Origin of the sequence: Nitratiruptor sp. YY08-26, assembly GCF_016593215.1 — a bacterium.
Classification (GTDB): domain Bacteria; phylum Campylobacterota; class Campylobacteria; order Campylobacterales; family Nitratiruptoraceae; genus Nitratiruptor; species Nitratiruptor tergarcus.
On the sequence record NZ_AP023063.1, the window covers coordinates 1,549,598 to 1,780,283 of the forward strand.

246 protein-coding genes, 3 tRNA genes and 1 pseudogene (2 of these 250 cut by a window edge) are annotated in these 230,686 nt (G+C 36.9%); 83 read left to right on the plus strand and 167 right to left on the minus strand.

Translation table 11 applies throughout. The annotated features are described in order from the left end of the window. From glyQ to JG738_RS08350, 6 genes are all read right to left on the minus strand, one after another. Positions 1-745, minus strand: partial view of a glycine--tRNA ligase subunit alpha gene (gene glyQ, locus JG738_RS08325; protein WP_201337464.1) — the 5' portion only. The gene continues 119 nt to the left of window position 1, outside the view; 745 of the gene's 864 nt are visible here — the first part of the coding sequence; it begins with the start codon at positions 743-745; the stop codon falls past the left edge of the window. Continuing rightward, a complete protein-coding gene (locus tag JG738_RS08330) occupies positions 742-990 on the minus strand; it encodes a glutaredoxin family protein (RefSeq protein WP_084274605.1) in 249 nt (82 codons plus the stop codon). The genes glyQ and JG738_RS08330 overlap by 4 nt, the downstream gene beginning before the upstream one ends. Further along, entirely contained in the window at positions 987-1,850 is an 864-nt protein-coding gene (locus JG738_RS08335; protein WP_201337465.1) for a DUF89 domain-containing protein, read from the minus strand. Before JG738_RS08335 ends, JG738_RS08330 begins: the two co-directional genes overlap by 4 nt. Beyond that, positions 1,834-2,343, minus strand: a complete 510-nt coding sequence (gene purE, locus JG738_RS08340; protein WP_201337466.1) for a 5-(carboxyamino)imidazole ribonucleotide mutase — start codon at positions 2,341-2,343, stop codon at positions 1,834-1,836. Before purE ends, JG738_RS08335 begins: the two co-directional genes overlap by 17 nt. A gap of 120 nt (positions 2,344-2,463) precedes the next feature. Next, entirely contained in the window at positions 2,464-3,735 is a 1,272-nt protein-coding gene (locus JG738_RS08345; RefSeq protein ID WP_201337467.1) for a U32 family peptidase, read from the minus strand. A gap of 1 nt (position 3,736) precedes the next feature. Then, a complete protein-coding gene (locus JG738_RS08350; protein ID WP_201337468.1) occupies positions 3,737-4,216 on the minus strand; it encodes an ankyrin repeat domain-containing protein in 480 nt (159 codons plus the stop codon). A gap of 49 nt (positions 4,217-4,265) precedes the next feature. Between JG738_RS08350 and hisJ the strand changes: the two genes are divergently transcribed. Then, positions 4,266-5,084 (plus strand): histidinol-phosphatase HisJ, encoded by an 819-nt coding sequence (hisJ, locus tag JG738_RS08355; protein ID WP_201337469.1) that lies wholly within the window; start codon positions 4,266-4,268, stop codon positions 5,082-5,084. A gap of 22 nt (positions 5,085-5,106) precedes the next feature. Here the strand turns inward: hisJ and glnA are convergent, their stop codons facing one another. Both glnA and JG738_RS08365 read right to left on the minus strand, forming a co-directional pair. Continuing rightward, positions 5,107-6,552, minus strand: a complete 1,446-nt coding sequence (gene glnA / locus JG738_RS08360) for a type I glutamate--ammonia ligase (RefSeq protein WP_201337470.1) — start codon at positions 6,550-6,552, stop codon at positions 5,107-5,109. Positions 6,553-6,686: 134 nt separating this feature from the next. Continuing rightward, positions 6,687-7,127 carry a YidB family protein gene (locus JG738_RS08365; RefSeq protein WP_201337471.1) on the minus strand — a complete coding sequence of 147 codons (441 nt, stop codon included), beginning with the start codon at positions 7,125-7,127 and terminating at the stop codon, positions 6,687-6,689. A 72-nt stretch (positions 7,128-7,199) separates the two neighbouring features. Between JG738_RS08365 and JG738_RS10515 the strand changes: the two genes are divergently transcribed. Together JG738_RS10515 and JG738_RS10520 are read left to right on the plus strand one after the other, a co-directional pair. Continuing rightward, positions 7,200-7,592 carry a cation:proton antiporter gene (locus JG738_RS10515; protein ID WP_255535965.1) on the plus strand — a complete coding sequence of 131 codons (393 nt, stop codon included), beginning with the start codon at positions 7,200-7,202 and terminating at the stop codon, positions 7,590-7,592. Next, positions 7,585-8,799: a cation:proton antiporter gene (locus JG738_RS10520; protein ID WP_255535966.1), complete on the plus strand. Its 1,215-nt coding sequence runs from the start codon at positions 7,585-7,587 to the stop codon at positions 8,797-8,799. The genes JG738_RS10515 and JG738_RS10520 overlap by 8 nt, the downstream gene beginning before the upstream one ends. A gap of 75 nt (positions 8,800-8,874) precedes the next feature. On the opposite strand, the gene JG738_RS08375 is transcribed toward JG738_RS10520, so the two are convergent. From JG738_RS08375 to JG738_RS08420, 10 genes are all read right to left on the minus strand, one after another. Further along, complete coding sequence (locus JG738_RS08375; RefSeq protein ID WP_201337472.1) at positions 8,875-9,777, minus strand: hypothetical protein; 903 nt, start codon at positions 9,775-9,777, stop codon at positions 8,875-8,877. A gap of 114 nt (positions 9,778-9,891) precedes the next feature. Beyond that, positions 9,892-11,844, minus strand: a complete 1,953-nt coding sequence (locus JG738_RS08380) for a transglycosylase domain-containing protein (protein ID WP_201337473.1) — start codon at positions 11,842-11,844, stop codon at positions 9,892-9,894. Beyond that, positions 11,841-12,539 (minus strand): ATP-binding cassette domain-containing protein, encoded by a 699-nt coding sequence (locus tag JG738_RS08385; protein WP_201337474.1) that lies wholly within the window; start codon positions 12,537-12,539, stop codon positions 11,841-11,843. The genes JG738_RS08380 and JG738_RS08385 overlap by 4 nt, the downstream gene beginning before the upstream one ends. Beyond that, positions 12,526-13,596, minus strand: coding sequence for an aminotransferase class I/II-fold pyridoxal phosphate-dependent enzyme (locus tag JG738_RS08390; protein WP_201337475.1), 1,071 nt, complete (start codon positions 13,594-13,596; stop codon positions 12,526-12,528). The genes JG738_RS08385 and JG738_RS08390 overlap by 14 nt, the downstream gene beginning before the upstream one ends. Then, complete coding sequence (locus JG738_RS08395) at positions 13,586-14,098, minus strand: hypothetical protein (RefSeq protein WP_201337476.1); 513 nt, start codon at positions 14,096-14,098, stop codon at positions 13,586-13,588. The genes JG738_RS08390 and JG738_RS08395 overlap by 11 nt, the downstream gene beginning before the upstream one ends. Next, complete coding sequence (maf, locus tag JG738_RS08400) at positions 14,082-14,639, minus strand: septum formation inhibitor Maf (protein WP_201337477.1); 558 nt, start codon at positions 14,637-14,639, stop codon at positions 14,082-14,084. The genes JG738_RS08395 and maf overlap by 17 nt, the downstream gene beginning before the upstream one ends. Beyond that, positions 14,636-15,055, minus strand: coding sequence for an adenosylmethionine decarboxylase (gene speD / locus JG738_RS08405; RefSeq protein WP_084274620.1), 420 nt, complete (start codon positions 15,053-15,055; stop codon positions 14,636-14,638). Before speD ends, maf begins: the two co-directional genes overlap by 4 nt. Positions 15,056-15,065: 10 nt before the next feature. Continuing rightward, positions 15,066-15,527, minus strand: a complete 462-nt coding sequence (locus JG738_RS08410) for a hypothetical protein (protein ID WP_201337478.1) — start codon at positions 15,525-15,527, stop codon at positions 15,066-15,068. Next, the gene (alaS, locus tag JG738_RS08415) at positions 15,527-18,088 is read right to left on the minus strand and encodes an alanine--tRNA ligase (RefSeq protein WP_201337479.1); all 2,562 of its coding nucleotides are present in this window, start codon (positions 18,086-18,088) and stop codon (positions 15,527-15,529) included. The genes JG738_RS08410 and alaS overlap by 1 nt, the downstream gene beginning before the upstream one ends. A gap of 40 nt (positions 18,089-18,128) precedes the next feature. Next, positions 18,129-19,883 carry a penicillin-binding protein 2 gene (locus tag JG738_RS08420; RefSeq protein WP_201337480.1) on the minus strand — a complete coding sequence of 585 codons (1,755 nt, stop codon included), beginning with the start codon at positions 19,881-19,883 and terminating at the stop codon, positions 18,129-18,131. 83 nt (positions 19,884-19,966) lie between these two features. Here JG738_RS08420 and JG738_RS08425 point away from each other — a divergent pair, with 83 nt between their 5' ends. Both JG738_RS08425 and murG read left to right on the plus strand, forming a co-directional pair. Then, positions 19,967-21,121 (plus strand): FtsW/RodA/SpoVE family cell cycle protein, encoded by a 1,155-nt coding sequence (locus JG738_RS08425; protein WP_236583153.1) that lies wholly within the window; start codon positions 19,967-19,969, stop codon positions 21,119-21,121. Beyond that, positions 21,118-22,122, plus strand: coding sequence for an undecaprenyldiphospho-muramoylpentapeptide beta-N-acetylglucosaminyltransferase (gene murG / locus JG738_RS08430; RefSeq protein WP_201337481.1), 1,005 nt, complete (start codon positions 21,118-21,120; stop codon positions 22,120-22,122). The genes JG738_RS08425 and murG overlap by 4 nt, the downstream gene beginning before the upstream one ends. Here murG and JG738_RS08435 read toward each other — a convergent pair. Both JG738_RS08435 and panC read right to left on the minus strand, forming a co-directional pair. After that, entirely contained in the window at positions 22,115-23,113 is a 999-nt protein-coding gene (locus JG738_RS08435; protein ID WP_201337482.1) for a GGDEF domain-containing protein, read from the minus strand. The genes murG and JG738_RS08435 overlap by 8 nt on opposite strands. Positions 23,114-23,124: 11 nt before the next feature. Then, entirely contained in the window at positions 23,125-23,946 is an 822-nt protein-coding gene (panC, locus tag JG738_RS08440; protein ID WP_201337483.1) for a pantoate--beta-alanine ligase, read from the minus strand. Between the two features lie 57 nt (positions 23,947-24,003). Between panC and prfB the strand changes: the two genes are divergently transcribed. Both prfB and JG738_RS08450 read left to right on the plus strand, forming a co-directional pair. After that, on the plus strand, positions 24,004-25,113 hold the full coding sequence (gene prfB, locus JG738_RS08445; protein ID WP_201337484.1) for a peptide chain release factor 2: 1,110 nt from the start codon (positions 24,004-24,006) through the stop codon (positions 25,111-25,113). After that, complete coding sequence (locus JG738_RS08450; RefSeq protein ID WP_201337485.1) at positions 25,113-25,505, plus strand: PAS domain S-box protein; 393 nt, start codon at positions 25,113-25,115, stop codon at positions 25,503-25,505. Before prfB ends, JG738_RS08450 begins: the two co-directional genes overlap by 1 nt. Positions 25,506-25,807: 302 nt before the next feature. Here the strand turns inward: JG738_RS08450 and JG738_RS08455 are convergent, their stop codons facing one another. The 7 genes from JG738_RS08455 to JG738_RS08485 form a co-directional block, all read right to left on the minus strand. Beyond that, positions 25,808-26,455 (minus strand): ABC transporter ATP-binding protein, encoded by a 648-nt coding sequence (locus tag JG738_RS08455; RefSeq protein ID WP_201337486.1) that lies wholly within the window; start codon positions 26,453-26,455, stop codon positions 25,808-25,810. Positions 26,456-26,560: 105 nt separating this feature from the next. Beyond that, a complete protein-coding gene (gene tsf / locus JG738_RS08460; protein ID WP_201337487.1) occupies positions 26,561-27,478 on the minus strand; it encodes a translation elongation factor Ts in 918 nt (305 codons plus the stop codon). After that, positions 27,478-28,293 (minus strand): 30S ribosomal protein S2, encoded by an 816-nt coding sequence (rpsB, locus tag JG738_RS08465; RefSeq protein WP_084274632.1) that lies wholly within the window; start codon positions 28,291-28,293, stop codon positions 27,478-27,480. Before rpsB ends, tsf begins: the two co-directional genes overlap by 1 nt. Positions 28,294-28,410: 117 nt before the next feature. Next, complete coding sequence (gene bcp / locus JG738_RS08470; protein ID WP_201337488.1) at positions 28,411-28,881, minus strand: thioredoxin-dependent thiol peroxidase; 471 nt, start codon at positions 28,879-28,881, stop codon at positions 28,411-28,413. Continuing rightward, entirely contained in the window at positions 28,874-29,302 is a 429-nt protein-coding gene (locus JG738_RS08475; RefSeq protein WP_201337489.1) for a DUF523 domain-containing protein, read from the minus strand. The genes bcp and JG738_RS08475 overlap by 8 nt, the downstream gene beginning before the upstream one ends. After that, positions 29,295-30,545 (minus strand): response regulator, encoded by a 1,251-nt coding sequence (locus JG738_RS08480; RefSeq protein ID WP_201337490.1) that lies wholly within the window; start codon positions 30,543-30,545, stop codon positions 29,295-29,297. The genes JG738_RS08475 and JG738_RS08480 overlap by 8 nt, the downstream gene beginning before the upstream one ends. Beyond that, positions 30,542-31,960 carry an aldehyde dehydrogenase family protein gene (locus JG738_RS08485; protein ID WP_201337491.1) on the minus strand — a complete coding sequence of 473 codons (1,419 nt, stop codon included), beginning with the start codon at positions 31,958-31,960 and terminating at the stop codon, positions 30,542-30,544. Before JG738_RS08485 ends, JG738_RS08480 begins: the two co-directional genes overlap by 4 nt. A 97-nt stretch (positions 31,961-32,057) precedes the next feature. Between JG738_RS08485 and JG738_RS08490 the strand changes: the two genes are divergently transcribed. From JG738_RS08490 to JG738_RS08505, 4 genes are read left to right on the plus strand one after another with little or no spacing between them, the layout of a single operon-like run. Continuing rightward, positions 32,058-32,972: a branched-chain amino acid transaminase gene (locus JG738_RS08490; protein WP_201337492.1), complete on the plus strand. Its 915-nt coding sequence runs from the start codon at positions 32,058-32,060 to the stop codon at positions 32,970-32,972. 9 nt (positions 32,973-32,981) lie between these two features. Next, the gene (locus tag JG738_RS08495) at positions 32,982-34,031 is read left to right on the plus strand and encodes an SPFH domain-containing protein (RefSeq protein ID WP_201337493.1); all 1,050 of its coding nucleotides are present in this window, start codon (positions 32,982-32,984) and stop codon (positions 34,029-34,031) included. A 21-nt stretch (positions 34,032-34,052) separates the two neighbouring features. Continuing rightward, positions 34,053-34,724: a bifunctional phosphoribosyl-AMP cyclohydrolase/phosphoribosyl-ATP diphosphatase HisIE gene (hisIE, locus tag JG738_RS08500; RefSeq protein ID WP_201337494.1), complete on the plus strand. Its 672-nt coding sequence runs from the start codon at positions 34,053-34,055 to the stop codon at positions 34,722-34,724. Next, positions 34,721-35,377 carry a hypothetical protein gene (locus JG738_RS08505; protein WP_201337495.1) on the plus strand — a complete coding sequence of 219 codons (657 nt, stop codon included), beginning with the start codon at positions 34,721-34,723 and terminating at the stop codon, positions 35,375-35,377. Before hisIE ends, JG738_RS08505 begins: the two co-directional genes overlap by 4 nt. Here JG738_RS08505 and JG738_RS08510 read toward each other — a convergent pair. The 20 genes from JG738_RS08510 to zapB form a co-directional block, all read right to left on the minus strand. Continuing rightward, the gene (locus tag JG738_RS08510) at positions 35,374-36,321 is read right to left on the minus strand and encodes a TIGR01212 family radical SAM protein (protein ID WP_201337496.1); all 948 of its coding nucleotides are present in this window, start codon (positions 36,319-36,321) and stop codon (positions 35,374-35,376) included. The two genes, JG738_RS08505 and JG738_RS08510, sit on opposite strands and share 4 nt — an antisense overlap. A gap of 8 nt (positions 36,322-36,329) precedes the next feature. Beyond that, positions 36,330-37,670, minus strand: a complete 1,341-nt coding sequence (gene purF, locus JG738_RS08515; protein WP_201337497.1) for an amidophosphoribosyltransferase — start codon at positions 37,668-37,670, stop codon at positions 36,330-36,332. Between the two features lies 1 nt (position 37,671). Beyond that, positions 37,672-38,436: a 4-hydroxy-tetrahydrodipicolinate reductase gene (dapB, locus tag JG738_RS08520; protein WP_201337498.1), complete on the minus strand. Its 765-nt coding sequence runs from the start codon at positions 38,434-38,436 to the stop codon at positions 37,672-37,674. Next, positions 38,430-39,380, minus strand: coding sequence for a thioredoxin-disulfide reductase (gene trxB, locus JG738_RS08525; RefSeq protein WP_201337499.1), 951 nt, complete (start codon positions 39,378-39,380; stop codon positions 38,430-38,432). Before trxB ends, dapB begins: the two co-directional genes overlap by 7 nt. Before the next feature lie 80 nt (positions 39,381-39,460). Further along, on the minus strand, positions 39,461-39,781 hold the full coding sequence (gene trxA, locus JG738_RS08530) for a thioredoxin (RefSeq protein ID WP_084274645.1): 321 nt from the start codon (positions 39,779-39,781) through the stop codon (positions 39,461-39,463). Between the two features lie 60 nt (positions 39,782-39,841). Next, complete coding sequence (locus tag JG738_RS08535) at positions 39,842-40,183, minus strand: YraN family protein (protein ID WP_201337500.1); 342 nt, start codon at positions 40,181-40,183, stop codon at positions 39,842-39,844. Continuing rightward, positions 40,183-42,225, minus strand: coding sequence for a molybdopterin oxidoreductase family protein (locus tag JG738_RS08540; protein WP_201337501.1), 2,043 nt, complete (start codon positions 42,223-42,225; stop codon positions 40,183-40,185). Before JG738_RS08540 ends, JG738_RS08535 begins: the two co-directional genes overlap by 1 nt. 83 nt (positions 42,226-42,308) lie before the next feature. After that, positions 42,309-43,571, minus strand: coding sequence for a homoserine dehydrogenase (locus JG738_RS08545; protein WP_201337502.1), 1,263 nt, complete (start codon positions 43,569-43,571; stop codon positions 42,309-42,311). Then, positions 43,571-44,785, minus strand: a complete 1,215-nt coding sequence (locus JG738_RS08550; protein WP_201337503.1) for an LL-diaminopimelate aminotransferase — start codon at positions 44,783-44,785, stop codon at positions 43,571-43,573. The genes JG738_RS08545 and JG738_RS08550 overlap by 1 nt, the downstream gene beginning before the upstream one ends. Before the next feature lie 2 nt (positions 44,786-44,787). Continuing rightward, positions 44,788-45,594 carry a hypothetical protein gene (locus JG738_RS08555; RefSeq protein ID WP_201337504.1) on the minus strand — a complete coding sequence of 269 codons (807 nt, stop codon included), beginning with the start codon at positions 45,592-45,594 and terminating at the stop codon, positions 44,788-44,790. Next, positions 45,588-46,508, minus strand: coding sequence for a hypothetical protein (locus JG738_RS08560; RefSeq protein WP_201337505.1), 921 nt, complete (start codon positions 46,506-46,508; stop codon positions 45,588-45,590). Before JG738_RS08560 ends, JG738_RS08555 begins: the two co-directional genes overlap by 7 nt. Then, positions 46,501-47,184, minus strand: a complete 684-nt coding sequence (gene rlmB, locus JG738_RS08565) for a 23S rRNA (guanosine(2251)-2'-O)-methyltransferase RlmB (RefSeq protein ID WP_201337506.1) — start codon at positions 47,182-47,184, stop codon at positions 46,501-46,503. Before rlmB ends, JG738_RS08560 begins: the two co-directional genes overlap by 8 nt. A 24-nt stretch (positions 47,185-47,208) precedes the next feature. Continuing rightward, positions 47,209-48,024, minus strand: a complete 816-nt coding sequence (gene rsmI, locus JG738_RS08570) for a 16S rRNA (cytidine(1402)-2'-O)-methyltransferase (protein ID WP_201337507.1) — start codon at positions 48,022-48,024, stop codon at positions 47,209-47,211. Between the two features lies 1 nt (position 48,025). Next, positions 48,026-48,226, minus strand: a complete 201-nt coding sequence (gene rpmE, locus JG738_RS08575; protein ID WP_084274654.1) for a 50S ribosomal protein L31 — start codon at positions 48,224-48,226, stop codon at positions 48,026-48,028. A gap of 179 nt (positions 48,227-48,405) precedes the next feature. Then, complete coding sequence (locus tag JG738_RS08580) at positions 48,406-50,235, minus strand: primosomal protein N' (RefSeq protein ID WP_201338751.1); 1,830 nt, start codon at positions 50,233-50,235, stop codon at positions 48,406-48,408. Then, the gene (locus tag JG738_RS10590) at positions 50,235-50,663 is read right to left on the minus strand and encodes a type II secretion system protein (protein WP_305080193.1); all 429 of its coding nucleotides are present in this window, start codon (positions 50,661-50,663) and stop codon (positions 50,235-50,237) included. Before JG738_RS10590 ends, JG738_RS08580 begins: the two co-directional genes overlap by 1 nt. 12 nt (positions 50,664-50,675) lie before the next feature. Beyond that, on the minus strand, positions 50,676-51,110 hold the full coding sequence (locus JG738_RS08590) for a type II secretion system protein (RefSeq protein WP_201337508.1): 435 nt from the start codon (positions 51,108-51,110) through the stop codon (positions 50,676-50,678). Positions 51,111-51,134: 24 nt separating this feature from the next. Then, on the minus strand, positions 51,135-51,578 hold the full coding sequence (locus JG738_RS10595; RefSeq protein WP_201337509.1) for a type II secretion system protein: 444 nt from the start codon (positions 51,576-51,578) through the stop codon (positions 51,135-51,137). Positions 51,579-51,653: 75 nt separating this feature from the next. Then, positions 51,654-51,869: a hypothetical protein gene (locus JG738_RS08600; RefSeq protein WP_201337510.1), complete on the minus strand. Its 216-nt coding sequence runs from the start codon at positions 51,867-51,869 to the stop codon at positions 51,654-51,656. A 2-nt stretch (positions 51,870-51,871) separates the two neighbouring features. Further along, entirely contained in the window at positions 51,872-52,099 is a 228-nt protein-coding gene (gene zapB, locus JG738_RS08605) for a cell division protein ZapB (protein ID WP_084274660.1), read from the minus strand. Between the two features lie 75 nt (positions 52,100-52,174). On the opposite strand from zapB, the gene uvrB reads away from it, so the two are divergent. Continuing rightward, positions 52,175-54,205, plus strand: a complete 2,031-nt coding sequence (uvrB, locus tag JG738_RS08610; RefSeq protein ID WP_305080194.1) for an excinuclease ABC subunit UvrB — start codon at positions 52,175-52,177, stop codon at positions 54,203-54,205. Here the strand turns inward: uvrB and JG738_RS08615 are convergent. Continuing rightward, positions 54,192-54,827, minus strand: a complete 636-nt coding sequence (locus tag JG738_RS08615) for a carbonic anhydrase (protein WP_201337511.1) — start codon at positions 54,825-54,827, stop codon at positions 54,192-54,194. The two genes, uvrB and JG738_RS08615, sit on opposite strands and share 14 nt — an antisense overlap. Before the next feature lie 68 nt (positions 54,828-54,895). On the opposite strand from JG738_RS08615, the gene JG738_RS08620 reads away from it, so the two are divergent. The 5 genes from JG738_RS08620 to JG738_RS08640 all read left to right on the plus strand — a co-directional run bounded on the left by JG738_RS08620 (position 54,896) and on the right by JG738_RS08640 (position 61,350). Next, positions 54,896-56,989: an RNA degradosome polyphosphate kinase gene (locus JG738_RS08620; RefSeq protein ID WP_201337512.1), complete on the plus strand. Its 2,094-nt coding sequence runs from the start codon at positions 54,896-54,898 to the stop codon at positions 56,987-56,989. Continuing rightward, on the plus strand, positions 56,989-57,525 hold the full coding sequence (locus tag JG738_RS08625) for a gamma carbonic anhydrase family protein (protein ID WP_201337513.1): 537 nt from the start codon (positions 56,989-56,991) through the stop codon (positions 57,523-57,525). Before JG738_RS08620 ends, JG738_RS08625 begins: the two co-directional genes overlap by 1 nt. Positions 57,526-57,680: 155 nt before the next feature. After that, positions 57,681-59,156: an NAD(P)/FAD-dependent oxidoreductase gene (locus JG738_RS08630; protein WP_201337514.1), complete on the plus strand. Its 1,476-nt coding sequence runs from the start codon at positions 57,681-57,683 to the stop codon at positions 59,154-59,156. 227 nt (positions 59,157-59,383) lie between these two features. Then, positions 59,384-60,175 carry a peptide deformylase gene (locus JG738_RS08635; RefSeq protein ID WP_201337515.1) on the plus strand — a complete coding sequence of 264 codons (792 nt, stop codon included), beginning with the start codon at positions 59,384-59,386 and terminating at the stop codon, positions 60,173-60,175. Beyond that, entirely contained in the window at positions 60,154-61,350 is a 1,197-nt protein-coding gene (locus tag JG738_RS08640; protein ID WP_201337516.1) for a dicarboxylate/amino acid:cation symporter, read from the plus strand. The genes JG738_RS08635 and JG738_RS08640 overlap by 22 nt, the downstream gene beginning before the upstream one ends. Here the strand turns inward: JG738_RS08640 and JG738_RS08645 are convergent. Genes JG738_RS08645 through rpe form a run of 3 tightly spaced genes read right to left on the minus strand, consistent with a single transcriptional unit; the run spans position 61,286 to position 63,334 of the window. After that, complete coding sequence (locus JG738_RS08645; protein WP_201337517.1) at positions 61,286-62,110, minus strand: 3'-5' exonuclease; 825 nt, start codon at positions 62,108-62,110, stop codon at positions 61,286-61,288. The genes JG738_RS08640 and JG738_RS08645 overlap by 65 nt on opposite strands. Continuing rightward, on the minus strand, positions 62,103-62,693 hold the full coding sequence (locus tag JG738_RS08650) for a phosphoribosylanthranilate isomerase (protein WP_201337518.1): 591 nt from the start codon (positions 62,691-62,693) through the stop codon (positions 62,103-62,105). The genes JG738_RS08645 and JG738_RS08650 overlap by 8 nt, the downstream gene beginning before the upstream one ends. Before the next feature lie 2 nt (positions 62,694-62,695). Beyond that, entirely contained in the window at positions 62,696-63,334 is a 639-nt protein-coding gene (gene rpe / locus JG738_RS08655; protein WP_201337519.1) for a ribulose-phosphate 3-epimerase, read from the minus strand. A 126-nt stretch (positions 63,335-63,460) separates the two neighbouring features. Here rpe and rpmB point away from each other — a divergent pair, with 126 nt between their 5' ends. The 4 genes from rpmB to JG738_RS08675 are packed head-to-tail and all read left to right on the plus strand — an operon-like array spanning position 63,461 to position 65,397. Next, positions 63,461-63,661, plus strand: coding sequence for a 50S ribosomal protein L28 (gene rpmB / locus JG738_RS08660; RefSeq protein WP_084274671.1), 201 nt, complete (start codon positions 63,461-63,463; stop codon positions 63,659-63,661). A 24-nt stretch (positions 63,662-63,685) separates the two neighbouring features. Further along, entirely contained in the window at positions 63,686-64,864 is a 1,179-nt protein-coding gene (gene argJ, locus JG738_RS08665) for a bifunctional glutamate N-acetyltransferase/amino-acid acetyltransferase ArgJ (protein ID WP_201337520.1), read from the plus strand. A 29-nt stretch (positions 64,865-64,893) separates the two neighbouring features. After that, positions 64,894-65,124 (plus strand): DUF465 domain-containing protein, encoded by a 231-nt coding sequence (locus JG738_RS08670; RefSeq protein ID WP_201337521.1) that lies wholly within the window; start codon positions 64,894-64,896, stop codon positions 65,122-65,124. 3 nt (positions 65,125-65,127) lie between these two features. After that, positions 65,128-65,397: a hypothetical protein gene (locus JG738_RS08675; protein ID WP_201337522.1), complete on the plus strand. Its 270-nt coding sequence runs from the start codon at positions 65,128-65,130 to the stop codon at positions 65,395-65,397. A gap of 2 nt (positions 65,398-65,399) precedes the next feature. On the opposite strand, the gene accA is transcribed toward JG738_RS08675, so the two are convergent. The 4 genes from accA to fabG form a co-directional block, all read right to left on the minus strand. Continuing rightward, complete coding sequence (gene accA / locus JG738_RS08680) at positions 65,400-66,344, minus strand: acetyl-CoA carboxylase carboxyl transferase subunit alpha (protein ID WP_201337523.1); 945 nt, start codon at positions 66,342-66,344, stop codon at positions 65,400-65,402. Between the two features lies 1 nt (position 66,345). Then, positions 66,346-67,569 (minus strand): beta-ketoacyl-ACP synthase II, encoded by a 1,224-nt coding sequence (locus JG738_RS08685; RefSeq protein WP_201337524.1) that lies wholly within the window; start codon positions 67,567-67,569, stop codon positions 66,346-66,348. 83 nt (positions 67,570-67,652) lie between these two features. Continuing rightward, a complete protein-coding gene (gene acpP, locus JG738_RS08690) occupies positions 67,653-67,889 on the minus strand; it encodes an acyl carrier protein (protein ID WP_084274677.1) in 237 nt (78 codons plus the stop codon). 56 nt (positions 67,890-67,945) lie between these two features. Then, entirely contained in the window at positions 67,946-68,689 is a 744-nt protein-coding gene (gene fabG / locus JG738_RS08695; RefSeq protein WP_201337525.1) for a 3-oxoacyl-ACP reductase FabG, read from the minus strand. A 77-nt stretch (positions 68,690-68,766) separates the two neighbouring features. Here fabG and mraY point away from each other — a divergent pair, with 77 nt between their 5' ends. From mraY to JG738_RS08710, 3 genes are all read left to right on the plus strand, one after another. Beyond that, on the plus strand, positions 68,767-69,831 hold the full coding sequence (gene mraY / locus JG738_RS08700) for a phospho-N-acetylmuramoyl-pentapeptide-transferase (protein WP_201337526.1): 1,065 nt from the start codon (positions 68,767-68,769) through the stop codon (positions 69,829-69,831). Then, a complete protein-coding gene (murD, locus tag JG738_RS08705) occupies positions 69,831-71,012 on the plus strand; it encodes a UDP-N-acetylmuramoyl-L-alanine--D-glutamate ligase (RefSeq protein ID WP_201337527.1) in 1,182 nt (393 codons plus the stop codon). The genes mraY and murD overlap by 1 nt, the downstream gene beginning before the upstream one ends. 38 nt (positions 71,013-71,050) lie before the next feature. After that, positions 71,051-71,126 (plus strand) — tRNA-Phe (locus JG738_RS08710). 65 nt (positions 71,127-71,191) lie between these two features. Here the strand turns inward: JG738_RS08710 and JG738_RS10525 are convergent. Beyond that, on the minus strand, positions 71,192-71,320 hold the full coding sequence (locus tag JG738_RS10525; protein ID WP_255535973.1) for a hypothetical protein: 129 nt from the start codon (positions 71,318-71,320) through the stop codon (positions 71,192-71,194). 31 nt (positions 71,321-71,351) lie between these two features. After that, entirely contained in the window at positions 71,352-71,546 is a 195-nt protein-coding gene (locus JG738_RS08715; protein ID WP_201337528.1) for a hypothetical protein, read from the minus strand. Between the two features lie 178 nt (positions 71,547-71,724). Here JG738_RS08715 and JG738_RS08720 point away from each other — a divergent pair, with 178 nt between their 5' ends. Next, on the plus strand, positions 71,725-71,871 hold the full coding sequence (locus JG738_RS08720; protein ID WP_201337529.1) for a hypothetical protein: 147 nt from the start codon (positions 71,725-71,727) through the stop codon (positions 71,869-71,871). Between the two features lie 397 nt (positions 71,872-72,268). On the opposite strand, the gene brnA is transcribed toward JG738_RS08720, so the two are convergent. The 5 genes from brnA to JG738_RS08740 all read right to left on the minus strand — a co-directional run bounded on the left by brnA (position 72,269) and on the right by JG738_RS08740 (position 73,619). Then, positions 72,269-72,526 carry a type II toxin-antitoxin system BrnA family antitoxin gene (gene brnA, locus JG738_RS08725; protein ID WP_197685259.1) on the minus strand — a complete coding sequence of 86 codons (258 nt, stop codon included), beginning with the start codon at positions 72,524-72,526 and terminating at the stop codon, positions 72,269-72,271. Further along, a complete protein-coding gene (locus JG738_RS08730; RefSeq protein ID WP_201337530.1) occupies positions 72,507-72,779 on the minus strand; it encodes a BrnT family toxin in 273 nt (90 codons plus the stop codon). The genes brnA and JG738_RS08730 overlap by 20 nt, the downstream gene beginning before the upstream one ends. A gap of 279 nt (positions 72,780-73,058) precedes the next feature. Then, on the minus strand, positions 73,059-73,190 hold the full coding sequence (locus JG738_RS10530; protein ID WP_256432999.1) for a hypothetical protein: 132 nt from the start codon (positions 73,188-73,190) through the stop codon (positions 73,059-73,061). A 30-nt stretch (positions 73,191-73,220) separates the two neighbouring features. After that, positions 73,221-73,376, minus strand: coding sequence for a hypothetical protein (locus JG738_RS08735; protein ID WP_201337531.1), 156 nt, complete (start codon positions 73,374-73,376; stop codon positions 73,221-73,223). A gap of 105 nt (positions 73,377-73,481) precedes the next feature. After that, on the minus strand, positions 73,482-73,619 hold the full coding sequence (locus JG738_RS08740; protein WP_201337532.1) for a hypothetical protein: 138 nt from the start codon (positions 73,617-73,619) through the stop codon (positions 73,482-73,484). Positions 73,620-74,140: 521 nt separating this feature from the next. On the opposite strand from JG738_RS08740, the gene JG738_RS08745 reads away from it, so the two are divergent. Both JG738_RS08745 and JG738_RS08750 read left to right on the plus strand, forming a co-directional pair. After that, complete coding sequence (locus JG738_RS08745) at positions 74,141-75,340, plus strand: M20 family metallopeptidase (RefSeq protein ID WP_201337533.1); 1,200 nt, start codon at positions 74,141-74,143, stop codon at positions 75,338-75,340. Beyond that, positions 75,330-76,790, plus strand: coding sequence for a GNAT family N-acetyltransferase (locus JG738_RS08750; protein ID WP_201337534.1), 1,461 nt, complete (start codon positions 75,330-75,332; stop codon positions 76,788-76,790). The genes JG738_RS08745 and JG738_RS08750 overlap by 11 nt, the downstream gene beginning before the upstream one ends. Positions 76,791-76,927: 137 nt before the next feature. Here the strand turns inward: JG738_RS08750 and JG738_RS08755 are convergent, their stop codons facing one another. The 18 genes from JG738_RS08755 to JG738_RS08840 all read right to left on the minus strand — a co-directional run bounded on the left by JG738_RS08755 (position 76,928) and on the right by JG738_RS08840 (position 94,876). Further along, on the minus strand, positions 76,928-77,380 hold the full coding sequence (locus tag JG738_RS08755; RefSeq protein WP_201337535.1) for a DUF3368 domain-containing protein: 453 nt from the start codon (positions 77,378-77,380) through the stop codon (positions 76,928-76,930). Continuing rightward, positions 77,380-77,703, minus strand: coding sequence for a UPF0175 family protein (locus JG738_RS08760; protein WP_201337536.1), 324 nt, complete (start codon positions 77,701-77,703; stop codon positions 77,380-77,382). The genes JG738_RS08755 and JG738_RS08760 overlap by 1 nt, the downstream gene beginning before the upstream one ends. 389 nt (positions 77,704-78,092) lie before the next feature. Next, positions 78,093-80,081, minus strand: a complete 1,989-nt coding sequence (locus JG738_RS08765) for a DUF262 domain-containing protein (protein ID WP_201337537.1) — start codon at positions 80,079-80,081, stop codon at positions 78,093-78,095. Between the two features lies 1 nt (position 80,082). Beyond that, a complete protein-coding gene (locus JG738_RS08770; RefSeq protein ID WP_201337538.1) occupies positions 80,083-81,759 on the minus strand; it encodes a DUF262 domain-containing protein in 1,677 nt (558 codons plus the stop codon). 172 nt (positions 81,760-81,931) lie between these two features. Further along, positions 81,932-82,624 carry a hypothetical protein gene (locus JG738_RS08775; protein ID WP_201337539.1) on the minus strand — a complete coding sequence of 231 codons (693 nt, stop codon included), beginning with the start codon at positions 82,622-82,624 and terminating at the stop codon, positions 81,932-81,934. Between the two features lie 17 nt (positions 82,625-82,641). Then, a complete protein-coding gene (locus JG738_RS08780; protein ID WP_201337540.1) occupies positions 82,642-83,559 on the minus strand; it encodes a hypothetical protein in 918 nt (305 codons plus the stop codon). A gap of 12 nt (positions 83,560-83,571) precedes the next feature. Continuing rightward, positions 83,572-83,871: a hypothetical protein gene (locus tag JG738_RS08785; RefSeq protein ID WP_201337541.1), complete on the minus strand. Its 300-nt coding sequence runs from the start codon at positions 83,869-83,871 to the stop codon at positions 83,572-83,574. A 59-nt stretch (positions 83,872-83,930) separates the two neighbouring features. Beyond that, on the minus strand, positions 83,931-84,740 hold the full coding sequence (gene istB / locus JG738_RS08790; protein ID WP_370583670.1) for an IS21-like element helper ATPase IstB: 810 nt from the start codon (positions 84,738-84,740) through the stop codon (positions 83,931-83,933). Beyond that, positions 84,712-85,800: an IS21 family transposase gene (gene istA / locus JG738_RS08795; RefSeq protein ID WP_201337008.1), complete on the minus strand. Its 1,089-nt coding sequence runs from the start codon at positions 85,798-85,800 to the stop codon at positions 84,712-84,714. The genes istB (JG738_RS08790) and istA (JG738_RS08795) overlap by 29 nt, the downstream gene beginning before the upstream one ends. Before the next feature lie 58 nt (positions 85,801-85,858). Then, entirely contained in the window at positions 85,859-86,134 is a 276-nt protein-coding gene (locus tag JG738_RS08800; RefSeq protein WP_201337542.1) for a hypothetical protein, read from the minus strand. An 11-nt stretch (positions 86,135-86,145) separates the two neighbouring features. Beyond that, entirely contained in the window at positions 86,146-88,242 is a 2,097-nt protein-coding gene (locus JG738_RS08805; RefSeq protein ID WP_201337543.1) for an ATP-binding protein, read from the minus strand. Between the two features lie 78 nt (positions 88,243-88,320). After that, positions 88,321-89,280, minus strand: a complete 960-nt coding sequence (locus JG738_RS08810; RefSeq protein ID WP_201337544.1) for a YafY family protein — start codon at positions 89,278-89,280, stop codon at positions 88,321-88,323. Next, positions 89,277-89,960 (minus strand): hypothetical protein, encoded by a 684-nt coding sequence (locus tag JG738_RS08815; protein WP_201337545.1) that lies wholly within the window; start codon positions 89,958-89,960, stop codon positions 89,277-89,279. Before JG738_RS08815 ends, JG738_RS08810 begins: the two co-directional genes overlap by 4 nt. A 1-nt stretch (position 89,961) precedes the next feature. Beyond that, positions 89,962-90,681 (minus strand): PD-(D/E)XK nuclease family protein, encoded by a 720-nt coding sequence (locus JG738_RS08820; RefSeq protein ID WP_201337546.1) that lies wholly within the window; start codon positions 90,679-90,681, stop codon positions 89,962-89,964. A gap of 55 nt (positions 90,682-90,736) precedes the next feature. After that, positions 90,737-91,306 carry a hypothetical protein gene (locus JG738_RS08825; RefSeq protein ID WP_201337547.1) on the minus strand — a complete coding sequence of 190 codons (570 nt, stop codon included), beginning with the start codon at positions 91,304-91,306 and terminating at the stop codon, positions 90,737-90,739. A gap of 26 nt (positions 91,307-91,332) precedes the next feature. Continuing rightward, complete coding sequence (locus JG738_RS08830) at positions 91,333-91,809, minus strand: hypothetical protein (RefSeq protein WP_201337548.1); 477 nt, start codon at positions 91,807-91,809, stop codon at positions 91,333-91,335. Between the two features lie 11 nt (positions 91,810-91,820). Beyond that, positions 91,821-92,051, minus strand: coding sequence for a hypothetical protein (locus tag JG738_RS08835; protein ID WP_201337549.1), 231 nt, complete (start codon positions 92,049-92,051; stop codon positions 91,821-91,823). 329 nt (positions 92,052-92,380) lie between these two features. Beyond that, positions 92,381-94,876, minus strand: coding sequence for an exodeoxyribonuclease V subunit beta (locus JG738_RS08840; RefSeq protein WP_201337550.1), 2,496 nt, complete (start codon positions 94,874-94,876; stop codon positions 92,381-92,383). Between the two features lie 103 nt (positions 94,877-94,979). On the opposite strand from JG738_RS08840, the pseudogene JG738_RS10650 reads away from it, so the two are divergent. From JG738_RS10650 to JG738_RS08870, 4 genes and pseudogenes are all read left to right on the plus strand, one after another. After that, positions 94,980-96,215: pseudogene (locus JG738_RS10650) on the plus strand (IS256 family transposase). A 256-nt stretch (positions 96,216-96,471) separates the two neighbouring features. After that, a complete protein-coding gene (locus JG738_RS08860) occupies positions 96,472-98,910 on the plus strand; it encodes a DNA methyltransferase (RefSeq protein ID WP_201337554.1) in 2,439 nt (812 codons plus the stop codon). Positions 98,911-98,913: 3 nt separating this feature from the next. Continuing rightward, complete coding sequence (locus tag JG738_RS08865) at positions 98,914-101,859, plus strand: DEAD/DEAH box helicase family protein (RefSeq protein WP_201337555.1); 2,946 nt, start codon at positions 98,914-98,916, stop codon at positions 101,857-101,859. A gap of 199 nt (positions 101,860-102,058) precedes the next feature. After that, complete coding sequence (locus JG738_RS08870; protein WP_201337556.1) at positions 102,059-102,718, plus strand: hypothetical protein; 660 nt, start codon at positions 102,059-102,061, stop codon at positions 102,716-102,718. A 12-nt stretch (positions 102,719-102,730) separates the two neighbouring features. On the opposite strand, the gene JG738_RS08875 is transcribed toward JG738_RS08870, so the two are convergent. Together JG738_RS08875 and JG738_RS08880 are read right to left on the minus strand one after the other, a co-directional pair. Further along, the gene (locus tag JG738_RS08875; RefSeq protein ID WP_201338753.1) at positions 102,731-103,393 is read right to left on the minus strand and encodes a 16S rRNA (uracil(1498)-N(3))-methyltransferase; all 663 of its coding nucleotides are present in this window, start codon (positions 103,391-103,393) and stop codon (positions 102,731-102,733) included. After that, complete coding sequence (locus JG738_RS08880; protein ID WP_201337557.1) at positions 103,393-103,806, minus strand: hypothetical protein; 414 nt, start codon at positions 103,804-103,806, stop codon at positions 103,393-103,395. The genes JG738_RS08875 and JG738_RS08880 overlap by 1 nt, the downstream gene beginning before the upstream one ends. 53 nt (positions 103,807-103,859) lie before the next feature. Here JG738_RS08880 and glp point away from each other — a divergent pair, with 53 nt between their 5' ends. Further along, on the plus strand, positions 103,860-105,080 hold the full coding sequence (gene glp / locus JG738_RS08885; RefSeq protein WP_201337558.1) for a gephyrin-like molybdotransferase Glp: 1,221 nt from the start codon (positions 103,860-103,862) through the stop codon (positions 105,078-105,080). A gap of 22 nt (positions 105,081-105,102) precedes the next feature. Here the strand turns inward: glp and JG738_RS08890 are convergent, their stop codons facing one another. The 9 genes from JG738_RS08890 to mnmG all read right to left on the minus strand — a co-directional run bounded on the left by JG738_RS08890 (position 105,103) and on the right by mnmG (position 113,874). Next, positions 105,103-105,801, minus strand: a complete 699-nt coding sequence (locus JG738_RS08890) for a c-type cytochrome (RefSeq protein WP_236583154.1) — start codon at positions 105,799-105,801, stop codon at positions 105,103-105,105. 11 nt (positions 105,802-105,812) lie between these two features. Continuing rightward, positions 105,813-106,394: a 6-carboxytetrahydropterin synthase gene (locus JG738_RS08895; RefSeq protein WP_201337559.1), complete on the minus strand. Its 582-nt coding sequence runs from the start codon at positions 106,392-106,394 to the stop codon at positions 105,813-105,815. Positions 106,395-106,398: 4 nt separating this feature from the next. After that, complete coding sequence (locus JG738_RS08900; RefSeq protein WP_236593246.1) at positions 106,399-107,157, minus strand: 7-carboxy-7-deazaguanine synthase QueE; 759 nt, start codon at positions 107,155-107,157, stop codon at positions 106,399-106,401. Then, the gene (gene moaA / locus JG738_RS08905; RefSeq protein WP_201338755.1) at positions 107,157-108,125 is read right to left on the minus strand and encodes a GTP 3',8-cyclase MoaA; all 969 of its coding nucleotides are present in this window, start codon (positions 108,123-108,125) and stop codon (positions 107,157-107,159) included. Before moaA ends, JG738_RS08900 begins: the two co-directional genes overlap by 1 nt. Positions 108,126-108,220: 95 nt before the next feature. Further along, the gene (locus JG738_RS08910) at positions 108,221-109,135 is read right to left on the minus strand and encodes a c-type cytochrome (protein WP_084274710.1); all 915 of its coding nucleotides are present in this window, start codon (positions 109,133-109,135) and stop codon (positions 108,221-108,223) included. Then, entirely contained in the window at positions 109,132-110,532 is a 1,401-nt protein-coding gene (locus JG738_RS08915; RefSeq protein WP_201337561.1) for a cytochrome bc complex cytochrome b subunit, read from the minus strand. Before JG738_RS08915 ends, JG738_RS08910 begins: the two co-directional genes overlap by 4 nt. A gap of 9 nt (positions 110,533-110,541) precedes the next feature. Then, complete coding sequence (gene petA / locus JG738_RS08920) at positions 110,542-111,063, minus strand: ubiquinol-cytochrome c reductase iron-sulfur subunit (protein WP_201337562.1); 522 nt, start codon at positions 111,061-111,063, stop codon at positions 110,542-110,544. A gap of 76 nt (positions 111,064-111,139) precedes the next feature. Continuing rightward, entirely contained in the window at positions 111,140-112,006 is an 867-nt protein-coding gene (locus JG738_RS08925; protein WP_201337563.1) for a hypothetical protein, read from the minus strand. After that, positions 112,003-113,874: a tRNA uridine-5-carboxymethylaminomethyl(34) synthesis enzyme MnmG gene (gene mnmG, locus JG738_RS08930; RefSeq protein ID WP_201337564.1), complete on the minus strand. Its 1,872-nt coding sequence runs from the start codon at positions 113,872-113,874 to the stop codon at positions 112,003-112,005. Before mnmG ends, JG738_RS08925 begins: the two co-directional genes overlap by 4 nt. Positions 113,875-113,949: 75 nt before the next feature. On the opposite strand from mnmG, the gene ribE reads away from it, so the two are divergent. Both ribE and thpR read left to right on the plus strand, forming a co-directional pair. Then, the gene (gene ribE, locus JG738_RS08935; protein WP_201337565.1) at positions 113,950-114,558 is read left to right on the plus strand and encodes a riboflavin synthase; all 609 of its coding nucleotides are present in this window, start codon (positions 113,950-113,952) and stop codon (positions 114,556-114,558) included. Positions 114,559-114,566: 8 nt separating this feature from the next. Beyond that, positions 114,567-115,061 (plus strand): RNA 2',3'-cyclic phosphodiesterase, encoded by a 495-nt coding sequence (gene thpR / locus JG738_RS08940; RefSeq protein ID WP_201337566.1) that lies wholly within the window; start codon positions 114,567-114,569, stop codon positions 115,059-115,061. On the opposite strand, the gene JG738_RS08945 is transcribed toward thpR, so the two are convergent. The 14 genes from JG738_RS08945 to JG738_RS09010 form a co-directional block, all read right to left on the minus strand. Then, positions 115,045-115,353, minus strand: a complete 309-nt coding sequence (locus JG738_RS08945) for a cupin domain-containing protein (protein WP_201337567.1) — start codon at positions 115,351-115,353, stop codon at positions 115,045-115,047. The two genes, thpR and JG738_RS08945, sit on opposite strands and share 17 nt — an antisense overlap. Next, a complete protein-coding gene (gene amrA, locus JG738_RS08950) occupies positions 115,350-115,934 on the minus strand; it encodes an AmmeMemoRadiSam system protein A (protein ID WP_201338756.1) in 585 nt (194 codons plus the stop codon). Before amrA ends, JG738_RS08945 begins: the two co-directional genes overlap by 4 nt. Continuing rightward, a complete protein-coding gene (locus tag JG738_RS08955) occupies positions 115,927-117,705 on the minus strand; it encodes a GGDEF domain-containing protein (protein ID WP_201337568.1) in 1,779 nt (592 codons plus the stop codon). The genes amrA and JG738_RS08955 overlap by 8 nt, the downstream gene beginning before the upstream one ends. After that, positions 117,692-118,435 carry a tRNA (5-methylaminomethyl-2-thiouridine)(34)-methyltransferase MnmD gene (locus JG738_RS08960; RefSeq protein WP_201337569.1) on the minus strand — a complete coding sequence of 248 codons (744 nt, stop codon included), beginning with the start codon at positions 118,433-118,435 and terminating at the stop codon, positions 117,692-117,694. Before JG738_RS08960 ends, JG738_RS08955 begins: the two co-directional genes overlap by 14 nt. Next, on the minus strand, positions 118,425-118,772 hold the full coding sequence (arsC, locus tag JG738_RS08965; protein ID WP_201337570.1) for an arsenate reductase (glutaredoxin): 348 nt from the start codon (positions 118,770-118,772) through the stop codon (positions 118,425-118,427). The genes JG738_RS08960 and arsC overlap by 11 nt, the downstream gene beginning before the upstream one ends. Positions 118,773-118,781: 9 nt before the next feature. Then, positions 118,782-119,078 (minus strand): hypothetical protein, encoded by a 297-nt coding sequence (locus JG738_RS08970; protein WP_201337571.1) that lies wholly within the window; start codon positions 119,076-119,078, stop codon positions 118,782-118,784. Between the two features lies 1 nt (position 119,079). Beyond that, on the minus strand, positions 119,080-119,631 hold the full coding sequence (luxS, locus tag JG738_RS08975) for an S-ribosylhomocysteine lyase (protein WP_084274723.1): 552 nt from the start codon (positions 119,629-119,631) through the stop codon (positions 119,080-119,082). 16 nt (positions 119,632-119,647) lie between these two features. Then, positions 119,648-120,055 carry a hypothetical protein gene (locus JG738_RS08980; protein WP_201337572.1) on the minus strand — a complete coding sequence of 136 codons (408 nt, stop codon included), beginning with the start codon at positions 120,053-120,055 and terminating at the stop codon, positions 119,648-119,650. A gap of 2 nt (positions 120,056-120,057) precedes the next feature. Next, entirely contained in the window at positions 120,058-121,056 is a 999-nt protein-coding gene (locus tag JG738_RS08985; protein ID WP_201337573.1) for a thiamine pyrophosphate-dependent enzyme, read from the minus strand. 12 nt (positions 121,057-121,068) lie between these two features. After that, positions 121,069-122,286: a 2-oxoacid:ferredoxin oxidoreductase subunit alpha gene (locus JG738_RS08990; RefSeq protein ID WP_201337574.1), complete on the minus strand. Its 1,218-nt coding sequence runs from the start codon at positions 122,284-122,286 to the stop codon at positions 121,069-121,071. Between the two features lie 10 nt (positions 122,287-122,296). Then, positions 122,297-122,728: a 4Fe-4S dicluster-binding protein gene (locus JG738_RS08995; protein ID WP_201337575.1), complete on the minus strand. Its 432-nt coding sequence runs from the start codon at positions 122,726-122,728 to the stop codon at positions 122,297-122,299. Between the two features lie 10 nt (positions 122,729-122,738). Then, on the minus strand, positions 122,739-123,296 hold the full coding sequence (locus tag JG738_RS09000; protein ID WP_084274727.1) for a pyruvate flavodoxin oxidoreductase subunit gamma: 558 nt from the start codon (positions 123,294-123,296) through the stop codon (positions 122,739-122,741). A 97-nt stretch (positions 123,297-123,393) separates the two neighbouring features. Continuing rightward, positions 123,394-124,047 (minus strand): HAD family hydrolase, encoded by a 654-nt coding sequence (locus tag JG738_RS09005; RefSeq protein WP_201337576.1) that lies wholly within the window; start codon positions 124,045-124,047, stop codon positions 123,394-123,396. Further along, positions 124,044-125,543, minus strand: a complete 1,500-nt coding sequence (locus JG738_RS09010) for a peptide-binding protein (RefSeq protein ID WP_201337577.1) — start codon at positions 125,541-125,543, stop codon at positions 124,044-124,046. The genes JG738_RS09005 and JG738_RS09010 overlap by 4 nt, the downstream gene beginning before the upstream one ends. Positions 125,544-125,616: 73 nt before the next feature. On the opposite strand from JG738_RS09010, the gene JG738_RS09015 reads away from it, so the two are divergent. Then, positions 125,617-126,249: a response regulator transcription factor gene (locus JG738_RS09015; RefSeq protein WP_201337578.1), complete on the plus strand. Its 633-nt coding sequence runs from the start codon at positions 125,617-125,619 to the stop codon at positions 126,247-126,249. Continuing rightward, positions 126,242-127,285: a HAMP domain-containing sensor histidine kinase gene (locus tag JG738_RS09020; protein WP_201337579.1), complete on the plus strand. Its 1,044-nt coding sequence runs from the start codon at positions 126,242-126,244 to the stop codon at positions 127,283-127,285. The genes JG738_RS09015 and JG738_RS09020 overlap by 8 nt, the downstream gene beginning before the upstream one ends. Here the strand turns inward: JG738_RS09020 and JG738_RS09025 are convergent. The 28 genes from JG738_RS09025 to rdgB form a co-directional block, all read right to left on the minus strand. Continuing rightward, entirely contained in the window at positions 127,272-127,736 is a 465-nt protein-coding gene (locus tag JG738_RS09025) for a hypothetical protein (RefSeq protein WP_201337580.1), read from the minus strand. The genes JG738_RS09020 and JG738_RS09025 overlap by 14 nt on opposite strands. A gap of 33 nt (positions 127,737-127,769) precedes the next feature. Continuing rightward, positions 127,770-128,126: a rhodanese-like domain-containing protein gene (locus JG738_RS09030; RefSeq protein WP_201337581.1), complete on the minus strand. Its 357-nt coding sequence runs from the start codon at positions 128,124-128,126 to the stop codon at positions 127,770-127,772. A gap of 69 nt (positions 128,127-128,195) precedes the next feature. Next, positions 128,196-128,585: a 30S ribosomal protein S9 gene (rpsI, locus tag JG738_RS09035; protein WP_201337582.1), complete on the minus strand. Its 390-nt coding sequence runs from the start codon at positions 128,583-128,585 to the stop codon at positions 128,196-128,198. A gap of 1 nt (position 128,586) precedes the next feature. Then, positions 128,587-129,006, minus strand: coding sequence for a 50S ribosomal protein L13 (gene rplM / locus JG738_RS09040; RefSeq protein WP_084274735.1), 420 nt, complete (start codon positions 129,004-129,006; stop codon positions 128,587-128,589). 69 nt (positions 129,007-129,075) lie between these two features. Beyond that, complete coding sequence (locus JG738_RS09045) at positions 129,076-129,573, minus strand: FixH family protein (RefSeq protein WP_201337583.1); 498 nt, start codon at positions 129,571-129,573, stop codon at positions 129,076-129,078. Continuing rightward, positions 129,570-130,118, minus strand: a complete 549-nt coding sequence (locus JG738_RS09050) for a TPM domain-containing protein (protein ID WP_201337584.1) — start codon at positions 130,116-130,118, stop codon at positions 129,570-129,572. Before JG738_RS09050 ends, JG738_RS09045 begins: the two co-directional genes overlap by 4 nt. Before the next feature lie 170 nt (positions 130,119-130,288). Then, positions 130,289-131,722 carry a cytochrome c oxidase accessory protein CcoG gene (gene ccoG, locus JG738_RS09055; RefSeq protein ID WP_201337585.1) on the minus strand — a complete coding sequence of 478 codons (1,434 nt, stop codon included), beginning with the start codon at positions 131,720-131,722 and terminating at the stop codon, positions 130,289-130,291. Between the two features lie 4 nt (positions 131,723-131,726). After that, positions 131,727-131,987, minus strand: coding sequence for a DUF4006 family protein (locus JG738_RS09060; RefSeq protein ID WP_201337586.1), 261 nt, complete (start codon positions 131,985-131,987; stop codon positions 131,727-131,729). Position 131,988: 1 nt separating this feature from the next. Further along, complete coding sequence (locus JG738_RS09065) at positions 131,989-132,834, minus strand: c-type cytochrome (protein WP_201337587.1); 846 nt, start codon at positions 132,832-132,834, stop codon at positions 131,989-131,991. Next, positions 132,831-133,040 (minus strand): cytochrome c oxidase, cbb3-type, CcoQ subunit, encoded by a 210-nt coding sequence (locus JG738_RS09070; RefSeq protein ID WP_084274740.1) that lies wholly within the window; start codon positions 133,038-133,040, stop codon positions 132,831-132,833. The genes JG738_RS09065 and JG738_RS09070 overlap by 4 nt, the downstream gene beginning before the upstream one ends. Further along, a complete protein-coding gene (gene ccoO, locus JG738_RS09075) occupies positions 133,040-133,723 on the minus strand; it encodes a cytochrome-c oxidase, cbb3-type subunit II (protein ID WP_084274741.1) in 684 nt (227 codons plus the stop codon). Before ccoO ends, JG738_RS09070 begins: the two co-directional genes overlap by 1 nt. An 11-nt stretch (positions 133,724-133,734) precedes the next feature. Then, positions 133,735-135,198 carry a cytochrome-c oxidase, cbb3-type subunit I gene (gene ccoN / locus JG738_RS09080; protein ID WP_084274742.1) on the minus strand — a complete coding sequence of 488 codons (1,464 nt, stop codon included), beginning with the start codon at positions 135,196-135,198 and terminating at the stop codon, positions 133,735-133,737. A 121-nt stretch (positions 135,199-135,319) separates the two neighbouring features. Further along, positions 135,320-136,003, minus strand: coding sequence for a response regulator transcription factor (locus tag JG738_RS09085; RefSeq protein WP_201337588.1), 684 nt, complete (start codon positions 136,001-136,003; stop codon positions 135,320-135,322). A 2-nt stretch (positions 136,004-136,005) separates the two neighbouring features. Next, entirely contained in the window at positions 136,006-137,586 is a 1,581-nt protein-coding gene (locus tag JG738_RS09090; protein WP_201337589.1) for a PAS domain S-box protein, read from the minus strand. Positions 137,587-137,607: 21 nt separating this feature from the next. After that, positions 137,608-138,315 carry a sulfite exporter TauE/SafE family protein gene (locus JG738_RS09095; protein WP_370583685.1) on the minus strand — a complete coding sequence of 236 codons (708 nt, stop codon included), beginning with the start codon at positions 138,313-138,315 and terminating at the stop codon, positions 137,608-137,610. Between the two features lie 9 nt (positions 138,316-138,324). Next, the gene (locus JG738_RS09100) at positions 138,325-140,400 is read right to left on the minus strand and encodes a TonB-dependent receptor (protein ID WP_201337590.1); all 2,076 of its coding nucleotides are present in this window, start codon (positions 140,398-140,400) and stop codon (positions 138,325-138,327) included. A 195-nt stretch (positions 140,401-140,595) separates the two neighbouring features. Further along, a complete protein-coding gene (locus JG738_RS09105) occupies positions 140,596-140,829 on the minus strand; it encodes a hypothetical protein (protein WP_201337591.1) in 234 nt (77 codons plus the stop codon). Then, positions 140,823-141,968: a glutamine-hydrolyzing carbamoyl-phosphate synthase small subunit gene (gene carA / locus JG738_RS09110; RefSeq protein WP_201337592.1), complete on the minus strand. Its 1,146-nt coding sequence runs from the start codon at positions 141,966-141,968 to the stop codon at positions 140,823-140,825. Before carA ends, JG738_RS09105 begins: the two co-directional genes overlap by 7 nt. After that, entirely contained in the window at positions 141,965-142,519 is a 555-nt protein-coding gene (locus JG738_RS09115) for a DUF507 family protein (RefSeq protein ID WP_201337593.1), read from the minus strand. The genes carA and JG738_RS09115 overlap by 4 nt, the downstream gene beginning before the upstream one ends. 8 nt (positions 142,520-142,527) lie before the next feature. Next, positions 142,528-143,781, minus strand: coding sequence for an adenylosuccinate synthase (locus JG738_RS09120; RefSeq protein ID WP_201337594.1), 1,254 nt, complete (start codon positions 143,779-143,781; stop codon positions 142,528-142,530). Positions 143,782-143,784: 3 nt separating this feature from the next. Continuing rightward, the gene (locus tag JG738_RS09125; RefSeq protein ID WP_201337595.1) at positions 143,785-144,633 is read right to left on the minus strand and encodes an ATP phosphoribosyltransferase regulatory subunit; all 849 of its coding nucleotides are present in this window, start codon (positions 144,631-144,633) and stop codon (positions 143,785-143,787) included. Further along, on the minus strand, positions 144,634-145,743 hold the full coding sequence (locus tag JG738_RS09130; protein ID WP_201337596.1) for an alanine--glyoxylate aminotransferase family protein: 1,110 nt from the start codon (positions 145,741-145,743) through the stop codon (positions 144,634-144,636). A 116-nt stretch (positions 145,744-145,859) separates the two neighbouring features. Beyond that, entirely contained in the window at positions 145,860-147,188 is a 1,329-nt protein-coding gene (locus tag JG738_RS09135; RefSeq protein ID WP_201337597.1) for a BspA family leucine-rich repeat surface protein, read from the minus strand. Positions 147,189-147,243: 55 nt separating this feature from the next. Continuing rightward, complete coding sequence (locus JG738_RS09140; RefSeq protein ID WP_201337598.1) at positions 147,244-148,347, minus strand: BspA family leucine-rich repeat surface protein; 1,104 nt, start codon at positions 148,345-148,347, stop codon at positions 147,244-147,246. Between the two features lie 383 nt (positions 148,348-148,730). Then, entirely contained in the window at positions 148,731-149,168 is a 438-nt protein-coding gene (locus JG738_RS09145; protein WP_201337599.1) for an Hsp20/alpha crystallin family protein, read from the minus strand. 203 nt (positions 149,169-149,371) lie between these two features. Continuing rightward, positions 149,372-150,748, minus strand: a complete 1,377-nt coding sequence (locus JG738_RS09150) for a hypothetical protein (protein WP_201337600.1) — start codon at positions 150,746-150,748, stop codon at positions 149,372-149,374. 90 nt (positions 150,749-150,838) lie between these two features. Beyond that, positions 150,839-152,686, minus strand: coding sequence for an invasion protein CiaB (gene ciaB, locus JG738_RS09155; RefSeq protein WP_201337601.1), 1,848 nt, complete (start codon positions 152,684-152,686; stop codon positions 150,839-150,841). Beyond that, on the minus strand, positions 152,683-153,264 hold the full coding sequence (rdgB, locus tag JG738_RS09160) for an RdgB/HAM1 family non-canonical purine NTP pyrophosphatase (protein ID WP_201337602.1): 582 nt from the start codon (positions 153,262-153,264) through the stop codon (positions 152,683-152,685). Before rdgB ends, ciaB begins: the two co-directional genes overlap by 4 nt. Positions 153,265-153,342: 78 nt before the next feature. On the opposite strand from rdgB, the gene JG738_RS09165 reads away from it, so the two are divergent. Next, positions 153,343-154,668 (plus strand): MFS transporter, encoded by a 1,326-nt coding sequence (locus JG738_RS09165; RefSeq protein ID WP_370583686.1) that lies wholly within the window; start codon positions 153,343-153,345, stop codon positions 154,666-154,668. A 27-nt stretch (positions 154,669-154,695) separates the two neighbouring features. On the opposite strand, the gene JG738_RS09170 is transcribed toward JG738_RS09165, so the two are convergent. Both JG738_RS09170 and JG738_RS09175 read right to left on the minus strand, forming a co-directional pair. After that, on the minus strand, positions 154,696-155,274 hold the full coding sequence (locus tag JG738_RS09170; protein WP_201337604.1) for a TlpA disulfide reductase family protein: 579 nt from the start codon (positions 155,272-155,274) through the stop codon (positions 154,696-154,698). 36 nt (positions 155,275-155,310) lie between these two features. Then, positions 155,311-156,516: a molybdopterin molybdotransferase MoeA gene (locus JG738_RS09175; RefSeq protein ID WP_201337605.1), complete on the minus strand. Its 1,206-nt coding sequence runs from the start codon at positions 156,514-156,516 to the stop codon at positions 155,311-155,313. Positions 156,517-156,583: 67 nt separating this feature from the next. On the opposite strand from JG738_RS09175, the gene JG738_RS09180 reads away from it, so the two are divergent. Beyond that, entirely contained in the window at positions 156,584-159,607 is a 3,024-nt protein-coding gene (locus JG738_RS09180) for an NAD-glutamate dehydrogenase domain-containing protein (RefSeq protein ID WP_201337606.1), read from the plus strand. Here JG738_RS09180 and JG738_RS09185 read toward each other — a convergent pair. Beyond that, complete coding sequence (locus tag JG738_RS09185; RefSeq protein WP_201337607.1) at positions 159,593-160,036, minus strand: molybdenum cofactor biosynthesis protein MoaE; 444 nt, start codon at positions 160,034-160,036, stop codon at positions 159,593-159,595. The genes JG738_RS09180 and JG738_RS09185 overlap by 15 nt on opposite strands. Positions 160,037-160,038: 2 nt before the next feature. Then, a complete protein-coding gene (locus JG738_RS09190; protein WP_201337608.1) occupies positions 160,039-160,260 on the minus strand; it encodes a MoaD/ThiS family protein in 222 nt (73 codons plus the stop codon). Between the two features lie 61 nt (positions 160,261-160,321). Between JG738_RS09190 and JG738_RS09195 the strand changes: the two genes are divergently transcribed. Genes JG738_RS09195 through JG738_RS09205 form a run of 3 tightly spaced genes read left to right on the plus strand, consistent with a single transcriptional unit; the run spans position 160,322 to position 163,977 of the window. Further along, positions 160,322-160,954, plus strand: coding sequence for an MqnA/MqnD/SBP family protein (locus JG738_RS09195; protein WP_201337609.1), 633 nt, complete (start codon positions 160,322-160,324; stop codon positions 160,952-160,954). Positions 160,955-161,012: 58 nt separating this feature from the next. After that, complete coding sequence (locus tag JG738_RS09200) at positions 161,013-161,936, plus strand: cytochrome-c peroxidase (RefSeq protein ID WP_201337610.1); 924 nt, start codon at positions 161,013-161,015, stop codon at positions 161,934-161,936. After that, a complete protein-coding gene (locus JG738_RS09205) occupies positions 161,923-163,977 on the plus strand; it encodes an EAL domain-containing protein (protein WP_201337611.1) in 2,055 nt (684 codons plus the stop codon). Before JG738_RS09200 ends, JG738_RS09205 begins: the two co-directional genes overlap by 14 nt. On the opposite strand, the gene JG738_RS09210 is transcribed toward JG738_RS09205, so the two are convergent. Next, positions 163,974-165,224: a malic enzyme-like NAD(P)-binding protein gene (locus tag JG738_RS09210; RefSeq protein ID WP_201337612.1), complete on the minus strand. Its 1,251-nt coding sequence runs from the start codon at positions 165,222-165,224 to the stop codon at positions 163,974-163,976. The genes JG738_RS09205 and JG738_RS09210 overlap by 4 nt on opposite strands. Continuing rightward, complete coding sequence (gene gltX, locus JG738_RS09215; RefSeq protein ID WP_201337613.1) at positions 165,221-166,603, minus strand: glutamate--tRNA ligase; 1,383 nt, start codon at positions 166,601-166,603, stop codon at positions 165,221-165,223. The genes JG738_RS09210 and gltX overlap by 4 nt, the downstream gene beginning before the upstream one ends. A gap of 91 nt (positions 166,604-166,694) precedes the next feature. Between gltX and JG738_RS09220 the strand changes: the two genes are divergently transcribed. Together JG738_RS09220 and JG738_RS09225 are read left to right on the plus strand one after the other, a co-directional pair. After that, on the plus strand, positions 166,695-167,534 hold the full coding sequence (locus tag JG738_RS09220) for a SurA N-terminal domain-containing protein (RefSeq protein WP_201337614.1): 840 nt from the start codon (positions 166,695-166,697) through the stop codon (positions 167,532-167,534). Positions 167,535-167,543: 9 nt separating this feature from the next. After that, positions 167,544-168,719 (plus strand): tetrahydrodipicolinate N-succinyltransferase N-terminal domain-containing protein, encoded by a 1,176-nt coding sequence (locus tag JG738_RS09225; RefSeq protein WP_201337615.1) that lies wholly within the window; start codon positions 167,544-167,546, stop codon positions 168,717-168,719. A 33-nt stretch (positions 168,720-168,752) separates the two neighbouring features. On the opposite strand, the gene JG738_RS09230 is transcribed toward JG738_RS09225, so the two are convergent. The 3 genes from JG738_RS09230 to accB are packed head-to-tail and all read right to left on the minus strand — an operon-like array spanning position 168,753 to position 171,204. Then, positions 168,753-169,415: a hypothetical protein gene (locus JG738_RS09230; protein WP_201337616.1), complete on the minus strand. Its 663-nt coding sequence runs from the start codon at positions 169,413-169,415 to the stop codon at positions 168,753-168,755. Next, positions 169,396-170,739 (minus strand): acetyl-CoA carboxylase biotin carboxylase subunit, encoded by a 1,344-nt coding sequence (locus JG738_RS09235; RefSeq protein WP_201337617.1) that lies wholly within the window; start codon positions 170,737-170,739, stop codon positions 169,396-169,398. Before JG738_RS09235 ends, JG738_RS09230 begins: the two co-directional genes overlap by 20 nt. Continuing rightward, positions 170,740-171,204, minus strand: a complete 465-nt coding sequence (gene accB, locus JG738_RS09240) for an acetyl-CoA carboxylase biotin carboxyl carrier protein (protein ID WP_201337618.1) — start codon at positions 171,202-171,204, stop codon at positions 170,740-170,742. It lies immediately after the preceding gene. Between the two features lie 87 nt (positions 171,205-171,291). Here accB and dcd point away from each other — a divergent pair, with 87 nt between their 5' ends. Beyond that, positions 171,292-171,849, plus strand: a complete 558-nt coding sequence (gene dcd, locus JG738_RS09245; protein ID WP_084274776.1) for a dCTP deaminase — start codon at positions 171,292-171,294, stop codon at positions 171,847-171,849. Here the strand turns inward: dcd and asnB are convergent, their stop codons facing one another. From asnB to JG738_RS09265, 4 genes are read right to left on the minus strand one after another with little or no spacing between them, the layout of a single operon-like run. Continuing rightward, complete coding sequence (gene asnB / locus JG738_RS09250; protein WP_201337619.1) at positions 171,850-173,562, minus strand: asparagine synthase (glutamine-hydrolyzing); 1,713 nt, start codon at positions 173,560-173,562, stop codon at positions 171,850-171,852. It lies immediately after the preceding gene. Beyond that, positions 173,562-173,783: a hypothetical protein gene (locus JG738_RS09255; RefSeq protein WP_084274778.1), complete on the minus strand. Its 222-nt coding sequence runs from the start codon at positions 173,781-173,783 to the stop codon at positions 173,562-173,564. The genes asnB and JG738_RS09255 overlap by 1 nt, the downstream gene beginning before the upstream one ends. Beyond that, positions 173,774-174,709, minus strand: a complete 936-nt coding sequence (locus JG738_RS09260; RefSeq protein ID WP_201337620.1) for a magnesium transporter CorA family protein — start codon at positions 174,707-174,709, stop codon at positions 173,774-173,776. The genes JG738_RS09255 and JG738_RS09260 overlap by 10 nt, the downstream gene beginning before the upstream one ends. Positions 174,710-174,720: 11 nt before the next feature. Further along, the gene (locus tag JG738_RS09265) at positions 174,721-175,515 is read right to left on the minus strand and encodes a DegT/DnrJ/EryC1/StrS family aminotransferase (RefSeq protein WP_201337621.1); all 795 of its coding nucleotides are present in this window, start codon (positions 175,513-175,515) and stop codon (positions 174,721-174,723) included. A gap of 73 nt (positions 175,516-175,588) precedes the next feature. On the opposite strand from JG738_RS09265, the gene topA reads away from it, so the two are divergent. The 4 genes from topA to JG738_RS09285 are packed head-to-tail and all read left to right on the plus strand — an operon-like array spanning position 175,589 to position 180,268. Further along, positions 175,589-177,787 (plus strand): type I DNA topoisomerase, encoded by a 2,199-nt coding sequence (gene topA, locus JG738_RS09270; RefSeq protein WP_201337622.1) that lies wholly within the window; start codon positions 175,589-175,591, stop codon positions 177,785-177,787. A 3-nt stretch (positions 177,788-177,790) separates the two neighbouring features. After that, positions 177,791-178,285 carry a metallophosphoesterase family protein gene (locus JG738_RS09275; RefSeq protein ID WP_201337623.1) on the plus strand — a complete coding sequence of 165 codons (495 nt, stop codon included), beginning with the start codon at positions 177,791-177,793 and terminating at the stop codon, positions 178,283-178,285. Then, positions 178,282-179,121 (plus strand): biotin synthase, encoded by an 840-nt coding sequence (locus JG738_RS09280; RefSeq protein ID WP_236583159.1) that lies wholly within the window; start codon positions 178,282-178,284, stop codon positions 179,119-179,121. Before JG738_RS09275 ends, JG738_RS09280 begins: the two co-directional genes overlap by 4 nt. Further along, the gene (locus tag JG738_RS09285) at positions 179,114-180,268 is read left to right on the plus strand and encodes a cation:proton antiporter (protein WP_201337625.1); all 1,155 of its coding nucleotides are present in this window, start codon (positions 179,114-179,116) and stop codon (positions 180,266-180,268) included. The genes JG738_RS09280 and JG738_RS09285 overlap by 8 nt, the downstream gene beginning before the upstream one ends. Here the strand turns inward: JG738_RS09285 and JG738_RS09290 are convergent. Genes JG738_RS09290 through recA form a run of 4 tightly spaced genes read right to left on the minus strand, consistent with a single transcriptional unit; the run spans position 180,246 to position 183,426 of the window. Next, positions 180,246-180,842: an AMIN domain-containing protein gene (locus JG738_RS09290; RefSeq protein WP_201337626.1), complete on the minus strand. Its 597-nt coding sequence runs from the start codon at positions 180,840-180,842 to the stop codon at positions 180,246-180,248. The two genes, JG738_RS09285 and JG738_RS09290, sit on opposite strands and share 23 nt — an antisense overlap. Further along, entirely contained in the window at positions 180,839-181,108 is a 270-nt protein-coding gene (locus tag JG738_RS09295) for a hypothetical protein (RefSeq protein ID WP_084274786.1), read from the minus strand. Before JG738_RS09295 ends, JG738_RS09290 begins: the two co-directional genes overlap by 4 nt. Next, positions 181,108-182,379: a phosphopyruvate hydratase gene (eno, locus tag JG738_RS09300; RefSeq protein ID WP_201337627.1), complete on the minus strand. Its 1,272-nt coding sequence runs from the start codon at positions 182,377-182,379 to the stop codon at positions 181,108-181,110. The genes JG738_RS09295 and eno overlap by 1 nt, the downstream gene beginning before the upstream one ends. A 12-nt stretch (positions 182,380-182,391) precedes the next feature. Further along, positions 182,392-183,426 carry a recombinase RecA gene (gene recA, locus JG738_RS09305; RefSeq protein WP_084274788.1) on the minus strand — a complete coding sequence of 345 codons (1,035 nt, stop codon included), beginning with the start codon at positions 183,424-183,426 and terminating at the stop codon, positions 182,392-182,394. Positions 183,427-183,659: 233 nt separating this feature from the next. Between recA and JG738_RS09310 the strand changes: the two genes are divergently transcribed. Further along, a complete protein-coding gene (locus JG738_RS09310) occupies positions 183,660-184,127 on the plus strand; it encodes a DUF2231 domain-containing protein (RefSeq protein ID WP_201337628.1) in 468 nt (155 codons plus the stop codon). Between the two features lie 41 nt (positions 184,128-184,168). Here the strand turns inward: JG738_RS09310 and JG738_RS09315 are convergent, their stop codons facing one another. Further along, positions 184,169-185,242 (minus strand): acyltransferase, encoded by a 1,074-nt coding sequence (locus JG738_RS09315; protein ID WP_201337629.1) that lies wholly within the window; start codon positions 185,240-185,242, stop codon positions 184,169-184,171. A 91-nt stretch (positions 185,243-185,333) separates the two neighbouring features. On the opposite strand from JG738_RS09315, the gene JG738_RS09320 reads away from it, so the two are divergent. Continuing rightward, entirely contained in the window at positions 185,334-186,197 is an 864-nt protein-coding gene (locus JG738_RS09320) for a menaquinone biosynthesis family protein (RefSeq protein ID WP_201337630.1), read from the plus strand. After that, positions 186,197-186,970 (plus strand): UDP-N-acetylmuramate dehydrogenase, encoded by a 774-nt coding sequence (locus JG738_RS09325; RefSeq protein ID WP_201337631.1) that lies wholly within the window; start codon positions 186,197-186,199, stop codon positions 186,968-186,970. The genes JG738_RS09320 and JG738_RS09325 overlap by 1 nt, the downstream gene beginning before the upstream one ends. Here the strand turns inward: JG738_RS09325 and JG738_RS09330 are convergent. The 9 genes from JG738_RS09330 to JG738_RS09370 all read right to left on the minus strand — a co-directional run bounded on the left by JG738_RS09330 (position 186,957) and on the right by JG738_RS09370 (position 195,926). Continuing rightward, positions 186,957-188,759 carry an EAL domain-containing protein gene (locus JG738_RS09330; protein WP_201337632.1) on the minus strand — a complete coding sequence of 601 codons (1,803 nt, stop codon included), beginning with the start codon at positions 188,757-188,759 and terminating at the stop codon, positions 186,957-186,959. The two genes, JG738_RS09325 and JG738_RS09330, sit on opposite strands and share 14 nt — an antisense overlap. Continuing rightward, positions 188,760-189,791 carry an alcohol dehydrogenase catalytic domain-containing protein gene (locus JG738_RS09335; protein WP_201337633.1) on the minus strand — a complete coding sequence of 344 codons (1,032 nt, stop codon included), beginning with the start codon at positions 189,789-189,791 and terminating at the stop codon, positions 188,760-188,762. It lies immediately after the preceding gene. A gap of 128 nt (positions 189,792-189,919) precedes the next feature. Next, on the minus strand, positions 189,920-190,435 hold the full coding sequence (tpx, locus tag JG738_RS09340; RefSeq protein WP_084274795.1) for a thiol peroxidase: 516 nt from the start codon (positions 190,433-190,435) through the stop codon (positions 189,920-189,922). 124 nt (positions 190,436-190,559) lie between these two features. Beyond that, positions 190,560-191,549, minus strand: coding sequence for a tRNA (adenosine(37)-N6)-threonylcarbamoyltransferase complex transferase subunit TsaD (gene tsaD, locus JG738_RS09345; RefSeq protein ID WP_201337634.1), 990 nt, complete (start codon positions 191,547-191,549; stop codon positions 190,560-190,562). Continuing rightward, positions 191,546-192,103: an alpha/beta hydrolase gene (locus tag JG738_RS09350; RefSeq protein WP_201337635.1), complete on the minus strand. Its 558-nt coding sequence runs from the start codon at positions 192,101-192,103 to the stop codon at positions 191,546-191,548. Before JG738_RS09350 ends, tsaD begins: the two co-directional genes overlap by 4 nt. Continuing rightward, on the minus strand, positions 192,096-192,689 hold the full coding sequence (locus tag JG738_RS09355) for a hypothetical protein (RefSeq protein ID WP_201337636.1): 594 nt from the start codon (positions 192,687-192,689) through the stop codon (positions 192,096-192,098). The genes JG738_RS09350 and JG738_RS09355 overlap by 8 nt, the downstream gene beginning before the upstream one ends. A 105-nt stretch (positions 192,690-192,794) precedes the next feature. Further along, positions 192,795-193,853 (minus strand): 1-deoxy-D-xylulose-5-phosphate reductoisomerase, encoded by a 1,059-nt coding sequence (gene dxr, locus JG738_RS09360; RefSeq protein ID WP_370583687.1) that lies wholly within the window; start codon positions 193,851-193,853, stop codon positions 192,795-192,797. Positions 193,854-193,855: 2 nt separating this feature from the next. After that, on the minus strand, positions 193,856-194,605 hold the full coding sequence (locus JG738_RS09365) for a phosphatidate cytidylyltransferase (RefSeq protein ID WP_201337638.1): 750 nt from the start codon (positions 194,603-194,605) through the stop codon (positions 193,856-193,858). Between the two features lie 13 nt (positions 194,606-194,618). Further along, entirely contained in the window at positions 194,619-195,926 is a 1,308-nt protein-coding gene (locus JG738_RS09370; protein WP_201337639.1) for an NFACT RNA binding domain-containing protein, read from the minus strand. 53 nt (positions 195,927-195,979) lie between these two features. On the opposite strand from JG738_RS09370, the gene leuC reads away from it, so the two are divergent. From leuC to JG738_RS09400, 6 genes are all read left to right on the plus strand, one after another. Next, complete coding sequence (gene leuC, locus JG738_RS09375; RefSeq protein WP_201337640.1) at positions 195,980-197,245, plus strand: 3-isopropylmalate dehydratase large subunit; 1,266 nt, start codon at positions 195,980-195,982, stop codon at positions 197,243-197,245. A 337-nt stretch (positions 197,246-197,582) separates the two neighbouring features. After that, on the plus strand, positions 197,583-198,275 hold the full coding sequence (sfsA, locus tag JG738_RS09380) for a DNA/RNA nuclease SfsA (protein WP_201337641.1): 693 nt from the start codon (positions 197,583-197,585) through the stop codon (positions 198,273-198,275). A 34-nt stretch (positions 198,276-198,309) separates the two neighbouring features. Continuing rightward, positions 198,310-199,554, plus strand: a complete 1,245-nt coding sequence (locus tag JG738_RS09385) for an efflux RND transporter periplasmic adaptor subunit (protein WP_201337642.1) — start codon at positions 198,310-198,312, stop codon at positions 199,552-199,554. Beyond that, entirely contained in the window at positions 199,544-200,206 is a 663-nt protein-coding gene (locus tag JG738_RS09390; protein ID WP_201337643.1) for an ABC transporter ATP-binding protein, read from the plus strand. Before JG738_RS09385 ends, JG738_RS09390 begins: the two co-directional genes overlap by 11 nt. Continuing rightward, a complete protein-coding gene (locus JG738_RS09395) occupies positions 200,184-201,377 on the plus strand; it encodes an ABC transporter permease (RefSeq protein ID WP_201337644.1) in 1,194 nt (397 codons plus the stop codon). Before JG738_RS09390 ends, JG738_RS09395 begins: the two co-directional genes overlap by 23 nt. After that, positions 201,374-202,576, plus strand: coding sequence for an ABC transporter permease (locus JG738_RS09400; RefSeq protein WP_201337645.1), 1,203 nt, complete (start codon positions 201,374-201,376; stop codon positions 202,574-202,576). The genes JG738_RS09395 and JG738_RS09400 overlap by 4 nt, the downstream gene beginning before the upstream one ends. A gap of 10 nt (positions 202,577-202,586) precedes the next feature. Here JG738_RS09400 and JG738_RS09405 read toward each other — a convergent pair whose 3' ends face one another. Continuing rightward, positions 202,587-203,225, minus strand: coding sequence for a MarC family protein (locus JG738_RS09405; protein ID WP_201337646.1), 639 nt, complete (start codon positions 203,223-203,225; stop codon positions 202,587-202,589). A 75-nt stretch (positions 203,226-203,300) separates the two neighbouring features. Between JG738_RS09405 and JG738_RS09410 the strand changes: the two genes are divergently transcribed. The 3 genes from JG738_RS09410 (at position 203,301) to JG738_RS09420 (ending at position 204,079) form a co-directional block, all read left to right on the plus strand. Further along, a tRNA-Pro gene (locus JG738_RS09410) sits at positions 203,301-203,378 on the plus strand. Positions 203,379-203,416: 38 nt separating this feature from the next. Then, on the plus strand, positions 203,417-203,992 hold the full coding sequence (gene mobA, locus JG738_RS09415; RefSeq protein WP_201337647.1) for a molybdenum cofactor guanylyltransferase MobA: 576 nt from the start codon (positions 203,417-203,419) through the stop codon (positions 203,990-203,992). A gap of 11 nt (positions 203,993-204,003) precedes the next feature. Continuing rightward, a tRNA-Lys gene (locus JG738_RS09420) sits at positions 204,004-204,079 on the plus strand. Here the strand turns inward: JG738_RS09420 and JG738_RS09425 are convergent. Then, positions 204,080-204,532, minus strand: a complete 453-nt coding sequence (locus tag JG738_RS09425; RefSeq protein WP_201337648.1) for a hypothetical protein — start codon at positions 204,530-204,532, stop codon at positions 204,080-204,082. Positions 204,533-204,553: 21 nt separating this feature from the next. Between JG738_RS09425 and JG738_RS09430 the strand changes: the two genes are divergently transcribed. Together JG738_RS09430 and moaC are read left to right on the plus strand one after the other, a co-directional pair. Beyond that, the gene (locus JG738_RS09430) at positions 204,554-204,838 is read left to right on the plus strand and encodes a Dabb family protein (protein ID WP_201337649.1); all 285 of its coding nucleotides are present in this window, start codon (positions 204,554-204,556) and stop codon (positions 204,836-204,838) included. Continuing rightward, complete coding sequence (gene moaC, locus JG738_RS09435; protein ID WP_201337650.1) at positions 204,828-205,304, plus strand: cyclic pyranopterin monophosphate synthase MoaC; 477 nt, start codon at positions 204,828-204,830, stop codon at positions 205,302-205,304. Before JG738_RS09430 ends, moaC begins: the two co-directional genes overlap by 11 nt. Here the strand turns inward: moaC and JG738_RS09440 are convergent. The 3 genes from JG738_RS09440 to JG738_RS09450 form a co-directional block, all read right to left on the minus strand. After that, entirely contained in the window at positions 205,301-205,972 is a 672-nt protein-coding gene (locus tag JG738_RS09440) for a hypothetical protein (RefSeq protein WP_201337651.1), read from the minus strand. The two genes, moaC and JG738_RS09440, sit on opposite strands and share 4 nt — an antisense overlap. Further along, positions 205,972-206,238, minus strand: a complete 267-nt coding sequence (locus tag JG738_RS09445; protein WP_201337652.1) for a YbeD family protein — start codon at positions 206,236-206,238, stop codon at positions 205,972-205,974. The genes JG738_RS09440 and JG738_RS09445 overlap by 1 nt, the downstream gene beginning before the upstream one ends. 535 nt (positions 206,239-206,773) lie before the next feature. Then, positions 206,774-206,980: a hypothetical protein gene (locus tag JG738_RS09450; protein ID WP_201337653.1), complete on the minus strand. Its 207-nt coding sequence runs from the start codon at positions 206,978-206,980 to the stop codon at positions 206,774-206,776. 274 nt (positions 206,981-207,254) lie between these two features. Here JG738_RS09450 and istA (JG738_RS09455) point away from each other — a divergent pair, with 274 nt between their 5' ends. The 5 genes from istA (JG738_RS09455) (at position 207,255) to JG738_RS09475 (ending at position 212,263) form a co-directional block, all read left to right on the plus strand. Continuing rightward, positions 207,255-208,343 (plus strand): IS21 family transposase, encoded by a 1,089-nt coding sequence (gene istA, locus JG738_RS09455; protein ID WP_201337008.1) that lies wholly within the window; start codon positions 207,255-207,257, stop codon positions 208,341-208,343. After that, positions 208,315-209,124: an IS21-like element helper ATPase IstB gene (gene istB, locus JG738_RS09460; protein ID WP_370583670.1), complete on the plus strand. Its 810-nt coding sequence runs from the start codon at positions 208,315-208,317 to the stop codon at positions 209,122-209,124. The genes istA (JG738_RS09455) and istB (JG738_RS09460) overlap by 29 nt, the downstream gene beginning before the upstream one ends. A gap of 353 nt (positions 209,125-209,477) precedes the next feature. Continuing rightward, entirely contained in the window at positions 209,478-210,893 is a 1,416-nt protein-coding gene (locus JG738_RS09465) for a DEAD/DEAH box helicase (RefSeq protein WP_201337654.1), read from the plus strand. A gap of 37 nt (positions 210,894-210,930) precedes the next feature. Next, a complete protein-coding gene (locus JG738_RS09470; protein WP_201337655.1) occupies positions 210,931-211,818 on the plus strand; it encodes a hypothetical protein in 888 nt (295 codons plus the stop codon). Beyond that, positions 211,802-212,263: a BON domain-containing protein gene (locus tag JG738_RS09475; protein ID WP_201337656.1), complete on the plus strand. Its 462-nt coding sequence runs from the start codon at positions 211,802-211,804 to the stop codon at positions 212,261-212,263. Before JG738_RS09470 ends, JG738_RS09475 begins: the two co-directional genes overlap by 17 nt. A 16-nt stretch (positions 212,264-212,279) precedes the next feature. Here JG738_RS09475 and JG738_RS09480 read toward each other — a convergent pair whose 3' ends face one another. Beyond that, positions 212,280-213,038, minus strand: a complete 759-nt coding sequence (locus tag JG738_RS09480; RefSeq protein WP_236583162.1) for an inositol monophosphatase family protein — start codon at positions 213,036-213,038, stop codon at positions 212,280-212,282. A gap of 86 nt (positions 213,039-213,124) precedes the next feature. On the opposite strand from JG738_RS09480, the gene JG738_RS09485 reads away from it, so the two are divergent. The 6 genes from JG738_RS09485 to JG738_RS09510 are packed head-to-tail and all read left to right on the plus strand — an operon-like array spanning position 213,125 to position 220,645. Continuing rightward, positions 213,125-214,528: a DegQ family serine endoprotease gene (locus JG738_RS09485; protein ID WP_201337657.1), complete on the plus strand. Its 1,404-nt coding sequence runs from the start codon at positions 213,125-213,127 to the stop codon at positions 214,526-214,528. Between the two features lie 34 nt (positions 214,529-214,562). Next, the gene (locus tag JG738_RS09490; RefSeq protein ID WP_084274820.1) at positions 214,563-215,222 is read left to right on the plus strand and encodes a response regulator transcription factor; all 660 of its coding nucleotides are present in this window, start codon (positions 214,563-214,565) and stop codon (positions 215,220-215,222) included. Continuing rightward, complete coding sequence (locus tag JG738_RS09495; protein WP_201337658.1) at positions 215,219-216,442, plus strand: ArsS family sensor histidine kinase; 1,224 nt, start codon at positions 215,219-215,221, stop codon at positions 216,440-216,442. Before JG738_RS09490 ends, JG738_RS09495 begins: the two co-directional genes overlap by 4 nt. Positions 216,443-216,492: 50 nt before the next feature. Beyond that, a complete protein-coding gene (locus JG738_RS09500; protein WP_201337659.1) occupies positions 216,493-218,340 on the plus strand; it encodes a TonB-dependent siderophore receptor in 1,848 nt (615 codons plus the stop codon). Next, a complete protein-coding gene (locus tag JG738_RS09505) occupies positions 218,337-218,765 on the plus strand; it encodes a hypothetical protein (RefSeq protein WP_201337660.1) in 429 nt (142 codons plus the stop codon). Before JG738_RS09500 ends, JG738_RS09505 begins: the two co-directional genes overlap by 4 nt. Then, the gene (locus JG738_RS09510; RefSeq protein WP_201337661.1) at positions 218,765-220,645 is read left to right on the plus strand and encodes a bifunctional diguanylate cyclase/phosphodiesterase; all 1,881 of its coding nucleotides are present in this window, start codon (positions 218,765-218,767) and stop codon (positions 220,643-220,645) included. Before JG738_RS09505 ends, JG738_RS09510 begins: the two co-directional genes overlap by 1 nt. Here JG738_RS09510 and JG738_RS09515 read toward each other — a convergent pair. Next, positions 220,629-221,069, minus strand: a complete 441-nt coding sequence (locus tag JG738_RS09515; protein WP_201337662.1) for an NUDIX domain-containing protein — start codon at positions 221,067-221,069, stop codon at positions 220,629-220,631. The genes JG738_RS09510 and JG738_RS09515 overlap by 17 nt on opposite strands. Before the next feature lie 60 nt (positions 221,070-221,129). Between JG738_RS09515 and JG738_RS09520 the strand changes: the two genes are divergently transcribed. From JG738_RS09520 to amrS, 10 genes are all read left to right on the plus strand, one after another. Further along, positions 221,130-221,510 carry a DUF6394 family protein gene (locus tag JG738_RS09520; protein WP_084274826.1) on the plus strand — a complete coding sequence of 127 codons (381 nt, stop codon included), beginning with the start codon at positions 221,130-221,132 and terminating at the stop codon, positions 221,508-221,510. Positions 221,511-221,512: 2 nt separating this feature from the next. After that, positions 221,513-223,222: a TrkA family potassium uptake protein gene (locus tag JG738_RS09525; protein ID WP_201337663.1), complete on the plus strand. Its 1,710-nt coding sequence runs from the start codon at positions 221,513-221,515 to the stop codon at positions 223,220-223,222. Positions 223,223-223,236: 14 nt separating this feature from the next. Then, the gene (locus JG738_RS09530; RefSeq protein ID WP_201337664.1) at positions 223,237-224,553 is read left to right on the plus strand and encodes an NAD-binding protein; all 1,317 of its coding nucleotides are present in this window, start codon (positions 223,237-223,239) and stop codon (positions 224,551-224,553) included. Beyond that, positions 224,535-225,989 carry a TrkH family potassium uptake protein gene (locus JG738_RS09535; protein ID WP_201337665.1) on the plus strand — a complete coding sequence of 485 codons (1,455 nt, stop codon included), beginning with the start codon at positions 224,535-224,537 and terminating at the stop codon, positions 225,987-225,989. The genes JG738_RS09530 and JG738_RS09535 overlap by 19 nt, the downstream gene beginning before the upstream one ends. Positions 225,990-226,007: 18 nt before the next feature. Next, a complete protein-coding gene (locus JG738_RS09540) occupies positions 226,008-227,378 on the plus strand; it encodes a chloride channel protein (protein WP_201337666.1) in 1,371 nt (456 codons plus the stop codon). A gap of 44 nt (positions 227,379-227,422) precedes the next feature. Continuing rightward, the gene (locus tag JG738_RS09545) at positions 227,423-228,304 is read left to right on the plus strand and encodes a DUF3187 family protein (RefSeq protein WP_201337667.1); all 882 of its coding nucleotides are present in this window, start codon (positions 227,423-227,425) and stop codon (positions 228,302-228,304) included. A 9-nt stretch (positions 228,305-228,313) separates the two neighbouring features. Continuing rightward, positions 228,314-229,072 (plus strand): polyphosphate kinase 2, encoded by a 759-nt coding sequence (gene ppk2 / locus JG738_RS09550; RefSeq protein WP_201337668.1) that lies wholly within the window; start codon positions 228,314-228,316, stop codon positions 229,070-229,072. A 10-nt stretch (positions 229,073-229,082) separates the two neighbouring features. Continuing rightward, positions 229,083-229,400 carry a hypothetical protein gene (locus JG738_RS09555; RefSeq protein ID WP_084274832.1) on the plus strand — a complete coding sequence of 106 codons (318 nt, stop codon included), beginning with the start codon at positions 229,083-229,085 and terminating at the stop codon, positions 229,398-229,400. Continuing rightward, positions 229,397-229,969 carry a flavin reductase family protein gene (locus JG738_RS09560; RefSeq protein ID WP_201337669.1) on the plus strand — a complete coding sequence of 191 codons (573 nt, stop codon included), beginning with the start codon at positions 229,397-229,399 and terminating at the stop codon, positions 229,967-229,969. The genes JG738_RS09555 and JG738_RS09560 overlap by 4 nt, the downstream gene beginning before the upstream one ends. Positions 229,970-230,039: 70 nt before the next feature. Further along, a protein-coding gene (gene amrS / locus JG738_RS09565; RefSeq protein WP_201337670.1) for an AmmeMemoRadiSam system radical SAM enzyme crosses the window boundary here: on the plus strand, positions 230,040-230,686 show its 5' portion. The gene runs 376 nt beyond the window's last position; 647 of the gene's 1,023 nt are visible here — the first part of the coding sequence; it begins with the start codon at positions 230,040-230,042; its stop codon lies beyond the right edge, outside the window.

The following is a 230,686-nucleotide window of genomic DNA, read 5'->3' on the forward strand; positions in this document are numbered from 1 at the left end:
TGAAAATATGGCTTGCTAATAAGCAGTAATCATATGCTGGCAATGGAAGGTTCTCTTCTAGTGCTCGCTTACACTCCTCTCTTGCATCCTCAAACCACTTAAAAAGCATCTTTGTATCTGCTACTTCAAAGTTGTATCTGCTATATTCAAATTCCCCTCGCTTATGCACATCTGCATAGGTAATAACTTGATCACCATTTTTACTCCAGACAATATCAAAAACGCTCTCTACGCCTTGCAGATACATAGCAAGACGCTCTGTACCATAAGTGATCTCCACAGCTACGGGCTCGCACTCAAAACCACCCACTTGCTGAAAATAGGTAAATTGTGTCACCTCCATACCATCAAGCCACACTTCCCAACCTAGCCCCCATGCTCCAAGAGTAGGGCTCTCCCAGTTATCTTCGACAAAGCGAATATCATGCTTTTGCCACTCTAACCCCAAAGCTTCTAGGCTTTTGAGATAAAGCTCTTGGATATTGGCGGGACTTGGCTTGATGAGGACTTGAAACTGATAGTATGCGCCAAGTCTATTTGGGTTTTCTCCATAGCGGCCATCTGTAGGACGTCTGGAAGGCGCTACATAAGCTGTTGCCCAAGGTTTTGGATCGAGGGATTTTAAAAACGTAGCTGGATGAAATGTCCCAGCACCACTTGGAATATCGTATGGCTGCATAATAACGCAGCCCTGCTGCGCCCAAAAATTTTGTAATTTAAGAAGTAGTTCACTAAATGTAATCATGAAAGCCCCAATTCTTTTTCAATTTTTGCTTGATCAAACCCGCAGATCCACCTGCTTCCCACAAGAACCACAGGAACGCCTCTACATCCATGACGCATACAGTCTTGCGCAGCTTTTTGATCTTTACTGATATCTATCTCTTTAAATTTTATCTGGTTTTTGCGAAAGAACTGCTTTGCCCGTGTACACCAGACACATCCTGGACTTGTAAAGAGTACTACGCGTTTTTGCTTCTTCTCACTCATAGATCCTCCTTTGTAGCACAGATTAAATCTCCAATATTTTTACCAATACGATTTGCTACAACACTGCATTTTACTTTAAAAAGAAAATAGACTCTGCTATCTTGGTAGCTCTCCATACACTCAAAATTCCCCATTCCCTTTGCAAGAATGAGATCTGCACCATCAAAAAGAGCTTTTGCTTGCTCATTTGCACGCTCATACAAAAACCCTGGCGTATCAACCCCACTATCTACCACTTCACATACGCGATCAAGCCCTACCATTTTTGCTTCTTGTAGTGTTACATCATTGATAATAGGCCTACCGCGTACAAAGTAGTAAATCTTAATATCTAGCACCTTTTTAATCTCTTCAATGAGAATCTTATCAAAAAGATGCTCACCCACATTATCTCCGATAATAAGGAGCTTTTGAGCCTTTTGCAGTTTTTGGATAAATTCGCTCTTCCTATCAATGGCAAAAGGAGCTTCAAATATCTTTGCAATCTCTTCTTGGATATCAAACATCACTTCTGTAGCAAAGTCGATCACATTTCCAGCAACACTAGCACGGAGTGCTGCATCAAGCCTTTGAGGGCTTTGTGCGATTTTTTCCTGCACAAAAGGAACATACTCCTGTGCTTTTTGGATAGACTCTAGCTTTTTTTGACTATAGAGATCCTCTTTGCCTACTACTTTACTGATAGCTGGATAGAGAATAGCTGCTGCTTCTGGTGGAGTCTGCTTTGGCGTGATTGAAGCTAATATCCCAGCACTTTTTTGCATAATAGCATCAGCGCACTCCTCATCACACTCCAAAGCCTTGCTCACACGCAGCGCCTGGTTGTAAAGACATACAAAACAATCAGGCTTGAGTAGCATCTATTATCACTTCCACTTCACTTGAATCTGCTTCCACCTTTTTTGCTTTGCTGAGGCGATCTTCTTGGAGTTTTGCTCGTAACTCCTCATCATCAATTGCTAAAATCTGCATTGCCAAATAAGCTGCATTGACTGCTCCTGCTTTTCCAACTGCAACAGTGGCCACCGGCATTCCCGCTGGCATCTGTACAGTGGAAAGCAGGGCATCCATACCATCCATAAACCCACCCTTCATAGGTACTCCTATGACAGGCTTGACAGTGAGACTTGCCACTACTCCTGCTAAATGTGCGGCCATACCAGCAGCACAGATGAAGACCTTTGCGCCCTTCTTTTCAGCTTCACTCACATAACTTTTCGTTCTATGAGGACTTCTATGGGCACTAGAGATAATGAGCTCATATGGTACACCAAATTTATCAAGAACCTTTGCGCACTCTTGCATCACCTCATAATCGCTCTTACTCCCCATAATGATAGAGATAAATCGCATTCTCACTCCTTTGTATCACAATTGCAACAATAAAATTAATGTGCAATTATATTGTAATTCTATTAAGAGACTACTAAGAAAACTGTATCAATACTATCTTCATCTACTCTTTTAGAAAGCTCAGTCTACTTTATCAGCTATCTTCTTTCTTAAAAAAGTGTATGGAGGCAGTTGACAAGGAAGTTTTACAGGATTGATATTGCCACTATGAATGCACTCATACTCTTTATTGGCCTCAATTTTATTGAGTTTCAACCACCATCTCCCATCTTTTTCATAAACTGCACCTACCTCATTAGAGCAAGCAGAAAGTTCTGTACCATCCGGTACAACAATCTCTAACTCATCTCCTTTACAGATCTTATCTTTTGTCAAAAAGTGCATTCCATCTTCAAGCACTTCTGCTTTTACCTGGTGGGTTCCTTCACTAATGGAAGAATCCAACTTTTGCGTGCCACTCTTCTCATAAGGGCGACTTACCAAATATCCATCTGTAAAACCACGATGCTTTGTGGTATGGAGCTCTGCTTGGTATCTGCTTGGCTCGAATTCCCCTTTATAGTAATCATCAATCGCCATGCGGTATGCTTTTGTGGTAATTGCTGCGTAGTAGTCACTCTTTGTTCGCCCCTCAATCTTGAGGCTATCAACTACCCCACTATCCAAAATCTCTTTGATATGGCTTGCAAGATTAAGATCTTTTGCATTCATTATATATGTGCCTTCACCCTCAACCTCTTCTAGTTTAAAAAGGGTTCCAGTTTCAGGATTTTCTGCATAGAGGGTGTACTCAAAGCGGCAATCATTAGCACAACTTCCTCTATTTGGCACCCTCCCACTTTGCACTGAACTTATAAGACATCTTCCACTATACGCAAAGCACATACTTCCATGCACAAAGATTTCAAGCTCTAAATCGGGGAGTCTCTTTTTAATCTCTTCTAAATCCTTTAGCCCAATTTCACGTGCTGCAATTATGCGTCGTACTCCCAAATCGTAATAAACTTCGGCATCAAGATAGTTCATCACATTGGCTTGGGTAGAAAGATGCAAAGGAATATGCGGCGCAATATCTTTGCATAGCTTAATCACACCCGGTGTACTTACAATAAAAGCATCTGGCTCCATTGCCGCCATCGATTCAATATGTTTGGCAAAGAGCTTTATTTGAGAATTAAATGGAAAACCATTGATTGTTACATAGACCTTTTTACCTAAGCTATGGGCATACTCGATTCCCTCTTTGAAACTCTCCATGTCAAACTCTTTGCCACTGCGAATGCGCAAGCTGTAGTGGCTCACACCACCATAGACTGCATCTGCCCCATATGCAAAAGCAATTTTTAACTTTTTAAGATTGCCTGCAGGACTTAGAAGCTCTACCCTTTTCAATCTATTTCCCTCTTTTTTCTAAAATATTGATTAAGTGTTCATACCCTGTCATCTTTGCATAGTCTCTTGCACTCTTTTCAAATGTATCAAGCACCTCCGTATCTACGTTGCACTCTTCAACCAAATAGCGCGTTATCGCTTCATCTCCATAGGCCATTGCAGCCATGAGAGGCGTAAAGCCAGATTTACGCTTGGTAGTATTTGGATCGATGCCAGATTCTACCAAAAACTTCACAATATCAAGGCGTCCCTTTTTTATCGCATCATCGATGATGCCCACTCCCTCCTCATCAATTTCATAGATATCCGCTCCTTGCTCAACTAAAAAGACAAATATTTCTAAACTCACTTTATTTTTGATTGCACTACGTAGTACTGAATCACCGCTTTCGGTTCTTATAGCGTTAATATCATCAATCTCTTTGCAAGCTTTCTTTACACCTGCTAAAGAGTCTCTTTTTATCTGTTCAAAAATATCCACCACATCCCCCTGTGCTATAATTAATAAGTATTATAGCAAAAGGAGCAGTATGCGCGTAGATCTGCACAATCACACAAAACGCTGCAACCACGCTACAGGCGAGATGGAAGAGTATGTGCAAAGAGCGATTGCAGAGGATATCGATATATATGGATTTAGCGATCATGCACCAATGAATTTTGATCAAAAATATCGCATGAGTTTGGAAGAAACAGATGCGTATGAAAAAGATGTGAAAGAACTGAAAGAAAAATATAAAAATAAAATTGAGATCCTCTTAGGATATGAAGTAGATTTTTTGCCAGGACTTATAGAAGATCGCATTGTACAAGCAGATGTAGATTACTTAATAGGCTCAGTCCACTTTTTACCAAAAAGCCGTAAACATGACGAGATCCTCATCCATCAAGATCTTTGGGGATTTGATAATCCAGAATTTATCGGAGAGTATAAGAATAAAGATATCAATACCATTTGGGAAGACTATTTCAGCGCAATAGAAGCACTGGCTAAGAGTGGACTTTTTCAGATTGTTGGACATCTAGACTTAATCAAAGTATTCAACTTCAAACCAAAAAAAGATGTGCGTCTCATCGCCAAAAATGCTTTGAAAGCTATCAAAGAGAACAATCTTGTATTGGAAATTAGCAGTGCTGGTTTGCGTAAACCTGTAGGAGAGCCCTATCCAAGCAAGGAGCTTTTAGAAGAAGCTTTTACTCTTGATATTCCTATCACATTTGCCTCCGATGCCCATGCACCTGAGCAAGTGGGATACAAGTTAGATGACGTGATGCAAATGGCAAAAGAAGTAGGCTATACAAAATGTGCAGTTTTTAGAAAGAAAGAGAGGGAATTTATAGAATTTTAATATTGGGGCAAAGCCCCAATAATTAGCAAGAGTATGTAGTGATAAATTCGTATGGGTGCGGTCTACCTTCCCAAGGCCAGATAGATGTTTCAAATTTGTAGTGCTGATATGTCTGAATAAACTCTTCAGTCATAACATCACCAACTTTGAATAGATCTTTATTCGCAAGCATATGTTCGATCGCTTCTCTTAATGTATGCGGCATCTGCTGGATACCTTTTTCTCGAATCTCATCCAAAGTAAGCTCAAAGAGATCCATTTCCATAGGATCACCTGGATCGATTTTGTTTTTAATACCATCGATACCAGCAAGTAAAAGTGCAGTAAACGCAAGATATGGGTTACCAGAGCTATCTGGGAATCTAAACTCCGCTCTAACACTCTTTTCACCAGCTCCCCAAGGAATACGACAACTTGCACTTCTGTTTTGTGCTGAATATGCAAGGATTGAAGGAGCTTCAAATCCAGGAATGAGGCGCTTATAAGAGTTAGTAGAAGCGTTTGTAAATGCAGCTACCGCTTTTGCATGTTTTAAAACACCACCAATGAAGTATTTGCCAAATTGGCTGAGATTTGCATATCCGTTTGGATCATAAAAGAGGTTTTTGCCATCTTTCCAGATCGAGATATGGGTGTGCATTCCATTTCCGTTATCACCATAGAGTGGTTTTGGCATGAAAGTTGCAGTCTTTCCATTAATATGTGCTACGTTTTTAACCACATATTTTAGTTTTTGTACATTGTCAGCTGCTTCGATGAGTGTCCCAAATTTTACCCCAATTTCACCTTGTCCCTGTGCAACTTCGTGGTGGATAACATAAGTTTCTAATCCTACTTCTTCCATCACTTGACTCATTTCAGCTCTTAAATCCATCATAGAGTCTACTGGAGGAACGGGGAAGTAACCGCCTTTTGTACCAGGTCGGTGACCAATGTTGTATACATCATATTCTGGGCTATCCACGCCTCTATTCCACTCACCTTCGCTTGTATCTACTTCATAGTACTGGCAGTTGATCTCATCTCTGACTTTAACATTGTCAAATACAAAAAACTCATTTTCTGGACCAAAGTAAGCTACATCACCAATACCACTCTCTTGAAGATACTTCAAAGCTTTTTTTGCGATACTTCTTGGACATTTCTCATATGGTTGATTTTTATAGATATCATATACATCACAAATAACTACCAATGTAGGATCTGCAGTAAATGGATCAACAAACTCTGTACCAGCTTCTGGTACCAAAACCATATCAGATTTATTGATTGGCTGCCATGCTGGAAGTGAACTACCATCAAATGGAAGACCATTTTTAAATGTATCTTCATTTACCGCTTTGACATTATAAGTCACATGGTGCCATGTTCCTTTAATATCTGTAAAACGAAAGTCTACAAACTCAATCTCTTCCTCTTTGATAGTGTCGAAGAGTTTTTGTAGTTTAGCCTCATCTACTTGAAACATATACACTCCTTTTTAAATTTGAAAGTCAATATATTATATCTCAATCATTTTTAAATTATTGTATAAAAATTATACAATCCTCCAAATCTCTAGATATTGTTGAAAAAAATCACAAAATATATATCTTACTCTTTTTAAAAGAGTTTCTTCAACATTTTCATCGCTCCTTCTATTCCACCTATTTGTGACAAAAGCTGCTCAGCCAAAGATGGATCTTCACTGGTAGCCTCATCAACAACTACTGGAAGTGCATCAGCAAGAGCCTTTTTGGCGCTCTCTTCAGAGATTCCTAAGTGCTGCGCTAGTTCTTGAACTTTGTCGCTTGAGACAAGCTGCGTCACAGTATCAGCATCAATAGAAACATTCTCTCCACTCCCTATCCAGCTACTTACGATCTCCATTACGCCTCCCTCTTGCGCTTTTACAAGAAGAGAAGAGAGATCAATTCCACCTTCTCCACCCAAAACTCTCTGCAAAGCCTGCGCAATATTGTCTATATCGATACCACTTGTACTCTCATCATCGTTATTTTGTATATATTGTGCACCAATTTTGATAATTTCCATCCAATCCATAATATCTCCTGAGAAGTTTGTATAATACAGTATATCATTAGAGTAAGAAATAATTGTTGCAAAAGGCTTCTTGTGGAACAGATATGGATAATATTAGCTGCTATTTTGCTTGCTAGTGGACTTAATATAATTTTAAAAAAATTTGATCTCCCTACTGCTATTGGCTATATATTAACGGGTATTGTCATTGCTAACATTCTTCATCTCAATGTCCATAATACAGAAATTTTAGAATATGTCTCAGAATTTGGCATTGTGCTTTTAATGTTTACTATTGGTTTGGAATTTAGCTTTCAAGAGTTAAAAATTATGAAAAAAGAGGTATTCCTTTATGGTACACTGCAAGTAGTAATTACTGGTTTTCTCTTTGCACTTTTAGCTTCTCTTCTTTTTTCAATTCCACAAAAATCGGCTATTATTATCGGTTTTGCCTTAGCACTCTCTTCTACATGCTATAGTGCTTAAAATCCTTAACGAAACAGGAGATATTCACGCAAGTTTTGGACGTAAAGCACTAGGGATTTTACTTTTTCAAGATATTGCAGTTATACCACTTCTATTGATGATAGAGATCTTTACAAAAGATGTACCTATTCAGTCTCTTCTCTTGCAAACCCTTTTTAACATGTTTCTCTTTTTCTTTCTTCTCTATTTTTTAGGTCGCTATGTAATAGATAAATTTTTACACTACGCTGTTGCAACAAAAAATCAAGAGATTTTTTTACTTGCCGTCTTTTTTGTGATACTTCTTAGTGCAACTATTGCACATTTCTTTGGGTTTTCCTATTCACTTGGCGCATTTTTCGCTGGAATGCTTCTTGCAGAATCTCACTATAAGTACCAAATAGAAGCAGATCTCTCTCCCTTTCGTGATCTTTTATTAGGAATATTCTTCTTTTCCGTGGGCAATAGTATTAACATTGCAGTAGTTTTTCAAAATATCTTTTTCATTCTCTCCTTAGTAATAGCTGTTATGCTCCTCAAAGCTCTCATTATCTTTTTGATTTTACAGTGTAGCGAGCAAAAACGCACAGCCTTCAAAACTGCTCTTGCTCTTGCACAAATTGGTGAATTTGCTTTAGCCCTCTTCACTTTAGCTGTAGGCAACAATCTTTTAGATCAAAAAAGCATGCAAATTCTCTCTTCAGCTGTTATCATCTCTATGATCTTCACACCCTTTATTCTCAAACACCTCAAAACTTTGGCTGATCATATCTTCAAAGAGCCAGTACGGGAGCTCAAACTCTCTTCAACTGGCTTTAAAAACCACATCATTGTATGCGGATATGGTCCACTGGGTCGCGATATATGTAAAGATCTTAAAACAAGAGGATTTGAGTATGTAGTCATAGAGCATGATTTACGACTCTATGAAGAGGCGGTTGCAAACAATGAGCCAGCTTTTTTTGGTAATGCTGCACAAAGAGTAGTTTTAGAAAGCCTTGATCTTAAATATTCCTGCGCCGTTGTCATAACATTTCACAATCTTGAAAAGATCCGCCTCGTTACGCAGTCCGTTCTCGATCTTGCACCTCATGCACATGTGGTTGCTCGTGTAAGAGATGAAAAAGAGGCAAAAGTACTTGAAGATCTTAATATCAAAAGCCTTGTTGTTACCACACAAACACTATCAAAAGAGATGATCCAGCAGCTTTTTTACTGTCAGCTTTAGCATAAACATATAATTTTACTTTTTTACAATCAATATAACAGAGAGTTTAATAGGTAAGCTTTTACAATACTTCACCTATTGGCACACTTGATAGCGGGTAATCTTTTGCAAATAGATATGGTTAGGGCAGTTTTCACCCTCTTTGCCCGATCCAAAATCGCTCACACAAGATTTTCCCACAACGAGATAGTCGTTTTTGATATCAAACAAATTTTCATCAAAAATCTGGCTATTATCATCATTTCCATGGAGGTGGATACTATTCCAGTCGATATTCACACTATCTCCGGTAGCATGGACTCTGTCTTCATATCCACTGTTTTTAGTAATTTGTGTATAGTCAAAATGTCCAGAGCAATCGATTTTGAGAGTGATTTGCTGCTTTATTGTCATCGAACCTGCATGCAAAATCGATTCATTAGTCTGAAAGATATAGCCTCGAAGATCTTGAGAATCTTTTACTTCAAGCATCTCTTTATCACCCAAGGTATCCATACTTGAGCTGCTAGAGCTGCTTTGAGCATTCATATCTTCAAATGTAACATTGATACCATCAATAAGGGCTCGAATGCCATCTATTTTCTTATAGACAAAAGTTCCTTGTGCACTCACGCCATCAAGCTTGTAAATCTGTGTGATTTTATCTTGATTGGCATACAAAACCCAATCAAATTTTGTCTGACCATCCTTATCGAAATCACCGATATAGATCATATTCCAAGCATTGGAACCAATATGCGGATCTACATCCACAGATTTCCAACCAAAAACGTTATTTACACTTGGTGCATTACCTTGGAGCTGAAAGACTTTACCATCATTGAGCACAAAAACCCAATCAAAAGCGTTTGAAACTCCTGCAAAATCGTATGGCGTAAAGGTACCAGACTTCACAAAGGATTTAGAGAGTAAAAATGTGCGTACATCTGCAAATGAGATACTCAACAAAAGAGCGGGGATTAATAAGAATTTATGCATATAAAGCCTTTTAAAGTAACGGGGCCAGAAGAGAATAAGAGGAGTTTCTTACAATCTTCAACTTTGCAAAAGCTTACCTTCATAAAGTATATCTTCTGTTTTATAATATGCTACTTAAAAGAGTAACTCCTCTTTTTGCTCTTCTACTTCTACATCTTCATGTGAAGGTCTAGAAATATCAGTATAGTAGATTATCTTACCATTATATCGCATCTTTTTTACACCCTGTGGAATATCAAATCTCTTTTTAAGCTCAGGATGTAGTTGATAGATCCTCTCAATAAAAGCTCCCACAACAGGTGCAGAAGCACGACCACCCGATTCTCTCTTTTTCAAAGGAGTGTTATCATCTTGACCAAACCATGTTATTACTTCGATATCTGGGGTAAAACCACAAAACCAAGCATCTATATATCTGTTGGTTGTCCCCGTTTTACCTGCAACTTCTATGCCTGGTACTTTCGCCCGCCTTCCAGTTCCACGATTGACCACATCACGCAATATATCTATCATCAAAAAGGTCTGCTGAGGAGAGACTAACTCTTTTTTCATAAGTGTCGATTGATAAATGCTCTCGCCCTTTGCATCAGTAATTGAATAGACAAGACGTGGTTCTATCTGCACTCCATAATTAGGAAACATAGAGTAAAATTTAGCAAGCTCTAAAGGTGAAAGAACAATACTCCCCAAGGAGAGGGAGAGATCTCGAGGGAGGTTTTGAAAACCAAACTTTTGCAGCTCTTTATACATTCGTCCAAGTCCAATATCTTCTACTAAATTTATTGTTGCAAGATTGCGAGAATGAATGAGAGCATCTTTGAGTGTAATTGTCCCTTCAAAATTCTTTTCATAATTTTTTGGTTGCCAAATTTTTGTCTCATTCCCCTCTTTAAACTCATAGGTTCGTGCTACATCTGGAATTTTATCTACCTGGGAATAGCCAAGATTGAGCGCTATTTGATAGATAAATGGCTTAAATGCACTTCCGGGCTGCCGTTTGGCTTGTGTTGCGCGATTAAAAGCGCTTGTAGCATAATCAACTCCCCCTATAAGAGCTAAAACTTCACCGCTTCTGGGACGCAAAACCACCATTGCACCATTGAGTTTAGAGTAGTTATAGTCCTTGCCACGAGCAAGGATCTTTTTATAACCCCTTTTAAGTTCTTCTTTGGCAATTTGCTGCATAGTAAGATCAATTGTGGTATAGATTTTATATCCACCACTACGAAAATTTGGCATTTTTTTACCAAAACGGCGCAGAATCTCATCTACAACATAAGGAGCTCTATTTTGTGAGAGTGTATCATCATAAACTTTTGGTTGCTCTGCTATTGCTTGCGTAAACATCCTCTTATCTATCCAACCAAGCTCGTACATACGATTAATAACCCTGTCTGCCCGCCTAATAGACTCTTCATAGTTTTTTGTAGGATCGTAGTAGCTTGGTGCACGGGGCAGTCCCACGAGCATTGCTATCTCTTTGAGAGAGAGATTTTGTAACGGTGTATGAAAATATCCTAAAGCTGCTGTTTTTATACCATAATACCCATGTCCAAAATAGACCTGATTGAAATAGCGCTCTAAAATCTCCTCTTTTGTTAGCTTTGTCTCAATATAGATGGCAATAAGCATTTCAGTAAGTTTACGCTTTATCTTTTTTTCTCGGGAGAGTACCATAGTTTTCACAAGCTGTTGCGTTATGGTACTTGCGCCCTCTACAAATTTCCTTGCTTTAATATCTTTTATAATAGCACGTACTATTGCATCGGGATTGATGCCGTGATGCTCAAAAAATTTTGTATCTTCTATCGCTAAAAGCGCTTCAATCGCTCGTGCTGGAATATCTTCATATTTAACATACTCCCTGTTTTGCCCATCAAAAATATTTGCTATGAGATCTCCATTGCGATCATAAATTTTCGTTGTGAGTTTTGGTTGATACTCAATAATCTGCTTTGCTTTTGGAATAGCTTCATTATAAAGCCCTCCTAAATAAAAAACTGCATAGATTATTACACCTATAAAAATAACAAATAGAAGGCCAAAAAATGCTTTTACAATCTTCATTGGCGAAACTCTCTTTGAGAAAAATCTGAAGCAATCAAAATCTTCGTATATTCACTTTTTGGTTCTGTCAAAATCTCTTGTGTCAAACCGCTCTCCACAATTTTACCATCTTTGATAACCGCCATCTCTCTACAGAGTTTCGCTGCACTCGCAATTTCATGGGTAACAAACAAAATCAAAAAACCTAGCTCCTTTTGCAGCTGTAAAAAAAGATTGAGTACACTCTCTTTGAGATGAGGATCAAGTGCTGTGGTTGGTTCATCAAGAAGCAAAAGTTTTGGCTTTTTTGCAAGTGCCATCGCAATGACTACCCTTTGCAACTGCCCTCCACTAAGCTGTGGCGGATAGCGATCTAGAAAAATTTCATCGAGCCCTACAAGTTGCAGCAGCTTTGCAGCATCATCAACTGGTACAAAAAACTGATTTTTAATTTTTGTAAGAGGGCTAAGAGATGTAAAAGGGTTTTGTGGTACTAGTGATACAGTCTCTCCTCTTTGCAGTGTATACTTCCAGGTATAATCAAGAGAGTACTTTAAATTTGAAGGGAGCAGTCCCAAAAGGGCTTTGAGTGTGAGACTTTTACCGCTTCCACTCTGTCCAACAAGTGCTAAAGAGCTTTGTAGAGAAAAAGAGATATCTACGAGCGTTTTATGCTTTTTTGTATCAAAAATTTGCAACCTCTTACAGACAAACATCACGGGATAACTCCAAAACTCTTTGCAGATCTTCTATACTCTCGCCAAGCCGAGCAATGATACGCAAAAGTGGCTGCTTTACCGTTGGTGGCCTGATTGCACCAACTATGTAGCCCTGCTTTAAAAGCTCTTCTTGCTTTTGCAGCACATCTTTGCAAGGAATATCGATAATAAGTGAACCTGCATCATATCCAAAACTTTTTATAATCTCTTGTCTTTTTTGGATCTGCTCTTTATAAAACGTAAGATTTCTCTGTATCTCTTGCATCCCTTCATGCGCAAGCGCCACATCCATAAGTGAAAGAGCCGTTGTGTAGATAATACTTTTAGCCCTATTTTCTAAAAAACTTATAATCTCTTTGCTCGCTAAGATATAGGCTCCATAGCTTCCAAGGGCTTTGCCAAGTGTCCCCATCTTTATATGATTAGGGTGGGGAGTTATGTTAAAAAGATCAAAAACTCCTTGCAATTCCTCCCCCACTACACCTACACTATGAGCTTCATCTACAATAAGGAGTGCATCTCCTACTACATCAAATATCTCTCTATTGAGCAGATCGCCACTCATAGAATAGATCCCCTCTACCGCTACAATTGTGCGCTTTGCACTGCTTTGGAGTTTTTTTGCAAGATCTTTGGGATCATTATGGCGAAAAAACGCTACATTTTCTACAAGTCTTGCAGCGAGTACTCCACTAGCATGAAACTCCTCATCCATTATGAGGCGATCCCCTTTGCGCACCAACGCCTCAATGAGAGCGACATTTGCCAAAAAACCACTCCCAACAACGATACCTGCTTCAAAACCATTGAGCTTGCACAAAAGATCTTCAAACTCTTTATGTAAAGGAGTGTACCCATTAATAAGCTGCGAAGCTTTAGCGCTATTAGCCGGATATGCTCGTACACGCTTATAGGCAGCATCTAAGAGCTCTTTTTTCTGCGCTAGTCCCAAATAATCATTAGAAGCAAAATCTTTGAGTTCAGTAGAAAAGATTCGTCTTTGGCGAAAACGTCCACTACGGCGCAAAGCTTTTAGTTCTTTATCATAATACATCGATTGCCTCAAAAAGTTTTTGCAAACCAGCTTTTTTATTCTTTTGGTAGAGTTTAGCAAAAGTTTTAAGAGCAGGGAGATAAAATCCAATAAATTGCAACACATTACGGGGCTTATTTGTAACTTGTGAACGCTCAAAATCGATAATTTTTACGCCATTGAGAGTGAAAATAAAATGGTAGTATCTTCCAAGCTCTCTATGGTTAATATGCGCCAAATCCAAAAGATAACTTGCATAAAGAGCCTCTTTGAGAGCTGCTTTTTTATCCCTTTTTAAAGCCTCTTTTAAAGAGATTCCATCAATATACTCCATAATCACATACGCTTCACCCGCTTCATAAAGCCTTGGTACAACTGAAAGATATTGGAGCTTTTGCAATATAAAAGCTTCGTGCTTAATAGTGTTTGGCTTACCAAATCGATGCTTTTTAAGAACTGCTTTTTTTCCAAAATAGTCTATGAGAAAAATCTCTCCCCTATTTCCCTCAAATATCTTTTGCAATTTCAGCTAACCTCTCTACCTGTAATCCCATTGCTGTAGACTCACGTCCTTTTACACTTTTAATGTACTTTTTGCAAAAACCCTCTACCATACAGGCACCCGCTTTGCCTCTCCACTCACCGCTTTTGAGATAGTTTTCGAGATCTTCTTCATCAAAAGGAGCAAAAAGATAACTTGTTATATCAAGATCTTCTATCTCTTTTTCTTTGTCTTTATAGATCATACAGGTAATAATGTCCACTCTATTGCCACTCTGTTTTTGCAAAATTGCCCTTGCTTCAGCTTCATTTTTCGCTTTTCGCAAAATCTCATTATTCGCTGTTACCACAGTATCTGCAACAACGATAGGGATCTCTAATCCATAATTCTGTATAGCTTTTTGCAATTTACCCTGGGCAACTGCACAGACAAACTCTTTGGGATCACTGTATTGCTTTAAGAGAGAATCTTCATCAAACTCTACAGGGCTTTGAATAAATTCAATACCAGCATCTCTTAATAACTTTGCTCGCGTCTCACTTCCACTTGCAAGGCGTATCATCCTATTTTTTTATCTCCACACTCACCTTTGATGCAACTGCCACCAGGCTTATGGCGAAGATCTGGAATATTGAGCACTCCTCGTAAAATTGTCTCAACTGTAGCGTTTTGTGTACCAAAAACCTCTTTGAGGTATTCATGCGCTTTCATAGGATCTACATGATCGCCACAAGTAAAGACATCTACTGCAGCAAAGCCGTACTCTGGCCAGGTATGGATCGTAAGATGTGATTCACTAATAACCACTACCCCACTTACACCATATGGCTCAAACCTATGAAAAGACTTTCCAATTACTGTAGCACCTGCAATCTCTGCAGCTTTTACAAGCGCATTTTCAACTTTTTGCACATCATTTATCGCATTCTCATCGCATCGATAATATTCAGCAAGAAGATGCTTTCCCAGTGACTTCATTTCAATCCTTTCAAAATCCCCGTAAAACAAGGCCAAAATATATAGCAGCCAAACCCAAAAAGATATTGAGTGGAAGCATATACGTAGCAATCGGTTTTAAAAACTTCTTCGCCATCAGATAGTTACTTGCCAAATAGTAGCTTTGTGCACGAAAGCGAAGATAGACCATACCAGCATAGTTAAGCGCCATAATAAGCCAAATCGCCTCTTTTACATGCACTATCATACTCAAATCTGTATGTCCTCTAAATCCAAACATATGAGCCAGATAGAGTCCAGTACCAAGTAAGATAAAAATAAATGGTAAGACAAGTGCAAATAGTCTTCCTGTCATCTCAAGAGTCCTAGCAAGCCTTATTCCATCATCTTGAATATTTTGCAGGGCAGGATGCACTGCAAAACGCACTGCTATCATTCCACCTATCCAAATAATTGCACTGAGCACATGGAAAAAAATTGTATATAAAAGCATTACGCCTCCTTCAAATGCTCTTTGGCATACGCAAGCGCTGCTTCTTTTGCTTCTGCTACTTTAGAAGGATCTTTTCCGCCAGCTTGAGCAAAATCGGGACGTCCTCCGCCACCGCCTCCAACAATAGGAGCTACCGCTTTGACCCACTCTCCAGCTTTAAGTCCTATACCTTTTGCTCCAGCAGCAATTAAGACTTTATTTCCTTTTTTTTGAAAAAGCATCACTGCAATTTTTTCATGTGCATTTTTTAGATCATCGATAATTTTTTTGATATCGCCTCCATCAATTTCATCAATAACGACTTTGACTCCATTTATCTCTTGGGTTTTAAGCTCTTTTGCGCTCACTTTGGTTGCATTTTTTAGCTCTTCTTTGAGTGTTTTCATCTCCTCTTTGAGCTTTTTAATTCCAATTACAACATCTTTGTTTTTTACCTCTTCGCTAGCAAGACTAAGCTCTTCTCTCCATGATTTTGCAAGATTTACAGCACTCATGCCACAAACCGCTTCAATTCTTCGTACACCGCTACTCACACCGGACTCTTTTGTAATAAAAAATGAGCCAATCTCAGCAGAGTTTTTCACATGGGTTCCACCACATAGCTCCACACTTACATCGCCAAACTCAACTACTCTTACAACATCGCCATATTTTTCGCCAAAAAGCGCCATCGCTCCTTTTTCTTTAGCCCTTTCAATCGGCATCTCTTCTACTTTTGCCTCAATCCCTTGGGCAATCACTTCGTTGACAAAGTTTTCCACTCTTTGGATCTCATCAGCACTTAATGGTTTTGGATGAGAGAAGTCAAACCGAAGTCTGTTTGCCTCTACTAAACTTCCCTGCTGGGTCACATGCTCACCCAAAATTCTTCTCAGCGCAGAATGCAGAATATGGGTAGCTGAGTGGTGTTTGGCAATTTCGCGCCTGCTTTTATCCACAATCGCCTCTACTGCTTCATCTTTTTTCACTTCCTTCACAGCTTCTACGAGGCTTAAGTTCAGATCAAAAAACTTCTTCGTATCAAGCACTTTTGCAACTGTTTCACCCTCATAGAGCCGAATCTCGCCTCTATCACCAATCTGTCCGCCACTTTCAGCATAAAATGGAGTCTCTTCTAGTAAAATCCACCCTTTTTGGCCAGGTTGCAAAGCATTACACTTTTTAAAGTTTTCATCTAGCAACCCTGTGATAATGGTATGGGCTTTGAGTTTTTCATATCCTACAAACTCGTTTTTCAGACCCAAAAGCTCTTTGAAATCTCCACTTAAAGCAACGTCACCACTTCCCTTCCATGCTGCTTTAGCGCGCTGCCGCTGCTCTTGCATAAGCACTTCAAAGCGGCTCTTATCAAGCTTTAGTCCCTTTTCTCTTAACATATCTTCAGTTAAATCGAGCGGGAACCCATAAGTATCGTAGAGTTTAAATGCCACATCACCGCTAAAGGTCTCTTTTGTTTTAGATAACTCCTCTTCAAAAAGTTTCATTCCTGCTTCTATTGTTTGATAGAAGCGCTCCTCTTCTGCTCGTATCTGCTCTTGAACAGTTGGCAATTTTTGCGGAAGATAGTCATAGTGCTTGCCCATGAGATCAGCTACATTGGAAGCGAGTTTATACATAAATGGCTCTTTAAGTCCCAACAAATAACCGTGGCGCACCCCTCTTCGCAAAATTCTTCTGAGAACATATCCACGCCCCTCATTGCTAAACATCACTCCTTGCGCGAGCAAAAAGGTAACAGCTCTGATATGATCGGCGATGACACGAAAGCTTGCACCCTCTTTATAGATATATTTTTTATTTGCCAGTTCGCTAATAGCATTGATAATTGGCATAAAGAGTGAGCTATCGTAGTTGCTAAAAACTCCCTCTTTGATTGCCGTAATACGCTCCAATCCCATACCGGTATCGATACTTGGTTTTGGAAGCGGCAGAAGCTCGCCAGCTTCATTTCTCTCATACTGCATAAAAACAAGGTTCCATATCTCCAAAAAACGATCCCCTTCACCGCCAAGATAGTCTTCTGGACCATTAAAATGCTCTTCGCCTTGATCATAAAAGATTTCGCTACATGGTCCACATGGACCTGTATCGCCCATCTGCCAAAAATTATCTTTGTCTCCAAAGCGTTTGATGCGATCTTTTTTTACAAACTTCTGCCATATTTTTTCAGCTTCATCATCGCTTTCATGCACTGTTACCCAAAGTTTTTCAACCGGAAGCTCTAAAACTTCTGTCACAAACTCCCAGGCATAGGCAATGGCCTCCTCTTTAAAATAGTCTCCAAAACTAAAGTTTCCAAGCATCTCGAAAAAGGTATGGTGCCTTGCGGTATAGCCCACATTTTCAAGATCGTTGTGTTTTCCGCCTGCTCTGATACAGGTTTGGCAGCTCGTCGCTCTTGGAACTTCGGCTGGTATCTCACCAGTAAAGATCTTTTTAAATGGCACCATCCCAGCATTGGTAAAAAGCAGGGTTGGATCTTCTGGCACCAACGGGGCACTTGGATAGATAGTATGATTTTTGCTTGCAAAATAGTCTAAAAACGCTTTTCGTATATCCATAGAAATCCTCTATAGTAGTTTAACCGATATTTTATCAAAATTATTGTTCGTTTTTTGGAGTGAGATAACCCTCGTTGATGAGTTCAATAACTATATTGCGAAAGATAGGCGCTGCGGTTTGGGAAGCAAAATGTTTTGTCTTTGGCTCAAATACAGTGACACCAATCGTATAACGATGTTTTGCATCATTTGCAAAACCGAAAAATGAGGTGATATATGCATTTTGGTATCTTCCTCCCCGTGATATATGCGCGGTACCAGTTTTACCACCGATTTCTAATCCATCAATTTTGGCTACTGTCCCTGTACCTTTTTCGACTACTTTTTGTAAGATATTGTGCATAGTAGCCACTGTTTTACTCGAAAGAATTTTACGTTTTTTACTCTTTTTCAAAAATATTCTTTTACCATTTTCTAAAGTTATAAATGTAGCTATTCTTGGAGTTACCTTGTATCCATCATTATTAAAAAGATTATAAGCACTGAGTAACTGCATAAATGTCACTGTCATCCCATATCCATAGCCTACAGTCGCTTTGTAAATTTCACTTTTAAGTTTATAGGGAGGTAGTAATTTGCCACTCTTTTCATAAGGAAGATCGACTCCTGTGGGCTTACCAAATCCCAACATTTTTAAACCCTGAGAAAATTGCAGATAACTCAATCTCTGTGCCAGTTGGGCAATACCAATATTGCTTGAATGCACAATGACATTTTCAGCACTCAACCAATCAAACTTATGCTCATCTGTAATATATTTTCTCCCCAGTTTCATACGTCCATTGTAACCTCTTACTACTTCAAGTGACGAAACGAGGCCATGCTCTAAAAGAAGTGAAAAAGTCATAGGCTTCATAACAGAACCCGGCTCGAACGGATATTCGGTAAATTTTGGATTGAGTGAAGGGAGATCTCTTTTTTGTATATTTTTTGGATCGTAGCGATTAGAACTTGCTATAGCTAAAATTTTACCTGAATTTGACTCCATTACTGCAGCTATTATCTCTTTAGCTTCTAGATCTGCCTTTTGTGTATCAAGTATATTTTCTATATTTTTTTGCAAAAGCATATTGACATTGAGATGAAGATTGTATCCATCAAGACGTTTTTTTATAAAAGCTTCTTTATTGAGTATAATATTATTGCCTATATCTCGTTTACCTCGAATCACTCCATCTTGCTTGGGAGATATTTTATTCTCATAATACTTCTCTAACCCCTTGATACCTTTGATTTTTGTATATCCAGAATCTTCATATTTACTTACATATCCTATAGCAGGAGTTAGAGTATCTCCATAGGGAAAATTGCGTGTCTCTCCACTCTCTAATATGGTCAGTCCCTGCTTTATAACTCTTTGCCCAACCTTATATGGTATAAAAATATCTAATGCATTGAGTTTGCGAGAGAGTATTTTGAGCTGATATGCAGTTTTGGTATCAATTGTGTATGAAAGAACTACATACCCCTTTTTTTTCTGCAGTTTTTGCCTAACTTCTTGTGGAGGGATTTTGCTATAAATACTAAAAAGGCGTACAAAAAGCTCTTTTTTTTGAGGATCGATACATCTTGTATTGACTGCCACTTTATAGAGCTTATTAGAGTATGCTACTTGATAGCCTTCCGCACTTATAATCGATCCTCTTAAAGCTCTATTTTTCTCTTCTATGTACAGGCGCGGCAGCTTTCTTTTTTCAACTATAATTTTAAAAACAACGCCTAAAAAAATGAGAATCCCCAAAAAAAAGAGAGAAAAGATAGCGATAATTTTATAGAATTTTGTTGGAATCTGCATATATTGTTTCTTAACATTGTTTTGGGCTAAATATGGTTAAAATAATACTCCTAGTGCAATAAATATTGACTTAAAAGAGAATTATGCAAAAATCGATTTTTCTTATCGCAACAGCTATCATTACAGTAAGTATCTTCACATCTTATTCACTTACAGTCTATACAACACTCTATTTTGGATATGACCAATACCATTTTTTTATTCGCCAAGCACTTTTTGGCTTTGCAGCAATTGGAGTTATGTGGTTTATTGCAAATTTACATCCAAAATATGCAAAAGCTCTGGGACTAGGACTTTTTATAATCTTTTTTTTACTCATGTTTTTGATGAACTTTCTCCCTCAATCTTTAGTCACAGCAGTTGGCGGAGCAAAGAGATGGATTAAGTTTCCTTTTTTCTCTTTAGCTCCCGTAGAGTTTTTCAAAGTAGGATTTGTTTTCTTTTTAGCATGGAGCTTTTCAAGAAAATTTGAAAAAAACTCTCCAAAAAAGTTTCTGCATGAATTAATTCTCGTCATTCCTTATCTCACTGTTTTTCTCCTGGCAGCCGTCTCTATTGCCATTTTTCAAAATGATATAGGACAGGTCATCGTACTTGGGCTTACCTTTGTAATTCTGTTTTTTTTCGCTGGAAGGAGTTTCAAGCTTTTTATACTTTTATTGGGAATTGCTTTTGCTGTTTTTATTCTCTTTATAAATATTTCTGCACACCGTATCGCAAGAATAAAAATGTGGTGGGCAAGTGCTCAAAAGTATATACTCTCTTTTATGCCAGACTGGATAGCACAAGAGCTAAAACTTGATAATGTCAAAGAGTCTTATCAGATCATAAACTCCCTTCACGCTATTCATAATGGTGGATTTTTAGGACAAGGCATAGGTAATGGGGAACTTAAACTCGGTTTTTTGAGTGAAGTGCATACCGACTTTGTACTCTCTGGACTTACTGAAGAGATCGGATTTGTAGGTATTGCGCTATTGATGGTACTCTATATTCTTTTGCTCCATAAACTCTTCAAACTTGCAAACCAAACGCAAGATAAAATTACGTATCTTTTTAGTGTGGGAGTTGCTATGCTCATAGGATTTTCTCTGCTTATAAACGCCTACGGTATAAGTAGTCTTTTACCTGTCAAAGGAATCGCAGTTCCTATGCTCAGCTACGGAGGAAGTTCCATGATTGCCAATGGTGTAGCACTTGGTATGGTACTGCTTTTAAGCAGGAGAGAAAAGGTATGAATATTCTTCTTACAGGGGGAGGTACTGGTGGTCATCTTGCTATTGCAAAAAGTCTCAATAGCGCATTTGTCAAACAAGGAGTTAAAACCTTCTATATCGGATCTACCTATGGGCAAGATAGAGAATGGTTTGAGAGTGATAAGAGTTTTTCGCAAAAATGGTTTTTCGAGAGCAGAGGTGTAGTCAATCAAAAAGGAGTCAAAAAACTCTCCTCTCTTTGGAATATTTCACGCTTAGCCATCAAATCAAAAGAGATCATTAAAAACTATAATATTGATGCGGTAGTAAGTGTTGGAGGGTACTCTGCTGCTCCTGCAAGTTTTGGTGCACTCCTATCTTCTACACCTCTTTTTATCCATGAGCAAAATGCACGTTTTGGTAAACTCAATACTCTTCTCTCTCCTTTTGCAAAAAGAGTCTTTTGCTCCTTTACACCGCCTTTTGATCCCTATCCTGTTAATCCAGAGTTTTTACACACAAGAAGAGTACGTACAAAATTAAAAACAATCATCTTTTTAGGTGGGAGTCAAGGAGCAAAACAAATAAACGATATTGCTTTGCAAAATGCTCCTCTCCTTGCTTGCAAAAATATATCTATCATACATCAAACAGGGAAGCAAGACTATAAGAGAGTCAAAAATGCTTATGAAAAAATGGGAATAGAAGCAGAAGTTTTTGCTTTTGATAAAAATCTCGCCCATACTATGACAAAAGCCGATTTTGCTGTATCACGGGCAGGCGCAAGCACTCTGTGGGAGCTTTGTGCAAATGCACTTCCTGCTCTTTTTGTCCCCTACCCCTATGCAGCAGGCAATCATCAGTACTACAATGCCAAATATCTTGTAAACAGAGGAGCAGCTTTTCTCTATCCAAACCATAGACTTGAAGAGATTATTGAAGCAGATCTTAGCCCCCTCAGCCAAAAACTCTTCTCACTTGCTCCACTTGAAGGTGCTACTACTATTGTCAAAACAATAGTGCAATCACTAAAAACTACTTAATTACTACTCTGTTTTTCCCAGTTCTTTTTGCTTCATAGAGTGCTTTATCTGCTCTATTGAGCACCTCTTTATATGTCTCATTTGGCTGCTTTTCTGCTCCTCCAAAACTAGCAGTATACTGCAACATCTGTCCACTATTTGGTAATTTGAGATTTTTATGTTCGATAACCTCTCGCAGTCTCTCGCCCACCTTTTGTGCTGCTATTTTATTACCTTCAGGAAGTAACACAACAAACTCTTCACCACCATACCGGTAGGCTTTGGTATTTTTTCTTACATAATTTCTTAAAATCTCTCCTACTTCTTTCAGTACTTCATCGCCAATGAGATGACCATAAGTATCGTTGATTTTTTTGAAGTTATCGATATCAAGTATCAAGAGGCTATATCCCATCTTTATTTTATCAAGCTGTTCCATATCTTTATCAAAACTTCGCCTATTAAGAAGTCCTGTGAGTGCATCGTATTGTGCCTCTTTTTTCTGCTCATTAAATTTGCTCTCTATAAATTCAAGTTTCTGTCTATTTTCTTCAAGAATCTTTTTGAGTTTACGATTCTCTTTTTCAAGATTTAACATCTTTCCTATTAAAGATTCCATCTTTTGAAGATCTTGTCCATTAATCGCATCTATACTCTCTTGGATATATTGATCATGCATACCAATATTGGATGCAAATGCATCTAATGCTTTTTCTGAGCCTTGTGCGATGTTTTTAAGATTATAACTTACCTCTTTTACCTCTTCAAGATCCTCTAATTTTGGCAAATCTTTAAAATATTTTTGATGCAAAACCATGAGATTCTTTTGCGAGAGTACATGCTGCTCACTAATCGCCTTGCACATAACAAAAAACCACTCATCATAATTTATTGGTGTAAGATCGATTCCGCTCTTTGTCATAAATGCCAAAGTCTTTTTTGCAATATCAGCAACTTGCTCTTTCATTCCATCATGTAGTTCTTTTTTAAGTGATACTTGTTTACAATCCATTAATTGCCTTTTTATATCCACAAATTATCTATTAATCTCGTCTTGCCAACAAAGGCAGCCACCAATATTATTGTATTACCAATTTCTACCATATTCAAAGGTTTAAATTCTCGATTTACTATTTCAATATACTCAACTTCTAAAGGTTCTAAAATCTCTTGCATCCTCTTTTTAATAATAGAGCAATCCTCTATCCCTTGTTGAATCATTTTAGCAGCTTTTTTCAAAGATTGCGATAAAAGAAGAGCCTTTTGTCTTTCACTTTCATTTAAATAAAGGTTTCGACTACTAAGGGCTAGCCCATCAGGATCACGCACAATTTCGCACGGTACTATCTCGATATCCCAAAAGAAATCTCTCACCATCTGCTGGATTAAATAGAGCTGTTGGGCATCTTTTTTACCAAAATAGGCTCGTGTAGGAGAAGTAATATGAAAAAGTTTATTGACAATTTGCAATACACCATCAAAGTGTCCTGGTCTAAAATGACCTTCCAAAATATACCCTTTTACTTTTGGTGCTTTGAGCAAAATCTCATCTTCATTATATATAGCATCTTTTTTTGGCAAAAAAAGGACATCTACACCAGCAAGTTCGCAAATTTTTTTGTCAGCCTCAAGGCGTCTAGGATATTGAGTAAAATCTTCTCCAGGTAAAAACTGCGTAGGATTTACAAAAATAGATACAATAGTATGATCATTTTCTTTGATACTTCGCTCAATCAAAGCAAGATGGCCACTATGCAATGCCCCCATTGTAGGTACGAACCCCACGCTTCCTTGCAGTTCCTTTCGCAACTTTTGTAACTCTTGCGGTGTATGGACAACTTTCATTACAAGCCTTTTGATATAATTGCACTGATGAAATTTTACCCTAAACAGGAGAAAATATTGGATAGTTACGAATATGGAGAACTTTTAAAAAAATTAGAGCAAAAGATAGAAAATATCAAAAATATTATCAAACCTGAGATAATAGCAAAACGCATTCAAGAGATAGAAACGTTAGAAAACTCTCCAGATTTTTGGAATGATGCTAAGAGGGCTGGAGAGATCCAAAAAGAGAAAAATAGACTCTCACGTATTTTAGAAAAATACAAAGAGGCAAAAACAGCTGTTGAAGAGAGTAAAGAACTCTTTGAAATGGCAACAGAAGAAAATGATGAAGAGACGCTTGCAATGCTTTTTGAAGAGGCACCTTCACTTGAAGAAAAGGTGAGCAAAATTGAGATAGAGACAATGCTAAGCGGCGAAAATGATGATAAAAACGCAATCGTTACCATCCATCCTGGTGCAGGAGGAACTGAATCACAAGATTGGGCAAGTATCTTGTATCGTATGTATCTGCGCTGGGCTGAGAGACATGGATTTAAAGTCGAAGTACTTGATTACCAAGAGGGGGATGAGGCTGGAATAAAAGATGTAACTTTTATCATCAAAGGTGAAAATGCTTATGGCTACTTAAAAACTGAAAACGGTATTCACCGGCTCGTGCGTATCAGCCCATTTGATTCTAATGCAAGGCGCCATACCTCTTTTGCTTCAGTGATGGTGAGTCCTGAGGTGGATGATGATATTGATATTGTTATCGAAGATAAGGACATCCGTGTGGATACCTACCGTGCAAGTGGTGCTGGAGGGCAGCATGTCAATAAAACAGACTCAGCTATCCGGATTACGCATATCCCTACTGGTATAGTAGTACAATGCCAAAATGATAGAAGTCAGCATAAAAACAGAGCAACTGCTATGAAGATGCTCAAAAGTAGACTCTATGAGTTAGAGCTTGAAAAGAAAAGAGCAGAACAAGAGGGAATTGAAAAGAGTGATATAGGTTGGGGACACCAGATACGCAGTTATGTACTAGCACCATATCAGCAAGTTAAAGACAACCGCAGTGGCAAAGCATACTCCAATGTAGAAGCGATTCTTGATGGAGATATAGATAAGATAATTGAAGATGTTTTAATTGCCGAAGCAGAAAAAGAGAAAGAAAAATAATGCAGCAATATGTTCCATTTTTACTTGTAGTACTTGATGAGATGGGTAATATAGTTGAGTTTCATAATGAAATTGAAGGTCTGGGATATGATGAAGAAGAGGTAATTGGAAAAAATTGGTTTGATACCTTCATAAATCCAAATGATCGGCAAAAAGTTTTTCATGTCTTTTGTGAAATAATTGCAGGTAACGACAAAAATTATGAAACATACAACAACGATATCCTCTGTAAAAATGGAACACATAAATTTATCGATTTTTACAACAAACTCATTACAAAAAATGGGAAAAAATATACTTTTTCTGTGGGATTAGAGCATATCCATTATAATCCTCTTTTACTTAGAGAGCTAGGAGAGTTTATCTTTAAAAACGCAAACTTCCTTCCATAGTGTTCAAAAAACTTCATCAATAAAAGAAATTTTTCTTATCAAAAATGCTATAAAGAGCATAAAAAATCCAAATTCTTCCGCATTCTCAATAGATTAAGATTAATTTTATTTATATTTATATAGGATAGTACTATCAATAAGATAAAAGCATAGCTCTTATTGAATTATTTGAACTAATAATAAATAAAATAAGGAGAAATTATGGCACCATCTGAAATTCTTGGACTTGTATATGCTGCATTGATGGGGACTTCATCATTGATGTGGGTCGGTTTCAACCTTAAAAAGTAGATCTTTAAAATCTACTGGAGGCTTTTGAGCCTCAAATCCTCGAGTCTATATACTTTGCTACATCTTTGTGCAAGTTGTAAGTCGTGTGTCACGAGAAAAAGCGCTGCATCATTATCCTGCACATAGTGAAATAGTACATCCATAACTGCACCAGCAGTCTTTTTATCTAAATTTCCTGTAGGCTCATCCGCAAAGAGAATCTTTGGTCTTTTTGTTAAAACTCTTGCAATACTTACTCTTTGCTGCTCTCCTCCACTAAGCTCAGTAACTCTTTTTTCCAATACTCTCTCAATTCCAAAAGCTTTTATAATCTCTTCATCAATAGGATGATTGACTAGAAGCGAAGAAACTTCAATATTTTCTTTAGCACTAAATCCTTTAAAGAGATAGTGAGACTGAAACACTATACCAATTTTGTAACGTCTGATATGTAAAAGCTGCTTTTGCGTATTCTTTGTGTATATCTCCTGACCAAAAAGCTTTACACTCCCTTTTTTTGGAGCTAAAAGGGTAGAGAGAATATGCAGCAGTGTCGATTTTCCACTACCACTCACTCCTACTACTGCAATACTCTCTTTAGCATGGAGTTTAATATTAACATCATCAAAAAGTGGATAATCAAAGGAGTGGGAGATGTTTGTTGCTTCTAAAAGAGTCATAAATTCCCTTTATTTTTGGGAAAGATAAGTAATTATCTAAAAAAGGCACGAAGGACAAGCAGTTGTCCTTCTAAAAAGCCTTCGGGCTTTTTTGCCTTACTTCACTTACTTCATTTGCGCAGCGACTTCTGCAGCAAAATCCTCTTCTTTTTTCTCGATTCCTTCACCAAGTTCATAGCGGATAAAACCGATGATTTTCGCAGTCCCACCTGCTGCTTTTGCAGCTTCATCGATCACTTGTTTTACGCTTTTTTTATCATCTTTTACAAATTTTTGTCCAAGAAGCGTATTCTCTTCTACAAACTTCTTAATCTTTCCAGGAATGATTTTTTCAATGATGTTGGCAGGTTTACCCTCTTTTTCAAGTTGCGCTGCAGCTATCTCTTTCTCTTTTTCAATCACATCAGCTGGAATTGATGCTTCATCAAGATATTTTGGATTCATCGCTGCAATATGCATTGCAACATCTTTTAAAAGATCTTTGATTGAAGTGCATACCTCTTCTTTATCGCAACTTGCTGCAACAATTACACCAATCTTTCCACCCATATGGAGATATCCATTAACAACGCCTGGACCCTCTACACAGATTTTGTCAAATCGACGTACAACGATGTTTTCACCAATTTTTGCAATCTCTGCTTTCATGTACTCTTCAAAAATCACATTGTCAATCGGAGTTTTATAGAGCTCTTCTACACTTTCTACTGCACTCTCAGCAATATGGCCTTTTACTCGTTCAACCAAAGATTTGAAGTTCTCATTTTGTGCAACGAAATCTGTTTCAGAGTTTACTTCTACAATAGTTGCACACTTATAATCATCGCTTACTTGCACTGCAATTGTTCCTTCACTTGCAATTCTGTCTGCTTTTTTAGCAGCTTTTGCAATACCTTTTTTGCGAAGGATCTCTATCGCTTTATCCATATCTCCATTTGCTTCTTGCAGCGCTTTTTTACAATCCATCATACCGGCGCCTGTGCGCTCTCTAAGTTCTTTAACTTGTGCAGCACTAATTGCCATTACTTCTCCTCCTCTTTAACTTCTTCACCAGCTTCTTCAGCTGCAATCTCTTCTCTTGCTTCTTCAATAACCTCTTGCTTCTCTTCCTCTGTTACTGGTGCTACCTCTTCTTGCTCTTCACCCTCTAACTCTTGCTCTCTAAGCTCTTTTCCTTCGATTATAGCTTCAGCCATCTCTTTACAGAAAAGCTGGATACTTCTAATAGCATCATCATTTCCAGGAATTGGATAATCGATGAGGTCTGGATCACAGTTAGTATCAAGAGGCGCAACAATAGGAATACCAAGCTTATTTCCCTCTTTTACAGCAATATGCTCTCTCACTGCATCTATGATAAAAAGCATATCAGGGAGTCTTTTCATATCGCGGATACCGCCAAGAAAATTTTCTAATTTCTCTTTACGTCTGCGAAGCATTAATGCCTCTTTTTTTGTAAGAAGGTCAATTTGACCATTTTTCTCCATATCTTCTATGATTTCGAGTTTTCTAATTGATTTTCTAATAGTATTGAAGTTTGTAAGAGTACCACCAAGCCATCTTGCATTTACATAAGGCATACCACACTTCTTAGCATACTCTTCAATGGCATTTTTCGCCTGTTTTTTCGTTCCTACAAAAAGAATTGTTTTACCCTCTTTTGCCGCATCTCTTACTACATTATAAGTATAACGGAAGTAGCGCAGTGTCTTTTGCAAGTCAATAATGTGGATATTTTTTCTTACACCAAAGATATATGGCTTCATCTTTGGATTCCATCGTCTTGTCTGATGCCCGAAGTGTACACCACACTCTAGCAAATCTTTCATTGTAACCATGTAAAGCTCCTTGTTTTAATTGAGGTTTTGCCTCCGCACTCATCAACGGCTTTGCCGCAACCCGTCAAGGATTAGTGCGTGTGTAATAAAAGGCGGCTAATATTATCTAAAATTTTCTTAATTTTCTATAAGCTCTCGAAGTTTCTCTAGGACTTTTTCAACATGCCCCTTCACTCGTACTTTTGGCCAGATATAAGCAATATTTCCTTGTGGATCTATTAAAACAGTTGTGCGAATGACCCCTTCATACTCTTTCCCATACATCTTTTTCATACCCCACGCGCCATACTTTTTGAGTACTTCTATTTCTTCATCACATAAAAGTGTTACTTTAAGATCTTTTTTTTCTATAAAACGCTTATGAGAATCGCACCCTTGTGGACTCACTCCCAAAACAACTGCACCAAGCTCTTCAAACTCTTCAAGATGAGCAGTAAAATCCAAAGCCTCTGTAGTACAGCCTGGCGTATTATCTTTTGGATAAAAGTAGAGAACCACCCATTTTCCTTTGAGATCTTGCAAACAGATCTCTACCTCATCTTGGTTGGGCAGACAAAAATCTGGTGCCTTTTGACCTATCTCAAGCATCTCCATCCTTTTCTATAAATTTTGCATTTTTATAGTGCTTTTGCAACTCTTGTATAAATATACCTGTACCAGTAGATTGTAACAGATTTTTATTCTTATCAAATATCTTTGCACTGCAAAGAGCACAACTAGGTGATTTGCTCTTGCAATAAATAATATCGATATTTGGATATTGTGCTATAAATTTTTGTGCTTGCTCTTCTATAGCTTCTGTGTAGTCTTGTTGCGTCTCATTGCCAATGGCTCTACCTTCAACAATATCTATCGTCTCTCTTGGAGTACCAAGCACCGCATCTTCAGGACAAAAGAGTATAATCTCATCTTTTTTATGTTTTTCTAATAGCTTAACGTTTTTCTTATTTTTCCCATTATAGCGGCAATTTACACCAGCCAAGCATGCACTCATAGCAATCTTAGGCAACTGTCATACCTCGCACCCTTTTAGCTTCATAGAGTTTTTCATCAGCTTTTTTTATGAGATCTTCAAAACTATCAGCACAGCTTGTATCACATATTCCACAAGAGAAGTTGTAGCGTATCTCTCCCTCATCAAGCTGCAATACTCGATTTTCCACTCTCTTGCGTACCCTCTCTTCAATTATCTGCTTTGCCATCTGCGCATCACAGGAACCCAAAAACATCAAAAACTCTTCTCCACCATAGCGTACCACAAAGTCACTGCCCCTGATACTCTCTTGCAATATTCTTGAAAAGTCTTTAAGTACTTTATCGCCAGCTGTATGACCATAGGTATCATTGAGATTTTTAAAATGGTCAAGATCAAAAATTGCAATAGAGATAGGTTTTTCAGCTCGCCTGAGTACCTGATACATTTTCAGACCTGCATCGTACAGATAGCGTCTATTAAAGCAGCCTGTAAGATAGTCACGATTAACAAAACTCTTAATCTCTTCAAACTGAATAAGTGATTTAATCACATTATCAACCCGGCACACAAATTCAAAGTTTGAAAAACTCTTTTGTAAAAAGTCGTTAGCACCACTTTTTAAAAAGCGAGTCATTATGTTATTGACATCGAGGCCTGTCAAAGCAATGACAGCAATATCTTCAAAGAGATAGTTACGACGGATCTCTTTAACCAGTTCTAAACCATTGGTATTATTACCAAGCACATAATCTGTCACAACCAATTTGATAAAGTCATCATTTTCATTTAAGATCTGGAGCGCCTCATTTGTATCACCTGCTACCATAATATTTGAATAGGGATAGTAGATCTTAAAAAAATTGTACAGATAGCGGCGATAGCTACTCGAATCTTCTACAAGAAGCACACCATACTGCTCCATAAAAGCTAAGATTTTTAGCTTCATTATAAGATATTCGAGCCGCACCATATCATTTTTAATGACATAATCGATTATCTTTTTTTTATTGTATCTATCAAAAATAGAGAGATCTTCTGAAGAGGTTATGACAATGACCGGTTTATTTTGTTTAATTATCTCATCAACAAGATCACACTCCAAACAATCATGTAAAAATATATCTAATAAAACATATTTATAGGGCTCTAATGTAGGAAGTTCTCTATACTCTTCGTAGCTGCGAACAACATCTACTTCATAACCCAAACGCTCCCGCAAAAAGACTTGTACCTGTTTGGCATAAAACCTGTCATCTTCAATTAATAAGAGTCTCATACTATCACCACCGATTTTAGCTCTGTATACTCTTCAAGCGCAAATCTTGGTCCTTCACGCCCAATTCCTGAAAGTTTTACTCCACCATAAGGCTGAATATCAAAACGTAGCGTTGGAATGTCATTTACTACTACTCCTCCAGCCTCAGCATCATCAACAAAACGTTTGATCAACTCTATATCTTTAGTAAAGATTGAAAACTGTAAACCATACGGAGAGTCATTCATTTTTGCTATCGCCTCTTCATAATTTTTTACTTTTACAAGACTTACAATCGGCGCAAAAACCTCTTCACAAACAATTTCCATTTCATCGGTAACATCAGCTAAAATAGCTGGATAAAAGTAGCGTCCCTCTCTTTTTCCTTCCAAGATAGCTCTCGCTCCTTGCTCTATTGCACTTTGCACCCAACGTTGAGCCCTTATTGCTGCATCCTCATTAATAAGTGGACCCATAAAAGTATCTGGCTCATAAGGATCACCCACTTTGAGTTTTTTTGTATCTTCGGCCAACGCTTGTGCAAACTCCTCATACACATCTTCATGCACATATATTCGCTGCAAACTGATACACACCTGTCCACTATTGACAAAGGCACCTACTGCGCAGCGGCTTGCAGCAGCTTTAATATCTGCATCTTTATCTATAAAAGTAGCTGCATTACCGCCAAGCTCTAAACTCACCTTTTTTATTCCAGCGTTTTTCATAATGATTTTTCCAACAGGAACACTTCCTGTAAAGCTTATCTTTCTTGGAATATCACTTTGTACAAGTGCACTTCCCACTTCTGCGTCACCATAGACTACACTGAGCATATCAGGCAAAGCATATTTGCTCTCAATAAAAAGTTTTGCAAGCTTATAGCCTGTAAGAGGAGCTTCAGGAGTTGGTTTATACACTACTGCATTACCAGCAACAAGTGCAGGAGCAAGCTTATGGGCTGAGAGATTGAGTGGAAAATTAAATGGCGTGATTGCCACCACTACACCAACAGGTACGCGTTTATAAAAACTCATCGTTTTTCTACCACTTTGCGTAGCATCAGTATTAATTGTTTCTCCCGCAAGAGAAGTAGCAAAATCGGCACTGAGCTCAATAGTCTCGATTGCTCTTTGTACTTCTATCCTACTAAAGCTAATCGGCTTTCCCACCTCTTTGGTAATAGTAAGAGCAAACTCCTCTTTTTGCTCTTTGAGCCTATTTGCTACATCTCGTAGCCACGCGATCCTTTGACTAAGAAGAGAGTCTTTGTGTTTAGCAAAGGCCTCTTGCGCAATTTTTAAAGCTTTATGTGCATCATCTGCACTACAAACTGGATAGATCGATACTATCTTGTCATTAAATGGAGAGCGAACCTCTCTTTTTTCCTCTTTTGTCGCTGGAGTTGATCCAAAATAGATTCTTGCCTCTTCCATTGCTTCCTCTCATTTATCTTTTTTAATTATTATAATTTAACCTATATTTTGATAGACTTAAATCCACTTTATAAAATGTTAAAGGATTTTTGCAAACATGGAAAAAGCGAAATATATATGGATGAATGGAGAGTTTGTTCCTTGGGACGATGCAAAAGTGCATGTCCTAACTCATACACTCCACTACGGTAATGGCGTTTTTGAAGGCACAAGAGCCTATAAAACTGCAAAAGGGCTCGCTATTTTTCGCCTTAGAGATCACACAAAGAGGCTACTTAACTCAGCTAAAATTACAGCAATTAAAGTACCCTATACGCTTGAAGAGCTAGAGAATGCACAAATAGAGCTTCTTCGTCAAAACAGTTTTGATGGCAATGTCTATATTCGCCCTCTCATATATCTTGGTTATGGTGTTATGGGACTCTACCATGTTAACGCACCAGTTGAAGTTGCTATTGCAGCATGGAAATGGGGAGCATATCTTGGCGATGAGGGATTAGAAAAAGGTATTCGCGTCAAAGTAAGCTCTTTTGCAAGAAATAGCGTTAAATCCACTATGGGTAAAGCAAAAGCGGTTGCTAACTACCTTAACTCCCAAATGGCAAAATATGAAGCAATAATAGCAGGATATGAAGAAGCACTCTTACTTGATGAGGAGGGATTTGTTGCTGAAGGTAGTGGTGAATGCCTCTTTATTGTACGTGATGGCGTCCTTATAAGTCCGCCAAATGATAACTCTCTTGAATCGATTACACAAGATACTATCTTAAAAATCGCTCATGAAAAAGGGATTCCAATAGAGCGCAGAAGAGTAACAAGAGATGAAGTCTATATTGCAGATGAAGCATTCTTTACAGGAACAGCTGCAGAGGTTACGCCTATTCGTGAAGTAGATGGGCGTATTATTGGAAGTGGCAGCAGAGGCGAAATGACAAAAGAGCTGCAAACAGCCTATTTTGATATCGTCTATGGACGTAATCCAGCATACGAACATATGCTCACATATATTTAAGGAGGCACTATGCCAGCAGATTTGAATGACTATTTTAAAAACAAGATGAATGATGAGGGGGGCAATAAAACCCCACAATTTTTGAAAGATTTTAGTAAAAAAGCAACTATCTTATATGTTATTTTAGCAATAGCAGTACTTTTCATCATTGCTAAGCCCTATACTATTATCCAATCTGGTGAAGTTGGTATTAAAGTAACAGCAGGAAAATTCGATCCTATTCCATTGGCGCCCGGTATCCACTTTTTCGTACCTGGTATCCAAAAAATTATCAAAGTAGATACAAAGGTACGTATCATTAACTATAAGAGTGAGCGTGATACCTCGTTTGGCAATATAAACGAAGGCATTATCGAAAAACCGGCTATTACTGTTCTTGATGCAAGAGGGCTTCCTGTTAGCATTGATTTGACAGTTCAATACAGACTCAATCCTGCAAATGCTCCACAAACTATTGCTACATGGGGGTTAAGCTGGGAAGAGAAACTCATCAATGCAGTTGTACGCGAAGTTGTACGTAATGTCATAGGTCGTTATAAAGCTGAAGAACTTCCAGTTAAACGAAACGAAATTGCTGCACTCATTGAGCAAGAGATCCGCAAAAAGATCGATAGTTTCAAAAATAAGCCTGTCTTTTTAGAATCAGTGCAGCTCAGAGAAATCAACCTTCCTCCAAAAATCAAGGATCAAATTGAGCGAGTCCAAATCGCCAAACAAGAGGCTGAGCGTATGAAGTATGAAGTAGAAAAAGCAAAACAGGAAGCCGAAAAACGTGCTGCTCAAGCTAGAGGTGAAGCAGAAGCGAAAAAGATTCGCGCGCAAGGTGAAGCAGAGCGTATCATGATTGAAGCAAAAGCAAAAGCACAGGCTAACATCGCTATTGCAAAAAGTGTGACACCTGAGCTTTTGCAACTCAAACAGATTGAAGTACAGGGCAAATTCAACGAAGCTCTTAAAACCAACAAAGATGCAAAGATCTTCTTAACACCTGGTGGTGCTGTACCTAATATCTGGATCGATAGCAAAGACAGACAAAAAGCAACTGCCATAGGGCGCTGAGCCCTCTGGTAAAGGGAGACCATGCAGTTTCAGATAGATTGGCAAAAACATCCCCTCATCCCAGCAATTGTGCAAGATAGTCAAACAGGCGAAGTTTTGATGCTTGCTTACATGAACAAAGAGGCTTTTGAAAAGACAGTTGCAACAGGGTATGCTCACTACTACTCCAGAAGCCGTCAAAAGCTTTGGAAAAAGGGTGAAAGTAGCGGTAATGTACAAAAAGTAGAAGCAATAAGGCTTGATTGTGACAGCGACACACTTCTTTTGCAAGTAGAGCAAACAGGACCAGCATGCCATACTGGGCGCAAAAGCTGCTTTTATAAAGACTTGCAAACAGGTAAGAGTACAAGTGAGCCTCTCCAAAATCCTCAAGAGATGTATGAGGATGTCGTTGATACACTCTACCATGTGATCCAAGAGAAAAAAGAGGCAGATCCTGAAAAATCGTGGACTGCAAAACTTTTTAGCAAGGGAGAAAATAGTATTCTCAAAAAAGTTATAGAAGAGGCAGGGGAATTTTGCTTTGCAGTGAAAGACAAAAATCGTGATGAGATTATTTATGAGTGTGCAGATCTTGTCTATCACGCTCTCGTAGCCCTTGCATATAGCGATATATCTCCAGAACTTGTACGTAAAGAACTCAAAAGACGTTTTGGTATGAGTGGAATAGAAGAAAAAAGGAGTAGAAAATGAAAAAGCTTCTCCTCACCCTCCTTCTTAGTGCTACACTCTTTGCAGGAGAATATATTTTAGCAATCAACTGGTATCCAAGTGTGTGTAAAACGCAAAACTACCGCGCTTGCAAAAAGATGCTACCATTTTGGAAAACTAATTTTACACTCCATGGCCTCTGGCCAAAAGGCAAACACTACTGTAACGTCTCACCACGCAACAAAATTCTCGATAAAAAAGGCTACTGGCAAGAGATTAAAGTTGATATCTCGCCAGTTTTAGCAGAGCTTCTTATAGAGTATATGCCTGGTTATGTATCAGGACTCCATAAGCATGAATGGGTCAAACATGGCAGCTGCTATAGTAAAAAACCAGATATCTATTTTCTTGATGCAATAAGTCTTGTTTCACAACTCAATCAAAGTCCAATAAAACAGTTTTTTTTACAAAATAGAGGTAAGAGAGTAGCTACTTGGAAGATTCGAAAAGAGTTTGACAAAGCATTCTTCAAAGGAGCAGGCAAACGAGTAAAATTTATCTGCAAAAAAGGCTATCTTACCGAAATGCGCATTAATCTCAAAGGTAAAATTACTCCTAAAACTCCCCTTGCTGCACTTCTTGAAAAAGCAAAGAATGCAGCACGAGGTTGCAAAAGAGGAATGATTGCTCGCTAATACTTGAGGCCCTTCTTTATTAAAGCTTGGCGAATCGAACGCAGCTGTGCATTCTTATCAGCGCACCAAGAGGGGCCAAGCAACGAGCTGTCTCCTATACCAGCAGTGACTCGCTGTACAACCATATCTTTTGGCAAAATATCGAAAGCTTTGAGCAAAGTATCGATATAGAGATCCTGGGTAATTGGTGTAAATCTGCCTTTCATATAATCAACCGCTAATGCCGTATTTTTGACAACATAGAGGGGATGGATTTTAATAGAATCTATACCCCACTCCACTGCTTTTTGTACAGTCTGCAGCATCATTTCCTGGTTTTCTCCAGGCAAACCAAAAATTACATGCCCACACACTTTCAAGCCCTTATCTTTAGAGCGTTTTATCCACTCCTCCACACTCTTGCTATCATGCCCTCTATTTATCTTCTCTAAAGTCTCATCAAAGACACTCTGTATTCCATACTCGATCCATATCTCATATGCAGATGAAAGCTTGGCAAGATAATCCAACACCTCTTCACTCACACTGTCACTGCGTGTACCAATGCTGAGCCCAATGCAATCTTCTTGTGATAATGCATGCTCATAAAGCTTTTGCAGAGTGTCTAATGGAGCATAGGTATTGGTAAAAGCTTGAAAATAAGCTAAGAATTTCTCATACCCTTTTTGGCGGTAGTAGCCTGCCGTTGCACTATATTGGAACTCTATCTCTTGGATCTGCTTTTGCAAGAGAGGATTTTCTTTTGTATCGGGATTTAAAAAGAATTTCTTACTTTTTCCAAGATTTGGAGCAAAGGATTCATTTTCACAAAAAGTACATCCCCCCTTGGCAACCCGTCCATCAATATTTGGACAAGTAAACCCAGAAAGTCCTAGGGGGATTTTTTTTACTCTCTTTTTGATACGTTTTTTATAGTATTTTCCAAATGTAATTATCTCTCTCAATCGCTTCCCTACTCTTTTAATGGCACTGGATAATTGCCATCAAAACATGCCATACAGTAGCTTAAATCGTTTCCTACACTGCGAAGTAGCCCATCAATTGAAAGATAGGCTAAAGTATCTGCTCCTATATATTTTCTTGTCTCCTCAACTGAGTAGCGTGAACTTATTAACTCCTCTTTTGTAGGTGTATCGACCCCGTAGTAGCATGGTCCCGTTGTAGGAGGAGCAGAGATACGCATATGCACCTCTTTTGCACCAAAATCTTTTAAAATATTTACTATTTTTTTGCTTGTAGTCCCCCGTACAATGCTATCATCAATAACAACGAGACGCTTGCCTTTTATTACATTTTTTATAGGATTGAGTTTCATTTTGACTTTGAGATCCCGAATAGCTTGGGTAGGCTCGATGAATGTACGTCCTACATAGTGATTACGAATGATTCCAAGCTCAAAAGGGGTACCACTCTCTTCAGAATATCCAATCGCTGATGCTACACCACTATCTGGTACAGGTACAACCATATCAGCTTCTACAGGATACTCTTTTGCAAGCTCTCTTCCCATTGCTTTGCGCAGTTTATACACATTTTTACCAAAAATATTGCTATCTGGTCTAGCAAAGTAGATATACTCAAAAATACATTTATGAGGAGTTGGCTCAAAGACTTGAATGCTTCTTGGCTCTTTGCCCTCTTCAAAAACTACAAGCTCCCCAGGACGTATATCTCTTACATACTCTGCTCCTATGAGATCAAAAGCACACGTCTCACTTGCCACAACCCAACCATCTCCTAACTTTGCCATAGAAAGAGGACGAAAACCGTGAGGATCACGTACAGCAAACATCTTTTTACGGCTCAAAAGTATCAGTGAATATGCCCCTTCAATTTGCTGCAATGCTTCTATAATACGATCATAAAGATGCTCTTTATGACTTCTTGCGATGAGGTGTATGAGATTTTCTGTATCCATAAATGTCTGAAAAATCGCACCCTCTTTGATGAGCTCTCTTCGTACTTGCTTCGCATTTGTGAGGTTACCATTATGCACAACAGCAATCTGCCCCAAGTCATAGCGAGCAAATATCGGTTGGGCATCAAGGACTGAGTCTTCACCAGCAGTTGAGTATCTTGTATGTCCTACAGCACTTGAACCAATGAGTTTTGTGAGTTTTGTCTCATCAAAAACTTGTGTTACAAGCCCTCTACCTTTGGTGATATAGATCTTTTCTCCATCACTACTTGCAATACCAGCAGCTTCTTGTCCTCTGTGCTGGAGAGAAAAGAGACCAAAATAGGCATATTTCGCAGCCTCTGGAACATTAAAGAGCCCTATTACTGAACACATTTTACAACCCTAAACAATCATCTATCGTATAGAGTCCTGGCTCCTGAGAAACCACCCATTTTGCAGCCTTAATTGCACCCTTAGCAAAAGTGTCACGGCTTGTAGCGGTATGGTTAAGCTCCAAATACTCTCCATTATTGTAAAAACCTACTGTATGGCGTCCTACTATATCGCCACCACGCAGAGCAAAAACTCCTATCTCATCTTTTTTACGTTCACCTATATTGCCATCTCTTCCACTTACACGAACTTCATCAAGATCAAGCCCTCTAGCTTTTGCAGCAAATTCAGCTAAAGTTAGCGCAGTACCACTTGGAGCATCTTTTTTATAGCGGTGATGCATCTCTACTATCTCTATATCAAAATCTCTTAGCTTCTCACTTGCAAGAGCTACGAGACGCTTTAGTATTGCTATTCCTAAACTCATATTTGTCGCATAGAGAACTGGAGCTTTTTGTGCAACTTCTCGTAAGAGATTGATCTGATGATCATTAAGACCTGTCGTGCCGCTTACAAGCGGCTTTGGAGTAATAAGAAGTTTTTCCAAAAGTGCCTGCGTACCTTCAGGCAATGTAAAATCGATAATAACGTCACTATTTTGTATCAGCGTATCAATATCATTTGTCACAACTGCGCCAGGTACTTCAATCTCAATACCTTCTATAACATGTACACAGCTCACTTTTGCAACTTCATCATTTTGCAAATTTTTGATAAGTAAGCTTCCTACTCTTCCACTTCCTCCATAAATACCTACATTTAACATGGTCGTAACTCTCCTATATTTTCTATATAGCTAATAGCACTCAAAGCTGCTGTGGCTCCATCACCTGCAGCACAAACCACCTGCTTCGAAGCATCTGCACGTATGTCTCCAGCAGCAAAAAGGCCAGGTATGTCTGTACGCATACGAAGATCTACAATAACTTCACCCCAGTGATTAACACTACACAAGAAGCTACCATCTTCTTGTTTAAGCACATCATTATTTACATTCATTCCGACAAATACAAAGATTCCTGGAACTTTAAGATCTCTCTCTTTGCCCTCTTGCTCTATAATAATCCCTTCCATTCCTCGCTCATCACCATACACTCTTTTGACACTTGCATTAAGAAGAAGTTCAATTTTTGGATTCTTCATCACACGCTCTACTGTTGCAGGCGCAGCACGGAACTTGTCACGTCTATGAATGAGATAGACCTTGCTGACAATATTTGCTAAGTAGAGCGCCTCTTCTAAAGCTGTATCACCGCCTCCAAGTACAGCAACCTCTTTATCTTTATAAAAAAAGCCATCACAGGTAGCGCAGGTGCTCACACCTTTTCCAAAAAACTGATCCTCACCCTCAAAGCCAGCTCTCTTAGGCACACTTCCTGTACACACTATGACAGCTTTTGCTTTTTGCTCACTTCCATCTACAAGTTTAATAGTAAATGTCCCATCACAATTGCGCTCAATTCGCTTGACCTCTTGCATCTGGTGTTGCAATCCAAAACGCATCGCCTGTTTAGGCCAACACTCCATGAGCTCCATTCCTGTTACTACTTCACACACACCAGGATAGTTTTCCACTTCGCTTGATTGAGTAATCTGGCCTCCTGGCAGACCTTTTTCATACATCACGACATCTTTTAAACCGCCTCTTGTTGCATAGAGTCCTGCTGTAAGACCTGCAGGTCCGCCACCGACAATCGCCAAGTCAAGCATTGATTTTCCTTACATTTGAAGAGTTAGGATTGGAGAAGAGCTTCTGCAATCGTAACTCTTTTGGGGCGAATGCCCCAAAATTATCCAAGAAGCGCATCAAGTTTTTGTTTAAAGACATCCTTGCTCGCAGCTCCTACCATTTGATCAACAAGCTCTCCATCTTTGAAAAAGAGAATAGTTGGAATAGAGCGAATACCATACTTAATAGCAATATCTTGCTCTTCATCAGTGTTTACTTTTGCAATCGTTGCTTTTCCTTCATACTCTTCTGCTAATTCATCAACAATTGGTGCAATCATTCTACAAGGCCCACACCAAGGCGCCCAAAAATCTACCATTACAACACCGTTTTTGATAGTTTCATCAAAATTTGATGCATTGAGTTCAACATATTTTCCCATTTCATTCTCCTTTTTTATATTATAACTTTCATCATGGTTTATAATTATACTTACTTTTTCTTAACCCCAAATTGAAATATTTTCTAAATAGGAGATTTTTTCTCCTTTTATTATGATTGCATCCATCTGATACATCCCCTGCCACTTCTTTCGTAAAAGATAGTAATCAATAGTTTTCACAAATTTTGCAATCTTTTGAGGTGTAATAAAATACTCTGCATCATTTTTAGGTGAATATTTCACCTCGATAAAATGTAAAATTTCATCTTTCATAGCGATTATATCAATCTCTCCAAATCGCGAGTGAAAATTGCGCTCTAAAAGAATAAAACCTTGTTCAATCAAATATGCTACTGCTTTTTCTTCCCCCTCTTTGCCCCTTTTGTAGCTTGTAAAACCCATTAAATCACTTTAACTTTTACACTCTTAAAGCGGGCAGTTTTCACAAAGCTATCAGATTCATCACCAAAAAGGTAGTTGATATGGCTCTGCGCATGATGGAAAGTGGTATAGAGCGTTCCTCTCTTTAAAGCTTTAGTAAATTTGATTTTGAGGGGATGGCTACGTCCATACTTGCTCTCAAGCACTACCCTTTCTTTTCCTTCAAAAAACTCTCGATCCTTCTCACTCACTAATAATATATCTTCTCTGTGGCGTTTGGATAATGATTCACACGCTTTTGTCTGTGCAGCATTGTTGTAGTGCGCGATAATACGCCCAGTTGTAAGATAAAAATGGGGATCTCTTTTTTGTAAAAGCTCTTTCATCATACCTCGCAACTCATAAGCTTGGAAGCGAAAATAGCCATAACCATCTTTTGTGCGGAATTTTTCTTTATGTAAAATTGGTGTATCCTCTTCAAAGACTGGCCACTGGAGTCCTCGGAGTCTCTTAGCAGCAAGCTTTTCATAACTTGCCCCACTAAAACGATCTTTAGCCACAACTCTCACCTCGTTCCATATCTCTTCGCTGGAGTTATAAGTAAAATCTCTATCAAAATACTTTGCAATTTGCGTTAATACTTCCCAATCATCAGGGAGATCTGTATCTAAAATAGGCTGTGAGAGATGGAGTCTGCGCTCAGCGTTCACATAGACTCCCGTCTTTTCATAAGCACTTTTTACACCAAAGACTATATGGGCATATTTAACAATTTCATTAGGAAAGATCTCGTTAACAACAAGAAAGTCCAGTTTTTTTAAAGCTCTTTTGATTTTATTTTGATTGGGGTGAATGTGCGCAATATCCTCTCCCATATTAAAAATCGCATGTATCCTCCCCTCTTCAATCCCATCAATAATATCAGGGGTCATCAAACCTTCGATTTGTGGCTTTTTATAATCAGGCAAGTAGTAGGGCAGCATCCCCATATCGCAGGTTCCTTGCACATTATTTTGTCCTCGCAAAGGCATAAGTCCTGCTCCAGTTTTGCCTATATTGCCAGTGAGCATAGCTAAGTGTGTAATTGCTATTACTGCATAACTGCCATCAATATGCTCTGTTACTCCCAACCCCCAAAGAATAAGACTCTTTTTGTGTGCTAAGTCGTAAGCAACTTTTTCTATTTTTTCAGGCAGATCCTCATATCCTCGAATATGTGAAAAAATCTCTCTATCACTATAAGGATCTGTGAATAAAGCTTTTTTATACTCTTCAAATCTTTTACAGCGCTTTTGAATAAACTCTCTATCTTCCCATCCATTTTCAATAATAGTGCGTGCTATCATATTGAGTACCATAAGATTTGTCTCAAAAGGGATAGAGAGATGATTCGTAGCAAAACGGCTCAGCGTAATCTCTCTTACATCCAAAACATGAAGTGACACTCCCTTTTTTATGACATCTATAATGCGATTAGCTACTATTGGATGTGCTTCAGTAGTGTTTGAGCCAATGACAAGGAGATTTTCGGTATGGTAGATATCATCAAAGGGATTTGTTGCTGCTCCCTCTCCAATGGTTGCTCGCATACCCTTGAGGCTTGGAGAGTGGCACACCCTCGCACAGTTATCCACATGGGGAGATCCAATAAGCTCACGCGTAAATTTTTGCAGCAGATATCCACTCTCACAGCTAGTTCTCGCTCCACCAATAGCTGCAAAACTATCTGGAGAGTACTTTTGAATAATATTTTGTAGTTTTTTGGCTGTTATGCGGTAGGCATCAACATAAGAGAGGCGATACCACTCCTCATCAAAAGAAGAGAGCGCTACATTAGTAAAAAGATCTTGATTTTTTGCTACAAAACTCTTTTTAACAAGAGCTCCTCGCAGTCTCTTAGGATGGTAGAGATACTCCCATCCATATTTTCCTTTGATACAGAGTTTTCCTTGACTGACAACTCCCTCTTCTTTTGCAAAAAAACGTTTAATTTTGCCCTCTTCCACTTCAGCTGCAATATCACAGCCTACCCCACAGTATGTACAGACACTCTCGATTACCATCGCCTCTCCACCATATTTTTTACTATATTACACAGTAGGGGGTTAAGGGAAGCTCAAGAGTAAGAGTAAAATAGGCTCTTAAGCTACTCTTCCATCCTTATCATAGCCGGTTCTTGTTTCAAAAACTCTTGCTGTTTGAGATCTTCAAGTGCTTTTTGAATTGCATTTTCAGTAGTTTGGTGTGTTGAGAGAAGTAGATTTGCCAAACCTTCACAAGACGGCTTTTGCAACATAGACTCTATCGAAATTGCATATTCACCAAAAATAGAAGCTATTTTTGCTAAAATTCCAGGTCTATCCTCCACAACAAAGCGAAGATAATATTTTGTCTCTATCGCATCTTTAGCTGCTAATCGCATACCAGATTCAAGTGGGCGCTTGAAACCTAGCATTGGTGAGCATTTACCCCCGCGAACTATATCGATAATATTGGAAATCACTGCACTTGCAGTAGCATCTCCTCCAGCACCGGGACCATAGTACATCGTCTCACCTACCACATCCCCTATGACACTTACACCATTCATCACCCCATCAACTTTTGCAATCATACGATCCTTTGGAACAAGCGTAGGATGGACGCGCAATTCTACCTCATTGCCACGTTTTTTTGCGATTGTAAGTAGCTTAATTGCATAGCCAAACTCTTGCGCAAATTCAAAATCGAGCTTATCTATATTTGTAATTCCTTCAATCAATATATCTTCTGGCTTAGCATCTATTCCATAAGCGATACTTGCTAAAATCAATAGCTTATGAGCTGCATCATACCCTTCAATATCAAATGTAGGATCTGCTTCAGCATAGCCTAGCTCTTGTGCTTCTGCTAATACTTCATCAAATGCGACTCTCTCTTGTGCCATCTTTGTCAAAATATAGTTACATGTTCCATTCATAATACCGCTAATCGCTTCGATATGGTTGGCGCTGAGCCCTTCACGCAAAGCTTTGATAATAGGAATACCGCCTGCAACACTTGCCTCAAACTCAAAAGGGATATCTTGTGCTAACTCTTTGAGGTCATAGCGATGATAGGCTAAAAGTGCTTTGTTTGCAGTAACCACAGCTTTTTTATTTTCCAAGGCACGTCTTACTATTTTATAAGCCTCCTCTACCCCACCCATAAGCTCTACAACTATATCGATTGAAGGATCGTCTGTCACTTCATAGGGATCAGTTGTAAGTGGAATAGTAAGATCTCTTTTTTTAGAGAGATCTCGTACAACCCCTTTGACAACTCTAATCTCTTTACCAGCACGTGCGGTAATAATATCGCGATTTTTTTCTAAAATTTTAACAACACTCGCTCCAACTGTCCCTACTCCAATAATGCCAACTTTTACCATTATATTTCCTTGTAATTGGCTAAAAATTTCTTAATATTTTTGGCTGCCTGACGGATTCTCTTTTCATTCTCTATCAATGCGATGCGCACATACTCTTCGCCACCTTCGCCAAATCCAATCCCGGGACTTACAGCAACTTTTGCTTCGGTAAGAAGCTTTTTAGAAAACTCCAAGCTTCCCATTTGGCGAAACTCCTGTGGGATCCTCGCCCATACAAACATCGTAGCTTTCGGTTTGTTGATATGCCATCCAGCTCTACTAAAAGAGTCAACTAGTACATCTCTTCTTTTTTCATATTTTTTACGAATCTCTTCTACACAATCTTGCGGACCATTGAGAGCCACTGTAGCTGCCACTTGAATGGGAGTAAACATTCCATAATCTATCCAGCTCTTAATCTTTTGTAGTGCACCGATGAGCTTTTTGTTTCCTACAACAAAGCCAACACGCCAGCCAGCCATATTGTAACTTTTCGAGAGTGTAAAGCTCTCTACTGCCACATCTTTTGCACCTTCAACTGTTAAAATAGATGGAGTCTTATACCCATCATAGGTAAGATCTGCATATGCAATATCACTGATGATATAAAATCGCTCTTTTTTTGCAATTTGTACGAGCTCTTCATAAAACTCGGGAGTCACTGTAGCAGTAGAAGGGTTGTGAGGAAAATTGACTACAAGGTATTTTGGCTTTGGAAAGGCTTCGTTGAGAGATTTATGAAGATCTTTGAAAAACCTCTCCTCATCAACTTCAAACTCTTCGTTGTATTGTAACTCCATCTTATGCACACTACCACCAGCGAGTATAAAAGCATAGGAGTGTATCGGATATGTAGGATCAGGAACAATTGCTACATCGCCAGGATTAGTAATAGCCTGCACAAGATGGACATACCCCTCTTTGCTTCCCATTGTGGCCACAGCTTCACTCTCAGGATCTAAAGCCACACCATAGCGTCTCTCATACCAGTTACAAATTGCTAGGCGCAACTTATAAATCCCTTTACTCGCACTATATCCATGATTCTTTGGCTTTTGTGCAGCTTCTATGAGTTTATCGATTATATGTTGTGGTGCGGGACCATCAGGATTTCCCATACTAAAATCAATTATATCTTCACCAGCACGGCGTGCAGCCATTTTAATCTCATTGACTGCTGCAAAAACATATTTTGGTAATCTATCAATTTTATTGAATCTAATCTCATCAAACATTGTTACTTATCCTCTAAAGCATAGATATCGATGCCGTATTTTATATTGTCGATGGTAAATGTATCTGCAATTTTAATATAATAGAAACCTTTTGGCAATTTTAAACGCAACTTTTTGACTCGTTTTGTTTTTTTAATCACATCTACTGGGTTGAGATTGGAATCATAGATATAGATCCTCGGATGCCAGTGGTTTTTTCTATGACTCTTTATCAAAAAAGAAGTGAACCCATTACTCTCAATCCATACTCCTTTGCGGATATTTGGAATATGTAGCTCTTTTTGCAAAGATAAAGCAGCAAATCTTGCTTGAGTAAAATCGATATAGTAGCGCCAACTATTCTCTTCTACCACCACACTGAGTACTTTTGCTCCATAGTGATGCAAGAATTTCGTGATTTTCACCGGATCAGCAATAAAGCTTGAATAAAAAGAGAGACGAGCAAATACTCCATCATCATCTTGCACGATACGATCAATTTGGTAACGAAATACCCCAGCCTCTTCTATAGAGCGCAAAAAAAGTTTATACACTAGGGGATTTGCTGTAAAAGAGTAAAGCTCAATACTCTGTTTTTGTGGTGCTTCTAAACTACTCTTTATAAACCCAAGTTTTTTGAGAGTTTGCAAGATTTTAAGCATATCGACCTGAGAGTCGTGCATAAACCTCTTTTCATTTGCAAAGACTGTATTGATAATAAGAAGGGATTGATTAAATTTTTCAGTTCCTATTATCTCTTTTACCTTCTCCTTTATTGAAGCTGCGAAGAGCAAAAGAGGAAGCAACAAAACAGCAAAGAGCCTTACCAATCTTTGCCCCTGTTATACTGTTTGAAGGTCTTTCTATCGATGCGCTCCAGTTCTCCTGCCCGGTACAAAAAGCGCTGCTTACCTTTTTCGCTAAGATCTTGAATCTCTCCATTGATATCAATTTGCAGCATACCATGTCCTGTTACGATAAGCTGATCTCGTGAGATATTGAGTTCAATTGGGGAAGAGGTGAGATAGTTTTTTCGCTTATAGTTATCAAGATAGATAATTCCTACCCATAATTTTCGCTTAGGAATTATAGTGATGCTTGGTGTGATAGCTAACTCTTCTTGTGTACTGTTTGTTTCAGTAGCTTGAGCTATATTCTCTTCAACAACTTGTACCATATTTTGTGTTCTATTTGCTTCTTGCGTGCCATTTACTTCTTGAGCAACTGCAACCTTAGGCGTCTCTTGGCTTCTCTTTTCTTCCAAAGCCTCTACAGATGCACTACTATTTTGCAAACTACTATTTACACTCGATAGAGAACTTTGGCTAGATAGAGTAGAAGAGAGAGAACTTTTGCTTGGTGCAAAAAATTCTTTTTTTGCTTTATGCTCCTCTTTTGGTGCAAATTTATCAAAATAGAGATAGATCCCAGCAATGAGAATAATAATAAAAAGAAAGATTTTTAAAAACGGATTTGTATGACGTTCTATTCCTTTTTCTTCAATTGCAAAAGCATTTTGATAATCAATTTTGTCTTCATAATACTCCTCTACTTTTTGGCGCAATTCTGTAAGATCGAGCTCCAACTGCTTTTCCAAAATTTTGATAAAACCTAAAGCTTTACTTTTTGAAGAGAGTTTTTTAAAATCCTCTTCAATGAGAGCCCGTATAATCTTTGGAGCAATATATGTTTTTTTAAATATCTCTTCGGGATCCATATTTTTGAGTTTATCAAGATCACTCATCTCTCATCCTATCTATAAAAATTGCTGCTGCAGCTGCTACATTGAGAGAATCAAATTCTCGTTCCATCTTGATTTGTAACCGTTTATCACATTTTTGCAGTACTTTTTTGGGAAGACCCTCCCCTTCACTTCCTAAAAGTATCGCTCTCTTTCCAACAAAGTGTACTTTTCTCACATCTTCGCCTTGCATATCGGCCCCATATATCTTTGTACCACTATCTTGCAGCTCTTTCATAAGATCCAAAAGGTTTGGATAGAGCACTATTGGTAGATCAAGGGCTGCGCCACTGCTTCTACGAATTACTCCTTCCATTTTCAAAGACTTCAATCCACTCACAACCACTCCACCTGCACCCAAAGCGTACGCGCTGCGAACAATTGAACCAATGTTGCCAACATCCGTTACGCCATAGAGCAAAACTAAAAAACTCTCTTCTTTTATACTTTGCAGTGTGGCAAATGAAAAATCGTCAATTTCGAGCAAAACTCCTTGATGATTACCACCACGGCTCAGACTTTGCGCCTTTTTATTGTCTACCCTTACAACTTTTATACCTAGAGTCCGGAGTTTTGCAAAATCTTTTTTATCTAACTCTTTACTCACATAGACATGTTTGATAATATGAGGGTGCTTGTCTACAATATAGGTAAATATCTGCTTGCCATAGACTATCATAAAGAGATTTTATCTTTTTCAAACTTAATTTTCATTAAGATAAGTGTACCACTCTTTAACGCTTTTATCGCTAACTTGCGCTAAGAGTTTGGCAAGATCTTTTTTTGGAAGTGGTAGTTGCAAAATCTCTTCTAATGAAAGAGTAATTGCTTCTCTTTTTTTGGATCCTCTCTCAACTACCACAACCCACTCTCCCTTTACATTCTCTTGAGGTATTTGGCGTGCCAGCTCTTGTGCTTGGCCTTTGAAAAAATTTTGATGCGATTTGGTAAGCTCTTTTGCTAAAAAGAGAACTCTTTGTGGATCGATTGCAGCAATCTCATTAAGAAGTTTCAGGAGTCTGTGGGGAGCTTCATAAATAACAGCGTTGTTTTGGGATGCTAAAACCTCTTGCAAAGCCTTTTTTCTTGCATTTCCTTTGTGAGGTAAAAAGCCAAAAAAGCAAAAACCACCCTCAAATCCACTTGCTGCATAAGCAGTCACTACTGCACTGGCTCCCGGCAATACATCGTATAGCACTCCATGCTCTTGTGCATACTGTACCAAAAGTGCTCCCGGATCACTTATACCTGGCATACCTGCATCACTCACATATACTACATTACGAGTAAAAAAAGAAGGATCAATTTTTGCAAGAAAGCTCTTTTGATTGTGTTCATGGAGAGCTATAAACTCTTTTGCGCCAAAATCTCTTTGATACTTTTGCGAAAGTAGATGAAGAAGTCTTTTTGTTACACGCGTATCTTCACACAGTAAAATATCAGCTTCTTCTAGGGCACGAAGAGCCCTGAAGGTTATATCTTCGAGATTGCCGATAGGAGTAGGAACAAGGGTGAGCAAATTATTTCAAGTTATATTTCTTTTTAAATTTATCTACACGACCTGTTGTATCAACAATTTTTTCACTTCCAGTGAAAAATGGATGGCATTTATTGCAAATATCTATTTTTAACTGTGGTTTATTTGAAAGCACTACAAAATGGTTGCCACACGCACATGTTACTTCGCACTCAACATACTCTGGATGGATACCTTTTTTCATTCTTTAACCTTTTAGAGATTTTTTGGATTTTGGAGCGAAATATTAACGAAAATATATTTTCATTTCAATAAAAAATCTAAATTAATTCACAGCAGAGCAGATGCCCTGCTGCTACATAGGGGGAGGGGAATTAAAATTATATCATAAAAATAAAATAGTAGTAAATTTTCAAGAAAATCCTATGTAAAATTGACAGGATCTATATCCACTTCACACAACTCATTTTTAGAAGCATAAATCGCTTTGAGAAGCTCTGTTGCAAAAGCGCTTTTTAACAGAATATGAAAGCGAAACTTCCCAGCGATTTTCTCAATAGCATTTGGTCCATATCCCACAATCTCTACACTTTTGAAAGCTTGCAAACGCTGCAATACCTCCTCCATCGCCTCTTGTGCTATTTGACGGTTTTTGTGCGAAAACCGCAAAAGCGCTAAGCGCACAAAAGGAGGATAAAATCCTTGGCGCAAGGCTAGCTCTTCTTGTAAAAAGAGCTTAAAATCTAGATACCTTTTGAAAAAATCAACATTTTTTGTCTGTACAATTACTTTCGCATCCTCTCTTCTTCCAGCTCGTCCTGCAATCTGTAGCAAAAGTGCCACAGCCTTTTCTCGTGCTCTATAATCAGCCATAGCAAGCAAAAAATCGAGCCCAAAAATCACACTCAATGTAACATCGGGATAGTCATGTCCTTTGGAGAGCATCTGTGTACCAACGAGAATATCTATCTCTTTATTACTAAAGCGTTGCAAAATCGTTTCAAGTTTTTTTTGTGTTGTTACTACATCTTTATCAAATTTCTCTATCACTGCTTGCGGAAAGAGAGTTTGCAGCTCTTCAACTGCCTCACTAGTTCCCATACGCTTGGTACTTAGCTCCTCACTTCCGCAGTAAGGACACTTTTGGGGGATAAATTCAGTAAAGTTGCAGTAGTGACATCGCAAAGCCCGCTTATCAAAATGTACGCTCATTCCTACATCGCAGTAAGGACACTTTACAGCCTCTCCACACTCTTGGCAGATGAGATATTTAAAATGGGCTCGCGTTGGAATAAAGATAAGAGCCTGTTTTTTTTGGGAAAGTACCTGCTCGAGCTCTTCAATAATTGTAGGAGTAAACCCATTGCCTGTATCAAAAAGAAAATCTTTTTTTGTTTGATAAAACTTTTTTAATTGAAAATGAGGATACTTGTAATAACTTGTCACGCTCGGTGTGGCACTTCCTAAAACCACTGGAATATCTAATTTTTTACCCATATATATAGCTACATCTTTTGCATTGATCCTCGGAACACTTAAAGCCTTGTAGCTATCGTCATGCTCTTCATCTACCACAATGAGTCCCAGATTTTGTAGTGGCAAAAAGAGTGCACTTCTAGGCCCTGCTACAACACGTGCAGTACTATCATAAATTTTTTCAAGATGAAGCTCTCTTTTTTTCTTTGTTAGTTTACTATGCCAAATCACTACCGCATCACCAAAAACAGCTTGCAATCTCTTTTCCATTTGGGGGGTCAAAGAGATTTCTGGCATCAAAAAAATAGCACTCTTTCCCTCACTTAGCTTCTCTTTGATGAGTTCTATATAAATCTCTGTTTTGCCGCTTCCAGTTTCTCCAAAGAGAAGTGATACAGGATGAGACTTAATAAACTCCACAGCCTCTTGCTGCTGGGATGAGAGGGTAATGGTGCTCTTTATTGGAAGGGGAGCATTTTGCTTCTTTTGGTTTTCCTTAAAAGGCACAAAAAGCCCTATAGCCTCACCAAAACTAGAGACATAATATTTTGCTATAAATTGTGCTATCGCTATCTGCTGGGAAGAGTAAAAAAAGGAAGTACTATTTTCAATAGGAAGACATTCGAATGTTGGTTTTGTAATCTCCTGTACAATTACGCCTCTTGTGTGTCTATTGCGGAGGCTAACTTCTACTACTTCCCCAATCTCTCTTTTATCTTTTGAAGAGTATGTTAATTGTAAAGGGGTATTGATAAGAGCTATTTCATAATAATGCATCAAAAATTTTTACACGCTCCTTCAACAGTCGTGGGAGATCCTTCTATACAAGAAAATTTGCCTGTATCCTTATTATAGCTAAAAGCTATTTTCCCTTGATTGGCATGGAATATGTAGTAATTTCCCTCTTTACTCCAACCTCCAGGATTAGTAGAAGGAGTAACTGGATGAGGAAGAACATTGGAAAAGAGCTTAGAGCTGTCGTTTTCCAAAGCACTAGGATAAGGATCTTGTCCAAGGAGTATATGACGATTCTTATAGACTTGTAGGCCAGAACGTATTGCTGTTACAGTCGATTTTGCATTGCTTATCTGCGCCTCATCCATTGCTCCACCTAGTTTTGGCAATGCAATTGTAGCCAATATTCCTAATACAACTATTACAAAAACAAGCTCAATTAATGTAAAGGCCTTTTTTATTCTGCCCATTGTCTCTTTCCTCTAAAAACTATATGTATCTTTAGCTGCAACAACAAACCTTGGTGCATCGGTTTCATTACCATCACGGCAAAAAACGTTATATTTGCCTCCTACATTTGGATTTTTTGCAATAAAAGGATGTGCTACATTTCCAGGAGCAACACATTGACTAAAATTAACACTTGTTTTATCAAAATATTTTGGGATGGAGACATACACTTCCAGACGGCGTCCATAGAAGAGAAAATTATCCCCATCATTATCACTTTTTATACTACCTTTTTTCCCTGCAAAGAGAGACTTTGACCATAAAGAGTGTCCTACAGTTCTAGTGAGCGTAGCAGCAAAAGCTTTGGCAATATTTTTTTGCGCAAGCTCTTCTACAGTAAAATAGCGGGGTAAGGCTACCATAGCCAAAACCCCAAGAACTACTATGACAAAAATAAACTCTATCATACTAAAAGCTAAACGTTGCATGATTTAGTTTGCAGGACCTGCAATTAATATTTCACCTTTTTTTAATTGAAATGCAGGTGCATGAGTTGAATCTCCATCTCTACAATAGATTGCATATCCGCCTGGTACAATATCTTTCTTTACATCTGCAATCTTTTTAAACTTTGTATTATCATCACACTCACTAAACTTGATATTTTCTAACTCTTGAGGAATATCTACATAAAGACTTAACTTTTTATCATCGTCACCTAAATTTTTTATTCTTCCCGTCCCATCTTTTGCAATAGCTTTACTCCAAATAGTTGGTCCCACAGTTCTATTGAGCGTTCCTACAAAAGCTTTCAGTTTCCCTTCTCTTGCTTGCTCACTCACACCTATAAACTTTGGCAATGCAACTGCTGCCAAGATACCTAAGATAACGATCACGAAGATCAACTCAATCATAGTAAAACCACCACGTCTCATGACGACTCCTTTGAAAAAAATTTTTTGCAGGGCTTCCTGCATTTTTCATTATCGGCAGATTTTTTATTTTTTTAGTCAGTTTGGAAATTTTTTTAATAACTCTTGCAATCTCTTTTCTAAAACATAACAATCGTAACACTTTTTCAGATATGCATGGAGAAGATTTTTTATACTATTCGAAGAGTGAGGGGGGAGATCTTTTTGTAGATCCTCAAGGAGACTTTGTGCAAAATCCTCCTTGAGCTGGATATCATACTCTTTTCCTTCTATCTTAATGGTTACTTTTTGCAATGCTAACTCACAAGATTTTCTATCTTTTTGATAATCTCATCAATCTCTAAATTTTTCATTGCCAATTCATCACGCAGCTTTTCAATCTCTTTATCTTTCTCTTCGCTTGCTGCTTTGCATGTGACAAGCTCTGTACGCAATCGTTCATTCTCATCTTTCAATATTGTATATTTATCAAGAAGATCATCAATCTTTTGTGAGAGCTTTTCCATCAAATCGATATGTTCCATCAAGCCTCTTTGTCTTTTAAGTTTTGTTTAATTTTTGTATAATTGTAGCAAAAATTACTAAAAGAGGTTTTAAAATTGGCAAAATTTAAGATGGTCACAGACTTCTCTCCAGCAGGAGATCAACCAAAAGCAATAGAAAAACTTACACTCTCTATCAAAGAGGGCAACCGCTACCAAACACTTTTGGGAGTCACAGGAAGCGGTAAGACATATACAATGGCAAAGATTATTGAAAATCTGCAAATGCCAACTCTTATCATGACACACAATAAAACCTTAGCAGCACAGCTTTATAGTGAATTCAAAGGATTTTTCCCAAAAAATCATGTAGAGTATTTCATAAGCTACTACGACTACTACCAGCCAGAAGCATACCTTCCAAGACAAGATCTCTTTATTGAAAAGGATAGCTCCATCAATGATGAGCTAGAGCGTTTGCGTCTCAGTGCGACAGCTAGCCTTTTAGAGTATGAAGATGTGATAGTAGTTGCATCAGTAAGTGCAAACTACGGACTTGGAAACCCTCATGAATATAGAAAAATGGTCTTTAAGTTTGAAGTGGGAAACGAGATTGGCCAAAGAGAGCTTCTCTTGCGCCTTTTAGAGATGGGATATAAACGCAACGATAAATTTTTTAATAGAGGAGATTTTCGTGTAAGCGGAGATGTAATCGATGTCTATCCAGCATACTTTGAAGAGGAGGCTGTGAGAATCGAGTTTTTTGGAGATGAGATCGAATCAATCTACATTTTCGATCCCCTCACAAACAAGAAATTAACTGATAGAGACTCTTTTACCCTCTACTCAGCTAGCCAATTTATCGTAGGACAAAATCGTCTTGCAGAAGCAGTTAAATCGATTGAAGAAGAGCTTGAAGAGCGCTTGGAGTACTTCTATAAAGAGAATAAACTTGTCGAATATCAGCGTCTCAAACAACGCACTGAATTTGATCTAGAGATGCTTGAGACCACAGGAACATGTAAAGGTATTGAAAACTACTCGCGCCACCTCACTGGTAAAAAACCTGGCGAAACGCCCTACTCGCTCCTTGATTATTTTGAAGCAATGGGCAGACCATACCTCATAATTGTTGATGAGTCCCATGTGAGCCTTCCCCAATTTCGCGGGATGTATGCGGGAGACAGGAGCCGCAAAGAGGTGCTTGTAGAGTATGGATTTAGACTCCCTAGCGCACTTGATAACCGCCCACTCAAATTTGAAGAGTTTATCAATAAAGCGCCCCACTATCTCTTTGTTTCAGCCACCCCAGGTGAATTAGAGCTTGAGCTCTCGAACGTAGTAGCCGAGCAGATTATTCGCCCAACAGGTCTACTTGACCCTCTCATTGCGTTGGCTCCAAGTAGCAGGCAAGTAGAGATTTTACATGATGAAGCCAAAAAGGAGATCGAAAAAGGAAACAGAGTACTTGTCACAACCCTTACAAAAAAGATGGCTGAAGACCTCACCAAATACTATGCAGATCTTGGGCTTAAAGTACGCTATATGCACTCTAAAATTGATGCAATCGAGCGAAACCAGCTTATACGAGGTTTGCGTAGAGGAGAGTTTGATATTCTTGTGGGTATCAACCTCCTGCGAGAAGGGCTGGATCTGCCAGAAGTAAGCCTCGTAGCAGTGCTTGATGCAGATAAAGAGGGCTTTTTAAGAAGTGAGACAAGCCTCATTCAGACAATGGGACGAGCAGCAAGAAATGCAAGTGGGAGAGTCATTATGTTTGCAGATAAAATTGAAGAGTTTCAAGAACTGCAAAACTCAGAAGATCTTAAGCAGATAAAAGAGAAAATTACAGGCTCAATGTATCGCGCTATAAAAACCACGCTAGAGAGACGTACAAAGCAGGATGCCTACAACAAGGCTCACGGCATTACACCAAAAACGGTCAAACGACGCCTCGATGAAAATCTCAAAAGTGAAGATCTCGATAAACTCTATGAGCGCAAAAAAAAGATGGAAAAGATCCCTCCAAGCGAAAAAGAGAAAATCATCAAAGAGCTGCGTAAAGCTATGCATGAAGCAGCACAAAAACTTGAGTTTGAGGAGGCAGCAAGACTCAGAGACGAAATCGAAAAAATCAAGGCTCTATAGGCTTGAAATCCCCCTCTTCCTCATCAAAATACTCAATTTCACCAGATTCAATTTTATAATACCATCCATGCAAGAAGAGTTTATCAGCTTCTACCCTCTCTTTTACTGCAGGATAAGTGAGGAGGTTTTGAAGTTGCACCAAAATTGAAGCCTTTTCTGTAGTACGCAACAAAAGCTCATTATCTTCGGTGCCAACAGTATCAATCGCAATCTCTTTTGCAGGCTCTCCAATCTCAAGCCATTTTTTAATATGTATAAGCTCAATATTTTGCGGGATCTCTTTATAGAGACTCTCACACGCACCACAGTGACTATGCCCACAAATAATAATATCTCTTACTTCTAACACACTCACAGCATACTCAATCGCACTCGCTGTTGCATGAAAATCGTTATCAGGTTTAAATGAAGGAACAAAATTGCCAATGTTACGAAAGACAAAGAGATCTCCTGGCTTTGCTCCCGTAATGAGATCTGGAACAACGCGTGAGTCGCTACATCCAATAAAAAGTGTTTTTGGACTCTGTCCCTTTGAAGCAAGCTCTTCAAAGAGTTTTTCATACTTTTTAAAATGGATTCTTTTAAATTCTTGATAATTATCTATAAATTTCTTTATATGCATAGTATCCCTTTTGGTTGATTTTAGTCAACATTTGTTAAAATTTTTCTTATAACAGCAAAAGGTGGTGCATGAATCTCAAAGATCCAAAACTCTACATTAATAGAGAGCTCTCTTGGCTCAAATTTAATACACGCGTTCTTGAAGAGGCACAAGATACAACTAATCCACTTTTAGAGCGTCTTAAATTCATCGCTATATATGGCACCAATCTCGATGAGTTTTATATGATACGCGTTGCAGGACTCAAAAAGCTCTTTAAATATCGCATACGCGTCACTGGACCAGACAAAATGACGCCTCTTGAACAACTACGAGCCATAAGAGAGTATCTCCACGACGAAAAAAAAGAGCTTGAAAAGACTTTTTTTGCAATCATTGAAAAATTAGCCAGGGAGGGATTAAGGCTTGTTAACTATGAAGATCTTGATGCACAAACAAAAAGAAAAATTAATGAGTATTTCCATACAAATCTCTATCCTGTTATTGTCCCTATCGCAGTAGATGCCACACACCCATTCCCTCATCTCAATAATCTTAGTTTTGCACTTGCATTGAAGCTGAGCGATACAAACAATCCTAATGACATTAAATACGGATTAGTACGTATTCCCCGTGTTCTTCCTCGTTTTGTTCAAATAGAAAACACATATATTCCTATTGAGTCCATCGTCCAAGCGCATCTAGAATCTCTCTTCCCAGGTTATACAATCTTAGCTTCTGCCCCATTTCGTGTTACACGCAATGCAGATATTGAGATAGAAGAGGAAGAGGCAGACGATTTTATGGAGCTTTTAGAAGAGGGACTCAAACTTCGTAGAAGAGGAGAGATAGTACGACTTGAGATTGGCGCAAACGCAGAAGATGATCTTATCAATTTTCTCAAAGAGCATATATATATAGAACAAGGTGATATCTATCGCTACAATATTCCTATTAATCTTGGAGCACTCTGGGAGATAGTATCAAATAAAAACTTTCCTCATCTCCTCTTTGAGCCATATACACCAAAGATTCTTCCCCCATTTGATACAAATGAGCCGGTATTTCATATAATAGAGCATGAAAATGTTATGCTCTACCACCCTTATGAGAGTTTTGATCCGGTAGTGCGCTTTATTAAAGAAGCAAGCAAGGATCCTGATGTACTTGCTATTCGCATGACTCTTTATAGAGTTGGAAAAAATTCCCCTATTGTCAAAGCTCTCATTAATGCAGCAGAATCTGGCAAACAGGTTACTGCCATGGTAGAGCTTAAAGCAAGATTCGATGAAGAAAACAACCTCATCTGGGCAAAAGAGCTTGAAAAAGCAGGTGCACATGTCATTTTCGGCATACCAGGATTTAAGGTTCATGCAAAAATCGCACAAGTAATAAAAAAAGATGGTGACAGACTCAAACAGTATGTGCATCTTGCTACTGGTAACTACAATCCAAGTACAGCAAAAATTTATACCGATGTGAGTCTCTTTACAGCTGATAAAGATATTACTGCAGATGCTACCCGTTTTTTCCACTTTCTCACAGGATTTAGCAAAAAGACAAAACTCAAAACCCTCTATATGTCGCCTTTTCAAATAAAACCTAAACTCTTACAAATGATTGATGAGGAGGCAAAAAAAGGGAGTGAGGGGCATATTGTTGCAAAAATGAACTCACTCGTAGATCCTGATGTAATACTTGCTCTATATAAAGCGAGTCAAGCAGGTGTAAAAATTGATCTCATCATCAGAGGTATCTGCTGCCTGCGCCCTGGAATTGAAGGAGTAAGTGAGAATATTCGTGTCATATCTATAGTTGGAAAGTATCTTGAGCATGCAAGAATTTTCTACTTCAAACACTCTTTTCCACAAATCTATATCTCTAGTGCAGATTGGATGCCAAGAAATCTTGAGCGCCGTATAGAGCTCATGACACCAATATTTGATAAGAATATCGCTGAAAGACTATTAGAGATCTTGCAAATTCAGCTCAAAGATAATGTCAAAGCAAGAATACTTCTACCAGATGGAAACTACATTAAACTTCACCCTGAAGAGGGAAAACCAAAAATCAACTCCCAACTTTTAATGGAAGAGTATGCAAAACTCCTCCATACATCCCACCAAAAAAATACAACAAGCAAGGCCAAAAGACTTGCAAAGAGACTTTTGAAGGAGAGCTAATGCTTTTACGCTATAAAGAGTGGTTTCCAAAAATTGGCCAAAATGCATGGATCGCTCCAGATGCAACAGTAGTAGGAAATGTGGAAATTGGAAAAGAGAGCTCCATATGGTTTGGATGTGTTATACGCGGTGATGTACACTACATCAAAATAGGAGATCGTACAAATATTCAAGACTTAAGTATGATTCATGTCACCCATTATAAAAAGCCTGATATGAGCGATGGCTATCCTACTATCATAGGCAACGATGTAACAGTAGGGCATAGAGTGATGCTACATGGATGTACTATTGAAGATGCATGTTTGATTGGTATGAATGCTACAATCCTTGATGGAGCTGTAATAGGAAAAGAGTCGATTGTAGGAGCTGGAGCACTGGTCACTGGCGGGAAAAAATTTCCTCCAAGAAGCCTCATTTTAGGAACTCCAGCAAAAGTGGTAAGAGAACTGACAGACAAAGAGGTAGCAGAGCTTTATGCAAGTGCAAAGAGGTATGTTACATTTAAAAATGAGTATATTGATTTTATTCAATAATGCATAATATAACTTCAAATTATTACTATATTAAGGTAGAGTTATAATCCTTAAAATTTTAAATAATTTTTTACTTACATTATTTTTTTTATAATTTTTTTTTAAACACAAAAGGACTATAATACCTCGTACCAATTTTTATAAAGGGGCAGAATATGGCAAGAATTGTTGTGTTAGGAGCAGGTGTTTCTGGACATACTGCTGCTACTTTTGCTAAACACTGGCTTGGAGACAAACATGAAGTAGTAGTAGTGTCTCCAAACAGCAAATGGAACTGGATTCCATCAAACATCTGGGTTGGTGTTGGTGAAATGGCACCAGAAGATGTTGTATTTGAGCTTGCGCCAGTCTATCAAAAAGCTGGAATCGATTTTAGACAAGCTAAAGCTGTCTCTATCCATCCAGAAGGAAAAGAGGGAAGTGACAGACCTTACGTTACAATCGAATATACCGATCCAAATAAGGCTGGACAGACTGAAGAGGTAGAGTATGACTACCTTATCAATGCGACTGGTCCAAAACTCAACTTCGCTGCAACTCCAGGACTTGGACCAGATGAAGGTAATTCACTCTCAGTTTGTACATATCTCCATGCAGCAGAAGCAAATACCCATTTTCAAAATGCAATTGAGCGTATGAAAAAAGGGGAAAAAGTAAAATTCCTCATCGGTACCGGACACGGTATGTGTACATGTCAGGGAGCTGCATTTGAATATATCTTCAACATCGAGCATGAGCTTCGAGAAGCAGGCGTAAGAGATAAAGCAGAAATCAAGTGGATCTCTAATGAGCAGTTCCTTGGAGACTTTGGTGTTGCAGGTCTCCATATCAAATGGGGCGGCCATATCGTAAGCTCTAAAGTGCTTGCAGAATCTTTGTTTGCAGAGCGCGGCGTTGACTGGATTACTGGAGCACATGTCAAAGAGGTACAAAAAGGAAAACTCCAATATGAACTTCTCGATGGAACAGAAGGAGAAGAAACATTTGACTTTGCAATGCTTATTCCTCCGTTTAGCGGCGTAGGTCTTAAAGCTTATGATAAAGCTGGTAATGACATCACTGATAAAGTTTTTGCACCAAATGGCTTTATGAAAGTTGACGCAGACTACACTCCAAAACCGTTTGAAGAGTGGAAAGCAAGCGACTGGCCAAAATATTATCAAAACCCAGATTATCTCAATATGTTTGCAGTAGGTATCGCATTTGCACCACCTCATCCAATCAGTAAACCGGCAAAATCAGTTAATGGCACACCAATCACACCAGCACCTCCAAGAACAGGTATGCCTTCAGGAATTATTGGTAAAACTGTTGCACAAACAATTACAGAAGTCATTAACGGTAAATATAGCCTCGAAGAGGTGAAAGAGAAAGGTCACCACGCCTCTATGGCAGAGATGGGTGCAGCGTGTGTTGCTTCAACTGGTAAGAGCCTCATGAACGGTTCTGCAGTAGCATTGACCGTTTATCCTGTTGTACCTGATTATGATAGATTCCCAGGAACTGGTCGTGATCCAGACTACACTTTTGGTGAAATCGGTCTTGCAGGACACTGGATTAAACATATCCTCCACTATATGTTTATGTGGAAAGCGCAGCTCAAGCCGGGCTGGACACTCATCCCTGAATAAGATAAAGGAGCAATAATGGCTTATCAAGAGATTCAAAAAAATATCAAACCTTATGACAACAAAACATATGGTACAATGGTACCTGGTCCTTTTCAAAGGTTCCTAAGAACTTGTAAAATCTGGCAATTTATCAGATTCATTATCATCAACCTCAAAATGCTCGCAGTCGTTTCTAAATCTCACCATTAAAAAAAGGGGCTTTTGCCCCTTATACTCAAAGGATCATTATGGCCAAAATTCTTACCTATCCTGATCATACTCTTTTGCAAATTTCTGGGCTTGTAAGAGATTTCAAAGATCCAAATCTTGGGCAGATTATTGATGAGATGAAACAGACAATCGAAGAAAACAGTCTCCAAGCACTTGCAGCCATTCAAATTGGTGTGCCATTAAGAATTATCGTACTTAAAAAAAATAATGATTATGAAGTTATGATAAATCCTGTCATTTATGGCAAAGAGGGAAAATATTTTGCTTCACGTGAGAGTGATGAGAGTTTACCAAACATAGAAGTAACCGTTAACCGCTACCCTGTTATAAAAATCATGTATGAAGATAGAGAAGGAAATCAAAAGTTTTATATTGCCAAAGATGATGAAGCAGTATTATTGCAGCGAAAAATCGATATGGTTTTTGGCGGTTATCTGTTTGATAAGCTCTCAAAAAAAGAGCAAAAGAAGTTTTTTAAAGAGTATGGCAGCTATGGCGATACATGCCCTACCTCTTTTGTCAAAGATAAGATTCTTACAGCTTTGCGTCTCTTTTTAGTTGGGCACTTCGTTTTACTTATATTTGCACTTTTTGCAAACTTTGCAAAGTTTGTTCTCTCGTACAATACCCCTCTTTTTATACTTGAATTTGCATGGCTTATTTTTTATGCGCTCTATGCAAAATATGAGACAACAAAATATAAAAACTGTACATCCTGTCAAGGGGCCAATGTATTTGGTACCAGTGCAATCTATTTGGCTGTTATTATAGTGCTCTATGGAGGATCATGGCTCATAAAAAGTTTTTAAACATAGAGAACCTCACTATTGCTGCAATTTTTGCCGGTATCGCTTTTGGCTACTTTTTTCCTGTACTCTCGCTAGATCTCAAAGTCATTGGCGATATATACCTCAAACTTTTAAAAATGCTCATTATCCCTCTTGTATTTGCTTCAATTTTTATTGCAATCACTTCTCTCAGTGGCAAAGAGGAGCTCAAATCTATCGGAATTAAAGCCTTTGCATACTATCTTACAACCACTGCATTAGCGGTGATTTTAGGGCTTTTTATCTTTCATCTCTTTAATCCAGGAGCGGGAGAGCATCTGCTGCAACTACCTTCAAATTTCTCGGTAGAACACAAAGATCTAAGTATTAACGACTTTTTACTCTCTTTTATCCCAGCAAATATTTTTGCAGCTCTCAGTAAAGGTGCGATTTTACCTATTATCTTTTTTACAATCCTCTTTGCAGTAGGAGCACTCTTTATAACAGAGCAAAAACGCACAACTCTCTACAACTTCTTTGATAGTGTCAATGATGCAATGATGGTCCTTGCAAAATGGGTAATCACTTTAACCCCAATAGGTGTTTTTTCTCTCATCGCTGCAACTGTTGCAAAAAATGGATTAGATCCTATATTCAATCTCTATAGCTATGTGCTTACTGTTTTAGCTGCCCTTGCAATCCATGCGCTTCTTACACTCCCTGCACTTGCCTTTTTTATTGGAAGGTTTAATCCCTATAAATATTTTTTACAGATCAAAGAGGCTCCACTTATAGCATTCTCTACTGCTTCAAGCTCTGCTACACTCCCTGTAAGTCTAGAAGTTACTGAAGAAAAGGGAGGAGTAAGTAAAAAAGTAGCAGGATTTGTACTGCCTCTTGGAGCTACTATCAATATGGATGGCACGGCTCTGTATGAATCGATTGCAGTAATGTTTATTGCAAATATAAGTGGAGTTGAGCTCACATTAGCACAGCAAATTACTATCTTTATCACCGTTACATTCGCTTCTATCGGAGCAGCCGGCATTCCTGGGGCAGGTCTTATTATGATGACGATGGTACTCGATAGTGTAGGACTACCAGTTGAATCAATTGCACTGATTATTACAGTTGATCGCTTTTTGGATATGTTCAGGACTGCTGTGAACAACTGGGGAGATCTGCTGGGAGCGAAGTTGATTCAGAGGCTTTTGTAGCTTTTTTTGTCTTTTTTGCACTTTTGCTAAATTTAATTAGATCTTCAGTAGTAATAATTTCATCTGGAATCTTCTCTAATGCCATTTGTACAAGCTTATATGCTGTAAGAGCATCTGCATAGGCGCGGTGACTCACAAGTGTATTAATACCAAGATTTTCATTGAGGTACTCTAAACCATACCGCTCACTTTGAATTGTTTTTCTTGCAAGATCTATAGAGCAGAGCTTCCTGTTTGCTAGTTTTTCATAGCCTAACTGTTCCAATTTTCGTGAGATAAAGTTGTAATCGAAATTGACATTATGGGCTACAAATACACTATCACCCAAAAACTTCTTAAATGCAAGCAAGACCTCTTTTTGACCAGGAGCGTGAGCCAGGTCATCAAGCTCAATGCCTGTTAGTTTGGTAATATACTCTGGTACCTCTTCAGCAAAGACAAAACTTTCAAAACGATCAATAATTTCACTTCCTTGAAACTTTATCGCCCCAATCTCAATTATCTGTGAAAACTCAGGTTTGCTTCCATTGGTTTCAATATCGACTACTACAAACTCCTGCTTTAAAAAAGGAGTTTTTGCAGTTTTTAAAAGAATGTGATCATCTTTTTGAGCTAGAGGAAATCCTCGTGCAAGGAGTGTCTGGTAGAGTAGCTCAGGATCTTCAGTCAAACCAAAAATCGATTGTAAAAGAGCATAAAACTGCTCAAGAGGATAATCTTTTTTTATAAGTCTATATGCAAGTTTTTCTAATTTATTCAAACTTTACCTTTGCGATAAATTCGCGCACCTTTTTGGGATCTTTTTTGCCTTTTTTTGCTTCTACGCCGCTACTTACATCTACACCATAAAAATCATACTTTTTCACTTCACCTACATTTTGCGGTGTAAGTCCTCCTGCTAAAATAATTTTGGAGCAATCTATCCCTTCGAACCACTCGAGCGCCACTCTTTTTCCTACTCCTCCAAACTGAGGAACATACGCATCCACGAGGCGGTACCGGTTGGCAAACCTCTTGATATCATCTTTACTGCGTGCTCTTACTACCGGCAATGCTTTAATAGTAAGTGATTCTATAAACTCTTCATCCACATCAAAATGGAGTTGTGCTAAACTCATATTGGTTGCACTGCATACCTCTTCGATAAAATCTTTCGTAGCATTGACAAAAAGCCCTACCCGCTCTACAAAAGGGGGAAGATCAGCAACGATCATAGCAGCCTTTGCAGGATCTATATAGCGAGGTGAATCTGGATAGAAGACAAATCCTAAAGCATCAGTCCCTGCTTCAATGGCAACAAGAGCATCCTCAAGATTTGTGATACCGCATATTTTAACGCGCACACCTACACCTTGAGGCTTTTAATAGCTGTAGCATAATCTCTATGACCAAAAACGTAGCTGCCAGCAACTACAATATCAACTCCAGCAGCTTTGAGCTCATGAATATTTTTGTCACTTACTCCCCCATCTACTTCTATGAGGCAAGAAGGATTTTTTGCTTCTATAAGACTTTTAAGCTCTTTGATTTTATCATAGATTGGGATAAATTTTTGTCCACCAAATCCTGGATTAACACTCATCAAAAGCACCATATCCACATATTTTACTATCTCACTCAAGCAACTTACTGGCGTTGCTGGGTTGATAACAATTGCTGGAGAGATATCATGTGATCGTATCTTTTGCGCAATTCTATGGTGATGCTTTTCACTTTCATAGTGAAAAGATATATATTTTGGCTTCAATGGAGCAAAGAGATCGACAAAAAAGGTGTTATCTTCTACCATCAAATGCACATCCAGAGGCTTCGTTGCCACTCCAGCCACTGCCTTTGCGACAACCGGTCCTATCGTCATATTTGGCACAAAGTGACCATCCATGACATCAACATGGACAAGATCAGCTCCTGCTTCACAAATCGCCACAACCTCTTTAGCCAATATCCCAAAATCTGCACTCAAAATACTTGGTGCTACAAACATGCTTTGCCTTTTGAAAAAATTGCTATAATTATAGCAAAAGTAATAGCTTAAATATAGTTTAAAATAAGTTAAATTTAAGGGAAAATAGCTATAATTGCAAGCACAAAATCATAAAAAGGTTATGCTATGTCTAAAAAGTGCCAAATTACAGGTAAAAAGCCGATGACTGGCCACAATGTCAGCCACGCAAATAATAAGACGAAGAGAAGATTTTTACCAAATATGAGAACTGTACGTGTTACACTTCCAGATGGAACGAAAAAGAAGATAAAAGTCTCAGCAAAAGGCTTGCGCATCCTCAAAAAGAAAAACTTCGAACTCTCTTAAGAGTTCTCTTCCCCAAGGATCCCTATGCACTTCCAGCTCTTACCACTAGCAAATAGTATTGCAGATGTCGATGGCTTTTTTTGCGATGGAGTGCATGCGGGACTCAAAAAGGATGGACTTGACGTAGGCTTCATCTATAGCGATACTCTGTGTGATATAAGTGCAATTTTTACTTCTAACCGTTTTCAAGCTGCGCCAATTAAACATTTCCAAAAACATGCTATCACACAAACAAATTTCATTCTTACCAATTCCAAAAACGCCAATGCGATGACAGGCAAAGCTGGTATAGAAGATATCGAAGAGATTCTCTCCTCTTTAGATTTTCCCATGCAAAATCCTCTCATGAGCTCAACTGGCGTCATTGGAGTGAGACTTCCTAAAGAAAAAATTATAGATGCAGCCAAAAGGTTTTATTTGCAAGCAAAAAATGCAGACAACTTCGCTCGCTCCATCATGACAACCGATACATTTCCAAAAAGTGTTGGGTTTGAAGTGCGCTTAGAAGATGGAAAGAGCTTTCGCATTGCTGGCATTGCAAAGGGTGCTGGGATGATTGATCCAGCACTAGCTACAATGCTCTGCTTTATTGTAACAGACGCTGCAATTCCAAAAGATGATATGGATAAGCTGCTCAGAAAAAATGCTGAAATATCCTTCAATGCAATAAGTGTGGATGGAGACAGATCTACTAACGATTCAGTCTTTTTACTAGCAAATGGCAAAAGCGAAGTATATGAAAAAGAGGCTTTTGATTTTGCACTACAGCAGATCATGCACCGCTTAGCACTCCTTATAGTCAAAGATGGAGAAGGGGCAAAAAAACTTGTAGCTTTTAAGATTACAGGCGCTAAGTCAAAGGAAGAAGCAAAAAAAGCGGCAAAAGCACTCACAAACTCTTTACTTGTTAAAACTGCTCTTTTTGGTGAGGATCCAAATTGGGGACGTATAGCATCCACCATAGGTGCAAGCGGTGTGACATGTGATGAAGAGAAGCTTCGCATCTCATTTGAAGATGTTTTAGTCTATGATAGAGGAGAGATTCTCTTTAGTAAAGAGCAAGAAGAAAAAGCTCATAAAGTTATGCAAAAAGCAGAATTTACAATTACGTGCGATCTTGGCGTTGGAAAAGAGAGTTTTACAGCTTATGGATGTGATTTAGGCTATGAGTATGTGAAGATTAATGCAGAATACAGAACCTAAATGCTACAATTTATAAAAAAGGAGTTATTATGCTAGAAGAGTTTCCACAAGAGTTGATTCAAAAAATCAGACAAGAAAATCCACACTTCGATAAAATTATAGAAAAACATGAAGAGCTTAAAAAAACTGTCCATGAAGTAGAAGAGGGACGTGAGCATATGGAAGATCTCGAGCTTGAAAAACTCAAACTCGAAAAACTGCGCCTCAAAGATGAAGCATACCAGATCGTTATGCAATATAAAAAAGAGCATGGACTATAAAAAATGGGTTTACACAAACTCCAAAAGAAGCTAGAAAAGATATTTTCCCACCCAATCCCAGCAAACCTTGACTGGAGAGGGGTGGAGAATCTTTTGAAACATCTTGGATTTACAGTTGAACATACAAAGAAAAATCATATTAAAGTGATTGATAAGGAAGGCAAAGAGCTATTGCTCATTGTCCACAATCATGAGATAAACAGTAAAGAGGAGATAACAAAACTCAAGCACTTTCTTCAAGAGCATGGCATCACGGATCAGACAAAGCTCTGATCCTACGCCTCACTCTCAGAAAATCTTCCCATACTCATAAGTTTTTCATAACGCTTTTCAAGTCTCTCTTCTACACTCATCTGCTGCAACTGCGCAACGCTTTGCAAGTAGTACTCTTTAAGAAGTTTTGCAGCACCCTCTTTATCTCTGTGCGCTCCAATGAGAGGCTCTTCAATAATATCATCTATGAGGCCTAACTCTTTGAGATCCTCAGCAGTAATTTTGAGTGCTTTCGTGGCCTGCTCTACTTTGCTAGGATCATTCCATAAAATTGCTGCACATCCCTCAGGGGATATAACGCTAAAGACAGAGTAGCGCATCATTGCAAGCTTATCTGCAACACCAATCGCAAGGGCTCCACCACTTCCACCTTCTCCAATGACAATTGATACAGTAGGGACTCTCAGTCTACTAAATTCAAAGAGGTTTCTTGCAATTGCCTCACTCTGCCCACGCTCTTCAGCACCAATACCAGGGTAAGCTCCCGGAGTATCAACAAGCATCAGCACAGGGATATTAAACTTCTCTGCCATTTTTGCAAGGCGCAGCGCTTTGCGATACCCTTCAGGGTGAGGCATACCAAAATTTCTTTTGATCTTATTTTTGGTACCGCGTCCCTTTTGCTCACCAATGAGCATTGTTTTTTGATTGTCTACATATCCAATAAAACAGACTATTGCAGGATCATCGCGAAAACATCTATCGCCATGGATTTCATAGTAATCATGCATGATTAAACGTACATAATCAAGTGCATAAGGGCGATCCGGATGGCGGGCAAGCTGTAATTTTTGATAATCGCTAAGATTTTTGTATGTTTTAGCAACCTCTTTTTCGAGATCTTTTTCTAAAATCTCTATTGCTGCACTATCACCCCGCGCTTTTGCAGCTTCAAGTTCAGATTCAATCTCTTGGATCTTCTTTTCAAAATCGAGATATGTTGCCAAATCAAACCTTTTTGAATACTACTACACCGTTTGTCCCACCAAATCCAAAAGAGTTACTCATTGCAACTTCAATATCCGCCTCTCTTGCTTCATTTGGAACATAATCGAGATCGCAATCTGGATCTGGCTCTTCATAGTTGATTGTAGGAGGAATAATGCCTCTATCCATCGCCATAAGAGTAATAACTGCTTCAATTGCCCCTGCTGCTCCTAGGCAGTGTGCTGTTTGGCCTTTTGTAGAGCTTACAGGAGGGCAGTTCTCTTTGCCTCCAAAAGCTTTTTTGATTGCCATTGTCTCATACCAGTCATTATACTTCGTGCTTGTACCATGAGCATTGATATAGTCTACTTTCGTCACACCAGCCATTTGGAGTGCTGCACGCATTGCTCTATATGCCCCCTCTCCTTCTGGAGCTGGCGTAGTAATATGGTTTGCATCGCCACTTTCACCAAATCCGATAAGTTCAGCATAGATCTTCGCACCTCTTGCTTTTGCTGCTTCATACTCTTCAAGCACCAATGCACCACTCCCCTCTCCCATTACAAAGCCATTTCTCTTTGCATCAAATGGGCGTGAAGCGTGTTTTGGATCATCGTTATAGGTTGAGAGCGCCTTCATTGCTGCAAATCCTCCTATTCCAATAGGGCAGATAGCAGCTTCAGCTCCCACCACAAGCATGCGATCAGCACCACCTAGCATGATAGTCTTGGCGGCCTCAGTAATCGCATGTGTTCCTGCTGCACATGCAGTAACACTTGAGAGGTTTGGACCTTTGAGTGTATGCTCAATAGAGATAAATCCCCCTAACATATTCGCTAATGCTGAAGGGATAAAAAATGGGCTAATACGTCGTGGACCTCTTGTGTGGCAGATGACAGCATTTTTCTCTATTGTTGCAAGACCCCCAATGCCTGAAGCAGAACTGATACCAAACTTTTCGCGCTCTACACTCTCATCAATTCCCGCATCAACCATAGCTTCTCTAGCAGCTTTGATACCTAGTTGAATAAATCTGTCAGCCTTTTTCACCTCTTTAGGATCCATTACTGTTTTGGGATCAAAATCTTTTACCTCTGCAGCTATACGTACAGATTGATTTGAAGGATCAAAAAGTGTAATTGTATCTACTCCACTCTCTCCTCTTATAATAGCATCAAAAGCACTCTCTTTATCATGTCCTAGTGCATTGATCATACCGAGCCCGGTTATTACCACTCGTCTCAAAACATCTCCTTGGCTTAATCTCTAATAAACCTAACTCTCTTAGACTTATTAAAGATAAAGCCGGGATAAACCCGACTATTTCATTAAGATTTATGCTCTTGGATATATTTTACTGCATCTTCAACTGTTTGAATCTTTTCTGCATCCTCATCTGGAATCTCAATACCAAACTTCTCTTCAAGTGCCATAACAAGCTCTACTACATCGAGGCTATCAGCACCGAGATCTTCAACAAATCTTGACTCAGGTTTTACCTCATCAGGATTTGCATTGAGTTGCTCAACAACAACCTCTTTCACCTGTTCAAAAATATCCGCCATCAGTTACTCCTTCTAAAATGTTATCGACCAATTCTATCAAAAAAAGATTTAACTCTTTATAAATACATACCACCATTGACTTTGATTGTTTCACCTGTGATATAACTTGCACCATCACTGAGCAAAAAGGCTACAGTCTCGGCTACCTCTTTTGGATCTCCAAAACGTCGCAGAGGTATTTTTTCGATGTAGCTCTGTTTGATATCATCTTTGAGCGCATCTGTCATATCGGTAGCAATAAAGCCAGGTGTTACGCTATTAAAGCGAATCCCTCTTGCTGCGCCTTCAAGAGCAAAAGATTTTGTCATTGCTATCATACCGCCTTTGCTGGCACTATAATTAACCTGTCCAGCATTTCCCGTCTCACCAACGATAGAGGAGATATTCACAACACTACCAAAACGCTTTTTGCTCATAACTTTCAAAGCTTCTCTACAGCCAATAAAAGCACTTGTAAGATTTGCTCTAATGACTGATTCAAAATCCTCCACGCTCATGCGAATAGCGAGCTTATCTTTTGTAATCCCAGCATTGTTCACAAGGTAGCTCAACTCTCCATCACTATCGATGATTGTTTTGATTGCATCTACAAAAGCCTTCTCATCACTCACATCAAATCCAATAACTGCAGCTTCTCCCCCTGCAGCCTCAATCTTTTCTTTGAGTCTATCTGCCTCTTGTGCACTGCTGCGATAGTTGATCCAAACTTTGAGGCCATATCCAGCTAAAACCTCAGCAATCTTTGCACCAATTCCCCTACTAGCACCAGTTACAAGCACATTTTTACCGCCAAATTTCATAGCTCCCCTTTATCGAAAATTTAATTAAATTTTAGTAACATTTCACTTCAAACCAGATTAATTGCACTAGGTTATCGATGCTATACTATCTCTATACGATTTTTCATCTCAATCTTTTTCAATATATCACTGTACGAGCAGGATTTGCATTTTTTATAGCCTTTATATTTACACTCTTGCTTTTACCAAGATTTATTCAATGGGCCCAGCAAAAAAACTCCTATCAACCTATCTACTCTCTTGCACCCGAGCACCATCAAAAAAAGGGTTCCACTCCTACAATGGGTGGTGTTGTATTTACTTTTACTACACTCCTTGCATCTTTTCTCAGTGCAAAAATATCTAATCATTTTGTCATTGCTGCATTTTTACTCATTTGTAGTTATCTCTATATTGGCTTTATCGATGATTGGGGCAAAGTGGTAAAAAAATCCAATACGAGTGGACTCACAGCCAAGCAAAAGTTTCTTTTGCAGATCTTTTTTGCATTTGGTGTGAGTCTCTATCTCTTTTTCATAGCACATCTTGACTCTCATCTATTTATACCTTTTTACAAATATCCTCTTTTTGATATGCATCTTTTTGCACTTCTTTTTTGGACACTGGTGATTGTAGCTACATCCAATGCTGTCAATCTCACTGACGGACTTGATGGTCTTGCTACAGTCCCTTCTCTTTTTGCTCTTGCATCATTAGGGATTATTAGCTATCTTACAGGCCATGCGATATTGAGCTCCTATCTCCTCTTGCCAAAAATATCAGGCGCAGGAGAGCTAAGTGTCGTAGCTGCAGCTTATGCTGGCAGTCTCATAGCTTTTTTGTGGTACAACTGCCACCCAGCACAAATTTTTATGGGAGATAGCGGAAGCTTACCGCTTGGAGCATTCATTGGCTATATTGCAGTAGTTGCAAAGAGTGAGATTTTGCTCCTGCTCATTGGGTTTGTGTTTGTTATGGAAGCTGTGAGTGTCATTATCCAAGTAGGAAGCTATAAACTGCGAGGTAGGCGCGTTTTTCTCATGGCTCCTATTCATCACCACTTTGAAGAGAAAAAGTGGGATGAGAGCAAAATAATCGTGCGGTTTTGGATTATTGCTTTTATTACAAACATCATAGCTCTTATTACACTAAAGATTCGTTAATGATAGCTCTTTTTGGCGCAGGAAAGACGACAAAAGCGATTGCAAAAAAATTCAAAGATGTAGTCTTTTTTGAAGATATTTCTCATACATATAAAGATGAGGAGGGGTTTTTTCATCGCCCTTCATCCGACTATGATCCGACGAAATTTTCTATAGCAGTACCAAGTCCAGGCATTCCACCCTCTCATGAACTTATACAAAGAGCAAAAAATCTCTTAAGTGAATATGATCTCTTTGCTGCTACCATGCCCTTTAGCATTTGGATAAGTGGCACAAACGGAAAAACCACAACTACACAGATGATTACGCATCTATTAAAAAAATATGGTGCCGTCAGTGGAGGCAATATCGGCACTCCACTTGCAGAGCTTTCGCAAAACGCCCCCATCTGGGTACTAGAGACAAGCTCCTTTACTCTGCACTACACACATATTGCTAAGCCAAATCTCTATGTTTTGCTCCCCATCACCCCCGATCACATCAGCTGGCATGGTAGTTTTGCTAAGTATCAGGCAGCAAAACTTAAACCTCTCTCATTTTTAAAAGAAGGAGAAGCAGCTATCGTTCCACAAGAGTTTGCAAATACTCCATCCAATGGCTACCTCATAGGATATGAAAATATCTATGAACTAGCCGTTTTTTTTGGAATTGTTCCTGAGAAAGTAAGATTTAAGGGGGCATTCCTCCTTGATGCCGTTTTAGCGCTAGCTGTGAGTAAAATTCTTTTTGATGAGATTGATTACGCAGCAATCAATAGCTTTACAATAGAAGAGCATAAGCAAGAGGAGTTTTATGATAAATTAGGGCGGCTTTGGGTTAATGATAGTAAAGCCACAAATATCGATGCAACTTTGCAAGCTGTGAAAAACTATCAAGATCGCCATATCCATCTCATACTTGGAGGAGATAACAAAGGAGTGGATCTTGAGCCACTCATACAAAATCTGCACAATGTCTCCCTCTATGCAATAGGAAAAGCAGCTCCTCATATCTTAGATCTTGCAAAAAAACATAATATCGAAGCAATAGAGGCAAAAACGCTTTCAAATGCAGTAAAACTCATCAAAAAGTGTCATACTCGCCAAAGCGTAGCAATTCTCTCCCCTGCTTGTGCGAGTCTCGATCAATTTAGCAGCTATAAAGAGCGAGGAACTCTTTTTAAAAAAGAAGTTTTAAGCTGATTTTCAAATTTTTCAAGTATAATTTCATTCAACTTCTTGGCCAGATAGCTCAGTAGGTAGAGCAAGGGACTGAAAATCCCTGTGTCGGCGGTTCGAATCCGCCTCTGGCCACCACTTCAAAATCTCCAAAAAATTGAAACTAAGAAGCATATTGAAAAACTTTTTAAGGTTAATAGATTTTAAATCATTACACCCTCTTTACACCTATTTGAAAAATCGTTACCCATTACTAACATTTTTTTCTGTAGCGCTTCAAGCTCTTTTTCAATTGCCGTATATCGTTTCTCAAGATCATCAATGATATCCATTCACCTATTTCTTTAGCCATATGATCTTGATTCATTTTTTTCTCTCCTTTTTGTATTTTTCGATAATCTCTTTTGCCTCATCTAATGTTATTTCAAGTTTATTCAAAGCCTCTTCACACTCAAAGCTCTTGACGATACGCTGATAGAGTTCTGGACGTGAGTGCTTCCATCTACTGAAGGTGTTCTCTGGCACATTGATAGCAGCTGCCATCTCTTTTGCTGTCATTTTTTCCTTTGGTATACTGTGATATGTATATATCGTAGATAATTATAGCTATTTTTATCATTTTTATTATTATATTGATGATACAATATTATCTTTTGAGTTTTATTCTCAAAATGTAGATAAATAGTTTAAAGCTTAAACGAATTATTCACATATTGCAATCAAAATCGATAAAGATGTGAAAAACTATTTATATTTAGTTTCAAAATCCTTAAAGTGCAAAAATCCATCAAAAAAGATAAAAAAACCGCTTCAAAGAGTATTGAAAAAACTCTACTTTTCAATTGATGATAGTAACGATATTGAACTCTTTGCAATTGGTTAATAGGATAATCCAGCAGATACTTATGAGGATGTAATCGGCTCTTGATCGCAATAGGCTGACTATAAGCAAAATTATGAGCAGCGTGGTTATGATATCCACATTAAGCCTCCATTGCAATCAAATCATTTGAAAGGGAGTGGATAAGATTCTCTAACAACTCTTTGGCTTCATTGATATCTTTGATTGAGAAGATTTGTGGAGCAAGCTTCTCGATAAGTTGTTTAATAAATGGTTGTAATACGCTTGCAAGCTCCTCATCAGTTCCAAATATTTCTTCTGAAATATGAACTCCTTTTTTTTCAATCGTTCAACTAAAAAAAATATCGGGGCACGCACCACCCACGCCCTCGATCTTCCATCCAGCACCTTTGATGTAAGCATCCATATAAGCATCAAATCACAATGGCTTGGATAGTTCCTCTTTGAGCCTCTCCACTATCCACACCTTCAGCAGTGCCTGCCTCGCCACTCCTATTTTACTTGCTTCCTCATCGATGAGATTGAGGATGTTTTGAGGTAGGTCAATATTTATCTTTTTGGTAGGCTGCTTTTTAACTTCTCCTACTCTTTTAGCCTTACCAAAATCAAGATACTCACTTATATCTTCGCCTCTATCAAACTTCTCATCAAACTCTTTAGCCGTTATACTCTTCATAGTTTCTCTCCTCGTTTTTTCTACATCTTCTCACACTTATGATCCTGATGTTTTCACCTCTATAGGTGAATATTGCAACATAGCACTTGCCATCGAGATAGCCGATAAGCGCATATCGCTCCTCGCCATCAATAATCTTGGCTGGCACGATGAGTGAGTCGTCATTTTCAAAGAGCGCTTTAGCCTCCTCAAAGTCTACGCCATGCTTTTGCTTATTGGCTTTGCTTTTGTTTGGATCGTATTCGATATGCACTTATTACCTTTGGTATAGTTTCTATATCGTATCTATTATAATTATTATATCATATGATATAATTGTAAGGATATTTTTAGATGCAAATATTCAATACAATACGCTCAAAGCAGCCATAGAACGCGGTATTGTTGGCATATTGCTTTCATTAATAGTTGTTATTCATGTATTGATAATTGCTTTTATTCTCTTTTATTGTTCTCCTTTTTATTCGCTTTTTGTCTGCTTTTGTTTGGTTGTTCATTATCCGAAATTCCAACGTTTCCCACTTTTCGCAACCTATAAGCTTTCTTTGATTCTATCTGTAACTATCTGCACCATATCTATCAAATGATACTCTTTGATATGGTTTCTTTCACCTGTGCGCCACACCTTCCAATACTTGCCATCATAGTGTGGATTATTCAACACTGGAAAAATATTTTGCTTACTATATCCACTCTAATCATCCTCATTGAGATATTTGAGTATCTGCTTTTGGATCAACTTGCCATTATTCAATCTCAAAATCGCCTGGAAACCATTGATAAGGTGTCTATCTTTTTCCTCTTGCTTTTTGCGTTTTTTGATCTCCTCGATATCTATCTCCTTATCCACTGGCCTGATATTTGCTAAAAACTTTCTCCATCTTAATACCTCATCATCATCAGTCGCTACATTGGTTTGATATATAAGCGGTTTTGTGTAAGCAATCTTACCCTGTCAGCTTTTTTTGATTTCCACTTGCACTTTATTACCATCGGTAATCGCTTCTATTTTTATAATATCATCACTGTCCTGCTCTATTTCAGCCGTGCCACTTTGCAGCTTTCCGTCTTTGTTTGTATGGCCAAGACTCAAAACTGTAGTTCCAAGTCTTTGCAGATCTTTGTGATGCGATATTTACCCACCTTTTTGTTTCTGGCCATAGCTCATTCACAATATCTTGCCACTGCTTTAGCATCCTTTTTATCCGATTACCTCTTGTTTGAGTTTTTCAATTTTTTGAATATACACCAGTATATTTTTTAGAACGTATCCAGTCCATTTTATATTCTTTAAGGTTTTTGGAAAATCAAAAAAGTAACCTATAGGTAACTAGAATTTAGAAAACTTAATTTTTTATGCTATGTCCTGATAACATCATAACAGTTTGATAGGCTCGATTTCAAGAACTATTTAGAAGTATTGATAACGGATTAAGATTTATGAAGATATAGTAATTTTAGGACTGAAAATCCCTGTGTCGGCGGTTCAAATCCGCCTCTGGCCACCACTGCAAATCCCGGATTTATTCATCTTCTTTTACCATGCACTCTTTATTCAAGCCGTTACAGAAACTTTTAAACTTTTTTGATTTATCATAGAAAAAAAGGCTTTGCATGAAGGAGATAAAAAAAGAGCTTTTCAAAGTCATTGATAGCCTCAAAGATAAAGTTATCCACGTACGTAGAGATATCCACAAACACCCCGAACTCTCCCATCATGAAGAGCATACCAAATATTTAATCAAAGGGATTTTAGAAATCGAAGGATATGCGATTAAAGAATTTGCTACGCATCATGGTCTTGTAGCTGATTTAGTAGTAGATAAAAGTAAACCCTGTGTAGCAATTCGCGCTGATATGGATGCTCTGCCTATCCAAGAGCAAAATGAAAAACCCTATGCGAGCGAAGTTCCAGGAGTAATGCATGCATGTGGGCATGATGCTCATACAGCAATTGCAGTAGGAGCAGCAATTGCTTTTGCACAAGTAAAAGAGCAGCTTCCTTGCAATATCCGCTTTATTTTCCAGCCCTCAGAAGAGGTAAGCGATGGTGGGGCTGAAGAGATGATACGCGATGGTGCGCTAGAAAACGTCAAAGCTATCTTTGGGCTCCATGTCTATCCCTATCTCATGACGGGGCAAATAGGCTACAAGTACGGTGTGATGATGGCAAGTGCCGATACATTTACAATAGAAATATTTGGCAAGAGTGCGCATGGAGCTAGACCTCATGAAGGAGTGGACGCAATTTTGGTCTCTTCGATGTGTGTTAACTCACTCAACCATATCATATCCCGCCGCATCGATCCCCTCCACCCAGCAGTTATTAGTCTTGGAACCATTGAGGGTGGAACTGCGCCAAATATCATTTGCGATCATATAAAGCTAACAGGAACTGTGCGAACAGTGAATGAAAAGGTGCGCAAAAATATTCCAGCAATGATGGAAGATACTATTCATGGAATCTGCCACGCTATGGGAGCACAATATAAGTTTCACTATGAGTATGGTAATCCTGAACTTATTAATGATGATAAGGCAGTAGATATTATTGTAGAAGTAGCAAAAGAGATTATAGGCGAAGAGAATGTCATTGACTTACAAGATCCTGTCATGGGTGGAGAGGATTTTAGCAGATACTTAGAGATCGTTCCTGGAGCATTTTTTCGCCTTGGTGTGTGTAATCCCAAAAAAGGGACTTGTGTAGCGCAGCACCATCCAAAATTTGATGTGGATGAAGATGCGTTGCCAATTGGCATGAAGATTTTAGCCGCAGCAGCCTTAAAAGCAATGGGAGAGTTTTGTGAAAAATAGATTTTTTATTAAAACATACAACGATATCGAGTTTTTTAAGCCTGTACGAAGTTTTTTAGCTGAATTATGCGCTATTGTCTCTTTCCCACAAAAAGAGACTAATGATCTCATTGAAGCTGTACGTGAGCTTTTTGAAAATGCAGTAGAGCATGCCTATGAAAAAGATGAAGAGGGCATTATTGAAATCGAGTGTGAGATTTTTCACAATGGCATGAAAGTAGATATAAGAGATGAGGGACTACCATTTGATCCCAAAATTTTAGGACAAGTCCCATTAGATCTCAAAGAGAAAAACAAAGGGCTCAATCGCGTCTATTTACTCGTAGATAGTTTAAAATACTTCAATTTAGGATTGCATGGCAAAAAATTTTCAGTCATCAAATATGCTCCTTTGCATCTACGCCTCAAAGAGGAGATACCCTTTTATAGCGATATAGGCGATGATTTGGATCTCGTAGCAAAAGAGCATATCAAAGAAAGACTCATTGTACGCAGTTTTCAAGAGGGCGACGAGGTTGGCATAACACGGCTTATCTATAAAAACTATGGCTACACCTACTTCAAAGACATCTTCTACTTTCCTGAAAAAATAGTACAAAAAGAGCGCTCAGGCGCAATCCACTCCATCGTAGCACAAATTGATGACAAAATAGTTGGTCACTTTGCCCTGGTGATGGTACCAAATTCCAATACAGCTGAAATTGGCATCGCTGTAGTAGATCCCAACTTCAAAGGGATGGGAATTATGAAAGCGATGTTTGAAAAGCTTATCCAAAAGGCAAAAGAGCTGGGGCTCAGTGCTCTTTTTGGTGAAGCTGTCACATTCCATCCCTATAGCCAAAGAGCAAATGCGCGGTTTGGCTTTGCGCCTTCTGCTTTACAGCTTGGAGAGGTGCATCAGATGGTACGCCTCAAAGGGCATAAATACCCCTTTAGAGACACAAGAGGAGCTACTGTTGTAGAGTATTTAGTCTTTAAGAGAACACTTCGAAAAATATTTATCCCAAAACGCTACCAAGAGTGGATCCAAAAGACTTATGAACTTTGCAATGTACCATTTGCAAAGGCACAAGGAGAAAAGACCAAAGAGGAGATTGCTATTGAGCATAATGCTGCATTTAATATTACAACAATCGTTATTGATGGGGCTGGAGCAAATTTTGCAGAGCGCGCTACTGCTATTTTTGAAGAGGCTGTCAAAAAACATCCCGATATGGTCTATGCAGATATATGCTTGCAAAGTGTAGCAAATATTGATAAAGTGGTAGAGGCTTTGCGAAAACTTGGCTTTTTTTACTGCGGAGTACTCTTTTTAAGACGCCATGAAAAAGACTATTTGCGTATGCAGCTAGAGCTCGCTGAAAATATCGAAGAGCAAAATATCGTCTGCTACAGCGATTTTTGTAAAGAGCTGCACAGGTTTATTTTGGAGGATAAGAAGAAGGTTTGAGAAAGTTACTTTAAAAGTATCTCTTAAGTATTTTTAGATATTTACTCTCTTAACTAGCTACATCAAAACAATTTTCTTTTTATAGATAGAGTTTTTGAAATTTTTTGGCTGAAATCTCTAAAATTTTGGCTTTTTAATCACTTTAATACTTCCTCAATCAATTTTTCAGAAATCCTATAACCATTTTTCACAGCCGTTTCTAAAAACGCTTTCGCCTCTTTTTTTGTGATAAAACCCTTTTGTACATTAAGATATACGATACCAAGAAGTCCCACTATCTTGATACCTAGATTTTTTGCTATTTTTCTTCCCTTTTTCTCATCAATAATCAAAGGTAGATCTCTTTCCAAAGCCAATGCAATCGCTTCGCTCTCTCCTTTATCGAGATAGAACTCAAGATAGTGCAGTATTTCACTATTGTCTATCTCCACTGTTTCTATAAACTTAGGGATAAAATAATCCTCTTTGTACGTAATCTCTTCATGTACTTTTTTGGGAATATAGATTTTTTGAAAGAGGTTTTGCAGCAAATCTAATCTTTTTAAATCAAACAAGATTATCAAAGTGGTGCTATCGCTTACTACGATCATTATACAAAATCTTTCAAATTTTCCAGCTCCTCTTTGAAATCATAGTCAATCACATTCTTCCCGTTTATAGATATCAGCTTCATAGCATCTTTTTTCGATATATTCAAAGCTTTTGCCAATTCCCCCAGACTCACCAAGCCTTCTTCGTAAGCATTGATAAGGAGAGATGTTTTTAGTCCTTTTGTGATGATATCATCATTAAAAGATATGGCTATTCCCAAAGGAACGTTCCTTTTGGTTATTAATGTATACTCATTTTCCTCTAAAAATTTTGTTAAAGCCGATGGATTTTTCTGCAAATCTCTGATACCTAATGCTTTCATTACTAGTCCTTATACTTATATTCATAAGTATTATAGCACAACTGGTATTTAAGTACAATGTACACTAAAGTTAGCAATTTTAGATAATGTTAAGATTTTCGCAATTTTCCTTCCTAATGAATTATCATTAAATAATTTGAAATTGTACTTCTTTAATTTTCATTCATTCATCTATAGTTCCAAACACCAATCATAATTTTCAGCAATTTTAGTCAATATTTTGTTTCTCCTAAAGATGTTTATAATGATAAAATTATCTACTAGCATTTTCTCCCTTATGATTGTTATTTAAGTCCTGCTTTTCCTTCTTAGTCCCCTTCCTTTTTACTATTTTTTATATAATTGATCCTTATAATATTTGAGCAGGACAAATTTGCATCTCATTACTACTAGATCTCCAATACTTCTTTACATAATAGTTCTACCATTTCCTCAATAATATCAATATCACCAAAATTTTTTATTTTCCACTCTCTTTTAAATTTATGCTCACTATTATATAATTTAAAACTATTATCTTCCAAAACCATATAATCTTTATTATCAAACTTTAAATATGAATAATCATCTCCTTTTGCACTATAAGCAAAACGTTCATTATATTTTTCTTCCAACTTTTTTCCAATGGTATAAATAAATGGATTTATATGATATCCAATTAAATTATTATTATTAAGTTTTTCAACATTAAATTTATCTTTATTTACAAATATATTTATATCATTTGAAATAAACCTATTTTTATTATACTTTTCACTAAATTCAGAATATTTAATAAAATAATATCTCAAATTCTGAGGAGAATATTTAGAATAATTTATCATTTTTTCTAAACTGCCTTCTTTTATAAAAGTATCTAAAAACTCTTTTAAATTATCTTTATTTTTTTCATCTTGGAGTATCCTATCCCAATATTTTTTTCTTCCAAAATAGTATCTTTTCCCCCAATTTGTCAATCCAGGTAATTCAATTGTAAAATCATTGATGCTATACCAAGCCCTGATAATTAAACTATCCTCATTTTCAAAAATTTTTCTTATTGATTTACTGTATTTATCCAATAAATCTATATTCTCGACTAAAACATTAGAAATATTCCCTTTAAAATATTGAAAATCATCTAAGCTATGTATAATAGTTTTATATCTATTATCTTTTAAAATCAATTTTGCTTTTTCTATTTCTTTATTAAAAGCATCTTTTCTAAATGAAAATTTTGTTTTTGTTAGTTTGGAATATACATTATCACAATTAATCATATTAAATGATTCTAAATATGATTTTATATTTTCATATCCTATTGTTTGCCTATAAATTACACCTTTTTCATATTTTTTATCACTTAATAATATATTTTTCATTACTTGTACAAAATCTTTTAGTTTTTCGTCTATATCATATCTCAAAATATAGTTTATAACTTCAAATACTATAACTTTTTGTGCAATGTTATTTAGCTCTTCTTTCCAAAAATTTTTTATTTTACCAATATCCAACATTTCAATATTGCCATTAATAAACTTGATTGCTTCATCTATTTTTTCTAAATTATCAAGAATATCTATTAAAAAGTTTTTGTTTTGGATTAAAATATCTACTATTGTATAAAAGTCAAAACTGAAATTTTTTGTATTTTCTTTATAATAAAGCATTTCTGCTATATACGATAAAAATTTATAAAAATCTACTTCAGCATTTTTTTCCGATTTTTTCCAAAAAAAATCTAACCAACCGCTATCAAATTTTGGTTCAGGTTTAGTGTTTTTCTCAAATTCAGCTTTGAAATTTTGAAAATCATTCAATGATTTTCCTCTTGCGTTCATTTTAATATACAATTCATCGCCTAGTTTATATTCTTTTAAATCAAAAAATTTAAATTCAATATCTTGCAAATCTATTAATGAAACATCTTTAAAATACTCCTCAATAACTTCCAAAGCATTTAGCATTGCATCAATCGTAGGATCATTTCTCCAAGATTTAAAAAACCAGTTACTATTTTCTATTTGAAAAACAATATTTTCTTTTTTTAAATTATCCCAATTTTCAACTAAAGCTTCTAAAAAATCTTTTGAAGTATTCCTAATATCATACGTAAAATTATTAAATTCTTCTAAAAACTCATTTTCTAATGACACATAATAATATATTAAAAAAAGAGTAGTTAATCTTTGTTGTCCATCCAATGGAATAAATTTATCACTTTTTACACCATATACAAAATCCAAGAAAACTTTATTGGACAAGTTATTTTTAATATATTCTAAAAATCTTCTTAACTTTTTTTCTTCTCTTTTTCGACCTTGTGCATAATCTCTTTGAATTTTTGGAATTTCAATGCCATTTTTTAATACATCTAAGAATTTTTTTGTCTCCATTTTATTCTCCACCAAATGACTTTAGTCTATTTTTTATCTCTTCAATATAACTTTTTTTATCCTCAATTTCCCATTTATAGAGACTTTTTGGTTCTTGCGTGAAATATTTTAAGAACACCAACTTCGTTGCAGGTGGCACAAATTTCGAATCTTTGTCTAAATTTATTATCTCTTTTCGTTTGTATTTAAAAAAATTATTACCAATTGATGAATTTATACTTTGACTTAAAAGTGTTAGATTTCCTAAACTATCATCATCATAATCGATTATTTTTCTTATTATTTCATTATATTTATCCACATCTTTTATCTTTAAAACATTTTCTATTTCTTCTTTATATTTTTCATCATCTATATACCCTTTTAAAACCTCCTCTTTTTCTTCTTCACTCATCTCTAAAGGATTTTGTGGGTTAATATGCTCTAGACTCCATTTCTCTTTTTTATGTAAATCGAATGGATATCTAAAAAATCTACTCTCTATTGATATTAGAATATTAAATAAAAATAAAATGTCTGATATTTTACTTTTGTTTTTATAATAATCCAAATCTTCAATTTTATCAATATCTTTTATAATAATTTCATCTTTTAATCTTTTTAAAAATTTATCTTTAGATAGATTTTTATACCATTCAATAATTTCAGCAATACTCTTTGATGTATTTTTATTAGTTAGATAGCCTACTAAATGGTAGTATTGTAAATTATTATATAGTTCTTCAAACACTCTATAATAATATTTTACTTTCTTCCATAATTTTCTTGCTTTATCATAACTATCAATATACTCATTAAAAATATAAAAACTTCTTTTTTCATCATCATTTTTTAAATTTTCGATTTCTACTTCTAAATCATCTGCTATCAAATCAAAAATAAATTCAATTCTTGAAGGCTTATCGTATTTTTCTTTAAATAAAAAGTGAAAAAATCTGTCATTTTGCAAAGAAATTTCGATATTATCCCATTCTGACACCAAAATATTTTGCTCTTTTTGTATAATATCTTTATTATTATGTCTTTTTTTTATCTGGAACAAAAATAGCGCCTTAATTAGCTCTGCATTAGTAAGAGGTATTTTACCTATATTTAACCTTGTAAATACATCTTCTTCTTTTTCATTCTTTTCTATTTCATACCAAATAAATTTTATACCATCATTTCTAGATTTAGATAGTAATAATTCAGATAGCCTTCTTGGAGTAATTTTGTTATTTTTGATACTTTCATTTAGCCAATTTTTAATAAAATGAAAATTTTTATACATGTACCAAAAATCTATGTTTTTTTTGGCTTCCTGTTCATTTTTCTTGGATATATCTTCCAAAAACTCTTGAGATTCTGTTCTTGTTTCATACTCTATAGTAAAAAAATCATTTACTTGATATTCTTCTTTTAACAAATTTTCTAAAGCTTTTAAAATTAAATAAATAGTAGTTAATCTTTGTTGCCCGTCAATAACTCTAAAATATTTCTTTTCTTTTTTCACTACCAAAGGCTGTAAACAGTAAAAATCTTCCTTTTCAGCATTATTTTCAAATTCAGCAAAATCCTCTAATAGATTCTTAACTTCGTTCTCATCCCATCTATATCCTCTTTGATATGAAGGAATAAAAAAATGATAATCTTTTTTTTCAATTAAATCATTAATACTAACTAAGGGTTTTATTTCCATTTACTCTTTACTCTCCTTTTTCATTTTTATTAACGATAATTATTTCAAGTTACTTTTAATTAATTGTAAATTTAAAATATTAAAGTAAAAATCTATCTAATATTATCTTATAAAAGAAGAAAGTTTTTATTTTATATATTCATATTTTTTGAAAATTTCAATAAATGAATAGCTAAGAAAGCCCTTTAAATTTCTTAAAATTAGTAAGTATTAGATCCATCTCATCTTTAAAAAGTGCTATATAATCATCTGAAAGTCCGATTGTTCCAGAAGGATGGGGAAATGCAGCTATATCGCAATTTTCAAAACTTTGAAAGCCTATTTTAAACCGCCTTCTTGGAAAATCTTTTTGAATAAATTTTAAAGGTTTTGTTTCTTTACCCATAATTTTTTCAAACTCATTTTTTACATTGGGATTATTTAATACTTTAATCATTACAGCTCCCAAAAATATTATCAATCTTGGTTTGAACTCACGAATATGAGCTAAGAAATTATCTTTGCAATTAAGTAATTTATGATATCTATTACCTTTGAAGGCATGATTCTGACTATCACACCAGTTGGTTTGCAAAATAGTCTTCTCAAATTCTCCATTATTTCTTTTTAATGGATGTCCCCATAATCCAAACCATTTGATGATTCTTTCATCATATTGATAATAGTGCTTTAGTGAATATTTTTTATAAAGATTAACTTTATTTGAAAATGTGGAAGGCTCTTTTTGAAAATCTATCGGATTAATTTTTCCATTTTTATATGCTTCTTGTTCCTCTTTTGAAAATCCCCACTCATACCCGCATAACATGATACCTTCTTTGTCGTTATATCCTTTGAATATTGAATTACCTATATTCCATTGCATCCTCATATCTCCTTTAATTACAATCTAAAAAACTTCTGATTATCTATTGTTATCTCGCTCCAAAATGAAAGCTCTGTAGTTATAATTCTTAATCCAAAAAACTCTATCACATGCCAAAAAAGTCGGCAAACTTCCATATTATTTAACTCTCTTAAATGATATAAAACACCATCTTCAAACATCTCTTCTGTATAAAACAGTTCTAAAAATTGCTCATATCCTAGCAATGTATCAAAAACTTTTACTTGTATTTCAATATTGTAATCACTTATTTTTTTACTTTTGATTTCTCTCAAGGATTCTTTAACTCGCTTTCCTAGATCCTCTTCTATTTTTCTAAAAATCTTGTCTTTTTTCTTTGCAATTGGTATGAGGCTCAATCTATACTCATCATATACTTTCCAAAATTCCTCTATGCTCAAATTTTTTCCATCTTTTTGCAGTTCTAAATCTTTTGTTAATGTTACTCCAAGCTCAGTAATGGTAAAAGGTAAAAGCTCTGGCTCTTGCAAAAACTCTTTTTCTTGGTTTCTTACTTTTTCAAAATCAATGATCCAATGTTTGGCATAAGGATCCAAAAATATAAACTCATTATCACGATCTCTTAAAAAATATTCACAAAACTTTTCACCAAACTTTTCAACAATATTTTTAGGAATAGTAAATTTGCTATAATCCCACAGTAAAGATTCAAAAAGTTTTTCTATTTCAAACACTGTTTCATTGCAAAATCTAAATCTCAAATAGTCATACAGCTCATCCACTTTTGGTGTTTTTATTTCTATAAATTTATTATTTTCCTTTTTAAAAGGAACTATCTCTAAATCGGGATAACCCGAATAGAGTATCCAAAGATAATAGATTCCCTCTTCATCTACAAAAACACGACTCATTTGAGAATTACTACGATTTATATTGCAGATTCTTAAACTCATTGTTATTCTCCATTATTTACTAACAAGATCTAAAATATTCCCATAATACTTCCCTGCCTCTTTTGCCCGTTTTATCGTATCCATAGTGCCAGGTGAGTTGTATTTCATATAAGAAATCACAATATCTGCCATATCTACCATATATTGATTGCGAGCAAAAAAAGAAGATCCTATGTTTTTATAATGTTTTGAAATCTCTTGAAAGCCAGCGCTCTTTTTTGTATACTCCAAAATCTCATCATATCGGATGGCACTCTCTTTTCTTGCTCTGTGCCAATAGACTTTATAGGGAATTGCTGCAAAAAGAGCCAAGTGTCAAGTGCAACCTAAAAATGTACCAAGATGCGAAGTGAAAATGTACCACTTTGAAACTAAAAATTGTTATCGAGTCCAGTAAGGACACCAGCTTTTCTTTTTTGCTTAAGCCTGTAGCTTTCACCTTGGATATTGAGTATATGGCTATGGTGAATAAGCCTATCAAGTATTGCTGTAGTTAACGCTTCATCATTGTTGAGCACCTCCTTGAATTTTGTAAAAGATAGATTGCTTGTAATGATAATTGATCCTATTTCATACCGTTTATTGATAACCTGGAAAAAGAGATTGGCCTGGTTTTCATTGAGCTTGATATAGCCAAATTCATCGATAATCAAGAGTTTTACCGTATTGATAACCTTTTTGAAATAGTGCTGCAACCTGTTGGTCTGCTGCGCAATCTCAAGTTGTAAAAGCAGATCTGCTGCAGTGATGAATTTTGTTTTTATTCTTGCTTGTGTAGCAAGATATCCCAAAGCTATGGCCATGTGGGTTTTCCCAACACCGCTTGGTCCAATAAGCAGGATATTTTCGGCATTCTCTATAAATCTTAAAGTAGAAAGTTCATTAATAATATTTCTATCTACCGCAGAAGATGAGAAATCAAACATCTCTATGGTCTTTACTTTTGGAAAGCCTGCCATTTTTAGTGTTGTTGCTTTTGAACGCTCTATCTTCTTTTGATGTTCATATCTAAAAAGCTCAAGCAAAAAGTGGCTGTATGAAAGATTCTTTTTAGCTGCTTCTTGCGCTATGGATGAAAAGCTCTCTTTAATGGCAGGAAGTTTAAAAAGCGCAGCATACTCTTGTATCTGTTCATTTATACTGTGTATCTCTTTATGCATGGCAAACTCCCAAAAGCGCATCATACTCCTCTAAAGAACTCTTAGCTGTATTATGTATGTTTATGCTGTTTTTATACTTTTTATTTGACAAGGAAAGCTTTTTATCTATGCAATTGTCATATTCTTTTTTGTTATGCAAGCTTTTTGGCTTGGCTGAAATTATTAGCGGCAGCAGAACTTTTTGCTCTTTTATAAAGAGCTCTTTTGGTTTTTGCTTCGTTGTTGCGTGCACTCTATTATGAACAATTTCAAGCCACTGAAATATCTGGCTGTTAAGAAGCTTTGTATCTATAACAAGCGAAGAGTTTTTGAGTCTTGCTTTCAAAGGAATATAGAAGTTTCCTTTCATATAGCCTATAACTCTCTCTACCTTCCCTTTTGTTTTTGCCCTGTAGGGTTTACAAAGTTTTGGAATAAATCCATACTCTTTGGAAAAATCCAAAAACCTCTCATTAAATCTGTGTTTTGCATTCCCGTAAGCGTTATGCTCTATCACCACGCTTTTGAGGTTGTCGTAAAGAATGGTTCTAGGCACTCCCCCAAAGAAGGCGAAAGCCTTTTTATGACAATCTATAAAACTATCAAAGCGCATATTGTCTGTAAAGCAGATAAATGCGTATCTGCTATAGCCCAAAATCATCGCAAAGGCATAAATGGGATTCTTCCCTCTTCGTATCACCGTCCAGTCAGCTTGCGCCTGCTCGCCCGGATCTGTCTCAAATCGCACTACCTCTTCCTCTTTTACGCTCATATGCTCTTTATAAAGCCCGCTCATAAACGCCTGCAATATTCTTATCTTCCCCTCATACCCTTTTGCTGTAATCTCCCGGTATATTACCGTTGAAGGAATTTTATCCGGCAACCCTTGAGTTATTCTCTTTTTTATATACTCTTTGTATGGATCGAGCTTCGATTTGTAAACTCTCGGTTTTCTTGGCAGAAGCTTATCCTCTTTGAGTCTTTTGGATACGGTTCTTCTATCAAGTCCCGTCATCCTTGCAATAGCTCTTATGCTGTATCCTTGTCTGTAAAGTGTATGTACCATCACAAACTCCTCGTATGTAATCACTATTGCCTCCAAATATTTTTGGAAGCGATTATATTCTCTTATATTTCCTCATCTCATGGATGGTACATTTTCATCTTGCGTCTGTGGTGTATTTTAACATTGCAGGTGACACCAAGCCATTATTCATGGCGTAAAGCGCAAATATCTCATCCACGCCCCTCGCCATTCCTGAAATAAACACCACACCATTTTTCTCAATATGTAAATTTTCAAAAACTTTTTCCATCATCAAATCTATCTCGTTATAGACTTTTTCAAAAACCTCTTCATCATACTTTCTATAATCGATTAGCTTTTTGCCGTTTGCTTTTTCTATGTTTACATGTCCGGTAATTGCTATTTTCATGGACTCTCCTTTTATGAAGCAACAAATCCCACTTTTTTGTTTGAAGCTATATCTTTTATTGCAACTTCATCTTTTAATCTTTGAAGAAAATCTTTTATATCTTCAATCGGTCTAAATCTACTTTGTCTCACAACCGCCGCAAAGTCTCCAGGAGTTAAGAATAGTAGATTTTCAACCTCTTTTTTTACGCTATTTTTTGGGTTTGGAAGTCCTAATTCTTTGCAATAGGCTTTGAAAATCTGCCATGATTGGTTTTTAGTTAAAAAGTCAAACTTGAGCTTGAGATCAAATCGTCTCAAACTTGCTCTATCAAGATTATCAATAAGGTTTGTAGTGGCTATGAAAATGCCATCAAAGTTTTCCATTTGCACTAACATCTCGTTAACTTGACTCACTTCCCAAGAGGCTCTCGCATGCATTCTCTCTTGCAAGAAACTGTCAACTTCATCAAAAATAAGCACTGCATCACTTTTTTTAGCCTCTTCAAAAGCTCTTGCTATATTTTTTTCTGTACCTCCCACCCACATGCTTTGTAAATCACTTGCTTTTTTTAAGATGAATGATTTATTTAGGCATTTTGCGATATATTTTGCAAAAGCACTTTTGCCTGTTCCTGGAGGTCCATAAAGACAGAGTCTTGCGTTTGGGTGTTTTTTGATTCCTTGTGTGAGCTTCTCAAGATCAGTTGTTGTATTGACAAATCTTGTATCGTACACTTCCGGCAAAGATGCGCTATCTTTTTTTGTAGATATAATCTCCTTATACCCTTGTGCTTTGAGTGTATTGTTTATAATACGGATAAAAATATCTTCTTGCTCTTTTGTTTCAATATTTTTTACAACTTTGGAAGCTCTGCTTATAATTGCCGGAGCGATATGTTCATGCTCTGAGAGTGCTTCAATTGTATTTTCATTTAAAAGATTATGGGAGTATTTTTTTATTATCTTTTTTCTTTGATTTTTATGGGGTATAGGCAACTCTAAAACATAATCAAATCTTCTAATAATCGCACTATCAATACTATCAATGTTGTTTGTTATCCAAATTGTTGGCAGATCGTTATTTTCCAATGTTTTATTGATCCAGGCTTTATTTTCCTGTCTTTTTGGTGCAAAAAGAGTATCGCTTTTGTCAAAAATATCTTCTGCTTCATCGTATAAAAGAAGGATATTTTTATTAGAAAGAAGTGCTTGAGCGGCTTTTAAAGCGCGAATACGTCTATGTCCGTCAATGGCTTCATCCTCTTCGTCTGCGTAACTCACTTCAAAGAGCTCCAATTGCAAACTTTTGGCAATAGTTTTTGCAAACTCCGTTTTTCCGGTTCCTGGAATTCCATAGAGTAAAATATTTACACCCTTTTGTCTCTTTTTTATTGTATGTTTGAGATAGTTTAAAATGGTATAAGCATCTTTTGAGATATATTCATAATCTTGCAATGACAAAGTCTCTTTACTATCTACTTTTCTTATGATATCCTTTAAAAGTAATGTAATATCTTCATCAAACGTGCAGATATTTTCAACAAATTTTTCTGAAATCACCTCTATTTTGTCACTAAAATAGCCTTTATAGGAACTTATAGAAATAATGCCAGACTTTACGAGCCTGCTATCAGGTTTTAGTGCTTCATTGATATGTGATATAGGAATATCAAGAATCAGGCTCAAAGCTTTTCTAAGACGCGTGAAATTGAAAGTTTCATCCATCATATTCAAAGCTCTTTCTAAAATGTCATAATAGTTCATAAAAATTACAAATTCCAAAATCGCAATTTCCACCTCATTAAGATCCATCAATGAAGCAATTTTTTTAAGATTGTTTGTTAAAACTCTATGAGAAGTAAAAATTTTTCTTTTTTCTAACTCAGTATATTTTTTATGAAGCTTTTCAAAAACTTCAGATTTTTTAACATCACCACAATTAACATATTCTTCTAAATCCAAAAAATAGGCAAGGGAATCGTGATGGAATCTACTGTAGGAGTCCAAAAATGTATTAAAGCTATCAAGTCTAAATATCACTCGCAATATCCAAAGAGTGATTTTATCGCTAACCTCTTTGTCTACATATTTCCAGGAGTTAACACCGCTTCTTTTTTTTATTCTCATTGCAGACTCCTTTAAATTTTCTTCAAGAAGTTTGGCACAATAGGATGACAACATTATGTCATCCAAAGGGGAGAGGATTTAAAATTCGCTGAGATAGGATTGAAGATCTTCTTTGATCATCTCATCAAGCCACTTTGGCTCTAAAACTTTGATGTGAGGTAACCACTGTTTGATGATGGGGATAATCTCCATCTCATGTGTGATTTTGACTGAGATCTCGATACTATCGTCTCGATCTTGACCAAGAATTACTTGTGATGGAGCAAGTGGCTTGTATTTAAAATATTTGGCAACTTTTCCATCGATAAAGAGACGCACTTCAAAAGGCTTGGCATCTGGATCGAACCAGATGGAGAGGGCTTTTGAGATCTTTTCATGAAGGTTTTTAGGAGGAGTAAATTTTCCGGTGCCAATTTTTACTTGAGCAATTTGGCGCAAAAGATACTTTTTTATCACTCCATCTTTCATATCTTCAGCCACCAAATACCAAAATCCTTGAAAATTGGCAATTTGAAAAGGCTTGGCTGTCACATCAAAAGAACTATTTTGCATGGTGTATCTAAATTGAATGATATTGTGCTCTTTGATAGCTTTTTCAAGTTCCATCAAAGTAGGCAGCAAATCATCTATATTTTCCGTATCGAGTCTCGTGTAATAGGGATTGAAAGCGTTGATTTTTTTTAAAATTTTATGCGCTTTTTCATAAAAAGAGCTGCCTTGATTTTTGCTCAAGTTATCCAGCATTTCCAATACGGCGATCTCTTCTTCACTCCAGCCACTCCTTTGCTCTTCGATCCAATCAAGACGAAAAAGATCTCCATCTTTTTTTAAAGGAAAATAGGCTAAACGCTCATTGACATATCTTTGCATCGTTCGTTTGGAGACCTGACACTCCTGGGCCAACTCTTTCATAGAGAGCGTCTCACCATCATAGAGCCTCGCTAAAATTTTTGCAAGGCACTTATTTGCTTTTTGGTATTTTTTTATTCGTGATTCTTTGGTTGTGTGGTGTTGTTTGTTGAAGGGGCTTTTTTTCAAAGGAGACCTTTTTCTTTTTTATATTTTTCTATGAAGTTGTCAATATCATCTTGAGTTTGCTCTATTAAAGATTTCAATTCATTGACATAATATGAAGCAACTTTATTTACACCTTCTATAATTACCTTTTCATAAAACTCTAGTTGCCACATTCCTCCATAAGGTTCTTTGAACCATTTCCAAACTAAATATTCCTCACTGCTTTCAAAATCAATATTCTCTAATTTTTTTTGTATTTCTAATAATTCTTTAAATTTTGTTGGATTGTATCCTCTAAAAGGAATATTTTTATTTTTTTTAATAATACCGTAGGATATGTCATAATAATCTTTTATGTCATACTCCAAAGAATAGCTCAATATTGGTTCATCCTCATTATTTAGTAGCCAAACATCTGGGAAAAACAAGAGATGCCCTAGTTTTCTTCCATCTAAAAATCCTTTATTAATTATTTTATAATTTTGAAACGATTCTTCATTTTCTATTTTCTCTTTTAACATATCATATATTTTCTTTGCAATCATTGCCCTAATAGGTTTTCTGATTTGCCTTTCAAAATTCTCCCAAATATCCCATGCAATCTCAAAACTCTTTTTAGTTTCCTCATCTACAGGAAACTTAACTTTTGAAATCTCTTCTTCTCCAAAAATTATTTTTGTTATTAGCTTGCCCTTATCCATCTTAAAACTCCTCCATTTCTTTGAAATTTCTCTCTATCCATTCTTGAAAGTCTTTGACGAAAAATTTCATCTTTTGACTCTCACAATTTTTGTAGCACTCTTTCAGCCATGGAACTAGTAGCTCTTTATATGTTGTATTGAAAAAATTATCTGAATTTTTATGTTTTTGGGAAATGCTTATAGGATCTCTTTTTGTCCCCGCAAGAAATATAAGTAAAAAGTCCTTTTTTCTTCTTTCTAAATAGTTGTAATAAGCTTCTAATTGCTCATCTTGCTCATCTGCCCATGGTTTATTTTCAATGGCAATAATGAAATCATTAAATTCTATTACGATATCTATTCTTCTATTCTCATCTGTTGATTTTTCTGTAGCAATTACCACACTTTCTGTGCTACAAAATAGATCTCTTTTCGATAAATCTTTGAGTTGTTTCAAAAAGAGTTCTAAAAATAAAGATCCTTGTCCATGGATCCCATTTGGTTCTAATAAAATTTTGAGTAGCGTTGAGATTTTATTCTCATCTGGACTTATAATATCAATGAAATTGAAATCTGTTGAGAGGTATCTATCGATTTCTCTTTTTACTTTTTTATAGAGTTTATACTCAAAAAGTACTTTTTGAAAAAATCTTTTTAAATTTTTTTCATAGGTAATATAATAGCTCTCATATTGTTCTTGGGCATTCTGAAAAAAATTTGCAAGATCTCTTTGAGAATACATATATTTGCCTTTCAGAGGGAAAAATATTGCTTATTTTTCCTTATTTTAAGGAAATTTATATCAAAAGCAAATAGATTTTTTGATTATTACCATCCTGCACTAATACAGATTCTTGATAAAACTCTTGCGCAATTATTCCTGCTAATTCTTGCAAAAGTTTTGATGAAACATTTGATACTAAGATACATATAGATCTTTCACTATACTGCTTTCCATTTCTATCAAGAAATTTACCTTTAAAGAAATTACCTACTCTCCAGTTCATCTCAGCATTGTTATATTTTTCATTAAATTCTGGCAGTTTTTTATCTTTTGTCAAAATATCAATCAATGTTTGCCATTTTGATTTGAGAAAATTCTCCGTTGTATTTTTCGCTGAACTGTCTCCACCAAGTGTTGCATTAATATCGATAGAAAATATGATAACTCCATCAGCGAATTTAAAATCATCAGGAATAATAAAAATACTGCTCATTTTTTCTCGTACTATTTTAGCTGCTGCGACTTTAGCCATAGAAGGGGCATTTATGGGAACATGAATACCTAAGATATCTTTTGTAACCTCTATAGCTTGAGTATAAAATACCGGATCTTTTCTAACTAGTTTTTCGATAATTTTAATCATCTGTTTCCTTTGATTTTGATATAGATTCAATCTACATCGATCCTCACTGGGATGCATTTATCGCTATTATCTGGAAATTTTCCATTGTGATAATCGCTCAATAACTTTTCAAACTCTTTATGGAAAGAGAAGTTGTTTTTGTATTTTTCAAAATCATTCATAATGATTTTTGCAATCTTTTTTGCATGCTCTTCACTATTTAAATAACCGCCAAAATATTTATCTAAAACTTTGGCTACTATATCTTTTATTGCCTCATAGCTCCATTCAATTGAACATAATTTCGAAGCAATTACAATGATTTCAATATCGTACTCATCCCAAGCAACCCAGGAAATCTCAGCAGGATCATTTTCAAGGAAAGCTTTTTTGGTCAGGAAAAACATCAAAAAGTATTTTTCTTTATATTGTGTCAACGCATTAATGGCTATAGCATTATATTTATCACTCGTAAAAGAATAAGATGCATAACAATATATATCTTGAATCAAGTTTTTATCCATATCTTCTCCTGTTATCTTTTTTCGATTTTTAATAAATTGCCATCGGTATCAAAAACATAAACCTTTCCCTCGCAAAAAAATCTGTATACTATAATTTTCCCAAGTCCCTTTATCTCACCGTTTGTTTTTTGATAATGTTTTTTTATAGTTTCGGAGACTATTTTTAATATCTCTTTTTCGCTTTTAAAAATGAATTGCATAGGATTTATTGAGATTATTCCATGCTTTTTTACTATGAACATATACCATCTTTATCTATAATTTCTTTCTGGAGCTGTATCGGGAGTAATAAAACATTTTTCAAACTTATGAATCTCCTCTTTTTTTCTTTCTTCATTTTCAATCTCTTCTCGGAGCCTGTTTTTCTATACAAATCAGGGTGGTTTTTTCTTTCAGTAAAAGAGTGTTTTTACGTTATTTTTCTAAAACTTGTTCTAATTTGTTTCATAAAGTAACATATGAGAGGTTGGTGGTGGATGAAAGAGGGCTTCACAGTGAAGACTTGGAAGATATTATTAAAAAATAAGAAATCCTATATATCAAAGAGTATAATGTGCTTTTATGAGTCTTTTTAAATGTCAAGATATTCGAGTTTTGCTTCTATATTTTGAAATCCCAACTCTTCTAACGCTTTTTTATATTCATGCAACTGGGAAGAGTAATCTTTCTCTTTCCCTGTTTTGAAATCAACTATTATCCATTTATTTTCATTTTTATAGAGTAGATCTATTCTTCCTGCTTGTCCTTCAAGCTCATAATTTAGTTCAAAATATTTCTCTTTCGCTTCTTTTAGTTCTTGATAGGTTTTAGATTCTTTAAACTTCTCTATCTTTTGTTTTATAAGATCTTCATATTCCCATAATGCATACTTATCTATCACTTTGTCGATATACTTTTCATCAAAATCATCGTGATAAAGCTCAATAATCTCATGGACAGCCGTACCTATTAGTGCTGCTACGTTCAAAGAGCCTATATTGATATTTTCATCATTTGTTGGAAATGAAAGTTTTGGTAATGGAGGAACTATCTCATACTCTTTATGCTCTTTGGTCGGTTCGATCTCTTTTAAATCATCTGCTTTGACTATATCGATTTGTAGTTTTTCCAATTCTATGTTTTCTTTTTCTTGGAGTTCTTCAAAATTTTCATCAATCGCACTTAAAATCATTTGAGCATAGGAGTTGTTGGCAGGTTTATCGTTTATAGAGATAACAATATTATGTTTTGCACGAGTCAGTGCAACATACAAGAGCCTCTTCTTCTCTTCCATGTGTTTAAGTTTAGAAACGATTGACAATACTCTATAGCTAATTGGTTTATATTCCTTTATTTTAAATCCCACTAAAACATGCTCTTTGCCATCCAAATCGGTGAATTTTTCAAACTTGATGCCTTCACTGCTAGACTGCTTTAATAAATCTTTCGAAGACTGCGCCAAAATTACCATAGGATAGTCAAGCCCTTTTGTAGAGTGGATGGAGCAGAGCTCTATGGAGTTGGCCATTTCACTTTCATAAAAGGCATCCTCCTTTTCGGCTTCAAAGATATTAGATTCTAAAATATTAACGATTTTTGCCAAGTCATATCCATACTCGTTCTCAAGTGCTATGATTTCGGATATAAGCTCTTCAATGTTTGCCAGGGTTTGCTCAAAGTTATCATACGTTAAATATGCTCCACTCTTTACAAAAAGGTTTCTTGCTAATTGGTGCGGAACTTGAGATAAATAGTCTTGCGGAATAAATTTTTCGATATCTATTTCTTCATTTCTTTTAAGAAGCTCATAAATATCTTTTTCTTTAAAATGCAAAATATTACTCTTCAACGCTCCTACAAGATAATATTTGGTAAAGTCGTTTAATGCTCTTTTATCCAAAGTGATGGTTTTTAGTACAAAAAATATATCTTTTATCTCATCTTTTGACCAAAAATTGTCTCCACCGCTTATTTTGCATTCAATTCCATATTTATTTAAAGCCTCTTTGTATGTTTTTATCTTTGTTTTTGCATCGAATACGATAGCTATCGCTTTTTCTTTTTTGTCTATGTACTCTTTAATTTTTGGATGTCTTTTGCCTTCCATTATGGATTTGATATATTTAGCAATATTCTCCGCTTCTTTTTCATCCAGTGTGTTTTCATCATCTTTTGATGTAATGAGAAATTCAACATTTCCTTTTTCCTTGGAGTTGGGATCGAGTTTTTGAAAGCTAGCAGAAAAGTTATCTTTTATAAGGAGATCGTTATTTGCGAAAAGTTTTTCAAAAACAGTATTGACGAATTCCAGTAAATCTTTGTCACTTCGGTAGTTGACGCTCATATCTTCGCTTTTTCCAAACTTTTCATCTATAGCTTTTTTGAAAACCTCTATCTCTCCTCCTTGGAAAGAGTAGATAGCCTGTTTTTCATCTCCTACGATGAAAAGATTTGTATCTTTAGAAATCAAGCTTGCTATCTCATACTGCAAGAGATTGGTATCTTGAAACTCATCAATCATGACATATTTATAAGAGAGATTGAGTTTTTTAATGATCTCAAAAGCATATTCTATAATTTGATCAAAATCTATCTGACCATTTGCTCTCAATCGCTGATCATATGTGGCTTTTATAGCTTGGAGTATTTTTTGAAATCTCTTTAAAATATCATCAAATATCTTTTCTTTTCCCTCATCATAGACAAAAATTTCCTCATTTATACTGTCCCTAACCACTCTGACATTTGCATATTTTTCTCTATGAACACTGTTTCGATAATCGAGATTTTCCCCAATACGACTTAAAATTAAATCTTTAAAACTTATAGCATCAAAATTTTTCAGATCTTCTATCCAGTCTTTTATCCCAGGTATCTCTTCGTCAGCTAAATTTATAACCTCATCATCTATATCAAAATGAAAATTGATAATCAAATCTTTTAAAACTTCCTCGTCATAGTTGATGTTATCGAAGCTTTCGCGAGATTTTTTGTTGAAGAGATATTTTCTGATTAGTGATTTTGATTTGAAGAGAGAAACAAACTTTGAAATTTTTAGAACATCTTCTTCATACTTCTTTGAATTCAATGTATCATAAAGCACCTCTTCAAAAATCGCCTCTTTTTCACAATTTCAAAAGAGTTGGATAGACTTCCCAGTGAGAATCAAACAAACAGGAGGAAGCCTATCCATGAGCAATAATAGCAAAAAAGAGTTAAAAATATTTAAAGAGATAATGACACAGTTTGTAGTAGAGGATGATCCACTACTTGCAATGCTAAAATAGATGATGGAACAGTTGATGCAAATAGAGGCAGAAGCAAAAGTTGGAGCCAAAAAAGGTGAGCATAATAGTGAGAGAAAGAACTATTTTAGCGGTTACAGACCAAGAAGATTCGATACGCGTTTAGGAACCGTATATCTGATGGTTCCAAAGATCAGAAAAGGAGGCTATATTCCTTTTTTCATTACAGAAAGAAAAAGAAGTAAGCAGGCTTTGATTTCGATGGTGAAAGAGGCGTATGTGAATGGAGTTTCAACAAGGAAGATAGAGCGTTTGACAAAAGAGCTTGGGATTGAAAATATCAATGCATCTCAGGTGTCACAAATCAATAGGGGATTGGACGAGCAAGTTGAAGAGTTTCGCAACCGTTCTTTGGAAAAAGAGTATCCTCTCAAATGGGTTTGCTTTGTATGAAAAAGTGAGAGACTATGAAGGGAGAGTAGTTTCTTCGGCTATCATGGTTGCCTATGGCGTTACACGAGAAGGTAAGTGTGAAGTATTAGCTATTGAGCCATTCAGTGCAGAAACTACTGAAATGTGGAGACTCTTTTTCAACAAACTCAAAGAGCGTGGTGTAGAAAAGATTGCATTGCTTATCAGGGTTGCACATCAAGGAATCCAAAAAGCTTTCAAAGAAGTTTACCTTGGTGCATCCTGGCAACGGTATAAAGTGCATTTTATGAGAAGCATATTAGCCCATGTTCCCCATAAAGCAAAAGAGAAATTTGCAGCAAAACTCAAAACTATTTGGCTACAAGAAAACAAAAAAGATGCATTGGCAATTGCACAAATTATTATTGAAGAGTTTGGTAAAAAATTTCCCGAAGCCATTGAAACACTTCAAAATGGTTTAGAGGATTCATTACAGTTTTATCACTTTCCACAAATCGATCTTGTGCTTGCACTCTCTTTGAGAAACGAAAAATCAGCTCTACAAATGTGCTTGAAAGGATAAACAAGGAGATACGAAGACGTTCAAAAGTTGTATCAATCTTTCCATCAAAAGAGTCATATCTTAGTCTTATTGCCACATATCTGATGGAATATACTGAGGATTGGGAGGTGGATAGATGCTACATTCAACCTGACAAGCTTCAGCAGATTATGGAAATCTATGAGGTGCAGCTTCTAAAAGCTGCTTGATATGCAATGAAATATTTTTTCACTGGGAAGAAAATTGCGAACAAATATTGACATTATCGAATCAGTTTATTGAGTATGTTTGTGAGAGATTTGTAAATTTGCATAAAAAATTCATAAAGAAGATTTCAATAAATTGAAAAGTTTTATCAAAAAAAGATTAGATGGAACTAAAAATTTTTAGGATAGAAACCATTTGTTATAATGCCCATGTTAATATAAATCGATATAAAAATTTAATTCTAAAATGAGGTGACTCTTGGAAAACAGATATGAAAAAAGATTTTGGGATATACTTGAAGACCTTTTTGCTGGTGCAGAAGTAGAAGGACAAAGTGGTTATGTTAACCTTTTAAAAGTAAAAAGAAAATATTTTAAAAATTATCTTCGACCCAATTTATTGGATTTTATTGACAAAAATCTACAAGATTTTTCCGATTTCAAAGAGGAGCTTTATGACAAGCTCTATTCATTTTTTCATAGATATTTTTCAGAGACAGGAAGCATCTACTTTTCTTATACGCCACTTTATTACAAATTATATGAAAAAGTTTATCATAATGACAAAGCAGAGTTAAAAGAGATTATCACTTATAACACAGATTATGAGCAGATAATTTCAGATAAAGAAGATGTTTCTTTGTTTTGGAAAACACACATGCTTTATTATATAAAGACAGATAAAATCATCCGCTCTATGAAAGTAGAGTTTCCAGAGGAAAATCTCTTTTTCTATTTTGATGTTTCAGAAATTGAGCTAAAAAGAGCGAATGAGAAAAAAGAGTTGATTTATGAACTTGCAGAAATAAAAGAAGATGGGTTAATAGTTTTAAAAGTTTCGTATTCTGAAAATGGAAGAAAAACTAAACCTGAAGAGATACTAAAACAAGTAAAAAAGAAATATAAAAACATAACCGAAGAGATACTAAAAAAAGCTATCAGGACTTTTGAGAAACAGGCAAATGTAGACTATTTTATAAATAAAAATGCAGAAAAATTCTTAAAAGAGCAGTTTGATTTATGGATGTATCAGTATCTCTTCTCACAAGAGGCAACTTTTGACCAAAAAAGATTTCAACAGCTACAAGCATTGAAATGTATAGCCTATAAAATTATTGAATTTATATCTCAGTTTGAAGATGAGTTAAAAAAAATTTGGGAAAAGCCGAGATTAGTATTTAATTCAAATTATGTAATAACACTTGATAGATTGGTAAAAAAAGAAGGTGGAAATGAAATAGTAAACGAAATTATAGAGCAGTTGAAAGAACAAGAAAAAGAATTTAAAGAATTAAAAAAAGAACTTATTGGAAAGAATGATTTTAAAAATCAAATAGAAGAATGGTATATATTAAAAATGATTGATGAACCCTTTAAAGTAGATGAAATTTTACAAAATGGTTTAATTGAACATAGTTTGAATGAAAAATATCAGTTTTTACCAATCGATACAAAATATTTTCATGGTATAAAAGAAAAGATCGAAAATATATTTAATGTTTATGATGTAAATGGAGATTTAGATGGAAGATTGATAAAATCTGAAAACTGGCAAGCATTAAATACAATGCTTCCAAGATTTAAAGAAGAGGTACAAACTATATATATAGATCCACCCTTTAATACGGGTAATGATTTTGATTATGTAGATAGATTTCAAGACTCTACATGGTTAACTTTAATGGAAAATAGATTGAAACTTGCAAAAGAATTTTTAAAAGAAAACGGAGGTTTTCTTTTACATTTAGATGAAAATGCAAATTATAGGGGAAGGGAATTATTAGATATAATTTTTGGGAAAACAAATTTTAGGAATGAAATTATTTGGGCATATAGAACAGGTGGGGCACCATCTAAAAATAATCCATTATCTAAAAAACATGATCATTTATTATGTTATTCAAAAACTGAAAAATTAAAATTTAATAAATTAAAAGAAAAAATAATTTATAAAAAACCTTTTTTTACTACAGAAAAAGATGAGCATGGTAATTATTTTGCATTAGTGAATTTAAGAGATTTTTGGGAAGGAGAGTTTTTATTACATGATGAAAGAAATAATATCTTTGAAATTGATGTTAAGCCAGTAATAAATGTATCAGAAGAGAGGGTTGAAAATTTTTTAACTCAAAAACCAGAAGGTCTAATTAAGTTGATAATTTTGATTTTCTCTGGTAAAAATAATATAGTTTTAGACTTCTTTCTTGGAAGTGGAACGACTACTGCTGTAGCACATAAATTAAAGAGAAAATGGCTTGGAATAGAATTAGGGGGACATTTTTACACCATTATTTTACCAAGAATGAAAAAAGTTTTAGCATATGATAAGACAGGAATTAGTAAAGAAAAAGATATTAAGGAAAACTATAATGAGAAAAAAGCAGGGGGTTTTTTTAAATATTATGAATTGGAGCAATACGAAGATATATTAAAAACAATAGATTATGCTGATACAGATTTGAAAGAATATTATGAAAAGTTAAAAAAAGTTTTGGAAGAAGATTTTACTTTTTCAAACGCAAACCCGTTTATTTTCGATAAAAAACTAGCAAATGCTATCAAAATAGAGGATGGGAAAATAAACATAGATTTGAAATCCCTTTATCCTGATAAAGAGATAGATATTAAAGAGTCTCTTTTCTTGCAAAATTTAGATGAGAATGAAAAAAATATATTGAAACTTTTATATATTGGATAAAAAATGGCTAGAAAACTAAAAACACAAGCCTATATAAAACTGCAAGAGATAGCAGATGAAATAATAGTAGAAAATCCAGATTGGAATATCGTAGATAAAAATTTCTCATATCAAAAAAAGCTTTTTGATTATCAAGAAGAAGCCTTAAATAATGCCATTAAAGTCTTATGGAAATACTTTGAAGATTTGCATGAAAACAAAGAGGAGTTTGCTAAATATTATGGAGATTTAGATATAGCAGATGATTTAAATATCTCTTTAAAAGATAACAATTATGCACATCTTTTAAAAGAGTATTTTAAAACACAAACAAATGGAAAAGGCAACGAATACATACCATTTAGTGAAATTGTAAATAGCATGTCCTTTTGGATGGCGACTGGAAGTGGTAAAACAGTAGTTATCATAAAACTAATAGAACTGCTTCATAAGCTCATGAATCAAAAACTTTTGCCAAAAAGAGAGATCCTGTTTTTAACATATAGAGATGATCTTGTGAAATCTTTTAAAAAACTTGTAGATGAATATAATTATGAAAAAGCTCTCAATGAGCAGATTAAACTTGTAAATCTCAAAGAGTATGAAAAAGAAAAATTCCAATTAGATTTTGGAAATAGGATTTTTTATTATCGTTCTGATCTCATTTCTGATGAGAGAAAAGAGAATATTTTAAATTATAGAGATTATTTAGAAAATATAGATGAGAGATATATAGGGAATTGGTATCTCTTGCTTGATGAGGCTCACAAAGGAGACAAACAAGATAGCAAAAGACAAAGTATATTTTCCATCCTCTCACAAAATGGATTTTTATTTAATTTCTCTGCAACATTCACGCAAGCCATAGATATAGTTACGACCGTTTACAACTTCAATCTTGACCAATTTATAAAAAGCGGATATGGAAAACAGATATATGTTTCTCAAGAAGAGATAAAAGCATTTCAACAAAAAAGTGATTTCAATGAAAAAGAAAAAAGAAAAATAATCCTCAAAACATTGATAAATCTATCATTAGTAAAAAAAGCGTATGAAAATATAAAGGAGGAAAATCTCTATCACAATCCTCTTTTAATCTATTTAATGAACTCTGTAAATACTGAAAATGCAGATTTGAAGCTGGTATTCAAGGAAATAGCAAATATAGGAAAAAATATTGATAAAAAAACTTTTGAAGCTACCAAAAAAGAAATTATTGAGGAACTGAATAATGCAAAATATACAATTGGTGATGAAAGCTATACATTAAATTTTGCAAAAGATTTTATAGAAAATATAAAAGAAAAAGACATTTATAAATTTGTATACAATTCAGAAAATTCGGGAAATATAGAATACATAATTAATCCAAAAAACAAACAAGAAATTGCATTGAAGCTTGATAGCAGTGACAAACCTTTTGCTTTGATAAAAATTGGTGATATTTCAAAATGGATAAAAGAGAATCTAACGGAATACAAAGAAAATGAAACTTTTAGAGAAGAGGGATATTTTGAAACACTAAATGATAAAAATAGTCCAATAAACCTTTTGCTTGGGAGTAGAGCTTTTTATGAAGGTTGGGATAGCAACCGACCAAATGTAATCTCATTTATAAATATTGGCAAGGGAGAAGAAGCCAAAAAGTTTGTACTTCAAGCAATAGGTAGAGGGGTGAGGATAGAGCCATTACCAAACCAAAGGAAAAGATTAGATAGATTATCGATTAATAATGAAGAATTGGAAAAGCTAAAAGAGCTTTATAAAAATGAGACAAAAATATTAGAGACACTTTTTATCTATGCGACAAATAAAAAAGCAGTGGAAACAATACTTAAAGAGCTTGAGCTTGTAAAAAAATCAATAGGCTTTGAAGAAGTTTCTCTTTGGAAAAATAAGGAAAAAATAGAAGAGATAAAACCTGATGAATTACTAATTCCATCTTATAAAACATTAGATAAGGAGATAGTAGATTTACCAGAAGAGAAAATAATTAAATTTAGAATGAGCAAAGCCAATTTGGAGCTTTTAAGGCTATACTTTCAATTGATGCCTATAGAGAGATTCTTATTGGAGTATGAAAATAATTTTAAAGTGTATAAAAATTTAAAAAGAATTGTGCAAGAGGATAGCAAGTATATAAAAATAGATGAGAGTAAAAATTTTAAAAATGTTTCAATACTCATAAAATCTTTGATTACATATTTAAACATAAAATTAGAAAATTATGATGAATTTATTCCAGTTGATGATAAAATTGTTCATTTTAAAAAGATAAAAGTGAGAAGTGATTTAAAAAATGACTTTATAAAGATAGCTAAAGATGTAAAAGATGCTATAGAAATAAATCCAAAAGAGTTATATAAGAAAGTTTCTAAAGGTGAAATTACAGAAAGAGAATTTGAAGATCTTTTAAATAAAAAAGATGAACTTTTAAAAGAATTTAAAGAAGTGAAGCTTCAAAAATTAATGCAACATTATTATATACCTATGGTATACGCAAAAGATAAAGTAGATTGGATTAAGCATATCATCAATGTAGAAAGTGAATATGAATTTATACAAGATTTACTTTCTAAATTAGATGATTTAGACAAATATTATGATTGGTGGATGTTTAGTAAATTAGACGAGCATTTAGATAAAGAGATTTATATTCCTTATAGTAGTGATGGAAAAGTTAGGAAATTTATACCCGATTTTATATTTTGGTTCAAAAAAGAAAATAAATATACTATCTGCTTTATTGATCCAAAAGGTGGTGCTTATAGTTCATATTTAGAAAAAGTGGATGGATATAAATCAATCTTTGAAGAAAATGGAAAAATAAAAACTTTTATAGTAAATGGTTTAGAGATTGAAGTAATACTAAAATTATATACCGATGATGTTAGTTTAATACCTGGAGACGAATATAAAAAATATTGGATGGATAAAAATAACTTTTTTAAATTAAAAAGTTTAAAATGATATTTTTTATATTTAATCATTATAGAAATTGAAATAAAATTTTACTTTACATTTTTATAATAATCTGTTATAATAAATTTGCCTGCCGAAAAAAATGTGTCGTCGGCAGAAGCTTAAATCTTAGGACAATAAAACCTTCACGTTGCACTTCACATATACTGCAACTGTTTTATTGCCTCTACATAATAGGAGGTAGAAAATGACACTTATTGACACTCTTAAAGAAAAACTGGCTCAAAATGATCTAGATAGTGTGCTTCGTACAATGGGCTATCGCAACTTAGAGCATGCACAAAAACGGCTGCAATCTCTTTTGGAATCTCCAAATATAGAGAGTTGGCTTAAAAAAAGTAGTTTTGATTTTCACTATAGCAGCAAAGAGTTTTTGCGAAAGCTTTTTGAAGTTCTCTCTTTGCCATTACAGCCTTTAGAAGAAGAGCTTGCGCGCATTGATGAAAAAACTGTAGCTCTTGCAAAAATGCAGCAGCCTTATATTTTCGTTGATACCAATTTTCATCGTGCTAATCAGCCGATCTTTGCTTTGGCTATGCTAGAAGGTCGCCGCCATATTGGCATCGACAAAGAGATGCTTTATAAAAAGTCTTTGGATGAAGTATTGAAAATAGTAAGTGCAATAATACAAGAACACTATAAACAAACCAAAGGGGAGCTGTTTATGTGGGGAAAAATTCAGCGCTATGTTTACCATCATAGCGATGGAAGAGTTTTTGTCTTTGATACAAAAGGCAATCTTATTCCAAATCCAGAAAAAGTAGAAGAGAATAGAGCGATACTTAGTGTAAATGGCAGAACTATTCCATTAGTTTTTGAAGAAAACAATCACTCAAAAACACCTTGATACCAGTAAAAATTACAACATCAAAACACTACCCACAGCCACGGCAGCCGTTTCGCTGCGCAAAATCAAAGGTGTATCAAGCCCTTTGATTTGCGTAGCTATCTTGCGCTCTTCCTCGCTAAATCCACCTTCAGGGCCTATGAAAACTCTTTGGATACTCTCACCACACTGCAAATAATTTTCACTAAAATCTATCAAAACAGTATCACTATATTTTTGCATTGCTTCTTCAAAACTATCAATTGTTTCGATTTCCATCAATGAGCTTCTCCCACACTGCTGGCAAGAGTTGATAAGGATCTTTTTGAGTTTATCGAGGCGTATTTTGAAATTTTTTTGACTTCTAGCGCAATAGACAAAACTAATTCGCCCCACTCCCAACTCATTGAGTGAAGGAAGCGTCTTCTCAATCACTTTTGGCTCGATCACACCCCACAAAAGATGCACAAAACGTTTTGGAAGGATCTCTTTATGCTCTTTATGCACAAGTGTTAAGGTAGCATTCTTGCGAGAGATGGCATCAATCTTATATGTATAAAGATAACCATCTTCCATATTACGTAAGGCTACAATTTCGCCTTTTCGATGGCGACGCACTTTGAAAAGATAAGTAAATGCTTCGCCTTCTATATCTAAAAACTCTACTCCTGCCTTAGGATGGTAGAGAAATTGCATCAATGAAGCACCAAAGCTATGATATAAACGGCTATTTCGGCTGCAATTTCAGCACCATAAACTTTGCTCACCCAGCTTTTATAGCTTTGCTGCAACGCTATTTCATCGCTTCGTATAGGTTTTCGTTTTTTATTGATTAAGATCTGATGGACTATAACTCCTGTAATTACAAAGATCATCAGAACTATCTCTATATTCCATACTGTAAAATGCGTTACAGCAAGCATGATCAAACCTGTAAAAACAACCATACCAATAAAGACATTTTGTATAAGCATAAGTATAACAAGGCGCTTTGTAAAAATTACAAAATCTTCTTTTTTGCGCAACCAAAAATAGAACCCTTGTGAAAGAATGAGCAAAACAGCACTCAGCATATGGAGATGCAATGATATTTTATAAAGACTATCCATCTATTTCCTTTTTTGCTAAAATGAAACCAACTCATTATACCAAAGGACAGATTATGGCGATCTCAATCAAAGAGGCTCTTGGTATTATCGACAAACAAAAAATTATGCTCAAAAAAGAGACAAGCTGCATAGAAGAGGCAGTAGGAAGAGTTGCAGCAAAAGATTACTATGCAAATATAGATCTTCCAACTTTTGATAACTCTGCCATGGATGGATATGCAGTAAAATTAGAAGATGCTGGCAAAGAGGTAAAAATCCTTGCAACAACGCTAGCAGGTGAGCAGAGTGAAGCTGAAGTGACTCCTGGATACGCCATCAAAATAATGACAGGTGCGAAACTTCCAAAAGGAACGCAAGCAGTAGTACCACTAGAAGATGTGGAGTATTTGGGAGAGTCAGTTATACTTCCTAAAAAAATCAAAGAGCATGCAAATATGCGCTTTGCCGGAGAAGATGTGGCAAAAGATGAGCGCATCATAGAAAAAGGAGAAGAGCTTAGTGCATATAAAATTGCGCTTCTTGCTAGTCAGGGCTACTCATACATTGAGATTTACCGCAAACCTAAGGTGAATGTTTTTGCTACAGGACATGAGCTAAAAATGCACTATGAGCAGTTACATAACGCACAAATCTACAACTCCAATACGCCTGCACTGTTAACTCGAGCCAAAGAGCTTGGATGTGACGTAACATTTACAGGCAAAATTGAAGATGATAAAGAGTCGATAAAAGAGGCAATCCGCAATGCATTGGATGCTGATCTTATTATTACAAGTGGGGGCGTGAGCGTTGGAGAAGCAGACTTTACAAAAGAGGCGTTCAAAGAGCTTGGAATGGAGATCCTCTTTAGCAAAATCGATATCAAACCAGGTAAACCCACAACTTTAGGAAAAATCGGTAATACTTTTGTCCTCAATCTCCCAGGTAATCCTCTTGCAGCAATTTTGAATTTTGAAATTTTTGGAAGATTTCTCATCAATCGACTCAAAGGCAAAAAGAGCTACTATTTTCAGCCAATCAAAGCAAAACTGCAAGAAAAATTTATACATAAACCTGGACGCGACACTGTGATACCTGGCCGCTTTGATGGGGAGCATTTTATACCTTTACAAAAGTATGGGCCTGGAATGGTAAAACCAGCAGCTATAATGGACGGATTTATCATTGTTGATAAAGAGACAGAATCTCTATCAAAATCAAAAAATGTGCTTTTTATACCTACCTTTTGTGAATCAACAACATATGTGCAAGAAGAGATTCTTACGAAACATTAAGAAGCCGGAAAATCCGGCACTCTTATTTTAAAGAAGAGATATAAGCAGCTAGAGCCTCGATATCGCTATCACTCAGACCTGCCACTTGGCCTTTCATAAGAGCTCCCATTCCATAGAGGTTGAGTGTTCCAGCTTTATAACCTTGAAGTTTTTTAATAACCTCATCTTTTGCCATTCCAGTAATAATACTAGATTTGCCAAGGGCTTTTCTCTCTCCCTTGCTACCGTGGCATGAAGCACACTTACCAAAGAGCTCTTTTCCTCTATTTACATCTCCACCTACTGCCGCTGTAGATGCTGCCTCTTGTGCTGGCTTTTCTCCAGGTAGTGCTTCGGTTTCACTTGCGGCTTCTGTAGTCTCTTTTACAGTAGTAGCTCCTGTAGCAGCAGCTACCGCCTCTTTAGCACTCTTTGTTACTTTTTCTTTGATCTGCTCTACAGCCTCTTTTGCTTTTTCTACCACCTCTTTTTTTACCTCTTCTACACTCTTTTGCACTTCTTGTGTAGTCTCTTGGCTACTAGCAGCTGTCGAGCTTACAGGCTTTTGCACAGGAGTACCTGGAAGTGGTTCAGTAATGGTTTGCTTAGGCTGTGCAGCAACACTTGAAGTTTGCTCTGCAGCTTTTGTTATCTGCTCTGCACTACTTTGCTCTTTTTTTTCTCCACATCCAACAAGCAGCATAGCTGCTACAACTAATGAAATCAAACTTATTTTTTTCATTCTTTTCTCCTCTAAATTTTTTTTGGATTAACTATTTTTTCTCCACAAAGCAGTCTCTCCCACATATCAGGACTGCTCCACTCCTCTTTGACACCTTCTGAAAATTTAATAGCATGCAGATCAATTTTGCTAAGTTTCTCGCTCAAAGCATCTTCACGACTGCATTCTGCATAACCTGTATCGGTCTCATGTACCCGAACGCTATGGATTATAACATCTTTTTCCTCATTGACTGTTACAGTATTTTGCAGCACAAGATCTACCATCAATAAAATGACTCTTGCATACTGCTCTGCACTAGGACTCACAGGGAGTTCTACCCACCTTCTACTCCACTTTTTCATGGCAGCAAGATATGCTGGATCATCTTCACTCCAAAGTGTAATAGCATGATCAAATGAGTCAATCAACTCTTTAATAGTGAGTTTTGTTAGACCAAAATCGTATACCATCTGCCCTCTATCGAGATACTCAGAAGAAAAAATGAGCTCGACCTTATAAGAGTGCCCATGGATCGATTCACTACATCTACGTGTAGTGCAGTTGCGTACAATGTGTGCATTTTCAAATTTATAGAGCTTTCTTATAAGCATCCACTCACCTCATCTTCTCTCTATTCCAAAGGCGCACTTGCAATCTATCACTATAAATAAATCCATAAATCATACAAAACTCTGCCACTACTTTATCATTTTTGCGAAGAATCTCTATGCGATCTCCTTGAGGCATACAAAAGACCTCTACTTCTGGATACTCTCCTACAATATCTACAATCTCTTCATAAGCACGCATCTCAATAATACCTCTATTGAGAGTAAATTTAAAAAAGCTATAGGCTGTATTATTTATAATTGCATCTATTGCTTTTTTATTCACTCTCCTTTCATAAGGCTCACCACTATTAGAGAGCTTTACTGCCAAAGCAAAAATCACATCTTTATATGCTGGAAAATTTGCAAAATCTATCTCTATTGTAGCGTTTGTCTCAATTGTAACAATAAATCCTTGCGCTATAAGATACTCCACAAATCCATAAAAAACTTCATCCCTCCAATAGAGCAGCGGCTCACCACCAGTGAGCACTATATGTGGCTTGAAATCGAGATTTTCTAGATGCTCTTGTAAAATTGCAATGAGCGTTTCGCTCTTTTGAATCTCTTGCCACTCTTCTTCAAACAGTTTTCTATTGACTGCTCTTACACTATCACAGCCAAATATTTTTGTCCCTTTAATAAAATACTCTCCAAAGCTTGGGCATTTGAGGTTGCATCCCCCAAAGCGAAAAAATATACTTGGAGTACCAGTAAACTTTCCTTCACCTTGAATTGAGTAAAAGTGTTCAACGAGATAGAGCATCATCCCCCCGTTTCATAAAAGGCTCTGCTGGATGCTTCACTTGCCTCTTCGCTCCAGCGATTCTCTTTTGGTTTGTTGGCAAGTACTTCTCGCATGATAGCTACTGCTTTATCAATATCTCCAGCTTGCACAGCATCTTTTATACTCATCGCTTCATCAAAATAGAGGCAAGGGATGAGATAGCCTTCTGCTGTGAGACGAATACGGTTGCAACTATCACAAAAATCGTGTTTATGTGGATCGATGAGTCCAAAAACATACCCATCATCTTTGAGTCGATATAAAAATGCTGGACTACTGCCTTGGCGACCAATCTTTTCTATTTGATACGTCTCTTTTATTTTTTCTAAAATATCTTTGCCATGCATTCCTTTAAGATCGCTATGTGCATGGACATTCTCCATATATTCAATAAACCTCACCTGCATTCCTCTATCTTTGCAGTATTCTAAAATATCAACTATCTCATCCTCATTGACATTTTTCAAAGGCACCATATTAATTTTTACTTTAAGCCCAACTTCCAGGGCTGCATTGATGCCAGCTAAGACATTTTCTAAGACATCTTTGCCAGCTATGAGGCGTGCAATTTCTGGCTTAAGAGAGTCAAGAGAGATATTGAGGCGTTTAAGCCCAGCAGCTTTGAGATCTTTTGCAATATCTTTGAGAAGATATCCATTCGTTGTCATTGCCAAATCGATATCTGGCTTATAGTCATAAATCATCTTGATAAATTTATCAAGATCTGCCCTCAGTGTAGGTTCTCCTCCTGTGAGGCGAATTTTTGTAATACCCTCATCTATTGCAGCTTTGACAAATTTAAAGAGATCTTCAAAACTTAAAAGATTCTCTCTTGGTACCCAAGAAAATGGCTTTTCAGGCATGCAGTATTGACAGCGAAAATTGCATCGTTCTGTCAATGATATACGCAGATAATCTACTTTTCGTCCATATCCATCGATGAGCATAGCAACTCTTTGAAGTTTTTTGTAGATTGTAGCAGATTTTTTGCAAATGAAGTTTAAATCAAAAATTATAGGAGGCAAAGCCCCCTACGATTTATTTAGTGGACTTCTCTCCAGATTTTTTGTTTCCATAGATATGCAAGGATTGCAAAGATTACAAAGTAGAGAAGCACCCAAGGACCAAGAGAGTTTCGTTTCTCTTTTTTACGATCTCCAACTTTTTCAAGATATGCAACAACTTTTTCTGTAGCCTCTTGTGTGAGACCTACACGAGGCATCGCTGTACCATGAAGAATCTTTTGTGGATCTTCTACGAAATCTCTAATATACTCATGTCCTCTACTTCTAATATACATAGAGAGATCTGGTGGAGTAGTACCAAGATATTTTTTGAGGTTTGCTTCATATTGAGCAAGTTTAAGCTCAAACTGTTTTCTCTCAACCTCAGTTTTGAATTTTGGCTCCTCGCCAATCACTGTCCAGTGATCATAGCGCAAGTTGTGGCAGCGTCCACAAGCAGCCTCATATGCCTCTTTTGGAGAGATCTCTTTTGGAGCAATTGAAACAAGATATGCAACAATATCTGCTAAATCTTGCTCGCTTCCAAAGAATGCAGGCATTGGAAAAGGTTTTTTGTCATTAAATTTGTGTGAAAGCTTGAATGCTTTGACAGGATCTTTAATAACACTTGCCAAGAATTTATGATCTGTAACTGCAGCGATATTGCTAAGATCTGGCGGATTAACACCATAACTAGCACTTGCACTTACTGGATCCATAGGTGCCGGAATATTTTGACTCTTAATTGAGTGACACCCAGTACACCCATTATTCATAATTGCTTGTGCACCTTTTTGTGCATCACCCTGTACAGCTAATGCTTTGAGATCACCATAAGTAAAAGTTGCCGGCTCATGATGAGGGTGCATCTTTGAGTGCGCATACGGTTCAATTCCCCAGTAGGTAATCCCTACTAAAACAACGATGATTGCTAAAATCTTCAACTCTCTCATCTTGCACCCCCTCTATTTTTAACCATCACAGGATTGAGGAAGAATAGGAGATAGAATATTACAAAGAGCGTAACGATAACAAAGCCGTTACCAAGAGCTTTTGTATACTCTAAGTATCCTGCAACATATAAAGCCAAAGTCATAAAAATTACAAACCAAAGGAGACCTTTTTTTCTTGCTGTTACAGCTGGTAAAGCAGCAAAGAGTGCCAAGAAACCAACAGCAGCTACATAACCAATATATGCATTAAATCCTGTTGGAGGAAGTTTTCCCCAAATAGTAAGGACAATCATATCAATTACCATGAGCCAGAACCAGATATGAAAACCTCCTCTTCTTGCAGCAGGTGCAACCTCATCATTCTTATCAAACCATGGCAAGAAGAAGAAAATCACGTTTGCAATACCAAAGGCAATAAGTCCCATATCCATTGCACTGAGTGGTCCAACATTAAAGAAGAATCCTCTTAGAACCTCATAACTCCACAAGAAATACCATTCAGGATAGATATGTGGGGGTGTCTTCATAGGATCCGCTGGATCAAAGTTGATTGGATCCATTGCAAAATCGTAGTGATAGAACACAAGATAGAAGTAAAAAATCATAAAGACACCAAGGACAAAGAAGTCTTTACTCAAGAAAACTGGCCAAAATGGAATAACTTTTGCCTCTTTTTTCTGTCCAGCTTTATATTTTTCTGCTTCAGTGTCAAAATCGATCTCTTCACCATCTTGGTTATTTACGTGAGGGATTCTTAGCGTATAAAAGTGAAGCCCAATGATCATCATAATGATAAGTGGCATCAAAAGAACATGCAGCATGAAAAATCGTGTAAGTGTTGGGTCAGAAACATAGAAGTTACCACGAATCCACACAACCAAATCATCACCGATAAATGGGATTCCACCAAAGAGATTGGTAATAACCTGTGCTGCCCAGTAGCTCATCTGTCCCCAAGGAAGCATATATCCACTAAATGCTTCAGCACTGAAAGTGACAAATAAAAGCATACCAGAGATCCAGATCATCTCACGTCCACGCTTATATGAAGCGTAGTAGATACCGGTAAACATGTGAATGTAGATAACCAAAAAGACAACAGAAGCTGCTACTGCATGCATATGTCGCCAAAGCCATCCATACCATACCTCTTGCATAATAGTGTAATTCACACTATCAAATGCAAGCTTTGTATCTGGCTTGTAATACATTAAAAGAAAAATACCGCTGATGAGAAGAATTGTAAACATGGTCATCAGCACAACACCCATTGCCCAGAGAAAGTTTATATTTTTTGGAATCCAATATTCAGCCGCCAATACTTTCCAAAGCTTATCAATCGCCAATCTTTGGTCGAGCCACTCATGCAGGCTATTTGCTTTTGTAAAATGTGCCATATCCGCTCCTTACGCTTTACCGACCATTTTTTTATACTCAGGACCCTCTTCACCAAGCACCAACTTCGTTCCCTCTATCTTAAATGGAGGAATATCCATAGGTCTTGGAGGAGGTCCAAAAGTATTGACACCACACGCATCATACTCACCACCGTGACATGCACAATGAAAAGTCTTTTTATCAGGCTCCCAAGTTGGAATACATCCAAGATGCGTACAAAGACCAATCATCACAAGATATTCACTATCACCCACTTTGACAAGACGTTTCTTTGTCTCATCCGGAATAGTATTACAATTCTCTTCAGGTGGTTTTTTGAGGATAAAAATTGGCTTACCTCGCCATGTAACAGTGCGAAGTTCTCCTTCTTTCATAGGAGAGAGGTCAACTGTAGTAAAACCAGCTGCCATAACGCTTGGCAATGGATCCCAGGTACGTTTCATAGCATAGAGAGCTGCAAGTCCGCCAGCTCCAGCAAATGCACCAAAGACCATTCCAAGGAAGTCACGTCTGCTTTGTGCCATAGACAATCCTTTTGTAGTTTTTCGGTCAATTGATTTTAATACAAAAATATTTAAGAAAATATAAAATTAAGTTATACTTAAGTTAACAATTGCTTTTGATGAGAGACTTAATCTCTTTTGCCACTTTTTCGACACTCAAGTTGCGTAAAAAGTCGGTTTTTGGCAACTGATTTTGCAAAATCCCTTCTTGCAACCGTATCTTCGAGAAATCTCCAATATGCACTACTCCTGCTCTTTGCAAAATCTTCTCATATGCTTCATCATGACCAAAATAGATTGTTTTTGCACCAGTTGCAGCAGCTTCTAGTGCACTTTGCGCTGAATGAGAAATAAAAAGTGCAGCACTCTGTAAAATTTCTGGATAATCCTCAGCATCATAAATATTTTTGAAATAATTCTTCACTTTTTCTGATATATCTACAAAAAAGTAAAAACCTTCTAAAAGATCTAATTCAAACTCTTTGAGGTCTTCACTTAGTGATACAATCTTTTTTTCGTAGTCACTATCACCATAAAAAAAGACTCTTTTTTCTTTCCTAAACTCCCCAAAATAGTCTCTATCAACCAATACACCATTTATAATTCGCTCACCAACCTTATGAGGTGAGATGAGAAACTCTCCTTCAATTGGCAAAGCATCAGGATCATAACTGATACGGAAGAATTTTCCAAAATATTGGATCATCTCCTGATGAATTGTAGGATTGTGCTCATCACTATCGTATATAATAATATCGCCTCTTTCGCAAATTGTTCCAATATTACGAAAATCCTCTATGCCTACAGCCTTTTTTGCTCCCAAAACACGCTTTGCATATGTTGCAGAGCGAAACTCTGTTGTCATAAGATATGTATCAAATTCGCTAAACTCTTTAAGTAGCGCCACTGTGCGGCGTAATCTATCAAGCCCTGTTCTGTTATCTGTTTGTGCATAGAAATAGATTGTCATTTCTTCCCTTTTTCTCTCATTTTGATGTAGATATGGAGTATCTCGATAGCTGCTGGAGTAATACCACTAATCTCGCTAGCAGCAAAGAGAGTAGGAGGCTTAAATTTTTTAAGCTTCTCTTTGACTTCGTTACTCAATCCACTAATAGCATCAATATCGAGATCTTCAGGAATTTTTACACTTAAAAGCTGCTCCATACGTGCAATCTGCTCTTTTTGTTTTTTTATGTATTGGTGATATTTCGCTTCAATCAAAATCTGCTCTTTTGCTTCTTCACTAAAATCTTTAATCATTGGAGCTAGTTTTTCTAACTTTTCAATCGTAAATCCAGCACGCGCAGCGATATTTTTCAGGCTAGTCTTATCTGTAATTTTCTCTTCCCCTATCTCTTGCAAAAAGTGCAGATTCTCTTTTGTAGGAGTGAGAAAATTTTCTTCAAGATAGGCTATCCCTTTTTCTATCTCTTCACGCTTTTTCATCATTTTTCCATAAGTATCTTCATCAATGAGGCCAAGTCTATGCCCATAGGGCATAAGGCGCAAGTCTGCATTATCTTCACGCAGCAACAGGCGAAACTCCGCACGACTCGTAAACATACGATACGGCTCTTTCGTACCTTTTGTAACCAAGTCATCTATAAGTACACCAATATATGCTTCATCTCTGCGTAAAATAAGTGGCTCTTCTCCTTTAATGGCCAGGGCTGCATTGATACCAGCCATAAGTCCCTGTGCAGCAGCCTCTTCATAGCCAGTGGTACCATTTATTTGCCCTGCAAGGTAGAGGTTTTTTACCTTTTTTGTCTCTAATGAGTGTCTAAGCTCAGTAGGATCTACATAATCATACTCTATTGCATATCCATAGCGTACAGGCTGTGCATGCTCTAGCCCTTTGATAGATCGAATCATCTCTAGCTGCACATCAGGCGGCAAGGAGGTACTGAGGCCATTGATATAGTACTCTGTGGCTTCTAATGTTTGAGGCTCAACAAAGACATGGTGGCGCTCTTTGTCGCGAAATCTATAAATCTTATCTTCAATACTTGGGCAATATCTAGGTCCAACACCTTCAATTTGACCAGTAAAAAGAGGAGCTCTATGAAAATTTGACTCAATAATCTCATGGGTACGCTCATTGGTGTAGGTTACATAGCAAGGAAGCTGCGTTGGTTTAAATGTAGATCTTGGAGTACGAAAGCTAAAAGGAATTGGATTCTCATCTCCAGGCTGGATCTCCATCTTGCTAAAATCTATCGTTTTTGCATCGATTCTCGCACAAGTTCCAGTTTTGAGTCTTCCCATTGTAAGACCTAAAGATTTGAGAGAATCACTCAAAACATTAGATGCAAATTCTCCAGCCCTTCCCGCTTCTTGACGAATCTCACCTATATGAATGAGTCCACGCAAAAACGTCCCAGTAGTAACAATCACCTTTTTTGCATGATAGACATTCCCTAAATTTGTCTCTACCCCAACAACACTGTCACCTTTAGTCAGAAGCCTCTCTACCATCTCCTGCTTTACTTCCAAATTTGGGGTATTGAGTACTATTGTTCGCATAAAGATGCGGTATCTATCCATATCGATTTGGGCTCTGCTGCCTCTGACTGCAGGACCTTTGGAGGCGTTGAGTATACGAAATTGAATACCCGTTTTATCTGTAGTAAGTCCCATCTGTCCGCCAAGTGCATCGATCTCTTTGACAAGATGCCCTTTAGCAAGCCCTCCAATAGCAGGATTACAGCTAGCAGCCCCAATTTGCTCTGCTAAAATGGTTATCATGAGCGTCTTCATTCCCATCTTAGCAGTTGCGAGAGCAGCCTCTATCCCAGCGTGCCCTCCACCAATGACAATCACATCATATTTCATACAGCTTCACTCCAAAATGCGTTATAATAGTTGGACTATTTATACTATAGAAACTACCAAAAATCAAGGCACTATATGTTTACTGGTCTCATTCGAGAAATCGCCACAGTCAAAACATTTGATGGAAAAAATCTTCGCATTCATGCTCAATATCGTCCAAAAATTGGAGATTCTATTGCCATCAATGGAGCGTGTCTAAGTGTCACACAACTTCATAGTGATGGATTTACTGTAGAGCTTGGAGATGAGACGAGATCCATAATAGCACTAGAAAACTATAAAGATAGAGTCCATATAGAACCTGCCATGCGTCTTAGTGATAGACTCGAAGGACATATTGTCCAGGGACATATCGATTGTGTTGGCACTATTACTCAAATTATCCCCCACACCAACGCAACAGATTTTCATATAAAAGTTCCAAAAAAATATATCAAATTCATCATACCAAAAGGCAGCATTGCTATTGATGGAGTGAGCCTCACCATCAATAATGTGTATGAAGAGAGTTTTCGCCTTACAATCATTCCAATTACTATGCGTCACACCCTCTTTTCTACATATAAAATAGGTCGCAGAGTCAATATCGAAACAGATATGTTTGCACGCTATCTCTATTATATGTTTAAAAAAGAAAAAGCAGTTGATTGGCAAACAATTGAGCATATCCAAGCTCTCTTTTAGGAGTATACATGCGCCTTTTCTTAGCCTCTTTTGCAAAACTACATGATTATGTAGGAATTAAAAACAGTTTCTCTTTTTTAAAAGGTAAATGGGTAGAAAAACGTAATCTCCATCTCACTTATCTCTTTTTAGGAGAGGTGGCAACGCCTGTGCTGCTGAAAAAACAGCTCCAACAAATTACCTATGAGCATAAAAGAGTACCTATTCAAGGAATAGGTTTTTTTGGAACCCCTGCCAAAGTACTCTACGCAAAAGCGTATGATGAGGAGATTATTAAACTTCATCACAAAATTTTAGATGCTTTACAAAAAGAAGATGACAAACCTTTTTTGCCCCATATTACACTTTGCCGCATAAAAGAGTTGAAAAACTTTGAAAAATTTCTCCAAACTATACGCAAATATGAGCACAAAAACCTTGGCTTTTTGGAATTAGAACTTCATCTCATTGAAAGCCATCTTACACCTAAAGGGCCAATCTATAAATCTATCCACACCTTTTAGGATCATAGTGCACCGCTAGCCAAAGGGATCCAGGAGTAACAGAGAGTAAAGAGTGTGACGTGTTAGCAGGAATGAAGAGTGAATCTCCTGCTCCAAGTTCATAAATTCTCTCATGCATCTGCAGTTTGGCTTTTCCTTTGAGCAGTACTACCCACTCATCTTTTGTATCAATAAACTCTTTAGGTGTTGCAACTTCGCCGCTTATTATGCGTACAATCTCTATTGCATCTGTTTTATGGAGTGTTGTAAAGACCTCATCCTCTTTTGAAACCTCTCCATCAAAAATATTCACTCTTTAAAATCCTCTTCACTAAATTTTTCTACTTGATATGTATAAATCTCTGGATGATATTCAAGACAGTTTGCTGGCAATCCAGCTTTCATACAAAGATGTGCGAAAAACTGATCAAAATCTCTCAACTCCTCCCAAACTTGTGGTAAAAAGGTAGCCTGGCGACCATCGAGCTTGAGCACCACTCCATCTACTAGTGGACGAATTTTTTTGCGAAGATCTTCAATATCTGTATATGTAAGTGGCTGAGGCTCACTCAAGAGCGAAATCTCAATAGTAATTGCATCAAACTCTTCAGGGCTCAAAGGTGGAAACCGCGGATCTCCAAAAGCTGCTGCTTTTGCATTTTCAATCAAATCATCAATCAAAGGCCTGTAAGCTACCAAAGATCCTATGCATCCGCGCAGTGAGCTACGCTCATTTATAGTCACAAAGACTGCACCAGGCTGAGCAAGTCTTGGAAACATAGCAATGAGTCTTTTCTTTACATCATCTGTGAGCTCTTTATGCCCTAAAAACTCCTCTTTTATTGCAATTCTGGCAATATTGAGCATCGTTCTTTTAAGATTTTCGTCAAGCATCATTCTCTCCTCTATAAATTAATCTATTACGCCCACTCTTTTTTGCTTGATAAAGGGCTTTGTCTGTACGCTTGTAGAGACCTTCTATACTCTCACCCTCTTTATATTTTGCTACACCAATACTTATAGTTACCTTTTTGTCAATCTCATCAAAAGAGTGCTGAGCGATTTTTTGACGTATATGATCCAATTTGTCAAGAACTTTTTGAATATCATTTGTTGCAAAAATAATCAAAAACTCTTCACCACCTATACGAAAAATGGAATCACTTTTCCTTAACTCCTGCTTTAAAATAGTCGCAATCTCTCTTAGAACAAGGTCCCCCTTATCATGGCCGTAAGTATCATTGATTGACTTAAAATAATCAATATCGATCATAGCAAAAAGGAAATCATTGCCCAAAAGTATTACCTCTTGGACTTTCTCTGCTGCACTCTTTTCAAAAAAATAGCGATTATATACTTTCGTCAAAGGATCTCTAATAGCAAGTTCTTGTAAAACTTGCTGTTTTTTGAAACTATTTGTAACATCGATAAATATAACAACAAAATCTTTTTCATCTATCCTGTTTGCTTTTACTTGAAAAATATACTCTCTGTTTTTATAGTGAATTTTGACATACGATGGCCGATCTTTGTGCTCAAGGAGATATTCAGTCCATTTCTTACCATGCATAACCGATGAGATAAATCCCTCCTCTTCAACAAAAAAATCACAGATACACTCGTGCTCTTGTAAAAACTCTTGTAAATTTTTATACTCATTGAAATATTGAAAAAATACTGCATTTGCATATTTCATATTTTTACCATCATTGATAATGACAATCTCTTGTAACTTATCGAGAATATTGTAAAAATATTGTAGCTGCCTCTTTTGTTGTCGACTTTTCTCCCTTTCAAAAAGAATTGTAAGTAACACCAGTGCTAAAGTAAGCAAAAATGCCACTATTGCTATTCGTAGTATTATTGAGTTACTTACATAATTGGCAACAATTTGGCTCTTCTTCTTGCCATATATAATCCATCCCAAAGTTTTGTTTTCCATATTTTTAATGGGATAGCGAAAGATGATTATGCCATCTTTTTCAAGAGGATTTTGCAATGCTATAAAATGGCTTACATCTACATTAGCAAGTACTTGTAAAAAATCTTTATTGGGATGCTTAGCTACTACTTTATATTTTTGGATATCCTTTTTAATCTCTGTTGCAAAATCAAAATATTTTTTATCTAATAACACAATAGAGAGTATGCCAAATCTTTGGAGATCTTTGATAATAGAATTGAATTGGCTCTGCGCTTCAAGATAGCCAAGTAAGGAGCCACTGTTCTTGATAGGTACAAAAGAGGCGAAATGTATTCCATAGCAATCAATAATTATATCTGTCTGCAAAGGCTTTTTTAGCTTATCCAATTTTTCACAATGAGGAGAAGATATTTTAAATGTTGCATAGAGAACCTTTCCGTTCCTATCAAAAAGTTTAAAATGAATATTTTTATAAAGAGTAAATTGACGCAACTGTCGTGATAATATATGTAGATCTAAAGGAGTATTATGAAGGAAAAACTCTCTTATATCTTTGTGGTAACTTGTTGCAATGCCAAGTCCCATAGTAGATGATTGTTTGAGTTTTATCTCATTTTCTATCTCAAGAGATGTTTGATAGATATATTTTTGAATAAATGAAGTTTCAATCTCTTTCAGATTTTCATATGCTAGAACAAAAAATATTATAATAACTACTACAACAATACTATATCTTCTCAAACATATCGTCCCTAAGAGGTTTGGCTGTGCTGCGTTTTTTCTTCATTTCCATATCAATTTTCTTAAGCGGAAGCTCTTTTTTGCTAGCGATAGTTATCTTTTTAATCCCCTCTCTCTCCAGCTCATAGATATTTAATCCTACTTCAAACATTGCGAGCCTTACAGGAGTAGCTATCGAATATGTCGTCACAACTCCTTCTTCACTCAATAATTTTGCTATATCACTAAAATACTCTACCGTCCATAGCAATGGATTTTTTTTTGGACTAAATGCATCTTGATACACTATATCAATATCATGTAAATTTTTCACATATGCTCGTGCATCACCAATATAGAGCTCTACTCTTATATTCTTGCTTTTATAAACTTTATTTTCAATTAATTGCAATAATATCTCTCGATAGTGCTTTAGTGGTTTTGGATAAGAAAAATCTTTTAATTGCTCTAAAAGCTGGCTATCAAGTTCTGGAGAAAAGATCTCAATAGATTGGATATTATGCGAGCCATGTAAAAAATAGTCAATTGTAGTAAGAGTATTAATTCCTAAGCCAAAGCAGATATCGAGAATGCGAAAGTGAGGTTTTTGTACAAGAGAAAATGCAGGTTTTACATGTTTAAAAAGTGCTTCAGTCAGTGCACCATCTTGGAGCGAGTGGTAACACTCATCATACTCTTTTGAATAAAGCGTTATTGTACCATCAGCACTAAGTCGAGGCTCATACTTCATCAATTAATTCTTTGAACCTTTCAGGAGGTCTTCCAAGTATAGCTTTATCACCTTTTATAAGAATTGGGCGCTCAATGAGGCGAGGATGTTCACACATCGCTTTGAGTATCTCCTCTTCATTCGCATCCTTGAGATTGAGCTCGCGAAAAAGTTTCTCTTTTTTTCGCACCAATTCACTCGGTTTCATTCCCAACTTATTGAGTACATCTTGCAACTCTTCACATGTTGGAGGATTATCTATATAGCGTCTTACCTCTACATCAAGCCCTTCTAGCAGTTTAAAACCCTCTCTACTTTTAGCACATCGTGGATTATGCCACAAAATATATTGCGCCATTATTTGCTCCTAGACAATTTCATCAAGTTCACGAAACATCATAGCTTCAATGATATCTTCTATACTCATCCCATTGTTAGCTAAGAGTGCACGAGCTCCCAACTCATAAGCTTCATCAAGCTCATCATCTTTTTTTGGCGTAATAATATAGTCAAAAAACTCATTTGCAAAATTTTCTTTAAATTGTATATTTTCTATTTGCATAGACTCACTTAATTTTACAAATGCAAAACTTTTTGCATCTGCAATTGTACAAACTAAGCTCTCTTGATTGTTGATACTTTCTACAGGTATAACCACAAGCATACTACTCTCCGATAACTACTACACTTTGAGGATCCACATCACATTTATGAATATCTATTGCACTAAGATCAAGTTTAAGATCTTCATTGTGCATAATATTGATACCCTTTTCAATTACATGTTTTGCAATTTTTTGTGCTTCATTTAAAGAATGCATGTAGCAACTTCCACACTGATAGATATTCAGTTCTGGTATATCTTCAATGCTTTTGAGAGCCAAAATATCTCGCATACTCTTTTCCCAGGCTTGTGCTACATCGAGTTCATTTGGCTTTCCAATAACACTCATATAAAATCCTGTACGACACCCCATTGGCGAAATATCTATAATTTCAACTGTATCACTATTGAGATGATCACGCATAAATCCTGCAAAAAGATGCTCTAAAGTATGTGTTCCTTTCACACTCATAATCTCTTTATTTGGATGACAAAATCGAAGATCATACACTGTGATTGCATCACCACAAGGTGTTACCATCTCTTTGGCTTTTCGCACAGCAGGTGCAGGCATTTTGGTATGATCTACCAGAAAACTCTCTAATAACGGCATAAATTTTCCTTTGAAATTAAAAATGATCCATGATAGTATTTGTGGATTGATTTTTCGCATCTAAAACATTTTGGAGGGCTTTAGCAATAATATCTTCAGAGTCTAATCTCTCTTTACAAGCAACTCCTATTGCAATTTTTGCCTGTGGATACATCTTTTCAAGAACATAGAGAATCTTATTTCCAACTACAACAAATGAATCAGGCCTATTCATAAAAAAAAGTACTGCACTGTAATACTCATCTATTTCGACTACTCTATCTGCACATCTCATATTTGACCTGATAATCTTTGCTATATCATCACGTGCATTACAATATACAAGCATAAGGCAGTAAGGAAGTTCGTATCTACTAGAGATACATTCGAACATCCTTGCCTCTTCCTGTACTTTTGTTTTGATAGTAGAGTAGATATAGCTCATTGCTATACGCCGGCCTCTTCTCTTCTTTGTAGGTACTCCCAGCGTGTATCAACTGCTTTTTGCCAGAGATCAATAATGTGTCTATTTTCTGGTTTGAAAAGGTGTCTAAATCTTGGCTGTGCAGCAAGATACTCTTCTACTGGAATTTTATTTTTTGGTCTATATGTAATGTTGAGTTTTGTACTATAGATAATTCCATGCTCATCTCGCTCATTGATAATCTCATAGAGTGGCCATACACAGCTATCCACTCCAAGATCACTCACTTCAATTGTATCTTCTGGAGCATGCTTCCACTCTGTTGTACATGCACTTTGCGCATTAATATAAACCGGTCCATAGACCTCAAAACCTTTTTGCACCTTTTTGACTAAATCTTTCCATTTACTAGGACTTACTTGTGCAACATATGGCGCACCATGGTCTGCCATGATCTCTACCATACTCTTTTTCATCATCTTCTCACCATAGCTCACACTTCCAGCTGGACTTGTAGTTGTACTTGCACCAATTGGAGTAGATGAACTTCTCTGTCCTCCAGTATTTGCATAGACTTCATTATCAAGGCAGACATACATAAAATTGTGTCCTCTCTCAAAAGCTCCACTCAAAGACTGAAAACCGATATCATATGTTCCACCATCACCTGCAAAAGCTACAACTTTTGGCTCTCTTCCCTCATCTACCATTTTTTGTGTAGCAGGTGGGAGTTTTCCTTTTTTCTTCATTACCTCATATGCTGCACTCACAGTCGCTGCTGCTACTGCTGCATTTTCAAAACCGATATGGATCCAGCTTACATCCCAGCTTGTTTTGGGATATACTGCAGTACATACTTCCAAACATCCTGTTGCTGTTGCAACGATAACAGGATCATCTGTAGCATTAAGTACTTCACGTACAATGATATTATGCGAACACCCAGGACACATTAAATTAGCACCCTCAAATCTATCATTTGAGAGTGAAAACTCTTTTAAGTTCTTAATCTTCTTTACCATATCATCCCCCTCTTAATAAAACGATAGCTTAGGACCTCTAAGTCCTAAAAATTGCTGCAATGGTACAACTGCTTCACCAGCTTTTGCACACTTATCAAGATCTTCATATACTTCTTTGAGCATATTAATAGTTGTATCACGCCCTCCAAGCCCATAGATATAGTTCAACATGATAGGCGCTTTTCCATGAGCCATAAGTGCAGCACTAATTTCATTAAAGAGTGCACCAAATGTTCCGCCAGGAGCACTTCTATCCATAGCTGCAACTGCTTTAACATTACTGAGAGCCTCTGCCACTTCTTTGAAAGGAAATGGTCGAAGAACTCTAAGGCTTACAACACCAGCTTTAACACCTTTCTCTCTCATCTGATCCGCTGCAATTCTCGCACTTTCAACAGTTGTCCCAAGAGCAAAAATAGCTACCTCAGCATCATCCATCTTGTATGTATAAACAAGGTCATACTCTCTGCCAGTTCTCTCTTTAAACTCACCAAATACCTTTTTAATCGTATCAAATGAGTTTATAAGATCATGGTGTTGGCGCGCTTTATGCTCAAAGTGCCAATCCTCTTCAGTTTGCACACCGTGTGTCACAGGATTTGCAACATCAAGCATCGTATTTACTGGTTTATATTCACCTACAAACTCTGCTGCCTCTTCATCTTGCAAAGGTCGTACATTTTGTGCAGTATGAGAACAGATAAAACCATCTTGATGTACCATTACTGGAAGGCGGACATTTAGATCTTCACCAATCTTAAACGCCATTAATGTTAAATCGTATGCTTCTTGTGGATTGTATGAGCATAGATTGATCCATCCAGCATCTCGTCCAAGATACATATCAGAGTGATCTCCGTTGACATTCAGTGGGGCTGCAAGAGCCCTATTTACTACCGCCAAAACGATTGGGAGCCTCATACCACTTGCTTGATAGAGTACTTCAACCATCAAAGCAAACCCTTGGGAGCTTGTAGCAGTTGCAGCTCTTACTCCTGCAGCACTTGCAGCCACACAGCCACTCATAGCAGAGTGTTCAGATTCCACCATAATAAATTCGCCATCTACATATCCATCAGCTAAAAACTTTGAGTAGTTTTGTACAATTGGTGTAGATGGAGTAATTGGGTAGGCTGCTACGATATCTACCTGCGCTTGTCTAAGGGCATGCGCAGCAGCCATATTCCCATCCCAAACTTCTATTTCATTGAGCTCATACTTTTTTGCCATTTGCTATCCTTTACTTCTTCTCTTCTTTTTTTGGCCACATATTAAGTGCTTCATTGTTATCCATATGCTCTGGAAACATTAATAGAGATTTCGGATTTGTTGGACACACCTCAACACAAATTCCACACCCTTTGCAGTGCTCATAAATTACACCTATCATCTTTTTATCCCGACTTAAAATCGAAATATCAGGACAAAATACCCAGCAAAATTGACAATCGATACAGAGATCCCTATTGTAAACAGGTTTTTCAACCCGCCAATCGCCCACTTGCCACTCATGTGAATTTGTAGGCGCATATGGTCTCTCTTCTTCTGGCACCTCTACTACATTTTCTACTGGTTCAGTAAAAGAGAAAAGGGAAGCTCCAGGAATAATCTCATTCCACCCTAAATCTTTTATCTCATCAATACTTTTAACTTCTTTGAGATCTTTTGCCATCATCTATCCTTTATTTCACTTCGTTGTAAGCACGCTCAATTGCAGCCATATTTGCATCAATTATCTTTTGAGGAAATTTTGCTAAAACTTTTTTCATTGCATTTTGAAAATAGTCAAGCTCAAACATTCCAGACACTTTCATCAATGCCCCAAGCATTGGTGCATTGGGAATTGCTCTTCCAATAGTATCGAGTGAAATTTGCATACAATCAACTACATAAACATCTTTTCCCTGTAGTTTTGGTTGAGAATTTAGAAGTTCCTCTTTTGAGAGGTGTGTTGTAATAATATATTTTGTACTCTCTTTCTCATTTGCAGTAATATCTGCTGTATATGTGAGGCCTGGATCTATTACGAGCACATAGTCTGGTCTCATAAATTTTTCGTGATTGAGAATAGGCTGATCATCTACTCTATTATACGCAGTCATTGCAGCGCCACGCTTTGCCGAACCATAAAAAGCAAATGCTTGTACAAATTTTCCTGTATTTGCAACAACATCTGCAAGGCCTTTTGCCCCTGTCACGGCACCTTGTCCTGCGCGACTATGCCATCTTATTTCTAACATTGTTTCTCCCTCTTGCAATTTTGATACTAAATTGTAATCAACTCCATCTTAAATAACTATTAGAACCTATTATCCCTTAAATAAGATGAAACAACTCTTAATTATTACTTTTTGATAACTTTTTTATAAACAAGACTGCTTCAAATGCATCTTTCTTGAGCCAATGAGCACAGCGTTGCAGCTCCTCTTTGTTTCCATATCCGCATAATACTCCAACACCTCGCACCTCGGCTGCTTTGGCAGCTTCCATATCAAGACATGTATCACCTATCATAAAAGTATACTCTTTATGGGCTTGCAATATATGCATAGCTTTCAAAAGAGGTTCAGGATGCGGTTTTGGATGTATCACATTTTCTCGCCTAATTACTACTTCAAAACAGTCCATTAATCCTAAATGTTGCAATAATTCAATGGAATAAACACCAGTTTTTGTAGTTACAACTGCAAGATTTGCAAATGGTACTGCCTCTTGCACTGCTTCTTTTGCACCAGGAAGGAGTGTTGTAAAATCTTTTGCTATCACTCTATAATGCTCTTTGTATGCATCTACAAATTTCTCTACATCCTCTTTGATTCCAAGATGGGTAAACATAAAATCAAGAGGATGGCCAATAAGAGATAAGATCTTCTCATGAGGAGGAGTCGATAAACCAAATTTATTAAATGCATAAGAAAAACCTCTTAAAATAGCAGGTGTAGAATCAATAATCGTACCATCTAAATCAAAAAGAATTGTATATTTTTTCATGGTTTAATCCAGTCTATTTCATTATGCATTATACCTATCAAAGAAGGCTCAATATTTTGGATCTTTTTATTGACAACTGTAATAGAGTTTGGAATATACAAAAAGATATAGGGAATATCAGCTACAATGAGGCGGAAAATCTTTTTATAAATTTGCGAGAGTTTTTGCAAATTTATTGTTATTTCTGCTTCTTTGATGAGCCTATCTACCTCTTCATTTTTATAGGAAATGAGATTAAAACCTCCAAGCTTTGCCTCTTTACTATGCCAAATGGAATATGCATCAGGAGTAAGCCCCAATGCCCATCCAAGTAAAATAGTCTCAAATTTGCGTGGAGTTACGATTGTATTCAAAAAGGCCTGCCACTCCATAGCTCTAATAGTTACTTTCACACCGATTTTAGCTAGTTGATACTGTATAATCTGTGCTGCATACATCCTGAGAGAGTTATTAGAGTTTGTAGCAATCTCAAATTCTAATGGATGCTTTGCATTATATCCAGCTTCTGCTAAAAGTTGCTTTGCTCTAATGCGATTAGGTTTGGGAGCTTTGACATCTGGATCGAAAGCAAACGTACCAGGCATAAAAGGGCCTGTACAGACTCTTGCATGAGAAAAGAACAAAATATTTATCATCTCTTCTCTATCTATTGCCAAATTAATTGCCTCTCGTACTCTCTTATCTTGAAATTTTTTATTTTTAAGATTAAATCCAAGATATGTATAACTATGGCTTGGTTGTTCATAAATTGCATAGTAGGAGCGAAAAGCCTCATCAATTTGGCGCTCTAACTGTAAAGGCGAAAGAGCACCAACATCAAGTTTTTTAGATTTTAACATCAAAAATTGCGTTGAAGGATCGGGTAAAAAATGGTACACAATTTTTTCAATGTGAGGAGCATGCTCAAAATAGTCACTATTTGCTTTAAGTACAATATCTTTTGAAACTTCAAAGCCTTGCAGTTTATAGGGACCTGTACCTATAGGATGCTGATTAAAACTACTTGTCATAAGATCTTTTTCATTTTGGAGAATATGTTTTGGTAATATTCCCATCATCCATGTTTGCAATGCTTTAAAATAAGGCTTTTTGTAATGGACTATGAGATGTAAATCATCAATAACTTCTACATTTTCGACATAGCGAAATTCACTTGCATAGGGAGTAAAGATTTTTGGAGAAATTGCCAATTTGTAAGTAAAAAGAACATCTTGTGCGCTAAAAGGTTTACCATCATGCCATTTTACACCTTTTCGCAGTGCAATCCATAATGTTTTTTTATCGAGAAATCTCCACTCTTGTGCCAAATCACCTACTATTTTTCCATCTTTATCATATTTAAATAGCCCATTAAAGATCCATCCAGCAATCTCAGCACTTGCACTGTCTGTTGCAAGAAGAGGATTTATTCTACTTGGGCTTGCACCAATGGAGAGGTGTAGTGTTGATGCCAACAGTGAAAAAGAAAAAAATAGAAGAAATACTGCTTTTCTCATTCCCAACACCCTCATTTTTTAACGATATCATAACACTATTTTGGTAAACTTTTATACTCAATAAGGAGCAGCTTTGCATATTTTACTCATTGAAGATGATCGTCTTTTAGCTGATAGTTTACGCGATTTTCTTATGAGCGAAGGTTTCCATGTGGATGTTGGCTACAGTGGTGAAGAGGCATTAGATAAAACTTTCCAAAAAAAGTATGATCTCTATCTTTTTGATATCAATCTCTCTGGAGAAAGTGGCCTACAAATCATAAAAGAACTCAAAGAAGCCGATGACGATACACCAGTTATATTTATTACTGCTCTAACAACTCTTGATACAATTGCACAAGCTTTTGAATTGGGAGCTATCGACTATATCAAAAAGCCTTTTCCTCCTGAAGAGCTTCTTATTCGCATCAAATCCAAATTCAAACAACCACAACAGCAAAATTTTCTTACTTATGAGAATCTCCAACTCGACCCTACTAATCACATTGTTAAAGTAGATGGGCATCCTGAAACAATCGGTGAAATTCAATTTAAAATTCTCCAGACCCTCATAGAAAACCGCAATGAAATTGTCCCTAAAGAGCGACTACTGTCTCATATGAACAATCCTTCAGATGTAGCCCTTCGTGTTACAATAAATAAACTCAAAAATAGATATAATCTCCCTATCAAGAATATTCGTTCAAAAGGCTACTTTCTTGAATAGAAGTGAAAAGGAGTCTTTACTTAAAAATTTTATTCTCTTCTTTTTACTCCTCGAAATTCTTCTCAGTATCATTTTTATTTTCTATTACAACGATAAAATACAAGATATCAAACAGCTTTTGCTCAAAAGAATGCAAGTTTGTAGCTATACATTGCAATGCAAAGATTTCCAGTACGATTTTCTAGCAAAGAAAAAAAGCCTTATGACAAACCGCCTCTACTCTACTCCAAAAGAACTCTATGCTCTTTATCCCATACCTAATTCAAAAAAATATCTCCTCAAAGTCTCCTATTCACATAAGAATTTCCAGAAAGAGATCGGAAAATTAAAGCAAAATATTATTTATTTGTTCATTTTTGCTTCACTTATTATTCTAGGAATTTCATTTTTACTGACACTCTACACATTACGCCCTATCCGTGAAGCTCTTCATATCAATCAAGAGTTTATTAAAGATATTCTTCATGATTTTAATACACCAATATCATCTATGCTTATTAATCTCAGTATGCTCAAAAGAGAGTGTAAAAGTCCTTTTATATCCCGCATTGAGCAAAGTTTAAATACAATAGTAGCACTTCAAGATAATCTCAAACTCTTTCTTAAAAACATCAAACCAGACAAAACAAAAGTTTCACTCAATACACTCCTCAAAGAGAGAGTAGAATATTTTCGATCTCTTTACCCAGATTTAACATTTTCACTCATTGCAAAAGATGATTTATCACTCATGACACAAAAAGAGTTGTTCATCCGCATTATAGACAATCTCCTCTCAAATGCTTGCAAATATAATAAAAAAGGCGGATTTGTAAAAATATATATAGAAAAAAATCGTATCATTATTGAAGATAATGGAAGAGGTATCAAAAATAGTCAAAAGGTTTTTGATAGATTTTACAAAGAGAGTGATAGAGGGATAGGAATAGGACTCAGCATCGTTAAAAAACTTTGTGAAGAACTCGATATTGATATTACACTACAAAGTAAACCTGGAGAGGGGACAAAAGTCTATCTCGATTTTACTCACACTTGATACCAAGAAGTCTGAGTTTTGGACACAGTGACTGTAGCTCTTTTTTAGCTTTTGGAGCACTAAGAAAATCTGAGCAATTTTCATCTTTTTTTTCGAGTTTTAAAGGATCTACATATATACCAAGCTCTTCTGATTCAATTGCAATTCCAGGAGAAACCCTATCCTTAATATTTTCTAGCTTTACACTAAGATTAAGTTCTTTGGCTTGCTCTAAAGGAACAGCTACATCAATACTCTTTATCAATTTTCCGTCATTATATATATCAAATTTTATTATATCACTACCATTAATATCATTTTTTTCGCCTACTACTTTTCCATTAATAAATACTATAGCACAATTATCTTGGAAGTAAAATCCCCTCATATCCAGTTTATTCCCAGCTTCAAATGAGATCTTTGCTGCGAAGAGTTCTAAAATTATGGTTACAAATAAAACTAACTTTTTCATATAGACATTATAGCACAAATAGAAGTATAAGCTTTAGCGCTTGACTGCCTCAAAGCTATTCCCATCAGCACTCCAGGCATAAATACCACCAGAAAGATGCATCGCGTTTTTATAACCCATTTGATTCGCCAAAAAATTACCCACTGTTGAAGTTCTACTTCCTGTACGACAAATAAGAACAAAAGGAGTATCTTTTGTTGGAACAAGTTTTTGAAACTCTTCCATAAATTTATCTATATCATAATTGCCATAATCATCAAAGAATGTTAGTAGATGTGAGCCTGGAACTACACCAGTTTGTTTCCATTCGTAGGGCGTACGGATATCAATGAGAACTGCACCCTGCTCTTTTTGCTCTTTGAGTTGAGCTGGTGTAAGATTTTTGAGCATGAAAATCCTTTTTTAAAGATTGCAAAAAATAAAAGAAGAGTCCGGCATAAAAGCCGGATAAAGAAGAAATTATCTTTTTGAAAACTGTGGAGAACGTCTTGCTTTGTGCTTTCCGTATTTTTTTCTTTCAACGACTCTTGCATCTCTTGTTAGGAGTCCATGAGGTTTTAGAACTGATCGTAAACTCTCATCCATTTCACAAAGAGCTTTTGAAATTCCATGTTTGAGTGCATCAGCCTGTGCTGCATAACCTCCACCTAAAGTCTTTGCTACTATATCTACACTCTCTTCCATCTTTGTGAGCGTCAAAGGAAGTTTTACACGAAGTTTTAATGCTTCATGTCCTCCTAGCCACTCATCAAGACTCATTCCATTAACAACTATTTTTCCGCTACCTTTACTTAACCAAACTTTTGCTGCTGCTGTTTTTCTTTTACCTGTTGCGTAAATTCTACTCATCTTAGTTTCCCTTTACTTGTGCTGTATGAGGATGTTCACTGCCTGGATATACTTTAAGTTTTTTAAGCATTTCACGGCCTAGTTTTGTTTTTGGCAGCATGCCGCGAGTAGCAAGTTTAAAAAGTTTTTCTGGATTTTTTTCTCTTAGTACAGCGAGTTTTTCACTTTTCACTCCACCAAAATATCCAGTATGTCTATGGTACTCTTTTGCTTCTTTATTACCAGTAACTTTAACTTTTGAAGCATTAATAACAACTACGTAATCACCGCAATCTACGTGTGGAGTATAGCTTGGCTTATGCTTTCCGCGAAGCAGTGTCGCAATTTCTGTAATCAATCGACCAAATGTCTTTCCTTCTGCATCAATCACATGCCATTTTCTCTCGACTTCATTCGGTTTGAGCATTTTTGTAAATTTCATCTTTTTCAACCCTTTAGCAGTTTTGATGAGTGAGATTGTACTTGCTTAATGCTTATATTTTGCTTAATTTTAGCTATTTTTAAGCTTTTTCATTTCACGAAGCGTGGAGAGCTTATATTTCTCATAAACTGTTAGATTATCTTCTTCGATTTTTAGTAGCACATTCCATCTTCCAGGCAGAGGAAGCTTCACTTGTACCGTATAAATACCATCCTTTACATCTGCATTTTTTTTGATATCATATTTGGAAGTATCTGGTCTTGTAAAAAGCACCATTGCTTTAGCATCACTTACAGGTTTTCCATCTTTAGTCAAAATTTTAAATTGAAATGTAGCATTTGGGTAATCAAGTTTTGTTGTTAGCGGTACAAGCTTATATTTTTTACTAAACTCTTTTTTCATTTTCATAATATTATAGATATTTTTATCTACCTGCTGATATTTCATCATATATGTATCATCTAATTCTACTGGGTTATCTATTGCGGTTTTAACCGTCCATACACCTAATCCAATTGCAAACAGTACAAGTCCTATTATAAAATGAGGCCAATAGTTTTTATTCATCCTTTTATATATCTCCTATAAATAAAATTCAAAACAATCAACGCCATTATAGAGTAAAAGAGAATACGCAACCAATAATAAATATTTCTATTCGTATTTCCTATAGCCTCTTTAAGATTAACATTTTTATGTTTTGCTATTTGCTCTGCTATTTCAGAATAACCATTTAAGATTGCTGCTTCTATAGCAGCATTTTGATTTTTAAAATGTGCAGTGAGTAGAGGAATAATACTTCCTTTCCATGGAAGAGGACTTAAAATCTCCTCTTTATCAAAGCTCTTTTGCAGATCTTGTGAGCTTATAATGTCAACCTTTTTATCTGATACACTCAAGGTAAGTAACACATAGGTTTTTGGCAGTTTTTTTGACAATTCTCTTTCAAAATCTACAATTTTTTTAGTAGGCATTTTTTTTACAACAGCTACATAAACGCCAACTCCAGTCTTTTGATAGAGCTCATTTCCTATTGCATTGATCTTCTCGATAGTCTTTTTAGGGAGAATATTTTCATTAAGAATGATAAAGTTTTCTGCAGCACCAAACAACAACGTACTTAAGAGGAAAAGGGCAAAAAAAGCCCTTTGAAAAAAACCTCGCAACGGCATCAACCTACATAAGCATGATGTGGAGTTGCAACTGCCCAAAGAGTAATAATTGCTGTACCGAGAAGCATCCATGCAATAATTGCTTCGAGTTTATCTACCATGATATCCTCCTACTTTTTAATATGTTTTTGATAAATATCCCAACGAGGGAAGACAAAGATCGTATCTCTATAGACCACAATCTTTTTCGGATCATCAACTGCATAAGCTTTGATCTTGATTGGTATTGGTGTATCTTTTTGGGTGTTTTTCACCAATACTTTATCTGTATAGAGTATGACAACTTTTTTTACTTTTTTACCAGGTATTACACTAAATGGTTTACTTGGTCTTGCAATCTTAATATCTTTATTGTTTACTACTTCAAAGTAGTATTTATGCTTTTTATTCTCTGTATTTTGGAAGAGGAATACGTATGTATTTTTTACTCTCCCATCTGGCTCTATTTTATAGAGCTGGCTTGTTCTATTGATATTGAGCAGCATATGCTCTTTTTTACTTCCCATCCAAAAGAGTGCTACAAATGCAATAGTGAGCATAACAATATATGCAATGATTCTAAAGCGAAAGACTCTTGTCTTCTCACCAGTCTCTAATGCATGGTAACTTGTCCAGCGCACCAAGCTCTCTTTTCCTAAAGCTCCCATCACTTTTGTACATGCATCTGCGCACTCTAAGCAGTTAATGCATTCTAGCTGCATCCCTTTACGTATATCGATATGGGTAGGACACACTTTTACGCACGATTCACACAAGGTACACTCAGCTTCCTCTTTTTGGGCTTTGAGCTCTTTTTTATTATGCACTATGAGGTTTCCATGCTCATCATAGATACGTCCACCTCTTTTATAGTCATAGACTGTTTGGAATGTATCTTCATCATAGAGCACCGACTGCACTCTTGCGTAAGGGCAGATATAGATACAGAAATTCTCTTTAATAAATACTACATCTGCGATTAAAAAGAGGGCAGTTCCAATCCAAAACCCCATCAAAATGGTATGGTTTGCTGGATCTTGAATATATTGGAAAAAGTCCTCTGGTGGTACGAAGTACCAGATGAAATCTGCTGCTGCGATGAAAGCTAGCACTGACCAGAGCAAGATTGCTATAAGCTTTTTCACCTTATTCTCTGGTTTACTCATATCTGGCTCAATTTGCTTATTACTAATTCTTTTTCTCAGATGCAGCAGTTTTGTCTCTATCAAGTCTCTATAAATCACACGAAAGATTGTCTGTGGACAGCTCCATCCACACCAGACACGCCCACCTAGAGTGGTAATAAAGAAGATCCCAAAAAAGAGAATCCACAGCAAAAACGGCATCAAGTAGAGCTCTTGCATATCAAAGCGCACGAAAAAGAGGTGCAGCTGTTTATGATCAAAGTTTAACAAAAAGAAGTGATTACCGTTTATACGTATCCACGGCAGCACCAAACTGATTACTGTTACGAGCCCAAATACTATATACCTCTTATATCTGTATGGTATCCAGTTCTTGAGGTACTCTTTGGCTCGGTTCGGTTTTGGTGCTGCCTGTGTCATTGTATCACTTCGTTACAAATTGATATTTATGAAGTTTATCACCACCAACAGGTGTACCATGCACAATTATATGCTTCTCGTTTTCAAGATCTGGACCAATTTTTTTGATACCTAGTGGATCTTTAACTTCATAGCTTTGCTGCGCCGTAGCACTTTGTGTTTTGATAGCAGCTGCCGAAAGAAATACCAAAATACTAAGCAATAGAGCTACCGCAATAAAATATCCTGTAAGGCCATGGAATGACCAAATACTTCTTCCTTCCATTTTACGCTCCTTCACTTAGTGAGCGGATATATGTTGCTACCGCTTTTTGTTGTACTGGAGTAAGTCTACCTTTGAATGATGGCATTTTTCCAATGATACCGTGTTTTCCATTTTCAAGTACTTTTGAAATGATAGTATCATCATACTCTCTCAAGTTTGGTGCCATACCGTTCATACCTTTACCATCAGGTCCATGGCAACTTGCACAGGCAGTTTGGAATAGTTCTGCACCTTTATCATTACCTTTGAAACCATTGGCAACATACTCTGCAACTGCTTCAGCATCGGCACCTGAAAGAAGTCCTGGAGGCATCATACCAAGTTGATACCCAAATTGTCCATTTGGATTTCCCAACGCTGCTGAACCTCTATTTATAACATCAAGCACCTCTTTTTTAAGTAGACGTCTAGTCAAGTCTTGTGCTTTTCCCTCGATTCCTGTTCCATCGATTCCATGACATGGTGAACATTGTACTAAGAAAACACCTTCACCCATACCAAGGAGATCCTCTTTTGTTGGATTTGCCCATTTGCTTTCAAACTTTGCTGCATGTGCTGCAACTTCTTCGTTATATTCGCCAATTTGAGAATAAGCATTGAGAGGATATCCAATAAACCAATACCAAACACCCCAAATTATTGTTCCTATAAAAGCTAGAGACCAGCCAATAGGAGAGTTGTTTTTATACTCACCTATGCCATCCCAGTTCTCTTCCTTGAGAACCCCTTCACTTTTACCCTCTTTCATCTGCTTGAAGTATTTTGCTGCAACACCTATTGTCAAAATCAAAATAGCGGCAGCACCAAGCAGAGCCAACTGGTTGACATTATCGCTTAACCAATTCATTTTGACTCCTTACTTTTTTCTTCTTCTAAAGGCTCTACTGGAGGAGATGAAAGCTCGTCATCGAGCGCCATCTTCCCATACTTTTCATAATTACGCTTACCTTTTTTCTCACTGCGATAGAGGTGCATAATGTAACCATACAGTATGAATGTGAGAATAATGATAAATACTATATACATTACTCCCTGTATGGTTTTTGCATCCATTATTGCAACCTGTTAAGATATGCTATGAGTGCCACAATTTCAGGAATTTTTCCCTGTTTTACCATATCTACAAGGTCTTGTCGCTTTGTTTCCTCAGCAACTTTGAGAGCATAGTCAAATGCTCTTTTTTTCGCCTCTTCAAAGCTTCCAAGAGGAACATCTACTTTGCCATCGCCGTCAATATCTTTATCATATGGCACATTGAATACTTTTTTTACAGTTAAAGCTTCTGCATAAGCAGTTTCAAGGTCAGTTACATTTGTAAACATATGTTTATATGCTGGCATGATAGATCCTGGAACTACGCTTGTTGGATCCCACATATGGTTTGCATGCCAGTCACTAGTACGATAGTTACCAACTCTATGAAGATCTGGTCCAGTTCTTTTAGAGCCCCAAAGGAATGGCCTATCATACGCATATTCACCATTGAGACTATACATACCATAGCGGTCAGTTTCACTCTTAAATGGTCTAATAAGCTGTGAATGACACGCATTACAACTATCTTTAATATATACCTGTCTACCAGCAAGCTCGAGTAAACTATAAGGTTTTGCCCCTACAACTGGTCGCGATTGCTGGGCGAAATCAGGAACGATTTCGATAAGCCCAGCAAAAGCAATGACTACAAACACACCGACTGCAAAGAAAAACGGGTTTCTTTCTAACCATCCAAACATATTTCGCCTCCTTATGCTGCCATCGGTGAAGCAAATTGAGGTTCTTTCTCAATCGCTTTTGCCGCTGTCATTGTTTTATAGAAATTATATGCCCACATAAATAGACCTATAAAATAGAACAGTCCTCCAATACCTCTAAGTGTATAGTATGGGTGAAGTACTGTAACAGTGTCAATAAATGAGTATGCAAGGTTTCCATATTGGTCAACTGCTCTCCACATCATACCTTGTGTAATACCAGCAATCCACATGCTTGAGAAATAAAGAACAATTCCTGTTGTCTGAAGCCAGAACTGCATTTCAAGAAGTTTTTTGCTGTAAATTTCTCGTTTATAAAATCTTGGAGCCATGTGCATAATAGCTGCAATGATCATAAATCCAACCCATCCAAGAGTACCGTCATGTACGTGTCCTGGAATCCAGTCTGTAAAGTGTGCAAGTGCATTGACTGATTTGATTGATTGAATTGGACCTTCAAGTGTACTAAGCATATAGAATGTTGATGCAAGAACCATAAATTTAATAAGTGGGTTCTCTTTCAATTGTCCCCATTCACCCTTCATTGTAAGAAGCATGTTGAGTGCACTACCCCAAGAAGGCAAAATAAGGATAACAGAAAAGATTGAACCCATAGTTTGCATCCAATCAGGTACTGTAGAGTAGATTAAGTGGTGACCACCAGCCCAAAGATATACAAACATCAATCCCCAGAAAGATAGAAGTGAAAGTTTATATGAATAAACTGGTTGTCCAGACTCTTTTGGCAAATAGTAATAGATCATTGCGATAATAGGAACTGTGAAAACAAATGCAACTGCATTGTGTCCAAACCACCACTGTACCATCGCATCATTTGTTCCTGCATACATACTGACTGAATGAAGCGGATCTCCCATACCAGTTATAAGGTAAGTTGGAACTTCCATGTTGTTGAAGAGATAGAGCATTGCAACACCAAGGAATGTAGCAATGTAATACCACATAGAAATATAGAGTGTTTTTTCTCTTCTAATACCTATAAGTCCAAAAATAGAGATACCCCAGAGCACCCAGATAACTACTACTAGAATATCAAGAGGCCATTCAAACTGCGCATACTCTTTTGAAGTTGTATATCGTACAAGCAAAGAGACAACTGCCAAGAGTGCAGTAATGAAGTAGAGCCAAAAATGTAGCTTCGCAATACCTTGCAAAAATTTACTCTCTGCAAGACTTACCTTTAAAACTCTTTGGCCTACGTAATACCATGTAGCCCAAATACCACTGAGCGTAAAACCATAAGCCACTACATTAGTGTGGATTGGTCGAAGTCTACTAAAGAGAGTATACTCTCCAGCAACATAGTTTAGCTCAGGAAAAGCTAATTCAAAGGCAATCCATACGCCTATACCCATCCCCAATATACCGAACAAAATGGCCAGATAACTAAACCATTTTGCAACGGTATAATCATACTCGATTGCAGGATTTTGCATCTAATACCTCCTATAGAATTTGTCACAAAATTGACATACCTTTACGGGAATAATTATAAGACAAAGAAGTTGTAATAAAGCTTAAACAGCACATAAATTTTTATTAGTTTACAATTTAAGATTAATTTAAGTTAATCTTGTATCCGAGGCCAGAATAGTTGACAATGAGTTCTTTAAAGAGTTTTTTGCGAAGTCTCTTGACAAGGGTTCTGAGAGCATTTTCACTAAATTCACCCTCTTCCCATACATGTGTTTCAATCTCTTGAAAGGAAACAATATGATCACGATTTTCTAGCAATAAATCTAAAAAAAGTTTCTCTTTTTTTGTTAATTTTATAACCTCATCTTCTTTTTTAACTTGTGCAGTTTGTGGATTATAAAGATATCCATTACCAAAATCTACAATATGCTCTTTTGCTAGCTTCTTACTAAAAATATCACATATTGCTTGCAAAAGTTTTTCCGGTGTAAATGGTTTGACAAGATATTTATTGACTCCAATATCGATTGCTTTAAACAGTCTCTCTTTTTCACTATAGGCTGTAAGAAGAATAACTACCACATCCTCATCAATCTCTTTAATTTTTTGTGCTAATGTAAGTCCATCCATTCCTTCCATTTCAATATCTGTCACAACACAATCGAAATGCTTTTGCTGAAACTTTCCTAAACCCTCTTTCCCATCTGCAGCAGTATCGAAACTGTGAAAATCTTCTTGTAATACCTCTTTCATCATCTGTCTTATTTGATTTTCATCTTCAATATATAAAACATCTAAATTTTTTAAAATTGATACACAATCCATTTTTACACCTTTAAAGGAAGTTTTATTATAAATTTGGCACCACTTTTGCCATTTTTCACCCCTAATTCTCCTCCCATACTCTCTTCTATTATCATTTTTGACATATAAAGCCCCAGTCCCGTACCCTTTTTATGCTGCTTGGTTGTAAAATATGGCTCAAAAATTTTTTCAATAATATTTGGAGGAATTCCACCTGCATTATCCTCTATATCGATTCTAAGATAATTTTTACACGATTTTATAGCTAATTTTATTATTTTCTCAGGAGGATTTACATCATTGAGAGCATCTTTGGCGTTACTAATGATATTGAGGATTACTTGTGAAAACTCATTTTTATACCCTTCAATCTCCATATCCTCTTCATATCGTAAGGTGACTGTAATTCCACTTTTTTTGAGCACCCCTTCCATAATCGCTATAGTATTATTTATCACTTCTGCTACATTAAAACGCTCTTTTTTCTTATCAGGACTAAAAAAATTTTGAAAATCGCTTATCGTTTGCGACATTTTCTCTAAAATTGCGGTACCTTTTTCATAAATCTCATCAATTCTTTCATCACTGCTGAGTTTTTTTATCTTATAGAGAAGTATTCCCAATTCCATCAAAGGCTGACGCCATTGATGAGCGATGTTGCCAAGCATTTCACCTAAAGATGCAAGGCGAGCTTGTTGAAACATCATTCTATCTTTTTCCCTATTTTTCGTCACTTCACGCTCTACTCTTTTTTCAAGAGTGAGGTTTAATTCTCGCAGCTGCTTTGTCTTTTCTTCAACCCTTTTTTCTAACTCTTTATTGAGTGTTTCTAACTCTTTCTCTTTTTTTTGCAGTTTTTCTTGCAGTTTAACACTGTTTGTGACATCGTAGCGAATTGCAACAAACTCTGTGATATCTCCATTCCAATCAAGAATTGGTATCACAGTAGTATTGACATAAAATGTTGTTCCATCTTTAGCTCTGTTTTTAACTGTACCTTTCCATATCTTTTTTGATAGTATCGTATCCCAAAAACGTTTGAAATTCTCTTTAGGAACATCTGGATGGCGGACAATATTGTGATTTTTTCCTAATAACTCCTCTTTCGTGTATCCAGAAATTTTACAAAACTCATCATTAACATATGTAATAATGCCGTTGATGTCTGTTTTAGAGACAATATTGCTACTATCAATCGCATTTTTATATTGATGAAGCATGAAAGTATTGTACTCTTTTACTTTTTGCATAAAGATCTTTGTCTCAAACTCTTGAAGGGTTTTTTTAAGCTGTTTAAAATCATAAGGCTTGAGAAAGTATCTATCAATTTGGGCATTTATTGCTTCATAAAGGAGTTCTTCATCTTTTGGACCAATAAATATTACAGGGACTGTAGGGGCTTGTTTCTTAAGCTCTTTACAAAACTCTAAAGAGTCCGCAAGATCGCATACAATGATATCTGCAGGATTGGAGTGAAACTGCTTTTTAGCTTCTTCTTCGCTCTTTGCTACTGTTAAATCGTTGACATATTTTTGCAAAAGAGTCTGTAACTCTTCATTATTTGAAACAAGTAATATCCTAATTTGTTTAATTGGTTCTTTCATACTACTAATTGTACAAAAATTTTAGTGGCAGGTATGAATCGAAGCATTGGGATCAGTAATAAACCAGTATCCTTTATAGAGAAGATATATTCCATAAACAGCAATAATTAAAGAGGCAAGCTTTAGCATTAAAAGCCGGAAACTTGAACTTTTTAAAAACCCCGCAACAGTACCCAAGCCAAACATCACAGGAACGGTAGAAAGTCCAAAGATAAGCATTGCAACCGCTCCCCAAAAAGGACTTCCAGTTGCAGCTGCGGATGCAGCAAAGAAGTAGACGAGACCACAAGGCAAAAAGCCATTGAGCATTCCTAATAAAAAAAAGCTCCATAAACTTTTTGAATGAATCAGTTTTGAAAATATTGTCCGAAAAAATGAGTACTGCGTAAGGCTCGCTTCAATGGAAGTAAGAAAACGTAAATTCCCTGAAAGCGACAATCCCATAAGAACCATAAAAATCCCAACTATTATATAGAGGGATCCATGAAGTGTTTTTGAAATGAGCATAATGGAGCCTAAATATCCAAAAAAGGCTCCAATGATTGCATAAGAGGTAATTCTTCCAATATTATAAGCAAGATGCGCCACCCCACCCCAGAGTTTCCCTTTAGCAGGATCGACTTTTGCAGTGGTATAAGCAATAACAAACCCTCCACACATACCTACGCAATGTCCTAAACTACCTAAAAAAGCAACACTTATGATACTTAAAAAATCTATTGTATTTATAGCAGCTCCTTAAAATCTCATGGTAAGATTTGCATAAATAAATCTTCCAGGCTCATTAATAAGAACAGGATTTCTCCCTCCAATCAAAGAGCGCCCAATATATGTATTATTGACTGCATATGTTTTATCAAAGATATTATCTATACCCACATTGAGTGATATTGTATCACTTAAATCTTTAGAAGCCTTTACATTCATTACACCCCATCCACCGATTGCTCTTTCTCCATTATCACTATCATAATCTTTCCAGCCTGCACTTGCAAGCTCTTCTACCATTACGTAATACTCTCCATCATCATAACTCAATGCAACTCTCGCATGTAGTGGCGGAATTTGTGCTAGATCATCATCTGTTTGTCCAGCTATAGTATCATCCTTTTTACCTTTTTGATAACTGATAGCTCCTTCAATCATCATATAATCTCCCAAAGAGCGGCGTAATGAGAGTGAACCTCCATAAAGATGTGCATCTATATTTGTCCAAGTGAGGTAATATTTTTTTGGATCTTTATTGCCTCTATTGGTTCTATATCCATAAATATAGTCTTTGAGATCGCTATAAAATATAGAGGCTTCAAGCTCTGTGTCAAAAAGTATAGTTTTGAGTCCAATATCTAACTCTCTATTTTTTGTCTCTTGGAGATTTGGATTTCCTTTGCGACTCCAGTTACCCATCATAAAACCAATAAAATAGAGCTCTTGCGCATCTGGAACTCTTATTCCCTGTCCTAGTGCAACATATACTGAGCTACTCTCATCAAGCTTATAATCGAGTTTGAGATTAGCGCTTATATCGTTGTAACTGCGAGATGTATGTCCTTTGTAGTAGTTTTGGATAGGTGCAATATTTGCAATTGTAGGATGATTGAGATTGTTTGCATCAATATCAGTGCTATCAAAACGGGCTCCAGCACCTACAGTTAATTTATCGAAAGTTTTTGAAGCCTTGACAAAGAGCGCTCTATTTTTTGTATCTACATCTGGAATGCGTACTTGTCTTGGTTTTTTAGAAGGTTCACTCAGACAAATTCCATTCCAGTTACGCAGACTCCCATCCACTCCCACTTGCCACAATATATCTGCTACCAAAAAACTATTTTTGATTTTGAGCCCTTCAATACGACTTTTGACATGGTGCGTACGATACATTTTTCCACCCATCATTACAGCAGCGTTGCGAAACTCTGTTCCCATATCATGCGTTACGGTAGAGTAGTAGCCTTGTACAAGAAGCTCTTTTGAAAAATCCCCTAAATTTTTGATTATATAACTTCCATTAAGCATGAGAGTTTTATCCAACTGTGCATCCATCTGAAAAGCAGGATAGAGTACATCAGTAGCTTTATCACTATATAAAGAGAGTTTGATGCGCTGATTATCATCTATATCATATATCGCTTTTGTCTGTATTGTGGCTCTTGTGTATGCATCGATATTTTTATATTTTTCTTGATATGCATTTGGATCACTCTTGCCAAGACGATCCCAGTTTTGCTCCACTAAAGTTTTACCACTTCCATCTTCATACTGCTCGCTATTTTCACGGCTCACACCAAAAGAGAATTTAAGTTTCTCATCTCCCCCTTCAACTTTTGCATCAAATTTGTTGTAACCAAAGCTCCCAATGGTAATAGCACCTTCGCCATTAAAACCTTCTTGCGGATCAGCAGTTAAGACATTTACTCTTCCACCCATACTGCCAAAATTTTCCACATCAAAAGGGCCTTCAGCAACTTCTACTTTTTGTATATCGGCAATGGAAATATGCATGGCTGGTGGATCCATACGGTTTGGACACGCCCCATATATTTTAGCTCCATCTATGAGCACATTAATATCATCCCGTTTAAAGCCTCGTAACACGATATCATTTCCAATAGCACTTGCACGCACCATATTGATTTCAGGAACATAGCTGCTTAAAATCTCAGCTAAATCTTGCTGCCTTGTGAATTTTACTTCATCAGCTTGTACATCTGTTTGAGCCTGTAAAGCACTCTGCTCTACAACCACTTTTTCCACACTAATATCTGCAAAGAGGGTCATCGAGAGTGTGATAGAAAGCAAAAGAGTCTTTTTCATAATTGCCACCTTGGAAGTTGTTTTCCAAAATTATTACAAAGGAGTGTTAAGTAGAAATTAAATTGGTAGTCATTCCGGCACTAGGTGCCGAAATGCAAAGGAGTAAGAATGAATTCACATACTTAGTCTACACCATAATTGTAAATAATATGTTAATAGTTATAAACTATTAAAAATAATATAAATATTGGAGTTCTATGCTTCTCTTTTGCATTTAATAATTTCAATATTTTTAATCGATTCTAACCTTCCTAGAAGCCTCTCTAACTCTTGTATATTTTTTTGACACTCCTCTTCTAGTTTAGCCTTTTTCTCTTTAACCACCTCTATCTGCTTTTCAAGCTCTTCCATCGGCAGACGACAATCCTTTGCTAACTCCTCCTCTTTTTGCAAAACCCACTCTGTCATTTTTTTAAGAAAATCTAGCATCTACGTTCCTTTTGTTGAAGTATAAGTTTTTTAAATTCGCCAAAGACATATGCACTCTCATGAGGCCCAGGACTTGCTTCTGGGTGGTGCTGTACACTAAAAATTGGTGCATCATTGTAGCGCACTCCCTCAATCGTATCATCAAAAAGGTTGCGATGTGTTACTGTAGCTATCTTTTCCAAAGCTGTTGGAACATTGTAATTATGGTTCTGCGCTGTAATTTCTATCTTTTTGGTTGCTTCATTACGCACAGGATGGTTGCCGCCATGGTGACCAAATTTAAGTTTATATGTAGGATAGCCATGCGCAATAGAGAGGAGCTGATGCCCTAAACAAATTCCAAACATCGGAATTTTTGCTTCGATAAGTTTTTGGATCTTGGCATGCACATCTTTAAGTATAAGTGGATCTCCAGGGCCATTAGAGAGAAAGACTCCATCAATTTTTCCCTCTTTAAAATCTGTAATTACATCTTCCACAGGATATGTGTGGGGAATTACCTCTACGCTTAGTCCAGCTTCAGTAAGATTATTGAGAATATTGCGTTTAACACCAAAATCATATACATAAATTTTTGCTTCTGGCTCAGGCGGATTTTTATAACAAAACGCTCTTGCATCATAAGTAGCTGTTGTATGCGGATAGGGCTTTTTTGTTGAAACAGCTTTAATATAGTCTATCTCTTCAATACGTGGAGCAGCAGCAAGGAGTTTCTTTAACTCCTCTTTATCTGCAATTTCTGTACTTGCAATCATCATACAAGCACCCTGTTCTCGTACAGTTTTTGTCAAAAATCTCGTATCAATATCACATATTCCCATTACATCATATTTTTTCAAAAGTGCTGCGAGACTCTCTTGGGCTCTAAAATTGGAGTATCGCTCTTGATAGTTTCTGACAATTACTCCTTTTGCCCACGCAGCCTTGCTTTCATAATCCTCATCATTAACGCCAACATTACCTATTTCTGGCATAGTAAAGGTAACAAACTGCCCTGCATAACTTGGATCTGTAACAATCTCTTGATACCCTGTCATAGAGGTATTAAAAACAATCTCTCCCGTTTTTGTCCCTTCTGCACCAAAACTCTTTCCTTCTAAAAATATACCATGCTCAAGATAGATCCAGACCTTTTTCATTGTAGCATTCCTCTTCGTCGCAATTCATCTTCAAACATTCTTTGAAAGACAAGTTCGAACTCTTCTGTGCCAGGGATGAGCTTTTTTTTATAGTGACTTATCTTTTCCAATACAACATCTTCTATCTCATCATAGCTTTTAATATAGTTCATAATTGCATCAAATATTACATTTTTTACTTTATTATCTGGAACATCATATAAAATGAGATCCTCTTCATAGAGTCTTTTCAAGATTTTATGCGCCATATCGTTATATTTGTCTTCAAAATCCAAAATAACTCCATATTCAGGTGCCAAACGTTTTTTAATCAATTTAAACAGCTCTCTTGTATCTGCAAGATTAAACTCAATCTCCTCTTCATTCTCTTCTATAATCTCTCGCACATGCTCATCTAACGCAGCCTCTTTTTTCAACTCCTCTTCAAGTACCTCTTGGGCAGCTTTTGCTACAGGCTCAATACCGCTGGTGAGTTTTACAAAAGGAGCATTGAAGAGATCTATTGCTATTTTATTTGCCACATAAGGCGCATGTGGAAGTCTTAGTCTCATACATTCTCCTATTTTCTTATTATTGTATCGGCTCTATCTGGACTTGTGGAGATAAGTGTGATTTTTGTCTCAACAAGTTCCTCAATCGCTTCTATATAGAGTTTCGCTTCTACAGGAAGCTGATCCCAGCTACGCACTCCTACCACACTCTCCCAGCCATCAAATTCTACATAAACTGGTTTAACATTTTCGAGATCGCTTGGCACATATTCAATCTTTTCACCCTCATACTCATAGGCACTAGCAACTTTAATCTTTTCAAATCCGTCAAGTACATCGAGCTTCATAATAGCAAGTTCATCACAACCATTGAGCCTGCATGCATATTTGGCAGCAACTGCATCAAACCATCCACATCTTCTTGGTCTTCCTGTAGTAGTACCAAACTCATGCCCCTGTTGGCGCAGCTTCTCACCATCTTCTCCAAAATCCTCTGTTGGAAAAGGACCATTTCCTACTCGTGTGCAGTAAGCTTTCGCAATACCTATAACTCTATCAATATCTTTTGGCGCTAGTCCTAGACCTGTACACGCACCCGCTGCGATAGTATTCGAGCTTGTTACAAAGGGGTATGTACCATGATCGATATCAAGCATTGTCCCTTGTGCGCCTTCAAGCAAAATCTTTGCTTCTCCTACCTCTATGAGATCCCACAAATAGTTTGTCACATCCACCACATAAGGCATGAGCGCTTCTTGGTAACGTTTTAGCTCATCTAATAGCTGCTCTTTTTTTGGCACTACTACACCAAGAGCTTGAAAGTAGGCGCTATTTGCAGCAAAATACTCCATAATCTTATCTGCTAACTTTGCTACATCTTTGAGCTCACCTACCCTATGCCCCTGTCTTGCAACTTTATCGCTGTATGCTGGACCAATACCCCGACCAGTTGTTCCTATCGCATTTTTACCACGCAGCTTCTCTTTGGCTTTATCTATTTCTTCATGGTATTTAAAAATAAGGTGCGCTTTATCACTGATAAGAAGTCTTCCATCAAGATCACTAAACTGCTCCATCTCTTTAAGCAGCGCTTCAGGGCTTACTACTACACCATTTCCAATAATATTTGTTGCCTTTGGATTGAGTATCCCAGAAGGAATGAGGTGTAAAGCGATCTTTTTTCCATCCACAACGATCGTATGCCCTGCATTATGTCCGCCTTGATAGCGACACACCACATTATACTCTTGTGCTAAGAGATCAACTATCTTTCCTTTTCCTTCATCTCCCCACTGAATCCCAACTATCAAATCAGCTGCCATTTACTACCTTTTTTCCAAAATCTCAATTATATTATCTGTATAGAGTGCAAAACCGCTTGCTTCAAGATCCCCACTCACATAATCCCCACCCATTGCTACTGTTTTATTTCCTTCAAAGAAGCGAAAAAAGAGATCTTTATAGTAGCGCATATTTGCATAGTAAAGGGGAGCTATAATAACATTGTCATAGAGTATAGAAGATACTAGCTCTTTAATTTTCAAAAGCTCTTTTTCAATAACCTCCGGTACTAGTCCAAGTATTTCATCTATATCTTCTGGCTTGGAGATATAAATAAGCTTTTCCATCCAACTATGCTCAGTCTCTAGCAATCTATCCATATCGCTCGATTTGAGTATATCCAATGAGATCCCATAGTTTTGCGCTAAAATCTGTGGAATAGCGATATTTGATATCTGCAAACGTGGCCAAACATTGCAAGCTTGAAGAATAGCTATAACTATCCTCATTGCCTCTGCACTATCTTGCTCTTGTAAAATCTCAGCACCTATTTGAAAATACTCATAGGTGGGATAGCGAAAAACAGGTTGGATATAAAACCATCTGTTATGCTCAGTGCTGCGCCCAAGTCTTTTTGTAATAAGTCTTACAACATCAATTGTGCTGTCTGCTCGCAGTGTGAGTTTTCGATTTTTTTGATCATTAACGCGAATAAGCTCTCTCTCATTTTCGATATATTCATGCTGATGATAGGAAAAAAGTGGAGTAATGATCTCTTCAAATCCACTTTTATAGAGAATTTCACTCGCTTTTTGCTCAATTTCTCGTTTAAGTTTCGCACTCTTTCCAAAATAGAGCCGCGCTCCTTTTGGGATCTCGTGTTGGTATATCATCTATTCCTCGCTAAAATAGATCTCATTGAAAATCTTATTGGCAACACCTCGATACTCGATTCTACCAAGATCCGCCATTGCCTTTTCTACTGCATTGACTACCCAAGCTGCCTCATTTGGCTCAATAAGTCCCATATGGTTAATGCGAAAGAGTTTGCCTTTGAGTTCCTCTTGACCTCCAGCCACATTGACACCATAACGATTTTTGAGAAGCTTACGAATATCTTCAGCCTGCTCATCATAAATTGCTGTCATAGCATTTGCCGGTTTTTGTGGATAGATAGCAAGCCCCAAAGCCTCTAGTGCAACTCTAGTAGCAGTCGCTCTTCTGTCTGTATGATCGTATACTTCATCTAACCCTATCTCTTTGAGTAAAATATGCAATATTTCTCTTAGGCCAATTACAAGAGTGGTCGCAGCTGTATATGCTGTGGTTCCCTCTCTTTGTTTTTTCAGCTCACTTGCTAAATTAAAATAAAAACCTGCACCCTTTCCTATTTTCCCTAAAGCATGGAGGCTCAATCCAATCATTGCAAGTCCTGGTGGCAACATCAACGCTTTTTGCGAGCCAGTAATAAGTGCATCAATATTGGTCGTATCGATAGGCTCTACACCTACTGCAGTAATACCATCTGCAATAATACTTACATCAGGATTATGCGCTTTAATTGCAGCCGCAATCTCCTCTACAGGATGGCGTAAACCCCCACTACTTTCACATATTTGAATACAAAAAGCATCAATATCGGGATGCTCTTTGAGAGCTTGCACTACATCATCAATTTTTGCAGCAGTGTCCCATGGATATGTAAGTTCTACTACCTCTTTACCAAATGCTTCGGCAATTTTAACAAACCTCTCACCAAATTTACCTGCATTAACTACGAGCGCTTTTTTGTGACACAGATTCGTAACGCACGCTTCCATTGCGCCAGTTCCTGTGGAAGCTAGCATCACTGCATCTTGCATTTTTAAAAGATCGAGCAGTAACTCTCGCGTCTCTTTGAAAATCTTGGTAAATTCAGGAGTTCTATGATGAATAGTAGGAAGTGCCATAACTTGACGAATACGTTCTGGTACAGGAGTAGGACCTGGAGTAAAAAGCAGCATAATTCCTTCCTTTTGCCATATAGTAAAGATAGTATAACAAAAGAAGGATTAAAAGCACCTAACTCTGTGCTAGAATATAAGAGAGTAAACTATGAGAGTCCAGTAAGCAAAGAGGCTCACTGGCTTGGGCATGAACCCCATACTGGCTGGAGATCATCTCTGCCTTCAAATGCTGCACCAGTATCAAAATTCCTAGGTTTTTGCGGGATTTTACTCACGCACCAGTTATGGATATTTTGGTTGAAGCTTTCAGCATAGAAAAACATATAATCCATATTTGCCACATTAGATGTATCCCAATCTCCTATTGGCTGATTGAAGCTTGAAGCTCTGAAAAACATATAACTCATATCCTTAACATTGGATGTGTCCCAGTTGCCTATTGATTGATTGAAGTTTTCAGCACAATAAAACATATTACGCATATTTGTCACATTAGATGTATCCCAATCTCCTACTGGCTGATTAAATTTCACAGCATAGTAAAACATACTATTCATATTTGTCACATTTGATGTATTCCAATCCCCTATTGGTTGATTGAATTTCACAGCATTGGAAAACATATTAGACATTTTTATTACATTGGATGTGTCCCAGTTGCCTATTGGTTGATTGAATTTCGAAGCATAGTAAAATATCCCATTCATATCCGTCACATTAGATGTATTCCAATCTCCAATTGGCTGGTTGAAACTTGTAGCATATTCAAACATACCTGCCATATTTGTCACATTGGATGTATCCCAATTTCCGATTGGCTGATTGAAGCTCACGGCATTATAAAACATACTATCCATATTAGTCACATTGGATATATCCCAATTGCCTATTGGCTGATTAAATTCCACAGCATTATAAAACATCAAACGCATATCCGTCACATTTGACGTATCCCATTTGCCTATTGGTTGATTGAAATTCACAGCATCACGGAAAAGATCACTCATATCTGTTACTTTGGATGTACAGATATGCTCATAATCATCATGATTGGGATCCATGTTTCTAAGCATTGTATTATCTACTACTTTATATGTGACACCATTGATTTTAAATGTATCTCCTGGAGAGAGTTGAGTACATTTAATTGTCTTTATAGTTGCAAGATTGACATTTACCTCTTGATTTGGAGTAGTTATCTCCAAGATAGTTTGTGGCTGGGTAGAGCTTAGATGAAGTGTATGATCGCTTACAGATGCTTTAAAAGATGCAGAGAGGCTTGTCCATTTAAAGTGACCGTTTGGTTTGAGCCCTTCTAATTTGTAGACACCTTCAGAACCTCTTGGATTATATATCCAATCAAATGCACCTTCACCATAATGTACGAAGTAACCATTTATTGGATAGTTAGCTTTTTTACCTACTTGACCCACTACATCTTCACTGGAAGCACCGAAGAGAATGGAAGCCAGGAGAAGGGAAGAAAGTGCAAGGCGTTTCATGGTGTATCCTTTTTGTGTGAAAAATGATCAAAAAAGCTCCAGCAAGCCAAGAGGCTCACTGGCTTGGGCATGTACCCCATACTGGCTGGAGATCGTCTTTTCCTTCAAATGCTGCATCGGTATCGAAATTGGTAGGTTTATGTGTGATTTTACTCACGCACCAGTTGTGGATATTTTGATAGAAGTTTTTGGCATAAACAAACATAAAATTCATATTTGTTACATTAGATGTATCCCATTGTCCAATTGGCTGATTGAAACTTATAGCATATTCAAACACACAACACATATTCGTCACTTTCGATGTATCCCAGTTACCAATTGGCTGATTGAAACTTATAGCATATTCAAACATACAACACATATTCGTCACTTTCGATGTATTCCAATCCCCAATTGGCTGATTGAAGCTTATAGCCACCCTAAACATACTACTCATATTCGTCACTTTAGATGTATCCCATTTGCCGATTGGCTGATTGAAGCTTGTGGCACCCCAAAACATACCATACATATTCGTAACATTCGATGTATCCCAGTTTCCGATTGGCTGATTGAATTTCACAGCATTATAAAACATATAACTCATATCCGTCACATTAGATGTATCCCATTTGCCTATTGGTTGGTTGAAATTTACAGCATACGGAAAAAGACCACTCATATTCGTTACTTTGGATGTACAGATATGCTCATAATCATCATGATTGGGATCCATGTTTTTGAGCATTGTATTATCTACTACTTTATATGTGACGCCATTGATTTTAAATGTATCTCCTGCACTGAGTTGATTACACTTAATTGTCTTTATAGTTGCAAGATTGACATTTACCTCTTGATTTGGAGTAGTTATCTCCAAGATAGTTTGTGGCTGGGTAGAGCTTAGATGAAGTGTATGATCACTTACAGATGCTTTAAAAGATGCAGAGAGACTTGTCCATTTAAAGTGACCGTTTGGTTTGAGCCCTTCTAATTTGTAGACACCTTCAGAACCTCTTGGATTATATATCCAATCAAATGCACCTTCACCATAATGTACGAAGTAACCATTTATTGGATAGTTAGCTTTTTTACCTACTTGACCCACTACATCTTCACTGGAAGCACCGAAGAGAATGGAAGCCAGGAGAAGAGAAGAAAGTGCAAGGCGTTTCATGGTGTATCCTTTTTGTAGTGTTGAGTATTATTCTTGCGTATTGTCTATTTCATACTCTTTTTTGTAATACGGCTTAACTTCCATATTCCACTTATAATACCAAAAGTGTGGAAAGCATAGCAACTGTGCTTTATATCAACATATTTAATTTATTCTTATAATTATTATTACTTTTGTTTCCTTAAATTATTATTAAATACAATAACTTGGAATTTTTTATTCAATATTATTTTTAATTTTATTAGCAGCTATTTTGGATGTAGAATATAAAAACATATTCATAATAAGATAAATAAAAAGAGATATGCTCATAGTTTGAACATGGTTGAGATGAAAAGCTCCTTGGACTTTGCAATCAGCCCAAGGAGCTTGGAGAGGGTTGTTTATTTGACTTCGATTTTTTTGACATTCTCTTTTTGCTCTACTTTTGGAATAGTGATATGAAGTACACCATCTTCAGCTTTTGCTTCAATTTTTTCTGCATCTGCATCGGCTGGAAGAGTAAAGCTGCGTTCAAACTTACCAAAGAAACTTTCAACTCTTTTATACCCCTTATCCTCTTCCTCTTTTTTGAATTTTCTCTCACCGCTAATAGTGAGAACATTATCTTTTACTTCAAGGTTGATGTCCTCTTTTTTCACTCCAGGTAGATCAACTTCTACATAGTATGCTTTTTCATCCTCTTTTTCATTCACCGCTGGCATCCAGATATTTTCTGCTTGTGTACTTGGTGCCATCTTATTTTCAAATTCGAGCATAGAAGAGATTTTTCTTTCAATATCTCTTAACTCTTTAAAAGGATCGATAACCACAGGAATCATCACTCACCTCCTTTTAGTTTTTCGTAATTATATCGTCTTAGTCACTTTGTGTCAAGTTATATTACTAAAATATATTAAATTATAATATAAAAACATATTCAACTTGATTTTTGATACATAATAATTGTTCTCATTAAATATAGGAGGAATATAAGAGAGATTTCAAAATGCCAGGGATATCCCGGCATATAAAAAGTGAGAGATTATAATTGTATAACTATAAGGCCATTTCCACCGTTAGCTATATAGCCAAAACTTCCTTTAATTTTTAGATCCATAGCAGGATATGGCAAGTATATCGTTTTTTCAAATTGTGGATCTAACGGATTACTCACATCAAATACATCAATAGATGCAACGTTATTGAGAGCATATAGTTTTTTATGCTCTGGATCTGCAATAAGCTTAAATATTGTATGAGGAGTATCTAAATTTTTTGCTATTTTGCACTCTGGTGTAATAACCACCATTTTTTCCTTTTGGTCATAGACACCGTAAACATAGCCATCTATTACTGCAGCATCTTCTAATCCCTCAACACTCACAGCTACTTCGAATTTTGGAGCGGTAGACATGGCCAAAGAGTATCTCTTCACACCTTCGCTGCGATCTATCAAATAAAGATATTCATCACTAATAACTGCATCAGCAAAATCACCAACTATGGTATCACAATAGTTCATAGAGTTTTTTTCAAGATCTCTATAAATGGCAAACACTCCTTTACCATCCAGTGCATAAAGTGCTTTTTTATCAGGTGAGAGCCAAATATTTTCAAAACTCACCCTTTTTTTAGGAGCTTTAACTGATGTAATCTCATCAAGACTCTCACTATCAAGCATTTTAATGCCCTTTTTGCCTAAAGCAATATAGATTTTATGATGTTGAAAATCTTCCGCTATACCATAAGTGTGTCCATAAATCTTTTTTATACTGAGTTGCGGATTGTAGAAATTTTCGTTAGTTGTATTAAGTACTACAACACCATTACTTCCGTCTGCGATATAAATCTCTTGCTTACCAAGAACCAAACTCCAACTAAAACCCTTTGTATCAAAATTACTTAGAATATACGGAAAAGCATCTAATTTATTATAAATAAAACTTACTTGATTACTCTCAATTACATATGTAATATCCCTCAGTAAAGAGTTACCTGACTTATCAAGTAGATATTTAAATCTATGTTCCTCAGTAGCTCCTATAAGCTTATAAACTATTCCTGTCTTTGCAGATAAAAAGATCCAGGAAAGTTTTCTATCATTATCTTGTTGAAAGTTTATAAAAGTAAAATAACCTCGAGGCTCACTATTTTTCAGTTCAATATCGATTTTTTGAAAACCGAACATATTATTTGATGTAGGCTTTGTACCTAACATTCTGTATTTATTATTTGTTCTCATGCTAACATATATCCATTCATTATCTTCAATATATCCATCATGATCAAAATCATAGGTATACAAAATACCATTAATACAGAAATCTCTTGATGTCAAATAAGACTTAAGTTCTTTCACATAGTCTGCTCCTAAAACAACCATTTGCAGCAGTGCAATAATCGCTACTACTCTTTTCATCTTTCTCTCCTTTTCTCACTATCCCGTTATGCACTACACTTATAATCTATTAAAAGATTATATCGCTTAATGCTCGTAGAGATAGTGCATCTATTCTGATGTTACTATTTCTCGGCCAATCTTTGTATAAAGTTCATAGTAAAATTGGACAAAAGAACCTACTTTTTCATCAAGAGGCAAATATACATTTTTCCCCTTTACTATAAATTTATCTAAAAAATTCTTTACATTTTCTTTAAACAGATAGACTTTTGCCAAATCTTTATAAACTTGGAGATACCATCTTTTGAGCTTGGCAAAATTTTGCTCTGTAATATGCATCTGCAATTTTGTATTAAACGTTAAAATACCAGTTTCAAAAAGTCCATGCAGATGCAAAAGCCCCTCTACATAATAAGGAAGTACCTCTTCTACTTCCATCCAGCCAATCAGTGAGACACTTCGCTGGATATGGTCAAGTAACAACTCTTCCCAGTAGCATTCCTCTTCAAACATAAAATATGCTACAAGTCCACCGGTGGTTGCTTTAAACTCTTCAGCAAGCTTAAACATACCGCTTCTATTCATTACTGCTTCGCTCTCTTCATCCATCCACAAAATATGTCCATACTCATGACCAATAGTAGTGATATCATACACCGCATACCAAGCCTCTTCATTTTCCAAAAGGCTATAAATTTTTTGTGCTCCCTCTTTTCCATATATTTCATACGTTAGACGCATCTTTGGCTTAGCCTTTTTGGTTTGGAGTATCATATCGGGATATGCAAAAATCTTTTTGCCCATCTCTTTACTCACAACCTCATCGTTTGGTACTACTTGCGCACTAAAAAGCCCATTAAACTCACTCCCATAAAAAAGAAGAGGTCTGCCTACATAGAGTTGTACTTTTTGCAAACTCTGCAAAGTTTGGTGATAAATTGAAGGCTTCTCTATGCCAATTTCATCATAGAGTTTGCGAAAAGCAAGCTCTATCTTTTTAGCTCGCTCACCTACTCTGTAATCGGGGTCTGCTATACGCACGTCCCACTCTAGTGCTACTGCCTTGCGGTAGCGATCTTCATAATATTCAAGAGGATGCCCTAACTGCAAAGGAGTGTCAATACGCATCCAAGCTCTATCCACATCAGCCCAAGCAGGTATGAGTCTATCTGGATCCTTCTCTAAAAGCGCCTTTTTGATTTTAGTAAAATATTCAAGCCACTCCTTTTTTTTATGAAAAACCTCATCTTCATATTTTGCCAACGCTTGGAGTGCATTATCGATTCTTTTACACACCTCTTCTACCTCTTTGCTAAAAGCCTCAGCATACGCAACTCTTTTGAAACTTCCATCTTCTTCCATAACCAATATAGAGTAGCTCCTATCTCCTACTTCACCACCATGCCCTCTATCAAGCAGCTTTTTGGCATTGAGCATCTCAAAAATCTTCTCTTCGTCTCCATTGAATATGCGAAAGAGCTCTTTATTGATGCCATAAATAATGGCTGCCATCCAACTACTTTGCCAGGAGCTAAAAGCCTCACCAATAAGATGTGCATGGCGCAAAAGTGTGCGATAAAAAGGAGTGAGAAGTCCTTGTGATTCTATGATTTGCAAAAGCTGCTCAAAGCGTGCGAGATAAAACTGGCTCACCCAAACAAAAGCTCTCTCTTTTACTTTAATTTGCTCCTCTTCTTCGAGACTACTTATTACTTGCAAGAGCATATCTTCACGTAGATTTACGATACGGTTAATTGCTGCAAGTTTTGTCTCACCCGATACCTCTAAACCTATAAACTGCAAAAAATCATATATCAGATCCTCATACTCTGCAACCTTTACATCTACTAAACTTCTATGTGGTTGTAAAATTTCATAAAAACGCTGCAGCTCCTTCTGCTCAGCTTCAAGGAGTGTATAGATTTTTCTTAAATCCTCAAAAAATTTCTCTCTCATACCACTCTTTCTAAAATTATTTTTGCTAAACGTAAAGCTTTTGCCCTATGGCTTATGCGTTTTTTTACCTCTTCATCAAGTTCACCAAGGGTCTTCTCATAGCCCTCAGGTATAAACATTGGATCGTATCCAAAGCCCTTATTACCTCTAGCTTCATCAATCACATTTCCCCACATCCAGCCGTGTGTAGTAAAAACTCCTTTTGGTGAAGCAATTGCAATTGCAGCTGTATAGAATGCTGGAGTCTTTTTGATATTTTTCTCTTGCAATTTTGAAATGAGTTTTTGCAGATTCTCTTTATCTGTAGCGCTATCTCCTGCATAACGTGCACTATAGATTCCTGGCTCTCCCCCAAGTGCTGGAACACTAATCCCACTATCATCTGCGAGTACAATACTCTGTGGCACTCTCTCAAAAATAGCCTTGGCTTTTATTATGGCATTTTCTTGAAAACTCTTTCCATTTTCTATAATCGTTATATCACCCAAAATATCTTTATAGGGAACCACTTCAGCTTGAAGCAACTCTTGGATCTCTTTTATCTTGCCTCTATTTGAAGAAGCTAAAATAATTTTCATATTTCTACCTTTTATTTACAAAGAAGTTTTACAATAAGGTTGACAAAATTTTATCATAAAGGATACCTATTGAAAGAGATTGTCAAAAAGGTTCTGCCTTTAAGTCTCATTGTCGCCCTACGCTTCTTTGGGCTATTTATCGTTTTGGCAGTACTAAGTCAATACGCACTGCAACTTCCTGGAGGAACTGCTTTTTTAGCTGGTGTGGCTGTCGGTGGATACGCTTTTACACAAGCCGTGCTACAAGTACCTTATGGGGTACTCAGTGATAAAATTGGACGTAAAAAAACGATCCTCATCGGTCTCCTCATCTTTGCAGCAGGTTCCGTTATCTGTGCAGTAGCTGATAATATCTATGTATTGCTCCTTGGAAGATTTTTACAGGGTGCTGGAGCTATTGGAAGTGTTGTTACAGCAATGATTGCAGACTATGTAAGAGAGGATGAGCGCGCCCACGCAATGGCAGTTATGGGTATGGTCATAGCTCTTAGTTTTGCAGCTGCGATGATCATTGGACCAATCATTGGAGGTCTTTACAGTGTCAAAGCACTCTTTTGGCTTACAGCAATTTTAGCCCTCCTTGCTCTTGGTATTCTCTTTACCGCAGTTCCAGAGCCTCCAAAAATTGTCCATCACTACAGTGAAGAGGAGGCAAAGATAAAGCATGTTTTCAAAGATAAAGATCTTGTGCGTATGTACATTACATTTCTCTTCCACTCTTCTACTATGGCAATAGCATTTTTCCTCATTCCAATTCTCATGAAACAAAAATTTAATATGGGACCAGAGTACTACTGGAAGGTCTATTTGCCAGCTGTTATTTTTGGAATTCTCTCTATGGGGCCAGCTGCAGTTTTTGGAGAAAAATACCACAGAGGAAAAGAGGTCTTTATAGTTTCTATCCTTTTTATTGCAGCTTCTTTCGCACTCATGGGCTTTAGCAACTCCTTTTTGCTCTTTAGTGTAGGAGCAGTCTTTTTCTTTATTGGCTTTAATATGTTTGAGCCACTCTTGCAAAGCTTCGTATCCAAATTTGCAAAAGTACACCAAAAAGGTGCAGCACTTGGCGTGGCAAACACTTTTGCTTATATTGGCATCTTCCTTGGTGGTGCGATTGGTGGTCTACTCTACCAGTATGGACACGAAAAAGCCGTAGCCATATTTGTACTGCTTGTCTGTGTTGTGTGGATCTACTGGATTGTGGGAATGCGCAATCCTGGAGTACGGGCAAATCTCTTTTTAGATTTTGATAAATATGACAAAGAGAAACTCCCCGGCCTTAAGGTAATGGAAGGTGTTACAGACTTTTATGTCAATGAAACAGAAGAGCTTATTGTTGTCAAATATGACTCTGAAAAACTTGATGAAGACATAATCAAAGATTTTTTACGTAAAGAGTCTTGATTTTCTCCCCCCTTTCGGGGAGAAATATTACTTAGAAGCTTTTTTAGTAGTATTATTCTCTGTTTTTGGAGTAGATTTTTTAGAAGTGTTGTAGAGTTTTTCTATAAATTTTTTTAGTGACTCTTCGTTTGCCATACCAATATGATAGCCTTGATACGTGCCTTTTGGATCAAAAAAGAGCATATAAGGAATACTTCCACTCCATCCTGTCAGCTGTCCAATGAATCCGACAAAAGCTTGATTCTCCTTGTTTGGAAGATAGTCAACTATTGGATAGTTAATTCCTCGTCGGTATAGTTCTTGAAGATCAGCTTTGCTTAAAGGCTCTTGGACATGAAGTCCTATAATTTGCATTTTATCTTTGAGTTTTGTTTGTAAATCGCCAAGTATTGGCATCTCCATTCTACATGGAGGACAACGTTTACCAAAAAAATCAAGAATAATCACTTTACCAGGATACTCTTTAACCTCAATACCATTTTTTTTGATATGAATATGGATCTTTTGATTATCTACAGTAGTAAGGACAAAGCTTTTATCCACTTCCCTTTGTGCTCCAAAAAGCAGACCTACAAACATCACTACAAACAGCAGTTTTTTTAACATTACTTCTCCTTTTTAATTATCACAATATAAACAATCTTATGAGAGCAGCCACACAAGTATACGCTCGCCTGCTTCTTTGTTGCCTTCTTGCGGCGTTGTTACAGCTAAAGCTCTGTTGGGGCCCAGCATATTTGTCAAAATAGCGCTGCTTCCCTCTCGATTACCTGCAAAATCGACAAAAAACTCCCCATCCTCTATAAGAATACGGCATGGAGTAAACTCTGTTTTCTTGCTCTTTTTGACAAATTGCTCTTTAAGAGTTGCATATACCATTGTAGGCTTATACTCACTTCCTTGCATGCGGTAAATGAGTGGAAGGACATAGAGCATAAAGGTTACAGTACTTGAGTATGCAAACCCTGGAAGTGCTACAATAAATTTTTGCCCCTTTTGCGCAACCATCACATGTTGACCAGGTTTTATCACAACACCTTTGAAAACCACCTCAGCGCCTAGCTCACTGCGCACCACATCTTTGACAAAATCGTAATCACCTACACTCACCCCACCAGTGCTCACGACTATGTCTGCACTATGCAGCGCTTCATGCATATTTTGTGTAATAGTTGCCTTATCATCCTTCACAGCCCCAAGCTGCACACACTCTCCCCCATGCTGCTTGATAAGGGCTTCAAGAGTATAGTTATTGGAGCTGCGAATTTGTGCAGCATTTGTTTGCTGCTCTCCAATCTCTAACACCTCACTCCCTGTAGCTAATACTGCAACTTTTGGCTTTTGATACACTTTTGGCATCACAATATTGAGGCTTCCCATGACGCCAATTTCGGCAAAGCCTATACGAGAACCTTTTGCTATAAGTGTTTCGCCTTGCTTATAATTCTCTCCTACTGGGCGTACGCTAAAGCCTTTTTTTACCGGTTTAACTATTTCAATCTCTTCTCCTATGACGTTCACATTTTCAATAGGAATAAGTGTATCTGCACCCTCTGGCATCAAAGAGCCTGTAAAGGTTTTGATAGCAAATCCTGGTTCAACTGGTATTGTAACTTCATTTCCAGCAGGATTATCTGCAAGGACTTTGAGCCTCTTTTTATCCATATCCTCATAACGTACTGCATACCCATCCATAGCCGCAGTAGGAAGTTCCGGACTATTGGTGGTTGCGATAATGTCTTGTGCCAAAAACCTTCCAAAAGTTTGTGTTAAAAAGAGCTTTTCTACTCCACAAGGAGTCACATCTAAAGAGTGTAAAAGTCGCATCGACTCTTCAAAACTTATCATTGTAGCCCTTTTGAATGTTTGTGCTATTATACAATATAAAAGTGAGTAAACTGTGAAGGAAAAAAGTATGACAAATCCTTGCAAAGAGGCTATAACACAAGAAGATAGAGAAATAGTCAAAAATCTTGATGACTACAAAGTTATTATAGATCTTATACATGAGCCTTCTATTAAAATTTATGCAAAAAAGCCTGTTTCTCTTTCACAAATTGTTCTTCTGCTCAAAGATTTTGGTATCACAGCAAAAAAAGAGATCTTCTACTCTCTAAATAACGTGCAAATTAGCCAAATTTTTATAGATACAAACATTACAGCCTTGCAACAAGCAAAAGAAAAAGTCGCAACAATTATTGAGCAGGCTCTAAGAGGAGAAACACTTGATCGATGTACACTCTATCATTTTGTTTTAGAAAAAAATATCTCTTTAGAACAAGTAATATTCTTGCGCTCACTTGTCAAATATCTCGTCCAGCTCCTTCCAGAAAAAAAAGAACAATCCATCATAAAAATATTTTTGAACTATCCTCATCTCATTAACTATTTCATCAAATACTTTTTCAAACAAGATTCTATGGAAAGAAAAAAGATTGAAGAGAAAATTCACTCCTCTTTTAAAACAGTACAAAATTATGAAGAGGATAAACTGCTGCGTATCTGCTACTATGCAATTTGTAGTATCAAAAAAACCAATTTTTTTGCAGGCAAAGAGTGCAAGTCTTATAAATTTGATTTGACTAAATTTAAAAAACTTCTTCCTTCACTCCAACCAAATATTGAGATCTTCGTCTATCATAAGGATTTTTTAGGTGTGCATCTGCGTATCAGTCCTGTAAGTCGTGGAGGAATTCGCTGGAGTGATCGAGAAGATTTTCGCCAAGAGATTCGCGATCTTATGATTACACAAGAGGCAAAAAATGCCATTATTATCCCTTCTGGAGGAAAGGGAGGTCTCTACATAGAAAAACCTATAACAAAAAAGGAGTTTCGCCACTACTATGAGCTCTACATCGATGCAATGCTTGATTTGATAGATAAAGAGCCAAAAGAGGGAGGAGACTTCTATTTTGTTGTAGCAGCAGACAAAGGTACTGCTGATATGAGTGACGTGGCCAATACAATCGCTATAAAAAGAGGATATTGGCTCAAAGATGCTTTTGCAAGTGGCGGAAGTCATGGGTACAGTCATAAAAAACTGGGTGTGACTGCTCATGGTGCATGGATCTGTGCTGCGAGGCATTTTATCGACAGAAAAATCGATATTTTTAAAGATCCTATTACTGTAGTTGGAACCGGCTCTATGCGAGGAGATGTATTTGGCAATGGCATGCTCATTAATCCCCAAATCAAACTCATAGGTGCCATTAGCTCGCATGAGATCTTCATTGATCCCAATCCCGATCCTGCTATAGCTTTTAAAGAGCGCAAACGACTCTTTGAAGAGCAAAAGAGCTGGAGCGATTACAACCAAACTCTCATTAGCGAAGGTGGAGGAGTATTTTTGCGTACGCAAAAAGAGATTAAACTCTCTCCTCAAATAAAAAAAGTACTTGGCATCAAAGAGGATATTCTCAGTGCAGAAGAGCTTGCAAAATATCTACTGTGCGCACAAGTAGATATGCTCTATATTGGAGGTATCGGTACATACGTGAAAGCGAGTGAAGAGTTTAATATCTACATTGCAGATAAGTATAATGAACCTGTGCGAGTAGATGCCTCTGCACTGCAAGCTTTTGCAGTATGTGAAGGAGGTAATCTTGGACTTACACAAAAGGCTCGTATCGAATATGCTAAAAATGGCGGAAGAATCAATCTTGATAGCATCGACAATTCAGCAGGTGTCAATACGAGCGACTATGAAGTCAATCTCAAAATTGTTCTTAATAAAGCGTTAAAAGAGCAAAAGATAGATGAAAATCAAAAACATACAATTCTCAAAGAGCTTACACAAGAGGTTCTTGAAAAAGTTTTTCAAGAAAACTTCATGCAACCTCTTGCTATCACCCTTGATGGCTTACGTTCACGTAATGATAAGGAGGATTTCATTAAAGCTATTGAACTTCTTGAGAGAGAGTTGGAGTTTTTCAATAAGAAAGATTTTGATATACCAAAAATAAAAGAGTTTGATACTGTTATAGATGCCGATGGATCTATAGTGAGGCCTGTGCTTGGTATTGTGCTCTCATTTTCAAAAATCTTTCTCAAACGCTTCATACTCCAAAGCAATTTAACACAAGAGCCCTTTTTTGAGCACTATCTTTATAAATACTTTCCAAAATCTCTCTATCCTCTTTTTGAAAAAGAGGTGCTTACACACCCCCTCGCACGAGAGATTATCGCAACGGTTGCAGCAAATATCATCATCGATAATGCTGGTATTCGCTTTATTGCTGATTTTGACGAACTTGGCAGTGAAAAATTTCTTATAAAAATAAAATCCTATCTGCTGCTCTATGCTCTCCTTTGGATTGCAAAGGCAAAAAAAGAGCTTTATAAAAAAGAGAGTGCTAATAAAACTTCAATTTATATGCAACTACTAGAGATCGAAGATGCTGTAGAATTTAGTGTTAAATGGATGGTACGCAACTATCAAGAGTTTAATAGCGAACCTTTTCATATTCTCAACTATAAAAATGAAATCGCACAATTTCTTGACTTTAAAGAGAGTATACATAGTGACTTTTTTCGCTATATCGATCTTATTAAGTTTGTAATGCCTGCAATCTACATTAAAGAGCTCAAAGAGTATCCACTCAATGAAGTACTCTCTTTACTGAGTGAAATACTCTCTCTTTTTAATATCGATGCTCTCTTGCAAATTATCTATAACTTCTCTCCAAAAGATAATATTGGCAAAGAGCTTAAAATGCAGCTCATGGAGTTAGTGGAGTATTTTGTAGTAGCTACTGCAAAAGATGTGGTCTTTTATACAAGGAGTAAAGAATCACTCCATGATGGACTCATGAATTATATTCAAGAAAAGATGATAGATACTAGCTTCTTTGCTCAAAAGATTGCAGAGCTTGCACACACACCACAAGATCTCATGAAGATCTCCAATGTGGTGCATAAGCTCCTTCTAGAGGCTATCTAAAAGACCGCTCCCTTCAATTTTGTGGCTGCGGTCTCGCGCATAGTGGCGCTCTCCGTTTTTTACATCATATTTCCAAATAGGAGCATTGGCTTTGAAATCTTCTACAAACTCTTCTATAAGCTCTAATGCAACGCGCCTTTTGGGACTAAAAACTGCGGCCATATAACTGGATGTATGGATGGGGACATTGCCAATGGAGTGGGCCATTTTAAGATAAGCGCCTCTTTGCTGTGCTCTTTGCTGCCACGCTTCAAACCAGCGCTGCAATATCGGCTTATATACATCAAAGCTCAAAGCCTCAATGCCATTTTCTTCTCTTACAGTCCCTACGAAAGTGATAAAAGCACCATAGTTTTTATCTTCGCCCCACCTGCGCCATTTACTAAAGATTTTATCAACATTTAACTCACCGGGATAGAGTTCAAGCATCTTTATCCTCCACAAACTGGGGGTAGCAATGAAACCTTATCCCCATCGTTAAGCTCGATATCAAGAGTTTTGACAATCTTATCATTCACTGCAACTGCACATTCACCCAGCCACTTTTTTATTTCACTATCTTTTTGCAAAATTTTCGCAACTTCACGCAAATTTTTCGCTTCTACCTGCAGGGGTTCTCTAGCAATAGGCCCCAAAAACTCAACTGTAACCATATTTTCTATCCTCTTGATGGATTTTGCTAATTTTATCAAAAAATTTCAATATAATTACGCCATGATAATTGGAAAAATAGACTATATCAATCTTTTACCATTCTATGTATTTTTAAAAAAAGAGCTCAAGCATAGTGCAGACAAAGCTGCACTTACCTATTATAAGGGAGTTCCTAGCCACATCAATCGCCTCTTTATAAAGGGAAGAGTAGAAGCTGCAATGATATCAAGTATAGTAAGTAAAAAATATGCTTGCACCGATTTTGGCATAGTTGCACATAAAAGAGTCAAAAGCGTCATTGTCTGCCCAGGGGAAAATAAAGAGGATGAAGAGTCTAATACATCCAACGTTTTAGCAAAAGTACTTGGCATCAAAGGCGAAGTTATTATTGGAGATAAAGCACTTCTTAAAACCGATGGATGCATCGACTTAGCACAAAAGTGGTATGAGCGATATAGACTCCCTTTTGTTTTTGCACGGTTTTGTTACAAAAAAAATCCAAAAGCCTATAAAGCTCTTGCAAAAAAGTTTCTCCATTCACATACGAAAATCCCCCACTACATTCTTTCTCGCTACACAAAGCGCAGTGGACTTTCTCATAAAGAGATCAAAAACTATCTGCAACTTATCGATTACAAAATTGGTAGAAAAGAGAAGCAATCTTTGAAAAAATTTTTCCAGTTGCAGCGATAATTTCACTCTCATTTACCGATAATAATACAAATAATATATCTTTTACTTGAGGCAAAATATGAGAAAATCAACTATTTTTTTCTTGTCACTACTGCTCTATGCAAAAGAGCCAATAACCCCTATTCCTCATAATGTTCCATACGATCTTCAAAAAGCACATTTGGGTAAAATTCTTTTTTTCGATCCGATTCTTTCAAAAGATAAAACTGTAGCCTGCGTTAGTTGCCACGATTTTGATCATGGAGGAGCAGACCCTCGCCCTGTCTCAATTGGAGTAAAAGGGAGAAAAGGGCAAGTCAACTCTCCGACAGTATATAACTCCACTTTTAATATAGTACAGTTTTGGAATGGAAGAGCACGAGATCTCTATGAGCAAATCGATGGACCTTTACATAACCCAGTAGAAATGGATATGAGTAATCAAGAGATTGAAAAACGTCTCAATAGCTCACCCTTTTATAGAAAGCTTTTCAAAAAAGTTTACAAAACAGACAAAATAGAGTATGCTATGGTAAAAGATGTAATTGTTGAGTTTGAAAAGGCTCTTATTACACCTGATGCCAAATTTGACAGATATTTGCGAGGGGAAGTACAACTTCTGCGGGAAGAGAAAGAGGGCTATTTGCTTTTTAAAAAAATAGGCTGTATTACCTGCCATAACGGCATCAATATAGGAGGCAACTCTTTTCAAAAACTTGGTACAGTTATCGCCTATCCAAAAGCTCCGGTTGACGATCGCTATGAACTAACAAAAAAACAAGAAGATAGATATGTCTATAAAGTTCCCACACTGCGCAATATTGCCCTTACTGCCCCCTACTTCCATGATGGCAGTGTGCAAACACTACAACAAGCTGTGAATAAAATGGCATACCACAATCTTGGCTTTTCACTTACCAAAGATGAGCAAAACAAAATCGTAGCTTTCCTCAAAACACTTACAGGAAAAAAACCAAAGATTTTGAGTAATGACAAAAAATAGTAAAATCAAAATATCTATCTTTTTACTCTTCAGTATAGTAGCTATCTCTTTTCTCATCTTCTTTCAAAACTACACATATAATTTCTTTGATAAAAAAAATCGCGCTTTCTTCTACTACAATGAACTGCGCGACAAAGAACTCCAACTCAATTACAATATTTTGAAAGCTTCCTTTTTCCTCTATGAAGATTATGACGAAATTGCAAAATTGCAAAAAGAGATGGATAATATCCTTAAAAAGTTTCAAACAATGTTACAAGATGAGGATGAAAATATTGCAGATCTTTTACAAACCTACAAACTCCAAATTGAGCATAAAAATGATCTTATAGAGAGATTTAAAACACTCAATGCAGCAATAAAAAACTCTACGATGTACCTTGCAACACTCCTACAAAAGATACCAGCAAAGATATCTTCTCACAATCGCAATACTATTATCTCCATCATAGCAGATATATTCCTTATAAAAAACTCTTTAGATGAAGATTTTTTACATGGAATTGCTGAAAAAATAGAAAAACTGCATGCACGGCAAGTTGCAAAAACTAAATTTTTCACTGTTTTTCATGCTCATATAAAAATATTTTTGCAAAATTTTTCAAAATATAAACATATCTTACTAGAAATCCTTGATAATACTCCTCAAAAAACATTAGAAAAAATCAAAAACCATCTAGAGGAAAAGTATTTCAATGAAGCACAAAAACTCAACTCTATATTTTTCGCAATTATCGCCTTTTACATCATAGCATTAATTTTTATTTTACTACTGCTATATAAATTAGAAAAAGACAATAGAGCTCTCAAACAGCTGCAAAAAAGTCTTGAAGACCAGACACTCCACGATGATTTAACAAAACTCTACAATAGAAAAGCTTTTAAAAAGGATGTAAGAAAAATAAAACAACCTTTTTTCGCACTAGTGAATATAAACAGTTTTAAACACTACAACGACTTTTATGGCAATGCCACAGGAGATCACATTTTACGTGAAGTAGCTAAAATCCTTAAAAAGATCACTCCTCACCACTACAATGCAAAATTTTATCGCATTGGAGGAGACGACTTTGGAATCTTGATAGATGAAAAGATTCCTATAGATGATGCCAATTTAGCTAAAACGATAATTGAGTATTTTGATAAACACAAAATTACTTTTAAAAGTGTAGAAATTTATCTTGCTGTCAGTATCGGTATCACACGCAAAAGGCCTCTTATTGAGACTGCAGATATGGCCCTTAAATATGTAAAGCAGCATAGCTCATTACACTACTGCATATACGATGATAGTCTTGGCTTTTTCCAACGCATCAAAGAGAATCTCAAAAAGAGTAAAATTCTCAAAGAAGCGATCGACAAAGACCTCATTGTTCCTTTTTTTCAACCAATCATTGACAATAAAACAGGAAAAATCGTCAAATATGAAGCTCTTGCTAGACTCAAAAACGATAAAGGATTTTATGAGTCCATTTTTCCCTATCTTGAAATTGCTAAAGAAGCAAAACTTTATGAATATATTACCCACTCAATTATAGAAAAAAGTTTTGCAGAAGCTGCCAAACAACACAAATCCATATCAGTGAATATCTCTATGAAAGACATTGAAAATCCAGATATGCTCAAGTTTTTTGGAAAAATGTTTGCAAAATATCCAGATATTGCAAAGTATATAACATTTGAGATCCTTGAGAGTGAAACACTTAAAGATTATGAAGCAGTCAAAAACTTCTTTTCAATCATTCGTTCACAAGGATCACAAGTAGCAATTGATGATTTTGGGAGTGGCTACTCCAATTTCTCCCACATATTCAATCTCGAAATCGATTATATCAAAATAGATGGTTCCCTTATCCAAAACCTTGATAAAGACGAAAGCGCTAGGCAGATAGTAGCAGCAATCGTTTTTTTAGCCAAAAAGGCCAAGATAGCTACTATTGCAGAGTTTGTTCATTCAAAAGAGATTTTCGAAGCAGTAAAAAAATTAGGAATAGACTACTCTCAAGGTTATTACATTGCTGAACCCTCATCTACATTTTAGATAAACGTTGCCACCCTCTGTTTGTACTCTTCAATGTTGATAACTTTTCTTGCTACGCCACTTTCCATTGCAGCCTTGGCAACTGCTGCAGAAACTTCTACTAGTAGTCTTTTATCAAAAGGAGTGGGGATAATATACTCTTTTGAGAAGAAAAGATCTTTATTATATATCTTTTTTACCTCTTCGGGAACATCTTTACGCGCTAATGCAGCTAAAGCATTTGCAGCAGTTAACATCATCTCGTAATTGATAGCACTACTTCTTGTATCAAGTGCCCCGCGGAAAAGAAATGGAAATCCTAAGACATTATTTACTTGATTGGGAAAATCGCTTCTTCCCGTTGCAATAATTGCCTGCGGTTTGATAGAGCGCACTACATCTGGCATAATTTCTGGAGAAGGATTGGAGCAGACAAAAACAAAAGGTTCATCTTTCATCCGCGCAATATCTTCCTCTTGCACTGCACCTGGAATAGAGAGTCCAAGTACCATATCTGCATCATTAAATGCCTCTTCTCGTCTCATAGGATAAGGAAGAGCGAACTCTTTTTTGTAAGGGTTGAGATCTGTGCGTCCAGCATGCACTACACCTTTTGAATCTATGAGAATTATCTCTTTTACTCCAAGATGCCTATACATCCTTGCACTTGCTATTGCTGCGGCACCACTTCCTACTATCACAACTTTTAAAGAAGCTATGTCTCTATTTGTTAGCTTACATGCATTAATCATCGCTGCAGTGGTCACAATTGCAGTTCCATGCTGATCATCATGCATAACAGGAATATCAGTGATTTTTTTGAGTTTTTCTTCGATATAAAAGCATTCTGGTGCTTTTATATCTTCAAGATTAATTCCACCAAATGTAGGAGATATTGCTCGTACGATCTCTATAAACTTTTCAGGATCCTTTTCGTCTACCAAGATCCCTACTGCATTAATGCCGGCAAATTTTTTAAAGAGTATTGCTTTGCCTTCCATCACAGGCTTTGCAGCCAATGGCCCTATGTCGCCTAATCCCAAAACAGCAGTCCCGTTTGTGACAACAGCTACAAAATTGCCTTTTGTAGTATAGTCATAAGCTGCCTCTGGATTTTTTGCAATCTCTTCACACACATATGCTACACCAGGAGTATATGCTATTGAGAGATCTTTTTGTGTCTCAAAAGATTTTGTAATCGCAATCTCTTTTTTCCCCGGTTTATCTTCTTTGTGATAAGAGAGTACTTCCTCTTTTGTTATTTTCATTTATAGCTTTCTAATAATTTTTTTACTCTTTTTATTGTCTGGTCTTTACCTATTATCGCCATAACATCTGCTAAATCTGGCCCTGCCATTTTTCCAAGAAGTGCTAGACGAAGAGGTTGGCCGATTTTACCAAAACCTATCTCTTTTTCCTTTACAACCTCTTCAATGATAGTATGAAAATCAACAGGTAAGTGGACATCTTTTTGCTCGAGCTTTTGCACAAAAAGCTCTAAGATCTCTTGCCACTCACCCTTAAGAGCTTTTTTTACACCTTTTGCATCATACTCTTCAGGCTCTTCTAGAATCTCCTTTGCCATATCTGCTAGCTCATGCAGCGTCTTTGCTCTCTCTTTAAGTGCATCAAGAAGTATCTCTTTTTTGTCATGATCTGCTAAAAAGATTCCAAAATCTTCCAGAAGTGTTACAAGCTTTTCATTAAGAGTGTTTTTTATATAGTGAGCATTGAGCCACTGCAGTTTAGAAAGATTATAAGCCGAAGCAGACTTATTAATATCTTTTGGATCAAAAAGCTCTATCATCTCTTCTAAGCTAAAAATCTCTTGGTCCCCATGGCTCCATCCAAGACGCACGAGGAAGTTAAGAAGTGCTTCTGGCAAATATCCCATTCTCTTATACTCCATAACATCCATTGCTCCGTCGCGCTTGCTGAGCTTTTTCCCCTGCTCATTCAAAATCATAGGCACATGATAAAACTTTGGAATTTTCAGCCCCAAAGCTTCATAAACAATGATTTGCTTAGGAGTATTGTAGAGGTGATCATCTCCACGAATCACATCTGTCACCCCCATCAAAGCATCATCTATTGCTACGACAAAATTGTATGTAGGTGTACCATCACTGCGAGCAATAATAAAATCATCCAACTCTTCGGATTTAATAGTAATTGTACCTTTGATTCCATCTTCAAATATAATATCACCCTCTAAAGGCGCTTTGATACGCACCACAGGCTTGACTCCTGTAGGAGGAGTTCCAGTAAAATCACGATAGCGTCTATCATAACGAGGGCGCTCACCACGCTGCATCTGCTCTTCTCTGAGCTTATCAAGCTCCTCTTTTGTCATGTAGCAGTAGTATGCCTTGCCTTCATCAAGGAGCTTTTGGATATAGCGTTTGTAGATATCAAAACGCTTGGATTGGTAAGCCACTTCACCATCATAATCAAGACCTACCCAATCAAATGCTTCTAAAATCGCTTTGGTAGCCTCTTCACTATTGCGTGCTAAATCTGTATCTTCTATACGCAAGATAAATTTTCCATTATTGTGACGCGCCCAAAGCCAGTTAAAAAGTGCAGTACGCAATCCTCCAATATGGAGATATCCTGTAGGGCTAGGAGCGAATCTCGTGACAACCATTGTATCCCTTTTTTTTAATAATGATTTTACTTCAATATTAGTTAAAAGCTGGTAAAATCTCTTATTAAGACTATAGCTGCAAAGGTTTGTAATGAAAAAACTGCTTGTCGTAACTTTTTTGGGTTCTTTCTTGTTAGCAAAGATGATCGATGGTATCGCAATTCTTGTCAATAATGAGCCTATTACACTCTATGAAATCGAGTCAACTGCCCAAAAACTTGGCCTTACCCCTAGACAAGCTATCGATATTCTCATTAGAAAAAAACTAGAAGATGCCCAAATCAAAGAGTTAGGAATTGAAGTAAGTGATTTTGAAGTAGAAGATGCACTTGATAATTTTGCACGCAAGCAGGGTATGGATATTTTCTCTTTGCGTCAAGCAATTGAGTCAAAAGGTATTAATTGGGAAGAGTATAAAAAGCGCTTCAAAGAGCAACTTCTTCGCAAAAAACTCTACCAAAAAATATCCCAAATGCATGCAAAAAATATTAGTGAGAGCAAACTCAAAGAGTATTATGATACACATAAAGAGGAGTTCAGTATAGCCAAAAAGGCACTTGTAAGAAAATATATATCTCCATCCAAAGAGATTCTCGAGCGAATTCGCCAAAACCCACTCTATGAGCCTCAAAATCCGATACTTCTGAGTAAAGGAGAGGAGCTTATAGAGCTTGATAAAGTCAATCCGCAATTTGCAGCTATGATCAACTCACTCAAAGAGGGTGAGTTTAGTCAAATTCTTCCGGTAGGAGATAAGTTTTTGCTTCTCTACATCAAACAAAAAGAGGGGAAAGAGTATATACCTTTTGAAGAGGCGAGAAACTTTATATTAAACAGACTGGCTAATCAAAAAGGTACCAAAAGCGTTAAAGAGTATTTTGATAGACTCAAGGCTTCAGCAAATATAAAAATCTTAAGATTACCACAATAAAGGAGTTCTATGACTAAAGAGGATTTTTTCGCACTTGTAAATCAGATTCAATCAAGCGACTACTATCGAGAGCCCTTGGCATTTGCAATTGCAAAAATAGATAGAGGTCAAAAAGACCCAGATAAAATTTTACAAGCTACATACGCTTTCATAAATTGGCAAGAGAATTTTGGCAGTGCAGCTATTTTTCAAAAAGCACTTGCAGAAGCTGGCCAGACTATTTCACAAGAGAGTGAAGCAGTTTATGAAGTTACAAGAGCATTTGTAGACAGCGCCATAGCTATGTGCAGTCCATGGCTTGAAGAGGCAGTAGGAGAAGCTCACAAAAATGTACAGATGATTAAATTTCTCTCCAAACTCGATGAGGAGGAGCTTGCAGATTTTAGAGTTGTTTTCCTCTTTGAAGATGCAGCACCAAAGAGTGTAGAGAGCGTCTATCTCAAGCTTTATGCCCTCTCTACTGGCAAGGCACCACTACGTAGCGTAAATCTTAATGGTGCTTTTGGTGTTCTTCCAAACGTAGCTTGGAGTGGCAATACTCCTATTGAGCTTGATTGGCTTCGAGAAAATGAGCTTGAACTCAAAATGACAGGGCAATACCCTGTTATCGATGCGGTTGATAAGTTTCCACGATTTTTGCAGCATATTATCCCAGCAGATAACACACGTATTTTGGATGCAAGTAAAGTACGTATGGGGGCGCAACTTGCCGCAGGCACTACTGTTATGCCAGGAGCAAGTTACATCAACTTTAATGCTGGAACTCTTGGACCAGTCATGGTAGAGGGGCGCATTAGCTCGAGCGCTGTTGTCGGCAAAGGAAGCGATATCGGTGGAGGGGCTAGTATCCTTGGTGTTCTTAGTGGTACAAGTGGTAATCCTATAAGCATTGGGGAAAACTGCTTACTCGGAGCAAACTCTGTTACTGGTATTCCTCTTGGAGACGGCTGTATTGTCGATGCTGGTATAGCGGTATTAGAGGGAACTAAATTTTTCGTCACACAAGAAGATTTTGACAAAATCAAAGAGGCAAACCCCGAGTGGCAAGCCTCATACAAAGAGATCTTCAAAGGGCGAGAGCTTGCTGGGCTCAATGGACTCCACTTTAGGCAAGACAGCACCACAGGGCAGATGAAGGTATTTCGCTCAAACAAAGAGGTGAAGCTCAACGAAGAGCTCCACTAAGTCCCTTTATGGGGGGCTTTATCCCCTTACTTATCACTTATTACAGTTTCTTCTCAATCTGCTTCGCTTTATATGTAATGAGTAGTACTTTCCATTATGCATAAAACTCACAGGTGTAAAATCGAGCTCATCAAGAGGGATGCTTAGAGTATTGCTACCTTGTAAATTCTCACTCTCTGGTAAAACACAGCGTCCCAAAAGTTTACAGCGTCGAGGAATACGTGGATGTATTAAGATCCTATTACCAATGTAAGCCATCCAAAAACATCCTCCAATTTTTTCACTTTTGAGGCATACTCTTTTGGCCTCCCCTCGCACAATATCTACAAATCTAGGATATATCCTATACGTTCTCTTTTTTCTTCCAATAACTCCGTATACTTCAAGCTCCAAGAGATTTGCAGGATGTGTCTGGAGATTTTTGTAGAGGATCTGTAAGCGAAGTTTTTCTATTTCGAGCTCTTTTTGGCGATTTTTTGCTTCAACGAGTCTGCGTTTTTCTGCTAGTTGGCGCAGCAATGTACGCTGCTGCATATACTCCTCACAAATAGCCTCTTGTTTAATAGGAGAAAAAGTTTGAAATATCTCTTTATCTATCCCACACTCTTTTGTGCTGCATCCTCCCCCTATCAGTGATAGGAGAAGAAGCAAAAAGATAGAGAAAAATTTGTGTAAACTATTTGAGATACTTTTCATCTATATATTTTGTATCAAAATTATTTGAAAGAAAGTCTGGGTTTTCCATCATCTTTTTATGAAAATCGATTGTGGTCTTTATGCCACTTACTTCAAACTCTTCTAGAGCTCTTTTCATCTTTGCAATAGCTTTTGCCCGATCTTCACCCCACACTATAAGCTTTGCTATCATCGAATCATAATAAGGGGGTACAATATAACCACAATATACATGGGTATCCATACGCACATCTTTGCCACCCGGCTGAATCCAGCTTTTGATTTTTCCAGGGTTTGGGATAAACTTTACTGGATCTTCTGCATTTATACGGCACTCAATCGCATGCCCTTGTAGCTTCACTGCATCTTGGCTAAAAAGCTTTTCGCCTTCTGCTATGCGTATCATCCACTCAACAATATCTATTCCACTCACCATTTCACTCACAGGATGCTCAACTTGGAGTCTTGTATTCATCTCCATAAAGTAGAAGTTTTTGTCTGCATCTACCAAAAACTCAATTGTACCAGCATTTTCATACCCTATGGCTTTTGCAGCTTTTACAGCTGCTTCATGGAGCCTAGTTCTTGTCACTTCATCTAAAATCACCGCTGGAGACTCTTCCACCATCTTTTGGTGACGACGCTGCAACGAGCAGTCTCTCTCACCAATATGCACTACATTACCGTGGCTGTCACCTAGCAACTGCACCTCAATATGACGAGGGTTTTTTATAAATTTTTCCATATAAATAGTTCCATCGCCAAAAGCACTTATTGCTTCGCTCTCTGCTGCTAAGAATGCGTTTTCTATGTAACTCTCATCCTCTACAACACGCATTCCTTTTCCACCACCACCACTTGCAGCTTTTAAGATCACAGGATAGCCAATCTCTTTTGCAACTCTTTTGGCCTCTTCTACATTTTTTATGGCCCCTTCACTTCCCGGCACTACAGGTACACCTGCATTTTTCATCACCTCTTTTGCTTTACTCTTATCACTCATAAGCTGCATAACTTCGAGCGAAGGGCCAATGAATTTTATACCGTGGAGATTGCAGATCTCTACAAACTGCTGATTTTCACTCAAAAAGCCATACCCTGGAAAGATTGCATCAGCCTCTGCAATTTCAGCAGCACTAATGATTGCTGGGATATTGAGATAGCTCTCACTCCCCTTTTCTCCACCAATGCAAATAGCTGCATCCGCAAGCTGTAAGTAGTGTGCATCTTTATCTGCAGTTGAGTAGACAGCTATCGCTTTTTTACCCATCTCTTTGATAGTACGAATCGCACGCAGGGCAATCTCACCTCTGTTGGCTATGAGGATTCTCTCAAGTTTTGCCATTTAGAGCCTTTCTACCAAAAACAGGGGCATATCATACTCAACAGGCTGCCCATCTTCTACTAAGATTTCTAAAATTTTACAATCAAACTCAGCCTCTATCTCATTGAATATCTTCATCGCTTCAATAATACCTATTGTCTGTCCTTTCGTTACCGTATCACCAACTTTGACAAAAGGAGGACTATCAGGACTTGGAGCGCGATAGAAGGTTCCTACCATAGGGGAGGTGATATATTCACCCTTCTTCTTAGCAGCTTCAAGATCTGCACTCTTCTCTTCTGTAGCTGTAGGTATTGGCTGTTGCGAAGGTGCTGGCTGCGATGCAGGGGCTGGAGCACTCTGCATAGAAGCTCCTTCAAATCCTTTTTGCAAAGATATTTCAAAATCTGCTTTTTTAAGTTTAAATCTACTTAAACCACTTTTATCAAAAATCTTTATAAGCTCTTTTATCTCTTTAAAATCCATCTGGAGTAACCTTTTTTTGGGATTGTAATTATTTGCTATAATATCATAAATTTCGTAAATATTTTTTTATTTTTACAAAGGTTTTGCATGGGCTTAAAAGCTGATTGCTGGATAAGAGAAAAAGCTATAAAAGAGAAAATGATTGAACCTTTTTGTGAAGAGCAAGTAGGTAAAGGTGTAGTGAGTTACGGGCTAAGCAGCTATGGATACGATATTCGTGTGAGTGATGAGTTTAAAATTTTTACCAATGTCAATGCAGAAGTAGTAGATCCTAAGCAGTTTGATGAGCGCAATGTGGTTGATTTCAAAGGAGATGTATGCATTGTACCACCAAACTCCTTTGCTCTTGCACGCACTGTAGAGTATTTTCGCATACCCCGCAATGTACTTGCCATCTGTCTTGGTAAAAGTACTTACGCACGATGTGGTATCATTGTCAATGTCACCCCTTTTGAGCCAGAGTTTGAAGGGCATATAACAATAGAGATCTCTAATACTACACCTCTTCCAGCGAAGATCTATGCTAATGAAGGGATTGCACAGGTACTCTTTTTTGAAGGAGATGAAGATTGCATGGTAAGCTATAAAGACAAAAAGGGTAAATATCAAAAACAAAGAGGTATCACTCTTCCAAAAATTCTCTAATTAAAACTTTCTCTCCATCCAGTCCAAAAGAGCGTAGACTAGCCAATAGTGACGTGTGAATCTGTTTCTTTTTGCATTTTCGATAAGAAACTCCAACTGTTCTTGCTTAAACAGATTAAATCTCTTATTAGCCTCTCTTAACTTTTGATCACTGCCACTACTTTGGAGCCACTCTAGCGCTGGATAGGAAAATCCTCTCTTTTTTCTCTCAATTATTGATTGAGGAATATACTTTGATGCAATCTTTTTGAGAAGATATTTTGGCGCTTTGGAGCGCTGAGGATCAGCAAATGCACTATAGAGTACACTGCTATCTAAAAGTGGTGTTCTTGCTTCAATAGTATGTGCCATAGAGGTGGTATCAAGTTTTACAAGATACAAAGACTGCAAACGCACCTTAATATCAATATAAGTAAAAAAAGCCGCCACATCCTTCCATCCGCTTCTTTCCCACTCCTCTAGATAGGGTTGAAGAAACTGCAAAGACTCATTATCTTTTACATTTTGGCGCAGGAAAAGATTTTTTTGCAAATCGGTAAAGACTTCACAGCTTGATCGAAAAATCACCTCATCACTTAATACTCGCTTATACCACTCCCACTCCTTATTAGGGCTAAAATGGGATCGAAAGTAGTTTTTGAGCCAGTTTTTATATTTGAGATCTCTGGCTTTGTAGAGATCGAAAAACTCAAAATATTGCCTATAGCCCAAAAAGATCTCATCACCCCCTTCACCACTAAGCACCACTTTTGCACCATCCTTTTTGATACGCTCCATCAAATAAAAAAGTGGCAATGAAGCACTATCACCAATAGGCTCATCAAAAAAAGTGCTCGCTCTCTCAAGTGTTGCAAAAAAATCATCTTTTGTAAATATTATCTCATAATGGTCACTACCGATATATTGTGCTACCTCCCGTGCGTACGGCAGCTCACTATATCTTCCCTCTTCATAGCCGATACTATATGTTGCTAATGAGCCTTGTAGCCTCTTTGCTATTGCACTGACAAATGAGCTATCTACTCCACCGCTTAAAAGTGAGACAACAGGAAAATCTCCTTGCAATCGCTTTTTCACTGCTTTAATTAATAGTGTCTCGAGACTTCCGGGTCTTTTTTTCAACAGCGTTGCAAACCTTTTACACTCATAATGAAGAGTCTTTGTATTAAGCTCTAAAATCTCTCCACCTTCTAATTTATAAATACCTTCATAAAAGGTCTCTCTCCCAACTGCCGATCCAAAAGAGAGGTAGCTGCTCAGTGCTCTTGCATTGATTTTTTGCTTATTTATATAAGTTAGAATAGCCTTGATTTCAGAAGCAAAAATGAAACTATCTTGCCAAAGCGTATAATATAGAGGCTTTTTCCCAAAGAGATCTCGAGCAAGATAGAGTTTTTCTTTATCAAGAAGTGCCAAGGCAAACATACCATCAAGCTTTGAAAAATTGGGGGCAACTGCTACTATCGCTGCTGCTTCACTTGTATGGAAATCTTTATAGTTGTAAATCTCTCCATTAAAAAGAAGTACTTTTTCATTTTGCACAAATGGCTGCTTTGCATCTTTATCGAGAATGTAGAGCCTATGATGCGCTAAGAAAACGCCATTAGCTTCATACACTCCACTCTCATCTTCCCCTCTATGTAAAAGCAAAGAAAAAGCGTTGAGTGCTTTTTCTCTATCTATTTTTCCAATAACACCAAAAATCGCACACATCAGCGTTTAGGGAAAAACTTCGTAATAGAGTAATCTTCTCTTTTAATTTTGTCTGTTTGATTATAGGTATACTCTTCGAGATAATCATTGAGAATTGTAGCCATGATTTTGAGGCGATCTTCAATAGCAATATCTGGAAACTCCTCTTCTAAAAAACTGTAGAGATCGCAGCCTCGCTCTTTACATTTTTGATGCAATGCATTAATCTTTGCTAGATCCATCGCTTTTTCCTCAACCAAAGATAGAGACCTAGAGCAATAATAATATTGAGTATCCACACAGCAAAATAGCCATACTTCCACTCCAACTCTGGCATATACTTAAAATTCATACCATAATTGCCTACAATGAAACTAAGAGGTAAAAATATAAGAGTAATACCTGTAAGACGCTGCATCGTCTGATTCATCCGATTAGACATATATCCCATAATGAGGTTTTGCAAATATCCTGTACGCTCTAAATATGCTTTTGACTCATTAATCAAAAACGAGAGGTGCTCTTTGAGGTCAATAAATTCAAATTTGAGTTTTTTACGTACTGTTGAGGGGTAGTGATTATAGAGTTTATTTATAACATCATTCTCTTGCACACTTACTTTTGAGATTCTATTGAGTGAGCGTCTTGCAAAGTAGAGACTCTTTTGGGTCTCCTCTTCATCAAACTCCTCAGCAAAAATCGTATCTTCGATAATTTCTAGTTTGTCATCCACAAGATCCACCATACCCATCGTTGCATCTATTAAAATATCTATAAGCGTATACGTTACATAAGGAATAGAGTCTCCTTTTTTATAGCGTCTACGAAAACGTGCAACAATACGCTGTATGACATCTTTTTCTTCACAGAGGAAAAAGAGTTTCTTTTCAGTAATTATCATGATGATATTTGTATCAATAAAGTATAAAGGGTGCTCGCTGCTGCGTTTGAAATATTTAAAAACCAGTAATTTAAAACTCTCGCTCTCTTCATATACAATACTTTGCTCTTCGTTTTGAATATCTTCTATAAAACTTTCATGAAAGCCATGCTCTAAGAGCCACGCTATAATCTCCTTTTTATATGGAGAGCTAAAAATAATCTCTTTAACATCTTCGTGAATCTCTATCTCTTCACTTTTTTGAATCTCATCACTTACAATATACATTTTATATACTCCTAAAAACTGCACCCTCTATAACGATATTTCTCCAGTACCTCCATTAAAGGTTTTGCTATATTTGTGCGCAAAGGTAAAGTAAGCAATGCTTTATAAATCTCTTCACTTACTGCAAATGGCTCGTTTTTGAAAAGAGTAAGGCGATAGAGAGGTTTAAAGCGCACCTTTACTTCCACTCCTCTTTCTTGCAACTCCTGATAAATATCCTCTTTGGGACAATAAAGAGAGGGTTTGAGAAGAATAGGAAACTCCTCTTTAAGTGTTTTATCACCCATTGGCACCATATCAAAGTAGGGATTACTAGCAAAACTTTTGTGAAGGTACGCTAGCGTTTCATTAGACTTTTGGATCTTCCCTTCAAGCTCTTCTATCTTGCATGGCTGAGCATGCTCTTTGATACCAAAAGAGGTAACATCATAATTCCATAGTCTCCCTCTTTTAATGCCCCCTTCTAAAAAAAGCTTACATTTTACATAAAGCTCTTCGTCAAAAAATTCTGCCACAACACAAGGACCATTTTTTTTCACAAAAACTTTCGCACTCCCTATATTTTCTCCATGGTTTTGAAACACAACGAGAGCTTGCGGCGTAAAACTCTCATAGAAATTGTGTACGATATCTGCATCACTACTAAAATCGAGTTTTCCATCAGTATAGATAATATCTATTCCCAACATTTTTGCTATATTTGCAAAAAAAGTAGGAGAAATAGGATTAAGACGTACCTCTTTACGCCCCAAAGCGTGCAAAATAGCCATATATAAAATCTGAATATTAGAAACATACAGTTGCATACCACAAACTCCATGAATTAAAAAGGGGGAAACTTTTATGTTAGAATAGCACAAAAAACTCTATAGGTGAAGAATGGGTAAGAATCTAATAATCGTTGAATCTCCGGCAAAAGCGAGAACTATTAAAAATTTTCTTGGTAAAGAGTATGAAGTAATCGCTTCGAAAGGACATATTAGGGATCTTCCAAAAAGTAGTTTCGGAATAAAGATTGAAGAGGATAAGTTTATTCCCCAATACCGTGTAGATAAAGATCATAGCGAGATTACAAAAAAGCTCAAAGAGCTTGCAAAAACAGCACAAACTGTCTACATAGCAACAGATGAAGATAGAGAGGGTGAAGCGATTGGATACCACATTGCACACGCTATTGGGAAAAATCCTGAAGAGCTTCCTCGCATAGTTTTTCACGAGATAACCAAAAATGCCATTAAAAAAGCGCTTGAAAATCCTCGCACAATCGATATGAACCGCGTCAATGCCCAACAAGCAAGACGCCTTCTTGATAGAATCGTGGGATATAAGCTCAGTCCCCTTCTTGCTTCTAAAATTCAGCGAGGTCTTAGTGCCGGGAGGGTGCAAAGTGCTGCACTCAAACTGGTAGTAGATCGCGAGCGAGAAATCAAAGCTTTTCAACCGCAAGAGTATTGGAGTATAGAGGCTGTTTTTAATAAAACTATACCAGCTACAATTTATGAATACCTTGGGAAAAAATTAGATAAGCTCGATATCAAAACAAAAGAGCAAGCCCAAGAAATCGTCCAAAAGGCTCAAAGCGAAGAGTTTGTAATAGCAAAGATTGAGAAGAAAAAGCGCATTACTAAATCTCCTGCACCTTTTATGACATCAACACTCCAACAAGCTGCTTCAAGCCAACTAGGATTTAGCCCTAAAAAGACGATGATGATCGCACAAAAACTCTATGAAGGAGTCCAAACTCCTCATGGAGTAACGGGAGTAATTACGTATATGCGTACCGATAGTCTCAATATCGCCAAAGAGGCGCAAGAGGCTGCACGCGAGCTTATCGCGCAAAAGTTTGGCCAAGAGTATCTTCCAAAAACCTCTAAAGTCTATGCAAGCAAAGCAAAAGGTGCCCAAGAGGCTCATGAAGCAATACGTCCTACAATGCTTGATTTTACTCCACAAGTTGCAAAGGAGTACCTCAGCGCTGATGAGCTCAAACTCTATACACTCATCTATAACCGTTTCTTAGCTTCACAAATGGAAGATGCAGTTTTTGAGACCCAAACCCTCTACTTTAAAAGCCCTAGCACGACATTTAAAGCCTCTGGCAGAAGACTGCTCTTTGATGGATTTTATAAAGTATTAGGTAATCAAGATAAAGATAAAATCCTTCCTGAACTCAAAGAAAAAGAAAAAGTAGAACTTACAAAAATTGAGGCGCAGCAACACTTCACTGAGCCACCAAGTCGCTACTCAGAAGCTAGCCTCATTAAAACATTAGAGCAGTTAGGTATAGGCAGACCATCAACCTACGCACCAACAATAGCCCTCTTGCAAGCAAGAGACTATGTGCAGCTGCAAAAAAAGCAGCTCATCCCCACAGATACTGCCTTTACCGTTATCGAGGTATTAGAAAAGCACTTTCCTGAAATTGTCGATAGCTCATTTACAGCCAAAATGGAAGAGGAACTTGATGAGATAGCCAATGCAAAAAAAGATTGGCAAAAGGTGCTCAAAGAGTTTTACGATCCCTTTATACAACTTATAGAAAAGGGCAAAAAAGAGATAAAAAGCCAAAAGATCGCAGAGCCTATTGGCAGAAGCTGTCCAGAGTGCGGCGCAGAGCTTGTTAAAAGAAAAGGCAGATATGGTGAGTTTATTGCTTGTAGCGCCTTTCCAAAGTGCAAATATACTGAGCAGATTGAAACACAAAAAACCCAAGAGCAAGTAAGTGATGAAAAGTGTGAAAAATGCGGCAGCCCTATGGTTGTTAAGCGAGGGCCAAGGGGAGAGTTTCTTGCTTGTAGCGCATATCCAGAGTGTAAAAACACAAAACCTCTTGCTAAAAGTGAGCCCAAAAAGCTCGATGTAAAGTGCCCTGAGTGCGGCGGAGATATCTTAGAGCGGTTTAGTAAAAGAGGAAAATTTTATGGATGCTCCAACTATCCAAAATGCACCTTTATTTCTAAATTTGAGCCTGTAGATAAAAAGTGTAGTGAGTGTGGCTATATGATGGCGCAAAGAACCTATAGAAATAAAGATATTTACGAATGCATTAAGTGTAAACACAAAGAGCCAAGAGAGTAGCCCATGCAAATAGGTGTCATATCTGATACACACAACCATCTTGCCAATACAGAAGAGATAGTCACAAAACTTTTACAGCACGATATAGCCTACCTCATCCATGCAGGAGACATTGGACAAAAGGTTTTAGACTATCTTGCTACCCTACCTATAAAAACCATTGCTGTATATGGAAACACAGATGCAGGACTGCACAATAGTTCCTCTCAAGTCATTTTGCAAAAACCTCCCTACTACTTTCGTATTGGTGATACAAACTTCAAATTAATGCATCAGCCCTACTATCTCTCGCCCGATAGCGATATTGTTATTTTTGGTCATCTCCACACTTTTAGCTGTGAAAAAAAAGAGGCTCTCTACCTCAATCCTGGAGAGGTATGTGCAAGGGAAAAACCTCGCATTGAAGGGGCTTTATTAGAGATACCCACAAAAGAGGTTTTCTATATATACAAAGATGTAGATACAAACAGATGGCAAGAAATGAGGAGCTGTATATGAAGGTCTATCTCTGCGCTATTAGCAATATCAGCAGCGGAGTATGCGCTGAAGATTGCAAGTTTTGCACCCAAAGTACCAAATATCACGCAGATATTCCACGTTATAAATATAAACCGATTGAGACAATTGTGCAAGAGGCAAAAAAAGCAAAAGCAGCTAAAGCAATTGGATTTTGTTTAGTAACAGCTGGGCGCGGGATTGATGAGAAGATCCTCGATTTTGTCACTAAAGCAGCATATGCAGTAAAAAAAGAGGTCCCAGATATTTCACTTATTGGCTGCAATGGTACTGCAACGCTAGAGCAGTTAAAAGAGCTCAAACGTGCTGGAATCGATAACTACAACCATAATCTTGAGAGCGCAAAAAGCTTCTATCCACAAATCTGCTCAACTCATTCATGGGAAGAGCGCTACCAAACTTGTCTCAATGTAAAAGAAGCAGGACTAAATCTGTGCACTGGAGGGATTTTTGGTCTTGGAGAGAGTAAAGCACAGCAAGATGAGCTCATAGAGCAAATCGCCTCACTTGAGCCCATGAGTGTACCGCTTAATTTTTTCCATCCCAATCCAGCTTTACCTCTCGAGCAAAAGACTGTAGAACCGAGCACTGCACTTTCTCTTATTCATCAAGCACGAAAAAAACTCCCCAAAGCAATGATTATGGTTGCAGGTGGTAGAGAGCTTGTTTTTGGCAAAAGATGGCCAGCAATCTTAGAAGCTGGGGCAAATGCCATTGTTATAGGAGACTATCTTACTACCAAAGGCGAAAGACCAGATAGAGATCTTCTAACACTTCAAAATCTTGGATATGAAATAGCAACAAGTTGCCATGAATGAAATAGCGATTATTACCACTATCTCTTTGATAATCTTTTCATCGCCATTTTTGGCAAAATTTACTAAACTTCCCACATCTGTCATAGAGATCGCCCTTGGTACCCTCTTTGGTACTTGGGGATTTTTGCACCATGTACCTCTCTTTGAGCTGGTAGCAGAATTTGGATTTTTATATCTTATGTTTTTAGCGGGTCTTGAAGTTGATCTCAAAAAGATCCTTGCCATTGATAAAAAGACACTCAAAAAAGGCTTTTTATATATTGGAGCTTTATATCTCCTCTCATTCTTATTGGTAAAAAATCTTAGATTTGAAAATATATTTATCGCTATTTTTCCTCTCATATCCGTAGGATTGATAGCGGCTCTGCGCAAAGAGTATGGTAAAAACTACACTTGGCTCAATCTCTCCATTGCAATTGGAAGTCTTGGAGAAGTAGTCTCCATTGCAATTCTCACAATAATTAGCACAGGTCTTGAGTTTGGTTTTGGTACAGAGTTTTACAAAAAGATCTTTATTTTATCACTTTTTCTTCTTTTGGTGCTTGGAGCTTTTAAGCTTTTACAGGTTCTTTTTTGGTGGTATCCAGAAATCAAAACCACCCTTATGCCAAAGATCGATAATGAAGAGCAAGATATTCGTCTCTCAATGGCACTCTTTTTTCTCTTTATCTCTCTTATGCTCTACTTGCATCTTGAGGTAGCCTTTGGTGCTTTCATTGCCGGTATTTTTATTGCAACATTTTTTGAGCACAAAAGAAGCCTGCCCCATAAGCTCTCCTCTTTTGGGTTTGGATTTTTAGTACCTATATTTTTCATCTATACAGGAAGCAGCTTTAAGATTGTATCGCTCCTTGTAAGTGATATATCTTATAGCGCCTTACTCATTGCTGCAATTATGATCTGTATACGCATTATCGCAGCATTTGTTTTTTATGATATTATGAAACTCAAAGAGCAAATTCTCTTTGCACTCTCTCACTCTATGCCACTGACACTCCTTGTAGCAATTGCCACAATCGCTTTGCATACGAAATTTATTGATGAGAGTGAATATATGGCTTTTATCCTTGCAAGTATCATTGAAGTACTTTTTACAATGATAACAATACGATTGATAATACGTTTTAGTGGCAATATATCCAGATAGTGTCAGCTTCTTTTTTTATGCGATTACGGCACTCTCCATCTAGACTAATTGCTATACGATAGAAGTTTTTATGAGCACCAATTGCAATATCTTTAAAAAGCGGGGTTTTTAGTTGCTGCTTTTTGCTTTGAAATCTTCTCTTTGCTGCAAAATCGATAACAATCTTTGGAGGAGAATCGAGTAAAAACTCTTTTTTTAATCTATCTTGCGTGTGGATCCCTATTTTATCTTTATAAAAACCAATAGTAGCAAATCCGAGCTGTAACGTAGTAAAAGGAGTCTCTAAAGATGGTCTATTTTGTTGTGAAGATTGACTTACAGCTGCATGCGCAGAGGTCTGCAAGGTATGTGAAGAAATTGAAGAGGTGTTATTATCTTTTGTAACAGATGATGCATTTGCGCTGATACTGTGCGCTGAAGTAGACAAATTCTCCTCATCTGCTTGTGAGGAGATACTCTGCTTTATGTGGGCAGAGCTATGCTGTAAATTTGGCACCTCTCCTGGAAAATAGAAAGGATTAATACGTGCCAATAAAAAAGTTATAGTAGCAATGTGAAAAAAAATTATTCTCATTCTTTGGGCTCCAGCTCTTTTAATTCAAAATACTCTTTTTGCAATCTTGCATTCTCTTTTTTGAGAAAATTAATACTTCTTTTGAGGTTTTTTTCTACTACATTGAGCTGATAGAGAACTTCTACCGAATTGGTACCAAAAAGTAACGCCCCAATATAGATAGCCATAAGTATAACAACTAAAGCCATCATACTATAGCGGAAAGCTTCAGCTAGCCAACTCCTTTTTTTTAAGGAGTCAGCAAGCTCTTGTGGCCTCTTATCCATTAACGTCTAAAAAGCTCTTTACCTATATATTCAGGATACAAAAGATCTCGCTCAATTTCTAACAGACGGTTATATTTTGCTGTTCTCTCACCTCGCGCAGGTGCTCCTGTTTTGATTTGTGCAGTATTGAGTGCTACTGCAAAATCAGCTATAAAAGCATCTTCGCTCTCTCCACTTCTATGGCTCATAACACAATTATATCCATTTCTTTGTGCTAAACGCACAGTTTCCATAGTCTCACTCACACTTCCTATCTGATTTGGCTTGATAAGGATTGCGTTTGCTACTCCTCTTTCTATACCTTCTGCTAAAATCTCTTTATTTGTTACAAATAGGTCATCACCCACTAGTTGAATCTTATCTCCAAGTTTATCAGTAAGAATCTTCCATCCCTCCCAATCATCTTCAGCCATACCATCTTCAAGAGAGACAATAGGATACTTTGCAACCAAGTTGGCATAAAAATCAGCTAGCTCTTCAGCGCTTAATACTTTTTCATCACCTTTGAGCTCATATTTTCCATCTTTATAAAACTCACTACTTGCTGCATCAAGTGCAATACTTACCTCATCACCTGGTTTATACCCAGCTTTTTCAATAGCTTTTAAAATATATTCAATAGGCTCTTCATTGTTTTTAAAGTTTGGTGCAAACCCACCCTCATCTCCAAGAGCTGTTGGATGGCCATCCTCAGCAAGCAGTTTTTTGAGCGTGTGATAGATTTCACTACTAGCACGAAGAGCCTCTTTGAAACTATCAAATCCTGTCGGCATAATCATATACTCTTGCAAGTCCACATCATTATCAGCATGCGCACCACCATTGATGATATTGAGCATCGGTGTTGGTACAATTACTCCATTAGAACCTCCAAGGTAGCGATAGAGTGGTAGATGCAAACTCTTTGCAGCAGCCCTTGCCACAGCCATAGAGACTCCAAGTACCGCATTTGCACCCAGCTTTGAGTAGTTCTGAGTCCCGTCAAGCTCTTTCATAATTGCATCAATCTCTGCTTGATTATATGGACTTAAACCCACAAGCTCATCTGCAATAGCAACTTCTACATTTTCGCATGCTTTCAAAACGCCTTTGCCACCAAATCTCTCATCACCATCTCTTAGTTCCAAAGCTTCTCGCTTACCAGTACTTGCACCACTTGGAACTATTGCACTAGCAACTGTACCATCACTTAAAATTACAGTCGCTTTTACAGTAGGATTACCACGGCTATCCAAAACTTCTTGGGCTACAATATTGTCAATATATACCATCTCTTCTCCTTCTTAATCTTCTACCATTTCATTTTCTGGAACTATCATTACACTATCATTCATACCAAGAGCTTGACGGATCTCATCTTCAATTTGGGCAGCAACGTCAGGATGCTCTTTGAGATACGCTTTTGCATTCTCTCTCCCCTGCCCCAACTTAATATCTTTATAACTAAACCAACTACCACTCTTATCGATAACATCTAGCTTCACACCATAATCGATAAGCTCACCCTCTTTACTAATTCCTTCACCAAACATAATATCAAATTCTGCTTGACGAAATGGAGGAGCCACTTTATTTTTCACTACTTTTGCACGTACCCGGTTTCCAATATTGCTATCACCTTGCTTGAGTGTAGCAATGCGCCGTACATCTATACGTACAGATGCATAGAATTTAAGCGCATTTCCTCCTGTTGTTGTCTCTGGTGTGCCATATCCCATAGCCCCAATCTTCATACGGATCTGGTTGATAAAAATAACTGTAGTATTCATCTTATGCAACACACCTGTGAGTTTGCGCAGAGCTTGACTCATAAGTCTTGCTTGCAATCCAACGTGCGCATCACCCATTTCACCTTCGATCTCTGCTTTTGGAGTAAGAGCAGCGACTGAGTCTATTACTATAACATCAACTGCCCCACTCCTTGCGATGGTCTCTACAATATCAAGAGCCTGCTCACCAAAATCTGGCTGGGAGACGAGGAGATTTTCTACATCTACACCCAAATTTTTTGCATAAAATACATCGAGTGCATGCTCAGCATCAATAAATGCAGCAATACCTCCTTGCTTTTGCGCTTCAGCAATTATTTGGAGAGCTAGTGTGGTTTTTCCTGAACTCTCTGGTCCATATATCTCAATAATTCGCCCTTTTGGCACACCACCGATGCCAAGAGCCATATCCAAACCAAGAGAACCTGTTGAGATAGAAGCAATTGGTTCAATCTCTTTTTCGCCAAGTTTGACCAAAGCCCCTTTCCCAAAAGCTTTGTCAATCTGCTTTATGGCAAGTTCAAGTGCTTTTTCTTTATTTGGATCCATAAATACCCTCTCATAAATTTTTTAATATTTTAGCTTTTTTTAAGTGAAATATCCATAAAACATTAAATGAATACAGTTTATACCTTGAACTCTGCTATAAAATCTTATCCTTTTTCAAATTTCCAGCACTTTTGATTTTCCATCCCATTTTTGCAATTTTTTGATATTAAAAAAAATTATGTTATTATTAGAAATATGCAGGATAAAGGTGCCATTTCCATAAAGGAGTCATAATGAATGTAATACATCCTCCATTCGTCCATTTTGTCGTAGCTCTTCCATTAGCTGCACTCTTTTCACAACTTACATATCTTGGCACAAAAGATATAACATACGCAAAAGCATCTACAAGAATCTTGGCACTCTCACTTCTTATCTCATTCTTTGCTGTTTATGGGGGATTACATGATGCTAATACTATATTAAATAATAACTATATTTTAGAATATGGTAAAGCTGTGATTGCCAAACATAAAATTTTCGGATTTTTAACACTATTCATTTTATTTATCACTACATTAATAAAATGGATTGCAACGATGAAAAAATCGTTTACATTAGAAAAGCTATCACTCCTTTTCATCATCTTTACTATTTTAACAGTCTTATATGAAGGCAATATGGGTGGCTCAATTGTTTATAAATACTCAGGGGGTATTGACAATCACATCATACAAGAGAGATGCGAAAAACTAAAGTAATATATTCCATCCAAAAAAATAGTTTTTCGCCAATTTGTACTCTATTTCACCCTACTTGCTAATTTATGCCCTAAAGTATTAAACGGTTTTTCAACCAAATGATACATTATCCAACCTACAACTATTGTAAGAGACAGATTCACTACAACATACAGGCCTAAATGGAGATTCTTGAAATCTTGAAAATGGTGAATAATAAGTAAATACATACCATGTAAAACAATTGCATGGAAAAGATACATACTGTAGCTAATCTTTCCTACCTTTCTTATAAATCGAATGAAATGATGAATTATTACTGGAAATTTCACTTGAATATTTTGATGATAAAAAAAGAAAATAATTAAAAAGAAAACTTCTGCACCAATAAACGAAAGCATGAGTGGAATAAATTGCATTTTATGCGTCATATAATATTTTGTCACTGCAGCAATTTGGATAGTGAACAAAATGATTGTTGCAATATAAAAAACTCGCTGATACTCATTGCTATTATCATGAAAACGTCGCACTATAATCGCCCAAAACATTATTGCAAGAAAATGTGGCAACTCCTCTAATCCAACATGAGAGCTACGAAAATGTAATAGTCGTGAAAGAGTAAAAATAGCTACACATAGTAAAAAAATGGAAAGTAAAACTTTTTTATTATTTAAATATCCTAGAAAATACAAAACTGCTAATAAAAGATAAAATATCCACTGCACCTCCAAAGTCCAATAGAGCCATTGAATCAAAGGAGCATTAAAAAACTGTGGCACCATAGTTAAATTGATAAGTAAATCTTTTACTGAAAAGTGACAACCCCAGATTTTCATAACTGGATATGCTATCAAGACAGAGAGAAAAAAAGCGGGATAGAGCCTGAAAAATCGTTTAATTATGTACTTTTTTACAGCAATATGCCTTTCGTCTCTTAAAGTACCAACAAGCAAAAAACCACTTATGATAAAAAAGAGAATAACACCAAATCTACCAAAATCAAATACTTTAAATAACTGATAAAACTCTAACCCATCAGATGCAATTCTTTTATAATTTTCTGCTATATGCAGCCATGAAACAAATATAACAGCACATCCTCTAAAAAAATCAATGAAATAAAATCTCTCCATATATTCTTGTACTTTCTTTCAATTTAGGATCTGCAATTATAACAACTATAAGATATAATTTCTTTCATAATATCGCGTATAAAGGCTTATAATGTCAACCTATTCAGTCGCCCACTCTCCCGATGCAGATGATATTTTTATGTTTTACGCTATCAAATTTGGCTGGGTGAATGCAAAAGATCTTCACTTTACTAATATTGCTCTCGATATCGAAACTCTCAATGAAAAAGCCTTGGAAAATTTTTATGATATTACAGCTATTAGCTTTGCACTCTATCCAAAAATCCGCAATGAGTATGCACTTTTGCGCACTGCAGTAAGTTTTGGTGAAGGGTATGGTCCAAAACTCATTAAAAAAAGAGGGAAAAAGCTCAAACCAAACTTTAAAGTTGCCCTGAGTGGGCGCTACACAACAAACGCCCTCCTCTTTCGCATCACCTATCCGCAAGCAAGACCTGTCTATATGAATTTTTTAGAGATCGAAAAGGCAGTACTTGAAGGGACAGTAGATGCAGGAGTACTTATCCACGAATCGATTCTTGATTTCGATGAAAGTTTAGAAGTAGAACGAGAATTGTGGGATATCTGGGTGGATCTTGCTGGGAAAAATCTTCCTTTGCCTCTTGGCGGAATGGCACTGCGTAGATCAATTCCACTTAATAAAGCGATCGAAGCAGAAGAGATGCTCACAAAAGCAGTTGCAGTGGCGCATAAGCATAAAGCACTCCTTTCTAAAATGCTTTTAGAGCGCAATCTTGTACGCATAGATGATGAGCAGTTGCAAAGATATCTTGATCTCTATGCAAATGAACACTCCATTACTATGAATGAATTACAATACGAAGCTCTCGACAGACTCTTTGCAATTGGCTTTGAATATGGTTTTTATGACTGTCCGATAAGAGCAAAAGACTTTCTCATTCCCCATGAATATAAGAGTTTACGGGAGATGTAGTGAAGAGAGTAATAGATTTTAGCCGCTACAGCTCTATCAAAATAGGTCCAAAAATCGAAGTAGAAGTAATAGAGAAAATTGAAGCTACAAATGAAGCATTTTTTCTCATCGGTGGAGCCAACAATTTGCTAGTAAGTCCTTCACCACCTCCCCTAGCAATTTTGGGCAAAAACTTTGATTTTATCCGCATAGAAGGGGATGAACTTATCATCGGTGCAAAAACTGCAACAGGCAAGGTAGTCGCATTTTGTAAAAAACATGATATTGCAGGATTTGAGTTTTTGAACAAACTCCCTGGAACCATCGGTGGGGCAGTGAAAATGAATGCAGGTGTCAAAGAGTATGAGATCAAAGATCGCCTCCTTTGGATTCGCACTCATCAAGGCAAAATTCCAGCTCACAAAGTTGGCTTAGAGTATCGCAAAAGCGCTATCAAAAATATTATCTATGAAGCTGGCTTTAAAATTGTGCCTGGATTCAGCGAAGAGCTACGCCAAAAACTCCTGCAACTGCGCTCTAATCAGCCAAAAGAACCAAGTGCTGGGAGTGTATTTAAAAATCCGCCAGGTGAATATGCAGGAAGACTCATAGAGGCTGTGGGTCTCAAAGGCAAAAGAGTTGGCAATATGGCTTTTAGCCATATCCATGCAAACTTTTTGGTTAATCTTGGTGGAGGCACTTTTGAAGAAGCAATGACACTTATCAATGAAGCAAAAGCACAAGTTTTAGCCAAATATGGAATCCCTTTAGAAGAGGAGATTATTGTTGTATAAGGATCTCTTCAAGAGGTTTTGGCTTATCAATAAAGAAACCTTGCAGATAGTTAATAGGAGTCTGTAATAGCTTTTGATAGACCTCTTCGCTCCCTACACCCTCTGCAGTAGTGTCAATATGTAACAAAGAGGCAAACTCTGCAATTGATTTGAGAATCAAAAAAGACTCTTCACTCTTCCCAATATGGCGAACAATACTCATATCTATTTTGAGTAAATCAAGATCAAAATCTTTAATAATCGCGAAATTGGAATAGCCTTTTCCAAAATCATCTAAAGCCACACCTATACCAAGGGACCGCATAGTACTAATAAAAGCTTTAACTTCACTGCTATATTGATATATATCTTCTGTTTCTAAAATTTCAAATTGTAGCATATGCGAGGCTATTTGATATTTTTGCAAAAGTTTTTGAATACTTGTTATAAAATCTTTTTCCAAAATATCAAAAATATCTATGTTTATGGAGACTCTCTGTTGCAGTTTTTTAGCAGCTGCAATCGCTTTTTCTATCATTACAGTACTAAGTTTTTTATAAAGTCCCTTTTTCTTTGCAATATCCAAAAATTTTACAGGCGGGTACACTTTTTCATCTATGATAATGCGCATAAGAACTTCATAATAGTAAACTGTATCACTTTTTTTATCAATAACTTTTTGAAAATATGGTTTAATACCATCCTCATCCAATGCTCGTGTTAAAAGATATGTATACTCTACCTCTTCTTGTAGCATTGGTTTTATATCGTCTTTATAGTAACAAAGAGCTTTTTGACACTGCTTAAAAGCAATATTGGCTAATTCCAACATCTCATCGTGATATTCTCGAGAAACAAATACCCCAAATTTAAGCTGTGGTTCAATATACTCTTTTGTTTCATCGTTATATATTAAAAATACTTGAGCTTCTATACTCCACAATATATCTATAAAATTTTGCAGTTCTTTTTCTTCACAAATTATTGCAAATCTATCTCCATAGATCCTATATATATGCTCATGCCCAAAACCTTGACGGAATCTCTGTGCAAGCTCTTGTAAAACTCTATCACCAATAGCATCATTATATAGCTGATTAATAACTTTGAAATTTTTAATGTTGATGAAAATAAATGATCTCTTTTTGTGCATCGGAAGTTCTGTAAGAAACTTACTCCGTGTATAAAGGCCTGTAAGTCTATCAACCTCATAAGATACTCTTGCTTCATAAAGAGCATTTATCCACAAAAGACGTGAATTCATAAGCTTTTTAATAAATGGATCAATACTTCCTCTCTTTTTCAATAATATAATAGTATAAAATCCTTTATTCGTAGCAAAAAGTGCTCCTTCTCCTATAGGCAAAGAGACAATAGCTGCTTTTTTTAGCTTTTTAAGAGTCGTTTCAATAGTAAATGTATCAATCCCATTATTAAATAGCACCTTACCGTTTTCAATTAAAACAAATTGAATATCCTCTTTATGCAAAAATGAGAAAAAAGAGGCAATATCACCCTTTTTTTCAAAAAAAAGTTCATTAGAATGAAGAATATTATCTACCTCTTTATGGATAATTTTTAATTTTTTTAATTCATCCTCGTTTTGTTGATACAAACGAATAAATTGAGCAAGAAGTGTTTTGATAATATGCAGTTTTTTTGGCATGAGGTATTTATTATAGATAAATACATATTCACTATCTATTGCAAAAAACTTTCTCTCTTTTGGATAGGCAAACTCTTTTTTGGAAACTATCTCTACCTCATCTTCTAACGTTTCACTAAGCATTTGTGAGAGTAAAGCTATCATCTATGGCCTTACCACAATTCTTGTAAAACTCTCTTTTTCGACTTCCGCCTTATAATAGCCATCCTCAATAATATATTCTAAGTCAATTGATGTGATGAAAGAGGAGAAATCTACAGATAACTTCTTTAAAACTTCTGGCAGTAACATTAAATCTCTCTTAGTGTACATAAGAGAAGCAAGTAAAGGATGCTCCCCCACTAGTAGTGTAGAAGGAATATAAGAGACTGGATGAAAATATGTTCCAATATTAAGAAGTGGTGCACTCTTTTTAAGATAAGAAGCTCCCTCCACGATTGCCGGTTTGTCAACAAGTGTATCCATTCCTGCTGCATCTATAACTAAATCATACTCTTTTGCCAGTTCTTCTTTTGTTACCGTCAGAAAACCGCCTTTTTGTGCCCTTTTTAACCTTGCTTCTAATATATCATTTATGAAAACATTAGCACCAAAATAGTCTCGAAAAACAGCTGCAACACTTATGCCAACTGCTCCGGCCCCTAAAATGAGGACCTTTTTATTGTGTAAATTTAAAAAACTCTCAATTTTTTTTGCAGCATGGAGCCCTACCAAAATTGGCTCAATAAATGTAAGAAGCTCCTTTTGGGATATCGGAATGATATTTTCTACAGAGACAACACTATATTCGCAAAACCCTCCATCTGCCCCTAATAGGCCAAGGTATCCCACTTTTTCACAAAGGTTCTCTTTCCCCATTTTACAATATTCACATTCGCCACATGTTAGCAGTGGTGCAACGGCTACTTGCTTACCTATGAGGCTTTGATCTACACCTTCTCCAACCTCTTCAATAATCCCACCATACTCTTGACAAGGAATAAGTGGCGTAGCTTTATGTGTAAGGGGATGAGGAGTCTTATTGATAATAAAGGGACCTTCTACAAACTCATTGATCTGTGTTTGACTTATTCCTGCATCAGTTACTTTAATAAGAACTTCACCCTGTTGTGGAACTGGTTTTGGAATATCTTCAAGTCTAATATCTCGCCTATCGTAAAATCTTAATGCAAGCATTATTATTCTTTATATTATTAAAATTTTCAAGTAATATATAAATTTTACAAATATTAACTTAAAAACTATTGAAAAATTTGTAGGGAAGCAAAAAAAAGAGTGTAGGGGCAAAAGCCCCGAGGAGAGTTTTACGCAGCTGCTGCTTTTTTCGCAGCTTCAAGAGCCTCTTGATAGTTTGGCTCTTCTGTGATTTCAGGAACGAGTTGCTTATAAACAACGTTTCCGTTTTTATCGATGATAAAAATCGCTCTTGCAAGGATGCCTTTAAGAGGACCTTCAGCGATTACAACACCATATTTTTCACCAAAATCTCTGTTTCTATAGTCACTTGCAACTGTAAGGTTTTCTACACCTTCAGTAGAGCAAAATCTCTTACTTGCAAATGGAAGATCCATAGATACAACAGTAACATCTACACCTTCAATGTTTGAAGCTTCTTCGTTGAACTTTCTTGTTTCAGTTGCACACACTGGTGTATCAAGTGAAGGAACAACAACGATCATTTGTACTTTATCTTGCGCACCACCTACTTTTTTCTCTGCCAAATCAGTAGTTACTACAGTTGCCTCAGGAGCTTTATCTCCCACGTTTACTTCATTACCTTCCAAATTTACTGGATTTCCTTTTAGTGTAACAGTTGCCATTGCAACCTCCTTTTTTCATTTTTTATTTTGGAGCAGATGCTCATAAAGAAATTATAACTTAAATAAGACAATTTTTCTCTTATTTTTTAATGAGAGTAAAAGTGGCAGTAAAAATGTTACATTTCTACACAAAACAGCTGCGAGGCAAAACTTTGAGATTCTCCATCGCAATAAAATCACCCCTCTTATATGCTTCTATTGCTGCTCGCCCTATCATTGCTGCATTATCGCTGCAAAACTCTAGCTTTGCAAACTCTATAGGGATACCCCGCTTTGCGCACTCTTTCTCAAATACTTCTCGCAAAGCCAGATTCGCACTCGCCCCACCAACTATTGCAAAGTCACTAGGTGTATAGATTTCACACGCTTTTTTGGTTTTTTGCAAAAGATGCGTAATAGCAGCTTTTTGAAAAGAGGCTGCAATATCTGCCATATCTTGCTGACTGAGGTTCTCCAACTCCTCCAAAACTAAACGCACCGCATTTTTAAGCCCTGAATAGCTAAAGGCAAGTTTTGAGCTGTTTTTGAGTGGAATTGGAAAAGAAAAACGATGAGGATTTCCCTGACGTGCCAGTTTTTCAATAATAGGACCTCCAGGATAGCCTAGCCCCATCATCTTTGCAACCTTATCAAAGCTCTCGCCAAAACTATCATCAAGCGTGGTAGCTAAGACTTTGAGATCGTTGTAGCCCTTTACATCCAAAATCATTGTATGCCCACCACTTACTAATAGCACCATTTTAGGTAGCCTCGCTTCTTGCTCAATAAAGAGGGAGTAGATATGTCCTACAAGATGATTAACACCAATGAGGGGAACACCTAGAGCTAGATGCAAAGCCTTTGCCATCATAACGCCCTCCATGAGCGTCACAGAGAGCCCTGGCTCATTTGTCACTGCTACTGCTTTGATATGAGGCAAAAACTCCTTTGCCTCTTCTAAAATCTTTGGTAAAGCCTCAGCATGAAGCCTGCTCGCAAGCTCCGGTACAACTCCACCATACTCACTGTGTGCTAGCTCTTGGGAGATCTTTTTGTGAAAAAGAAGTTTATAATCACTAATGCGTGTCACTGCAATAGAGCTATCATCACAACTACTCTCAATGCTTAAAATCATAACGGCTCCGATAGTAAACTTGGATCTCTCTTTGCCCATGCAAGCACCCAAGGCCACTGGCCATAGCCACTCTTATCATTGATGTGCCCTGCATTTTCTAGTATCAGCATCTCACAATCAAAATGGCGCTGTAAATCATGGGCCTCTTCAAGCTTCAAGTATGGATCATTCGTTGAAACAACTATCTGTACCTCTTTGGCAAAGAGTGTTTGAGGAAAAGTATGAGGGAAAAACTGCTTAAGTAGCTCAAGAGGAGTATTTTGACTTGGAGGTGCTACAAACAAAAGTCTCTCTACTTCATCAATCTCCCCCTCTTCACACAGAGCCATCCAAACAGTACATGCAAGAGAGTGACAAATGACAGTAGTTGGCCGAAATGTTTTAAGATGCTTTTTGAACTGATTCATCCATTTTTTTTTGTTTGGATGATGCGGATGATGAATGAGAGGAAAACTCACCGTTCCATACTCTTTAGCTAGCTCTCCTGCTAACCAACTTTGCCAATGGGGATAGTCACTTCCTCCCCAACCATGCAAAAGCAAAAACCTATCCATCCCTTTTCTCCTCCACTTCAGCCTCTATTGGCTCCTCATCTTTATGCTCTATCTCTTTTGGCAGCTCTTTTGTCTCACCTTTTAGCACTCCAAGGAGTCTTTGCTCCTGCTCAGGAGTAAGTTTACCTTCAGCAATAGTGTCTATTATCTTGTTTGCTATAGCAACCTTTGCTTCGTTCTCTTTGAGGCGAAAATATTTTTCTAAATTGTCATGATAAGCAATGAGTTTGTCTTTCCGCTTTTTGTAAAAATAGAGAATTATCAATACAACTACGATAATGAATACTAGTGCAGCCAAAGAGAGATAGAGAAACTGCTTTTTGAGCTCAATCTCTTTTTGCGCAACTATCTTTTGATTTTCAAGCTCTAAAAGCTCTTTTTGCTTTTTAAGTTCTAGCTCTTTGAGCTTATAAGCTTGCTCAATTTTTTGCAGCTCCAGTGCCTGCTTGGCTTTTATCTGTGCAAGAGCAATCTCTTTTTGCGCCTCATTTTTGCTGCGCTCTAAGGCTAATTTCTCGATTTGCTGTTGCATCTTCGTTAGAGCAAGCTCTTTTTGCTTATCTGCCTCTTCTCTAGCCTTTTGCAATCTTGCTTCAATTCTTGCTTTTCTCTCTAATAGCTCATCCTTTTTTTATCGAGCTTTTGCGTATTTTCCATACAACCACTAAAAAGTATGATAATAACAAGCAGATTAAAGAGTTTGAACATAGCTTCGTACCTCTTCATCAATAGCAAAAATCTCTTCAATATCGCTTACCACTCTTCCCTCAAACCTCTCAAAAGCTTGTAAAATAGCTTTTGCAATATCACCAAAAGTAAAATTTCCTTTTAAAAATCTCTCAATTGCTGCTTCATTTGCTGCATTCACCACCACTCCACAATCTGGATGTTGCAAAAGAGCATCTTTTATCTGCCATACAGGATAGCGCGCAACATCAATAGCCCTAAAAGCTATATTCATTGCTAAAGGATCTACATTGCTCAAAATCGGCTCATCCATAATCCCAAGAGCATAAGCGATAGGTAGTTTCATATCTGTTTTACTTGCATGCATGGTCGTACTTCCATCCATAAACTCTACAATCCCATGCACCAAAGAGCTTGGCTCAATTACTGCATCTATATGTTTTGTCTCAAAAAGCCAGTAAGCTTCCAAAACTTCAAAGAGTTTATTCACCATCGTAGCACTATCTATAGTGATCTTCGTCCCCATAGACCAGTTGGGATGGTTGAGAACTTCTTGCAAAGAGGCATAAGCAATTTTTTCGATTTTCCAATCCCTCAAGGCTCCTCCGCTTGCAGTGAGAATGAGTCTCTTTGGTTGGCGACCATTTTGCAAAAGATACCAAAGACCAAAGTGCTCACTATCGATGGGGCGCAGCTTTGATACATCAATAAACTTTCCTGCAACTACAAGACTCTCTTTATTCGCGAGTGCAACTGTTTTGCCAAGCTCAATCGCTTTGAGTGTTGGGCGTAATCCCAAAAATCCAACAAGCGCATTAACAACAAGCTCACTCTCACACATCCTCAGCGCTTGTAAGATCCCCTCCTGCCCATGAAGCACCACAGGCACATCAAAATTAGCTCTCTTTGCACTTACCACAATACGCGGACAAAACTCTTCAACTTGCTTTGCAAGCAGATCGATATTGTTCCCCGCAACCAACACCTCAACTTCAATCCCATAGCGCCTACAAATTTCGAGGGTACTGGTGCCAATTGATCCGGTAGAGCCTAAAAGAGCTATTTTCATAAAAGCCCTCTTAAAAGTATTACCATCGCAACAGCTGCAAAGAGATATCCATCCACTCTATCAAGCATTCCTCCATGCCCTGGTAAGATATTGCCGCTATCTTTTACTCCTGCTAAGCGTTTGAGATAGCTCTCAAAGAGATCCCCAAAGACTGCTGCAACTGCTGTAAGTAGTGAAATGACAATTCCATAGGGAAGATCCACTAAAATGAGCGCATAGTAACTTCCAGCAATTGTTGCTAGCACCACACCACCAATAACTCCTTCCCACGTCTTTTTGGGTGAAGTCTTGCAAAAAGGGTGCTTGCCAATTGCACGTCCGGTAAAATAAGCACCAATATCAGTAAGGGCTACTACAATCACTAGCCATATGAGAGCATCCATCCCAAAATCGTGATAGAGTGCGAGCAAAAAGAGAAATGGGGCAGTGGGATAGAGAAATGGCAAAAACTTTTGCCAATCACGCTCCTGCGTATAAGCTTCATAAGCGGCAAAAATGAGGGCAATGAGGAAAAAGAGATCATCAGGATTTGGGTAGATGGCTGCTATAATCCACACTAACAGTGCCCAAAAGTAGAGGCTATTTCTCTCGCTCATACCAAAGAGCTTCAATGCTTCATAAAAAGCAAAGAGATAGATAACACCAAAGAAGAGCCAAGTTAGTCCAAAACTATCAATCCACGCTACGAACGCTACAATACCAATAAGCAGTGCCCCGGTTATGAGGCGTTTTGCAAGCTCACTCATCAAAACTCCTTTATCATATTCTAACACTTAAAGTCTTATACTTTACATACTCTACATGCGCCCCCTCTTTTGGTTTGACGTTGCGACGCTGGGTATAGTCGACTTTATACGTTCCTGGATGCTCTACACTAAAGCTAGCACACAGCTTCGCTGCCTGCTCGAGCACATCTTGCGGAACATTTTGCTTGCTTGTGGCAATAATTACATGGGCTGAAGGAAGATCTTTGAGATGGAGCCATATATCGCTCGCTTTTGCTTTTTTTAATAGCTCCACATTTCCTCTTTTGTTTTTACCGATATACACATCATAACCAGCAATGTTGTAGCGCTCATAATTTTTATCTTTTTTTGATTCTTTTTTTGCACTTTTGCTAAAGAGCAGCTCAATATCTTCTACTCTTTTGGCATTGCGTACAAGATTTGCCTTTTTATCCAAAAATGCTATCTTTTCTTGTAAGTTCTCACGCTGTATATGGATATTGGCAGCTTTTTGGCGCAGTTTTTTAGCACGCTTAAAAAAAATATCACTCATCATTGCTGGCGTTTTTGCCTCAGCGGGAAGAGTAAACTTTATAGGATTTCCTTTAAAATCCTCTCCCTCAAACTCCTCTTGATAGGGCTTTATCTGATGCAAGTTTGCCAAAACAAGCTGCCCCTTTTTCTCTTCTTTGTCTGCTTGATTTATGAGATCTTCTTCCTTTTCTAAAGAGGCAAGAAGCTTTTGTAATTTTGCTTTTTGCTTATTGATTTGCAAAAGTTTTGCGCTTTTTAAGACATTGAGCCTCTTTTCGAGCTCTTGCTTGTAAATACTGTGCAGATACTCTTCAATATCAGCAATCTCTAGCTCACTCTTATCAAGTTTTTTGGGAGGTGTGAGAGGATAGAGAGGCTTTCCTGGACGAATGTCTCTATGAAAATCATGATGGAGGGCTTCTAAAACATTTCCCTTCTCATCCAAAATAATCGCATTTGCGTGGCGTCCGGTAAATTCAAGCTGCAAAATGGCTGATTCTTCCTTGTAAGAACCTCTTTTTTTACAGTAAATGCGTATGATTTTATCATTACTGTCTAGCTCAATTTTTTCAATGAAGCTCTTTTTGCACTTTTTAGCTAATACCTTATCAAAAGGAGCGTTGTAAAATTTTGTTTTGATAAAATCATCCCGCATATAGATGAGATTTTTGCTGCGATTAAGATCAAAAAAGATCTCTTTTTTGTCAAAAACGGCTCGCAAAATATTGTCATCTACTCTTGCAATATCGTTTAAATGGCGAAATTGCTGCAAATACTCGACAATAGCTCGTAACTCTTTGTATTTCATGAGTTCCTCATTCTTTTTTGATAAAATAGCAAAAACTCTTTTAAAGGCGCATAATGGGTCAAACTATAACAGAAAAAATCTTTAGTGAACATGTGGGGCGTGAAGTAAAAGCTGGGGAAATTGTCGAGTGTGAACTTGATATGATTATCGGTAACGATATTACTACGCCTATCTCTATCAAAGCCTTTCGTGAAAGTGGTGCTAAAAAATTAGCAAAACCAGATAATTTTGCAATTGTGCTTGATCACTTTATCCCTGCGAAAGATATCGCCAGTGCAAACCAGGCAAAAATCAGCCGAGAATTTGCCTATGAGCACAATCTAAAATACTTCTTTGACGAAAAGGATATGGGAATTGAGCATGCCCTGCTTCCTGAAAAGGGGCTTGTGGTTCCGGGAGACGTGATCATTGGAGCAGATTCACACACCTGTACCCATGGTGCACTTGGAGCATTTGCTACAGGGATGGGAAGCACAGATCTTGCCTATGGAATGATTACAGGCAAAAACTGGTTTAAGGTACCACCTTCAATTAAAGTAGTTTATACCGGAAAACTTGGCGAGTATGTGTATGGAAAAGACCTCATTTTAGAGCTTATTCGTAGAATCGGCGTAGATGGAGCGCTTTATAAAGCACTTGAATTTACAGGTGATACGATAGAAAACCTCGATATGGATGGACGATTCAGTCTTTGCAACATGGCGATTGAAGCGGGAGCAAAAAATGGAATTATTGCTGTGGATGAGGTGACTAAAGCCTTCTTGGCTGACAAAGATCTCGCACGCGAGCCAAAGATCCACTATAGCGATGAAGATGCAGAGTATGAGCAGGTAATTGAAATCGATGTGAACAATCTTGAGCCAGTGATCGCCTTTCCACACCTTCCAAGCAATGGCCGCCCAATCAGTGAAGCGGCAAAGATGGATCTCAAAGTGGATCAAGTATTCATCGGAAGCTGTACCAATGGTAGGTTAAGTGATATTGCAATAGCAGCTGAAATTTTAAAGGGACGCAAAGTAGCACGTCATACACGAATGATCGTCACCCCTGCAACGCAAAAGATTTTAAAAGAAGCAGAAAAACGAGGCTATATCGATATTCTCATCGATGCCGGAGCGGTAGTCAGCAATCCAACATGTGGAGCATGCCTTGGAGGCTACATGGGAATTTTAGCTGATAATGAAAGGTGTGTAAGCACTACAAATAGAAACTTCATTGGTCGAATGGGAGCAAGAACGAGTGAAATTTATCTAGCAAACTCTGCCGTTGCAGCTGCAAGTGCCGTGGCTGGCAAGATTGCAGATCCAAGAGAGATTTGATGAAAATTGACTTTTAAAGGAAGAGCACAATCGATACAAAGAGCTTTATAAAGCTTTAACTTATCTCATATTAGCCCTTTTACCAGGGCTTTCAACCATCGTGTATCAAATTCTAACTCATAAAGTTTTACCTTCATTAATAATTTTAGTGGGTATTGGTTTGATAATTGATTTCTTGCTGCTTAGCTTTGGTAAAATTATATGGATTAAAATGCAAGAGATTGAGAAGGATATGGAAGATGTTTGATATAAATTTTATTATAGGGATGGGAGGCGCTATAGCTATTGCAGCATTTATAGTCTACTTCTTTTACCAGTTTCTACCAAAAACCAAGCATTGATTCTCTTCGATCTAAAAACTTTAGGTAAACTGACTACTGGCTCGCTTATAAAGCGAGAGAACCGCTTCTTAGCTACCGCTTTAGTTCATAACCAAATCAAAAAAGTTCATATAGCAGATACAGGAAGACTAGAAGAGATCCTCACGCCAAATAGAGAACTCCTTCTTCTCAAAAATCGCCCAGGTCTCAAAACAGACTACACCTTGATAGCTGCCAAAATGGAGGAGGGATGGGTACTTATCAACACAAAACTCCACCGCCCTATTGCCCAAAAAGCAATTGAACAAGGGGTGTTGGGATTTATTCCAAAAACGCTTCAAGCAGAAGTTACATTCCAAAAGAGTAGGCTCGATTTCAAAGCAGACAACGCTTACATTGAGCTCAAAGGGTGTAGTCTCGTGCAAGAAAATATCTGCCTTTTCCCCAATGCTCCCACATCAAGAGGCGTTAAGCATATTCAAGATCTCATCCAAGCAAAAGAGCAAGGATTTGATGCCTATATCCTCATCATGGCTGTGAGACAATGCAACTGCTTCAAACCCCATCCTACAAGAGATCCCACATTCAAAGCCATTTTTACACAAGCCCTCGCGCAAGGAGTTGGTTTCAAAGGCTTTTTCATTCGTATAGATACAAACTTACACATTTGCTATGATGGAGAACTTCCTCTTTGCCCAGATGAGTTATAATGTAAGTGCTAAATTTTTATATATGGATCTAGATATGAAAAAGTTTATTACATCTCTTTTAGCGCTCTTTATTATAATGGGAGGAGTACTCTATTTTTGGAAAAAACCCAAAAAAGAGTTTAGCCATTTTACTACGGTACAAGTCACACGAGGAGATATTATTGAGAGTGTCGAGGCAACGGGAGTCATCAAACCATCTATAGGTGCAGAGGTAAAAATTGGAGCAAGAGTTAGTGGAATGGTGATTGATGAGCCAATCAAAATAGGAGATTTTGTCAAAAAAGGAACCATCATTGCCAAAATAGATGATGCGGAACTTCAGCAATCTCATAAAATTGCGCAAAAAGAGTTTACAAAAATTCAAAAAACCTATCCTTTAGAGATAGAAAAGCTTAAAAAAAGTGTCAAAAAAGCCGCAATTGAAGAACAAAAAGCCGCACTCAACCTTGAGGCTGCACAAGCTGATGCTGCCACAGCACAATGGCTTTGTAAAAATAAAAAGAAGCTTTTGCAAAAACATGCAACCAGCCAAAAAGAGTATCGCACCATCTGTACAGAAGCCACTATCAAACAAAAAGCAGTGCAAAAGGCAAAGCTTTCTCTCAAACAAGCCAAAGAGAATCTGCAAGAAGCACAACTCTCTTTAGAAAAATTGCAAAAAAGTTTCAAATATGACAAAGCGATTGCCCGAGCAAAACTCAATCAAGCAAAGATCCGCCTCGAATATGCAACTATCAAAGCACCATTTGATGGTATTATCACTTATATCTCAACGCAAAAAGGTGAAACAGTAGTAGCTGGCCTCAATGCACCACAATTTGCCAAAATTTTGGATCCAAAAAAAATAGAAAACCGCATCTACATTGACGAAACTGCAATCGCAAAAATAAAAAGAGGGATGCAAGTGATTTTCAACGTTGACGCTCTTCCGCAAAACAAGTTTCATGGAAGAATTGTTCAAATCTATCCACAACCAGAGATCCAAAATAGCGTGGTATACTATATTGCTGTCATGAAAGATTTTGAAAACTCTCAACTACTTCGTCCTGAAATGACCACCCACAATAAAATTATCATTCAAGTTCATAAAAACGTCCTAAGACTCCCTAATGCAGCTGTAAAGTTTAAAAATGGGCACTTTTTTGTCTATCATAAAAAAGGCAACAAAATAATAGAAAAGGAGGTGCAAACAGGCATATCTGATGAACACTACACACAGATTCTCAGTGGCCTCCAAGAGGGAGATATTGTCTTAGTGGAGCAAAAGCATGCTCATTGAGTGTAAAAATATCACAAAAACCTTTCAAATAGGAGATCTTACAACAACGGTTCTGCACGATATTAATCTTTGCGTAGATGAAGGAGATTTTCTTGCCATTATGGGAAGCAGCGGAAGCGGAAAATCTACACTGCTCTATATCCTTGGATGCTTGGATAAAGCAAGCGGTGGTACATATTTGATAGATGGCAAAAATGTAGCCAAGCTCAGTGATGATGAGCTCTCCCATTTACGTAACACAATGTTTGGCTTTATCTTTCAAGCTTTCTATCTCATTCCCTATCTCAATGTTTTAGACAATGTCTTAATCCCCACACTCTATAGCATCCATCCCCCTACACAATCTAAAGCTAAAACTTTACTTGAAAAACTGCAACTTACCCTGAGAATGGAATACTACCCAGACCAACTCTCCGGTGGCCAAAAGCAGCGTGTAGCAATTGCGAGAGCTCTCATTAACGATCCCAAAGTAATTTTAGCCGATGAGCCTACTGGCCAGCTTGATAGCCAAAATGCAAAAAATGTGATGGAGATTTTACAGCAGCTCAACAGTGAGGGCAAAACAATCGTCTTGGTCACGCACGATCCAGCGATGGCACAATATGCCAAAAAAGTGGTACGGATACAAGATGGGCGCATTGTATCTTCGTGATCTTTTTTCATTCCTCTTTTTTTACAAAGGTCGTACACTCTTTGCCCTATTTGGCATCATTTTAGGTATAGCCTCACTTGTATTTATTGTAGCTACCATCGAAGGAAGCCAGCTCAAAGCAAAAAGAATTATCAATATGCTAGGAAGTGATACAATCTTGATACGCTCAAGTTTTGGTAGTCGCGTCTCTTTCCGCCATGTTCCAATGAAGCTCACAATGAAGCACTACAACCTCATCAAAAAAATAGAGGGCATTAGCTCTTTAGACTACTTCTATGTAAAACGCCTCGATGTAAAACGAGGAGGCTATGGGAAAAGTCTCTTAGTTGAGGGATTTACAGTTGGCACACTACCCCACTTTGGCTATGAGCCTCTATGGGGAAGATTTTTTTTGCCAAGTGATAATGAACATTTTGCAAAAGTGGTTGTGGTAGGTCTTGATATTGTAGATGAGTTTTTTCACGGGCAAAATCCCGTCGGCAAAACACTCCTCATTGGCAAAATACCTTTCCGTGTCATCGGAGTCTATAAACGCAGAGGAAAAAGCCCCCGAGGCAACAGTATGGATGAGAGAATCATGATACCAGTCTCTACATATCGCAAATTTATCCAGCATGAATACCACAGAATTTTTGCAATGGTGGCAAAAGTGGCACCCAACACAGATTACAAAAGAGTCATTAAAGATATCAAAACAGTTCTCAATCAAACTCTCAAAAGTGATGACTATTTTTTAATAACTCCACAAAAAATTATGCATTTTTTCTCAATGCTTAGCACCTCCTTCACACTCTTTTTAGGCATTGCCTCTTTTACAGCTCTCTTTGTTAGTGGTTTTGTACTTTCTAATATATTTCTCATCAACAATCGTACTCGTGCTTGGGAAATAGGGCTCAGGCGCGCACTTGGCGCTACAAAAAAGATGATTTTACGGCGCATAATTCTTGAAGCATCAACTGTTGCTTTGATAGGAGCAATTGTTGGTACATTGGTTGGTTTTTTAAGTGTTCATTTTATCCTTCCGCTTTTACAAATTCCCCAAAGCTATCCAATAAAAGCTTTTGTGATAGCACTTATTTTTTCTTTGGGCGTCTCCTTTTTGGCTGCTCTTACCCCTGCTAAAGAGGCAGCTTCTATGGATCCACTTAAAGCACTAAGGCAAAAGTTATGAAGTGGCTCTACTGGCAGGAGTTTTGGCAATATCTTGCACAAAACAAAAAAAGAGCTTTTATAGCTATCGCAGGGATCGCTCTTGGCGTACTCTCTTTGGTGCTTATGAGTGGTATTAGTGGAGCAATGCGCCAAAAAACTTTGCAAGATCTTGGAGCTTTTGGAAGCAGGATCATTGTTATAGCACCAGGAGATCTCATTGTATTTGGCCATAAAAGCGTTACAATGGGAAACGTTCAGACTCTCACAGTCGCTGATGCCAAAGCAATAGAGCAAAAGATTGCCGGTATTGAAGGTACAGCAGTGCTCAAAAATGCGATACTAAGCGTTATCACACCAAAAAGAAGCGAACCGCTAACTATTATGGGGGTTGATTCGGCTTTCTTTAGATTGATAGACTTCTCTTTTACATGTGGGGGCACCTTTTTGGATAGTGCAATGATGCAAAAAACAGCAATTATTGGCTCCCAAACAAAAGAGGATTTTTTCAATACCCCCTGTCCTTTGGGAAAGGACTTGCGCATTGCAAACATCCCTTTTCGCATCATAGGAGTCCTTGCCCCAAGAGGAAATGTTGGCATGGAAGATTATGATAGCACGATCTATATCCCCATCCAACTTATGCAAAGACTCTTGACAAAGAGTAACTGGCTTGATGGGATCTTTGTCCTCTCACAAAAAAGCAGTCTTAACAAAACCCTCATTCAACAGATTAAAGATCTTCTCAAAAAACGCCATGGCAAAGAGGATTTTACCGTTATGGAGTATGAAGCAGCAAGTGGAACATCAGCCAAGATGGAGAAGCTCTTTTCAATTTTGAGCATTCTTGTCGCAGCAATTGCTTATAGTGTTGGCGTACTTGGGATAATAGCTATTATGGCGCTCTCTGTATATGAAAGAGTTATCGAAATTGCGATAAAAAGGGTTGCAGGAGCAAGAAAAAGGGATCTCTTTTTGCAGTTTTTCACTGAATCTTTGCTGCTAAGCAGTGCAGGGGCAATTTTTGGCGCATTTGCTGCTCTCATTTTACTAGGTTTCATCGAATATTTTGCACACTGGCCTTTGTATATTCCACTCCAAACACTCATAATTGCAATAACTCTCTCTATAATTATTGGCATAATTGCCAGTATCTATCCTGCTTTGAAAGCAATCTCTTTTGAGCCTCTTACAATACTCAAACTCTATGAAGAGAGTTAAAGCTTTAAAATTACCATAATGCTTTTATACCATCAATAATAAACTGCACTGCAATAGCACCGACTATAAGCCCCATTATTCTTGTCAAAATCTTTATACCTGTCACACCGAGCCACTTTGTAATTGCAATAGCATAGCGCAATGTAATATAAACCATTAATGATGAAATAAGTAAGGCTACTACCAAAAGAATATATGCTATATATATGGGATAACTGACTGCTATAGAGTGTTGCAATACAATAATTGTAGCAATAACACCAGGGCCAAAAAGTATGGGGATACCAAGAGGTACTACGGAGATATCCTCTTTATCTTGCGCTTCTTCTTTCTCTTCTGGTGAATGGCGATTTTTTGCCATCTCTCCATAAGCCATATTTATAGCAATAAGCATCAAAATAATACCGCCAATAACTTTGATGGAATTCACATTTATGCCAAAAAAATTAAATATCGCTTCACCACTAAAAAGTGTAATCATTGAAGCTATTAAGACAGTTAATGTCGTTTTTACAGCAATAGGTTTTACTGTTGTTGGGGTAAGTGGAGAGACGAGTGTTACCATGATACTTGCAGCAGCCACTGGATTTAAAATAGTAATCAAAGCTATAGTTGCATGGATAAAGATAGTCAAAAAATCTAATTGCACCCTTCCTCCTTTTTTACCATTGTACACAAAATCTTGACTAAAAAAAAGAATCGCTTTATAATTCGCATACAATTTCGGGGTGTGGCGCAGCCTGGTTAGCGTGCTACCTTGGGGTGGTAGAGGTCGCGGGTTCAAATCCCGCCACTCCGACCAGTCTCTTTAACTTCACTTGCTTTCGCTATAATTTTTGCATGAAAAAATTCTCGATTCCTTGTGTCATCTTTGCTGGTGGTAAAAGTTCACGAATGGGCAAAGACAAATCTCTTCTTCTATTTGGTGATAGACCACTTATCCAGTATCAATATGAGAGGCTATCCCTTATGTTTGAGAAAGTCTATATCTCATCAAAAAGTGATAAATTCGACTTTAAAGCCCCTCTTATTCTCGACAGCAGCAAAGTGTATGCCCCTACTCCTGCATTTTTGGATATTTTTGAAAAAGTCTATGAATTTTTTGCACTGAGTGTAGATACGCCATTTATCAATCAAACTGTCATAGAAAAACTTATAACTGAGGCAAAAAAGCACCCTCATAAAGATGCCATTATTGCACAAACAGACTCTCCCCATCCACTTATTGGAATCTATCGAAAGTCGATTGCACCAAAAATCGAAGAGGCTATAAAGAAGCAAAACTATAAACTCAATGCCATTTTAAAAGAGGCAGATATACAATTTGTAGAATTTAAAGAAGATGAAAAATTTTTAAACCTCAACTACCCACAAGATTTTCAAAAGGCTTTGCAACTCAAAAAAGTTTTGCTATAATTTCGGCTCTCGACCCGTTAGCTCAGCTGGTAGAGCAACTCCCTTTTAAGGAGTGGGCCGTTGGTTCGAATCCAACACGGGTCACCACTATTGCGCTAACTTTTCCGCTTTTTTAGCATCAAAGCCTTTATAGAGTCTGCTTAAAATCTTAAAATTTTGACTTGTAAAAAACTTGGTATTTCCTCCATTTTGTTTCAGTTTCTGATAACTTCTCTTTGCAGCATCTTCATCACCCAAAATTAAATAGGCATCACCCATATACTCATAAGCATAATTCTCTCCCATCTTTACCGCCTCTTTGGCTGCTGCAATCGCTTTTTTTGGTTGCAGTGCTAAAAGATAGTACCAACTTGCTTTACCATAGACTTTTGTCTTATGCAGATAGTCTGCATAAAAAGCACACTCTTGGGATTTACTTGTATCGCCTTTGTGAATAAGGTAATACTCACATTTCATCTGTGATTTGTTGAGATTGCATTTGGTACAAGACTTATCAGCGCCAAAGAGCAAAAGTGGTAGAATAAGCAAAAGTTTTTTCATAATCTCTCCTAAAGGATTAACATGGTTCGACATATTGTCTTTATGAAGTTTCCTGATTTTAGTTTAGCACAAAAAGCAAAAGAAAAACTACTCAGTATGAAGAATTACATCGAAGTGCTACAAGATATAGAAGTGGGAATTGACTTTAGCAGAAGCCCAAGAAGCTACGATCTTGCTCTTGTTACTACGTTTACAACCAAAGAAGATCTTGAAACCTATCGCATCCATCCCTATCACCAAAAGACAATAGTCGCATGGCTCAAAGAGATAGGAACTGAGACGAAGGTAGTGGATTATGAAATCTGATTTAACACATTTAGACGAGAAAAAACGCCCTAAAATGGTAGATGTGGGCGTCAAAGATGAGACTGAGCGCATCGCCGTTGCAAGTGGTATCATCGAAGTGACTCCTGAAGCATTTGAAGCGGTAAAAAATGAAACGACCAAAAAGGGAGCAGTCCTTCATACAGCAGTAATCGCTGCAATAATGGGTGCCAAAAAGACTCCAGATCTTATCCCTATGTGCCATCCACTGCTTCTTACATCTATTAATTGTGATGTAGAGGAACTTCCAGATCTTCCTGGATTTAAACTTATCGTCACATGCAAACTTAAAGGCAGAACCGGCGTGGAGATGGAAGCATTGACTGGAGTAAGTATCGGTCTTTTAACGATCTACGATATGCTCAAAGCCATCGATAAAGGGATGGTGATTAAAAACATTCAGCTTGAGCGAAAAAGTGGGGGCAAAAGTGGCGATTTTGTACGCTAATCGCAAATAAATCGCACTTTTGCTCGCACACTCATACTTTGCTCTCTTTTTGCTGGTTGGGGCGCTTGCACGGAAGCCTTAGCAGCCATGCTTTTTATCACTGGGTAGAGTCTTGTAATATAATCGATGCTTTTAATATCACACTGCTTTGCAAGCCTTTTTCCCGCTTGTTTGCCAAACGCTTTTGCTTTATCGATAACTCCTAGCTGGAGTTTTTGTATCACTTGATTTTGCTTGCTTTGTGAAATTTGCCAATGCGGATAAACTACGCTGTAATGAAAACTCTTTTGCATTCTTTTTTTCAGATTTTCTATCGCTTCAAAGATCTCATTTTGCTTTTGAGGATTTTTGAGAAAAAATTGATAAGAGACAGATCCTTTATACCCTTCGCAAATCCTTTTCTCTTTTTGCCAAAAGCAGTTTTGATGCAACTCATATCGCCCACCCTCATAAGGGATTTTAAGATTGCGAATCGTTTTATCCACCGCACCTAGAGTATTTAAGATTGCCTTCTCTTTTGGATCTTTCATAAATATATGCAAACCAAAACTATAAGTATCTGGCATGAGTTTAGCGCTCCTTGTAAACTCTATAATTATCTCAGTACCATTTGGCGCAGCAACACCGCCAACTAAAAAAAGCAAAAGTAGTACAATAACTCTTTTCATCATAGCACCATCTTAATATCTTCATGTTTTTTAAGGTCTTGATAAATTTTTTCACGTTCCTCTTCAGAGTGAACCATAATATCAGCATTGAAACTTTGGTATTTACCACGATTACTCTGCCTTGAAAATGTGATAGTTGTAGGGCGATTTGTCACACTCTCAATCGCTTCTCTTGTTTTTCTGGCATTTTCACCTATTACTTTGTATCGCCAAATCGTTGGATATTCGATCTGTACTTTTTGATCAAAATCTTTAAGCTCTTTCATGCATACTCCTTTTTATTTTTTATTATCATAACAAAAGCCATCAAAAATATCTGCTACTTAAGTTAAATTTAAGTTTATGCTGGGGTAGAAAAAATCTTTTCAAAGTAGAATAAAAGCTATATTTTTATCTAAACTGTTTCAACCAACTCATTAGCCAATGCTTCTGCTTACTCTAAAACTGTTTTGGTAGCTAACTACTACATATTGGACAGATATCCATATTGCCTGAATATTATTCAAATAATAACTTTTATTTTTGTTCTTGTATTTTCCCTGATAGTCCAGTTTATTGTGGTATTTTCTTTAAATTTTTGAAAACAAGGCAACATGGAGGGATATTTTTTCAAAAATCAATGTTTATTCGTGATGATTTTTTTAATGGAGGTACTTATTTTCCTCACAAATATGAGGATTTTTCAATTTATACTAATTGTTGTTAACTACTACAGTTTTGACTCAACCCTCAAAAGATAAATCATTAGAGGGTTTTATATTAGGAAGTATAAAAAAAAGCCACTTTTCAGTGGCTAAAAAATTATGAAGAATAAGGAACTGTTTTTAATAAAACCTCTTTTTTTATTTGGTATTTTGCACTATCTTCTTCTTCAAACCAGTAAGGATTAACCTGTTCGATTTCAACAGCCGTAATTTGCATTTCCTCATCTATTTTGTCATTTTGACTTCCAGTATTTCCAAAAACAGCAATAGTCAATAATGCCATTATTGTTAATGTTTTTTTCATTGATGCTTCCTTTAAAGTATTTTTTTGGAACGGATATTATACTAATAATTATTATCAATATCTTTATTTTAAAATAGTAAATTTTATTTTTTTGTATTTTTTTATTTTTTGATGATTTTTATCATATTAGATAATAGAGTGTACTAATATTCGCAATTAAATTTGAAGACTCTTTTGTCACCTGCAATGTTAAAATACACCACAGACGCAAGATGAAAATGTACCATCCATGAGATGAGGAAATATAAGAGAATATAATCGCTTCCAAAAATATTTGGAGGCAATAGTGATTACATACGAGGAGTTTGTGATGGTACATACACTTTACAGACAAGGATACAGCATAAGAGCTATTGCAAGGATGACGGGACTTGATAGAAGAACCGTATCCAAAAGACTCAAAGAGGATAAGCTTCTGCCAAGAAAACCGAGAGTTTACAAATCGAAGCTCGATCCATACAAAGAGTATATAAAAAAGAGAATAACTCAAGGGTTGCCGGATAAAATTCCTTCAACGGTAATATACCGGGAGATTACAGCAAAAGGGTATGAGGGGAAGATAAGAATATTGCAGGCGTTTATGAGCGGGCTTTATAAAGAGCATATGAGCGTAAAAGAGGAAGAGGTAGTGCGATTTGAGACAGATCCGGGCGAGCAGGCGCAAGCTGACTGGACGGTGATACGAAGAGGGAAGAATCCCATTTATGCCTTTGCGATGATTTTAGGCTATAGCAGATACGCATTTATCTGCTTTACAGACAATATGCGCTTTGATAGTTTTATAGATTGTCATAAAAAGGCTTTCGCCTTCTTTGGGGGAGTGCCTAGAACCATTCTTTACGACAACCTCAAAAGCGTGGTGATAGAGCATAACGCTTACGGGAATGCAAAACACAGATTTAATGAGAGGTTTTTGGATTTTTCCAAAGAGTATGGATTTATTCCAAAACTTTGTAAACCCTACAGGGCAAAAACAAAAGGGAAGGTAGAGAGAGTTATAGGCTATATGAAAGGAAACTTCTATATTCCTTTGAAAGCAAGACTCAAAAACTCTTCGCTTGTTATAGATACAAAGCTTCTTAACAGCCAGATATTTCAGTGGCTTGAAATTGTTCATAATAGAGTGCACGCAACAACGAAGCAAAAACCAAAAGAGCTCTTTATAAAAGAGCAAAAAGTTCTGCTGCCGCTAATAATTTCAGCCAAGCCAAAAAGCTTGCATAACAAAAAAGAATATGACAATTGCATAGATAAAAAGCTTTCCTTGTCAAATAAAAAGTATAAAAACAGCATAAACATACATAATACAGCTAAGAGTTCTTTAGAGGAGTATGATGCGCTTTTGGGAGTTTGCCATGCATAAAGAGATACACAGTATAAATGAACAGATACAAGAGTATGCTGCGCTTTTTAAACTTCCTGCCATTAAAGAGAGCTTTTCATCCATAGCGCAAGAAGCAGCTAAAAAGAATCTTTCATACAGCCACTTTTTGCTTGAGCTTTTTAGATATGAACATCAAAAGAAGATAGAGCGTTCAAAAGCAACAACACTAAAAATGGCAGGCTTTCCAAAAGTAAAGACCATAGAGATGTTTGATTTCTCATCTTCTGCGGTAGATAGAAATATTATTAATGAACTTTCTACTTTAAGATTTATAGAGAATGCCGAAAATATCCTGCTTATTGGACCAAGCGGTGTTGGGAAAACCCACATGGCCATAGCTTTGGGATATCTTGCTACACAAGCAAGAATAAAAACAAAATTCATCACTGCAGCAGATCTGCTTTTACAACTTGAGATTGCGCAGCAGACCAACAGGTTGCAGCACTATTTCAAAAAGGTTATCAATACGGTAAAACTCTTGATTATCGATGAATTTGGCTATATCAAGCTCAATGAAAACCAGGCCAATCTCTTTTTCCAGGTTATCAATAAACGGTATGAAATAGGATCAATTATCATTACAAGCAATCTATCTTTTACAAAATTCAAGGAGGTGCTCAACAATGATGAAGCGTTAACTACAGCAATACTTGATAGGCTTATTCACCATAGCCATATACTCAATATCCAAGGTGAAAGCTACAGGCTTAAGCAAAAAAGAAAAGCTGGTGTCCTTACTGGACTCGATAACAATTTTTAGTTTCAAAGTGGTACATTTTCACTTCGCATCTTGGTACATTTTTAGGTTGCACTTGACACTCTTTGAAAGAGTTTAAGAAATTTAAAAGAGCCAGTTAAGTCAGCAATCAATTAGCAGCTTTGAATAAGCTTTATTCAAAACTCTCTTTTAATTAATCTTTGTTTATTACCACAATAAACATTAAGTTAATTTTAAGCATAAACAGCTACAATACGCCTCAAGCCTTTAAGAGGCGACTATTTACGATTCGATCCCCTTATCACCTCTACAATCCACAAAAAACTTAGAAGTGACCTTTGATTGAATCGTCTGTGATTCGCTCATTGAAGGTTAATATTTTTTAAAGAGGCATAATGACTTTTACTGATTTCAATCTTAAATCCCAAATCATGAAAGCGATAGAGCAAGCTGGTTTTAAAGAGCCTAGCCCTATCCAAAAAGAGGCAATTCCTGTTGTATTAGCAGGCAAAGATATGGTGGGACAAGCCCACACAGGTACTGGTAAAACTGCAGCTTTTGCACTTCCAATTTTAAATATGCTTGAGCTTGACGGCGAAGCAGAAGCCCTTGTTATTGTTCCTACACGTGAGCTTGCAACGCAAGTAAGCGACGAGATTTTTCGACTCGGAAAATACTTAGGAATCAAAACAGCAACTGTGTATGGGGGAAGCTCCTATTCTAGACAGATTAACCACATTGCCAATGCAGCTGTTGTAGTAGCAACACCAGGAAGACTTTTAGATCTACTTAAAAGCGGTAAAATCGAACTCAATCCAAAATTTGTCGTGCTTGATGAAGCAGATGAAATGCTTGATATGGGCTTTTTGGATGATATAAAAGCTATTTTTAACTACCTTCCAACCAACAGACAAACACTTTTATTTAGCGCCACAATGCCACAGGCTATTAAAGAATTAGCACAACAGATTCTCCATTCACCAGAATTTATCTCTATTACCAAAAAAGATATTACAAATGTAAATATCAAACAGTTTTACTATGTGGTGGATGAGCATGAAAGAGATGAAGCTCTCATTCGTTTGCTCGATTACAAAAATCCTACAAAATCGATCATCTTTTGTCGTATGAAGATAGAAGTAGATCGCCTTGCACAATTCCTTGAAGCGCAAGGCTACAGCGCAAAAGGGCTGCACGGAGATATGCAGCAGCGCCAGCGAGAAGAGACTATCAAAGCCTTCAAAAGAGGAAATATAGAAATTTTAATCGCCACAGACGTAGCAGCAAGAGGACTAGATATTAGCGATGTCAGCCATGTTTTTAATTACCATATTCCTTTCGATCCCGAAAGCTATGTCCATAGAATCGGACGAACCGGGCGAGCTGGTAGAGAGGGAATAGCTATTAGTTTAGTAACTCCTCATGAATTTAAACAGCTCTTACGTATCCAAAAAGAGGTGGGAAGTTCTCTTATCAATAAAGAGATTCCAACCTCTGCCGAAGTAAAAAACGAAAAGCAAAAATCGATACTTGATGCAATCCTCTCTCAGGAAGTATCGAAAGAAGCGATAGAGCTTGTAGAACTTCTTGAATCTCAACTAGATATCTCTACGGCTACACTCAAACTAGCTTCTATGGTTATTAAAAATGATGCTGTAAGTGGAAGTGAAAAGATAGGAAAAAGCCTCAAAGAGATTGAAAAGATGCTTGAGCAGGCAAAAAGAGAGCTCTCACGACCACAAAGAGGTGGCGGACGAAATAGCAGAAGCTACCGGGGCAACCGAAGAGGTCGCAGCTCTCATAGACGATAATTTGCTATAATAGTCCAACTTTACAAAAGGTTGGACTATGAGCAACTTTAAAAAACATCTTATCAAACAGATCGAAGAAGTTAAAAAACCAAGAATCCACAAAATCAAAGAGCTTCTTTTTCAAATCGACAGACTCAGAGCAGAAGTTGAAGCACAAAAACAAGAACTCCGCAGCGATTTAGCTCTTCTTTTTGAAGATATAGAATCCCAAATAGAAAACCTTCCAGAAAATGAGCGTCAAGAGGCTCTGCGCACTTTGCATGAATGCAAACTCCACTCATTGGAGTTTTTAGGTATCTTAGCAGAAACTGTGGAGAGTGCTATCCTCAATGCCTTGGAAAATGGTGAAAATATAGAAGAGACAATCACAGAAATTACAAAAGATCTTGCATTTGAAACGATAAATATCAATGTAGATCCAACCCATATCAAAAATACTAGTACAACCATCATTCAAGTTGCTGCAAATATCGCTGAAGCAAGTATTAATCACGCTGATGAGATCATCAAAGGCGCAATTTATGGTACCAAACAAGGCATCCATAAAAGCCTTGCAAAATTTAATGAAACAGTGGAGTTTACGCCAGATGAGGCGCGCTCACTCATTATAGAAAATTATGAGACTATTATTCAAAATCTCCCTCATATTGATGAGATCTTTTATAAAAGTATCGAAGAGGTAGCACAAAAGAGTGAGCCTGGTATCAAAGAGAAAATCCTGCAAATTGCCGAACAACCAATTTACGATAAACTGCTCACTGAAGCACAAAAAGCAGTCATAGGCTTGAAAAAGAGTTTCAATGAGCTTCTCAAAGAGGCACCATCCATTAAAATCAGTGCTGATGAAGCCAAAAAAATGGGCAAACGTGCATTTGAAATAGCTAAAGAAAAAATCCAGGAGTCAATTCATGCGATTAAAAAATAGCTTAGTCCTTCTAGCAATAATCACAAACCTCTTTGCACAGCAACCACAAGAGGATGAGCTCCAAAAAGCGTTACAAAACTTTTTGCTCATGATGGAAAAGTCTACCCAAACGCTCAAAGAACTCTCAGAAAACGAGCAAAATGCAATTCCTGAAGAGAAAGATAGTTGGCAGCTTTTTTACAAAGATGTCAAAAACAGTGCACCAGTAAAAAAACGCAACGATCTCTTAATAAAAACGCAAATCAATTATAAGTTTCTCACACAAAAAGATATACCAAGTTCTACAATTTTAGTGACAGTTAAGGATGGCGTAGTCGAGCTCTTTGGCAAACTCTATTCAAAAAAAAGTGCTCTTAAAGCCATTGATATTGCCCTCCATACAGCTGGTGTGAAAGAAGTTGTCTCCTATCTCATCATCAAAACACCAGTAAAAGTTTTACTCTAAAACTTCTTGAAAAGCATTACTGCCATCTCCCCATTTTGGTTAGTAATGCTTCATGGAGTATGCCATTGCTAGCTACAATAATATCACCAAATTTGTAAGGCTTTCCTAGATGGTTTGTCACTTTACCTCCTGCTTCTTCTACGAGTAAGATTCCAGCTGCTACATCCCAGGGTTTGAGGTTGACTTCATAAAATCCTGCAAATCTTCCACATGCAACATAAGCAAGATCTATAGCTGCACTTCCTAGCCTTCTGATATCACGGGTATAGGGAAGAAGATTTTTCATAGTCTCAATGACAAAATAAAAATCGGCTCCTTTTTCAGTTTTTGTATAAGGAAAACCAGTTGCCAGCAGTGCATCTATAAGATTTTCTGTATTATTGCATGAGATCGCTTCATTATTGAGAAATGCTCTTTCATCTCTTTTAGCATAAAACATCTCATCCAAAATAGGATTATAAATAGCTCCTTCCAAAGGCTTGCCATTTTCCCAGATACCAACACTAATACATGTATATGCAATATGATGAACAAAATTTGTGGTTCCATCTATAGGATCGATAAAAATCGCTTTCTTTGGCAAAACCCCATCAAAACTCTCTTCACCAACAATAACAAAATCTGGATACTGTTTGGAGAGTCGCTCTTTTAAAAACTGCTCTATTTTAAGATCATACTCTGTTACAAGATCCACTCTCCCTTTTTTATATATCTTTTTATTATGCTCATATCCATAGCGGAGAATCTCTCCTGCCTCTTTTAAAATCTCTTTCATGATTAACCTTCTATTAATTTTTTATTAATTTTTTGAATATTTTTTTGCGTATCATTATAGTGAAAAAATTCTAGGAGGAAACAAAAATGAAAAAAGCAGTTGTGATTTCCACAATCGCTGCGCTTATGCTCAGTGCAGCTACAATCAATTTCAATGAAGCACCAAAAGAGTTTACACGTGTTATGCCAAATAGCGGAACAAATACTGTACTCTCTTTTTATGATGCTATCAAGGATGCAAAGGAAAGTGTTGTCAATATCTCTACCAAAAAAAAGATCAAGATGCCAAATATGCAAAATATGCCATTTTTTAACGATCCCTTTTTCAAGCAGTTTTTTGGCCCTATGTTTCGCGATCGTCTCCCAAGAAACAGAGTAGAAAGAAGCTTGGGAAGTGGTGTAATTATAAGTAGTGATGGCTATATTGTCACAAACAACCACGTCATTAAAAATGCTGATGAAATTACTGTTACACTCCCTGGAGATGATAAAGAGTACAAAGCAAAAGTGATAGGAAAAGACGCTCTTACAGATTTAGCTGTTATTAAAATAGACAAAAAAGGTCTCAAAGCTATTAAAATCGCGGATTCTTCAAAAATAAAACCAGGCGATCTCGTTTTTGCTATAGGTAATCCTTTTGGTATTGGTGAGACCATCACACAAGGAATTATAAGCGCTACAAACAGAAACAATGTAGGCATCAACACCTACGAAAACTTCATTCAGACTGATGCTGCGATTAATCCTGGTAACAGTGGAGGAGCTTTAGTTGATAGCAGAGGTGCACTTATTGGTATCAATAGTGCCATCATTACAAGAAGCGGCGGCAATAATGGTATAGGTTTTGCAATTCCATCCAACATGATGAAAGAGGTTGTCAAAAAGCTTGTAGAAAAAGGAAAAATCGAGCGTGGATATTTAGGTGTTATTATTGAAGATCTCAAAGGTGATCTTAAAGATGTATATAAACATAAATATGGAGCGGTCATCGTAGATGTAACAAAAGATAGTGCAGCAGACAAAGCTGGGCTTAAAAGAGGCGATTTGATAATCGAAGTTGAGGGTAAAAAGATCGAAGATGCTAATGAGCTTAAAACTATCATAGGATCTTACCCTCCAGGAAAAGAGATCACCATCAAATATGAGCGCAATAAAAGAGTACATACTGCCAAAGTAAAACTAGGTAAACGTCCAGGAGGCGAGACTGAAGCTACTCAGAGTCTCAAAGGACTTGAAGTACAAACTCTTGATGACAATCTTCGCCGCATGTACAATATTCCTGAAAATGTTAAGGGAGTCTTCGTTACCAATGTCAAACCAGACAGTGCAGCAGAAAAAGCTGGAATAAAACCTGGTGATGTTATAATTGGTATTGAAGATATAGAAATTACAAACGTAGAAGATCTAAAAAAAGCACTAAAAAATTATAAAACTCCAATACGAGTTTATATTAAACGTCAAGGGATACCACTTATTTTGGTACTCAAATAAATCTTTCCCCTTTACGGGGATAAAAAGGCGCTATATGAAAGTAGCAATGATAGAAGATGATATAGAATTAGCTGAGATATTGAGTGAATATCTCAAAAAATATGGCATAGATGTAGAAAATTATGAAGATCCATTTATTGCCCTCTCTGCACTCCGCATAGCAAAAGATTATGATGCTTTGATTTTGGATTTGACACTACCTGGCATGGATGGTTTAGAGATTCTCAAAAAAATTCGTGAATTTAGCGATCTGCCCATTATCATAAGCAGTGCACGCAGCGATCTTAGCGACAAAGTTATAGGCTTAGAACTTGGGGCAGATGACTATTTGCCAAAACCTTACGATCCAAAAGAGCTAGAAGCGAGACTCAAAGCAATCACGAGACGACGCAGCAAACCACCCAAAGAACCAGATCTTAAAATCTATAAAAATAGACGAGAAATCCATTTTAAAAATAAACCTCTCCAACTCACTCCAGCAGAGTTTGAAGTCCTTGCCTATCTCATAGAGCATCCAAATCAGCCAATTGAGCGAGAAGAGCTCCTCTACACTTGTGAAAACTTGAGCGAAAATGCCTCTGAAAAAACAATTGATGTAATCATTAGCCGCATACGCCACAAACTTGGGGAAGACCCCAAAAATCCCCGCTATATTATCTCAGTAAGAGGCGTGGGCTATAAATTCGTTCCATGAAAAAAACCTCAATTTTTCTTTGGATTACTCTCATCTTTCTCCTCGCCTTCATAGGTATTGGAGCATCTTATATGCTTTCTTTGAAATATATCAAAGCAAATGATAAAAATCAGATGCAAAAGCGGTTCGACTTTATCTCAAAATCTCTCATTTGGCAGCTAGGCACCATTCAAAATCCCAATAGTCTCATTGATGATTTGCAAAAACTCGATCTCCTCCCCATCACACATCCAAAAGAGATTCTCACCATACTTAAAACCTCTCAAATCATCAAACGAACCCGCTATCCTATAGGAGAAATTATTATCCTCAAAAAGAACAGCACCTACTATATCTGGATCCAAAGTTATGGCAATACGCTCTTACTCAAAGATATCTCTCGGGGTATTGAACATCTAAGACTCATCTACACCACTATTTTTGTCATTATGATGGGCTTTTTGCTGCTAATATATATTCTCATTCTCATCAAGCTTCGCCCCCTCAAAAAGATCACCAAAGAGATAGAGAAGTTCTCTGCAGGCAACCTAGAACTCAATCTCAATATCAAAGGGTTTAAAGAGATTAACGAAGTGGCAAATGCTCTACAAAATGCAGCAGATTCACTCAAAAATATTCAAAACTCCCGCAAGCTTTTATTACGCAACATCATGCATGAGCTCAAAACCCCTGTGACAAAAGGGAGAATCCAAGCTGAAATGGTGGAAGACCCCAAACAAAAACAGCGCCTCATTCATATTTTTGAAAAGCTCAACTCTCTCATTAATGAGCTTGCAGCCATTGAAGCGGTCAATGCAAAAATCAAACCAAACCTTGAACCCATCAAACTCTCCGATATTGTGCAAGAAGCAATAAATATCGGTATGTTTGACAAAAAGGATATAGAGATCGAAATCAAAAGTGATCCCACCATTAAAGCAGACTATAAACTCCTCTCCATAGCGGTCAAAAACCTCATCGATAACGCTATTAAATACTCCACTGATCACAAAGCAAAAATCATTGTTGACCAAGATTCCCTTACTATTATCAACAACGCCCCAGCTCTTTCAAAAGATCTCTCCTATTTTTTAGAGCCATTTAGCAAAGAGGGCAAAAAAAGTGGCTTTGGACTAGGGCTCTATCTTGTAAGTAATATTTTAAAAATGCATGGATTTACACTCCATTACCACCACCAAAAAGGGCAAAACCTCTTCATTATCAGTTTTCTTAAACCTTAAAAAATTCATACCATTAATCGATAATAGAGAAAAACTTCTAAGGAATTAATATGAGAGGAGTGGCTCTTCTATCTCTTTTTCTTGCATATCTGTATGGAGCAAATATAGATCTTTTACTCCAAAAATATAAAGAAGCTTCTGAACTCTCAAAAATAACGAAAAGAGATTCAGCTGGTTTTGTTTACGTCTTTACCCGCGAGGATCTCCAAAAGATGCAAAGCTACACTCTCAAAGATGTACTTCAAACTATTCCTGGTATCAACTACACACTCACACCAAATAATCTTAATCTCTTCTCTGGTATATCTACAAAATTTTCTCCTATCAATATAGCAAGACTCTATATCAATGATCATGATGTCACAAGTGCATCTTTTGGAAGTGCATTACTGATTTGGGGACAGATGCCTTTGGAATATGTAGATCACATAGAGGTGTACAAAGGATCTTCTTCTATCGAATTTGGTGACGAAACCGGACTTATTATTATCAAAGTCTACACCAAACTAGCCCAAAGAGAACTTGGGAAAAAGATTCGTTTGATTGCTGACTCAAGGGGCTCAAAAGGATTTGACAGCTATATAGCAGAGCTTTTTGATAACAAAAGCTCTTTGTTTGGATACATTCATGGGGCATCCTTTAAAACAAAACATTATCACAACGACAACTATCTCCTCTCTCGTGATGGAGATGACAAAATGGTTTATCTCAATTTCAAAAAAAATGATCTGCAAGTAGAGTTTTCCCATTATGAGCCACATAGAGATCCTTTTTTGGGATATGGGCGTAGCAAAAAGCCTCTTGGCGGCGGATTAGATGCAAGACACACCTATTTTAAATTAGATAAAAATATCTATGGTATATCTTGGAGCTTTGCATTTGATAGGCTCGATTATAAGAGACTCTATAAAGATGCCAATGGTGTTTATACCTCACAAGGAATTGTAGATATCTATTATAGAAGATTTACTGATGATATTCTCTCTTTGAATTTCAAAAAACATATACATGAGGGCAAACACTCGCTTTTACTTGGAGGATTTTACAAAATTAAAAAATATAAAGAACGAGGAATATACGATACTATTCACACATATGCTACAAATAGGCTTGGTCTCGCAACACTCTATCTTGAAGAGAGTTACTCTATCGATAAAGAGACACTTTTTATTCTTTCAGCCAAAAACGACTGGTATGAATATCAAAAAGAGATTCCATCTCATACTAATATGATGGTACGTGCAGGATTTATCAAAAAGAGCAAAGAGTGGGAATTCAAAACGTTCTACACAAAAACTATGTTAGAGCCACAATTCTTTTCTCTCTACTCTGACAATAATATACCACTTATCACCAATCCTCACCTTAAACCCTCTTGCATCAGTCTTTTTATTATTGGTGCCCTCTATAAAAAAGAGAATTTTTCTTTTGGCCTTAAATACGGCACACGTAATGCAAAAAATATGACTTCCTATTCACCACAAAAAGGCTACTACAATATTCCAAACAAAATTTATTTTGATTTCATCGAAGCGAAAACACAGTATCAATTTGATCCGAAAAATAGAGTTACTCTCTACATTATCAAAGGGCGCAACTCACAAAAAAAGTTTTCTCCAGATATACACATCAACCTCCAAGCTTTCAACAGCTTTGATAATATTGATATCTATAATGAATTGCTCTATAAAAACTCTTATACATACTTTGGAACATCTGTATCCGATTCATTAGATTATACAGTAGCAATAAAATATCGCATTAATAATGATTTCTCCATTGGTTTACGAGGAGAGAATCTTTTTAGCAAAGGTTTTAAGCAAGCCTATAGAAAAATCAATACTGCCTATCCTACTACAGATAAGAAAATTTTATTAAACATGGAGTACACATTTTGAAGCGGCTAAGTATTTTTTTCTTTTTCACTTTTTTTCTATTTGCAAATACACAAGATATTGAAAGAGAGATATACAAAACAATCATTCACTCTCTCTTCCCTCATAAACATATTGTTTTGGTCTGGAGTGATAGTGATAAAGAGCTCTTTACTGCCATACAAAATGTATTGTATACTACAAAACCAGAAAAGGCAGATATAATCTTTCTTAAAAAACCTCTTCCACTCCATTCGCCAAATTTGCGAAAAAAGATCCTCTTTGTTCGCAATTATCCTCTGCTTAAAAAGTATAGAAACTGGGCGATTGGTGGATTTTTTTGGCAAAAAGGAAGACCTAATATTCTCTTTTTCAAAAATAATCTCGCACGATATCGTCTTACCCTACCACCATCATTTCAAAAATATATTGATGAGGGTATAGAGTGATGAAAACACTTAATAAACTGCTTATTGGAATAATTGTCGTTATGGGAGTTATGATTAGCATACTCTATATCTCTACTTATGAAGTAGAAAATCGTCTCCAAAATAATCTCAATAGAATATTTTTATCACATGTAGATGCCGTAGCACATCATATAGAAAGATTTATCAAAAAATATTGCAAAGAGAATCTCTACACTGAACTCAAGAGCAATCCACAACTAAGAGACTATCTCCAAGACGCACTTGAACTCACGACTGCCCCTCCTCATAAATTCGTCTATATCCTCTACAGAGACAAACAGGGACATTTTAGGTATCTGCTCGATGGTAGCTTGGAAGATAAAGGAGAATTTAATCAAAAACTCGATGTAAATAGCAAAATATGGAATAGAGCATATAAGAGCAAACAAGCTCTCTTTTTTTCACATCAAGATTCGGATATACTCTATATCACTTACTTATATCCAATTGTTTTGCATGGAAGCGTACAAGGAATCATCGCTATAGATTTTACAAATGACCTTCCTGCAACCATCTCCACTATCATCTCACCTCTCAAAAAGGTTTTTGCATATCTCTTTTTTGCAATATTTCTTCTTTTAGCTCTTTTAGCTTATCAAGGATGGCTCTATTTACATACAAAAAAAAGCGCATTGACTGATCCACTCACAGGAGCCTACAATAGAAACTATCTCCATAAATTTCTCTATGAAATCAATCCTCAAGAGTATGCAATTTTAATGCTCGATATTGATCATTTCAAAAAGGTAAATGACAATTATGGCCATAAAGCAGGAGATTTTGTACTAAAAAATGTTTACAAAACACTCCACTCCATTTTGCGCAACCATGATCTCATTTTTCGCTATGGGGGTGAAGAGTTTATCATTTTTATCAAAAGAAATGGCAAAGAAGAAAACATTATCCAAATAGCCGAAAGAATCCGTACAACATTTTATACTACCGCCTTTATCTACGAAGAACACTCTTTAAAGGTTACTGTCTCTATAGGTATAATTTTGCATCCTGAAAAATTCAAGTCAATTAAGGATGCAATTAAAAAAGCTGATGAGTTTTTATATGAAGCCAAAAGGACAGGAAGAAACAAAATCTGCTATAACACCGATTACACTCTTACTAAAACAAAAACTACAAGAGAGGTTGATATTATAAAAGATGCCATAGATAATAGACGGCTCTTTATAGAACTCCAACCTATATACGATATAAACTCTATGCAGCCAGTGCGCTACGAAGTACTTGTAAGACTCAAAGATAGAGAAGGAAATGTGATCTATCCTGGAGCATTTTTAGAAAATATCGCTTATACAACACTTTACAACTCTTTGACAAAAGAGGTACTACGCCAAACGTTCGATACTATTCAAACTCATAAAGTACCACTGAGCATTAACCTCAATTTTTCTGACATCACAGACAATGTTGTGTATGAGATGATATTGCAAGAAATAGAAAAAAATAGAGAGCTTGCAAATTTTCTAGTCATTGAACTTCTCGAAAATGAGGCTCTTCCAACATATGAGGAGCATGAAGACCTTAAAAAGAGACTACAAAAACTTAAAGAGTATGGAATCAAAATTGCAATTGATGATTTTGGAAGTGGCTATTCTAATTTTGAAATTTTCAAATATCTTCCTATAGATATTCTCAAAATCGATGGAACACTCATTAAAGAAATTGAAAAATCAAAAGTCTCCTATCTTATGGTTAAATCAATAACCTCGTTTGCACAAGCAATTAATATAAAAGTTGTTGCAGAATTTATAGAAAACGAAAAGATACTGCAAACCGTCTCACGCCTCAATATCCAATATGGACAAGGCTTTTATCTAGGAAAGCCATCTAAGCACTTACAGTAGTAAGGAGTCTTTGCAAGAAGATCTCTTGAGATTTGACAATTTTTTTCTTTGCTTCATCAATATCCATCCATGTAGCTTGATCAATTTCGGGAAATTTCAATACTCTTCCCTTATACTCTATTGTAACCAGATTGGATTGTATATGGGTATCAAGATCTGTTTGCACAGCAAAAATATGCAAAATTTTATTCGATGTTTTTGCTTCACCCAAATCTATAAACTCTCCTGCAATCTCTTTTCCCGTCTCTTCAAAAAATTCTCTCTTCGCTGCATCCAAATCACTCTCTCCCGGGTTTACCTCACCTTTAATAATTCCCCAAGAGCGCTCTTTATTCTTCCAAAAAGGCCCTCCAAAATGACCAAGGTACACCTCTACAACTCCATTTTTTATCCTGTAAGGAAGAATACCCGCACTTCTTTTCATATATCTCCAATTAATTAAAATATAAGTAAGAAAAATCTACACTATTACCAAAGGAGTATCATGAATATTCAAAAAGTTATTAGTGGATTTTTCTTTATTCTTGCAATGACAACAAACTTTGGCTTCTTCTATGGCGATCCATCAAATTTAGAGTATCATAGCAAATATGAGCTCTTTGCCGCAATAGTTGTAAACCTCATCGCTACAATTCTCAAACTAGGAGATAAAACACAACTAGGATCAGTACTCCTTGCTACAAGCCTCGTTGCCGATATTCAGCTCATAGGGGCAGCAAGCGTCTGGGCACTTGCAATATATGGCTTAGGGCAAATGAATCTTGAAGCAAGTGTAGCTATTGTCTCTATGAGCGGTGGTGCACTCTTAGCAAATATTGTCTCAGTCTTACTCTTTGTAGGCGACACGCTCAAATCTAAAAGGTAATTATGGAAAGCAATAGCGCATGGATCATCATCCACCGGATGAGGATCCCCCTTCTTGTAATTATTATCACTTTTTCAATCTCTATTTTAGGCATGACCCTCATCCCTGGTGTAGATGATCAGGGTAAACCCTATTATATGAACTTTTTTGATGCCTTTTACTTTGTAAGCTATATGGCAACAACCATTGGCTTTGGAGAAGCACCCTATACTTTTACCTATCCACAGCGTCTATGGGTAAGTTTTTGTATCTATCTCACAGTCATTGGCTGGTTTTATGGTATTGGTAATATAATTGCACTTATTCAAGATAAAAAACTTGCTCGTGAACTTGCAATCGCACGCTTTCGCAACAAAGTTCAAAAACTCACTGAGCCATTTATCATTATATTAGGCTATAACAATGTTACAAAAGAGATCATTAAGCGCCTCAGTCTAGAAGGTATAAGAATAGTCGTAGTGGATAAAGATGAAAGCAAAATAGAAGAAATTGAACTGGAAGGCTTCATTCCCGAAGTTCCAGCAATCAGTGCTGATACAACAAAGCCCGACACACTCAAACTTGCTGGAATTCATCATAAAAATTGCCAAGCAGTTGTAGTACTTTTTGAAGATGATGTAAAAAATGCAAAAATCGCACTCATGTGTAAACTACTCAATAAAAAAATCAATATCATCGTCAAATCAACTACCAAAGACAACACTGAACATCTGCGCAATATTGGTATTCGCCATATTGAAGATCCTTTTAAAATCATCTCCAATAGATTCTATTTTGCCATTGCAGCACCTTATATCTGGCTTTTAGAGATGTGGATATTTGGTCATATTTTGCGCATACGCAAGCGTGAATTCCTTCCAAAAGGAAAATATATCATCTGTGGTGCTGGACGTATGGGTAAAGCTCTCGCTTCAGCGCTAGAGCGAGCAAAGATCGAATATGTCTTTATTGATATTAAATCGAGTGAATATAAAAAAAGAAAACAGAGTGCCATTTATGGTGATGCAGAAGATATCAAGACACTCATTAAAGCAGGTATCAAAGAGGCCAGCTGTATTATTGCTGGTACAAAAGATGATATGATAAATCTCACTATCCTCTCCACTGCCAAAAAACTCAATCCTTCTATCTACACAATAGCTCGTGAAAACACACTTGAAGATATAAGCGTTTTTAAATCAGCACGTATCGATAAAATCTACATTTTAGAGAGGGTCTTAGCAAAATATACCTACAACTTCATTGCCAAACCGATGGCTAATAGATTTATACGCATGATATACCAAAAAGATAATGTCTGGGCAATGAATGTAGTAGGAAAACTGAGCTCCACGATTGGCAAAAATCCTGATGTTTTTGAGATTCAACTGACACATGAAACCGCATATGCTCTTTGCAAAGAGTTAGAAAATGGAAGAGATATTACCCTTGAAATTTTGCGCAGATCCCGCAAAGATTACCGTAAAAAAAATAAAATTGTTTTTTTGATGTATCATTATGAAAATGAGCATGAAAGAGAGACTGTTTTAATGCCTTCCGACTCACTCAGCATCAGATGTGGAGCTTCACTCTTAATCGCTTGTGATGAAGAGGCTCGCAGCGATTTTGAATATATCATCAATAATTACTATGAGCTCTACTATGTACTCACGGGTAAAGAGCAAAGTGTAGGCATTTTTAATATTTTCCAAAAAGAGAAAATAGCTTTTTAAAAGTAGGAGGCTTTGTGAATATTATCATAGCAGGAGCTGGAAGAGTTGGCTTTCGCCTCGCACAAACACTCTCTATAAAACATAACGTTATCATAATTGATAAGAACAAAGAGGCTCTTGCAAGACTGCAAGAATCGATCGACATACTTCCTATTGTAGGCAACATAGAAGATCCCGATACATTCAAAGTGCTTAATGGAACGTATGATATTTTTATAGCTGTAACAGATAATGATGAAGCTAATATTCTTTCCACTCTCATTGCTGATGATGAGATTAATGTAACTAAAAAGATTATTCGCTTACGCAACCCCTATTTTGCTAAAAGCTCCATTGCAAAAAAACTCGGAATCGATGAAGCTGTCTTTCCCTTTTCTCTCGCAGCCCAATCAATAAAACTCCTTTTAGACTTTCCTAAAGCAAACAACATTAAAGATTTTATCTTTACCTCTTTCAAACTCATCTCTGTGCGCGTCAATGAACCACTCCTTACTTCCACACAAGAGATAGAGTCACAAAATATCAAAGTAGTAGGAATTGAAAAAGATAAAAAGTTTTTCATCCCTACACAATCCTACCCTTTGGAAGACAATAATCTCCTCTATCTTTTTGGCGATGGAGAGCAAATAAAAGAGGTTTGCAAAAAAATCAATAAAAGCGATCCTAAATCTATCAAAAATATTGCAATTTTTGGAGCAAATCTCTTGGGAATTGAGATAGCAAAGGCTTTTTTAGAAAAAAATGTAAACATAAAAATTGTTGAAAGTGATCCTGCTCTTTGCATACGAGCTTCCGAGCTTTTGCAAAATCGCGCCACCGTTATCAACTCTAAATATATTGAGCATAAAATCTACGAAGAGGAGAATATCCGCCTAGCAGATATGGTTATCGCGACAAGTAGCGAAGATGAAGAAAACATCATTGAGTGTCTTGAAGCCAAAGAGTATGACGTACGAAAAACTGTAGCAATCAATAACAATCTAGAATTTTATAATCTCATGCACAAACTTGGAATCATCGCAGTGCGAGGACCAAAAGCGAGTGCATACTATGCAATTTTGGAAAAAATTGGCTCAAGCAATGTTATTACAGAAAAGCACTACTGTGGAGGAAGAGGTACTATTTTTATGCGAAAAATCTTTGAAGACTCTTTGCTGATTGGCACCTCCCTCAAACCTCTCAAACTCGACGATACCATCAGCTACTATATTCGTGATGGAATTATCTATCCATTCAAACAAAAAATCACACTCCATAAAAATGATCTCATCGTCGTTTTTGCAAAAACCTATCAGGAGGAAAGAGTCAAAAAGTGGGTCTACAATCTCTAAAAAATATCGCTAAATTTATTAGTACTATTGGACTAGGTTTAGGATTTTTCTTTATTATTCCAATCATAACTGGTTTTATTTATCATGAGGATATCAAAAATTTTCTCATCTTCTATCTACTGTTTGTATTAGGAAACTTTTTGATGTATGCAGCGCTTTACAACCACCATTTCAAAATGAGTATCAAAGAGGCAATATTTGCAGTTAATCTCATCTGGATCCTCTTAGGAGTTGCTGGAGGAGGTGCTCTTTTGCTCACATCCAATGTTACTCCAAGTGAAGCTTTTTTTGAAGCTATTAGTGGCTTTACTACTACGGGAGCTACAATATATACCGATATTGAGAGCCTCTCTCATACTACGCTCATGGTGCGTTCACTTACACACTGGTTAGGCGGGATGGGTATCATCGTTTTAAGTGTAGGTCTTTTGACACTTCTCAATCCATCAGGCTCGCTTACTCTTTTTAAATCTGAATCTACAGGCATTAGCATAGAAAAACTCACTCCAAAAATCAAAGATACCGCTATAAGACTTTGGGGCATATATCTCCTTCTGACACTCCTTGATGCTCTTTTACTCTATTTTGGAGGAATGAATAGTTTTGATGCAATCAACCACGCTTTTTCTACTATCTCTACTGGTGGCTTTTCTACCATGAACGATAGCTTAGGCCACTGGAAAAACAACTATTTCATTCTTTGGGTAACTACATTTTTTATGTTTATAAGCGGCATAAACTTCATTGCGCATTTGCGGCTCTTTCATCGAGATTTAAGTGGTTACAGAAGCGAAGAGGTAAAGTGGTATTTTATTGTTTTTATGCTCCTCTCTTTGACTCTAACATGGGTACATTGCACTATTGGAAAAGATACTCTCTTTCACGCAATGACACACGCCTTTTTTACCATAAGCTCAATTCTTACTACAACAGGATTTGCCTCTACCGACTACTCTCTTTGGTCGCCTGTTGCAGTGGCAATCATCTTTATTCCTATGTACATAGGTGCCAATGCTGGCAGTACCGCAGGAGGCGTAAAAATTATTCGTTATGTTATACTTTTTAAAAATCTCTTTGCTCAGATCAAACAAAACCTTCACCCTAATGCAATTGTTGATGTGTTTATCGATGGCAATCGTATTAGTGGTAAAATTCTTGGAAGCGTACATGGGTTTTTCTTCATCTATGCTGTCACAAATCTTTTACTTACACTCTTTCTCTTTGCACGAGGATACGATTTTTTAACATCCATCTCTGCAGCAATTGCCTGTATTGGCAATATTGGGCCTGGATTTGGGCATGTAGGACCTGCAGACAATTTTGCATTTTTTAGTAGTTTTGAAAAGATCCTCTTAGCAATCTTTATGATTATTGGGAGGTTAGAGTTTTATACATTTATCGTACTCTTTTCAAAAGAGTTTTGGAAAAGGTTTTAAAAAGCTTGAGGAGCTACTATGATAAAAAAACATCTCACAGAGCAAACTGCAATTTTGCTTTCTGTTACAAAATGGATGATTCTCTCAACAATAGTGGGGATAATTATTGGCTCAATTGTTACACTCTTTCTCAAAATTATTCAATTTGCAGAGCACCACCAAAGTAGTCTCCCCTTTCCTTACTACTATACTCTTCCATTTGTTTTAATGCTTGTTGTATGGATGATTCGCACCTTTGCCCCTTCTGCTGAAGGTCACGGTACAGAAAAGGTGATCGAAGCAGTACACAAAAAGCATGGAAAAATTGATCTCAAAGTAGTCCCTATCAAACTTATCGCAACAGTTTTGACAATTTTTGCAGGTGGCTCTGTGGGAAAAGAGGGACCAGCTGGTCAAATAGGTGCTGCGAGTGCTTCGGGACTAAGTGATCTTTTGCGCTTTAATGATGTAGACCGCAAAAAAATAGTAATATGTGGTATTAGCGCCGGCTTTGCTTCAGTTTTTGGCACACCCATTGCAGGGGCTATTTTTGGTGTGGAGGTACTCATCATAGGCGTTATATTATATGATGTACTCCTTCCCTCTTTTATTGCCGGATTTGCTGCTTTTACTACAGCGCAGTTTCTTGGTATTGAGTATACCTATTTTGAGATGCACTACTACCAAAGCATAGCTCTTGATATCCCACTCATACTCAAAGTGGTAGGTGCAGGACTCTTCTTCGGTCTTGTGAGTGATATTGTGGTTACTTCTATGAATTTTATGCACAAAACTATCAAAAAGATACCTCTTAATATCTACCTCAAAACATTTATCATCGGCTCCCTCTTAGTGCTTATAGGACTGCTCTTTGGTACGCAGTATCTTGGTCTTGGTATGGATACTATCAAAGATACTCTCAATCCTGATCCCTATTTTGCTAAAGATTTGCCATGGTATGCCTTTTTACTTAAAGCCTTCACCACCTCCCTCACTCTTAGTGGTGGGGGCAGTGGAGGTGTTATCACTCCGATATTTTACATAGGAGCAACAAGTGGACATGCTTTTGGTGCATGGTTTGATTACCAGCATATTACTCTCTTTGCTGCACTAGGTTTTGTAAGTGTCTTAAGTGGTGCTACAAATGCTCCAATTGCAGCTACCATCATGGCAGTAGAGCTCTTTGGACTTGAAATTGCACACTATGCAGCACTCAGTGCAGTGATTAGCTTTTTGGTTACAGGACACAGAAGTGTCTTTCCATCGCAAATTTTAGCAATGAAAAAGAGTGAGATACTTGAAGTAAAAATAGGTGAGGAGATAGAAAAAGCTGAAGTGGAGCTAGAAAACAGACGCTATCAAAAAATTCGAAGAAGAATTTTGCGCAAAAAACTTCGCATGAAAAAGTAGAAATTTTATTGCTATAATTATTCAAACAGTAATGGAACATTTAAATGAAAAAATTTTTGGTATTTCTCTTTGTACTTCCGCTTTTCGCATTTGAACCTCTCTTTACCACCATAGAGCATCCTCTGCGCCTTGCTTTTTACGCTCCATTTGCTATAGATACTTCTCATACTAAAATGGTAACGTTTGGATGGTATGAAGCAAACAACTATGAAAATGAAGATATCTACCTGCTTGATTTTGAGATAGCAACACTCCAAGGAGTAGTGAGAGTTCCTCTAAGCAATAACTCCTCCTTACGCATCATAGGAGGAATACACCGTGTTTATGGCGGATTTATGGATGGGGCACTCGATTGGTTCCATGATGCTACTGGCCTACTCAATGGAGCCGTACATAATCTCTATGGAGAAAATGAAGTGTACTACCATATTGGCTCGCAATTTCGCAAGGATAGCTCTTTTACTTCCCTATCCAATCTGCAAATAGAGTATAAACACTCCCTCGCATTTCATCCTTTCGGTACAAAAAGTGTAATTTTTGGCGGATGGAAAATTCCTCTTGCAAAGAAAAAGGATGGATTTGGATCCGCAAAAGCTGATTATATGGTGGGATTAGCACTACACAAGGACAATTGGCTATGTAATATCTCTTGTATGCGATTAGGAAAAGTCCACCTTTTTGAATATGGAACTTCTCGTAAATGGTTAGTGAGCGGTTATGTAGGATATGCGTATAAAAAATGGCTCTTTGAGTGGCGTACCATCTCTTCAGCCTTTAAATCACGCTACGTTTCACTCGATTCTTGGTCAAATGTAGTAAATGTAGCATACAGTCTCAATAAACACATAAAAATATTTTTTACTGAAAATCTCGCCCCTTTTTATGGGAGTGCTGATTTTACAATTGGTGTAACATATCGTTTTTAAAGGGTTATCATGGACAAAAAAGAGTACAAAAAAGAGCTTTACTATCTTCAAATAGAACTGGTCAAATTCCAACGAGAAGTTATAGAAAAGGACTTGAAAGTCTGCACAATCTTTGAAGGAAGGGATGCTGCTGGAAAAGATGGAACTATTAAACGTTTTGTTGAGCACCTCAGTCCTAGAGAGACCCGTGTAGTAGCTCTTGGAAAACCAAGCGATATCGATAAAAAGAGCTGGTATTTTCAGCGCTATGTCCCTCATCTTCCTCATGGCGGAGAAATGGTCTTTTTTAACCGCAGCTGGTACAACAGAGCAGGCGTAGAAAAGGTAATGGGATTTTGTACAAAAGAGGAGTATGAGCGCTTTATGCAAGAGGTTCCAAACTTCGAGCATCTTCTTGTGCACGATGGGATGATATTTACCAAGTACTATCTTGATATCACCAAAGAGGAGCAAAAAAAACGTCTTGAAGAACGCAAAAAAGATCCTCTCAAGCAGTGGAAGCTCAGCCCCATAGATGAAATGGCACAAAAATTATGGAAAGAGTACTCCCTTGCACGGGATGAGATGTTTGCACGTACACACTTTGCCTTTGCTCCATGGTATATAATCAAAGCAGATGATAAAAAAACAGCACGTATAAACTGTATAAAACATTTCCTCTCTAAAGTAGATTATAAGAAAAAAGATGAGAAACTATTAGTATACGATCCTAATATTGTATGTGAATTTGATAAAGCCTGCTATGAAAAAGGACTTATAGCACCATAAGGAGGTAATAATGGCACATCTTGAGCGATATATGTTTTACTATATGGATACCATCAACGAAAAAAACTTCAAAGAGGCGATTGAACTAGCACAAAGCATAATTGAAGAGTGCGAAGATGAAAGCACTCCAATTATCGAAGGTTTTTTAAGTGCTGCTAAATCTTTGCAAGCTTTGAAGATGGGCGAGTTTGATGATGTGGAGGAGCTTTGGAACAGTTATGAAGAGGCCAAAAGATTCCTTACACCAAGCAACAGACACTATGCAATACTCTTAGAAACTTGCATGATACTTGAAAATACAAAAGAAGAGATTGAGAGGATCATATGATAATCGACTTTTCACCATTAGAGCTCAAACATCGATATAAAATTATGAGCCGCTCCATAATTCCTCGCCCCATTGCATGGATAGTAACAGAGGGTAAAACCATCAATATCGCTCCATTTAGTTATTTTATGGCGCTATCTTCTAACCCTCCCACCCTTATCGTCTCAATAGGACATAAAAAAGATGGGTCACAAAAGGATACACTCAAAAATATTTTACAAACCAAAAAGTGCACTATCTGCTCAGTAACACCAGATCAAATTACACAAATGCATGCCTCCAGTGAAAGCCTCCCAGAAGAGGTGAGTGAAGCAGAAGCTTTTGGTATTGCAACAAAGAGAATAGTAGAGGATTTTCCTCCCATTATAACTGATAGCCCAAGCGCTTTTTTTTGTGAACTCAATCAAGTAGTAGATCTTCAAGGAAGCAAAACCATTCCTTTGATAGTAGAGATCAAGAAATACTATATTGCTGATAACTATTTTGATCCCAACTACAATTTTGAACTTGATCTCGTTGCACGAGTTGGTCGAGAATATCGTCTGTGCAACAAAAAAATTGAGCCGTAATTTTTGCTACTTTTGTTCCTTGCATCTGCTTAAAAATATGCTATTATGAAAAAAAATAAGGAGAGAAACAATGGTAGCAGATGCATGGCTCTCCAAAGAGCTGGGGGATGGTAAAGTTTTGTGCCAAGCGTGTGCCCATGCTTGTAAATTAGAGCCTGGAGAGTTTGGCAAATGTGGCGTACGTGTCAATGAAAATGGAAAACTCAAATCTACTGTATATGGATTAGCAGCTGCAGCCCATATCGATCCAATCGAAAAAAAGCCGATGTTTCACTTTTTGCCAGGTTCTACTATCTTTAGCATCGGAACGGTTGGGTGCAACTTTTGCTGCCAGTTTTGCCAAAACTGGGAAATTAGTCAATATCCTCAAACCAACGGCTACAAAGTTTTTGGTCAAGAATTGATGCCAGAGACTATCGTAAAGCTTGCCAAAGAGTATGGATGTAAATCTGTGGCTTATACCTATAATGAGCCAATTGTATATTTTGAATATACTTACGATACAGCCAAACTAGCCCATGAAGCAGGACTTAAAAATGTCTATGTAACAAGTGGCTTTGAGACAAGAAAAGCGATAGATGAACTTGCACCCTTTTTAGATGGAATGAATATCGATATTAAGTTTTTCAAAGATGAAAGCTATCAAAAAATCAGCTGTGCACGTCTTAAACCAGTACTACAAGCTATAGAATATGCTCACTCAAAAGATATTTGGAT

Excerpts from the sequence above, each read along its gene's own strand:
- JG738_RS08330 (WP_084274605.1), bottom strand. The coding sequence starts at position 990 with ATGAGTGAGAAGAAGCAAAAACGCGTAGTACTCTTTACAAGTCCAGGA.
- JG738_RS08335 (WP_201337465.1), bottom strand. The coding sequence starts at position 1,850 with ATGCTACTCAAGCCTGATTGTTTTGTATGTCTTTACAACCAGGCGCTG.
- purE (WP_201337466.1), bottom strand. The coding sequence starts at position 2,343 with ATGCGATTTATCTCTATCATTATGGGGAGTAAGAGCGATTATGAGGTG.
- hisJ (WP_201337469.1), top strand. The coding sequence starts at position 4,266 with ATGCGCGTAGATCTGCACAATCACACAAAACGCTGCAACCACGCTACA.
- glnA (WP_201337470.1), bottom strand. The coding sequence starts at position 6,552 with ATGTTTCAAGTAGATGAGGCTAAACTACAAAAACTCTTCGACACTATC.
- JG738_RS08365 (WP_201337471.1), bottom strand. The coding sequence starts at position 7,127 with ATGGATTGGATGGAAATTATCAAAATTGGTGCACAATATATACAAAAT.
- JG738_RS08375 (WP_201337472.1), bottom strand. The coding sequence starts at position 9,777 with ATGCATAAATTCTTATTAATCCCCGCTCTTTTGTTGAGTATCTCATTT.
- JG738_RS08380 (WP_201337473.1), bottom strand. The coding sequence starts at position 11,844 with ATGAAGATTGTAAAAGCATTTTTTGGCCTTCTATTTGTTATTTTTATA.
- JG738_RS08385 (WP_201337474.1), bottom strand. The coding sequence starts at position 12,539 with ATGTTTGTCTGTAAGAGGTTGCAAATTTTTGATACAAAAAAGCATAAA.
- JG738_RS08390 (WP_201337475.1), bottom strand. The coding sequence starts at position 13,596 with ATGTATTATGATAAAGAACTAAAAGCTTTGCGCCGTAGTGGACGTTTT.
- maf (WP_201337477.1), bottom strand. The coding sequence starts at position 14,639 with ATGATACGCCTTGCAAGTGGAAGTGAGACGCGAGCAAAGTTATTAAGA.
- speD (WP_084274620.1), bottom strand. The coding sequence starts at position 15,055 with ATGAAGTCACTGGGAAAGCATCTTCTTGCTGAATATTATCGATGCGAT.
- JG738_RS08410 (WP_201337478.1), bottom strand. The coding sequence starts at position 15,527 with ATGCTTTTATATACAATTTTTTTCCATGTGCTCAGTGCAATTATTTGG.
- alaS (WP_201337479.1), bottom strand. The coding sequence starts at position 18,088 with ATGGATATACGAAAAGCGTTTTTAGACTATTTTGCAAGCAAAAATCAT.
- JG738_RS08420 (WP_201337480.1), bottom strand. The coding sequence starts at position 19,883 with ATGCAGATTCCAACAAAATTCTATAAAATTATCGCTATCTTTTCTCTC.
- JG738_RS08425 (WP_236583153.1), top strand. The coding sequence starts at position 19,967 with ATGCAAAAATCGATTTTTCTTATCGCAACAGCTATCATTACAGTAAGT.
- murG (WP_201337481.1), top strand. The coding sequence starts at position 21,118 with ATGAATATTCTTCTTACAGGGGGAGGTACTGGTGGTCATCTTGCTATT.
- JG738_RS08435 (WP_201337482.1), bottom strand. The coding sequence starts at position 23,113 with ATGGATTGTAAACAAGTATCACTTAAAAAAGAACTACATGATGGAATG.
- panC (WP_201337483.1), bottom strand. The coding sequence starts at position 23,946 with ATGAAAGTTGTCCATACACCGCAAGAGTTACAAAAGTTGCGAAAGGAA.
- JG738_RS08450 (WP_201337485.1), top strand. The coding sequence starts at position 25,113 with ATGCAGCAATATGTTCCATTTTTACTTGTAGTACTTGATGAGATGGGT.
- JG738_RS08455 (WP_201337486.1), bottom strand. The coding sequence starts at position 26,455 with ATGACTCTTTTAGAAGCAACAAACATCTCCCACTCCTTTGATTATCCA.
- tsf (WP_201337487.1), bottom strand. The coding sequence starts at position 27,478 with ATGGCAATTAGTGCTGCACAAGTTAAAGAACTTAGAGAGCGCACAGGC.
- rpsB (WP_084274632.1), bottom strand. The coding sequence starts at position 28,293 with ATGGTTACAATGAAAGATTTGCTAGAGTGTGGTGTACACTTCGGGCAT.
- bcp (WP_201337488.1), bottom strand. The coding sequence starts at position 28,881 with ATGCTTGAGATAGGTCAAAAGGCACCAGATTTTTGTCTGCCCAACCAA.
- JG738_RS08480 (WP_201337490.1), bottom strand. The coding sequence starts at position 30,545 with ATGAGACTCTTATTAATTGAAGATGACAGGTTTTATGCCAAACAGGTA.
- JG738_RS08485 (WP_201337491.1), bottom strand. The coding sequence starts at position 31,960 with ATGGAAGAGGCAAGAATCTATTTTGGATCAACTCCAGCGACAAAAGAG.
- JG738_RS08490 (WP_201337492.1), top strand. The coding sequence starts at position 32,058 with ATGGAAAAAGCGAAATATATATGGATGAATGGAGAGTTTGTTCCTTGG.
- JG738_RS08495 (WP_201337493.1), top strand. The coding sequence starts at position 32,982 with ATGCCAGCAGATTTGAATGACTATTTTAAAAACAAGATGAATGATGAG.
- hisIE (WP_201337494.1), top strand. The coding sequence starts at position 34,053 with ATGCAGTTTCAGATAGATTGGCAAAAACATCCCCTCATCCCAGCAATT.
- JG738_RS08505 (WP_201337495.1), top strand. The coding sequence starts at position 34,721 with ATGAAAAAGCTTCTCCTCACCCTCCTTCTTAGTGCTACACTCTTTGCA.
- purF (WP_201337497.1), bottom strand. The coding sequence starts at position 37,670 with ATGTGTTCAGTAATAGGGCTCTTTAATGTTCCAGAGGCTGCGAAATAT.
- dapB (WP_201337498.1), bottom strand. The coding sequence starts at position 38,436 with ATGTTAAATGTAGGTATTTATGGAGGAAGTGGAAGAGTAGGAAGCTTA.
- trxB (WP_201337499.1), bottom strand. The coding sequence starts at position 39,380 with ATGCTTGACTTGGCGATTGTCGGTGGCGGACCTGCAGGTCTTACAGCA.
- trxA (WP_084274645.1), bottom strand. The coding sequence starts at position 39,781 with ATGGGAAAATATGTTGAACTCAATGCATCAAATTTTGATGAAACTATC.
- JG738_RS08535 (WP_201337500.1), bottom strand. The coding sequence starts at position 40,183 with ATGGGTTTTACAAGCTACAAAAGGGGCAAAGAGGGGGAAGAAAAAGCA.
- JG738_RS08540 (WP_201337501.1), bottom strand. The coding sequence starts at position 42,225 with ATGGTAATCGAGAGTGTCTGTACATACTGTGGGGTAGGCTGTGATATT.
- JG738_RS08545 (WP_201337502.1), bottom strand. The coding sequence starts at position 43,571 with ATGGTAAAAGTTGGCATTATTGGAGTAGGGACAGTTGGAGCGAGTGTT.
- JG738_RS08550 (WP_201337503.1), bottom strand. The coding sequence starts at position 44,785 with ATGTTTGATGAGATTAGATTCAATAAAATTGATAGATTACCAAAATAT.
- JG738_RS08560 (WP_201337505.1), bottom strand. The coding sequence starts at position 46,508 with ATGAGTGATCTTGATAAACTCAAAAATATGGATCCCGAAGAGATATTT.
- rlmB (WP_201337506.1), bottom strand. The coding sequence starts at position 47,184 with ATGATAGTCTATGGCAAGCAGATATTTACCTATATTGTAGACAAGCAC.
- rpmE (WP_084274654.1), bottom strand. The coding sequence starts at position 48,226 with ATGAAAAAAGGTATCCATCCAGAGTATGTTGAGTGCGAAGTAACATGT.
- JG738_RS08580 (WP_201338751.1), bottom strand. The coding sequence starts at position 50,235 with ATGCATTATTATGAAATAGCTCTTATCAATACCCCTTTACAATTAACA.
- JG738_RS10590 (WP_305080193.1), bottom strand. The coding sequence starts at position 50,663 with ATGGGCAGAATAAAAAAGGCCTTTACATTAATTGAGCTTGTTTTTGTA.
- JG738_RS08590 (WP_201337508.1), bottom strand. The coding sequence starts at position 51,110 with ATGATAGAGTTTATTTTTGTCATAGTAGTTCTTGGGGTTTTGGCTATG.
- JG738_RS10595 (WP_201337509.1), bottom strand. The coding sequence starts at position 51,578 with ATGAGACGTGGTGGTTTTACTATGATTGAGTTGATCTTCGTGATCGTT.
- zapB (WP_084274660.1), bottom strand. The coding sequence starts at position 52,099 with ATGGAACATATCGATTTGATGGAAAAGCTCTCACAAAAGATTGATGAT.
- JG738_RS08615 (WP_201337511.1), bottom strand. The coding sequence starts at position 54,827 with ATGCATATAAAGAAATTTATAGATAATTATCAAGAATTTAAAAGAATC.
- JG738_RS08620 (WP_201337512.1), top strand. The coding sequence starts at position 54,896 with ATGAATCTCAAAGATCCAAAACTCTACATTAATAGAGAGCTCTCTTGG.
- JG738_RS08625 (WP_201337513.1), top strand. The coding sequence starts at position 56,989 with ATGCTTTTACGCTATAAAGAGTGGTTTCCAAAAATTGGCCAAAATGCA.
- JG738_RS08630 (WP_201337514.1), top strand. The coding sequence starts at position 57,681 with ATGGCAAGAATTGTTGTGTTAGGAGCAGGTGTTTCTGGACATACTGCT.
- JG738_RS08635 (WP_201337515.1), top strand. The coding sequence starts at position 59,384 with ATGGCCAAAATTCTTACCTATCCTGATCATACTCTTTTGCAAATTTCT.
- JG738_RS08640 (WP_201337516.1), top strand. The coding sequence starts at position 60,154 with ATGGCTCATAAAAAGTTTTTAAACATAGAGAACCTCACTATTGCTGCA.
- rpe (WP_201337519.1), bottom strand. The coding sequence starts at position 63,334 with ATGTTTGTAGCACCAAGTATTTTGAGTGCAGATTTTGGGATATTGGCT.
- rpmB (WP_084274671.1), top strand. The coding sequence starts at position 63,461 with ATGTCTAAAAAGTGCCAAATTACAGGTAAAAAGCCGATGACTGGCCAC.
- argJ (WP_201337520.1), top strand. The coding sequence starts at position 63,686 with ATGCACTTCCAGCTCTTACCACTAGCAAATAGTATTGCAGATGTCGAT.
- JG738_RS08670 (WP_201337521.1), top strand. The coding sequence starts at position 64,894 with ATGCTAGAAGAGTTTCCACAAGAGTTGATTCAAAAAATCAGACAAGAA.
- JG738_RS08675 (WP_201337522.1), top strand. The coding sequence starts at position 65,128 with ATGGGTTTACACAAACTCCAAAAGAAGCTAGAAAAGATATTTTCCCAC.
- acpP (WP_084274677.1), bottom strand. The coding sequence starts at position 67,889 with ATGGCGGATATTTTTGAACAGGTGAAAGAGGTTGTTGTTGAGCAACTC.
- fabG (WP_201337525.1), bottom strand. The coding sequence starts at position 68,689 with ATGAAATTTGGCGGTAAAAATGTGCTTGTAACTGGTGCTAGTAGGGGA.
- mraY (WP_201337526.1), top strand. The coding sequence starts at position 68,767 with ATGCTATACTATCTCTATACGATTTTTCATCTCAATCTTTTTCAATAT.
- murD (WP_201337527.1), top strand. The coding sequence starts at position 69,831 with ATGATAGCTCTTTTTGGCGCAGGAAAGACGACAAAAGCGATTGCAAAA.
- JG738_RS10525 (WP_255535973.1), bottom strand. The coding sequence starts at position 71,320 with ATGGATATCATTGATGATCTTGAGAAACGATATACGGCAATTGAAAAA.
- JG738_RS08715 (WP_201337528.1), bottom strand. The coding sequence starts at position 71,546 with ATGACAGCAAAAGAGATGGCAGCTGCTATCAATGTGCCAGAGAACACC.
- brnA (WP_197685259.1), bottom strand. The coding sequence starts at position 72,526 with ATGAAGAGTATAACGGCTAAAGAGTTTGATGAGAAGTTTGATAGAGGC.
- JG738_RS08745 (WP_201337533.1), top strand. The coding sequence starts at position 74,141 with ATGAAGGAGATAAAAAAAGAGCTTTTCAAAGTCATTGATAGCCTCAAA.
- JG738_RS08755 (WP_201337535.1), bottom strand. The coding sequence starts at position 77,380 with ATGATCGTAGTAAGCGATAGCACCACTTTGATAATCTTGTTTGATTTA.
- JG738_RS08760 (WP_201337536.1), bottom strand. The coding sequence starts at position 77,703 with ATGAAAGCATTAGGTATCAGAGATTTGCAGAAAAATCCATCGGCTTTA.
- JG738_RS08765 (WP_201337537.1), bottom strand. The coding sequence starts at position 80,081 with ATGGAGACAAAAAAATTCTTAGATGTATTAAAAAATGGCATTGAAATT.
- JG738_RS08770 (WP_201337538.1), bottom strand. The coding sequence starts at position 81,759 with ATGGAAATAAAACCCTTAGTTAGTATTAATGATTTAATTGAAAAAAAA.
- JG738_RS08775 (WP_201337539.1), bottom strand. The coding sequence starts at position 82,624 with ATGCAATGGAATATAGGTAATTCAATATTCAAAGGATATAACGACAAA.
- JG738_RS08780 (WP_201337540.1), bottom strand. The coding sequence starts at position 83,559 with ATGAGTTTAAGAATCTGCAATATAAATCGTAGTAATTCTCAAATGAGT.
- istB (WP_370583670.1), bottom strand. The coding sequence starts at position 84,740 with ATGCGCTTTTGGGAGTTTGCCATGCATAAAGAGATACACAGTATAAAT.
- JG738_RS08800 (WP_201337542.1), bottom strand. The coding sequence starts at position 86,134 with ATGAAAATAGCAATTACCGGACATGTAAACATAGAAAAAGCAAACGGC.
- JG738_RS08805 (WP_201337543.1), bottom strand. The coding sequence starts at position 88,242 with ATGAGAATAAAAAAAAGAAGCGGTGTTAACTCCTGGAAATATGTAGAC.
- JG738_RS08815 (WP_201337545.1), bottom strand. The coding sequence starts at position 89,960 with ATGGATAAGGGCAAGCTAATAACAAAAATAATTTTTGGAGAAGAAGAG.
- JG738_RS08820 (WP_201337546.1), bottom strand. The coding sequence starts at position 90,681 with ATGTATTCTCAAAGAGATCTTGCAAATTTTTTTCAGAATGCCCAAGAA.
- JG738_RS08825 (WP_201337547.1), bottom strand. The coding sequence starts at position 91,306 with ATGATTAAAATTATCGAAAAACTAGTTAGAAAAGATCCGGTATTTTAT.
- JG738_RS08830 (WP_201337548.1), bottom strand. The coding sequence starts at position 91,809 with ATGGATAAAAACTTGATTCAAGATATATATTGTTATGCATCTTATTCT.
- JG738_RS08835 (WP_201337549.1), bottom strand. The coding sequence starts at position 92,051 with ATGTTCATAGTAAAAAAGCATGGAATAATCTCAATAAATCCTATGCAA.
- JG738_RS08865 (WP_201337555.1), top strand. The coding sequence starts at position 98,914 with ATGGCTAGAAAACTAAAAACACAAGCCTATATAAAACTGCAAGAGATA.
- JG738_RS08870 (WP_201337556.1), top strand. The coding sequence starts at position 102,059 with ATGACACTTATTGACACTCTTAAAGAAAAACTGGCTCAAAATGATCTA.
- JG738_RS08875 (WP_201338753.1), bottom strand. The coding sequence starts at position 103,393 with ATGCAATTTCTCTACCATCCTAAGGCAGGAGTAGAGTTTTTAGATATA.
- JG738_RS08880 (WP_201337557.1), bottom strand. The coding sequence starts at position 103,806 with ATGGATAGTCTTTATAAAATATCATTGCATCTCCATATGCTGAGTGCT.
- glp (WP_201337558.1), top strand. The coding sequence starts at position 103,860 with ATGGCGATCTCAATCAAAGAGGCTCTTGGTATTATCGACAAACAAAAA.
- JG738_RS08890 (WP_236583154.1), bottom strand. The coding sequence starts at position 105,801 with ATGAAAAAAATAAGTTTGATTTCATTAGTTGTAGCAGCTATGCTGCTT.
- JG738_RS08895 (WP_201337559.1), bottom strand. The coding sequence starts at position 106,394 with ATGCTTATAAGAAAGCTCTATAAATTTGAAAATGCACACATTGTACGC.
- JG738_RS08900 (WP_236593246.1), bottom strand. The coding sequence starts at position 107,157 with ATGCTCTATCTCGTTGAACACTTTTACTCAATTCAAGGTGAAGGAAAG.
- moaA (WP_201338755.1), bottom strand. The coding sequence starts at position 108,125 with ATGCTCATCGATGGATATGGACGAAAAGTAGATTATCTGCGTATATCA.
- JG738_RS08910 (WP_084274710.1), bottom strand. The coding sequence starts at position 109,135 with ATGAGAGAGTTGAAGATTTTAGCAATCATCGTTGTTTTAGTAGGGATT.
- JG738_RS08915 (WP_201337561.1), bottom strand. The coding sequence starts at position 110,532 with ATGGCACATTTTACAAAAGCAAATAGCCTGCATGAGTGGCTCGACCAA.
- JG738_RS08925 (WP_201337563.1), bottom strand. The coding sequence starts at position 112,006 with ATGACAATCTATTTCTATGCACAAACAGATAACAGAACAGGGCTTGAT.
- mnmG (WP_201337564.1), bottom strand. The coding sequence starts at position 113,874 with ATGAAATATGATGTGATTGTCATTGGTGGAGGGCACGCTGGGATAGAG.
- ribE (WP_201337565.1), top strand. The coding sequence starts at position 113,950 with ATGTTTACTGGTCTCATTCGAGAAATCGCCACAGTCAAAACATTTGAT.
- thpR (WP_201337566.1), top strand. The coding sequence starts at position 114,567 with ATGCGCCTTTTCTTAGCCTCTTTTGCAAAACTACATGATTATGTAGGA.
- amrA (WP_201338756.1), bottom strand. The coding sequence starts at position 115,934 with ATGCTTGACGAAAATCTTAAAAGAACGATGCTCAATATTGCCAGAATT.
- JG738_RS08960 (WP_201337569.1), bottom strand. The coding sequence starts at position 118,435 with ATGAAGTATGAGCCTCGACTTAGTGCTGATGGTACAATAACGCTTTAT.
- arsC (WP_201337570.1), bottom strand. The coding sequence starts at position 118,772 with ATGGCGCAATATATTTTGTGGCATAATCCACGATGTGCTAAAAGTAGA.
- JG738_RS08970 (WP_201337571.1), bottom strand. The coding sequence starts at position 119,078 with ATGCTTGTGGTTATACCTGTAGAAAGTATCAACAATCAAGAGAGCTTA.
- luxS (WP_084274723.1), bottom strand. The coding sequence starts at position 119,631 with ATGCCGTTATTAGAGAGTTTTCTGGTAGATCATACCAAAATGCCTGCA.
- JG738_RS08980 (WP_201337572.1), bottom strand. The coding sequence starts at position 120,055 with ATGAGCTATATCTACTCTACTATCAAAACAAAAGTACAGGAAGAGGCA.
- JG738_RS08985 (WP_201337573.1), bottom strand. The coding sequence starts at position 121,056 with ATGGTAAAGAAGATTAAGAACTTAAAAGAGTTTTCACTCTCAAATGAT.
- JG738_RS08990 (WP_201337574.1), bottom strand. The coding sequence starts at position 122,286 with ATGGCAAAAAAGTATGAGCTCAATGAAATAGAAGTTTGGGATGGGAAT.
- JG738_RS08995 (WP_201337575.1), bottom strand. The coding sequence starts at position 122,728 with ATGGCAAAAGATCTCAAAGAAGTTAAAAGTATTGATGAGATAAAAGAT.
- JG738_RS09000 (WP_084274727.1), bottom strand. The coding sequence starts at position 123,296 with ATGTTAGAAATAAGATGGCATAGTCGCGCAGGACAAGGTGCCGTGACA.
- JG738_RS09005 (WP_201337576.1), bottom strand. The coding sequence starts at position 124,047 with ATGAAAAAATATACAATTCTTTTTGATTTAGATGGTACGATTATTGAT.
- JG738_RS09010 (WP_201337577.1), bottom strand. The coding sequence starts at position 125,543 with ATGAGAAAAGCAGTATTTCTTCTATTTTTTTCTTTTTCACTGTTGGCA.
- JG738_RS09025 (WP_201337580.1), bottom strand. The coding sequence starts at position 127,736 with ATGAAAAAGTTAGTTTTATTTGTAACCATAATTTTAGAACTCTTCGCA.
- JG738_RS09030 (WP_201337581.1), bottom strand. The coding sequence starts at position 128,126 with ATGCTCAAAAATCTTACACCAGCTCAACTCAAAGAGCAAAAAGAGCAG.
- rpsI (WP_201337582.1), bottom strand. The coding sequence starts at position 128,585 with ATGAGTAGAATTTACGCAACAGGTAAAAGAAAAACAGCAGCAGCAAAA.
- rplM (WP_084274735.1), bottom strand. The coding sequence starts at position 129,006 with ATGAAATTTACAAAAATGCTCAAACCGAATGAAGTCGAGAGAAAATGG.
- JG738_RS09045 (WP_201337583.1), bottom strand. The coding sequence starts at position 129,573 with ATGAATAAAAACTATTGGCCTCATTTTATAATAGGACTTGTACTGTTT.
- ccoG (WP_201337585.1), bottom strand. The coding sequence starts at position 131,722 with ATGACACAGGCAGCACCAAAACCGAACCGAGCCAAAGAGTACCTCAAG.
- JG738_RS09060 (WP_201337586.1), bottom strand. The coding sequence starts at position 131,987 with ATGGAAGGAAGAAGTATTTGGTCATTCCATGGCCTTACAGGATATTTT.
- JG738_RS09065 (WP_201337587.1), bottom strand. The coding sequence starts at position 132,834 with ATGAATTGGTTAAGCGATAATGTCAACCAGTTGGCTCTGCTTGGTGCT.
- JG738_RS09070 (WP_084274740.1), bottom strand. The coding sequence starts at position 133,040 with ATGGATGCAAAAACCATACAGGGAGTAATGTATATAGTATTTATCATT.
- ccoO (WP_084274741.1), bottom strand. The coding sequence starts at position 133,723 with ATGTTTGGATGGTTAGAAAGAAACCCGTTTTTCTTTGCAGTCGGTGTG.
- ccoN (WP_084274742.1), bottom strand. The coding sequence starts at position 135,198 with ATGCAAAATCCTGCAATCGAGTATGATTATACCGTTGCAAAATGGTTT.
- JG738_RS09085 (WP_201337588.1), bottom strand. The coding sequence starts at position 136,003 with ATGGATTGTGTATCAATTTTAAAAAATTTAGATGTTTTATATATTGAA.
- JG738_RS09090 (WP_201337589.1), bottom strand. The coding sequence starts at position 137,586 with ATGAAAGAACCAATTAAACAAATTAGGATATTACTTGTTTCAAATAAT.
- JG738_RS09100 (WP_201337590.1), bottom strand. The coding sequence starts at position 140,400 with ATGAAAAAGACTCTTTTGCTTTCTATCACACTCTCGATGACCCTCTTT.
- JG738_RS09105 (WP_201337591.1), bottom strand. The coding sequence starts at position 140,829 with ATGCTAGATTTTCTTAAAAAAATGACAGAGTGGGTTTTGCAAAAAGAG.
- carA (WP_201337592.1), bottom strand. The coding sequence starts at position 141,968 with ATGAAAAAGGTCTGGATCTATCTTGAGCATGGTATATTTTTAGAAGGA.
- JG738_RS09115 (WP_201337593.1), bottom strand. The coding sequence starts at position 142,519 with ATGAGACTAAGACTTCCACATGCGCCTTATGTGGCAAATAAAATAGCA.
- JG738_RS09120 (WP_201337594.1), bottom strand. The coding sequence starts at position 143,781 with ATGGCAGCTGATTTGATAGTTGGGATTCAGTGGGGAGATGAAGGAAAA.
- JG738_RS09125 (WP_201337595.1), bottom strand. The coding sequence starts at position 144,633 with ATGATATACCAACACGAGATCCCAAAAGGAGCGCGGCTCTATTTTGGA.
- JG738_RS09130 (WP_201337596.1), bottom strand. The coding sequence starts at position 145,743 with ATGCTGCTTTTTACTCCAGGTCCTACTCCTGTACCAGAACGTATTCGT.
- JG738_RS09135 (WP_201337597.1), bottom strand. The coding sequence starts at position 147,188 with ATGAAACGCCTTGCACTTTCTTCCCTTCTCCTGGCTTCCATTCTCTTC.
- JG738_RS09140 (WP_201337598.1), bottom strand. The coding sequence starts at position 148,347 with ATGAAACGCCTTGCACTTTCTTCTCTTCTCCTGGCTTCCATTCTCTTC.
- JG738_RS09145 (WP_201337599.1), bottom strand. The coding sequence starts at position 149,168 with ATGATTCCTGTGGTTATCGATCCTTTTAAAGAGTTAAGAGATATTGAA.
- JG738_RS09150 (WP_201337600.1), bottom strand. The coding sequence starts at position 150,748 with ATGAAAAGAGTAGTAGCGATTATTGCACTGCTGCAAATGGTTGTTTTA.
- ciaB (WP_201337601.1), bottom strand. The coding sequence starts at position 152,686 with ATGAGAGAGAAATTTTTTGAGGATTTAAGAAAAATCTATACACTCCTT.
- rdgB (WP_201337602.1), bottom strand. The coding sequence starts at position 153,264 with ATGAAAATTATTTTAGCTTCTTCAAATAGAGGCAAGATAAAAGAGATC.
- JG738_RS09170 (WP_201337604.1), bottom strand. The coding sequence starts at position 155,274 with ATGTTAAAAAAACTGCTGTTTGTAGTGATGTTTGTAGGTCTGCTTTTT.
- JG738_RS09175 (WP_201337605.1), bottom strand. The coding sequence starts at position 156,516 with ATGATAAGTTTTGAAGAGTCGATGCGACTTTTACACTCTTTAGATGTG.
- JG738_RS09180 (WP_201337606.1), top strand. The coding sequence starts at position 156,584 with ATGACAAATCCTTGCAAAGAGGCTATAACACAAGAAGATAGAGAAATA.
- JG738_RS09185 (WP_201337607.1), bottom strand. The coding sequence starts at position 160,036 with ATGCTTGAACTCTATCCCGGTGAGTTAAATGTTGATAAAATCTTTAGT.
- JG738_RS09190 (WP_201337608.1), bottom strand. The coding sequence starts at position 160,260 with ATGGTTACAGTTGAGTTTTTGGGGCCTATTGCTAGAGAACCCCTGCAG.
- JG738_RS09195 (WP_201337609.1), top strand. The coding sequence starts at position 160,322 with ATGATAATTGGAAAAATAGACTATATCAATCTTTTACCATTCTATGTA.
- JG738_RS09200 (WP_201337610.1), top strand. The coding sequence starts at position 161,013 with ATGAGAAAATCAACTATTTTTTTCTTGTCACTACTGCTCTATGCAAAA.
- JG738_RS09205 (WP_201337611.1), top strand. The coding sequence starts at position 161,923 with ATGACAAAAAATAGTAAAATCAAAATATCTATCTTTTTACTCTTCAGT.
- JG738_RS09210 (WP_201337612.1), bottom strand. The coding sequence starts at position 165,224 with ATGAAAATAACAAAAGAGGAAGTACTCTCTTATCACAAAGAAGATAAA.
- gltX (WP_201337613.1), bottom strand. The coding sequence starts at position 166,603 with ATGGTTGTCACGAGATTCGCTCCTAGCCCTACAGGATATCTCCATATT.
- JG738_RS09220 (WP_201337614.1), top strand. The coding sequence starts at position 166,695 with ATGAAAAAACTGCTTGTCGTAACTTTTTTGGGTTCTTTCTTGTTAGCA.
- JG738_RS09225 (WP_201337615.1), top strand. The coding sequence starts at position 167,544 with ATGACTAAAGAGGATTTTTTCGCACTTGTAAATCAGATTCAATCAAGC.
- JG738_RS09230 (WP_201337616.1), bottom strand. The coding sequence starts at position 169,415 with ATGAAAAGTATCTCAAATAGTTTACACAAATTTTTCTCTATCTTTTTG.
- JG738_RS09235 (WP_201337617.1), bottom strand. The coding sequence starts at position 170,739 with ATGGCAAAACTTGAGAGAATCCTCATAGCCAACAGAGGTGAGATTGCC.
- accB (WP_201337618.1), bottom strand. The coding sequence starts at position 171,204 with ATGGATTTTAAAGAGATAAAAGAGCTTATAAAGATTTTTGATAAAAGT.
- dcd (WP_084274776.1), top strand. The coding sequence starts at position 171,292 with ATGGGCTTAAAAGCTGATTGCTGGATAAGAGAAAAAGCTATAAAAGAG.
- asnB (WP_201337619.1), bottom strand. The coding sequence starts at position 173,562 with ATGTGTGCGATTTTTGGTGTTATTGGAAAAATAGATAGAGAAAAAGCA.
- JG738_RS09255 (WP_084274778.1), bottom strand. The coding sequence starts at position 173,783 with ATGGATCTAGCAAAGATTAATGCATTGCATCAAAAATGTAAAGAGCGA.
- JG738_RS09260 (WP_201337620.1), bottom strand. The coding sequence starts at position 174,709 with ATGTATATTGTAAGTGATGAGATTCAAAAAAGTGAAGAGATAGAGATT.
- JG738_RS09265 (WP_201337621.1), bottom strand. The coding sequence starts at position 175,515 with ATGCAACTGTATGTTTCTAATATTCAGATTTTATATATGGCTATTTTG.
- topA (WP_201337622.1), top strand. The coding sequence starts at position 175,589 with ATGGGTAAGAATCTAATAATCGTTGAATCTCCGGCAAAAGCGAGAACT.
- JG738_RS09275 (WP_201337623.1), top strand. The coding sequence starts at position 177,791 with ATGCAAATAGGTGTCATATCTGATACACACAACCATCTTGCCAATACA.
- JG738_RS09280 (WP_236583159.1), top strand. The coding sequence starts at position 178,282 with ATGAAGGTCTATCTCTGCGCTATTAGCAATATCAGCAGCGGAGTATGC.
- JG738_RS09285 (WP_201337625.1), top strand. The coding sequence starts at position 179,114 with ATGAATGAAATAGCGATTATTACCACTATCTCTTTGATAATCTTTTCA.
- JG738_RS09290 (WP_201337626.1), bottom strand. The coding sequence starts at position 180,842 with ATGAGAATAATTTTTTTTCACATTGCTACTATAACTTTTTTATTGGCA.
- JG738_RS09295 (WP_084274786.1), bottom strand. The coding sequence starts at position 181,108 with ATGGATAAGAGGCCACAAGAGCTTGCTGACTCCTTAAAAAAAAGGAGT.
- eno (WP_201337627.1), bottom strand. The coding sequence starts at position 182,379 with ATGGTATATATTGACAATATTGTAGCCCAAGAAGTTTTGGATAGCCGT.
- recA (WP_084274788.1), bottom strand. The coding sequence starts at position 183,426 with ATGGATCCAAATAAAGAAAAAGCACTTGAACTTGCCATAAAGCAGATT.
- JG738_RS09310 (WP_201337628.1), top strand. The coding sequence starts at position 183,660 with ATGAATGTAATACATCCTCCATTCGTCCATTTTGTCGTAGCTCTTCCA.
- JG738_RS09315 (WP_201337629.1), bottom strand. The coding sequence starts at position 185,242 with ATGGAGAGATTTTATTTCATTGATTTTTTTAGAGGATGTGCTGTTATA.
- JG738_RS09320 (WP_201337630.1), top strand. The coding sequence starts at position 185,334 with ATGTCAACCTATTCAGTCGCCCACTCTCCCGATGCAGATGATATTTTT.
- JG738_RS09330 (WP_201337632.1), bottom strand. The coding sequence starts at position 188,759 with ATGATAGCTTTACTCTCACAAATGCTTAGTGAAACGTTAGAAGATGAG.
- JG738_RS09335 (WP_201337633.1), bottom strand. The coding sequence starts at position 189,791 with ATGCTTGCATTAAGATTTTACGATAGGCGAGATATTAGACTTGAAGAT.
- tpx (WP_084274795.1), bottom strand. The coding sequence starts at position 190,435 with ATGGCAACTGTTACACTAAAAGGAAATCCAGTAAATTTGGAAGGTAAT.
- tsaD (WP_201337634.1), bottom strand. The coding sequence starts at position 191,549 with ATGATTTTAAGCATTGAGAGTAGTTGTGATGATAGCTCTATTGCAGTG.
- JG738_RS09350 (WP_201337635.1), bottom strand. The coding sequence starts at position 192,103 with ATGGATAGGTTTTTGCTTTTGCATGGTTGGGGAGGAAGTGACTATCCC.
- JG738_RS09365 (WP_201337638.1), bottom strand. The coding sequence starts at position 194,605 with ATGAGTGAGCTTGCAAAACGCCTCATAACCGGGGCACTGCTTATTGGT.
- JG738_RS09370 (WP_201337639.1), bottom strand. The coding sequence starts at position 195,926 with ATGAAATACAAAGAGTTACGAGCTATTGTCGAGTATTTGCAGCAATTT.
- leuC (WP_201337640.1), top strand. The coding sequence starts at position 195,980 with ATGGGTCAAACTATAACAGAAAAAATCTTTAGTGAACATGTGGGGCGT.
- JG738_RS09385 (WP_201337642.1), top strand. The coding sequence starts at position 198,310 with ATGAAAAAGTTTATTACATCTCTTTTAGCGCTCTTTATTATAATGGGA.
- JG738_RS09390 (WP_201337643.1), top strand. The coding sequence starts at position 199,544 with ATGCTCATTGAGTGTAAAAATATCACAAAAACCTTTCAAATAGGAGAT.
- JG738_RS09395 (WP_201337644.1), top strand. The coding sequence starts at position 200,184 with ATGGGCGCATTGTATCTTCGTGATCTTTTTTCATTCCTCTTTTTTTAC.
- JG738_RS09400 (WP_201337645.1), top strand. The coding sequence starts at position 201,374 with ATGAAGTGGCTCTACTGGCAGGAGTTTTGGCAATATCTTGCACAAAAC.
- mobA (WP_201337647.1), top strand. The coding sequence starts at position 203,417 with ATGAAAAAATTCTCGATTCCTTGTGTCATCTTTGCTGGTGGTAAAAGT.
- JG738_RS09425 (WP_201337648.1), bottom strand. The coding sequence starts at position 204,532 with ATGAAAAAACTTTTGCTTATTCTACCACTTTTGCTCTTTGGCGCTGAT.
- JG738_RS09430 (WP_201337649.1), top strand. The coding sequence starts at position 204,554 with ATGGTTCGACATATTGTCTTTATGAAGTTTCCTGATTTTAGTTTAGCA.
- moaC (WP_201337650.1), top strand. The coding sequence starts at position 204,828 with ATGAAATCTGATTTAACACATTTAGACGAGAAAAAACGCCCTAAAATG.
- JG738_RS09440 (WP_201337651.1), bottom strand. The coding sequence starts at position 205,972 with ATGAAAAGAGTTATTGTACTACTTTTGCTTTTTTTAGTTGGCGGTGTT.
- JG738_RS09445 (WP_201337652.1), bottom strand. The coding sequence starts at position 206,238 with ATGAAAGAGCTTAAAGATTTTGATCAAAAAGTACAGATCGAATATCCA.
- JG738_RS09450 (WP_201337653.1), bottom strand. The coding sequence starts at position 206,980 with ATGAAAAAAACATTAACAATAATGGCATTATTGACTATTGCTGTTTTT.
- istB (WP_370583670.1), top strand. The coding sequence starts at position 208,315 with ATGCGCTTTTGGGAGTTTGCCATGCATAAAGAGATACACAGTATAAAT.
- JG738_RS09465 (WP_201337654.1), top strand. The coding sequence starts at position 209,478 with ATGACTTTTACTGATTTCAATCTTAAATCCCAAATCATGAAAGCGATA.
- JG738_RS09470 (WP_201337655.1), top strand. The coding sequence starts at position 210,931 with ATGAGCAACTTTAAAAAACATCTTATCAAACAGATCGAAGAAGTTAAA.
- JG738_RS09475 (WP_201337656.1), top strand. The coding sequence starts at position 211,802 with ATGCGATTAAAAAATAGCTTAGTCCTTCTAGCAATAATCACAAACCTC.
- JG738_RS09480 (WP_236583162.1), bottom strand. The coding sequence starts at position 213,038 with ATGAAAGAGATTTTAAAAGAGGCAGGAGAGATTCTCCGCTATGGATAT.
- JG738_RS09485 (WP_201337657.1), top strand. The coding sequence starts at position 213,125 with ATGAAAAAAGCAGTTGTGATTTCCACAATCGCTGCGCTTATGCTCAGT.
- JG738_RS09490 (WP_084274820.1), top strand. The coding sequence starts at position 214,563 with ATGAAAGTAGCAATGATAGAAGATGATATAGAATTAGCTGAGATATTG.
- JG738_RS09495 (WP_201337658.1), top strand. The coding sequence starts at position 215,219 with ATGAAAAAAACCTCAATTTTTCTTTGGATTACTCTCATCTTTCTCCTC.
- JG738_RS09500 (WP_201337659.1), top strand. The coding sequence starts at position 216,493 with ATGAGAGGAGTGGCTCTTCTATCTCTTTTTCTTGCATATCTGTATGGA.
- JG738_RS09510 (WP_201337661.1), top strand. The coding sequence starts at position 218,765 with ATGAAAACACTTAATAAACTGCTTATTGGAATAATTGTCGTTATGGGA.
- JG738_RS09515 (WP_201337662.1), bottom strand. The coding sequence starts at position 221,069 with ATGAAAAGAAGTGCGGGTATTCTTCCTTACAGGATAAAAAATGGAGTT.
- JG738_RS09520 (WP_084274826.1), top strand. The coding sequence starts at position 221,130 with ATGAATATTCAAAAAGTTATTAGTGGATTTTTCTTTATTCTTGCAATG.
- JG738_RS09525 (WP_201337663.1), top strand. The coding sequence starts at position 221,513 with ATGGAAAGCAATAGCGCATGGATCATCATCCACCGGATGAGGATCCCC.
- JG738_RS09540 (WP_201337666.1), top strand. The coding sequence starts at position 226,008 with ATGATAAAAAAACATCTCACAGAGCAAACTGCAATTTTGCTTTCTGTT.
- JG738_RS09545 (WP_201337667.1), top strand. The coding sequence starts at position 227,423 with ATGAAAAAATTTTTGGTATTTCTCTTTGTACTTCCGCTTTTCGCATTT.
- ppk2 (WP_201337668.1), top strand. The coding sequence starts at position 228,314 with ATGGACAAAAAAGAGTACAAAAAAGAGCTTTACTATCTTCAAATAGAA.
- JG738_RS09555 (WP_084274832.1), top strand. The coding sequence starts at position 229,083 with ATGGCACATCTTGAGCGATATATGTTTTACTATATGGATACCATCAAC.
- JG738_RS09560 (WP_201337669.1), top strand. The coding sequence starts at position 229,397 with ATGATAATCGACTTTTCACCATTAGAGCTCAAACATCGATATAAAATT.